At 67.6% G+C, this 230133-nt stretch carries 182 protein-coding genes, 3 tRNA genes, 2 pseudogenes and 1 riboswitch (1 of these 188 running past the window's edge); of the genes and pseudogenes, 103 read left to right on the top strand and 84 right to left on the bottom strand.

Features of this window, described 5'->3' with window-relative positions; genetic code table 11:
* Positions 1-1196, top strand: the 3' portion of a protein-coding gene (locus ACZ5MC_RS05420; RefSeq protein WP_306599297.1) for an Nramp family divalent metal transporter. Its footprint begins 73 nt before the window's first position; only the last 1196 of its 1269 coding nucleotides appear in the window; its start codon lies off the left edge, out of view; the stop codon is at positions 1194-1196.
* Between the two features lie 9 nt (positions 1197-1205).
* Here the strand turns inward: ACZ5MC_RS05420 and ACZ5MC_RS05415 are convergent, their stop codons facing one another.
* Positions 1206-2915, bottom strand: a complete 1710-nt coding sequence (locus ACZ5MC_RS05415; RefSeq protein ID WP_306599296.1) for a beta-propeller fold lactonase family protein — start codon at positions 2913-2915, stop codon at positions 1206-1208.
* 88 nt (positions 2916-3003) lie between these two features.
* On the opposite strand from ACZ5MC_RS05415, the gene ACZ5MC_RS05410 reads away from it, so the two are divergent.
* The gene (locus ACZ5MC_RS05410; protein ID WP_464517227.1) at positions 3004-4299 is read left to right on the top strand and encodes a hypothetical protein; all 1296 of its coding nucleotides are present in this window, start codon (positions 3004-3006) and stop codon (positions 4297-4299) included.
* A gap of 65 nt (positions 4300-4364) precedes the next feature.
* Here the strand turns inward: ACZ5MC_RS05410 and ACZ5MC_RS05405 are convergent, their stop codons facing one another.
* The 3 genes from ACZ5MC_RS05405 to ACZ5MC_RS05395 all read right to left on the bottom strand — a co-directional run bounded on the left by ACZ5MC_RS05405 (position 4365) and on the right by ACZ5MC_RS05395 (position 7608).
* Entirely contained in the window at positions 4365-5519 is a 1155-nt protein-coding gene (locus ACZ5MC_RS05405) for an outer membrane beta-barrel protein (RefSeq protein ID WP_464517226.1), read from the bottom strand.
* Between the two features lie 68 nt (positions 5520-5587).
* Positions 5588-5941, bottom strand: coding sequence for a P-II family nitrogen regulator (locus ACZ5MC_RS05400; protein ID WP_306599293.1), 354 nt, complete (start codon positions 5939-5941; stop codon positions 5588-5590).
* Positions 5942-5982: 41 nt separating this feature from the next.
* Complete coding sequence (locus tag ACZ5MC_RS05395; protein ID WP_464517225.1) at positions 5983-7608, bottom strand: ammonium transporter; 1626 nt, start codon at positions 7606-7608, stop codon at positions 5983-5985.
* 569 nt (positions 7609-8177) lie between these two features.
* On the opposite strand from ACZ5MC_RS05395, the gene ACZ5MC_RS05390 reads away from it, so the two are divergent.
* Positions 8178-8660, top strand: a complete 483-nt coding sequence (locus tag ACZ5MC_RS05390) for a caspase family protein (RefSeq protein ID WP_464517224.1) — start codon at positions 8178-8180, stop codon at positions 8658-8660.
* A 608-nt stretch (positions 8661-9268) separates the two neighbouring features.
* Entirely contained in the window at positions 9269-10459 is a 1191-nt protein-coding gene (locus tag ACZ5MC_RS05385) for a tyrosine-type recombinase/integrase (RefSeq protein ID WP_464517223.1), read from the top strand.
* A 161-nt stretch (positions 10460-10620) separates the two neighbouring features.
* Here ACZ5MC_RS05385 and ACZ5MC_RS05380 read toward each other — a convergent pair whose 3' ends face one another.
* The 3 genes from ACZ5MC_RS05380 to ACZ5MC_RS05370 all read right to left on the bottom strand — a co-directional run bounded on the left by ACZ5MC_RS05380 (position 10621) and on the right by ACZ5MC_RS05370 (position 13985).
* A complete protein-coding gene (locus tag ACZ5MC_RS05380; protein ID WP_464517222.1) occupies positions 10621-10959 on the bottom strand; it encodes a hypothetical protein in 339 nt (112 codons plus the stop codon).
* A 342-nt stretch (positions 10960-11301) separates the two neighbouring features.
* The gene (locus tag ACZ5MC_RS05375; RefSeq protein ID WP_464517221.1) at positions 11302-12063 is read right to left on the bottom strand and encodes a hypothetical protein; all 762 of its coding nucleotides are present in this window, start codon (positions 12061-12063) and stop codon (positions 11302-11304) included.
* The gene (locus ACZ5MC_RS05370) at positions 12060-13985 is read right to left on the bottom strand and encodes an ATP-binding protein (protein ID WP_464517220.1); all 1926 of its coding nucleotides are present in this window, start codon (positions 13983-13985) and stop codon (positions 12060-12062) included. Before ACZ5MC_RS05370 ends, ACZ5MC_RS05375 begins: the two co-directional genes overlap by 4 nt.
* Before the next feature lie 404 nt (positions 13986-14389).
* On the opposite strand from ACZ5MC_RS05370, the gene ACZ5MC_RS05365 reads away from it, so the two are divergent.
* The 4 genes from ACZ5MC_RS05365 (at position 14390) to ACZ5MC_RS05350 (ending at position 17317) form a co-directional block, all read left to right on the top strand.
* Entirely contained in the window at positions 14390-15307 is a 918-nt protein-coding gene (locus ACZ5MC_RS05365) for a hypothetical protein (RefSeq protein WP_464517219.1), read from the top strand.
* Entirely contained in the window at positions 15304-15783 is a 480-nt protein-coding gene (locus ACZ5MC_RS05360; protein ID WP_464517218.1) for a type II toxin-antitoxin system VapC family toxin, read from the top strand. Before ACZ5MC_RS05365 ends, ACZ5MC_RS05360 begins: the two co-directional genes overlap by 4 nt.
* 118 nt (positions 15784-15901) lie before the next feature.
* A complete protein-coding gene (locus tag ACZ5MC_RS05355) occupies positions 15902-16549 on the top strand; it encodes a hypothetical protein (RefSeq protein ID WP_464517217.1) in 648 nt (215 codons plus the stop codon).
* A 210-nt stretch (positions 16550-16759) separates the two neighbouring features.
* The gene (locus ACZ5MC_RS05350) at positions 16760-17317 is read left to right on the top strand and encodes a recombinase family protein (RefSeq protein WP_464517216.1); all 558 of its coding nucleotides are present in this window, start codon (positions 16760-16762) and stop codon (positions 17315-17317) included.
* Between the two features lie 466 nt (positions 17318-17783).
* Here ACZ5MC_RS05350 and ACZ5MC_RS05345 read toward each other — a convergent pair whose 3' ends face one another.
* Genes ACZ5MC_RS05345 through ACZ5MC_RS05335 form a run of 3 tightly spaced genes read right to left on the bottom strand, consistent with a single transcriptional unit; the run spans position 17784 to position 25420 of the window.
* On the bottom strand, positions 17784-18812 hold the full coding sequence (locus tag ACZ5MC_RS05345) for a hypothetical protein (RefSeq protein WP_464517215.1): 1029 nt from the start codon (positions 18810-18812) through the stop codon (positions 17784-17786).
* Positions 18813-18830: 18 nt separating this feature from the next.
* A complete protein-coding gene (locus ACZ5MC_RS05340) occupies positions 18831-22244 on the bottom strand; it encodes a type ISP restriction/modification enzyme (protein WP_464517214.1) in 3414 nt (1137 codons plus the stop codon).
* 32 nt (positions 22245-22276) lie between these two features.
* Positions 22277-25420, bottom strand: coding sequence for a helicase-related protein (locus ACZ5MC_RS05335; protein WP_464517213.1), 3144 nt, complete (start codon positions 25418-25420; stop codon positions 22277-22279).
* Between the two features lie 190 nt (positions 25421-25610).
* On the opposite strand from ACZ5MC_RS05335, the gene ACZ5MC_RS05330 reads away from it, so the two are divergent.
* Both ACZ5MC_RS05330 and ACZ5MC_RS05325 read left to right on the top strand, forming a co-directional pair.
* A complete protein-coding gene (locus ACZ5MC_RS05330; RefSeq protein WP_464517212.1) occupies positions 25611-25880 on the top strand; it encodes a transposase in 270 nt (89 codons plus the stop codon).
* Positions 25874-26863 (top strand): IS3 family transposase, encoded by a 990-nt coding sequence (locus ACZ5MC_RS05325; protein WP_464517211.1) that lies wholly within the window; start codon positions 25874-25876, stop codon positions 26861-26863. Before ACZ5MC_RS05330 ends, ACZ5MC_RS05325 begins: the two co-directional genes overlap by 7 nt.
* Before the next feature lie 138 nt (positions 26864-27001).
* Here the strand turns inward: ACZ5MC_RS05325 and ACZ5MC_RS05320 are convergent, their stop codons facing one another.
* Entirely contained in the window at positions 27002-27235 is a 234-nt protein-coding gene (locus ACZ5MC_RS05320; RefSeq protein WP_464517210.1) for a DUF3024 domain-containing protein, read from the bottom strand.
* Positions 27236-27313: 78 nt separating this feature from the next.
* On the opposite strand from ACZ5MC_RS05320, the gene ACZ5MC_RS05315 reads away from it, so the two are divergent.
* Positions 27314-28720, top strand: a complete 1407-nt coding sequence (locus ACZ5MC_RS05315; protein ID WP_464517209.1) for an HNH endonuclease — start codon at positions 27314-27316, stop codon at positions 28718-28720.
* Positions 28721-28788: 68 nt separating this feature from the next.
* Here ACZ5MC_RS05315 and ACZ5MC_RS05310 read toward each other — a convergent pair whose 3' ends face one another.
* Positions 28789-29868: a uracil-DNA glycosylase family protein gene (locus ACZ5MC_RS05310; protein WP_464517208.1), complete on the bottom strand. Its 1080-nt coding sequence runs from the start codon at positions 29866-29868 to the stop codon at positions 28789-28791.
* Between the two features lie 154 nt (positions 29869-30022).
* On the opposite strand from ACZ5MC_RS05310, the gene ACZ5MC_RS05305 reads away from it, so the two are divergent.
* The 5 genes from ACZ5MC_RS05305 to ACZ5MC_RS05285 all read left to right on the top strand — a co-directional run bounded on the left by ACZ5MC_RS05305 (position 30023) and on the right by ACZ5MC_RS05285 (position 35690).
* Positions 30023-30277, top strand: coding sequence for a helix-turn-helix domain-containing protein (locus ACZ5MC_RS05305; protein ID WP_464517207.1), 255 nt, complete (start codon positions 30023-30025; stop codon positions 30275-30277).
* A gap of 436 nt (positions 30278-30713) precedes the next feature.
* Positions 30714-32012, top strand: a complete 1299-nt coding sequence (locus tag ACZ5MC_RS05300) for a hypothetical protein (protein ID WP_464517206.1) — start codon at positions 30714-30716, stop codon at positions 32010-32012.
* A 682-nt stretch (positions 32013-32694) separates the two neighbouring features.
* Entirely contained in the window at positions 32695-33954 is a 1260-nt protein-coding gene (locus tag ACZ5MC_RS05295) for a DNA methyltransferase (protein ID WP_464517205.1), read from the top strand.
* 744 nt (positions 33955-34698) lie between these two features.
* Positions 34699-35088, top strand: a complete 390-nt coding sequence (locus tag ACZ5MC_RS05290) for a hypothetical protein (protein WP_464517204.1) — start codon at positions 34699-34701, stop codon at positions 35086-35088.
* A 410-nt stretch (positions 35089-35498) separates the two neighbouring features.
* Complete coding sequence (locus ACZ5MC_RS05285; protein ID WP_464517203.1) at positions 35499-35690, top strand: helix-turn-helix transcriptional regulator; 192 nt, start codon at positions 35499-35501, stop codon at positions 35688-35690.
* Between the two features lie 114 nt (positions 35691-35804).
* Here the strand turns inward: ACZ5MC_RS05285 and ACZ5MC_RS05280 are convergent.
* Positions 35805-35894: transfer RNA gene (locus ACZ5MC_RS05280), tRNA-Ser, on the bottom strand.
* A gap of 104 nt (positions 35895-35998) precedes the next feature.
* Between ACZ5MC_RS05280 and ACZ5MC_RS05275 the strand changes: the two genes are divergently transcribed.
* A complete protein-coding gene (locus tag ACZ5MC_RS05275; protein ID WP_306599291.1) occupies positions 35999-37069 on the top strand; it encodes a DUF2891 domain-containing protein in 1071 nt (356 codons plus the stop codon).
* A 15-nt stretch (positions 37070-37084) separates the two neighbouring features.
* Here the strand turns inward: ACZ5MC_RS05275 and ACZ5MC_RS05270 are convergent, their stop codons facing one another.
* The 6 genes from ACZ5MC_RS05270 to ACZ5MC_RS05245 form a co-directional block, all read right to left on the bottom strand.
* Positions 37085-39031, bottom strand: a complete 1947-nt coding sequence (locus tag ACZ5MC_RS05270) for a peptidase domain-containing ABC transporter (protein WP_464517202.1) — start codon at positions 39029-39031, stop codon at positions 37085-37087.
* Positions 39024-41141 (bottom strand): peptidase domain-containing ABC transporter, encoded by a 2118-nt coding sequence (locus ACZ5MC_RS05265; RefSeq protein ID WP_464517201.1) that lies wholly within the window; start codon positions 41139-41141, stop codon positions 39024-39026. Before ACZ5MC_RS05265 ends, ACZ5MC_RS05270 begins: the two co-directional genes overlap by 8 nt.
* Positions 41142-41170: 29 nt before the next feature.
* Positions 41171-42382 (bottom strand): HlyD family secretion protein, encoded by a 1212-nt coding sequence (locus ACZ5MC_RS05260; RefSeq protein ID WP_464517200.1) that lies wholly within the window; start codon positions 42380-42382, stop codon positions 41171-41173.
* Positions 42383-42481: 99 nt separating this feature from the next.
* Positions 42482-42934, bottom strand: a complete 453-nt coding sequence (tadA, locus tag ACZ5MC_RS05255) for a tRNA adenosine(34) deaminase TadA (RefSeq protein ID WP_464517199.1) — start codon at positions 42932-42934, stop codon at positions 42482-42484.
* Positions 42935-45112, bottom strand: coding sequence for a hypothetical protein (locus tag ACZ5MC_RS05250; RefSeq protein WP_464517198.1), 2178 nt, complete (start codon positions 45110-45112; stop codon positions 42935-42937).
* A gap of 6 nt (positions 45113-45118) precedes the next feature.
* Positions 45119-46189: an NAD(P)/FAD-dependent oxidoreductase gene (locus ACZ5MC_RS05245; RefSeq protein ID WP_306599285.1), complete on the bottom strand. Its 1071-nt coding sequence runs from the start codon at positions 46187-46189 to the stop codon at positions 45119-45121.
* Positions 46190-46288: 99 nt separating this feature from the next.
* Here ACZ5MC_RS05245 and ACZ5MC_RS05240 point away from each other — a divergent pair, with 99 nt between their 5' ends.
* The 4 genes from ACZ5MC_RS05240 to ACZ5MC_RS05225 are packed head-to-tail and all read left to right on the top strand — an operon-like array spanning position 46289 to position 49134.
* A complete protein-coding gene (locus ACZ5MC_RS05240; protein WP_306599284.1) occupies positions 46289-46492 on the top strand; it encodes a CopZ family metallochaperone in 204 nt (67 codons plus the stop codon).
* A gap of 7 nt (positions 46493-46499) precedes the next feature.
* Positions 46500-46796: a metal-sensitive transcriptional regulator gene (locus ACZ5MC_RS05235; RefSeq protein WP_306599283.1), complete on the top strand. Its 297-nt coding sequence runs from the start codon at positions 46500-46502 to the stop codon at positions 46794-46796.
* An 8-nt stretch (positions 46797-46804) separates the two neighbouring features.
* The gene (locus ACZ5MC_RS05230) at positions 46805-48874 is read left to right on the top strand and encodes a heavy metal translocating P-type ATPase (RefSeq protein ID WP_464517197.1); all 2070 of its coding nucleotides are present in this window, start codon (positions 46805-46807) and stop codon (positions 48872-48874) included.
* Positions 48875-48900: 26 nt separating this feature from the next.
* Positions 48901-49134: a hypothetical protein gene (locus ACZ5MC_RS05225; RefSeq protein WP_306599279.1), complete on the top strand. Its 234-nt coding sequence runs from the start codon at positions 48901-48903 to the stop codon at positions 49132-49134.
* On the opposite strand, the gene ACZ5MC_RS05220 is transcribed toward ACZ5MC_RS05225, so the two are convergent.
* Positions 49135-51201: a sensor histidine kinase gene (locus tag ACZ5MC_RS05220; RefSeq protein WP_464517196.1), complete on the bottom strand. Its 2067-nt coding sequence runs from the start codon at positions 51199-51201 to the stop codon at positions 49135-49137. It lies immediately after the preceding gene.
* 44 nt (positions 51202-51245) lie between these two features.
* On the opposite strand from ACZ5MC_RS05220, the gene ACZ5MC_RS05215 reads away from it, so the two are divergent.
* Both ACZ5MC_RS05215 and ACZ5MC_RS05210 read left to right on the top strand, forming a co-directional pair.
* Complete coding sequence (locus ACZ5MC_RS05215; protein ID WP_306599276.1) at positions 51246-52439, top strand: DNA methyltransferase; 1194 nt, start codon at positions 51246-51248, stop codon at positions 52437-52439.
* A 52-nt stretch (positions 52440-52491) separates the two neighbouring features.
* Positions 52492-52962, top strand: coding sequence for a hypothetical protein (locus ACZ5MC_RS05210; RefSeq protein ID WP_306599274.1), 471 nt, complete (start codon positions 52492-52494; stop codon positions 52960-52962).
* A gap of 132 nt (positions 52963-53094) precedes the next feature.
* Here ACZ5MC_RS05210 and ACZ5MC_RS05205 read toward each other — a convergent pair whose 3' ends face one another.
* Entirely contained in the window at positions 53095-54465 is a 1371-nt protein-coding gene (locus ACZ5MC_RS05205; protein ID WP_306599271.1) for a PQQ-binding-like beta-propeller repeat protein, read from the bottom strand.
* Positions 54466-54606: 141 nt separating this feature from the next.
* On the opposite strand from ACZ5MC_RS05205, the gene ACZ5MC_RS05200 reads away from it, so the two are divergent.
* From ACZ5MC_RS05200 to ACZ5MC_RS05190, 3 genes are read left to right on the top strand one after another with little or no spacing between them, the layout of a single operon-like run.
* The gene (locus tag ACZ5MC_RS05200; RefSeq protein WP_306599269.1) at positions 54607-55107 is read left to right on the top strand and encodes a MarR family winged helix-turn-helix transcriptional regulator; all 501 of its coding nucleotides are present in this window, start codon (positions 54607-54609) and stop codon (positions 55105-55107) included.
* Positions 55108-55133: 26 nt separating this feature from the next.
* Complete coding sequence (locus ACZ5MC_RS05195) at positions 55134-56867, top strand: chloride channel protein (protein ID WP_464517777.1); 1734 nt, start codon at positions 55134-55136, stop codon at positions 56865-56867.
* A 31-nt stretch (positions 56868-56898) separates the two neighbouring features.
* On the top strand, positions 56899-57372 hold the full coding sequence (locus tag ACZ5MC_RS05190; RefSeq protein WP_306599266.1) for a GNAT family N-acetyltransferase: 474 nt from the start codon (positions 56899-56901) through the stop codon (positions 57370-57372).
* A gap of 34 nt (positions 57373-57406) precedes the next feature.
* Here ACZ5MC_RS05190 and ACZ5MC_RS05185 read toward each other — a convergent pair whose 3' ends face one another.
* The 3 genes from ACZ5MC_RS05185 to rpmB form a co-directional block, all read right to left on the bottom strand.
* Positions 57407-57826, bottom strand: a complete 420-nt coding sequence (locus ACZ5MC_RS05185; RefSeq protein ID WP_306599264.1) for a GNAT family N-acetyltransferase — start codon at positions 57824-57826, stop codon at positions 57407-57409.
* Positions 57823-58518, bottom strand: a complete 696-nt coding sequence (gene tsaB / locus ACZ5MC_RS05180) for a tRNA (adenosine(37)-N6)-threonylcarbamoyltransferase complex dimerization subunit type 1 TsaB (RefSeq protein ID WP_306599262.1) — start codon at positions 58516-58518, stop codon at positions 57823-57825. Before tsaB ends, ACZ5MC_RS05185 begins: the two co-directional genes overlap by 4 nt.
* 66 nt (positions 58519-58584) lie before the next feature.
* Positions 58585-58776, bottom strand: coding sequence for a 50S ribosomal protein L28 (rpmB, locus tag ACZ5MC_RS05175; RefSeq protein ID WP_306599260.1), 192 nt, complete (start codon positions 58774-58776; stop codon positions 58585-58587).
* Between the two features lie 140 nt (positions 58777-58916).
* Between rpmB and ACZ5MC_RS05170 the strand changes: the two genes are divergently transcribed.
* The 11 genes from ACZ5MC_RS05170 (at position 58917) to ACZ5MC_RS05120 (ending at position 81061) form a co-directional block, all read left to right on the top strand.
* Positions 58917-59756: a DNA-processing protein DprA gene (locus ACZ5MC_RS05170; RefSeq protein ID WP_464517195.1), complete on the top strand. Its 840-nt coding sequence runs from the start codon at positions 58917-58919 to the stop codon at positions 59754-59756.
* Between the two features lie 31 nt (positions 59757-59787).
* Positions 59788-62226 carry a type I DNA topoisomerase gene (gene topA, locus ACZ5MC_RS05165; RefSeq protein WP_306599258.1) on the top strand — a complete coding sequence of 813 codons (2439 nt, stop codon included), beginning with the start codon at positions 59788-59790 and terminating at the stop codon, positions 62224-62226.
* A 38-nt stretch (positions 62227-62264) separates the two neighbouring features.
* Positions 62265-62663: a bacteriohemerythrin gene (locus ACZ5MC_RS05160; RefSeq protein ID WP_306599256.1), complete on the top strand. Its 399-nt coding sequence runs from the start codon at positions 62265-62267 to the stop codon at positions 62661-62663.
* Positions 62664-62837: 174 nt separating this feature from the next.
* The gene (locus tag ACZ5MC_RS05155) at positions 62838-63380 is read left to right on the top strand and encodes a hypothetical protein (protein WP_464517194.1); all 543 of its coding nucleotides are present in this window, start codon (positions 62838-62840) and stop codon (positions 63378-63380) included.
* 70 nt (positions 63381-63450) lie between these two features.
* The gene (locus tag ACZ5MC_RS05150; RefSeq protein ID WP_464517193.1) at positions 63451-65499 is read left to right on the top strand and encodes a hypothetical protein; all 2049 of its coding nucleotides are present in this window, start codon (positions 63451-63453) and stop codon (positions 65497-65499) included.
* A 103-nt stretch (positions 65500-65602) separates the two neighbouring features.
* Complete coding sequence (locus tag ACZ5MC_RS05145) at positions 65603-67414, top strand: hypothetical protein (protein WP_306599252.1); 1812 nt, start codon at positions 65603-65605, stop codon at positions 67412-67414.
* A 1-nt stretch (position 67415) separates the two neighbouring features.
* Entirely contained in the window at positions 67416-69740 is a 2325-nt protein-coding gene (locus tag ACZ5MC_RS05140) for a VIT domain-containing protein (RefSeq protein ID WP_306599250.1), read from the top strand.
* Entirely contained in the window at positions 69737-77323 is a 7587-nt protein-coding gene (locus ACZ5MC_RS05135; RefSeq protein WP_464517192.1) for a hypothetical protein, read from the top strand. Before ACZ5MC_RS05140 ends, ACZ5MC_RS05135 begins: the two co-directional genes overlap by 4 nt.
* The gene (locus ACZ5MC_RS05130) at positions 77320-78837 is read left to right on the top strand and encodes a hypothetical protein (protein WP_306599248.1); all 1518 of its coding nucleotides are present in this window, start codon (positions 77320-77322) and stop codon (positions 78835-78837) included. Before ACZ5MC_RS05135 ends, ACZ5MC_RS05130 begins: the two co-directional genes overlap by 4 nt.
* Positions 78834-80507, top strand: a complete 1674-nt coding sequence (locus ACZ5MC_RS05125; protein WP_464517191.1) for a hypothetical protein — start codon at positions 78834-78836, stop codon at positions 80505-80507. The genes ACZ5MC_RS05130 and ACZ5MC_RS05125 overlap by 4 nt, the downstream gene beginning before the upstream one ends.
* Positions 80508-80605: 98 nt before the next feature.
* Positions 80606-81061, top strand: coding sequence for a hypothetical protein (locus ACZ5MC_RS05120; RefSeq protein ID WP_464517190.1), 456 nt, complete (start codon positions 80606-80608; stop codon positions 81059-81061).
* Here the strand turns inward: ACZ5MC_RS05120 and ACZ5MC_RS05115 are convergent.
* Positions 80944-82263: a 4Fe-4S dicluster domain-containing protein gene (locus ACZ5MC_RS05115; protein ID WP_464517189.1), complete on the bottom strand. Its 1320-nt coding sequence runs from the start codon at positions 82261-82263 to the stop codon at positions 80944-80946. The two genes, ACZ5MC_RS05120 and ACZ5MC_RS05115, sit on opposite strands and share 118 nt — an antisense overlap.
* Positions 82260-84272, bottom strand: a complete 2013-nt coding sequence (locus ACZ5MC_RS05110; RefSeq protein WP_306599244.1) for a molybdopterin-containing oxidoreductase family protein — start codon at positions 84270-84272, stop codon at positions 82260-82262. The genes ACZ5MC_RS05115 and ACZ5MC_RS05110 overlap by 4 nt, the downstream gene beginning before the upstream one ends.
* A gap of 124 nt (positions 84273-84396) precedes the next feature.
* Here ACZ5MC_RS05110 and ACZ5MC_RS05105 point away from each other — a divergent pair, with 124 nt between their 5' ends.
* Genes ACZ5MC_RS05105 through ACZ5MC_RS05095 form a run of 3 tightly spaced genes read left to right on the top strand, consistent with a single transcriptional unit; the run spans position 84397 to position 85365 of the window.
* Complete coding sequence (locus ACZ5MC_RS05105) at positions 84397-84747, top strand: hypothetical protein (RefSeq protein WP_306599243.1); 351 nt, start codon at positions 84397-84399, stop codon at positions 84745-84747.
* Positions 84748-84785: 38 nt separating this feature from the next.
* Entirely contained in the window at positions 84786-85064 is a 279-nt protein-coding gene (locus ACZ5MC_RS05100) for a BrnT family toxin (RefSeq protein ID WP_464517188.1), read from the top strand.
* The gene (locus tag ACZ5MC_RS05095) at positions 85039-85365 is read left to right on the top strand and encodes a BrnA antitoxin family protein (RefSeq protein ID WP_373432533.1); all 327 of its coding nucleotides are present in this window, start codon (positions 85039-85041) and stop codon (positions 85363-85365) included. The genes ACZ5MC_RS05100 and ACZ5MC_RS05095 overlap by 26 nt, the downstream gene beginning before the upstream one ends.
* Before the next feature lie 53 nt (positions 85366-85418).
* Here ACZ5MC_RS05095 and ACZ5MC_RS05090 read toward each other — a convergent pair whose 3' ends face one another.
* The 3 genes from ACZ5MC_RS05090 to surE are packed head-to-tail and all read right to left on the bottom strand — an operon-like array spanning position 85419 to position 86969.
* Positions 85419-85931, bottom strand: coding sequence for an adenine phosphoribosyltransferase (locus ACZ5MC_RS05090; protein WP_464517187.1), 513 nt, complete (start codon positions 85929-85931; stop codon positions 85419-85421).
* Between the two features lie 10 nt (positions 85932-85941).
* Complete coding sequence (locus ACZ5MC_RS05085) at positions 85942-86214, bottom strand: acylphosphatase (protein ID WP_306599239.1); 273 nt, start codon at positions 86212-86214, stop codon at positions 85942-85944.
* Complete coding sequence (gene surE / locus ACZ5MC_RS05080) at positions 86211-86969, bottom strand: 5'/3'-nucleotidase SurE (protein WP_306599238.1); 759 nt, start codon at positions 86967-86969, stop codon at positions 86211-86213. The genes ACZ5MC_RS05085 and surE overlap by 4 nt, the downstream gene beginning before the upstream one ends.
* A gap of 68 nt (positions 86970-87037) precedes the next feature.
* On the opposite strand from surE, the gene ACZ5MC_RS05075 reads away from it, so the two are divergent.
* Positions 87038-87114, top strand: a tRNA-Pro gene (locus tag ACZ5MC_RS05075).
* Between the two features lie 276 nt (positions 87115-87390).
* Here ACZ5MC_RS05075 and ACZ5MC_RS05070 read toward each other — a convergent pair.
* Positions 87391-88236 carry a hypothetical protein gene (locus tag ACZ5MC_RS05070; protein ID WP_464517186.1) on the bottom strand — a complete coding sequence of 282 codons (846 nt, stop codon included), beginning with the start codon at positions 88234-88236 and terminating at the stop codon, positions 87391-87393.
* A 314-nt stretch (positions 88237-88550) separates the two neighbouring features.
* Between ACZ5MC_RS05070 and ACZ5MC_RS05065 the strand changes: the two genes are divergently transcribed.
* Positions 88551-89783, top strand: a complete 1233-nt coding sequence (locus ACZ5MC_RS05065) for an ISL3 family transposase (RefSeq protein ID WP_464517776.1) — start codon at positions 88551-88553, stop codon at positions 89781-89783.
* An 867-nt stretch (positions 89784-90650) separates the two neighbouring features.
* On the opposite strand, the gene ACZ5MC_RS05060 is transcribed toward ACZ5MC_RS05065, so the two are convergent.
* Both ACZ5MC_RS05060 and ACZ5MC_RS05055 read right to left on the bottom strand, forming a co-directional pair.
* Complete coding sequence (locus ACZ5MC_RS05060) at positions 90651-91061, bottom strand: helix-turn-helix domain-containing protein (RefSeq protein WP_306599236.1); 411 nt, start codon at positions 91059-91061, stop codon at positions 90651-90653.
* Positions 91061-92440: a sigma-54-dependent transcriptional regulator gene (locus tag ACZ5MC_RS05055; RefSeq protein ID WP_306599235.1), complete on the bottom strand. Its 1380-nt coding sequence runs from the start codon at positions 92438-92440 to the stop codon at positions 91061-91063. The genes ACZ5MC_RS05060 and ACZ5MC_RS05055 overlap by 1 nt, the downstream gene beginning before the upstream one ends.
* Before the next feature lie 63 nt (positions 92441-92503).
* Here ACZ5MC_RS05055 and ACZ5MC_RS05050 point away from each other — a divergent pair, with 63 nt between their 5' ends.
* The 3 genes from ACZ5MC_RS05050 (at position 92504) to ACZ5MC_RS05040 (ending at position 95983) form a co-directional block, all read left to right on the top strand.
* Positions 92504-93277, top strand: coding sequence for a TatD family hydrolase (locus ACZ5MC_RS05050; RefSeq protein ID WP_306599234.1), 774 nt, complete (start codon positions 92504-92506; stop codon positions 93275-93277).
* Positions 93253-93909 (top strand): hypothetical protein, encoded by a 657-nt coding sequence (locus ACZ5MC_RS05045; protein WP_464517185.1) that lies wholly within the window; start codon positions 93253-93255, stop codon positions 93907-93909. The genes ACZ5MC_RS05050 and ACZ5MC_RS05045 overlap by 25 nt, the downstream gene beginning before the upstream one ends.
* A gap of 100 nt (positions 93910-94009) precedes the next feature.
* Positions 94010-95983, top strand: coding sequence for a DUF6600 domain-containing protein (locus ACZ5MC_RS05040; RefSeq protein ID WP_464517184.1), 1974 nt, complete (start codon positions 94010-94012; stop codon positions 95981-95983).
* A gap of 203 nt (positions 95984-96186) precedes the next feature.
* Here the strand turns inward: ACZ5MC_RS05040 and ACZ5MC_RS05035 are convergent, their stop codons facing one another.
* A complete protein-coding gene (locus tag ACZ5MC_RS05035; protein ID WP_464517183.1) occupies positions 96187-96612 on the bottom strand; it encodes a hypothetical protein in 426 nt (141 codons plus the stop codon).
* Positions 96613-96644: 32 nt separating this feature from the next.
* Complete coding sequence (locus ACZ5MC_RS05030; RefSeq protein ID WP_464517182.1) at positions 96645-97727, bottom strand: OmpA family protein; 1083 nt, start codon at positions 97725-97727, stop codon at positions 96645-96647.
* Between the two features lie 105 nt (positions 97728-97832).
* Here ACZ5MC_RS05030 and ACZ5MC_RS05025 point away from each other — a divergent pair, with 105 nt between their 5' ends.
* Positions 97833-98537: a response regulator transcription factor gene (locus tag ACZ5MC_RS05025; RefSeq protein WP_464517181.1), complete on the top strand. Its 705-nt coding sequence runs from the start codon at positions 97833-97835 to the stop codon at positions 98535-98537.
* On the opposite strand, the gene ACZ5MC_RS05020 is transcribed toward ACZ5MC_RS05025, so the two are convergent.
* Together ACZ5MC_RS05020 and ACZ5MC_RS05015 are read right to left on the bottom strand one after the other, a co-directional pair.
* Entirely contained in the window at positions 98531-99202 is a 672-nt protein-coding gene (locus tag ACZ5MC_RS05020; protein WP_306599226.1) for an OmpA family protein, read from the bottom strand. The two genes, ACZ5MC_RS05025 and ACZ5MC_RS05020, sit on opposite strands and share 7 nt — an antisense overlap.
* Complete coding sequence (locus ACZ5MC_RS05015; protein WP_464517180.1) at positions 99199-100596, bottom strand: protein kinase domain-containing protein; 1398 nt, start codon at positions 100594-100596, stop codon at positions 99199-99201. The genes ACZ5MC_RS05020 and ACZ5MC_RS05015 overlap by 4 nt, the downstream gene beginning before the upstream one ends.
* Positions 100597-100637: 41 nt before the next feature.
* Between ACZ5MC_RS05015 and ACZ5MC_RS05010 the strand changes: the two genes are divergently transcribed.
* Positions 100638-102929, top strand: a complete 2292-nt coding sequence (locus ACZ5MC_RS05010; RefSeq protein WP_464517179.1) for an ATP-binding protein — start codon at positions 100638-100640, stop codon at positions 102927-102929.
* Positions 102926-103270, top strand: a complete 345-nt coding sequence (locus tag ACZ5MC_RS05005; RefSeq protein WP_464517178.1) for a DMT family protein — start codon at positions 102926-102928, stop codon at positions 103268-103270. The genes ACZ5MC_RS05010 and ACZ5MC_RS05005 overlap by 4 nt, the downstream gene beginning before the upstream one ends.
* Here ACZ5MC_RS05005 and ACZ5MC_RS05000 read toward each other — a convergent pair.
* On the bottom strand, positions 103254-103733 hold the full coding sequence (locus tag ACZ5MC_RS05000; protein WP_464517177.1) for a carbohydrate-binding protein: 480 nt from the start codon (positions 103731-103733) through the stop codon (positions 103254-103256). The two genes, ACZ5MC_RS05005 and ACZ5MC_RS05000, sit on opposite strands and share 17 nt — an antisense overlap.
* A gap of 481 nt (positions 103734-104214) precedes the next feature.
* On the opposite strand from ACZ5MC_RS05000, the pseudogene ACZ5MC_RS04995 reads away from it, so the two are divergent.
* Both ACZ5MC_RS04995 and ACZ5MC_RS04990 read left to right on the top strand, forming a co-directional pair.
* Positions 104215-104586: pseudogene (locus ACZ5MC_RS04995) on the top strand (carboxypeptidase-like regulatory domain-containing protein); the annotation flags it as partial.
* Between the two features lie 120 nt (positions 104587-104706).
* Positions 104707-106113 (top strand): erythromycin esterase family protein, encoded by a 1407-nt coding sequence (locus tag ACZ5MC_RS04990; protein ID WP_464517775.1) that lies wholly within the window; start codon positions 104707-104709, stop codon positions 106111-106113.
* On the opposite strand, the gene ACZ5MC_RS04985 is transcribed toward ACZ5MC_RS04990, so the two are convergent.
* Complete coding sequence (locus ACZ5MC_RS04985) at positions 106092-107849, bottom strand: acyl-CoA dehydrogenase family protein (protein ID WP_306599221.1); 1758 nt, start codon at positions 107847-107849, stop codon at positions 106092-106094. The genes ACZ5MC_RS04990 and ACZ5MC_RS04985 overlap by 22 nt on opposite strands.
* Before the next feature lie 112 nt (positions 107850-107961).
* Here ACZ5MC_RS04985 and ubiE point away from each other — a divergent pair, with 112 nt between their 5' ends.
* The 3 genes from ubiE to ACZ5MC_RS04970 all read left to right on the top strand — a co-directional run bounded on the left by ubiE (position 107962) and on the right by ACZ5MC_RS04970 (position 109636).
* A complete protein-coding gene (gene ubiE, locus ACZ5MC_RS04980) occupies positions 107962-108654 on the top strand; it encodes a bifunctional demethylmenaquinone methyltransferase/2-methoxy-6-polyprenyl-1,4-benzoquinol methylase UbiE (RefSeq protein ID WP_464517176.1) in 693 nt (230 codons plus the stop codon).
* Positions 108655-108729: 75 nt separating this feature from the next.
* Positions 108730-108930 carry a hypothetical protein gene (locus ACZ5MC_RS04975; RefSeq protein WP_306599219.1) on the top strand — a complete coding sequence of 67 codons (201 nt, stop codon included), beginning with the start codon at positions 108730-108732 and terminating at the stop codon, positions 108928-108930.
* A gap of 64 nt (positions 108931-108994) precedes the next feature.
* Entirely contained in the window at positions 108995-109636 is a 642-nt protein-coding gene (locus ACZ5MC_RS04970) for a MarC family protein (protein WP_464517175.1), read from the top strand.
* A gap of 4 nt (positions 109637-109640) precedes the next feature.
* On the opposite strand, the gene ACZ5MC_RS04965 is transcribed toward ACZ5MC_RS04970, so the two are convergent.
* From ACZ5MC_RS04965 to ACZ5MC_RS04940, 6 genes are all read right to left on the bottom strand, one after another.
* Positions 109641-113258: a PAS domain S-box protein gene (locus tag ACZ5MC_RS04965; RefSeq protein ID WP_464517174.1), complete on the bottom strand. Its 3618-nt coding sequence runs from the start codon at positions 113256-113258 to the stop codon at positions 109641-109643.
* A 66-nt stretch (positions 113259-113324) separates the two neighbouring features.
* The gene (gene thrC, locus ACZ5MC_RS04960; RefSeq protein WP_464517173.1) at positions 113325-114593 is read right to left on the bottom strand and encodes a threonine synthase; all 1269 of its coding nucleotides are present in this window, start codon (positions 114591-114593) and stop codon (positions 113325-113327) included.
* 1 nt (position 114594) lies between these two features.
* Positions 114595-115536: a homoserine kinase gene (locus ACZ5MC_RS04955; protein ID WP_464517172.1), complete on the bottom strand. Its 942-nt coding sequence runs from the start codon at positions 115534-115536 to the stop codon at positions 114595-114597.
* On the bottom strand, positions 115533-117929 hold the full coding sequence (gene thrA / locus ACZ5MC_RS04950; protein WP_464517171.1) for a bifunctional aspartate kinase/homoserine dehydrogenase I: 2397 nt from the start codon (positions 117927-117929) through the stop codon (positions 115533-115535). The genes ACZ5MC_RS04955 and thrA overlap by 4 nt, the downstream gene beginning before the upstream one ends.
* Positions 117930-118208: 279 nt before the next feature.
* Complete coding sequence (locus ACZ5MC_RS04945) at positions 118209-119936, bottom strand: NAD(P)-binding domain-containing protein (protein ID WP_464517170.1); 1728 nt, start codon at positions 119934-119936, stop codon at positions 118209-118211.
* A gap of 26 nt (positions 119937-119962) precedes the next feature.
* The gene (locus tag ACZ5MC_RS04940; RefSeq protein WP_306599211.1) at positions 119963-120319 is read right to left on the bottom strand and encodes a cytochrome c3 family protein; all 357 of its coding nucleotides are present in this window, start codon (positions 120317-120319) and stop codon (positions 119963-119965) included.
* A gap of 148 nt (positions 120320-120467) precedes the next feature.
* On the opposite strand from ACZ5MC_RS04940, the gene ACZ5MC_RS04935 reads away from it, so the two are divergent.
* Both ACZ5MC_RS04935 and ACZ5MC_RS04930 read left to right on the top strand, forming a co-directional pair.
* Positions 120468-121457, top strand: a complete 990-nt coding sequence (locus ACZ5MC_RS04935; protein ID WP_464517169.1) for a PstS family phosphate ABC transporter substrate-binding protein — start codon at positions 120468-120470, stop codon at positions 121455-121457.
* A gap of 64 nt (positions 121458-121521) precedes the next feature.
* Entirely contained in the window at positions 121522-123666 is a 2145-nt protein-coding gene (locus ACZ5MC_RS04930) for a hybrid sensor histidine kinase/response regulator (RefSeq protein WP_306599209.1), read from the top strand.
* Between the two features lie 268 nt (positions 123667-123934).
* Here ACZ5MC_RS04930 and ACZ5MC_RS04925 read toward each other — a convergent pair whose 3' ends face one another.
* Positions 123935-124783, bottom strand: coding sequence for a GGDEF domain-containing protein (locus ACZ5MC_RS04925; RefSeq protein ID WP_464517168.1), 849 nt, complete (start codon positions 124781-124783; stop codon positions 123935-123937).
* 266 nt (positions 124784-125049) lie between these two features.
* Between ACZ5MC_RS04925 and ACZ5MC_RS04920 the strand changes: the two genes are divergently transcribed.
* A complete protein-coding gene (locus tag ACZ5MC_RS04920; RefSeq protein WP_464517167.1) occupies positions 125050-127431 on the top strand; it encodes a caspase family protein in 2382 nt (793 codons plus the stop codon).
* Positions 127432-127458: 27 nt separating this feature from the next.
* Positions 127459-128250 carry an SHOCT domain-containing protein gene (locus ACZ5MC_RS04915; RefSeq protein WP_306599206.1) on the top strand — a complete coding sequence of 264 codons (792 nt, stop codon included), beginning with the start codon at positions 127459-127461 and terminating at the stop codon, positions 128248-128250.
* Between the two features lie 153 nt (positions 128251-128403).
* On the opposite strand, the gene ACZ5MC_RS04910 is transcribed toward ACZ5MC_RS04915, so the two are convergent.
* A complete protein-coding gene (locus ACZ5MC_RS04910) occupies positions 128404-129198 on the bottom strand; it encodes a peptidoglycan DD-metalloendopeptidase family protein (RefSeq protein WP_464517166.1) in 795 nt (264 codons plus the stop codon).
* A gap of 35 nt (positions 129199-129233) precedes the next feature.
* On the opposite strand from ACZ5MC_RS04910, the gene ACZ5MC_RS04905 reads away from it, so the two are divergent.
* From ACZ5MC_RS04905 to ACZ5MC_RS04885, 5 genes are read left to right on the top strand one after another with little or no spacing between them, the layout of a single operon-like run.
* Positions 129234-130922 (top strand): ABC transporter substrate-binding protein, encoded by a 1689-nt coding sequence (locus ACZ5MC_RS04905; RefSeq protein ID WP_464517165.1) that lies wholly within the window; start codon positions 129234-129236, stop codon positions 130920-130922.
* Positions 130919-131788, top strand: a complete 870-nt coding sequence (locus tag ACZ5MC_RS04900) for an ABC transporter permease subunit (protein WP_306599203.1) — start codon at positions 130919-130921, stop codon at positions 131786-131788. Before ACZ5MC_RS04905 ends, ACZ5MC_RS04900 begins: the two co-directional genes overlap by 4 nt.
* Positions 131785-132567, top strand: a complete 783-nt coding sequence (locus tag ACZ5MC_RS04895) for an ABC transporter permease subunit (protein ID WP_306599202.1) — start codon at positions 131785-131787, stop codon at positions 132565-132567. Before ACZ5MC_RS04900 ends, ACZ5MC_RS04895 begins: the two co-directional genes overlap by 4 nt.
* Positions 132564-133499, top strand: a complete 936-nt coding sequence (locus ACZ5MC_RS04890) for an ABC transporter ATP-binding protein (protein ID WP_306599201.1) — start codon at positions 132564-132566, stop codon at positions 133497-133499. Before ACZ5MC_RS04895 ends, ACZ5MC_RS04890 begins: the two co-directional genes overlap by 4 nt.
* The gene (locus tag ACZ5MC_RS04885) at positions 133496-134245 is read left to right on the top strand and encodes an ABC transporter ATP-binding protein (protein WP_464517164.1); all 750 of its coding nucleotides are present in this window, start codon (positions 133496-133498) and stop codon (positions 134243-134245) included. The genes ACZ5MC_RS04890 and ACZ5MC_RS04885 overlap by 4 nt, the downstream gene beginning before the upstream one ends.
* Positions 134246-134319: 74 nt before the next feature.
* On the opposite strand, the gene ACZ5MC_RS04880 is transcribed toward ACZ5MC_RS04885, so the two are convergent.
* From ACZ5MC_RS04880 to ACZ5MC_RS04865, 4 genes are all read right to left on the bottom strand, one after another.
* Positions 134320-134688, bottom strand: coding sequence for a response regulator (locus ACZ5MC_RS04880; RefSeq protein ID WP_306599199.1), 369 nt, complete (start codon positions 134686-134688; stop codon positions 134320-134322).
* A gap of 120 nt (positions 134689-134808) precedes the next feature.
* Complete coding sequence (locus ACZ5MC_RS04875) at positions 134809-135078, bottom strand: hypothetical protein (RefSeq protein ID WP_306599197.1); 270 nt, start codon at positions 135076-135078, stop codon at positions 134809-134811.
* A gap of 416 nt (positions 135079-135494) precedes the next feature.
* Positions 135495-136244: an SDR family oxidoreductase gene (locus ACZ5MC_RS04870; RefSeq protein ID WP_306599196.1), complete on the bottom strand. Its 750-nt coding sequence runs from the start codon at positions 136242-136244 to the stop codon at positions 135495-135497.
* 49 nt (positions 136245-136293) lie between these two features.
* Positions 136294-136872, bottom strand: a complete 579-nt coding sequence (locus tag ACZ5MC_RS04865) for a TetR/AcrR family transcriptional regulator (RefSeq protein WP_464517163.1) — start codon at positions 136870-136872, stop codon at positions 136294-136296.
* Between the two features lie 204 nt (positions 136873-137076).
* On the opposite strand from ACZ5MC_RS04865, the gene ACZ5MC_RS04860 reads away from it, so the two are divergent.
* From ACZ5MC_RS04860 to ACZ5MC_RS04795, 14 genes are all read left to right on the top strand, one after another.
* Entirely contained in the window at positions 137077-137352 is a 276-nt protein-coding gene (locus tag ACZ5MC_RS04860; RefSeq protein ID WP_464517162.1) for an AbrB/MazE/SpoVT family DNA-binding domain-containing protein, read from the top strand.
* Positions 137349-137627 carry a hypothetical protein gene (locus ACZ5MC_RS04855; protein ID WP_464517161.1) on the top strand — a complete coding sequence of 93 codons (279 nt, stop codon included), beginning with the start codon at positions 137349-137351 and terminating at the stop codon, positions 137625-137627. The genes ACZ5MC_RS04860 and ACZ5MC_RS04855 overlap by 4 nt, the downstream gene beginning before the upstream one ends.
* Before the next feature lie 354 nt (positions 137628-137981).
* The gene (locus tag ACZ5MC_RS04850) at positions 137982-138341 is read left to right on the top strand and encodes a hypothetical protein (protein ID WP_464517160.1); all 360 of its coding nucleotides are present in this window, start codon (positions 137982-137984) and stop codon (positions 138339-138341) included.
* An 85-nt stretch (positions 138342-138426) separates the two neighbouring features.
* Positions 138427-138900, top strand: coding sequence for a hypothetical protein (locus ACZ5MC_RS04845; RefSeq protein ID WP_464517159.1), 474 nt, complete (start codon positions 138427-138429; stop codon positions 138898-138900).
* Positions 138901-139198: 298 nt separating this feature from the next.
* Positions 139199-140620 (top strand): Mu transposase domain-containing protein, encoded by a 1422-nt coding sequence (locus ACZ5MC_RS04840; RefSeq protein ID WP_306599087.1) that lies wholly within the window; start codon positions 139199-139201, stop codon positions 140618-140620.
* On the top strand, positions 140617-141393 hold the full coding sequence (gene istB, locus ACZ5MC_RS04835) for an IS21-like element helper ATPase IstB (protein ID WP_306599086.1): 777 nt from the start codon (positions 140617-140619) through the stop codon (positions 141391-141393). Before ACZ5MC_RS04840 ends, istB begins: the two co-directional genes overlap by 4 nt.
* Positions 141394-141781: 388 nt before the next feature.
* Positions 141782-142246: a DUF3024 domain-containing protein gene (locus tag ACZ5MC_RS04830; RefSeq protein ID WP_464517158.1), complete on the top strand. Its 465-nt coding sequence runs from the start codon at positions 141782-141784 to the stop codon at positions 142244-142246.
* Between the two features lie 490 nt (positions 142247-142736).
* A complete protein-coding gene (locus tag ACZ5MC_RS04825; protein ID WP_464517157.1) occupies positions 142737-143924 on the top strand; it encodes an ImmA/IrrE family metallo-endopeptidase in 1188 nt (395 codons plus the stop codon).
* The gene (locus ACZ5MC_RS04820) at positions 143924-144367 is read left to right on the top strand and encodes a hypothetical protein (protein WP_464517156.1); all 444 of its coding nucleotides are present in this window, start codon (positions 143924-143926) and stop codon (positions 144365-144367) included. Before ACZ5MC_RS04825 ends, ACZ5MC_RS04820 begins: the two co-directional genes overlap by 1 nt.
* Entirely contained in the window at positions 144367-145143 is a 777-nt protein-coding gene (locus tag ACZ5MC_RS04815) for an FRG domain-containing protein (protein ID WP_464517155.1), read from the top strand. Before ACZ5MC_RS04820 ends, ACZ5MC_RS04815 begins: the two co-directional genes overlap by 1 nt.
* 147 nt (positions 145144-145290) lie before the next feature.
* Complete coding sequence (locus ACZ5MC_RS04810; protein ID WP_464517154.1) at positions 145291-145635, top strand: hypothetical protein; 345 nt, start codon at positions 145291-145293, stop codon at positions 145633-145635.
* The gene (locus ACZ5MC_RS04805; protein WP_464517153.1) at positions 145635-146309 is read left to right on the top strand and encodes a hypothetical protein; all 675 of its coding nucleotides are present in this window, start codon (positions 145635-145637) and stop codon (positions 146307-146309) included. Before ACZ5MC_RS04810 ends, ACZ5MC_RS04805 begins: the two co-directional genes overlap by 1 nt.
* A gap of 253 nt (positions 146310-146562) precedes the next feature.
* On the top strand, positions 146563-147405 hold the full coding sequence (locus ACZ5MC_RS04800; RefSeq protein WP_306598614.1) for a tyrosine-type recombinase/integrase: 843 nt from the start codon (positions 146563-146565) through the stop codon (positions 147403-147405).
* 3 nt (positions 147406-147408) lie between these two features.
* Positions 147409-148533: an IS91 family transposase gene (locus ACZ5MC_RS04795; RefSeq protein ID WP_464516209.1), complete on the top strand. Its 1125-nt coding sequence runs from the start codon at positions 147409-147411 to the stop codon at positions 148531-148533.
* A 563-nt stretch (positions 148534-149096) separates the two neighbouring features.
* Here ACZ5MC_RS04795 and ACZ5MC_RS04790 read toward each other — a convergent pair.
* Positions 149097-149516, bottom strand: a complete 420-nt coding sequence (locus tag ACZ5MC_RS04790) for a hypothetical protein (protein WP_464517152.1) — start codon at positions 149514-149516, stop codon at positions 149097-149099.
* Between the two features lie 158 nt (positions 149517-149674).
* Between ACZ5MC_RS04790 and ACZ5MC_RS04785 the strand changes: the two genes are divergently transcribed.
* Positions 149675-151381 (top strand): IS1634 family transposase, encoded by a 1707-nt coding sequence (locus tag ACZ5MC_RS04785; protein WP_464517151.1) that lies wholly within the window; start codon positions 149675-149677, stop codon positions 151379-151381.
* A 254-nt stretch (positions 151382-151635) separates the two neighbouring features.
* On the opposite strand, the gene ACZ5MC_RS04780 is transcribed toward ACZ5MC_RS04785, so the two are convergent.
* Positions 151636-151797, bottom strand: a complete 162-nt coding sequence (locus ACZ5MC_RS04780; protein ID WP_464517774.1) for a type I restriction enzyme endonuclease domain-containing protein — start codon at positions 151795-151797, stop codon at positions 151636-151638.
* Positions 151798-151910: 113 nt separating this feature from the next.
* On the opposite strand from ACZ5MC_RS04780, the gene ACZ5MC_RS04775 reads away from it, so the two are divergent.
* Positions 151911-153668 carry an AIPR family protein gene (locus tag ACZ5MC_RS04775; RefSeq protein ID WP_464517150.1) on the top strand — a complete coding sequence of 586 codons (1758 nt, stop codon included), beginning with the start codon at positions 151911-151913 and terminating at the stop codon, positions 153666-153668.
* 664 nt (positions 153669-154332) lie between these two features.
* Here the strand turns inward: ACZ5MC_RS04775 and ACZ5MC_RS04770 are convergent.
* Entirely contained in the window at positions 154333-156039 is a 1707-nt protein-coding gene (locus tag ACZ5MC_RS04770) for an IS1634 family transposase (RefSeq protein WP_464517149.1), read from the bottom strand.
* A 306-nt stretch (positions 156040-156345) separates the two neighbouring features.
* Between ACZ5MC_RS04770 and ACZ5MC_RS04765 the strand changes: the two genes are divergently transcribed.
* Positions 156346-157506: a hypothetical protein gene (locus ACZ5MC_RS04765; RefSeq protein ID WP_464517773.1), complete on the top strand. Its 1161-nt coding sequence runs from the start codon at positions 156346-156348 to the stop codon at positions 157504-157506.
* A 770-nt stretch (positions 157507-158276) separates the two neighbouring features.
* On the opposite strand, the gene ACZ5MC_RS04760 is transcribed toward ACZ5MC_RS04765, so the two are convergent.
* From ACZ5MC_RS04760 to ACZ5MC_RS04735, 6 genes are all read right to left on the bottom strand, one after another.
* Positions 158277-159401 (bottom strand): IS91 family transposase, encoded by a 1125-nt coding sequence (locus ACZ5MC_RS04760; RefSeq protein WP_464516570.1) that lies wholly within the window; start codon positions 159399-159401, stop codon positions 158277-158279.
* A 3-nt stretch (positions 159402-159404) separates the two neighbouring features.
* Entirely contained in the window at positions 159405-160247 is an 843-nt protein-coding gene (locus tag ACZ5MC_RS04755) for a tyrosine-type recombinase/integrase (RefSeq protein ID WP_464516571.1), read from the bottom strand.
* Positions 160248-161297: 1050 nt separating this feature from the next.
* A tRNA-Arg gene (locus tag ACZ5MC_RS04750) sits at positions 161298-161373 on the bottom strand.
* A 55-nt stretch (positions 161374-161428) separates the two neighbouring features.
* On the bottom strand, positions 161429-162223 hold the full coding sequence (gene nagB, locus ACZ5MC_RS04745) for a glucosamine-6-phosphate deaminase (RefSeq protein ID WP_306599172.1): 795 nt from the start codon (positions 162221-162223) through the stop codon (positions 161429-161431).
* A 7-nt stretch (positions 162224-162230) separates the two neighbouring features.
* Complete coding sequence (locus ACZ5MC_RS04740; RefSeq protein ID WP_464517148.1) at positions 162231-163634, bottom strand: ROK family protein; 1404 nt, start codon at positions 163632-163634, stop codon at positions 162231-162233.
* A 72-nt stretch (positions 163635-163706) separates the two neighbouring features.
* The gene (locus ACZ5MC_RS04735; RefSeq protein ID WP_464517147.1) at positions 163707-164192 is read right to left on the bottom strand and encodes a ferritin; all 486 of its coding nucleotides are present in this window, start codon (positions 164190-164192) and stop codon (positions 163707-163709) included.
* Between ACZ5MC_RS04735 and ACZ5MC_RS04730 the strand changes: the two are divergent.
* A pseudogene (locus ACZ5MC_RS04730) lies at positions 164191-164802 on the top strand (pyridoxamine 5'-phosphate oxidase family protein); the annotation flags it as partial. The gene ACZ5MC_RS04735 and the pseudogene ACZ5MC_RS04730 sit on opposite strands and share 2 nt — an antisense overlap.
* Positions 164803-164833: 31 nt before the next feature.
* Here ACZ5MC_RS04730 and ACZ5MC_RS04725 read toward each other — a convergent pair.
* Complete coding sequence (locus ACZ5MC_RS04725) at positions 164834-167032, bottom strand: PAS domain S-box protein (RefSeq protein WP_306599169.1); 2199 nt, start codon at positions 167030-167032, stop codon at positions 164834-164836.
* Positions 167033-167108: 76 nt separating this feature from the next.
* On the opposite strand from ACZ5MC_RS04725, the gene ACZ5MC_RS04720 reads away from it, so the two are divergent.
* The 6 genes from ACZ5MC_RS04720 to ACZ5MC_RS04695 all read left to right on the top strand — a co-directional run bounded on the left by ACZ5MC_RS04720 (position 167109) and on the right by ACZ5MC_RS04695 (position 174991).
* The gene (locus tag ACZ5MC_RS04720; protein ID WP_373432583.1) at positions 167109-169115 is read left to right on the top strand and encodes a molybdopterin oxidoreductase family protein; all 2007 of its coding nucleotides are present in this window, start codon (positions 167109-167111) and stop codon (positions 169113-169115) included.
* 146 nt (positions 169116-169261) lie between these two features.
* Positions 169262-171184: a PrkA family serine protein kinase gene (locus tag ACZ5MC_RS04715; RefSeq protein ID WP_306599167.1), complete on the top strand. Its 1923-nt coding sequence runs from the start codon at positions 169262-169264 to the stop codon at positions 171182-171184.
* Positions 171181-172419 (top strand): YeaH/YhbH family protein, encoded by a 1239-nt coding sequence (locus ACZ5MC_RS04710; protein ID WP_306599166.1) that lies wholly within the window; start codon positions 171181-171183, stop codon positions 172417-172419. The genes ACZ5MC_RS04715 and ACZ5MC_RS04710 overlap by 4 nt, the downstream gene beginning before the upstream one ends.
* The gene (locus ACZ5MC_RS04705) at positions 172416-173921 is read left to right on the top strand and encodes a SpoVR family protein (protein ID WP_306599165.1); all 1506 of its coding nucleotides are present in this window, start codon (positions 172416-172418) and stop codon (positions 173919-173921) included. The genes ACZ5MC_RS04710 and ACZ5MC_RS04705 overlap by 4 nt, the downstream gene beginning before the upstream one ends.
* Positions 173922-173951: 30 nt before the next feature.
* Positions 173952-174482: a hypothetical protein gene (locus ACZ5MC_RS04700; protein ID WP_306599164.1), complete on the top strand. Its 531-nt coding sequence runs from the start codon at positions 173952-173954 to the stop codon at positions 174480-174482.
* Between the two features lie 11 nt (positions 174483-174493).
* Entirely contained in the window at positions 174494-174991 is a 498-nt protein-coding gene (locus ACZ5MC_RS04695) for a hypothetical protein (RefSeq protein WP_306599163.1), read from the top strand.
* Positions 174992-175011: 20 nt separating this feature from the next.
* Here the strand turns inward: ACZ5MC_RS04695 and ACZ5MC_RS04690 are convergent, their stop codons facing one another.
* The 12 genes from ACZ5MC_RS04690 to ACZ5MC_RS04635 all read right to left on the bottom strand — a co-directional run bounded on the left by ACZ5MC_RS04690 (position 175012) and on the right by ACZ5MC_RS04635 (position 195674).
* Positions 175012-175605 carry a hypothetical protein gene (locus ACZ5MC_RS04690; RefSeq protein WP_306599162.1) on the bottom strand — a complete coding sequence of 198 codons (594 nt, stop codon included), beginning with the start codon at positions 175603-175605 and terminating at the stop codon, positions 175012-175014.
* Between the two features lie 106 nt (positions 175606-175711).
* Positions 175712-177037, bottom strand: a complete 1326-nt coding sequence (locus tag ACZ5MC_RS04685; RefSeq protein ID WP_306599161.1) for a sensor histidine kinase — start codon at positions 177035-177037, stop codon at positions 175712-175714.
* Positions 177034-178395, bottom strand: coding sequence for a sigma-54-dependent transcriptional regulator (locus ACZ5MC_RS04680; RefSeq protein ID WP_306599160.1), 1362 nt, complete (start codon positions 178393-178395; stop codon positions 177034-177036). Before ACZ5MC_RS04680 ends, ACZ5MC_RS04685 begins: the two co-directional genes overlap by 4 nt.
* A 26-nt stretch (positions 178396-178421) precedes the next feature.
* Positions 178422-180815, bottom strand: a complete 2394-nt coding sequence (locus tag ACZ5MC_RS04675; RefSeq protein ID WP_464517146.1) for an ABC transporter permease — start codon at positions 180813-180815, stop codon at positions 178422-178424.
* 2 nt (positions 180816-180817) lie between these two features.
* Positions 180818-183226: an ABC transporter permease gene (locus ACZ5MC_RS04670; protein WP_464517145.1), complete on the bottom strand. Its 2409-nt coding sequence runs from the start codon at positions 183224-183226 to the stop codon at positions 180818-180820.
* A gap of 11 nt (positions 183227-183237) precedes the next feature.
* A complete protein-coding gene (locus ACZ5MC_RS04665) occupies positions 183238-183933 on the bottom strand; it encodes an ABC transporter ATP-binding protein (RefSeq protein WP_306599157.1) in 696 nt (231 codons plus the stop codon).
* Positions 183934-183951: 18 nt separating this feature from the next.
* Positions 183952-185196, bottom strand: a complete 1245-nt coding sequence (locus ACZ5MC_RS04660) for an efflux RND transporter periplasmic adaptor subunit (protein ID WP_306599156.1) — start codon at positions 185194-185196, stop codon at positions 183952-183954.
* Positions 185197-185351: 155 nt separating this feature from the next.
* Entirely contained in the window at positions 185352-186476 is a 1125-nt protein-coding gene (locus ACZ5MC_RS04655; RefSeq protein ID WP_464517144.1) for a fatty acid desaturase, read from the bottom strand.
* 128 nt (positions 186477-186604) lie between these two features.
* Complete coding sequence (locus ACZ5MC_RS04650) at positions 186605-188185, bottom strand: sensor domain-containing diguanylate cyclase (RefSeq protein WP_464517143.1); 1581 nt, start codon at positions 188183-188185, stop codon at positions 186605-186607.
* Between the two features lie 96 nt (positions 188186-188281).
* Complete coding sequence (locus ACZ5MC_RS04645) at positions 188282-191392, bottom strand: multidrug efflux RND transporter permease subunit (protein WP_306599140.1); 3111 nt, start codon at positions 191390-191392, stop codon at positions 188282-188284.
* Positions 191389-194490 (bottom strand): multidrug efflux RND transporter permease subunit, encoded by a 3102-nt coding sequence (locus tag ACZ5MC_RS04640; protein WP_464517142.1) that lies wholly within the window; start codon positions 194488-194490, stop codon positions 191389-191391. Before ACZ5MC_RS04640 ends, ACZ5MC_RS04645 begins: the two co-directional genes overlap by 4 nt.
* Complete coding sequence (locus tag ACZ5MC_RS04635; RefSeq protein WP_464517141.1) at positions 194487-195674, bottom strand: MdtA/MuxA family multidrug efflux RND transporter periplasmic adaptor subunit; 1188 nt, start codon at positions 195672-195674, stop codon at positions 194487-194489. Before ACZ5MC_RS04635 ends, ACZ5MC_RS04640 begins: the two co-directional genes overlap by 4 nt.
* 258 nt (positions 195675-195932) lie before the next feature.
* Here ACZ5MC_RS04635 and ACZ5MC_RS04630 point away from each other — a divergent pair, with 258 nt between their 5' ends.
* The gene (locus ACZ5MC_RS04630; protein ID WP_306599137.1) at positions 195933-196400 is read left to right on the top strand and encodes a nuclear transport factor 2 family protein; all 468 of its coding nucleotides are present in this window, start codon (positions 195933-195935) and stop codon (positions 196398-196400) included.
* A gap of 101 nt (positions 196401-196501) precedes the next feature.
* Positions 196502-197941: an SDR family oxidoreductase gene (locus ACZ5MC_RS04625; protein WP_464517140.1), complete on the top strand. Its 1440-nt coding sequence runs from the start codon at positions 196502-196504 to the stop codon at positions 197939-197941.
* A gap of 39 nt (positions 197942-197980) precedes the next feature.
* Here ACZ5MC_RS04625 and ACZ5MC_RS04620 read toward each other — a convergent pair whose 3' ends face one another.
* Positions 197981-199090, bottom strand: coding sequence for a 6-phosphofructokinase (locus ACZ5MC_RS04620; RefSeq protein WP_306599135.1), 1110 nt, complete (start codon positions 199088-199090; stop codon positions 197981-197983).
* A gap of 77 nt (positions 199091-199167) precedes the next feature.
* Between ACZ5MC_RS04620 and ACZ5MC_RS04615 the strand changes: the two genes are divergently transcribed.
* Positions 199168-200358, top strand: coding sequence for an acyl-CoA dehydrogenase family protein (locus ACZ5MC_RS04615; protein ID WP_464517139.1), 1191 nt, complete (start codon positions 199168-199170; stop codon positions 200356-200358).
* Here ACZ5MC_RS04615 and ACZ5MC_RS04610 read toward each other — a convergent pair whose 3' ends face one another.
* Together ACZ5MC_RS04610 and ACZ5MC_RS04605 are read right to left on the bottom strand one after the other, a co-directional pair.
* A complete protein-coding gene (locus ACZ5MC_RS04610) occupies positions 200359-201339 on the bottom strand; it encodes a hypothetical protein (RefSeq protein ID WP_464517138.1) in 981 nt (326 codons plus the stop codon). It abuts the gene before it with no gap.
* A 34-nt stretch (positions 201340-201373) separates the two neighbouring features.
* Positions 201374-201865 (bottom strand): DUF4442 domain-containing protein, encoded by a 492-nt coding sequence (locus ACZ5MC_RS04605; protein WP_306599132.1) that lies wholly within the window; start codon positions 201863-201865, stop codon positions 201374-201376.
* Positions 201866-201922: 57 nt separating this feature from the next.
* Between ACZ5MC_RS04605 and ACZ5MC_RS04600 the strand changes: the two genes are divergently transcribed.
* The 3 genes from ACZ5MC_RS04600 (at position 201923) to ACZ5MC_RS04590 (ending at position 207464) form a co-directional block, all read left to right on the top strand.
* On the top strand, positions 201923-204043 hold the full coding sequence (locus tag ACZ5MC_RS04600) for a TIM-barrel domain-containing protein (RefSeq protein WP_464517137.1): 2121 nt from the start codon (positions 201923-201925) through the stop codon (positions 204041-204043).
* A gap of 245 nt (positions 204044-204288) precedes the next feature.
* Entirely contained in the window at positions 204289-206316 is a 2028-nt protein-coding gene (aroF, locus tag ACZ5MC_RS04595) for a 3-deoxy-7-phosphoheptulonate synthase (protein ID WP_464517136.1), read from the top strand.
* Positions 206310-207464 carry an aminotransferase class I/II-fold pyridoxal phosphate-dependent enzyme gene (locus ACZ5MC_RS04590; protein WP_464517135.1) on the top strand — a complete coding sequence of 385 codons (1155 nt, stop codon included), beginning with the start codon at positions 206310-206312 and terminating at the stop codon, positions 207462-207464. Before aroF ends, ACZ5MC_RS04590 begins: the two co-directional genes overlap by 7 nt.
* Positions 207465-207838: 374 nt before the next feature.
* Here the strand turns inward: ACZ5MC_RS04590 and metK are convergent, their stop codons facing one another.
* The 4 genes from metK to ACZ5MC_RS04570 form a co-directional block, all read right to left on the bottom strand.
* Positions 207839-209011: a methionine adenosyltransferase gene (gene metK / locus ACZ5MC_RS04585; RefSeq protein WP_306599128.1), complete on the bottom strand. Its 1173-nt coding sequence runs from the start codon at positions 209009-209011 to the stop codon at positions 207839-207841.
* 2 nt (positions 209012-209013) lie between these two features.
* Positions 209014-209124: riboswitch (SAM-I-IV-variant riboswitch) on the bottom strand.
* A gap of 56 nt (positions 209125-209180) precedes the next feature.
* A complete protein-coding gene (locus ACZ5MC_RS04580) occupies positions 209181-209741 on the bottom strand; it encodes a DinB family protein (RefSeq protein WP_306599127.1) in 561 nt (186 codons plus the stop codon).
* 18 nt (positions 209742-209759) lie between these two features.
* Positions 209760-211475 carry a sodium:solute symporter family protein gene (locus ACZ5MC_RS04575; protein WP_306599125.1) on the bottom strand — a complete coding sequence of 572 codons (1716 nt, stop codon included), beginning with the start codon at positions 211473-211475 and terminating at the stop codon, positions 209760-209762.
* 106 nt (positions 211476-211581) lie between these two features.
* Positions 211582-214050, bottom strand: coding sequence for a PIG-L family deacetylase (locus ACZ5MC_RS04570; protein ID WP_464517134.1), 2469 nt, complete (start codon positions 214048-214050; stop codon positions 211582-211584).
* 255 nt (positions 214051-214305) lie between these two features.
* On the opposite strand from ACZ5MC_RS04570, the gene ACZ5MC_RS04565 reads away from it, so the two are divergent.
* Positions 214306-215310, top strand: coding sequence for a manganese-dependent inorganic pyrophosphatase (locus ACZ5MC_RS04565; RefSeq protein ID WP_306599123.1), 1005 nt, complete (start codon positions 214306-214308; stop codon positions 215308-215310).
* A gap of 9 nt (positions 215311-215319) precedes the next feature.
* Here the strand turns inward: ACZ5MC_RS04565 and ACZ5MC_RS04560 are convergent, their stop codons facing one another.
* Entirely contained in the window at positions 215320-216276 is a 957-nt protein-coding gene (locus ACZ5MC_RS04560) for an MBL fold metallo-hydrolase (RefSeq protein WP_464517133.1), read from the bottom strand.
* Positions 216277-216303: 27 nt separating this feature from the next.
* Between ACZ5MC_RS04560 and ACZ5MC_RS04555 the strand changes: the two genes are divergently transcribed.
* Genes ACZ5MC_RS04555 through ACZ5MC_RS04545 form a run of 3 tightly spaced genes read left to right on the top strand, consistent with a single transcriptional unit; the run spans position 216304 to position 218977 of the window.
* Positions 216304-217908, top strand: coding sequence for a VRR-NUC domain-containing protein (locus tag ACZ5MC_RS04555; RefSeq protein WP_464517132.1), 1605 nt, complete (start codon positions 216304-216306; stop codon positions 217906-217908).
* Positions 217905-218552, top strand: coding sequence for an HD domain-containing protein (locus ACZ5MC_RS04550; RefSeq protein ID WP_306599120.1), 648 nt, complete (start codon positions 217905-217907; stop codon positions 218550-218552). The genes ACZ5MC_RS04555 and ACZ5MC_RS04550 overlap by 4 nt, the downstream gene beginning before the upstream one ends.
* Positions 218553-218590: 38 nt before the next feature.
* Entirely contained in the window at positions 218591-218977 is a 387-nt protein-coding gene (locus tag ACZ5MC_RS04545) for a DUF6982 domain-containing protein (protein ID WP_306599119.1), read from the top strand.
* Here ACZ5MC_RS04545 and ACZ5MC_RS04540 read toward each other — a convergent pair.
* Entirely contained in the window at positions 218964-220097 is a 1134-nt protein-coding gene (locus ACZ5MC_RS04540) for an aminotransferase class V-fold PLP-dependent enzyme (RefSeq protein ID WP_464517131.1), read from the bottom strand. The two genes, ACZ5MC_RS04545 and ACZ5MC_RS04540, sit on opposite strands and share 14 nt — an antisense overlap.
* A gap of 62 nt (positions 220098-220159) precedes the next feature.
* Between ACZ5MC_RS04540 and ACZ5MC_RS04535 the strand changes: the two genes are divergently transcribed.
* Positions 220160-220753, top strand: a complete 594-nt coding sequence (locus ACZ5MC_RS04535; RefSeq protein WP_464517130.1) for an exopolysaccharide biosynthesis protein — start codon at positions 220160-220162, stop codon at positions 220751-220753.
* Here ACZ5MC_RS04535 and ACZ5MC_RS04530 read toward each other — a convergent pair.
* Entirely contained in the window at positions 220725-221159 is a 435-nt protein-coding gene (locus ACZ5MC_RS04530) for a nucleoside 2-deoxyribosyltransferase (protein ID WP_306599116.1), read from the bottom strand. The genes ACZ5MC_RS04535 and ACZ5MC_RS04530 overlap by 29 nt on opposite strands.
* A gap of 10 nt (positions 221160-221169) precedes the next feature.
* The gene (locus ACZ5MC_RS04525) at positions 221170-221574 is read right to left on the bottom strand and encodes a winged helix-turn-helix transcriptional regulator (RefSeq protein WP_464517129.1); all 405 of its coding nucleotides are present in this window, start codon (positions 221572-221574) and stop codon (positions 221170-221172) included.
* 106 nt (positions 221575-221680) lie between these two features.
* On the opposite strand from ACZ5MC_RS04525, the gene ACZ5MC_RS04520 reads away from it, so the two are divergent.
* From ACZ5MC_RS04520 to ACZ5MC_RS04495, 6 genes are all read left to right on the top strand, one after another.
* Positions 221681-222340 (top strand): NAD(P)H-dependent oxidoreductase, encoded by a 660-nt coding sequence (locus tag ACZ5MC_RS04520; RefSeq protein ID WP_464517128.1) that lies wholly within the window; start codon positions 221681-221683, stop codon positions 222338-222340.
* 150 nt (positions 222341-222490) lie between these two features.
* Positions 222491-224413 carry a PrkA family serine protein kinase gene (locus tag ACZ5MC_RS04515; protein ID WP_306599113.1) on the top strand — a complete coding sequence of 641 codons (1923 nt, stop codon included), beginning with the start codon at positions 222491-222493 and terminating at the stop codon, positions 224411-224413.
* A complete protein-coding gene (locus ACZ5MC_RS04510) occupies positions 224410-225672 on the top strand; it encodes a YeaH/YhbH family protein (RefSeq protein ID WP_306599112.1) in 1263 nt (420 codons plus the stop codon). The genes ACZ5MC_RS04515 and ACZ5MC_RS04510 overlap by 4 nt, the downstream gene beginning before the upstream one ends.
* Positions 225673-225674: 2 nt before the next feature.
* Positions 225675-227174 (top strand): SpoVR family protein, encoded by a 1500-nt coding sequence (locus tag ACZ5MC_RS04505; RefSeq protein WP_464517127.1) that lies wholly within the window; start codon positions 225675-225677, stop codon positions 227172-227174.
* Between the two features lie 99 nt (positions 227175-227273).
* Positions 227274-227729 carry a cache domain-containing protein gene (locus ACZ5MC_RS04500; protein ID WP_306599110.1) on the top strand — a complete coding sequence of 152 codons (456 nt, stop codon included), beginning with the start codon at positions 227274-227276 and terminating at the stop codon, positions 227727-227729.
* A gap of 171 nt (positions 227730-227900) precedes the next feature.
* Positions 227901-228803: a hypothetical protein gene (locus tag ACZ5MC_RS04495; protein WP_464517126.1), complete on the top strand. Its 903-nt coding sequence runs from the start codon at positions 227901-227903 to the stop codon at positions 228801-228803.
* On the opposite strand, the gene ACZ5MC_RS04490 is transcribed toward ACZ5MC_RS04495, so the two are convergent.
* Complete coding sequence (locus ACZ5MC_RS04490; protein WP_464517125.1) at positions 228804-230060, bottom strand: Fic family protein; 1257 nt, start codon at positions 230058-230060, stop codon at positions 228804-228806.
* Positions 230061-230133 lie beyond the last annotated feature (73 nt).

Here is a 230133-nt window from a genome sequence, read left to right as displayed (position 1 = left end):
GGTACCTGGGCCCGGGCCTGCTGGTGACCGTGGGCTTCATCGACCCCGGCAACTGGGCCTCCAACGTGGCGGCGGGGGCCTCCCACGGCTACACCCTCCTGTGGATCGTCACCCTGTCCACGGTGATGCTCATCCTGCTCCAGCACAACGCGGCGCACCTGGGCATCGTCACGGGCCTGTGCCTGTCCGAGTCCGCCACCCGGCACACGCCCGCCTGGGTCTCCCGCCCGGTCCTGGGCACGGCGGTGCTGGCGGCCATCGCCACGGCCTTCGCGGAGATCCTGGGCGGGGCCATCGCCCTGGGCATGCTCTTCCACCTCCCCCTCAAGGTGGGCGCCTGCCTCACCACCGCCGTGGTGGCGGGCCTGCTGCTGTGGAACTCCTACCGCGTCCTGGAGAAGGTCGTGGTGGGCTTCGTCTCGCTCATCGGCCTGGCCTTCCTGGCCGAGCTGGCCATGGTCCACACCCACTGGTCCGCGGCCGCGGTGGGCTGGGTGCGGCCCACCGCCGGCCAGGGTTCCATGGTCCTGATCATGAGCATCCTGGGGGCGGTGGTGATGCCCCACAACCTCTTCCTCCACTCGGAGTTCATCCAGAGCCGCCAGTGGAACCTGCAGGGGGAGGAGGCCATCCGCGGGCACCTGCGGTTCGAGCTCTTCGACACCCTCTTCTCCATGGGCGCCGGCTGGGCCATCAACAGCGCCATGATCCTCCTGGCCGCCGCCACCTTCCACCGGCACAACCTCGCCGTCACCACCCTGGAGCAGGCCGCCTCCATGCTGCGCCCCATGGTGGGCCCGGCCTCGGGGACGATCTTCGCGGTGGCGCTCCTCTGCGCCGGCCTGGCCTCCACCCTCACGGCGGCCATGGCCGGGGGCTCCATCTTCGCGGGCATCTTCGGCCAGCCCTTCGACGTGCGGGGCACCTCCAGCCGCGCGGGGGTCCTCGTGACGCTGGTCCCCGCGCTCCTGGCCGTGTTCTTCGTGACGGACACCTTCCGGATGCTCATCCTTTCGCAGATGGTCCTGAGCATCCAGCTGCCGATCACCATCCTGCTGCAGGTGTACCTGACGTCCTCCCGGAAGGTCATGGGCAGCCATGCCAACGACCTTCTGGGAGGGAGCATGCTGTGGGCGGTGGCCACGGTGGTGATCGTGCTCAACCTGATGCTGTTCAGGAGCGCGCTGGCGGCGTGACCGTGCCCGTCACTTCCCGATGGTGACGACGCCCGAGGGCGCGAAACCCGTCTGGACCGTCGGGTTGGCCATGAGCGTGAGCGCGCCCGTGGCCTGGTCGATGGTGTACTGCGCCACGGAGGAGCTGCCCCACCCCGTGTCGCCGCTGGTGGCGTAGGCGAACCGGCCCGAGGACTCCACCGTGATGACGGCGGCGCCCGCCCCGCCCGCCGAGACCGTGGGGGTGGCCATGGCGGTGAGCGCCCCCGTGGCCGGGTCGATGGCGTACTGGGCGACGACCGCGGCGCTGGAGGCGGTCAGGATCGCCACGTAGGCGAACTTGCCCGTGGGGTGGATCGCCAGGGTGAAGGCGTAGGTCCCCGCCTTCACCAGGGCCGGGCTCAGGGGCGTCAGCTGCCCGGTGGACGCGTTGACGCTGAACTGGGCGACGGTGCCGTCGAAATAGTTCGTGACGTAGACGTACGTGCCCGAGGCGAGGGTGGCGGTCTTCACGTCGAAGGCCGAGCCGGACCCGTTGACGCCGCCGGAGGGCACCAGGAACGGGCTGAGCGCCGCCAGCGTCCCGTCGGCGTTGATTTTGTACTGGGATACCGTGTTGGCGCCGCCGTTGGCCGCATAGGCGTACGTGCCCGCGGCGACGATGGCGACGGCGTTGGGGCCGTTGCGCCCGTTCGCGGGGTCCCCGCAGGTGACGGTGGCCGGCGCCAGGGCCGCGAGGGCCCCGGTGGAACCCACCGCGTACTGGTTGACGGCGCTGGCCTGCTGGAGGGGGACATAGACGTCGGAGCCCGCGGGATGGACCGCGAGGGCCGAAGGATAGTAGAGCTTGCCGCCGGCAAGGGTCCCCATCAGGACCGTCGGCGTGGCCATGGGCGCAAGGGAGCCGTCCGCGCCCACCGCGAACTGGGCGACGGTGTTGCTGCTCACGTTGGACGCGTAGACGTACCTGCCCAGCGGATCGGCCGCGAGGTACCGGGGATTGTTCCCGGCCGTCGACACCGTCGCCGGGGACAGGGGCGTGAGCGCGCCGTTGGGGCCGATGGAATACTGGGAGATGCTGCCTCCCGAGCCGCCCAGGGTGTTGGCCACGTACGCGTAGCCCCCCGCCCACAGGGCGTAGAGGGTGACGCTGCCGGAGCCCTTCGTGAAGGTCTGGCCCTGCTTGTAGGCCGTGCCGGAGCCGTCCGCCTTGGTCTGCCAGCCCAGGAAGGTGTAGCCGGCATAGGCGAGGCTCCCGGCGTTCCCGAGCACCGTGACGGTCTGCCCCGTCGCGTAGGTGGTGGCATCCACCGGGACGCTTCCGGCCGTCGCGCCGTTGGCGTCATAGGTCACGTTGCCGCTCACCGGGTTGACGGTCCAGTGGGCGTGGAAGGTGAGGTTGGCCGAGCCCATGGCGCAGGTCTGCCCCTGGAGGTAGGTGCTCCCGGTGCCGTCCGCCAGCGTGTTCCAGCCTGCGAAGGCGCTGCCGCTCTTCACGAGGTTCCCGGTGTTCCCGAGGACCGTGACCGCGGCCCCCGGCAGGTAGGCGCCGGTGTCCACCGGAACCGCGCCTCCGGTGTTTCCGTTGCCGGAATACGTCACGGTGTAGGTGGTGGCCGGAGGGGTGACGGGCGTGCCCCCGCCGCCGCCCCCCGAGCACCCCGCCGCCAGCAGGACCACCGCGGCGAGCCCAAGGCCTCGTGCGCCGGTCCGGAAATGCCTCCCAGCTCTGGTTTCCATAACGCCTCCCGCGTTGAGATCCACCTCAGACAGCGGAGGGGAGGGACGGCGTGACTCAGGTTTTTCGCAGGCGGGCTACCTTGGATGAATGGATTCAACGTCGCGCCTTCGGAACATCCTGGCCTTCTGGCTGCCCCTGGCGGCCGCCTGGCTGATGATGGGCGCGGAGGGACCGTACCTGTCGGCCATCGTGGCCCGGCTGGACCGGCCGGTGGAGAACCTGGCGGCCTTCGGGCTGTCCTTTTCCCTGGCCTGGCTGGTTGAATCCCCCATCATCATGCTGCTCTCCGCCACCACGGCCCTGGCCCGGGACCGAGCCAGCTTTCTGGCCCTGCGGCGTTTCGCCTACCTGCTCAACGGCGCCCTCACCGCCCTGCTGATCCTCCTGGCCCTGCCGCCGGTGTTCCGCTTTCTGGCGGAACAGGTGCTGGGGCTGCCGGCCGAGGTTGCCCGCATGGCCAATCTGGCCACAGCCCTGCTGGCCCCCTGGCCCGCGGCGATCGGCTACCGGCGCTTCCACCAGGGCCTGCTGGTGCGGAACGGCCTGACCCGCCGGGTGGCCTACGGAACGGTGCTCCGGCTCGCCACCATGTCCCTGGCCGCGGCCGGCCTGGCCCTGGGCACCCGGTTGCCGGGGGCCTGCATCGGCGCCCTGGCGCTCAGTTCCGGGGTGGTGGCGGAGGCCGCCGCGAGTCGCTGGATGGCACGCCACGTGGTCCGGGACCTCCTGGACCCCGGGCGGGAAAGCGGCCCGGCCCCGAGTCTCGGGGAGCTGGCCCGGTACTACTACCCCCTCGCCCTGACCTCGATCATCGCCATGAGCAACGCGCCCCTGCTCACCTTCTTCCTGGGCCGGGGCCGGGACCCGCTGCAATGCCTGGCCGCATGGCCGGTCGTCCATTCCTTCGTGTTCTTCTTCCGGAGCGGCGGCAGCGCCTTCCAGGAGGTGGGGGTCGCGCTCACCGGCACGGAGGGGCGGAACGAGGCCCAGGTCCGCCGGGCGGCGGCCCTGCTGGCGGCCTGCGCCACCGGCCTCATGCTGGCGGTGGTCCTCACGCCGCTTGGGGCGCTGTGGTTCCGCCGGGTGGTGGGCCTGGGCCCCGGGCTGCTGCCCTTCGCCCTGCTCCCCGCGCGGCTCCTGATCCTGCTTCCGGCCATGGAGTACCTGCTGAGCTTCCAGCGGTCCCGCTGGATCCTGGCCGGCCGGACGTCGGTGATCTCCACCGCCACCGCCCTGGAAACCGCGGTCCTGGTCCTGGGCATGACGCTGTTCGCCCTGGTCCTGGACTGGCGCGGCACCCTGGCGGCCGCCCTGGCCCTCACGGTGGGCCGGGCCGCGGCCTGCGGTTACCTGCTCCGGAAGGCGGCGGACCGGCCGGAGTGAGCGCCGGGAACTCGCAGAGGCTCGCGGAGGAATGGAATGAATGGTGTTGCCTGGATCAACCCCCTCTAGAAGCTCGTCCCCACGCTCCAGGTCAGGCTCGCCGCGCTCTTGAACGGCTTGCCGGACCCGTCGGCGACCTCCTTGCCCAGGCTGTCCTCCCGGATTTCGAGCCGGGTGAAGGTGGCGTGCCACCGGCGTTCCGCGCCCAGGGCGAAGGACGTGGCCCGCAGGCCGGCGTCCCGGGCGGGGGGCAGGGCCGCGGCCACGGAGGGATCGGCCCCCAGGCGGACCCCGGTGTCGTCCTTGAACACCTCAGCCCGGGCGAAGCCCGACCACGCGTCCGTGAACTGGTACTTGCCGATGAGGCCGGCCCCGGACCAGGCGGCCCTGACCGGCCCGGTGGCGCCCTGGAAGGCGCTGGCGGGCAGGGTCTCCCGGGCGGACTCCCCTTCCCACAGGAGGGTGGCCTTGCCCCAGGCCCAGCCGCCCGACAGGCAGAGCCGCTCCCGCTTGCGGCCTTCGGCGCCGGCGGCGCCCCCCGTCGCGTTCTGTTCGGCGCCGCTGAAAGCCATGAGGGTGATGAACCGGTCCGAGGCGCCCCCGTGGTTGTAGGTGAGGCCGAGTCCGGCGGTCTTGCCCTTGTTGTTGTCCTGGACGCGGTCCTCGCCGTTGTAGACCCACAGGTCGGCGCTCCAGGCCGTGGAGAAGGCGTGGTGCCAGTTGAGCCCCACCTGGGCGACGGGGATGGCGTAGGTGAAGAGGAGCCCCCGGCTGGCGGTGATGTCCTGGGTGGGGTCCAGGACTTCCATGCCCATGGGCGTATACATCCGGCCGAACTTCAGGGTGTCCGCGCCGCCGGTCCAGACGAGCTGGGCTTCGGGCCAGGCGAAGGAGCCGGTATCGGCGGGACTGCCGTTGGGGGCCAGGGTGCCGGCGTTCAGGAACCTGGCGGCCTGGCCCGCCAGGAGGGTGAACTTCAGGGACCAGCCGTCCGCCAGGGTCACGTCGGCGCCCAGCTGGAGGCCGTCCACGGCCAGGTGGCCCTCCCCCGAGTCCGCGGAGCGCAGGAAGAGACTCCCGTCGGAGGTGGACTGGTTGGAGGCGGCGCCCGAGGCCCAGAGGGCGCCTCGCCACTTGACGGCCGGTCCCGGCGCGGGCGGGGGTGTCTGGGCGGCGAGTCCCAGGCCGAGAAGGGCGGGCAGGAAAAGGGGTATGCGCATGCATGCTCCGGAAGGAACAGGGTCGACGCCCAGGGTGTGGCCGCAGTGGAACGTTGCAGGGGGACCGGTCACGGCCCGATGGCCAGGGGCCCCTGTTCCGAGGTGCGGACCCGGTAGCAGTCCAGCAGCTCCAGGATGAAGATCTTGCCGTCCCCCACGTGGCCCTCCGCGGACTTGCCCGCGCTCAGGATGGCCTCCACCGCGGGCTGGACGTAGTCCTCGTTCACGGCGATCTCGATCTTCACCTTGGGGAGAAGGCGGACCAGGTCGATCTTGTTGCCCCGGAACTGGTCCGAGAAGCCCTTCTGGGTGCCGCAGCCCCGGACGTCGGAGACCGTCATCAGGTGGATGTCCCTGAGGTGCAGGGCGGCCTGGACATCCTCGAACCGGTCGGGGCGGATGATGGCGATGATCATCTTCATGGTTGACTCCTTTTGCTGGGGTTGGGTCAGGATCGCTTCGCTCACTTCCGGCCGAGGCCGCGGATCTCGATGGGCGCGCCGGCGGGGGCCGCGAGGGCCGAGATCACGTATTCGGGGTAGGCCGAGATGCCGTGCTCGTGGACATCCATGCCGTCCAGCTCGCCCTCCTTGGAGAGCCGCAGGAGGCCCGCGGCGTTGATGGCATGCATGACCGCGAGGGCGACGGCCACGGTGGCTCCCGTGACGATGAGGCTGCCGATGGCCTGGGCCTCCAGGACCTTGAAGCCGCCGCCGTAGAACAGCCCGGTCAGCCTGCTGGACAGGTCGGGCGAAACCGGGTCGCTGCCGATGGCGGAGAACTGGCCGCTGGCGAAGAGGCCGAGGGACAGCGTTCCCCAGATGCCGTTCATCATGTGCACGGGCACGGCGCCGATGGGATCGTCGATGCGCAGGTATTCGAGCAGGTCCACGCCGAGGATGACGATGACGCCGGCCAGCGCGCCGATCACGACCGAGCCGAAGGGACTCACCCAGTAGCAGGGGCAGGTGATGGCCACCAGGCCCGCCAGGAACCCGTTGGTGATCGAGCCCGCGTCCCACTTGTCCGTGCGGCGGTAGACGAAGAAAACGGCCGTCAGACCCGCGGCGCAGGCGGCGAGGGTCGTGTTGGCGGCCACCCGGCCCACCCCTTCGAAGTCCATGGCGGAGAGGGTGCTGCCGGGGTTGAAGCCGTACCAGCCGAACCAGAGCAGCAGGCCGCCGCACACGGCAATGGTCAGATCGTGGGGCGTCATGGGGCCGCCGCCGTCCCGCTTGAACTTGCGCCCGAGCCGCGGGCCCAGGACGATGGCGCCGGCCAGGGCCACGGCGCCGCCGATGGTGTGCACCACCGTGGACCCCGCGAAGTCATGGAAGTTCATGCCCAGCGAAGCGAGGAAGTGCCCGTCGCTGCCCATGGTGGCGAGGAACCCGTCCGGCCCCCAGGCCCAGTGGCCGATGATGGGGTAGATGAAGCCGGAAACCGCGAAGCTGTACAGGATGTCGCCGATGAAGTCGGTGCGCCCGATCATGGCGCCGGAGGTGATGGTCGAGCAGGTGTCCGCGAAGGCGAACTGGAAGAGCCAGTGGGCCAGGAAGGCCACGCCGGTGGCCCCGTAGGTGGCCGGGGCGCCCTTGAGGAAGAACCAGTGGTAGCCGATGAAGCCGTTGCCGGTGCTGAACATGAACGCGTAGCCGAAGGCCCAGAAGAGGATGCCGCACAGGCAGGTGTCGAACACGCACTCCACCAGCACGTTCACGGTCTCCCGGGAGCGGCAGAAGCCCGCTTCCAGCATGACGAAGCCCACCTGCATCGCGAAGACCAGGAAGGCTGCGAGCAGCACCCAGAGGGTGTTGAGGGGATTGATGATGTCCTTGGCGGCCACGGCCGGGGGCGCGGGCGCCGCCGCGGGGGCCGGCGCCGCCGCGGCCTGCACCGGGGGAGCGGCCGCAACGGCGGGAGGCGTGCCGGCCGGGGCCTGCGCCCGGGCGGCGTTGCCGTTGAGCAGCACCGGGATGAGGATCATCATGCCGAGCACCAGGGCGAGTCCCAGCAGCTTGCCCGAAGCCAGCGTCACGCCGTAGCGGCGCCACTCCGGATCCCGCAGCCGCAGGATCAGCCGTGCCATTTTCCCTTGGGTCGAGAGCTTTTCGCCCCCACGTGCAATGCGCGTCATCGCAGGCTCCTTGGAATTGGGGTAGAGAAGGGCTCCGGCTCGCCATTGCGAGCCAGGGCGGGTGGGGTTGTGGGCGAAAAGCAAGCACCCCCGATCGGCTGTCGCGAATCGGGGGTGATGGTGACCGGTGGGAATGAACTAGCCTCTTCCCTCCCGGGTCCCTTCGCGATTCGCGGGGGGCCGGGGATTCTGCTGCTGCTGTCGGGAGGAGGAACGCATGACGGTCACCTGATGCAGAGAACCTTGTCACGGCATCATGGATCGTTCAAGGATTATTTCTTAAAAATTTATTATAATTCTTGACAATTTTATATTTGTTTGCATTGTATTTAATTTAATTCAAACGTTTTTAGTGATTACGTTCTCGGATCTCCGGCCATCGGCTCCGGGTCGGAGGGTGCCCGCGATCCGGATCCGGCGGCGAAGTTCCATCCCGAGGCAACCGATCCTGGAAGAATGAGCCATCCAGGCCAGGGGCACCCCATGTCGCATTCCGTCATGATTCCCATGTTCCTCCTAGCGTGCGGGTGCTTGTCGGCGCAGTCCGGGCAGGCCATCCCCCCCGGGCCATCGCCATCAAGGCGGCCGAGGAGGCCCCGGGGGAGCGGAAGGCGGCGCTGGTGATCGGCAATGCGGCCTACCGGGTCACGCCCCTGAAGAACGCCGTCCACGACGCCCAGGATATGGCCTCGGCCCTTCGGGACTGCGGTTTCAAGGTCCGGCTCGTCCTGGACGCTGACCGGGAGGGCATGTTCAAGGCGGTACGCGAGTTCGGGCACCTGGAAGGCGGAGAAGGTGAGTTTCAAGCTGAACCAGGTGGAGTCGATCAGGTAGCCGGGTCACCGGGACGTGCGTCCCGCAGGAGATTCATCCTCAATTTGGGCTGCCCTCATTCCAAGGCGCCTTGCGGGTTTGCCACCCCCGGCGAACGAACCGGCCTCTTGGCAAGGTGGGGCAGACCGTCCCGAAGCTGGATGACGCCGCACTCATCGCAGATCCCATGAGAATAGATCTCATGGTTCTCTTTACGGCGTTCAAACACCCACCCCTTGCCCGTCCAGATTCGATTGCACCAGGCGCATCGATAGGACAGCAGAGCACCACGATTCGTATCCATGGCGTCCACCCGTCAGTGTGCGTAGGGGAAGATAAGCAAGAACCATGAGTTTGCAATGGGCAATCACGGGGTCCAGGTTCAGATCCCAGGCTGGCCACCGAACCCGATCCCAGGAGGGACATCGTGACCCTTGCGCTCAAAGACGCCACCGCCTGGGCCGGCTCCGGCCCGCAGCGCGTCTGTGGCATGGACAGAAATCAGCCCTTCCTTCCGAAGGGCTGATTTGGTGCCAGGTCTGGCGGAGAGAATAGGATTCGAACCTACGGTGCGATCACTCGCACACCTGATTTCGAGTTTTACCACGGTAGTATCGTCACATTTCTGAACTTTTCGTAAAGTGTTGGTTTAAAATAGAGTAATAGGTTGTATGGATCGTTGCCAACATCCTCAATTCTTTGCTTGGTGGTAGCCCGGTGGTAGCCCGTAAGTACGCCTGAACCCCAACTGAATCGAGCAGCACTGGCTTCGGTACTCATGATCTCATGGGGACCTCGCTTGAACACGACCAAGTTTGATCAAAAGACTCTTACAGCCCTCAAACCGCCATCTAGCAGGATAGGGATTCCGGACCCCAAGACACCCGGATTGGTCCTCCGAGTCACGCCGAATGGGGCCAAAACGTACTACTTCCTCTACCGCATGGGAGGGAGAGAAACCCGCAAACGCTGGCTCAAAATAGCATCGTTTGCTGATCTGCCACTGGTGCGAGCACAGGAATTGGCACGGGCATACCGCGCCCAGGTGGATCGAGGGGAAGATCCTGAACAGGTCCTCCGAGAGAAAACCAACGAAGGCGCCACTATCAAGGATTTGGCGGAGAGGTTTGAGCAGGACTACTTGCCTAAGCTCGCGCCGAGGTCACAGGAGGGTTATAAGGACAGTATCCGAGTACATATCCTTCCAAAACTCGGGAAAATTGAAATTAAAAAGCTGGATCGTGATCAGATCATCCCATGGCACTCCAGAATCAAGGGGTCGAGGGCGGCAAATCTAGCCCTGGCGATCCTCTCCTGCATGATGACTCAAGCCATGCTCTGGAAACTCCGCCCCGAAACCATCAACCCGTGCTCCCACGTCAAGCGGAATACCGAGGAACCTCGCGTCAGAGATATCAGTGATGAGGAGCTAAAAGCCTTGGGCAAGGCCATTCAGGACTTGGAGGGAGTCTGCTCACCCTGGTCGCTGGCGGCCATCAAAGTGACAGCCCTCTGCTGGGGTCGCCTCTCAGAGGTGCTGAGCCTCAGGAGGGACAAGGACTGCTTCTTGGACGAAGGTTACGCCTTGATTCGCGATCACAAGGGCAGGAAGCAGCAGGGGGCCAAGCGCCTCGAACTGGCTCCTCAGGTTGTGGAACTCCTGAAGACTCTCCCCGAAGTTGTTGGTAACCCTTACTACTTCGCCAATTCACGTGGGGTAGGCAAGCCCATTACTCGGCACGGGTTGAGGACGACTTGGTTGCTCGTGTGCGAGAAGGCCAACGTGACAGACCTCCACGTACATGATTTCCGAAGCCTAGCGGCCAGTGAAGGAGAGGAGCAAGGTGTGAGTCCGAAGACGATGGCAGCGGTTCTTGGCCATTCTGACCCGAAAACCACAATGAAATATTATGCAAAAACCAGGAAGCGGAAGACAACCGAAGTCGCGGCCCAGGTGGCTGCGCCGATAGCAGCGGCCATGGGAATCTAGCCGCTGATACCACCATGCGCACAAGACTCTGAACAGCAATATTGTTCAAAAACGGGAAATTCAAAATTCCCAAATTTTTTGTGCGAATTTCCTCGACCCCTACCCCCACCCCTCCTGGAAAACGATTCGAAAACCTTTGGGGTGCGACATTCCGGGGGCCTCTATCCTTCCCTTGCGTTCAGGCCATGTTGCGACAACTCGACCAGACTGATGATGTCCCACGAGGGCAACCCGTCCGCGACTCGCCTCATGTAGGTTACAGACTCCGGGTTGTCCCTATCGTAGGTCACCCGGACGCTCCAGAGCACCACGGCGGCGTCCAGGATCTCCGAGCCCGTCCCCAACTCGGTGCCCGGCGGCGGTTCCCCGAGCACACGCTTGATCTGCCGGGCGTAAGCAAGGGCTTCGACCAGATTGCGCTCGCTGAACGCTTGGTCCCCGACAGCCGCGAGGGACTCCTCGTAGGGGCCGGAACCGATGTGCTCGATCGCAATCCTCATGGTTGCTCCTTGATCCAGCAGCGGTATTCATTTCCCCACTGCTACCCCTGCCGCCTCTGGAATTCGCTTCTCATGTGGCGTTCGATCAGTCCGTACAGGTGAGCGGTCGCGTGGCCGTCCTGGACGTAACTCAACCCCGTGCAGCCCACCACGAACAGCGGAAGCGGACCCGAGGTGACGGTGCTTTGGAACGGCTCCGTGATCTGAAACTTACAGTACCGGGTGCTGGCTTCGAGGATTTCAGCCCGGAACCTGACCCCGTCCAGGATGCGCACAACCTCCCGAGGTTCCTCCGGGTCAAGGTCAGTGAGCGAGACCACCCATCCTGGCACCACCTTCGGTTTACTCACGGGGGTTCCCCTGGCACGGGGTAGAGTCCAATGGCTGAAGGCCCAGCCTCCCATGCGGGAAGTCCAGGAAGACCCGGAAGGCGCGGTAGAGGTCGGCACTGACGATCCAGCCCGTCTCCATCCAGGCGAGTTTCCCGTCCACCTCCGTGGGGAGTTCCCCGTACTGGACGGTGAATCCCATACCCCCGAGCCGAAGGTCTGCTTCCCATACCGGCGTCCTGATCGTCCCGAACAGGATGGACCACACCGTCTCAGATTCGGCTGGCCTCGCACCCGGCAGCGACCCGCCCACCCGGTAGCTCAGGGCTGCACCGGAGTCCAGGATCGCCCTGGCCCCATCGCCCAAGGTCACGATAGGAGGCCCGTCCTGGGCGTCCATGGGCAGCCAAACGGTGCCATCTACCACCGGGGAGACATGGGTGGCCCTGACGATCCCGGCAGCCCTGTTGATATCCCAGGCGAAACAGCCGAGCACATTCATGCCGACAATCCCATCCACCATGAGGCCAAGGATGTTGAACCCATTCTCCAGGTATGACTTGGGGAAGGGCATCTTCATGAAACTGACGTGTCCACCCAGCATTTCAAGTCCCTGAGGGCCGCCGGGCAGCCAGATTGTCAGGGGGCTGCCTGTATCAAGCAGAAGCCGGTAACCTTGGTGCTGGATGACCAGATAGCGGGGGTCATCCATGAGATCGAACGCGAAGGTCTTGGTCGTTGTGGTCGTGGTTTCTCCTTTGGGTTGTGGGCTCATGACGCCTCCACCTGGAGGGCCGCAAAGCCGCGAATCTGCTTGATCTTCTTGCCACGCAGCCTGGACTTGGATTCCTCCGCACAGGCCGCCAGGAGGATCTCCTGGCTGATGGCCCCGGCCTCCACCGCACGGGCAACGCCCTCCAGGAAGGCGTTCCGAACGAGGCCACCGGAAAGGGGGAACCGCTCCGCGACCTCGTTCAGGTCAAGGGCTTCCGAGCCGGGGACACGTGCCCTACCGAACAGATTGGCCCAGATCCTCGCCCTCACCTCGGCGTCAGGCTCGGGAAATTCGAGGCGATGCTGGATTCGGCGTTCAATCGCCGGGTCGAGCCCGGAGGCATGGTTGGTCGTGAACACCAGGATGCCTTCGAACCTGTCCAACTCAGTGAGCCACGCATTGCCGAGGCTAACCTGATACCTCTTGGTGCTTCCTTCGGCCTTGCTCCGGTCTCCAAGAACCGAATCGGCCTCGTCCAGGAGGAGGACGGCGTTCCTGCCGTTGGCTTTGGCCTCCTGGAAGAACTCGTGGAGGCGGGATTCCGAGGCACCCACGTAGGCGCTCTCCAAATCACTGGCCTGTATGCGCCACAGAGGTGCACCCAGTTCCTTGGCCAACACCTCAGCGGCCATGCTCTTGCCCGTACCTGAGGGGCCGTGGAACAGGCAGATGCCCTTGGCCTTGCCGGTGAGAGCAGTATCGATCCCCCAGGATTCCAGCATCTGCCCCCGGCCCCGGATGCTCCTGATGACCCGCAGGAACCTGTCCAGCACCTCCGGCGTCAGACACAGATCCTTGATTCCCACCTTGGGTTCGACCACCTCGGCATACCCGGACTTCTGCTGGGACGCCCCGTGCTGCTGAACGGCCCGGTCCACCTGGCCTTTCACTTCCTCCGAGGTGCAGGGCCGCCACCTCGCGGTCGCCTGGATACGTTTGACCGTATTGACCAACTGGCCGGGCGTGATCCCCGACCTGCCAATCTCGATCCCATCCACATCCTTGAAGAGCGGACCCGCGTCCTTCAAGATCCTCCAGCAGAACAGGATCATGGTGGCGACATCCAGCGCCCCGAGATCCAGGACCAAGTCCACGAGGTTCTCGGTCTGGAAGCGGCACCTTCCCTGCTCCTCGCGCAGGAACAGGAGCCCCATCTGGTCCTGGAGCTTCGCCCAGTCATCAGAATCGAAATTGCTGTTCAGGTCGATGATTGAGCAGCACCCCGGCCTGGGATCGGCGTAGGCGTTGATCTCCCTGAAAGGCTGGCCGAGGTGGTCGGCGATTGCCCGTGCCAGTGTCCTCCTACCGTAGCCCTCGCCACCCTTGAGGAGAATGGTGAACAACTTGTCTGCCTGGGGAGGATGCTGGACCAGTCCCTCCACGGTCTGCCTGACTTCTTTAGCCAGGACAAGATCCTGGAACTGGGTGACGGACTGGTCTTCCACAACCTTGATCTTGGTGCCGAGCAACTTCTCCAGGGCGTTCAGGTTCAGGCTGAACCGGGTCCGAAGGAACTTACCGACCGAGAATGGCTCGGATTCCTGCCTCTTGCGACCCCGCCGCCACGTTTCCTCGACATTCAGGAGGCCCTGTTGCCGGAGCGGGGCATCCACGGCCAGCCGATGAGCGAGTTCCTGGATACCGTTCGGCGGAATCATACCGAGGTGATGGAGGACGAGACTGCACTCCAGATCCTCGCCCCTTGGGAGGGGTGGGTCCAGGATTCCAGCATACAGACAGATCGATTGAGCCAAGCTCAAAGCCAAGACCTGATGGCTCACCTGATCGTCCAGGCCCATTGCGGCCTGATTCAGCCAGGGCGGTGCTCCAGACTCCCCAGCCATGGCCATGAGGCTATCCCAGCCACTTTCAGGGCACCGGTCTGCGACCCACCCCAGGAGAACCTCGGAGTAGGTGTCCAAAGAACCACGATCCAGACTGAACCGCCGACCGGGAGTCGGAGACGGAGCGGTACCCGCTTTCCGGCAGGTTCCGATACGTGGACCGGGCTTCTTGGTGGGGGTGCCGGGGTTCTGCTGGGAGCCGAGCGTTGAGGATGTCTGGCAAGTGCACTTTTGATCGGCGCTCGCTACAAATTCCTCATCAGGCATCAGGTCTCCGGCGGGAGCCGAAAGTGACTCCACCTACTATTTTACTGGCCTGAGATGGGATCTTTATACAATTATCTTAGAATCCACCCACCCACTAGCCTTAAGGACCCGGCGTGACCCCATACCGAGTAGAAGAGATCCAGGGGAGAGCGGCAGCCGCTGGCAAGCTGGTGATGGCATGATGTACTACCCAAATCAAGCCACGGAGGTGATCAATGAATCAGGTCCACCACATCCGGGTGCCAGAGTTTTCATGCAGTGAGTACCGTAGCCTTGGATTTCAGCGTCATCTTTTCAATTTTCTCCAAAAGGGCGGCCAGGAAGCACTGAGATTGAGGGTTGAAAGCCGGAGCAGGGCGAGTGGCACTATGCCCCGCTGGCTCAAGGACGCGAGCGAAATTGAATTTTTAGGGTACGGGGCCGAACCGGGAGATTTATTGTTCGAAGCTCCTGCTTTGGGACCAATCATGCAGAGTGATGACCGGTCAGCTTTGTTTGCGCCCTCATGGTTGCCAACCCAATCAGTATTGGAACTCCTTGAAGGCAGCATCCAGGATGCACTTTCTACCTCTCCCGATAGCGAGTGGCTTGACGATGGCCTATTGGACACAATAGATACGGAGTTAAGGCCCATATTCAAGCGATTCTCTTCCATCGAGTGGCGGAATGGTAGAGAAGTCAAAGTGAGTCGGGAGTCACTTCACAGTTTCAGTGCCCTCAGGCAAAAGACACCCGCGCCACAGGAGTGCAGAATTTACGGGAAACTTGAAGCAATCCGCCACTCAGACCACGCCTTTGCACTGGTGCTTGAGGACAAGCATGTCATCCGGGGCGTGGCCATGCCAGACTTGGATGAGAAGCTCAAGAAACAGTGGGGTACAATGGTGGTTGTACATGGAGAAGCTGTCTTTAGGCCATCCAAGACCTTACTTAGAATTGAGGCTCGTGATATTGAACCGGCCCAACCCAAAGACGTAGTTTTTTCATACATACCCCAACCGCTTTTTTCCGAGATCGAGATCGAGAGCTTCACTGAAACTCAGGCTAAAGGTGGGATAAGGTCCATATTTGGGAAATGGCCAGGGACTGAAACAGAAGAAGAAATTATCGCCGCCCTTAGGAAGATGCGATGACCACCCAACCGATTCTTCTTGATACATGCGCCTTGGTTTATATCTTGAGGGGAACTTCCACCGGCGAAGAGATCATCAAGACCCATCACCTAAATGAACGCAAAGACAAACCGCTCGTATCAACGGTTTCAGCAGGTGAACTGTTAGCCCTCATCGCTCAATGGAACTGGGGAGAAGCCAAGATCAAAGCAACCCATGAACTACTCCGGAAACTTGTCCTTGTCCCAGTAACTACTGGAACAATTAAGGACGTTTACGGAGAGCTAATGAATTTTTCTCTCCAGAAAGGGTACCCTCTGGGCCAAAATGACCACTGGATCGCCGCAACAGCGAAGGTCGTTGGTGCCCTGGTAGTCACCACAGATAAGGATTTTGATGGTTTGTCAGAGATGGGGATGGTAGACCGGTTCCTTCACACTCTCCCCGAAGGGAAGGTTGCATCAAAGCACAAACGGAAGCCACCAAAGGGGCACTAATTAATGCACGTACATCGAGGTATCAGTTTCAAACGCTGGCACCTTGGGCCGCCCTTGTCCTTGTCGAACCAATGCAGGGATGCGATATTCATTTCATCCTAGCAAGCAAGAGGTCCAGATGCCAATTTCGCGCCCAGGCAAATTACTCAAACGCATCATCTTGGCAGTTGCTGTGATCATCTTCGGAGCATGTGTCCTGAATTATGCAGCACGATACAGGGATTTCAGACATGGGTTGATCGGGTTCGGGGGAATCAATCTGGGTGACTCCCGCGATGAAGTGACTTATCGTGCTGGCACTCCAACACAAGTCATCGGGCCAGAGGAAACCATCCAGGGTTGGCGGCTATGCCCTGTTTACAATACTGATGACAACGCTCCCGGCTTTAAAATCCCGAAGGGAAAGCGTGTCAAGGAGTTCGCGGAATGGGAATACACCGGGCCAAATTACAAGGCGGGTCTACATGTAAAGTTTGATCCGCAGGGGCTGGTTAAGTCCATAAGGTGGTTCCCGGTTCCTGAGAAGCCAGTACATTGGGGTCCCGTTGCGGGGATCAGCTGTGCTGATGTGGAAGAGAAGGTTCTGGGTTTGGGCCCACCTACTTCCATGTCCATCGAGAAGGATACTTACACCAAGACCATCGAATATAGCGACATCGGGGTTTCATTCATCTTAGAGCGTGGCAAGGTCTACCAAGTCGAGATCACTTCGCCCAAAAGGGGGACCTGGGCTGCCTTCAGGCGGTTCCTCCGTACACTGCCCTAGACGCTACCTGATACCTGGTGTCACACCTGTTGGGATTCCCCCCATCATGGGGGGACCATCTGTTATGTGTTATCGAAAATGTCGGTTTCTGAGAACCCGCTGAGTCGGTGGCCCGAGGCACACAAAACCAGGTCTTTTCCATTCTCGAAAACCTTTCTTGAAACTAGATTCTCAGTTTGGTACAATGAGATGAGTTTCGAGAGGATCTGGATGTTCATCGGCTACGCCCGAGTCTCGACTGACGATCAATCCCTTCTCCTTCAGACGGACGCTCTGGAGAGGGCCGGGTGCGAGAGGACGTTTCAGGACCAGATGACTGGAACCCGGATGGATCGTCCAGCGTTGATAGAGGCCATGTCCCACCTTCGGGCAGGTGACACCCTGGTGGTCTGGAAGCTGGATCGCCTCGGGCGCAGCGTTAAGGGGCTGGTGGACATGGTGGCGGAACTGGCCACCCGGAATGTCCACTTCAAGAGCCTGACCGACCAGATCGACACCTCAACCCCGGCGGGGCGGTTCTTCTTCCACGTGATGGCGTCCCTGGCCCAGATGGAGAGGGAACTGATCGCTGAGCGCACCATCGCAGGGCTCCAGGCGGCAAGGAAGGTCGGGCGCATCGGTGGTCGCAAGCGGAAGATGGACGCCGGGAAGGTAGACGCAGCGAAGCACCTGCTCCGGTCCGGCGTTTTGCCCAAGGATGTGGCGAAGAACCTCGGCGTGTCGGTTCCTACGCTGTACCGGTGGGTTCCGGCTACCGCGATGGAGTAGCTTGAAGCTCGATTTGTCCTAGGATGCACCTTCGAAGATACATCCTTCGGACAGAGGCCCGACTCACGCCCAAGTGCCTCGCGGTCTCCGCCATGCCGAGGACGCTGACGAGTTCATCGAGTCGATCAGCCTGGGGCCATTCGATCTTCGTTGGGTACGCAAGCCTCTTAACGATTCTCCGTCCGTGGCACCTGCGGCACCGCGAAGCGCCGATTGTGACCGGGCGGCCACAATCGGCGCAGTGGCCCGGCTTCGGGTGTCCATGGCGGTGCTCACAGGCTGGGCAGGGCAGGATCAAGCCGCAGAGGTTGCACTTCAGCATGGAGTACTCCTGGCACCCATAAGACGGGGGCTCAACAAAGGGAGCCAAAGTTCGTTTTCGGGTTCTTGAATTTCGGCCCGGATAACGATGCCGCGTCAGGGTCCAATTTCTACCGCAATAATTGTTCAGTAACCCACTTTCAACCTAACTGGACCGTTGACCCTCATACCTTTTCATCTTTGAAGCCCAGCCCTGGAGAGCCACAAGATCCAGCAAATCTGGCATTTCATATGTTTCGACAGGGATTCCCTCGGTCATTGGCCAAAGTATGCCTTCGCAAGTCCTGCGCGGGTAACGCCCCATCCAGGAATCAGCGAACGAATTACGGATGTGCAAGTGAAGGGTTGGGACAAAGGGGGCCCAGGTCTTGCTCAACGCTTCGGCATTCTGAATATCAATAACCTCGAAGTGCTCGATCTCTCTATTAGATAGGCCCAGGTATGCCTCACGGAGTAAGCCAACCGCAGATTTATCCGATGTAGGGGCACCGTAGCCGAAAACCGTTACCGTGAACGAACGCCGGACCATCTCAAGCCCTGATTTCCAGTGCATCTTAATGAAGGGATTCCCATCATAGTTCTTTTTCTCAACCGGGAAAAGGAGTGGTGTGGCCTCCCAGGGTTTGCTGCACTGATCGCAAACTCCGAAATTCCCCCAACGATGGGGGTGTTCAGCGCAGCATCGAACCCGGACGTTCCCATGCAGGAAATATATGGACGGAGGATCAAGGTTCCGATTCCTCACCCAGGCATCGAATAGGAACGGGTCCCAATTGAAGGTCAGAACCGCGTCCTTACCTCGAAGGGATAGCAAGAGCCGGTCGTAGAGTGTCACGGTACCAGGCATCTCCAAGGTAGAAAAATACTTCTGGATGCGGTCTTCCAATTCTGACCGGAGGAGCGCCTTCCTAGGGTCCTCACAAAGGTCCGCATAGAGGGACTCGAAGTTTCGAGACTGAAAGGAGACACCATGTGCTTGGAGGAGCGGGGCCAGCCCAACCACTTCTACTAGGTCGTTCATAATGGGAAGCTGCTTCCCTTTTGCATCTCCACGGGGGAACGCTGCCCGACTGGCACCTGCACCGAGGATGACTACATGGGGACCAAGTTCCTTTGGGGCATGGACCAGAGCATCCGAGGTGACAACCCTCTGTGTTTTATCTGGGAAGGCCACTTGAGGCGTTCCTTCCCATTAAAAGGACTTAGTTGGTTTTGAGCCAGATATGGTTGTAAAAGCACCCGGCCAGCCTCCAAAATCGTCGATGACCTCATCGATTTTTGACATTAGGCGGATAGTTTCCGAGATGGCGGAAACAATCTTTTGGTAGTGCTTGATATCATCGCTAGAAAGCACACGGCCTTTCCTGTCCTTGAGCCATTTTTCGCAAACGTGATAGCCACCGACATGGTAGTTCCAGACCTTTTCAGTCACTCCCTTAAAGCCGGTAGTCAGGAGCTTATCTATCCACACGGTGTTGTGCGACCAAGAAGTCTTTTCGACTTCGGGATGGCGGCTACCGATGAACTCGGGAATAGGCCGGGCGAGCAATGGTGATTTCAGCAAGTGAAGGGCGGTGAGTTCGCCGCCGAGTTTGGCGATTGTACGGAACAAATCCCAACTCCACGTCAATGGTATACGCGGGAAATCGATCTTCAGAAACTCCGAATAGCGGCTTCGGTAGCATGGACTGTGAAATATGGCATACACATAGCAAAATACTTCTTCAGGAGTAAGCCCTTTGGGTAAGTTATGTGTGCCTTCCTGTTGGACTTGCAATTTCGAAGCCAGAGATTCTATAAAGGAAGCAGTAAAATTAGGCCGTTTTGAATGGCCTCCCTGGAAGTCAAGATGTTGATGTCCTGCGTTTGAGATGGTCATTTCATCATATAGATATAATGGGATCACTGTTCCTATGTCGAACAATGATACTGCGTCCTTGTTGATAAGATTTGAACCAACAAAGAACGTGCCTTGTTCGCTCCGCCGAGTTTGTTTGAGGCAGACAAGAGCTAGGTTTTCTCCTGCAAGTTGATGACGCATCACCTTGAATGCTGGTCGACTCGTCAGGTTTGGATCATAGTAGAGCCATCGGAAATCAAATGGTCGGTAGAGACACTGGTGGATATTGGTTTGCGAAAATTTGGTTTGGTCACGTCGTGCTTCAATATCGTAACTCGATGAAGCATGGATTCCGAATCGCTCAACAAAATCATCTCCATAATTTTTGGTGTAAAAAGTTTTTATCCGCATTTCTAATTCGTCACGATTGAAATCGAAAAACAGATCATCACGGTCAGTCTTAAGTCCATTTTGATATACCATGAAAATGTCCGTGAGGCCTGTAAATTTGGGGTACTCTGCACCATTCAGAAAATCCTTAGGGACGAAAAAGAAGTGTGGTCCTTCCGGCTTCAATGCCTTCCATTCGGTAGTTGTTGCATCACTCGAATCGAGAGATCGATATTTTGACTCCCGCGATCCCCAGAGATCGGCTTGGGCTGTACTGGTCGAAGGTAGCATTTGATTTCGAACATAGAGGCCAATTGAAACGCCTTGCTGTATGTCGAAGACATTCTCTTCCTTACCGATAGCTCGCGATGTTTCAAGTTTTTTTGCGCTTCCATGAAGATCGAGAAGCCGTACAAGCTGAAATGATTCTAGAAGCGACTTGCGCATCCGGCGATGGGTCATGCCGTCGAGAAATACGTTATTGGTGATGAATCCAAGAATACCAGATTGCGCTGCCTCGATATATGATTGCGATATGCGCATGAATTTAATGAAGTCGTCATCGAGGTTGATTTTTTTCTCATCCAAGCCACGTTTGTAGTCTTCCAGTAGGCCGAGAATGAATGGATTTTTATTGAGCTTACCGAAATTGGAATACGGTGGGTTTCCAATGATAACGGTGAAACGTTTGTAGCGTTTAATGTCGTTCACTTCGCTAGCTTCGTGTGCAAGAGCATCAAAGCCCATGAGTGGTAGTTGGTTCACCCAAGGTTCTAGCGCATTTGTGAGGTAAATTCTTGCACGTTCTTCCGTGCCAAAACGGTAGCCACTCTCGGCAAGTTTGAGGCCAATTTTCATGTGAGCGATGGCGTAAGGGGCCATCATCAGTTCGAAGGCGTGGACACGGGGCAGGAGGTGCTTCGGCACGTAGTCGTTCCACAACTCCACCTGCTGCACTTCGGTGAGTCGCTGTTGTTGCCATTTTGCCCGAAGGGTCTGATGGATCACTTCTATGGCTTCAACCAGGAAGGTGGCAGTACCGGTCGCCGGGTCAAGGATCTGGACGAAGGGCTCGTCAAGCGAAATGGTCCGTTTCTCTCCCGGTTCGTCAGTGAGTGGCGGCAGTTTCAGGCCGTTGTGCCTCTTCAGAATCTCGCCCCAGGTGGTCGTATCCGCGAGCCCATCCTCCAGGCCGAACTCTGTCCGGAGGAGTTCATGGACGCTGCGGACAATATAGGAGACTACGGGTTGCGGTGTGTAGAACACGCCTCGGCTGACTTTAAGCTGCTTGTCATAGGCAGACAAGAAGTGTTCGTAAAAGTGAATGACCGGATCATCGGAAGGATTCCGGTCCCCGAAATCCCGGACTACAGCTTCCATATTGGTTTCATCCAGCAGAGCGACCACTTCCGAGACACCCAACTCGTCAAAGTCGATGCCAGGGCCACCTGCCTTCCCCTTCCGGCCCCCGATGCGTAGGAAGGTCTCCATCAACTCCCGCAGGAAAGGATTGGTGCGCATGTGCGCAGCGAAGTCATCCAGAGTCGTCTTAGTGGGGTCCGAGATGCGAGCTGACAATAGGCCGTAGGCGATGGTTTGGGCATACATGTCCGCGAAGTCCTTACGCTCCAAATCGTGGACAAGCCCCGTACGAAAGGCGGCATAGAGTTGCCGGATAGCACCTTTCTCGGTCTCGTACGACATAACCTCAAGGACTTGATCCCGAATCCTGCTGGCCAGAAGCGCCAGCCGCTCCGCCAGACCGCTTGCGGTGGTGATCACCTCTCGATAACGATCGGAGAAGGCGGTGGACCACCGTTCCCTGACCTCCTCGGCATTGAACGTTCTGGGCCATCGGAAGTTGGTTTTTAGGGTCTGAACAACCTCGTCAATGTGGAGGGGGGTATCGCGTCCATCCCAACCCAACACCCTCAAAGTGGGAAGGTCTTTCCCTGCAAGGTCCTGGGTAAAGTGGGCGAAAGTAATCTGTCGCTCCTCGCGCTCCCCGTAGCTGGAAATGAACAAGAGATCATGGAGTTTCCACGCGGCCTGGGTTGACTTACCAGAAGACACCCGTTTCTTGATTACAAGTTGGTTAAGAATTTTTCGAAGCACAACGACTGGAAGGTGCTTGGGTTCGAATTTCACAAAGAAAATTCCCCATGGCTGCTGCATATCCATCGGGCGAAGCTGCTTAATTTCCAGGATTTTGGCCGCCGTCTTGGGATCAATGCCTAGTTCTTCTGGGTCGTATTCAAATGTGAGTTCTTCCGTGTCATCGGACTCGATAGGCCAGTCCAGTTCGTCCCTCAGATATTTCACCAAAGATGGAAAGGTCCTGATTGAACGGAGACGTTGAATGTCATCGAATGCCACGGCCAACTCCAAACGCTTGTGTTTTCCTACTCTCAGTTGAGTTCCATCCAAGCGCGAAGTACTGGCTTAACGCCAATGGGAGCCTGGACTCTTTTTAGGTAATCGTTCTTGATGAATTTGTCGACCTCAGCCCGGATTTCGGAAAGTTTAAGTTTGGGGCCAACGACCTTGCGCGGCGTTGATGGTAGGCAACGAATTGCATGTAGGATTTCAGTCGGCTCTTCCAGGATCTTGTCCTTGCCCTTTTCAAGATCGTAGAGATACCACTGAACACGACCGGCCTCGATGCTCCACTTCTCCTCTTCATCCTCCGGGCCTCCCTGGATTTGGGCCTTAGCAGGAAGGGCATAGCAGAAGAAGACTGCTCGCGTCCCTGGCTGCGGGTGTTCTTTCCCGCTGAAAACCTTGCTGGGAAGCGCGTTCAGATGTTTTTCCAGATCGGGGTTCTGTTTTAGGAGGTCCTGGTATTCCAGGTGCATGGATTCCAGAGGGGATAGAGTGCCTTCATACGCCTCGTGGAAATTCTTGAGTTCCTCAAAGTCGTCCTCAGGAGTGAGGAGTTTCTTCCCCTCAATACCGAAGGTCTTGCTGATGCGGAGAGTTTTCTTTGAGACTGTCTTGTACAGCCGCAACAAATCGTCCAATTCGTCCGGAGGAAGGAAATTCCAATAGCCCACCTCACCCCTGAGTTTCTTCTCATCGGGATGGTCGGCAATAATGCGAGCCTCAACATTGGGGTCCATACGGCGATCAATACGACCGATCCGCTGCATGAGCCGGACGGGGTTCCAATGTAGGTCGTAGTTAATGAGACGGGTCGCGTCCTGGAGATTGAGGCCCTCTGAAAGGACATCCGTAGAGATCAGCACCCGAATCTCTTCGAGGCGCTGCGCTGCCAAGTCGAGGCTTGAAGTGCCGTTGTAGTATGGGGCAAAGCGAGTAATGACTTCGTAACGATCGGAGTTCTGGCCGTCGATCTCTTCCAGGCCGCTCACCTCATCCTTGAGTTCCCTGTAGAGGTATTTCGCCGTATCCATAAACTCGGTAAAGATGATGACCTTGTGCTTGCTCAGCACGGTGTCCTTCTTCAGGAGTTGCTTGAGGGCATTCAGCTTTTTATCCTGGGACGATTTGAAGTTCTTTAGGAATTCAAGAAACTTCACGATCTGATCGAGATCCAGCAGAGTCTCGTCAAGGATGGCGTCGATATCGAATTCTTCGGGGTTCAGTTTCTCAACCGCATCGATGTCAGCCTGACCAAGGAGATCAGCGTCTTCATCCTCCTCCAATCCATTGAGGCGCTGTTCCGCACTCGCCGAGGACCCAAGCAGTGCTTCATTCTGGCGCTTCCATCGTTCGATTCGAGCGTGGGCGCGTGGATCTGATGCATGAACTTCGGCCCAGGCCAGGAGTTTCTTCAGGAGTCGCCAACAAGACATGCGGAAAGCCTCTACCGAACTTTCGAACCGCTTGAGGAAGGCGGTGCGGATTAATCGAACCACCTGTTCCTGACGGCCTCGATCGAAGGCAGCGATCTTGTCGGCGTCCTTGCCTTTGTAGTAAGCCAGTGGGAAGTAAATGGCCAACGAGAACAGTGGGTCCTTCTTTGCGAAGGCATCCTCCAGCATTTCCAGGAGTTTGCCGTAGGTTTGCTTTACGGAGTAGGGCTGGACTTTTGGTTCCTTTGGACTCGGGAAGAGCACATTGCTGCCGTCTTCGCTAGCGACACTCTTTCGTACGTAGCTCCGGCTCCGCTGGACCACGAGTTCCTGGAACAGAGCATCTGAACCCAGGACTCGACTGGCATCTAGTGCGTTGACCTCGGCAGGAACCTCCTCATCATTCTTGGTGCCCAATATAGCTTTATCGATTTGCCGCTCCATTTGTCGGAAATGGGCTTGCAGGTTGTGAATACCAAGTCGACTGAAGTAGTTTTGGCGTTGCCGCGAAAACAATTCGATCATGTGGAGCAGGTCAGTGAGTTGATTGTTCACCGGTGTAGCGGTGAGCATGAATACGGTCTTGTCCTGAATAAGGTCAAAGAGCCTCCAGTAGCGAGATTGTCGCTCTTCAAGGTCACTCCCCTTCGTACCTGTATTCCGGAAGTTATGGGCCTCGTCAATGATCACAACATCTGCCCGTTCTGCAACCGTCCGAAGGTCTTCTTGCCAGTCGCCCTTGCGCATGAGGTCGGTGTGGTTGAAAATTTCCAGGCGGCTATACTTTCCGAAAAGATGTGGAAGATACTGGCGAAGTTTTGCTTCCCATACAGCCTTCCTGCCTGATTTTGGGACGAATAGCACTACATTTTTCCGGTCCAGAATGATGAGTCGCTCGATTAGCATCAGCCCAATGAAGGTCTTTCCGAGGCCAACGCCGTCACAGAGAAAGGCACCGTTGTAAACCTGAGCGTGTTTCAAAAGGCCGTGATACCCCTGTTTCTGATAGGTCGCGAGGATGGGATAGATTTTCGACTCGTTCTGCTCCCATTCTGTGGCTGTCATCTCATGCCCCCGGAAGAACTCCTGGAGCGATTTCGCATAAATGTCGAAAGGCAGGTAATCCTTTACGTGCCTGTCGATAACCTCTAGCACCTCCGGAGTGACATCCTCTGCTTCATTCCAATGCTTCTCATACCAATCCTGAAGCACTGAAACCTGCCCACCTGTGATCTGGACGTTTAGTTCTACGTTGCTCTGAAGGCCGCAAGGCGTGAAGTTCGATGATCCAACAAGGGCGAAGGAGCCTACAACATCCATTCGGGCATGGGTGATGTAGCACTTTGCGTGGAACCGGTCCTTCCTGTACACGCGGCATTGGATCTTTCCGCTCTGGATGGCACCAACAATCGCATTAACACCTTCAAGGAAGTCATTCTTCAGCTTCTCTAATTCCAGACTGTCATCGAGGCACCCCCGCATCTGCCCCAAGGCTTGCAGAAAAGCCTTCTGGGTTCTCCTGGAGACCTGATCACCCATGAGGATTCGGAAGGAGTCGACCTTCTGCCACTCCTCTTTTAGAGCAACGAAGGCTCCGATCTCAAAAAAACCGGACGCAATATCAATTGCTTTAGATATTTGGCACCAATCATGAAGATAACGGACAACTTTCCAGTCATCTTCAGAGTTGTCCACGATGAAGAGTTCAGATCCGGTCTTTGATACTGCCTTAGGCATAGGATTTCCCGTGCTGGTTTTTTATTACCTTGAGAGGTTGAAGGCGACAAAAAGTGGGTTGCGCTAATGATACCTCCTAACCCTCACCCATTGTCATCTTTGAGGAGGCATGGCAATGCAACCCTGGTCTTCCCCCAAATGTGCAGACCGCATGAAAGGTTGGGGTCATCCTTGAACAAGGAGCCCCTGAATGCGTCCGCCCAAGCTGTCCGACGAGCAGATCGTCGCCCTCCTCCGGGAGGCAGAGAAAGGCCAGAAATCCGTTGCTGACCTGTGCCGGGAGGCAGGAGTGACTGAGACATCGTTTTACCGTTGGAGGCGGAAATTCGGCGGGAGCACGACTTCTGACGTTCGCCGGCTGAAGGACCTGGAAAAGGAGAACGCCCGGCTCCTGCGACTCCTTGGCCAGCGGGATGTCGAGATCGACGCCATGAAGGAGCTTCTCCGAAAAAAATGGTGAGCACCCCGCAGAAGCGAGAGGGCGCGAGGGTGCTGAAAGCCCACCGAATCCCCGAGCGGCGGATCGTCGTCCTGCTGGGCATTTCCAGGGCTGGGATGCGCTACCAGGTGCGTCCCAAGCCTCAGGACCACCTGGCACCAAAGATTCGAGCCCTGAGTGCGGAGCACCCGCGCTGGGGCCAGAACCGCATCTGGGCGCTGCTCCGCCGCGCCAACGTGGTCGTGAATCACAAAGCTGTGGCCCGGCTCTGGCAGAAGCTCGGCCTGCAGCTCACTCGGCGGTCCCGGCGGAAGAAAATGCGCACCGGGGAGGTGGTCCCGCAGATGGCCGAGCGTCCGAATCACGTCTGGACCTACGACTTCGTCTTCGCCTGGACCCTTGGCGGCAGCCAGCTGAAGTTCCTCACCCTGGAGGATGAGTACACCCGGCAGTCGCTGGCCATCGAGGTGGGCCGCACCTTCCGCGGCCTTCATGTCCGTGATGTCCTGGCTAGGGTGATCGCCGAGCGGGGCGCGCCCGAGTTCATTCGCAGCGATAACGGGTCGGAGTTCATTGGCAATGATGTCGCCCTGTGGCTGAAGGACCTGGCCATCGGGACGCACCTGATCGCCCCTGGGAAGCCTTGGCAGAACGCGTTCGCAGAGAGCTTCAATGCCCGATTCCGGGAGGAATGCCTGGCCGGTGAGACCTTTCACGGCGTCGCCGAGGCCAGGGTCATCGCCAAGTCCTTCAGTCGCCGCTTCAACGAGGAACATCCCCACTCCTCCCTCGGCTACCACACGCCCAATGAATTCGCGGCCATCTGCGCTTCGGGGGCTCTGCCCCCGGACCCCCGGGATTTATCGCCTTGGGCCACCCCCGGTGCACGACGAACAAGGGCTGGACGAATCCAGCCCCCACCGTTCGGTGGCCCTGGATCGGCGCTCGAGTCGGATCCCTCCGGCGCTCTATCCTCCGTCCAGGCGGGGGAGAAGGTATCATGAGCCCGGCCCTCAGACTACGAGAACACCTTAATTCTCAACCCAAACCCCCGATCCCAACTCTTCTTTTGGCCTGCAATTTGGGGGAAGACCAACCCTGAGTGCGGTTTGGATTGGCTCCACCGTAGGGATCAGAAAGTTTTAGCCCCAGAAGATTCCCGTAGGGTCCTGGTCCACCTCCGCCAGAAGGCGGGTGAAGCTCCTGGAGCCGGGGTTCTCCTCGAACAGGTGCCACCGCTGGTTCCGGTCCCAATTAAGGGTCCAGTCGCTCTCCTCCCCGTGGAACCGGAACTGGGCGACAGGGCTGTCCACCCATGTGGCCGGGCATTCCACTGGGGACGCTGCTCGATAAGGGTGACCCGGCTTCCACACCATTGGTGGACCAGCACCTTGCGCTCACAGTAAGCGGTGACCTCCTGGTCAACGGTCTGCTTGAGCGCGGCGGGAACGGAAATGGTGCAACTCCATGATTACCCACTGGGCCTCATCAGGGATAATGTAATGATCATGATCCCATTGACCATTACTACAGACAACGTCCGCCAAGCTGCGGCTGAGATCCGCGCCACGGGAACCCCCAAGGGGCGAGAACCAAACAAGTTCCTAGTCATCGTGGACGGTGAGCCGTTCCCGCCCAAACTCATCCTTTCCATCGCAGGGAAGTATGCAACGGGGAACGAACTGAGTGCCGCTGATTTCAGTGGCGGGGAGGAGGCCAACGGCTTTCTCGAAAAGCTCAAATTCAAGATCATCATGAAGAACCAGGACTGGAGCCAGGAGGAATGCCTTCTCGCTGTCTGGGCCTATGACGAGATGGATCGAAACCGCACCCTCGTTAAGAAGAGGCTGTACGAGGAGGTCTCTGGTCTCATTGGCAGGACAGCCAAGGCTGTTGAGTTCAAGCTCCAGAATGTCTCCGCCTGTGATCCCAGGCCCCGGGCAGAGAAGCCCATCAACGAGGCTGCCAATAAGCAGCAGCTGCTCAAGGAGGTCTTTGACCAGTACTGGACCGATCGGGACGGAGCACGTGGGAAGGTAATTGCCCTGAGATCCTGCCGAGTTCCTAAAGACTCACCCTGGGATTTGGCCATCAATCGGGTCCGTACGCACAAGAGCCCTCACACATACATGCCGGTCGCCTTGATCGCCGCTCTCGAACTCATCCAGGAAGGTGAAGTCACTCCCCAGGCTATACCGTTTGACAAGCTTGAGATCCGGTTCGATGCGTTGCAAGCCAGCATAGGCGAGGGGGCAACCGGGATGGCGTGGGAGCCATTCGTCCACTTGGCTTCTGGGGCCAATATCTGGCACCTCATGTCTGCATCCGGTCCTGTGGAATTCGATTGGCGGGTTCGTCCGAAGAGCAGGTCGCAACTCGTGAAGCTGGTGGACCGCGTTGCGCTCATCAGTGAACTCCAGACGGGGATTGAGGACGCGACTCTCATCCCAAGGCTGAAGGCGTTGATCGGAGCCACCAGCCACAAACCGACTGCAGACCCTGATGTCCTGGCAGCCGCTGTGGAGGCATTGAAGGGCAAACTCGGCAGCGAGCCGCCCCCGGGAAATCCAAATCCGAAGAAGAACCAGGGAAGCAAAGGTTCCTACGAGCGAGATCCCAAAGTAGTCCGATGGGTTCTGGATCGGGCGCGGGGAACCTGCGAGTTATGCGGCCAGAGGGCTCCATTCGTTGATTCAAAGGGGGAGCCGTTCCTGGAGGTTCACCACATCATCCACCTGTCGGAGAGTGGGCCTGACACGGTTGAGAACGCCCGAGGGTTGTGTCCGAACTGCCACAGGGAAATTCACCAGGGGACGAACGGACCCCAGCTAAAAGAGCGGTTGCTGCTGGGACAAGGCTGACGGGGCCGCTGCCGTTAAATGGTGGGTGCATTCCTTGCCACGACCTGCCTTCGCGGACATCCCTTCAATCACCTTCTGGATGCCAGGAGTTCAGCAATTCGCCGCCAAGATGGCTGAGCACCGGCCTGGAAGCAGCCGGGCTTGCCGAGGGCATAGGCGCGTTCGAACCCATGTACGCCGATTCGGTTCAAGCGGTCGGCGGCCTTGTTCCCAAGAGCCACGATAAGTGCCTTCGGGAAGAGTTGGATCTGCTTCTTGAGGTATCTCTCGCCACAGGCGAATTCGACAGCGCCGGGGACTGCACCGGCAGATACTTTGGCCGAGCAGAGCACAGATTCGGTGAGCCACACCTTCCGCAACTGCTCTTCGTAGCTGATGGATGGCCAGCACAGGTCGAAGAGGAACCTAGCGTTCTGGTGGAACTGGCCAGGACCTTCACGGAACGCCCAGTAGGCGTGTCGTAATGCCTCCTCCATGGTGCTGTGATCTCCAGGCTGAGGATCTCCTGGTTCGGCGAACACCATTACCAATTCGACCTCATCCGGCCTCCCCGTTGCACCAAGGAAGCCACGAGGGATCTGCCCTGCCGCCGGTGCCCAGCGCATTGAGTCGCACACGCCCTGGAAGGAAGGGCACGGGTATGCTTCGACCAAGAGTCTTTGGAGCGGTTCACAGGGAGAATGCGGTTGATCCGAATGGTGGACCCCTGGCAGGGATCTCGGAGTGAAATTCTGTACTGGCAGAGGTCGAGCAATCGCCGCCGGTCTCGGCACCGCAATGGGCGGTGTAGTGCTGGTCACCACCTCTTTCCGGGAACTCCCGGCCTCTCCGGGAGGCACGGCCTCGCAGTACCCGTTAGCGCACACGAACCCGGCCAGATCGTGGGTGCGGATCTGGTATCGGTCGCCATTGCCCTGGATGACGATGGCACCGAGGACATGTCCGTACTTGCCTCCGGCGGCGGCGCACTCCTGTGCCCTCTGGACGATGGCGAAGCGAGGGCCAGTCCCCTGACGGATATCATTGGACTTCCCCGGCTTCAGCAGCCACTGGTCAAGCGGGATGCCAATGGCTTCGGCTCTCCTCTCCAGTGCCCTGCTGAACTCACCAGCTTCCTCGCGGGTGAGAGTTTTCCTTTCCCGAGCCATGGCTGCTCCTGTTGAAAGGTGGTCGGATGATAGGTGAATTAATTGATTATCCTCCAGATCAGCAATCCCAGAGCCAGACTTTCTGCACCAACCCGTGGAAACAGACTTCGGCGATCACCAGTGAACCGCGTCGCCGGTCATCTGGAACTCATCCATGGAAACTGAAATCAAGTCGAGCTTGCTCCGCCGGGAGCGAACCGTCACCCCGCTGGCCTACAGCACCCGAGAGGCCGCAGCCGTCCTTGGGATCGGGAGAAGCACCCTGTACGGGCTGATCAAGGACGGCGAGATCGCCATCGTCAAGGTAGGTAGCAGGACGCTCATCGCCGCCACCGAGCTTGCTGCGTTCCTGGACCGGGGTGCCGGAATGGTGGACGGTCCAGATCAAACCTCGGCTCTGGACGGTTGAACCTGTAGCGGGTCTCGAAGTCTCCCAGTTCGGGGGGGCACGGGGTGTTTTGATCAAGTTGAAGCTACCGGTATCTGCCGTCTCCACATCCAGGACCATCGGAACATCCGAAGCCGGTCAAATAAGTCCAACCGCGAAATTTGAAGTTTTTTGTGAAATCGTGGTCTGAAAGGATGAACAAAACGCTGAAACCCGCATGAACACTAGGGGCTGGTTTGGCAGTTGGCCTCAATCAGGGCAAAATCCCTTACTAGATACACCAAACAGAAGGTAAACAATAATATATATATTATATTATTTTCTTTCTTGTTCTGTTCGCTCGAATTTCTTAGCCCTTGCCCTGTTCAAAATTCTTTGTGCTACCCCAGGCTGAACCTTATGTTTTTGACTTCCTGAGAGTCTTCCAAGCAAACCGACTTCGAGTATCAATGATGTGATGAAGAAGGTTCCGAAGACATCCCTGCTGATCCAGACGGATTCGGTCCCGGCCCTGCCGGAACCCGCAGGATACTTCCGTGCCGGTGAGCGTTGGTCATACCTGCACGGCTCCCGCTTCGAGATCAGGTGGAACGGAAGCCTTCAGTGCCGTGGGGACCACCGCAAGGGCATCGCCCTGGAGCACCGGCAGGAGACCGACTGGAAGGACCAGGACGGCATGATCGTCCTCCAGGCCCCGCTGGACACGTTCGACTACACCGAGCGCACCAAACGGGTCCGCACGGTCCAGAAACTGCCCCCGGAAGCCTCCAGGAGCCTCCTGCCGTTCTTCAGGGCCTACCAGGAGGGCTGGAACCGTCTGGTGGCCCTGGACCGCGCTGGCTCACCCGTAAGGGCCATCCATGGAGACCGGCTGACCCGTGACTACGTGACCCGCCGCAAACAGTCTCAACACCCGCTCCGCACCAAGTCCTGGTCGCGGGTCTGTTCCATCCCGGTCACGCCGGACATCAAGGCCGTGCTGAAGCAGCACCTCAAATTGGACTGGCGCACCGCCTCGGGCCTTCGCCTCATCCGGTATGGTCAGCGGGTGGCCTTGGCTTATGTGAGCAAGGAAGTACAGATCCGAGAGGTGGACCTGGAAACCAACAGCCTCAACTCCTGCCGTGACCCCCGGCTGTGTGACATGGGCATCTGCCTCAGCCCCCACGGCATGACCCTCATGATCCAGAACCCCACCGATGACCACCAGGGGTTCCACATCCCCATCGCCAATCTCACCAAAGCGTATATCGACAAGCTCGTGGCCGAAATGAACGGACGGATTCGCTCCGTCATGCTGGACCCGGTCTGCCCCAACAATCTGCGGACAATCAAGACTCATCTCGTCCGCAGACTCAGAACCCTACAGGCGGAAGGTGCCATAGAGTTCCGATCACCCAAGTTGGTCTCGCTGGGTGCCGTGTACAAGGATCGTCCTCACCACGACCCGCTGCACCTCAAGGTGTGGCAGCGCAAGCTGGTCGAGGAGTGGTTCGATTACACGAGAATCTTGGGACTGACGGGAGCACCCCTGATGGTCAGGGAGTCAGATGGAGTTCTGCTCGGAGCAGATAGCCGACAGATCGATCCGCTGACTCGGGCCAACCATGTGCTTCAATCTGGGTTGGCTAAGATGGACTTGTGGCACGGAGCCACCTTCCTTTGTAGCAGACCCAGCCATAGAGTGCGTTCAGCGTTCAAACGTTATCGATGTCGGATACACCAAACAGAAGAGAAAAAACAAAAGAGGCACTGACTTCGGCCTCGTGAGTAGCACCGTATCCCCTTCCGGGGGTGCTACCTGAGTGGACCCGCTCCCCGGTCCTGTCAGCAGAAGGGCAGCACACCGCAGCCCCCGCAACACCTCAGCACCAGCAGCACAGCAACACGACAGCGAAATAACGCAACGCATCAACCACAGGGCTGGGTCTGGTTCCGCACCTGTTTCATGTAACGTGATCCAGGTATCCGGGGCCATTCCCACCGCCCCAGAACCCAGCGACAGCTTGATCTGGCGACATGATCACCCTCCTGACAGCGAAGCTTACGAGCCTGAAGATAACGTCACACGGTTCGGTACGCAGGACGCGATCCTCAAAGCCTCCCAGGAGCCATTGAACCAGCTGCACAAGTCCAGCGACCTGATCCATCCTGACTGGCACAGCCCAGCAGCTCATGGACCAATCCGGACCGAGCATAGCTGATCGCTTGGGCGGCAACGACCTCCTCAAGACCGCATCCCTCAAGGTTGACCCGCACCTACCGGCAGTATCCACAATTCCGGTTGACGCTCGGCATTACTCGTGGTAGCCTAGTTATGCGCTAAAATCCCGTTCGACTCCAAGCGAGGCCAGGACTGGCGCGGTAATAGGCCATCACACAGGCATGTTGAGTAGAAGGCGGAGGTCGCGGCCTAGGACTGCGGCTATGGAGAATTTTTGGAGATTATCACCGAACAGCACGAACAGGATATCCGGGTGGAATACTGCAACGAAGGGAAGGCAATCCTCACCGCCCTGGCCGGTTACAAGGAGGGTGAGTGGAACGAAACCCAGTGCGGGACCAGGATGGTCCCCAGCCTCACCAGGGAGTTCTGGACCTCCAAGCAGAGGAAGGCGCACAAGCTCCACGAGGTGTCCTACCGGGCCTGTTACAAGCCGCAGCTGCCCCGGCTCTTCATCGAGCACCTCTCCAAGGAAGGCGATCTCGTCTACGACCCCTTCAGTGGCCGTGGCACCACCGCCCTGGAGGCGGCACTCCTGGGGCGGAAGGCAGCCTCCAACGACATCAATCCGCTGTCCAGGATCATGCTGGAGCCACGTCTCGCTCCGCCGACCATGAAGGGCATCGCCGTGCGGCTCTCCGAGATCCCCAAGGAATCCTCCGAGACTCTGGACCTCGGCCTGTTCTACCACCCGGAAACCGAACGGGAAATCCGTTCCCTCCGGGCATGGTTCATCAAGCGCCAGAAGGACGGCACCCTCGATGACCTGGACCGGTGGATTCGGTTGGCGGCGATCTGTCGCCTGACTGGGCACAGCGAAGGGTTCTTCTCGGTTCGGACCCTGCCGCCCAACCAAGCAGTAACGCGGAAAAGCCAGGAGCGGCTCAACAGGAAGCAAGGGCTGACCCCTGAGTACAAGGACACCCACGCCCTCATTCTGAAGAAGTCGCTCGCCATGCTGGGTGGCATGAAGGAGGCCGACCACCAGCGGCTCAAGGTGGCCAACGAAGACGCCATGCACCTAACCGGGGACGCCTCCGGAACTCCCGAACTGGCCTCGGACTCGGTACAGCTCACCGTCACCTCCCCGCCGTTCCTGGATGTGGTGAAGTACGCCCAGGACAACTGGCTCCGCTGCTGGTTCTGCGGCCTCGATGCCGAGGAGATCGGTAAGGGGATCACTATGTCCAAAACGGTCCCTGAGTGGGCCTCCGTGATGACGAAGGTGTTCCTGGAACTGTTCCGGGTAACGAAGCCGGGTGGCTATGTGGCGTTCGAAGTTGGAGAGGTGCGGAAGGGCAAGGTTCGCCTGGAAGAAGCCGTGCTCCCGGTGGGACATGGTGCTGGGTTCGAACCGATCGGTGTCCTGGTGAACCAGCAGAACTTCACCAAGACCGCCAACATCTACGGCGTCTCGAACAACAAGAAGGGAACGAACAGCAATCGGATCGTGCTGTTCCGGAAACCCGCTTAAGCTGTTCTACGGTTCACCACTACCCCGGCTCGTGCAGTACCTCCCTCATAGGATGAATCATGGGCAAGGCCAACAAGAGCGGGTTGCTGCGCGGCTTTGGGACCACGGAGGAAGGGTTCGTTGATCTTCCGGCAAAGTTCTCGAATGTCAAAATTTCGCGAGTCGAGAATGGGGTGGAAGTTGGGTGTGCTGTCTGTTTCCCGCATGGGCCGGAGACGGTCAATGCTTCGGTGAAGAAGAATACGCGCTCCTGGAAGCGGCACCGCAACGCACAGCACAGGCCCAGGTAAGTGGCCGAAGCCATCTACCCGTTCCCATGCCGCACTGAATGGCGAGCCCAACCACAGGTCCCGGCGTCAGCGTGATCCATCTTCGGCCTCAACATTCACCACCGCCTCGCCAAGATCACTGCCTCTGGCGAGGCGGTGGTGTGGGCCAACCCGAGAGAGAAAACGCGGCTCCGGTCAATGTTCCGAGCCCGAATCTACTCGGAATTGATACCTGAAACCTGCTGTGTTTATAGGAATGGCCGGACGGGGATTACAGGAAGTAACAAACAGGTTCCGTTCAGTACAAGGTGGACCCGGCATATCTACGAACGCCCCATGGTTTTCATCGGCGGGGGGCATTAAGGTAAGCCTCCTTCCCAATGTTTTTTTGTCCATGAATGTTCGCAGTTGTCCACTGACGGGTATTAACCATTATCCAAAGGCCATCGTGGCCATTAACCAGTAAGGAGTTTGGATGGATAACAATTTCAATACCTCAGGTTTTTTGGGCCGTGAGCGATTCCACCTCGATGAACTCGATCGGCACCTTGATGAATGGAACTGGGAGGAGGAGCGGGAATACCGGACCGCTTGTTATAAATTGGCGAGGGAGGCAGCCTACCCCAGGGAGGTATGGGAACTCACCCCATTCATCACTTACATGGCATTGTCGAGGAAGAACCTTGAGTCTAAAGTCGTACGCAAGGAAATCGAGTACCTTGTCGAGGCCACAATACAGTTCATCCAGAACGATCTTCAAAGCATTCTGGCAGAGGTGGACCGAGTGTTTGATGAGGAAGAAAGGGTTGTACGACAGGGACCCAGGGAAAAGGCCAAGGACAAACTTCGTGCTGAGGCGCGATAGAGGGTGCTGGCAGGTTAAAAAGGACCGCCGTAAGCAATTCCAATGGGAAAGATGTCCCGGAGGGCAAAGTGGCCCCTTTGAAGTCCTCAAATGCTTTGCCTACCCCACAACCGGCCTCGTACCCCTGGAGGCATGTTGGGGAATCGTAGTAGGGACATGCGGGGCTGCGGTCACGGTGCGCCGGAAGGATTCCTCCAACTTCTCGATCAGCGTGGCCAGACCGGCAAGCAGAACCGTGATTACCTCACCTTTGTCGTGGTGAGTGCCAAGAAATTTGAGGCGGCCTTGGCCTTAAGTCGGCGGCCTTCGTGCACGGCATGGTTTGTCCGATTCGCCGAAGGGGCACATGCAGTATCAAATGATAAGCCACGGCAACGTCCCGCCGCCGAGAGGACCCAACCGGATCAACCATGCGCCTCCTTACCACCCTTCAAGTAGCCGACCGCCTACAACTCTCCTCCGCCACCTTGGCTGACTGGAGGTGGAAGCGCATCGGTCCACCGTTTCTTCGCATCTCCCGTGGCTGCATTCGGTATGACGAGGCCGCCTTGGAACACTGGGTGGGAGCACAGACCGTCAGAGAGATTCCACGCGTTGCTTGACCCCAATTCTCCACTCCACCACTCCAGCCCCCGAAACCGGGGGCTTTTCCATCTCCATGGTGGTAGCCCGGTGGTAGCCCGAAAAAAATGGCCCACCGTTTGGGTGGGCCTAACTGGCGGAGAGAGAGGGATTTGAACCCCCGTACCGGTCACCCGATAACCTGATTTCGAGTCAGGCGCATTCGACCACTCTGCCATCTCTCCAGGACGGCCAGTCTACCAGAACCTCCCCCGCGTTGTCGCGGGGGACCGATTCACCCATGATGAATGGTCAGGCCCCCCTTCCGGGGCCCCATCCGGAGGTGCCCATGCGCTTGCACTGGATCGTCGCGGGGATCCTCGCCGCCGCGCCCCTGGGGGCGCAGGGGCTGACCCGGGAGGCGGCCTCGCGGTTCGCGGGGCATGTGCTCAAGTCCGTGGAACGGGAGTATCCCAACAAGCTGGACCACACCCTGGCCGGGCCGAAGGACGTGTTGGGGCCCCGGGACCTGCACCCCGCCTTCTACGGGTGCTTCGACTGGCATTCCTGCGTGCACGGGCACTGGATGCTGGTGCGGCTCCTGCGGGAGTTCCCGGACCTGCCGGAGGCGGGGGGGATCCGGCTGGCCCTGGACCAGGATCTGGCGCCGGAGCGCATCAAGGCGGAGGTGGCCTACTTCGTGGACCCGGCCCACAAGGGCTTCGAGCGCACCTACGGCTGGGCCTGGCTCCTGAAGCTGGCGGCGGAGCTGCGGGCCTGGGATTCGCCCGAGGCGCGTGGCTGGGCGGACCAGCTCCAGCCCCTCGCCGACGCGGTGGCGGCCCAGTTCGAGGCGTTCCTGCCCAAGCTCACCTACCCGAACCGCGTGGGGGTGCACCCCAACACGGCCTTCAGCCTGGACCTGGCCCTGGACTACGCCCGGGCCGCCAAGGACGCCCGCCTCGAGGCCCTCCTTGCGGAAAGGGCCCGCACCTACTTCGGCAAGGACCGCAACGGCCCCATGGCCTGGGAGCCCGGCGGCGAGGACTTCCTGTCGCCCTGCCTGGAGGAGGCGGCGCTGATGGTGAAGGTGCTCCCGGCCCGGGAGTTCAGGCCCTGGGTCGAAGGCTTCCTGCCCGGGCTTCTCAAGCACGGCGTCCTGGCGCCGGCGGTGGTGTCGGACCGCAGCGATCCCAGGATCGTCCACCTGGACGGCCTGAACCTCAGCCGCGCCCGGTGCCTCCACGCCCTGGCCGCGGGCCTGGGGCCGAAGGACCCCCGGGCCAAGGCCCTGGAGAAGGCCGCGATGGAGCATGCGGCGGCGGCCCTGCCCCACGTGGTGTCCGGGAACTACGAAGGGGACCACTGGCTGGCCACCTTCGCGGTGCACCTGCTGGGGGAGATGAAGCCGCAGCGCTAAGTGAACCGTATTGCCCTAAGGCCCGTGACTGGCCGCGACCAACGTCCACGGTCCCGCGGCCAGGATCGCCTGCAGGGAGGCCGCGTGCCGGGCGTCCAGGTTCGCCAGGGCCTCGTCCAGCAGCAGCAGCGGGCGTCCCGAAGCCAGGGCGCCCGTGAGGGCGATCAGCTGGCGCTGGCCGCCGGACAGGTTCCTCCCGCCGGGCGGGAGCAGGGTCCGGTAGCCCATGGGCAGCGTGTCCACCAGGGCGTGGAGTCCCGTCATGCCGGCGGTTTCCAGGAGTCTTTCCATGGGCGCCCCGTTGGAGAAGATCCGCAGGTTGTCCTGGATCGAGCCCCCGAAGATCCGCACGAACTGGGGCAGGTACAGCAGGTCGCGGCGGACCGTCCTGGGGTCCCGCCCGGCCACCAGGACCCTGCCCTTTTCGGGCACATGGAGGCCCGCCAGCAGGCGGAGCACCGTGGTCTTCCCGAACCCGGAAGGACCCCCCAGCGTCACCTTCTGGCCGGGCTCCACCCGCAGGGCGTACCCCTGGAGCACCCACGGGTCCGAGGGGCCGTAGCGGAACCAGACGTCTTCCAGCACCACCGGAACCGGCGCGGGGGAGGGCTTTCCATCCCGAGGCGGCGCTTCGGGTTCCTGGGAGAGGATTTCCTGGGCCCTGGCCAGCTGCGGCTTCAGGACCATCAAGGTCAAGGCGGTGTGCGCCACCGCCATGAAGGAAGCGGTGAACCCGGTGCCGAGCTGGAGGAAGGCGAACAGCTTGCCCGCGGTCAGGGCGCCGTCCAGCAGGCACCGCCCTCCGTGGAGGAACAGCCCGATGGCCAGGCCTTGGCTGACCAGGCCCATGACCAGGTCGGACGCGAGGTTGATCCGGCCCCGGGCCAGCTCCAGGCTCAGCACGGCCCGACAGCAGCCCCGCCAGCGGCCCAGGGCCTGGCCCTCCGCTCCGGCCGCCTTGAGGGTGCCGATGCCGGCCACCAGCTCGATCAGGAGGCTGTGCTCCCGGGCGGCCGCTTCCACCTGCCTGGCCTGCAAACGCGCGCTGATCCGGCCCACCGCGAACGTCATCAGGGCCAGGAGCGCGGTCGCCAGGAGGACCACCAGCGCGGGGCCCGGCAGCATGGCGAACATCACCGCCAGGTGAAGGAGGCTCAGGGCCCCGCCGAGGAATGCCCCCACCGTCTGGGCGGGCAGCAGGTCCCGGGCCGCCGCGAAGCCTCCGAAGGCCTGCATGAGTTCGCCCAGGGTCCGGGACTGGAGAAAGGGGAACGGGCACCGCAGGACATGCTCCAGGAAGCCCCGTTCCGCTGCGACGCTGACCCGGGTGGACAAATGGAGAAGCACCCGCTCCTGGATCCAGCCGATCCAGACCTGGTGGACCGTGGCCAGGAGCATCCCGGCCACGACCAGGCCCAGGAGCGAGCTCGCCCCATCCGGCAGGGCCCGGTCCATGACGAGCGCCGTGATGGCCGGGGTGATCAGGGCCATGCCCTCCAGCATCAGGACCGCCGCGCCGATCTGCGCCAGGCAGGCCGGGTTGCCCAGGAACAGCGGTTTCAGCCGGGCCCAGGGGGTCGCGCCCGGGGGAAGTCCGGGCGAGAGATCGAGGACCTGGCCTGAGGCCCGGTCCGACAGGACCTCCGGGCGCAGGGAGAGGATGCCCCCCGGCGTTTCCACCTGGAACCGCCCTTTCCGGAAACGGAGCAGGAGCAGCCAGGTGCCATCCTGGAGTTCGGCCAGGGTGGGGCTGGCCAGGTAGCGGAGCTCCCGGCCCTGGATCCGGGCCGCCCGGCCCTGGATGCCGTGCGCTTCCAGGGCCCCGGCCATCTGTTCGGGTTCGGGCCCGGTCCAGGGGCCATCCTGGAAGGCCTGGAAGCCGCCTTCGTGGCCAAGCCTGCCCAGGAGGCGCCAGAGCGCCTCGATCGCCGGGAAGCCGGACAACGGCGGGGATTCAGGCATGGTCCGCCGCCGCGAACAGCTCCCGGAACAGCCCGGGACGTCCCTGGAGGTCCCGGAACGTGCCTTCCTGGACGACCCGCCCGTCCTGGAGCACCAGGATCCGGTCGGCGTCCCGCACCGTGGCCATGCGGTGGGCGATGATGATCCGGGTGCAGCCGAGCCGCGCGAGGTTGGCATGGACCCGGGCCTCGGTGGCCAGGTCCAGGGAGCTGGTGGCCTCGTCCAGGACCAGGATGGCGGGGTCGCGGGCCAGGGCCCTGGCGAGGCTCAGGCGCTGGCGCTGGCCTCCCGAGAGCAGGCTGCCGTTCTCGCCCACGCGGCTGTCGAACCCCCGGGGCAGGTTGCCGATGACGTCGTCCACGCAGGCCATCCGCGCCGACCACTGGAGCCGATCCCGGGACAGCCCGTCGTCGTGGAGGGTGAGGTTGGCGCGGACCGTGTCGTCGAACAGGAAGGTTTCCTGCATCACCATCCCCACCTGCCTGCGCACCGCGGTCAGGTCCAGGTGCCGGAGGTCGCGGCCGTCGAAGCGGACGGTGCCCTGGTCCGGGAGGTGGAGCCCGAGGCAAAGCCGCGCCAGGGTCGATTTGCCGGCCCCGGTCGGCCCGACCAGGGCCACCTTCTCCCCGGGCGCGATGCGGACGCTGACGCCGTCCAGGGCCGGCCTGCCCCCCGGCGCGTAGCGGCAGGTCACCTCCCGGAGCTCGACGGCGCCCTTGAGCCGGCCTGGATCCCCGGTCCCGGCGGGTTCAGCGGGCGTTTCAAGCACGTCGTCCAGGCGCCTCAGGTGGGTGCCCAGGGACTGGAGCCGGAGGACGGCGCCCAGGAGGGAGCCCATGGGCCCCAGGAACAGGCCCTGGAGCGTCAGGAAGGCCACGAAGGTGCCGAGGGTCATGCGCTGGGCCAGGACCTCCTGGCCCCCCACCGCGAACACCAGCAGGCCGGCGACGCCCTGGAACAGGCCCAGGAACAGGCCCGAAATCCGGGCCAGGCGCTGGGCTTCCAGCCCCTGGTTGACGCGTTCGGTCATTCGGTGGGCCCAGCGGTTCACCATGCGCCCTTCCGCCCCGCCGGCCTTGGTGGCCTCCAGGCCGGACAGGGCCTCGAGCATGGCCGCGCCCTCGCGCCCCTCCGCCGCCAGCCCGGAAGCCAGCAGCTGGCGATTGCGGTCCCAGAGCACCCCCATCACGGCGGCGTCCAGCAGGCTGATGGCGATGACCAGCCCCGCCAGCCTGGGGTGGTAGGCGATCATCAGCGCCGCGAACCCCACCAGCAGGACCCCGTCCAGCAGGGCATTGACGGCCCGGGTGCTCAACAGGTCCTGCAGATCGGCATTGCTCCTGGCCCGCTGGACCAGATCGCCCGGATCGCGCTGCAGGAAGAAGCCCAGCGGCAGCTTCAGCAGGTGGCCGAGAAACCGGCTCATGAGCGCCAGGTTCAATTCCGTCTGGAGGTTCAGGACCACCCAGCTGCGCACCAGCCCCAGGACGACCGTGGTGACCGCCGCCGAGCCCAGGCCGAGGCCCAGGCCCCACAGCCAGGGTTCCTGCCTGGGCCCGACGACGCGGTCCAGCAGCAGCTGATTGGCCACGGGAAAGGCCAGGCCGACGACCTGCAGCGCCAGGGTGGCGAGAAGGATCTGGACCAGACCGGGCAGGTTGCGGCGGAAGACGTCCCGGTACTTGGCCAGGCTGGGCCTGACCCGGGGCCTCGGGACCAGGGCCTGCGTGGGCGCGAACGCCAGCGCGGCGCCGGTGAAGCTGCGCCCCAGCTCGCGCAGGTCCGCCCGCCGCCGCCCGGAGGCCGGATCCACCAGGGTGGCGCCGGTCCTGTCCACCCGTTCCACCACCACGAAGTGGTCGAAGTCCCAGTGGAGGATGGCGGGCAGCGCCAGGTCGGGCAGCTGCTCCAGTTCCAGGGCCACGCCCTGCGCCTGCAGCCCATAGGTCCGGGCCGCCTTGACGATCGCCAGCGCGCTGGCCCCGTCCCGGGAAATGCCGCAGGCCTGGCGGACCTCGGCCAGCGGCGCGTGGTGGCCATGGTAGGCCAGGATCATGGCCAGGGCGGCGGCTCCGCATTCGGTGGACTCCATCTGGGCGATATGGTCCACCCGCCTCCGGCGCCACCCGTTCCACGCCATCAGCGCAGCCACTTGCGAAGCGGATCCAGCACCAGGGTGATCAGGCGCTGGCGCCTCAAGGTGAACCGGACGTTCATCAGCATGCCGGAGCGCAGGGGGATCCCGGCCTTCTGCACGGCCCGGGTGTCGGTGAGGCCCAGCTCCACCCGGAAGGCCGGGACATGGGGAAACGGGTTGTCGCCCAGGGCCTCGCGGATCTCGAAGGCCGAGGCCAGATCATCGCTGATGCGCTCGACCCGGGCCGCGACGGTCCCGTATTCGGCGTAGGGCAGCTGATCCAGTTCCAGCCGGACGGCATCGCCCGGGCGCACGAAGGCGCGGTCCTTCTCTTCCAGAAAGGCGACCACCTCCAGGGAGGCGTTCCGGGGAATGAGCTTGCACAACGCCTGGCCCGCCCTGACCGCTTCGCCGGGCTTGACCAGCATCGCCTCCACCCTTCCGCCTTCGGGCGCCTGGATGAGGGTCTGGCCGGCCAGGAAGGCCAGCGCCTCCGCCCGGACCTCCGCGCCCTGGATGGTCTGGCGGCGCTGCCAGAGGCTGTCCTGGCGACCGTTCTCCAGCGCGGCCCATTCCTGCGACGCCATCTCCAGGGCCTGGCCGGACTGGCTGAGCTGGCGCTGGGACTGGGCCAGGGCCTCCCGGGCCTCGTCCACCTTGGCGGGGCTCAGGACGCCTTCCCGTTCCAGGTTCAGGCTGCGCTGGAGGTTCAGTTCCATGATGGCGAGGGACTGGCGCTGGCTCCGGCTCTGCTCCTTCAGCATAGCCATGCGCCCCTCGAGCCTCCGGAGCTGTTCGGCGTGGCTCCGGTCCTGCAGCGCCGTCGTGACCTTGTAATGGCTCCTCACCGATTCCACCTGGCGCCTCGCCTCCAGCAGCCGGGCCTGGACCGGGGGCGCCTCGATCCGCACCAGCACGGCGCCCGGCTCCACCTGCTGGCCGGAACGCGCTTCCACCTGGCCAACGGTGCCATCCAGCTGGGCGATGACAACCCGGATGCCGGAGCGGGGCCGGAGGATCCCCCGGGCCCGGCCGTTCACCTCCGCCCGGCCGAAGAGGGAAGCCAGAAGCGCGGTCCCGACGCCCGAGAGGAACACCATCAACAGGGCCCAGGTCCACGGCGGGGAAACCCTCACCAGCCCCCGCCCCTCCTCACCCTCGAGGCGGTGGTCCAGGGCCTCCTGGCGGAACAGGCTGGGCGGATTTTCGTTCATGGGCCTCCGGCCAGCCATCCTGGACGGACAGGCCCGCGCAACCTTCGAGTGACGGGGGAATGAGGTTTGTTCCCTGATCCGGGCCGGTACGGCCCTGGTTCACCTTCGTCGCCGGAAGAAATCCTGCAGCTGCCCCCTGCACTCCGCCTCCAGCAGCCCCCCCTCGAAGGCCGGCCGGTGGTTCAGGTTCACCCGGGCCAGCTCCTCCTGCAGGCGGCTGACGCCCACCTTGGGGTCCGCCGCCCCGAAGACCACCCGCTCCACCCGGGCCAGGGTGAGCGCGCCGAAGCACATGAGGCAGGGCTCCAGGGTCACGTAGAGCGTCGCTCCGGGCATGCGGTAGTTGCGCAGCCAGGCGCCGGCGCTGCGCAGGGCGGTGATCTCGGCGTGGGCGGAGGGGTCGTGGGACGAGATGGGGCAGTTGTGGCCGCGGGCCACGAGCTTGCCGTCCACCACCAGGACGGCGCCGATGGGCACTTCGTCCTTGCGGTCGGCCTTCTCGGCCTCCTCCATGGCCAGCTTCATGAAATAGATGTCATCGCCCGAAAACATTCACCGGCTCCTGGAAACGTCCCTCCCCATCATCGCTCCAAAGGCCTTCTCGAGTTCAACCTGCTGTTCGTGGAGCCCCAGGGCGCGCAGGGCGTCGCGCAGGGGCTGGAAGACCGCCGTCTCCTCCTGGACGCGGCGCTCCAGGAACCAGGAGCGCTCCCAGGGCCGCAGGTCCTTGAGGGGGCGCGGGTCCAGCACCTCCCAGCAGGCCTGGAACCAATCCCGCATCTGGAAGAAATCACCCTGGCGGCGCAGCTCCGCGGCCACGGCGCGCTGGACGTCGTAGGGGAGGGCCGTCCTCCAGTCCCCGCCCGGGAACCAGAAGGGCAGGCTCCGGGCCAGGTCCAGGATGGAGGGGTGGCCCGGATGGAAACGCGCCCAGGAGATCCAGGTCCGCCACAGCTCCGTGTCGCTGGGCCAGCTGCGCAGGAGGGCCTCCAGGTCCGGCAGCACCGCTTCGGCCGCCCCGCCCCACAGAGCCTCGCCGGGCTTCCAGCCCTCCTTCGGCTGGAAGGGCAGCACGAGCTGGGCCCGGGCGGCGTCCTCGGCCATGAGGGGCTCCAGGCGGCGGTCCGGCATGCGCGCCAGGAGGGCCTGGAACCGGGCCCTTCGGGCCGCCGTGTGGCGCGGGTCCTGGGCGATCACCCGCCCCAGCCGCTCCAGGAGGGGCGTGCCCTGCCCCGCCAGGACCGCGGCCAGGCCCCTGGGCTCGGGGCACGTCTCGCCGGTGGCGCGGAGCTCCTCCCCCTGGAAGAGGGCCCACCGCGCCCCGGAGGTCCAGCCGTACCGCGCCCGCAGCCTCCGGTGCTCCCCGGGGGAGGCGATCTCCCACCGGAGCTCCCCCGGGGACCACGCGGCGAGGTCGGGGGCGTCCCGCAGGGCGGTCCAGGCCAGGAGCCAGGAGGGGCGGCCCAGGAGCGTGACGCGCAGGGGCGGCGCCACCCGGGGCATGGGGGGCCGCCGGAGGGGGCGCACCGAGGCCTGCACCAGGAGGCGGCGCCAGGCCGCGGCGTCCGCGGTGGACTCCAGGCCGCCGCGCCGGATGATGTTCATCTGGACGGCCCGGGCGCCGCCCCACTCCCCGGCGGCGTCCAGGGCGGCCCGGGCCTGGTCCCAGGCTCCGGTGGCCGCCAGGGCCGAGGCCTTGTGGGCCAGGAGGCCGGCCTGCAGTTCGCAGTGGTCCTCCCAGCCCTTCGGGGTCAGGGGCTCGGGAGGCCCCTGGGGCGCCAGGTCGGCCAGGAGCCGCAGCTCGCCGTCGAAGTCCCGGCGGCGGCGGTAGGGCTCCAGGAGGCTGTTGAGGATGTGCGGCGAGGGCCAGACCTCGCCGGGAACCGCCAGGACGCTGCCCGAGAGCGTCTCCGGCAGGTGCCGCGCCCCGTCCAGGGTCTCCATCCAGAGCTGGGCCAGCCCCGGGTCCTCCGGGTCGGCCATGGCCCGTTCCCCGGCCTCCGAAGCCAGCCCCCGGAACATCCCGCGAAGGGCCGTGGACTGGCCGAGGTCGAACAGGGCCAGGCGCGACGCGAGCCCATGGCCGCCGCGGAGCCATCCGTCCACCCTGGAGAGGTTCTCCAGGGCCTCGCCCACGCCCTGGTAGAGCTCTCCGGCCCGGGCGTCGCCGTCCGCCCCGGCCAGGGAGACCCGGTCCCCCTCGGGCGCCGCGCCGGGCTCGGGATGCCACGCCGGCACCCGCACCTTGCCCTGGCTGTCCAGGCTGGCGAGCCGGGCCCTCAGCAGGCGCATCTCGAAGGCCAGCGCCTCGTTGCGGGCCTCTCCCTGGCCGGGGTTCTCCTTCAGGAAGGCGTCCCGCGCCTCCCAGCGGGCCAGGGCGCCCGACGCGTGGACGGCGTCCAGGAGCGCGGCCCCCCCGGGGCGCTCCCGGCCCGTCCCGGCCACGTCCCCGGAGGGCGCCAGGAGGGCCCACTGGGCCCCCAGGGACGCCTGCAGGTCCTGGGCCGGGGCGGTTCCCAGCACCTCGATCCCCCAGTCGCCCCCCGCGGCCAGTTTCTGGTAGTCCAGGTCGGCCAGCAGCTCCGCCGGGGCGACGAGGTTGGGCCGGACGCAGAGGGTCCAGCGGTTGCGGGCCGCCTCCGCCTTCCGGTGGGCCTGGACGAAGTCCTCCCACGGTCCCGCCAGGGCGATCGAACATGAAAAGATGAAGACGAGGAATTTCCGGACCACGAGGAGTTAGTGCGGGAATAGCCTTCCGGGATCCAGGGAGCCGGCGGGTTCCTGGTCCAGGATCCCCCGGGCGGCGGCGGCGCCCACGGCCAGGCCCGAGGTCATGCCGTGGCCGCCCAGGCCCGCCACCCAGTAGAGGCGCGGGTTCACGGGGTCGGGCCCCAGGACGAAGCGGCGGTCGGGGGCGAAGGTGCGGATGCCGCACCAGAGGCGCGCGACGGGCGCCTCCTCGAAGGCGGGGGCCAGGTCCCGGAGGGAGCCGGCGAGGCCCTCCAGCACGGAGTCGTCGTTGGGCGGCTGGAGCCCCCGGGGCGGAAGCGCCACGGGCTGCTCCTCGCAGGCGCACAGGAGCACGCCCCCGGACTCCGGGCGCAGGTAGAGGGGCCGGTCCGCCCACCACGTGTAGGGCCGGTCCGGGGCCACCGGGGCCGGGCTCCACACCAGGTGGCGGCGCAGGGGCGCGAAGTCGATGGCGAGGCCGCCCGCCATGCGCCCGATCGCCCCGGCCCAGCCCCCCGCGGCGTTCACCAGGGTGCGGGCGCGCAGCTCCCCCCGGTCCGTGGTCACGCGAAACCCGCCGTCCTCGGCGCGGATGCCCTGCACCTGGCACCCGAACCGCACCTCGGCGCCGCCGGCCCGGGCCCCGTCGGCGCAATGCCGGAGCAGGGCGGCGGTGTCGATGAGCCCGTCGGAGGGGATGTGGAGGTGCTCGTGGGCCCGCAGCCCCGGGAAGGGCGCTCCCGCGCCCCGCCGCGCCGGAAGCCCGAAGGCCTCCGCCTCCCGGGCCAGGGCCTCGGCGCCCCCCGGGTCGGCGCCCAGCAGGAAGCCGCCGGTGGGGGTCAGCAGCCCCGCCGCCGCCAGCCGGTCCCGGCCCTGGATGGCCAGGGCGGTGTGCTCGGCCCGCCCCGTGAGCTGGCGCGCGATGCCCGCGTTGTGCCCGCTGGCGTAGAACCCGGGAAGGTCCTCCCGCTCCACCACCACGACCCCCTTCCGCCCCGCCCGGGCCAGGTGGCAGGCCGTGGAAAGGCCGGCGACGCCGCCGCCGATGATGAGGATCTCCGCATTGTCCAGGACCATGGCCACTCCAGGGTCCAGTGTGCCATCTTGACGGGGACCGGTCCCCACCCTATGCTTGCCTTACCCCACCCCAGGGGGGGTGGGTATAAGGGAGAAGTCATGATCCAGTTGAAGATCGAAGGGATGACCTGTGGCCATTGCGTCATGGGCGTGAAGCAGGCGCTCGCCGCCGTGCCGGGCGTGCAGGGGACGGTCGAAGTCGATCTGGCGTCCGGCCAGGCCAAGGTGGACGGTTCCGCGGACGCCGCGGCCCTCATCGCCGCGGTGGAGGAGGAAGGTTTCTCCGCCACCCTGGCCCAGTGAGCCGGCCATGGCGGATCCCTGCTGCGGCCACGGGCTGCGACTGGACACGCCGGTGCGGGAGGACGCCCGCAGGCGCCTCCTGTCGGTGAAGGGGCACGTGGAGGGCATCCTCCGCATGCTGGAGGACGAGACGGTCTACTGCGTGGACATCCTCAAGCAGGTCAAGGCGGTGGACGGGGCCCTCGCCAAGGTGGGCAACCTGGTCCTCCAGAGCCACCTCAAGCATCACGTGGTCACGGCCCACGAGCGCGGCGACGAGGACCGCATCGTGGACGAGCTCATGGAACTTCTCAAATACCGCTAGGAGCCGACGTGGAAAGGCTGTTCAAGGTCGAGGGCATGACCTGCGCGAGCTGCGTGCGCAGGGTGGAGAAGGCGCTGTCCGCCGTGGGGGACGTCGCCCAGGTGCAGGTGAACCTCGCCACGGAGGAAGTGCGCATGGTGTTCCCCGGCGCCCCGGCCGGGGACCCGGAGATCGCCAAGGCCCTGGAGGCGAGGGGCTACCGCATGGCCGCGGAGGAGGCCGTCGAGGCCGACCCCTCCCGCGAGGCCCTTGCGCGGGTCGCGGTGGCCTGGGCCGGCACCCTGCCCCTCATGGCCGGCATGTTCCACCTCTTCCACCTGCCCTGGCCCGTCCAGGCGCTCCTGGCGGGCGTTTCCGCCTTCGGCGCGGGCAGCGGCTTCTTCCGCCGCGCCTTCCGCCAGGCCCTGCGGCTCGAGACGAGCATGGACACCCTCATCGCCCTGGGTGCCTCGGTGACCTGGGTCTTCGCGGTGTGGGAGAGCCTGCAGGGCGCGCCCCACCCGCCCTTCGAGAGCGCCGCGGCCCTTTCCGCCTTCCTCCTCACGGGCAAGTTCCTGGAGGTCAAGGCCCGCCACCGCGCCACCGGCAGCCTGGAGGCGCTGGTGAAGCTGGCGCCGGCCGTGGCCTTCCGCCTGCGGGAGGACGGCTCGGAGGAGGAGGTCCCCAGCCGCCTCGTGCAGCCCGGGGACCGCCTGCGGGTGCGCCCGGGCTCGGCAAGCCCCGTGGACGGCACCGTCCTCGAAGGCGTGGCCGAAGCGGAGGAGGCGCTCCTCACCGGCGAGCCCCTGCCCGTCACCAAGGGCCCCGGGGACGCCGTCATCGCCGGCGCCATGGTCCACGGCGGCGCCCTGGAGATCGAGGCCTCCTCCACGGGCCGCGATACGTGGCTGGCGCGCCTGGCCCGCCAGGTGGCCCAGGCCCAGGGCTCCCGCGCCCCGGCCCAGGAACTGGCGGACCGGGTGTCCGCGGTCTTCGTGCCGGCGGTGCTCATCCTCTCCGCCCTGACCCTGGCCGGGTGGTGGTGGCACACCGGCGCCCTGGCCCTGGCCTGGCGCCCCGCCGTGACCCTCCTGGTCATCGCCTGCCCCTGCGCCCTGGGCCTGGCCACGCCCGTGGCCTCGGCCGCGGCGCTGGGCACCGCGGCCCGCAACGGCCTCCTGGTGCGCGACGCCTCGGCCATGGAGGCCCTGGCCCGCGCCACCGACCTCGCCTTCGACAAGACCGGCACCCTCACCCAGGGCAGGCCCGTCCTCCAGCGCGCGGAGGGCGACCCGGACACCCTGCGCCTCGCCGCGTCCCTGGAGCGGAACTCCGAGCACCCCGTGGCCCGCGGCATCCTGGAAGCCGCCGCCGGCCTCGACCTGGCCGAGGTGCGCGGCTTCCGCTCCCACCCCGGCCAGGGGGTGGAGGGCGCCGTGGAAGGCCGCGCCCTGCGCCTGGGCAACCCCGCCTTCGTGGGCCACCCCTTCGACGCCGACCCCACCGGGGTCACCGTGGGCCTGGCCGAGGGAGACCGCCTCCTGGGCGTCCTGGTGCTGGCCGACGCCCTGCGGGACGACGCCCATGCCACCGTCGCCGAGCTGTCCCGCCAGGGCCTGACCCTCCACCTCCTCAGCGGCGACCGTCCCGAACCCGCCCAGGCCCTGGGCAACGCGCTGGGCATCCCCGACGCCCGCGGCGGCTGCCGCCCTGGCGACAAGGCCCAGGCCATCCAGGACCTCCAGGCCAAGGGCGCCGTCGTCGCCTTCGTGGGCGACGGCGTGAACGACGGCCCCGCCCTGGCCCAGGCCGACGCCGGCATCAGCCTCCCCGGCCTCGAGGCGGCCCAGGCCGCCGCGCCCCTGAACCTCCTGCGCGAAGGCCTCGTCCCCCTCCTCCAGGCCCGCCGCCTCAGCCTGCGCACCCGCACCGTCATCCGCCAGAACCTGGCCTGGGCCTTCGGCTACAACCTCGTCCTGGTCCCCCTGGCCGCCTTCAACCTGCTGGACCGCTTCGGCGGCCCCATGCTGGCCGGCGCCGCCATGGGCCTGAGTTCGCTCACAGTGGTCCTCAACGCCTTGCGCCTGCGCAGGCCCTGACTAGAATCGATTGGAAGGAGTACCGAATGCTGCCCATCCTTTTCGCCGTCGCCGCCGTGGTGGCCCCCGCCCCCGCCGCCAAGCCCGCCACCAACACCAAGTGCCCGGTCATGGGCGACAAGGTCGATCCCAAGAAGAGCCCGAAGGTCGTGGTGAGGGGACAGGAGTATTTCATCTGCTGCGGCGGGTGTAAGGGCAAGCTCGAGAAGGATCCCGACAAGTACCTCAACAAGGACGGCACGCCCAAGAACGCGAAATAGCTATACCGCCCTCACCGGGAGCAGGAGGCTGAAGAGGCTGCCCTGCTCGAGGGGCTCGTAGCGCGCCTCGCCGTGGTGGTCCTCGGCGATGCGGCGAACGATGGCCAGGCCCAGGCCGGTGCCCTTCTGCTTGGTGGAGAAGTAGGGCTGGAACAGGTTGGGGCGGTCGGCCTCGGGGACGCCGGGGCCGTCGTCGGCCACGTCCAGGCGGAGCACGGGGCCCTGGTGCGCGAGGGCCACGCGGATGCGGCCCCGGCCCTCCAGGGCGCCGATGGCGTTGTCCACCATGTTGATGAGGGCGCGCTTGACCATGTCGCCGTCCCACAGGACCTCCAGGGGGCCGGGGAGGTCCAGGTCGAACGTGATGCCGGGGTAGGTGGGCTCGTAGAGGCGGATGGCCTGGCGCACCAGGTCGGGGGCGTCCAGCGGCGCCGGGTGGGGCGCGGGGAGCTTGGCGAACTGGCTGAAGCTGTCCACGAGGCGCGTGAGGCTGGCCACCTCGGCCAGGATGGTCTCGGCGCCCTCGGCCACGGTCTGGGGGTCCAGGCGGCCCTCGCGGCTGCGGCGCTGCAGGCGCTGGGTGGTGAGCTTGATGGGGGTGAGGGGGTTCTTCACCTCGTGGGCCATGCGCCGGGCCACCTCCTGCCACGCGGCGCGCTTTTCGGCCTGGGCCAGGGCGGAGAGGTCCTCCAGCACGGCCAGGACGCCGCCTCCGGTGAGCGGGATGACGATGGCGCGCACGGGGTGGCCGTCCCCTTCCCCGCCGATGCGGATCTCCTCCACGTGGGGCCGGCGGGAGGCCTGGACCGTGGCCAGGAGCTCCGGCAGGCGGCCCAGGCTGGGCTGGCGGGCCAATTCGGCCCAGCCCCGCTCCAGGAGATCCCAGTTCTCCACCCCCAGCCAGCGCCGGGCCACGGAGTTGAAGGTGCGCAGCTCCAGGTCCCGCTGCCAGCTGAGGATGCCCACGGGCAGGGCCTCCATGAGCTGGCCCAGGTAGGCGCGCTGGCCCTCGATGCGCTCGGCCTGGGCCTCGATGGCGGTGCGGGACTGGCGCAGGTCGCGGGTCATGGCGTTGAAGCTCTGGCTCAGGAAGGCCAGCTCGTCCTCGCCCTGCTCGGGCAGGGACACGTCCAGGTCGCCCGTGCCGATGCGCTGGGCGGCCTTGGCCAGGGCGCGCACGGGCTCGGAGATGGTGCGGGCGATGGCCAGCCCCGTCCACACCGCCACGAAGAGCGTGAGCATGGTGAGGAAGAGCAGCGTCCGCTGGGGCAGGGTCTCCAGCACCTCCCGGCCCGCGTGCATCTGGAAGGACTCCCGGTAGCGCTTGTCCAGGCGGATCATGCCCTCCAACGCCGCGCGGGAGAGGAAGACGCCGGCCACCACCCGGTCGCCCGAGGGACTCCGGGGGCCGGTGCCCACCTGCCATTCGCCCTCGGGCACGGACACCGCCTGGATGCCCTCGCGCAGGTCGGAGAGCGCGGGCGGGACGAGGCCGTGGGCCAGGGCCACCGTCGCCACCCCCTGGGCGGGGACCCGGGCCAGGAGGTCGAAGCCGGTGCCCTCCCGCTCGCGCGCGGGGTCGCGCAGGGCCTCGGGCGCGATGCGGGCCGTGGCGGTGCGCAGCCGCAGGCGCACCTGCTCGCGGTAGGCCTCGTTCACGTGGTGGCCGTCCTGGATGACCTCCATGGTGTCGGGCATGAACCAGCGGTCCACGTTCTTGCGGATGAAGGTGCGGCCAATGGCGAAGAGCATGAGGCTGGGGGCGATGCCCACGGCGAGGAAGGCCAGCACCAGCCGCGTGCGGATGCGGGCCCCCAGGATGCCGCTGCGGCGCTCGAAGTACAGCTTGGCGATGCTGCGGATGACGATGAACAGGAGGGTCCCGATGGCCAGGACGTTGGCCATGCCCACGGCCAGCAGGGACCAGCGGCTGGGGGCGTCCAGGCCCATCTCCACCTGCTTGGACAGGAGGCGGTAGGCCATGAAGATGACCCAGATGAGCACCGAGAGCCCCGACGCGACGTAGAGGCGGGTCAGTTCGGGGTGGCGCTTGGGCTTCTTCACCATGCAAACAGGCTAACCTGGATGCTGGCATCAGGGGGCGAAGGAGCATGGCGGAGACGGGGCGGAATTTCCTGGACAGGTTCCCGGACGGGGCACGGAGCGTGGTGGACTGCCTGGGATCCACCTGCCCGGTGCTCACCCGCGAGTTCTGGACCTCCCGCCAGCGCCAGGCCCACGCCCTCCACGAGGTGTCCTACCGGGCCTGCTACAAGCCCCAGCTGCCCCGGCTCTTCATCGAAGGGCTCACGGAGCCGGGGGACCGGGTCTACGACCCCTTCAGCGGGCGCGGCACCACGGCCCTGGAGGCCGCGCTCCTGGGGCGGCGGGTGGCCGCCAACGACATCAATCCCCTCTCCCGGATCCTCCTGGAGCCGCGCCTGGCCCCGCCGGAGCCCGGGGACGTGGAGGCCCGGCTGGCGGAGATCCCGCTGGACTGCCAGGAGCCGCCGGACCTCGGGATGTTCTTCCACCCCGACACCGAGCGGGAGGTGCGCAGCCTCCGGGCCTGGTTCCTGGAGCGGGAGGCGAAGGGCACCTTCGACGCCCTGGACGGCTGGATCCGCATGGTGGCCACCAACCGCCTCACGGGGCACAGCCCGGGGTTCTTCTCGGTGTACACGCTCCCCCCCAACCAGGCCGTGGGCGCCGCCCAGCAGGTGGAGATCAACCGCAAGCGCGGGCAGGTGCCCACCTACCGGGACACCCGGGCCCTGGTGCTGCGCAAGACCCGGCAGCTGGTGGCCGGCCTCACCGTGGAGGAGCAACGGCGCCTGCGGGCCAGCGATCCCCGCCTCCTCACGGGCCCCGCGGCGGCGCCGGGGCTGGAGCCCGGCTCGGTGCGGCTCACCGTCACGTCGCCGCCCTTCCTGGACGTGGTGCAGTACCAGGCCGACAACTGGCTCCGGTGCTGGTTCTGCGGGCTGGACGCAGCGGAGGTGGGACGGGGCATCACCATGGCCCGCACGGTCGAGGCGTGGGCCCGGGCCATGGGCGAGGTCTTCCGGGAGCTGCACCGGGTCACCGCGCCCGGGGGCCACGTGGCCTTCGAAGTGGGGGAGGTGCGCAAGGGCACCGTGCGCCTGGAGGAGGTGGTGCTGCCCCTGGGCGTGGCCGCGGGGTTCCGGGTGGAGGGCGTGCTCATCAACCAGCAGGCCTTCACCAAGACCGCCAACATCTGGGGCGTCTCGAACAATACCCACGGCACCAACAGCAACCGCATCGCGCTGTTCCGGAAAAGCTGAGGCCCCGAACGGCCCTTGTGCTAGCTTGGTTGGTTAATTCAAGGGGGGGCCGATGCGCCGGTTGCTTGCTTGTTTTTTCGTGCTGTCCCTCACCGGGGCCCCTCCCAAGCCGGAAGCGTGCGTCCAGTGTCACGAACAGATCGACCTGGCGCGGTTCCATTCGCGCTCCCACGGAGGTGTGAGCTGTGTCCAGTGCCATATCGCCATCAAGGCCCTCCCCCATGACGAGAAGCTCCCTCCGGTCCGGTGCGAGCGCTGCCACGGCCACCAGGGCCAGGAGGTCGCCATGAGCGTCCACAGTGCGGCCAGGATGAAGGACAAGACCCACGCCCCCACCTGTTCCACCTGCCACGGCAAGGCCCATGACATCGTCCCCCGGAGCAACCCGGAATCCCGGGTGGCGCGCCGGAACATGGAAGCCACCTGCGGCACGTGCCATCCCGCGGGTTTCCTGGCCAAGCTGAGCACACGGCTGCCCCACAGGGCCTCGCGCATGGCCATCAATCCCGAGGATCTCAAATAGGGCCGCCCTTGCGCAGGGCCGGAGATCGATATCTGGGGCGTCTCGAACAATACCTGCGGCACCAACAGCTACCGCTTTGCGCTTTTCCGGCAGGCCGGGCGGCGAACCCGGCCTGCCCGTTCCGGAGCCATCCTACCGGGACATGACCTTGAGGCTGTACTTCGCGTCGGCGCCCTTCACCAGCACCAGGCAGTGGGTGGGGTTGAGCTGCAGGGTCTCCAGCTCGCCCTTGAAGCGCAGCTCGCCGGCGGGAGCGCCCTTGTCCAGGTCCAGGGCCTGCAGGACGGTCTCGCCCCTGGCCTTGTCCCAGGAGCCCACCACGGCCTGGCCCTCGAGGACGCCGGGGTCCATGAAGCGGCCCCAGGGGCCCTTGAAGAAGCCCATGCCGAAGTCGCCCGCGGCCTTGAAGCTGCCGGCGACCTTGCCCGTGGCGGCGTCCACCACGAAGACCTGGTTGTCCTTGTTGATGTGCACGGCCCTGCCCGCCAGGAGCACGGGGTTGGCCGAGCTCTTCTCCTTGAGCTCCCAGGCCTTCTCGCCCGTGGCAAGCTTGACGCAGGACAGCCGGCTCCCGCCCATCATGCCCCACTCCAGGGCCACCAGCAGCCCGTTCTCCTCCCGCACGACGCTGGGGCCGCCGATGTCGAACTTCCAGCGCACGGCGCCGTTCCCCGCGTCAAGGGCGTAGAGGGTGCCGCCGAAGCTGGAGCCCTTGCTGCCGTAGTGGCCGGACGACACCAGCACCGAGCCGTCCACGACCTTGAAGCTCCACTGGTTGTCGTTGCGGGTGGAGGCCTTCCAGAGCTGTTCGCCGGTGGCCAGGTCCACCTTGTAGCAGGCCGCCTTGCCCCCGAAGTAGACCTTGTCCCCGGCCACCACCGGCAGGTTTTCCACCCCGTCCTCGGCCGCGACCGTCCACAGCGTCTTGCCCGTGGCCAGGTCCAGGGCGTACAGGGATCCGGTGGTGCCCTTGAACAGGGAGCCGCCGAAGGTGCCCACCAGGACGCGGTCCCCGGCGAGGACGGGGCCCTTGAAGGCGCTCTGGAGGATCGACAGGTTGCCCTTGTGGAATTCGGCGCCGCCTTCCTTGCCCAGCTGCGCCTCCCAGCGCTGCGCGCCGGTGGCCGGGTCCAGGCACAGGATCCGGAAGTCCTGGGTGACCAGGAACAGGGCCCCGGGGACTTCGCGCAGGAAGGCGCCCTTTTGGGTCACGGACCAGGCCTTCCGGGCGGTGTCCAGGTCCATGCGGATGATGTCGTCGCCGTCCCGAAGGTACAGGGCCGAGGCGCCGAGGAGGAAGGACGGGTTCCAGTCCAGGCCCTCCAGGGACCAGCGGGAGGCCAGGGGCGCCGCCGCGGAACGGGGCGCGTCCGGGAGGCGCACGCTTCCCATGACCAGCTTCCAGGAGGTTTCCGCGCCGGGCGCTGGGGCGGGGGGACGGGTGTCCGCACCCGGAGCGAGGAGAAGGGAGGCCGCGAGAAGCGCAGGCAGGGGGAGAGCCATGGGGAATCCTTCGTAATGTGGGGGTTTGGGTGATCTTATCAAACCAGGATCAGTTAAGTCCAAACATATGTGTTCCATCCTGGGCGGTGTGCCCGGTGGGGAGGCTTGCGGGGGTGCCCGTAACGGCCTATCGTTGAATCCATGGGATCCCCAGCAATTCCTCCCCTCCAGCCGGACGCCCGCCGGGTCTTCGATTCCCTGCGTTGGATCTTCCGGGAACTGCGCATGGCCCACGACCCGAAGGGCAGGACGAGCGGGCTGAGCCCGGCCCAGGTCTTCGTGCTGCACGTTCTCAAGGACCAGGGATCCCTGGGCATCGGCGCCCTGGCCCAGGCCACGGCCACCGATCCCAGTTCGGTGTCGGTGGTGGTGCGCAAGCTGCACCAGAAGGGGCTGGTGGGCAAGGCCCCGGGCACCGGGGACCGCCGGCGCAGGGAGGTGGAGCTCACGGCTGCCGGCGCCAAGGCCGCCCTGGCCACCCCGAGCCCGGTGCAGCAGGGCCTCCTGGAGCGCATGGGGCGGCTGGAGGCCGTGGACCTGCGGGCCCTGGCGGACCTCCTGGAGAAGGTGGCGCCGCCGGCGGAGGACGGCCATCCGGCGCCCATGTTCTTCCAGGACGGGGCCTCCGGAGGGCGCCGGTGACCGACGGGATTCCCGTCGCGCCCGGCATGGAGGACGCGCGGGTTCCCCGGGTCACGGCCGTCATCGACGCGCGGGTGGCCCTGATGAGCGCGGCCGCGGCGGTCCTGGGGCTGGCCGCGGGCATCCTCGCCGAGGGGCTGGTGCGGCTCATCGGACTGGTGACGAACCTGGCCTTCTACCACCGGGTCTCCATGGACTTCGTCTCGCCGGCGGGGAACCGCCTGGGCTGGGCCCTCCTGCCGGTGCCCGTGGCCGGGGGGCTCCTCGTGGGACTCCTGGCGCGCTACGGCTCCAAGGCCATCCGGGGCCACGGCATCCCCGAGGCCATGGAGCAGGTCCTGGTGAACGGCAGCCGCATCCCGGCGCGCCTGACCTTCCTGAAGCCGCTGTCGGCGGCCATCGCCATCGGGACGGGGGGCCCCTTCGGGGCGGAGGGGCCCATCATCGCCACGGGCGGGGCGCTGGGGTCCCTGGTGGGCCAGCGCCTCCCCATGACGGCCCTGGAGCGCAAGACCCTGCTGGCCGCGGGGGCGGCGGCGGGCATGGCGGCGACCTTCGGGGCCCCGGTGGCGGCGGTGCTGCTGGCGGTGGAGCTGCTGCTGTTCGAGCTTCGGCCCCGGTCGGTGATCCCGGTGGCGCTGGCGGCGGTGGCGGCCACGGGGGTGCGCTTCGCCCTCCACGGCATCCGGCCCATCTTCCCCATGGCCCCCCTGGCCCCGCCCAGCGGGCTGCAGCTCTGCGTCTACATCGCCGTGGGCGCCCTGGCTGGGCTGGCCTCGGTGGGGGCGACCCGGGCGCTGCACTGGATCGAGGACGGCTTCGAGAGGCTGCCGGTGCACTGGATGTGGTGGCCGGCCCTGGGGGGCCTGGCGGTGGGGATCGTCGGCGTGCTGGCGCCCCGGACGCTGGGGGTGGGCTACGACAACATCGAGGCGATCCTGGGGGGGACGCTGGCCACGAAGGCGCTCCTGCTGCTGTGCCTGGCGAAGTTCGTCTCCTGGGCCGTGGCCCTGGGCAGCGGGACCTCGGGCGGCACCCTGGCGCCCCTGTTCACCATCGGCGGGGCCCTGGGGGCCCTGCTGGGGGTCCTGGCGGCGGCGGTCCTGCCCGGGGCCGGCGTGGACCCCCGCATGTGCGCGCTGGTGGGCATGGCGGCCATCTTCGCGGGAGCGGCGCGGTGCCTGCTCACGTCGGCCGTGTTCGCCTTCGAGATCACGCAGCAGCCCATGGGCCTGATGCCGCTCCTGGGCGGGTGCGCGGCGGCCTACCTGATCTCGGCCCTGGTGATGCGCCACGGCATCATGACGGGGAAGCTGGCGCGGCGGGGCGTCAGGGTCCCCGCCGACTACCACGCGGACCACCTGGACCAGCTGCTGGTGAGGGACCACGCCACCCGGGAGGTGGCGGCCTTCGGCGCCGACGAGACGGTGGGCGCGGCCCGGCGGTGGCTCGGGCAGGGCGGCCCCGGCGCCTCCCACCAGGGCTTCCCGCTCCTGGACGCCGAGGGCCGTCCCGTGGGCCTGGTCATGGGGCGCGACCTCCTGGACCCGGCCCTGGACCCCGGCCTGGCCCTGGGCGGACTGATCACGCGTCCCGTGGCCGTGGCGCTGGAGGGGAGCTCCCTCCGGGAGGCCGCGGACCACATGGTGCGGGAGGGGGTGGGGCGCCTGCCGGTGGTGGGCTCCGACGGCCGCCTCGCGGGCATCCTCACCCGCAGCGACCTCCTGGACGCCCACGCCCTGAGGCTCGGCGACGGATGACCTTCCGCCGGGGGCCGGGCATACTCGTCCCATGCGAAAAGCCGTCGCCTCCGACATCCCCGAGATCGTGCGGATCACCAACCTCGCCTACGCCGTGGAGGCCTTCTGCATCCGGGGCGAGCGCACAAGCCCGGAGGAGGTGGCGGACCTCCTGGAGGCGGGAATGTTCCTGGTGGAGCCTGGCGGTTCCGGCTTGAAGGGATCCGTCTTCCTGCGGAGGGAGGGATCCCGCTGGTATCTGGGCCTGCTGTCCGTGGCCCCGGACTGCCAGGGGCGTGGCCTGGGGCGCAGGCTGGTGGACGCCGCCGAAGAGGCCTGCCGGGCCGAGGAGGGGAAGTTCATGGATCTCACGGTGGTGAGCGAGCGGAAGGAGCTTTTCGCGTTCTACGAAGGACTGGGGTTCCATGCCAACGATGTGCTGCCGTTCCGGGAGCCGGGCAAGCTCATTCTGCCTTGCCATCTGGTCAGGTACACCAAAGCGCTGGTCCCGGCCGCGGAGCTGTGACCGGACCCTCCGGAAAATCCCGCCGGGGTGGATGTCACCCCGGACCCGGCAGCTCCCTCATGTACAGCGCCGCGTCTTCACCGTCCCGGTAGTAGGCCTTCCGCGACCCCCGCGCCACCCAGCCCTCCCGCTCGTAGAGGGCTCGGGCCGCGGCATTGGACACGCGGACTTCCAGGTGCAGGGTGATGATCCCCATCCTCGCCAACTCGGCCTCGCAGTGGCGCAGGAGGGCCCCGCCCTCGCCTCCGCGGCGCCGGGCGGGGTCCACCGCGATGCGCAGGAGTTCGGCCTCCTGGGCGGCCTCCACGACCCGCCACCGCGCGAAGGCCAGCCGCGGGGCGGACCACAGGTGCTCGGTGTCGTCCAGGGGGCCCCAGGGCTCCCCGAAGGCGAGCCGGTCCAGGTCCTCGATCCAGTCGGGCGCCTGGGAACCGGGGCCCAGGTGGGTGATCACCGGGCGTGGCCCCGGCGCAGGGCCTCGGAGAGGTGGGCGGAGGCCTGGGGGAAGTTCACCTCCGCGTCGGTCTCGCGCAGGTAGAAGGGCACCAGGGGCGACTCCGCGGGGGTCCGGGGAAGGTCGCGGCACAGGGCGGAGAGGCCCGCAAGGGTGGCGGCCTCCTCGTCCTGGAGGGCCAGGGGGGGGTGGGGAAGGTGGGCCCGGACCCGTTCCAGGAAGCCGGAAGGGGTCCACCAGGGTGCGCCCTGGACGAGCCCGGCGAGGCCGGCGAGGGGCACCTTCTGGGCGGGGGTCACGGCGTCGGTGTCCCAGAGCTGGGCGAAGGCCTCCTGGCGCTGACCGTCCAGGAGGATCCACGCGGCGCCCCGGACGCCGCCTTCCCGCAGGGCGCGGCCCCGCAGCTCGAAGGCGGAAAAGCCCCAGGTGGGCAGCCCCGTGAGGGCCAGGCCCTCGGCGGTGGCCACGCCGATGCGCAGCGACGTGAAGCCGCCCGGGCCCACGCAGGCCACGACGCCGGAGAGGTCCGCGGGGGCCGCCCCGGCCTCCCCGAGAAGCTCCTGCAGGGTGGGCAGCAGCGTGCCGCTGTGGCTGCGGCCGATGCCCACGTCCAGGCCCCGGGTCCAGGTCCGGTCCCCCCGCACGAGGGCGAGGTGGAGGCGTTCGGTGGTGGTGTCGATTCCCAGGATCAAGGCCGGACTCCCCTGGAAACGAAAAGACCCCCGTCACGGGGGGCCGATTCGCAGGATGGCGGAAAGCTAGACGTTCTTGATGACGCGGCCGGCCTGGATGCAGGAGGTGCACACGCGCAGCCGCTTGGGGGCGCCGGCCACCAGGGCGCGAACGTTCTGGATGTTGGGGTTCCAGCGCCGCTTCGTGATGTTGTGGGCATGGGAAACATTGTTCCCGAACTGGGGCTTCTTACCGCAAATTTCGCACTGACGGGACATGGGAACCTCGTGAACACAGAACGGCCAAGACCAGAGAACATCCAGTCTAGCAAAAGGGACCCCGAAGGCAAGCTCAAATATCCGGACCTTGCGCGCCCGCGGCTCCGCACCCAACGTGGGACCACCTTCGGGAGGACGCCGTGGACGCAGCCGCCTGGGCCCTCGCCTTCACCCTCCTGCCCTGGCCGGAGAGCCGCAAGGCCGCGGCCTGGGCGCGGGCGCAGGCCGGAGAGGAAAGCCCGGAGGAACGGGACGAGGCCGGGGCCCTGGCGGCGTCCATCCCCGTGCTGCGTGCGGAGGCGGCCGCCCGGGAGGCGCGCCTGGTGCTGCCGGGGGACCCGGAGGCGGACCGGCTCGAGGCCCCCCTGCCCTATCCGCTGGCCCTGTGGGTGCGGGGCACCCTGCCGCCGCCCGGGCCGGCCGTGGCCCTGGTGGGCAGCCGCCAGGGCAGCTGGGCCGGGCGGGAACGCACCCGCCGCTGGGCCCGGGAGCTGACCTCGGCGGGGGTGGCCGTGATCTCCGGCCTGGCCCGGGGCATCGACGGCGCCGCCCACCAGGGGGCCCTGGAGGCGGGGCCCACCTGGGGGATCATGGGCTCCGGGCTGGACCATCCCTATCCGCCGGAACACCAGAGGCTCATGGACCGCATCGCCGCCACCGGGGGCGGCATCGTCACGCCCTTCCCCCCCCAGGCCCGGCCGCTGAAGTGGCACTTCCCCCGGCGGAACGTTCTCTTGGCCGCCTGGACCCTGGGGGTGGTTGTGATGGAAGCCCGGTACGCCTCCGGATCCCTGGTCACCGCCAAGCTGGCCCTGGACCACGGAAAGGAGCTGTGGGCCTGCCCGGGGAGCCCCGAGGATCCCCTCCACGAGGGGCCCAACCGGCTCATCCGGGAAGGGGCCGCCCGGGCCTGCCTGGGCTCCGCGGATCTAATAGAGGATTTATCATTTTTGTCGCAGGGCTTGACAAATCACCCATGAAGGGTTCCAAATCGGCAACTTGGAGATTGCCTTGACCAAGCTCGTGATCGTGGAAAGCCCTTCCAAAGCGAAAACCATCACCAAATACCTCGGAAAGGGGTACACGGTGAAGGCCAGCGTCGGCCATATCCGGGACCTGCCCAAGAAGCTGGGGGTCGATATCGAGAACGGCTTCCAGGAGGAATACGAGATCCCCGCCAGCAAGGCCAAGGTGGTGGCCGAACTCAAGGCCGCCGCCAAGGGCGCCACCGAACTGTACCTCGCGACCGACCCTGACCGCGAGGGGGAGGCCATCTCCTGGCACCTCCTGGAATCCATCAAGCCCCCCAAGGGCATGCCGGTGCACCGGGTGCTCTTCAACGAGATCACGCCTTCGGGAATCCAGAAGGCCATGGCGGCCCCCACCGTCATCAATAAGAAGCTTGTCGACGCCCAGCGGGCCCGGCGCGTGCTGGACCGGCTCGTGGGCTACAAGGTCTCCCAGGTGCTCTGGGACAAGGTGCGCCGGGGCCTCAGCGCCGGCCGCGTGCAGAGCGTGGCGGTGCGTCTCATCGTGGACCGCGAGCGGGAGATCGAGGCCTTCAACCCGGTCGAGTACTGGGTCCTCAAGGGCCGTTTCGCCGCCAAGACTCCGCCCGCCTTCTGGATGAAGCTGACCCGCCTGTCGGGTTCACCCGTCCAGATGGGCAACAAGGAGACCAGGACCCGCATCTCCAACGAGAAGCAGGCCCACGCCCTGCGGGACATGATCGTCGCCGCCGCCTGGAAGGTGACGTCCCTGGAGACCAAGGAGAAGAAGCGCAACCCCGCGGCCCCCTTCAACACGGCCAAGCTGCAGCAGGAAGCCGCCCAGAAGCTCCGCATGAGCGTCACCCGCACCATGCAGAACGCCCAGCGCCTCTACGAGGGCGTGGACTTCGGCGAGGGCCCGGTGGGCCTGATCACCTACATGAGGACCGACTCCCCGCGCCTGGCCCCCGAGGCCGTCACGGCCATCCGGGAGCTCGTCGCGGACCGCTACGGCAAGGACTACGTGCCGGCCAAGGCCCGGATCTACAAGGGGAAGGCCGCCGCCCAGGACGCCCACGAGGCCATCCGCCCCACCGACATCACCCGCACCCCCGAAAGCATGAAGAACCGCCTGGAGCCCGACCAGTTCAGGCTCTACGCCCTCATCTGGCGCCGCACCGTGGCCAGCCAGATGGAATCGGCGGTCTTCGACGAGACGGTGGTGGAAGCCGAGACGAAGCTCCCCAGCGGGGAGGCCGCGGCCTTCGAGGCCAAGGGCGAGATCGAGCGCTTCCCTGGTTGGCTGGTGGTCTACCGGGCCGCCCAGGAGGAGCAGAAGGCCGAGGAGATCAACGAAGCGACCGTCGCCGAGGAAGGCGAGGAGGAGGCCGTGGGCCTGCCGGTCCTGAAGGTGGGCATGCCGCTCAAGCTCGAGCACCTGGACACCGACCAGCAGTTCACCAAGCCCCCGGCGCGGTTCTCGGAAGCCACCCTGGTCAAGGAGCTGGAAGAGGACGGCATCGGCCGGCCCTCCACCTACGCCAGCATCATCGCCACCATCCAGGACCGCGACTACGTCAAGAAGCACGAGGGCCGCTTCAAGCCCACGGAACTGGGCTGCGTGGTGACCGACCTCCTGGTGCAGGGCTTCCGGGAGCTCATGGAGCCCACCTACACCTCCGGGCTGGAAGGCCAGCTGGACCGGGTCGAGGAAGGGGACCTGACCTTCCTGAAGGCGATGAAGGATTTCTACGGCCCCTTCGAGAAGCTGCTGGCGCGGGCCGGCAAGGACATGCTGAACCTCAAGGCGGGCATCCCCGCCGGGGTGGAATGCAAGAAGTGCAAGGCGCCCATGCTCAAGCGCATCGGCAAGAACGGCCTCTTCCTGGGCTGCTCCCGCTACCCCGAGTGCGACCACACGGAGGAGCTGGAGAAGATGGAGGAGCCCGAGGACGCGCCGGAATGCCCGCTGTGCGGCTCGACCCCCATGAACCTGCGCAAGGGCCAGTTCGGCCCCTTCTGGGCCTGCACGAACTACCCCGCCTGCAAGGGCATCCGCAAGGCCGACCCCAAGGGGATCCCGGTCCCCCCCGACCAGCCCCTGGACGAGAAGTGCCCCACCTGCGGCAAGAACTTCGTCAAGCGCCACGGCCGCTACGGCGAGTTCGTCTGCTGCGTGGACTACCCCACCTGCAAGACCGTCAAGAAGGAGATCCTGGGCGTCCCCTGCCCCAAGTGCGGCGGGGACCTGAGCCCCCGGAAGACCCGCTTCGGCAAGATCTTCTACGGGTGCACCCGGTATCCCAAGTGCGACTTCACGGCCTGGGACAAGCCCGTGCCGCGGGCCTGCCCGTCGTGCAAGAACCCCTACATGACCGAGAAGACCCGGAAGCCCCGGGGCAAGGACCCCATCACCGTCATGCTCTGCCCGGCCTGCGCCTATGAGGAGCCCCTCGGCTAGAAATCAGGTAAGCTGGTGGACGTCTCGAGGGAAGCCGCATGGAATTCGTGGAATGGACTGAAAAATACACCGTCGGCAATCCCCTCGTCGACGCGTACCACCATATCTTCTTCCAGATGGTGACGGAGTTCCGCAAGGCCATGGCCGAGGAGCAGCCGCCCCCCATGGACGACCGCATCGAGTTCCTGGTGGACTACACGCTGATGCACTTCGACTCCGAGGAGCGCTGGATGGCCAAGGTGGGCTACCCGGACCTGGAGGCCCACAAGGAGGTCCACCAGAACTTCCGGGAGCGAATGAAGGAGCTGCAGCGCCGCTACAAGCACGAGCCCGGCTCGGTGACGGCCGAGGAGGTGCTCTACCTCGTCCAGGACTGGTTCGGCCACCACATCCTGGGAACGGACATGGAGTTCAAGGGTTACGGCAACCCGGGTTGAATTTCGCAAAGCCCCCCTTGCCGCCTGCCCCCCGAGGACGGATATTGTGACTCGTTCTCACCGCGTCCCCAAGGACGCGGTGAGCCGTTCAAGGGAGGGTAACCGGGCGCAGTCCGCGCCGGGCCGCGGGGCTGCGCCCATTCTCATGCCCGGCATCAGCAATGGGAGCTTCCGATGTTCAGACGAGCAGGGATCCTCGTGGCCTTCGGCTTGGCCACCACCGCCTCCGCGGGTGGCTTCGGGCCGCTGATGGAAACGGCCCGGGGCACCTGGCCTGAAAAGACGCGCATCTCGGTCGTGGCGAACTACCGGCGCAGCGCGGCCGAGATCGAGTCCCTGGCGGAGGCCGCCGGCGAAGGCTGCACCATCGTGGTGCTGGACGTCCGCGACGGGCGGGCCGACTACGGGCGGGTGCTCTACCAGGAGACCCGGAAGATCATGCCGGACTACCTGGTCCTCCTTCGGGACGACCCCTGCTACCCCGAGGGCGTCCTGGACTCCACGGTGCTCGTGAGGCAGATGGTCAAGGCGGGCATCCCCTGCCTGGGCACGACCCCCGCGGCCATCCGCCAGGGGGCCACCTTCGCCGTGGGCCCCGAGACGGGGAACCAGGTCCTGGTGAACCCCGAGGCCAGGGGCACCATCAACGTCACGCTGCCCGGCGGGAAGGTCTCCTCCCTGGGCAGGGCGCGGATCGTGCTGATGGCCATGAAGTAAGTGCCCTTGGGCACATCCGGCGCGAGGGATCCCCAGTAGAATTCCAGGTGCATTCCACTTGGGGTCCCCCATGAAGATCATCGGCATCGCCGCCATCCTCGCCGCGTCCTGCGGCCTGCCCTCCCTCCGCGCCGCGGCTCCCGCCGTGGCCCAGGCCTCCCTGGAGGCCGAGCTCACGGCCCGCTACGGGCCCTCGCAGGCCGGGCGCGTCAAGCGCGGCCTCGCCCAGGCCGCGCGCCTCTGGCGGGCCGAGGACGGGGACCCGGCGGCCTTCGCCGACTTCGCCCGCGCGCAGTTCGCCGGGGACGCCAAGGCCCTGGACGCGCTCTTCGGGCGCCTGGAGATGGTCGTCGAGAGCCTGGAAGGCCACATGCTGGAGATCGGGCGCGACTTCAAGTGGCACGCCGAGCTGGACCTGGGGCCCATGCTGCCGGTGGACGACATCCTGGCGGGCTACGACCCCGGGGCCCACTTCCAGGCCGACGCCTTCGCCAACAAGCTGGCCTTCGTCGTGCTCCTCAACTTCCCCATGACCACCCTGGACGAGCGGCTCAGGGAAGGCGCCTCCTGGAGCAACCGCCAGTGGGCCGAGGCCAGGCTCGTGGACCGGTTCTCCGCGCGGATCCCTTCGGAGGTGAACCTGGCCGTGGCCGAGGCCTCCGGGGCCGCCGAGCGCTACATCGCGGGCTACAACATCTGGATGCACCACGTGGTGGACGCCAAGGGCCAGCGGGCCTTCCCCGCCGGCAAGCGCCTCCTCTCCCACTGGAACCTGCGCGACGAGATCAAGAGCCAGTACGCCCAGGGTGCCGAGGGCCTCCAGCGCCAGCGGCAGATCCAGAAGGTCATGGAGCGCATCGTCACCCAGACCATCCCCGCCGTGGTGGTGGACAACCCCAACGTCGACTGGGACCCCTTCGCCAACACCGTCAGGCCCGCGGCCGTGAAGGACTCCGACCGCCCCGCCCCGGCCCTCAAGGTCACCAGCGACCCCGAGCCCGACACCCGCTACGCGGTCCTCCTCCAGACCTTCCAGGCCGCGCGCAAGGCCGACCCCTACTGCCCGGCCGCGCCCACCCACATCGCCCGCAGCTACGAGGAGGGCCGCCAGCTCCCCGAGGCCCGCGCCATCGCGATGCTCAAGGAGGTGTGCACCTCGCCCATGGTGGCCAGGGTGGCCCGCCTCATCGAGCAGCGCCTGGGCCGCAAGCTGGAGCCCTTCGACGTCTGGTACAACGGTTTCCGTCCGAGCATGGACGAGGCCAAGCTGGACTCCATCACCCGCAAGCGCTTCCCCACCGCCGAGGCCTACAAGAAGGAGATGCCCGCCCTCCTCCGGGGCCTGGGCTTCACGCCCGAAAAGGCCGACTACCTCGCCGGCAACATCGAGGTGGACCCCGCCCGGGGCTCCGGGCACGCCATGGGCGCCGCGCGCCGCGCCGACCATCCCCACCTGCGCACCCGCGTGGGCAAGGACGGCATGGACTACAAGGGCTTCAACATCGCCATCCACGAGAACGGCCACAACGTCGAGCAGACCTTCTCCCTGAACGGCGTCGAGCACCCGCTCATGGCCGGCGTCCCCGCCACCAGCTTCACCGAGGCCCTGGCCTTCGTGTTCCAGGCCCGCGACCTGGAGCTGCTGGGCCAGCCCGCCCCCACCGCCGGGGCCAAGGCCCTGGCCGTGCTCAACGACTTCTGGGGCACCTTCGAGATCGCGGGCGTGGGCATGGTGGACACCGCCGTGTGGCACTGGATGTACGACCACCCCCAGGCCACCCCCGCCCAGCTTCGCGAAGCCACGCTGGCCATCAGCCGCGACGTGTGGAACACGTACTACGCCCCCGTCTTCGGCCAGAAGGACTGCGTGCTCCTGGGCGTCTACAGCCACATGGTCAGCAGCTTCCTGTACCTGCCCGACTACCCCATCGGCCACATGATCGCCTTCCAGATCCAGCGCCAGGTGGACAAGACCGGCGACCTGGGCGCCGAGTTCGAGCGCATGGCCCGCCAGGGCCGGCTCACGCCCGACCTGTGGATGGTCCGCGCCACCGGCAGCCCGGTGGGCCCCGGAGCCCTCCTGGAGGCCACCGCGAAGGCCCTGGAAAACTTGAAATAGGCAAACCCGGGCACCAGGGCACAGGAATCCGGCATTTTCGGGTATGGTTGATCCACGTTCTCCGGATTCCCATTCCTCGATTCCTTCCAACCCGGCCGGCCCCATGTCCCTCTCCCCCAACCGACGCCGCGCGGTCCTGGCTGCCCTGGCCGCAGCCGCGGCCCTGGGGACCCTGGCCTACCTGAAGATCTCCCGCGACCTGGCCCGGGCCCTGTCCCAGCCGGGGCGGGGCGAGGCGCCCCTCCAGCTCCTGCCGGTGAAGGCGGAGGGCCTCGCCGCGGAGCGCTGGGGCGGAGGCGAGGTGGAGGGCGTGGCGGCCTCGGAGACGTCGCTCGCCACCGCCGGGGCCTCCGGCATCCGTGACGAGGACGGGGACGCCTCCGGGGCCCTCCCCACGCTGCGGGCGGCCTGCGTGGCCCTGTGGCGGGGACGGACCGTGGCGGCCCTGGAGGCGGGGGGGCTCTACCTCCGGGAGGGCGGCGCCTGGCAGGAGCTGGCCGCGGGGTTCGGGACCCTGCACGTGCGGGCCCTGGCGGAGACGCCCGGCGGCGAGCTGCTCATCGGGGCCCGGGAGGGGCTCTTCCGGGCCGCCTGGGGGGCCCGGACCCTGCAGAAGCTGGACGGCCATTCCGTGCGCGCCGTGGCCCTGGGCCCGGGCGGCCTGCTCCTGGCCGGGGGCGAGGAGGGCCTGCGCCGCATCGAGGCGGCCCGCGCCACCCTTCTGCCCACGCCGGATCCCTGGATCGAGTGGGTGGGCTGCCCGGGGCCCGACGTGGCCGTGGTGACCCCCCTGGGCCTGGCGCGGGGGCCCCTGGGCGGGAACCTCGCGGCGGTGCCCGGCGGCGAGGACGCGACCTCGGCCGCGGTGGAGGGTGCCGAGGTGCTGGCCGCGGGCGGGGGGCGCCTGCTGCGCTTCGGCCCCGGGGGCCGGGCCCGGGAGGACTTCCTGCCCGCCCCACCCCGCAAGGTCATGGCCGCGAGCGGCCTCGCGTTCGCGGACACGGACGCGGGGCTCTACCGCCGCGGCAAGGAGGGATGGGTGCTTGCCCGCCCCCGGCCCGCGGCCCTGCCGCCGGGATCCGTCCACGTGGGCGCCCTGGCGTGGCTCGGTCAGCGGCTGGTGGCGGGGATCTTCAACGGGGGGCTGGCGGTGGCCGAACCCCGCGGAGCGGCCCTGGCGTGGTCCGCCGTGCCCGGTTCGGGCACCTGGGGCGTCAACGCCCTCCTGCCGGTGGGCGGCGCCCTCCAGGTGGCGAGCCTGCGCGGCTCGGCCCGCTTCGACGGAAGGACCCTCAAGGGCGCCGGCGAAGGCGGCGCCGCCTTCTCCCTGGCGGCCACCCGCGACGGCGTGGCGGTGGGCTGCGGGCAGGGCGTGCTCATGCCCGGCTCCCGGATGCTGTCGGCCTTCCACGGGCTCCCAGGCAACCAGGCCCTGGCCCTGGCCTCGGGCGAGGCCCTCTTCGTGGGCACGCCCTCGGGCCTGGGCGCGGTGGCCGGCAACCGCGTCCTCTGGCGGGTGACCGCCGGCGAGGGCCGGCTGCCCCACCCCTGGATCACCGCCCTGGCCCTGCACCGGGGCGACCTCTTCCTCGGCACCTACGGGGGCGGGGTGGCCCGGCGCACCGCGCCCGCGGACCAGCCCCGGGCCGTGGGCGCCTTCCAGGCCTTCCCCGAGACCTCCGCACTGAAGGTGAACACCGGCTGCCTCGTGGAGGCCGGGGGCCGCCTGTACCTGGGCACCGACGGCCGGGGCCTCTGGCGCCTGTCGGCGGACGGCGCCCGCTTCGAACCCATCCGGGCCCGGCTGCCCTCCCCCCGCGTCACCGCGCTCCTCGAAGGCCCCGGAGTCCTCTACGTCGGCACCGACGAAGGGCTCGCCCGCATCCCCCTGCCCCTCCCGGACGAAGGATCCTGACATGTTCAGAAGACTCCTGGCCCTCCTCCCCGCCCTCGCCGTCCTGCCCCTGCAGGCCCAGGCCGGCCTGCTCATCCCCTCGAGCTCGGGCCGGCCCGACCCCAAGGTCCTCTCCCTTCGCGAGATGACCGTGGACCTCGCCATCGCCAGGGGCTACGCGCGGGTCAACGTGCGCCAGGTCTTCGAGAACCACACCGCCTCCGTGCAGGAGGGCACCTACCGCTTCGCCCTGCCGGCCTCGGCGGCGGTGGGCGACTTCGCCGTGTGGGACGGCCTGCAGCGCATCCCGGGCGTCATCCTCGAGAAGAAGCGGGCGCGATCCATCTACCAGGAGCTCACCCGCCAGCGCATCGATCCGGGCCTCCTGCAGCAGGGGGAGGAGGAGGACCAGGAGCCCGGGGAGGGCGCCCCGGCCGCGCGGCCCTCCGGGGGATCCCTCTTCTCGGTGACGGTGGCCCCCATCCCCCCCATGGCCACCAAGCGCCTGGAGATCCAGTTCCAGCAGGAGGTCCCCCTCATCGGCGGCAGGGGTGAATTCCGCCTCGTACTGCGCCCCCCCGACGCGGAGCCCACCGTCGCCGAGAACTTCACCGTCCGCGTCAGGCTCGAGGACGGCGCCTTCGAGGCCATGGCCTCCGGGCTGCCGCTCACGGCCACGGCGGAGGGCGCCGGGTTCACGGGCAGGCACGTGCGCCTGGACAAGGACCTCGCCCTGCGGTTCCGGCCCCGGGACGCGGGGCCCCTGCGGCTCACCGCCTTCCGAAACCCCGAGGGCGCCCTGCCCGAGGGCCTGGCCCTGGCCCCCTGGGAGCGGCCGTCGGAGATCCCGCCGGAGAAGGACGGGTTCTTCCTCCTGGAGGCCCTGCCCCAGGGCTCGGCCCGCCCGGAAAAGCCCGCCCCCGTGCCCGGGGGGCAGTCCCTGGCCATCCTCTTCGACACCTCGCTGGGCCACCGCTGGGGCGGCCTGGAGCTGGCCTACGGCCACCTGGTGCGCGTGCTCCAGTCCCTGGGCCGGGAGGACCGCTTCGTCGTCATCCCCTACGACCGCACCCCGGGCGCCGGCGCGCTCCAGCCCGTGAACGCCCAGACCATCGAGGCCCAGCTCACCCAGCTGCGCAACCGCCCCCTGGGCCCCGGGGCCGACCTGGCCCAGGCCCTCGCCGCGGCCCGCAAGGCCCTGGGCGACCGCGGCCGGATCCTGCTGCTCACCAGCGGCCAGGGCCTGCTGCGCTCCAAGGCCCTCAAGGCCGCCGCCGGGCCCGTTCCGCTCTTCACCGCCGTGACCGTGGGCGAGGCGGGCGAGGCCCTGGCCGCGGCCTCCGTCCAGATGCTCTCCCCCACCGCCACCGAGATCGAGGGGGACCTCTTCTTCCGCCACGTCCTGGGCGCGGCGCCTGCAGAGAAGGCCCGGCGCGCCGCGGGCGAGGTGCCCTTCGCGGCCTCCGGCGGAGACCCGAGGCTGCGCGACATCTACCCCGTCCTGGTCCAGCCCCTGGAACCCGGCAGCCTCTCCGGGTGGATCGGGCGCTACGCCGCCCCCGCCGAGAAGGTGCGCTTCGAGTGGGCCTCGCCCCTCTTCCCCGGCGGCAGGGCCGCCCTGGACGGGGCCCTGCCCGCCAGGGCCCTGGACGCCCGGGACCTGCCCCGGCGCTGGGCCCGGGCGCGGGTGGACGACCTCCTGCGGCGCATCGAGGCCGAAGGGGAGCGCCGCGAGTGGGTGGACGAGATCATCGCCCTGAGCAAGCGCTACAAGTTCATCACCCCCTACACGGCCTTCCTGGCCGCGCCCCGGTCCCTCCTGCGGCCCCGGCGCATCCAGCCCGGGGACCCCGTGCTGCGGGTGGAATGCGACCCCGGCACGGTCTCGGCCACGGCCCTCTTCCCCTTCGGCCTGCGCCTGGACCTGGTGCGCAGGCCCGCCAGCAACGTGTGGGAGGGCCGCTTCCTCGTGCCCGAGGGGCTCCGGGACGGCCGCCACGAGGTGCGCATCCTCATGCGCGACGCGGGCGGGGCGCGGGTGTCGGAGACCAAGCACTTCGTCCTGGACGGCAGGGCCCCGGAGATCCGCCCGGCCCTGCCGGCCTCGGCCCGGTCCGGCGAGGCCCTGCGCATCGCGGCGGCCGCCGACGAGGACGTGGTGTTCCTCAGCGCCCGGGTGGGGGACGCCCCGCCCGTCCCGCTGCGGTGGGATCCCGCCGAACGCCGCTGCGTGGGCCTGACGACCGTTCCCTACGGCGTCACGGGCCAGGTCGAAGTGGTGTTCGAGGCCGTGGACGCAGCCAAGAACCGGGGCTTTGCCCGCGCCATCCTGGAGGTGAAGCCGTGAGAAGCAAGCGCGCGTTCGCCTGGATTCTTCCCCTCGCTGCGGCCGGGTTCGCCGCCTCCGTGATCCCCTGGGAGAACATGACGGAGGGCGACTGGATCTACGCCCTGGCCACCCGGTTCGCCTCGGTGGACGGCCACAAGGTCCACTACCCGACCCCCACCGCGGAGCTGGCCAGGCTCCTGGAGGGCCGGAGCGACCCCGCGGCCCTGCGCCACCTGGCCGAGGCCCGCCTGTCCCTGGGCGACCGCAAGGGCGCCCTGGAGGCCATGGAGCGCTGGGCCCAGACCGCCGGGCCCGAGGCCTGGGCGGAGACCGCCCGGTGGGAGATGGCCCACTCCGAGCCCGCCGCGGCCTTCAAGGCCGCCGAGCGCGCCCTGGCGGGCCTGGCCCCCGACGCGAAGGCGTCGCTCTGCGACGAGCGCATCGCCTGGGCCCAGGCCCATCCCGACCTGGCCGACGGCATCGCCCTGCGCAAGGCCAAGGCCGACCTCTTCCCGGAGGACGCGGCGGCCCTGGAGGCCTGGCTGCGGGCCCTGGAGAAGGCCGGGCGCCTGGACGAGGCCGACCAGGGCCTGGCGGCCTCCCACGCCCTGCCCCCCGAGCGGCGCCTCCTGGTGCGCTCGGACCTCAAGGCCGACCACGGCGACGCCCGCGGCGCCTTCCTGATCCTGGACGGCGCGGCGACCCAGCCCTGGAGTTCCACCTTCGACCGCGCCTACGCCCGGCGCGTGGACAAGGCCTCGGCCACCTCCCCCGGCGCCTGGCGCGCAACCCTGGAGACCCGCTTCGACGCGGGCGCCCTGACCCGGCTCTTCGTGTACCTCAACGGCAAGCGCCAGGCCGGCCTCGCCACCGAGCTCCTGCGCCAGGTGGAACGGCGCTACGAGAAGGCCCTGGACCGCGACGGGGAGCTGCTCCTGTCCCGCCTGTACGCGGGCGTGGAAGCCGTGCCGGAGGCCTTCCGGGCCGCCCTGGCCGCGGCCCACCTGGGCACCCCGGCGCAGCAGACCGGGGACCTGGCCCTCCTGGCGCGGCTGGCGCTGCGCGCCGGGGGCCGGCCCCTGGCCTGGGGTGGCTACAACGACGAGGCCTACCGCTGGGTGGCCGGGGTGGACCGCACCCCGGGCCTCTGGACGGGGGGCGTGTCCTTCCTCCTCACCGGGGTGCCCTGGAAGGAGACCCTGGACAACCTCGAGTTCCAGGCCCTGCCCGAGCGCACCTTCGCCACCGCCCGCGCCCTTACCGACGCCCTGGCCCAGCGCGCCCCCGGGGACCCGGCGCTGCCGTCGCTGCGGGTCGCCATCATGGCCCGCCACGTGGAGCGGGGCGAAGGGGCCAAGGCCCTGGCCCTCCTGCCGCTCGTGGAGGGCGGCCCCGAGCCCCAGGCCGACGAGGCCCGGCGCCAGGCGCTCCTCGCCGCGCGCCAGACCGACGTGGCCCTGGCCGAGGAGCTGCGCCTCATGAAGGCCCGGCTGCGTTCCGCCGCCCCGGACCGCTCCAGGCCCCGCCTCCACGGCGGAGGGGACGACGACTACCAGCCCGAGGAGGCCGACGACACCCGCGCCTGGGCCCGGCTCCAGACCGGCAGGCCCCGCGTCCGCGGCTACGGGCGCCTCCTGGACGACTGCGTGGCCCGCCTGGACCAGCGGGACGGCTCCCACCGCGCCTCGGTGGACCTGATCCTCACCGAACTGGACCGCCTCCCGGACGCCGAGGAGCTGTGGCTCAGCCTCGCCTCGCGCCTGGAGGGGTGGAACCTGGACGACGGCCTGGGGCCCCGCTACCAGGAGGCCCTCAAGCGCTTCCAGGACCCGGGCATCTGGGACAAGGCGGCGCGGTGGTACGCGCGGCGCAACTACCACGCCGAACTGCGCGCCCTGGCCGCCGACGTCACGGCCCGGTTCCGGGGCTCGGACCTGTTCCGCAGGGCCGGGACCCCGGTGACGGTGCAGGTGCCCGAACAGCCCCCCGTGAACGCGGGCCTGCGCATGGTCCTCTGGGCCGACTGGGTCCGCCTCAAGGCCCTGGAGCGCTTCCCCCACAGCCCCCAGGTGTTCAGGGAGGCCGGGCGGCTCGTGACGCCGGGGCAGTGGCAGCGGGACTTCGATCCCGCCGCCGAGGCCCGGAAGGCCTCCACCAAGGTCATCGTCCCCGAGGCGCTCCTGGAGGAGCGCCGCTGGGCCATCCTCTTCGCGGACCCCGCCCAGCGCGAGGCCTGGTTCGCCTCGGCCATGAAGCAGGGAACGCTGGAAGCCAGGCTCGCGGCCCTGGAGGGCCGCAAGGACCGGACGCCCGTGGAGGACCTGCTGCTCTTCGAGGGCTGGGCCCGCCTCTCCCGCTTCGAGCGGGCCGTGGCGCCCGGCGAGAGCCTGTGCCGCAGCTACCCCGGCGACGGGGCCCACGCCCAGCGCCTCCTTTCCCTCCACCGGTCCCTAAACGGCCTCGAGGCCTCCCACGGCGCCCCGGCCCGGGCGCTGGTGGAGCGCGCCGCGCCCGCCCTGGAGGATCCCAATCCCCTGTGGACGGAACTGGGCGAGATGGAGGAGGACCGCGGCCGCGGCGCCGAGGCCATGGCGATCTGGCGCAACATGCTGGCCCGGTCCCCCCGGGACCCGGCCCGCATCGCCGAACTGGCCACCCTGCTCTGGGACTACAACCACGACAAGGAGGCCCTGGAGGTGGTGGAGGCCGGGCGCAAGGCCCTGGGCCGGCCCCGCTTCTACGCCTTCGAGACCGGCGTGCTCCGCGAGAACCTCAAGGACCTGGAAGGCGCGGTGCGGGAGTACCTCGACGCCACCCGGCCCGAGGAGGAGGACGGCTTCTACTCGTCGTTCGAGAACGACCAGCGCTCCCTGCGGCGCCTCGCGCAGCTCCTGGCCCGGCCCAGGGTCTACTCGCTCGTGGAGAAGCGCATCCGCTCCCTGGCCCCCGGCAGCGCGGCTGACGAGCGCACCCTGGCGGCCTTCTTCCCCCTGGGGACCATCACGCCCCCCGACCCCGGCCTCACCTGGGACGCCGACACCTGGATCGACGCCATGGACCAGCCCAACGACCCCGTGGGCCGCGCCCAGCGCCAGGCCCGGAAGGAGGCCCGGCGCCCCGGGGAGAACGACGCCATCGCCCGCATCGAGGCGCTGATGCTGGACAAGCTCGGCGAGATGGCCCCCCGGGCCACTTCCGCGGGCTTCCTGGACTTCGCCGGCCAGTCCGGCGTCTGGCGCATCGGGGAACGCTGGCCCAAGGCCCGGGCGAAGACCTTCGAGGCCGCGCTCATGGCGCGGCGGGCGGAGCTCGCCCCCGCCGAGGAGGAGCGCATCCGCCTGGAGATGGAGCGGGCCCGGTTCCTGGCCGACAACGGCCGGGTGCAGGAGGCTGACGCCGTGTGGGCGGCCCTGGAGCCGCGCATCGGCAAGCTGCCCGAGGGCAGCGTCAAGCTGCGCGCCGAAAGCCAGCGCGCCGGCTACCTGGAGCGCTCGAAGGGCGTTGCGGCCGCCGCCGGGGACTGGCGGCGCATCACCGCCCGCTACCCGTGGAGTCTGGGCCTCCTGGACGACCGCCTGGCCTTCCTGGACCGGGCGAAGCTGGGCACGGAGGCCCTGGACCTCCTGGAGCAGACCGTCCCCCGCGCCGCCTCGGGCCACCGGGAGAACCTCCTGGAGCGCCTCACCCAGGCTTCCCTGGCCGCCTCCGACCTCAAGCGCGCCCGCAGGGCCGTGGAACTCATCCTCGCCTCCTCCGACCTGGAGGACCGGCGCCGCCTGGGCGCGGTCCACCTCCTGGCCCGGCTCTCCTTCCGGGAGGATCCCGCGTGGGATCCCTTCCCCGTGGCCAAGGCCCAGGCCGCCCTGCTCAAGCCGGAGGTCCAGGCGGACCTCTACCGCGAACTGGCCCGGGCCGCGGACCTGGAGAACGCCTCCGCCCGGGGCGTGGCCCTCTGGATCGAGGCCCTGAACCGCCGCACCGAGCGGGAGTGGCTCGTGGCCGCGTCCCGCTCCACCCGGCGGGGCGGGAAGGGCGCCGAGTTCCTGGCGTTCTTCGAGAAGCAGCACGAACGCAGTCCCAGGGACATGCGCTGGGCCGTGGCCGTGCGCGACATCAAGCGGTTCTTCCACGACGTGGACGGCGCGGTGGCCGCGGCCAAGGCCGCCGTGACCGTGCGTCCCGAGCAGGAGATCCTCTGGCGGGACGCCGCCGAGATCCTCGTGCGCGCCGACCGCGCGCGCGAGGCCGCCGACTACCTGGAAGGGTGGCACCGGCCCCGGCAGGCCAGCGAGGACGTGGCCCGCTGGCGCAGCGAGCTCTACGCCAGGGCTGGGGACGGCGCGAAGGCCCTCGCCGTGGAGCAGGAGACCCTCAAGGCCCTGGCCAGGGAGGGCTCCGCCGATCCCCAGGAGCTGCGCCTGCGCAAGACCCGCGCGGCCCAGCGGCTCTTCGGGCTGGGCCTGCCCGCCATGGCGGTGAAGCTGTACTCGCCCAAGGGCGACGTGGGCCCCCTGGCCGCCGCAGGCGACCTGCCCCTGGACACCCGCGTGAAGATCGGGCTCCTCACCGGCCAGGTCATCCGGGTCCTGGGGATCGTCAAGGAGCATCCCCACCTCCTCGCCCAGGCGGGCTCCGTGTTCGCGGGCCAGGCCCGGCCCGAGCAGAAGGAGGAGGTCCAGGCCTGGCTCCTGCGGACCCTCCAGCCCAAGGACAGCCCGCAGCCGGATTCCCGGGCCCTGGACGCGTGGTGGCCCTTCATCGCCAACTCCGGCCTGGAGACGGGCCTGCGCGAGGCCCTCGCCCAGAGGTTCGTGGCCTCCAGGGGAGGCCCCTGGTACGTGGATCCGCCCTACCCCTTCGTGCACCAGGTGGGCGAGAACCTCGTGGGCGAGGTGCCCGCGGCCTTCGGCCGCCCCGCCATGAAGGTCTTCCGGGAACCCGACCTCCAGGCCCTGTGGGTGAGGGACCTGGCCCGCAGGGACCGGGCCGAGGAGCTCCTCGCCTTCGTGGAGCCCCGCTGGCAGGAACTCCTGGGCCAGGTGCGGGGCGCGGCGAACGTCGGTTCCGGCACGCCCCGGCAGCCCTGGACCTCCTGGCTCGACGACCGCGGCGTGCTGGAGGCCTGGGCCCGGGCGGCCGCGGCCCAGCCCGGGAAGGTGAAGGAACTGTCGGACGTGATGGGCGACCGGCGCCTCTGGGACCGCTTCTGGGTCCTGGGGGCCCGGGGCTGGTCCGCCGACGCCCTGGTGGCGATCCTCCCCGAGGCGCCGCGCACGGCGTGGTTCCGGTTCTGGGAGCCGGCCTGGCCCGCCGATCCCGTCCTCGTGGCCCGCAGGGCCGCGGTGGAGCGCGTCGACGCCGCCATGGCGCGCCTGGTCCAGGGCGCCGCCGGCGCCGCGGACGATCCGCTGGTGGACAGGCTGAGGGGTCCCCGCACCGTGGGCGACGTGCTCGGCAAGGATCCCCGCTGGATCTGGCCGGAGTTCATCCCGCGCCGGGACGGGCGGGGCGACATCACCGAGAAGGGCGATGACCGCGTGGCCGGCCAGGGCGTGGACCAGGGCCGGGTTCCCGGCGCCTTCTGGGGCGAACGCCCCGGGGAGGCCTGGTACGTGCTGGAGGCCCTGGCCCGCTACCGCAAGGGCGACGCCACCGCCCCCTACCTGCCCCTGGAATCGCCCCAGCGCGGCTCCGAGACGCAGCGGGTGCTTCTGGCCATGCGCCTGGCCCGGGCCCTGGGGGACCTCCCCCTGGCCCTGCGCGTCGCCGAGGCCCGCCCCGGCCCCGCCAAGGACCGCGCGTGGCTGGAGGGCAGGCTCTCCCTCCTGGCCGCCGCCGACCGGAAACAGGAGGCCGCGGACGCCTTCCGGGCCTACGTGAAGGCCATCCAGGCCGGCCTCACCGAAGCCGACTTCAAGGACCTGTCGGTGCTCTCCGCCCGCCATGGCCTGCCCTCGCCCCTGGACTGCCTCGACGCCTCCCGCCCCGTGGGGCCGGTCCTCCTGGCCTACCTCCAGGACCAGCGCACCGAGGCCGCCCGCGCCTTCCACACCGCCAACCCGGTGGATTTCCGCACCGCCCTGCTGCGGCGCTGGGAGGGCCGCGAGGCCCGGCTCACCCGCGCCCAGGCCCAGTACTGGCTCCGCGAGCTGTGGGCCACGGGTTCGGCGCGCCTGCCGATTCCGGTGCTGGCCAAGGTGGGCCCCGTGTGGCCCGCGGCCCGCCCCCACCTGGACCGCATCCCGGTCCCCGAACGCATGGGCGCCATCGCCGCCCTCGAGAAGGCCCTGGACCCCGCCAACCCCGCGCCGCCGCTCCTGACGGAGCTGACGCGGCCCGGCGCGGACGATCCCGGCCGCCTCCTGGCGGTGCGCATCCGGCTGGCCCGGAACGAACTTGAACCCGCCCTCGCCCTGGTGGACGCCATGCTGGCCGAAGTGGGGAAGGGCCAGTCCCTGGCCTTCGACTACGCCCCGAACCCGGAGAGCGCCTCCACGGAGGCCGAGGACGGGTCCGAAGAGGCGCCCGCCCCGGCTCCCGACCCCCTGGGCCGGCTCGAGGCCTGGCTCGCGCCCTTCAAGGCCGCGGGCCGCCAGAAACCGGTGGAGGAGCGCTACCTGAAGCTCCTGGCCGCGCAGCGGCGCGACGGGGAGGTCCCGGGCTCCTCCTGGAAGCTGGCCTTCCGGCTGACTCCGGCCGCCGAGGCGCCCGCCCTGGCCGCGGAGTTCGAGGAGGCCTGGTTCCGGGGCGAGGTCGTGCCCTGGTCCCTGGGCGACATCCTGGAGACGGCCGCCACGGCCATGCCCCTGGAGGCCCGGCGCTGGCTTCCGCGCTGGCCGGAGACGCAGACCTACGCCCAGGCCCGCCAGCGGGCCGGGATCCTGGAGAAGCTCAAGCTCAAGGCCGAGGCCGCCGGCGCCCTGCTGGCCTCCCGGGGGCGCCATCCCTGGACCGCCCGGGAGGAGGCCATGGCCTTCGACGTGTGGCGCAGGCTCGCCCCGCAGGGGGTGAAGGCGCCGGAGTACTGGACGGGCGCCGCCGCCGTGTGGGCGGGCCCGGTGTCCCTGGGCGACCGCCTCAAGGCCCACGGCCACGACGTCCTCGCGGCCCGGGCGGCGCTCCGCAACCTGGCCCCCGGCGACGAGGGCGCCCTGGCCCGGGCGGAGCGGGTGCTGGAAACGGACCGCCCCTGGGCCCGGGACCTGGAAGGGGACCGCGCCGTGCTGCGCCTGCGCGCGGCCAGGGGCCTCCTGCCCCGGTCCGCCGCCGCCGCGCGGAACGCCCTGGGCCAGCCGGATCCCGAGGCCCTGGCCCGGATCCTGGCGGCCCGCCGCTTCAAGGCCGCCGACATCAACGCGGCCCTGGGCGACCTGGCGCGGATTTCCGCGCGGACGGGCCGCGAGGTCCAGACCCGGAAGACCCTGGCCGTCCTCGCGGACCGCAACGCCGCCGGCCTCAAGGCCCTCCAGGCCGAACTGGCCCCCGCGGCCGGCAAGGCCGAGGCCTTCCGCATGGAAGGGGGCAGGCCCGCCCCCATCCGCCCCCGGGACCTCACCTGGGCGATGCTCACGAACGTGCTGAACAAGGAGGGCCGCCCATGATCCCGCGCCCGCTGGTGATGCTCATGGCCGCTAGCCTGCTCGCGGCCGAGGCCCCCCTGCCCCTCCCGGACGCGCCGCTGCGCATGGTCATCCCCGATGCCCAGGCCTTCGACGCCGCGCTCAAGGGCGACTTCCGCCGCTTCCTGTCGGGGGACCCCCGCGACGGCGACCCGGTGACCGCCGCCTGGCGCCGGAGCCGCGTGGGCTCCAAGCTCGAGGACCAGTGGACCCGGCTCTCCCCGGACCTGCCCTGGACCTGGAAGCAGATCCTCCAGCTCAAGCCGAAGTCCCTGGGCCTGGCCCTGCTGGAGGTGGGCCACCTGGAGGCGGTGCTGGTGGTGGACACCCCGCTGGCCCAACTGCCCCTGGCCCTGCCCAAGGGCACCCCGAAGACCCACGCCGGCGCCGCCTACGCCCTGGTGACCCGGGGCGCCGCGGACGGCTCCGGGGACAAGGACCGGCGCATGGGCCTGGCCTGGGCCCGCCTGGGCACGCGCCTGGTGCTCGCCACCAGCGAGCGCGCCCTGAAGCTCGCCCTCACCGAGGCCCAGGCCGGCCGCGGCCTCCAGCCGCCCCTGCCGGGGCTGGTCTCCATGGAGCTGGACCTGGACGCCCTGCGCAAGGACCGCTACTTCCGCCGGGAGTTCCTCTGGCCCGACGGCCCGGAGCGGGGCCGCGTGAAGGTCGCTCTGCGCAGCGAGAACGGACGCCTGGTCGAGGTGCGCCGCGGCGGCGGGGATGCGCGGCCCGGCGTCTACACCTTCCAGGCTACGGGGGGCGCCCAGGGCTGGGAGCCCGACGGCGCGGGCTTCTGGACCGCCTTCCGCCGGGGCCTCCTGGAGCCCGTGCCCCAGCCCCCGGACCGGCCCGTGCCGGTCCTGGGCCCGCTGCCCGAGGCCGTGGGCGCGGAGGACGCCTACGCCGTGGATCTCACGAAGCCGGCCCCGGTCCCGGGCGGCGCCAAGGGGGAGGAGGGCGACCTGCTCCCCTGGAAGGCGCTCCTGGCCAAGACCCCCGTGGCCGGCTGGGGCTTCTGGGTCACCCCCGACGGCGCGCGGCGCCTGGCCTTCCCGTGGCCGGAGGCCCGGGACGCCGAGTTCGTGGAGCTGTGCCGCGCCACCCTTGAACGCCGCGCCGGCCGCGCCACGGTGGCCCGGGTGGGCGGTACCTTCGAGATCCGCGTGGGGCCGGGGCTGCCGGCCCTGGCGCTGCGCCGCGCAGGCGCCGTGCTGTGGGCCGCCCCCAGCGCCCGGGACCTGCAGGACGTCCCCGCCCCCCGCATCGACCCCGCCGTGCTGCGGTGGGCCCGGGTGGACCTGGACGTGGTGCGGGCCGAGAAGACCCGCTGGGCCAAGGCCGAGGGCCCCGCACGGCCCGAACAGGTGCGCCCCCTCTCGGACCAGGTGCTGGGCCTGCTGGGGTGGATCCCGGGCACCCGGTCCCTGGCGGTGGAACGCCGCCGCACCTCCGAAGGCTGGGAGGAGCGGGTCGTCTTCGGCGGCGGGGCCCCTTGAGGGGGCTGTTCCTGGGGCTGGCGCTCACCCTGGGCGCCGCGCCTCCGGAACTGGCCACCTGGCGCCTGGAGGGCGGGCAGGTGGAGGCCGCGCCCCCTTCCGGGGACGCGCCCCTTCCCGTGGGTTCCCTGCAGAAGCCCTTCGTGGCGCGGGCCTGGGCCCGGACCCACGAGGGACCCTCCCCCAGGTTCACGTGCAGGGGGTGCTGGCTCAAGGCCGGCCACGGGGAACTCGGCCTGGTCCGGGCCGTGGCCGTCTCCTGCAACGCCTACTTCCTGGCCCTGGCGGCCCAGACGCCCCTGGCGGACCTGAAGGCCTCCCTGGCGGCCGAGGGGTTCGCCCCCGCGCCCCTGTCCCCCGAGGACGCCGTCGGCCTCGCGGGCAGCCTCGCCATCCGGCCCTCGGCGCTGCTGCAGGCCTACCGGCGCCTGGCGCTCACCCCCTGGCCGGAGGGCGAGGCCATCCGCCGGGAGGTCCTGGAGGGCCTGCGGGAGGCCGCCCTCACCGGCACCGCCGCGGGCCTCGGCCACCGGGGCTTCTGGGCCAAGACGGGCACGGTGCCCTCGCCCGACGGCAATCCGCTGGCCACCTGCGGCCTGGCGGTGGCCGTGGACGACACGGGCTGGGCGGTCCTGGGCCGCCTGCGCCCCGGCACCGGCAGGGAGGCCGCCGCGGCCCTGGCTTCGCCCCTGGACCGGTGGCGGCCCTGGGCCCCGCGGCGCGGGACGCGCCGGGCCGAAGCCCTTCCCGCGGGCCTGGCGGCGTCGGTGCGCGTCCGGCTCTTCGAGCTGCTGGGCCGCAGGCGCTGTCGCGTCCGCAACCTGGGCCCGGATCCCGTCCCCCTGGGCACGGGCTTCCTGGGCCCCGGCGCCGAGGCGGAGCTGGCCCCGGGGATCCCCGCGGGCCCGGGGCTTCTCGAACTCTCCGCCCCCGGCATCCGCCGGCGCATCCAGGGCGAAGTGGCCCTGGCCTCCGGGGTGCCAGTGGCCACGATGGCGCCCCGGGACTACGTCGCGGGCGTCGTGGACGCCGAGCTTCCGCACGGGAGCCCGGCCCTTCGCATCGAGCTGGGCGCGGCGGTGCTGCGTTTCCTCGCGCGCGGCCCCCGCCACGCCGGCGCGGACGTGTGCGACTCCACCCACTGCGCGTTCTTCGTGGGGCGCGGCCCGCGCCTGGACTGGACGGACCCCCGGCACGGGAACCCGCTCCCCGGGGACCTGCCGGGCCTGACGGAGGCCGCCTGGGCCGCCATCCGGGAGGCGGCGCGCAACCCCGGCCCCGACCAGTGGACGGCCCACTGCGGCGGCCTCCCCCTCTCGCCCCGGGCCGTGTGGGGCTCGGGCGCCACGGAGGCGCCCCCCTGCCCCCGGCACCCCGTGCCCGCCGCGCCCTGGACCCGAACCTGGACGGCCGCGAAGGCGCGGGCGGCCTTCGGAGGCCCCGTGGAGCGCCTGGAAGTGGGCGAGGACGACGGCGTCTGGGTGCTGCGGGTCTGGCGGGACGGGGCGGCGCGGAGCCTGAAGTACGACCAGGCCCACCGCCTCGTGGCGGACGTCCTGGGCTGGGACGCCCTGCCCAGCCCCGCCGAGGCCGTGGAGGCGTCGGCCGGGGGCTTCAGGGTCCGGGGCCGCGGACAGGGGCACCGGGTGGGTCTGTGCCTGGGGGACTGATCGACGATCATTCTATTTAATGCACATATTGAACTTTATAAATCTCACCGGACCCAGGTGGGCAGAATTTCCTGGCCCGGAAAATGCAAAACCGGGCCATGTTTACCCAGCCCCTCCAAGCCTTCGCCAACCCCGCCTTTCCCGCCCCGGCGGCCCCCCAGCCAAGCCCCGGATTCGCGGAAGTCCTGGCCGCGGCCACGACCGCGCCCGACCCCGCCGACGAGGAGAAGGCCCTCCAGGAACTCTTCCACATCCTCGCGTGCCTTTCCTGCGGTGTCGTGGACTATCCCGCGGAGACCGCGCCCAGCACCGGCACGCCGGGCCCCCACCGCCGGGAGGTGGAGGCCCTCAAGGAGGTCCTGCGCAGGATCATGACCGGCGACACCGGCAGGCACGGGAAAAAGGGCGAGGAGGACGATCCGTCCAGCCTGACCCTTCAGGAGCTATTCGCCTCGCTGCCCCCGGAGATCCGCAACCTGCTCCTGCGGGCGTTCCCGAAGCTCCAGGACCTGCTGAGGGCGGCCCCGGGCGAGGGGATCTCCAGTTCGTCGTAGTACTCGCAACGGTCCACCAAGTCGCCCAGGACGACGGCCAGGGCCGCCCAGGGCGCCGGGACGAGCCCAGGCAGCACGAAGCCCGCCGCCACCCGCGCCAGGCTCACGAGGGGCCTCAGGCCCCGTCCCCGCCGGGCGAAGTGGGCCTTGCGCCATCCGTAGAGAAGGGCCTTGAGGGCGCCGGCGGCCACGGCCAGGGGCGCGTTCCCCGCGAGCACCGCCGCCAGGTAGACGCCGTTGAGCAGCGCGTGGCCGCTGTGGAGGTTGAAGGGCGGCACCTTCAAGGCCACGCGGTAGACCCGGTCCACCGCGAAAAGCGCCGCGAAGCCCGCCGCGGCCGCGGCCCACGCCGGGGCGAGGCCCAGGAAGACGGCGGCGCACAGGGCCAGGAACAGCGAGGCCAGCGCGATTTCCCGGCTCAGCCAGGAGCTCCGCAGGTTGAGGGCTGCCCGCCAGGCGCGCTCCGGCCGGCCCAGGTGGAGCGCGCTGAGGGCCATGGATGCGCCGCCCGCGGCCAGGTAGGGCCAGGGATGGGGGAAGGGCCCGCCCGCGGCCATGCGGGCCGTGAGCACGGCCAGGATCGTCGTGAAGGCCACGAGGGTCCATTCCCCGCGCAGGGTGATCTTCGGTTCCGGCACGCGCAGGAGGCCCTCCAGGACTCCGGCCGCGGGGGGCGGGGCCGCGAAGCGCGGCGCGGCGGGTTCCCCCGTGATGCGGATGCCGGGCCCCAGGTCCCAGCCCGGGAGGCCGAAGGGCGCGGGCCCGGCCTGCGCCCGGGGCTCCATCTCCAGGGCCTCCACGGGGCACCTCGCCACGCAGGCGGGTTCCTCGCGGTCCGGGCAGAAGGTGCACTTCTCCACGGTGCCGGCGGCCGGGCTGAACTTCGGCGCGTCATGCGGGCAGGCCCAGGTGCAGTAGCGGCAGCCCATGCAGGCCTCCTGGCGCAGGGTCACGGCGCCCGTGGCGGGGTCCTTGGCGTAGGCGTCCGCGGGGCAGTTCTCCAGGCAGGCGGGGTCGTCGCAGTGGTGGCAGGCCAGGGACAGGTGGAAGACGGGCAGGTCCGGGCGCCGGTGGGGATTGGAGGTGTGCACGGTGCGCCAGGGCAGCGTCTGGGCGGCGCGGTTCTCCATCCAGCAGCCCAGGACGCAGGCTTCGCATCCCGTGCAGCGTTCGGCGTGGAAGAGGAAGCGCCGGGCGCTCATGGCGCCTTCTCCACGTCCACGAGGTTGTCGTGGAAGGCCGCGCCGTGGGCCATGTCGGTCTCCCGCCCCAGGGACAGGAGGTTCACCGATCCCCCGTGCTCGGCTCCGTAGCCGTTGAAGGCCACGACGCAGCCCGGCAGGAGGCTCAGGTCGAGGTTCGCGGGCAGGAACAGCTCGCCCCTGGCGTTGAAGACCCGCACGCGGTCGCCCTGGCGGATGCCCCGGGCCGCGGCGTCCCCGGGCCCCAGGTGGAGGCGCGGACCCGGATCCCGCAGGCAGGAGAGGGTCACGAACTGGCTGTGGATGCTGTTCTTGTGATTGGGGGTGAGGAGCGTGAGGGGGTAGGCGCCGGGGCTGGATTCCAGAGGCGCGGAGTGGCCCGGCAGGGGGTCCACGCTCCAGCGGCGCGCGGCCTCCTCCGACAGCAGCTCGATGCGCCCGGAGGGCGTGGGGAAGGCCAGGTCGGCGAAGGCCACCTCCTCGCAGCCCGGGGCCAGGACGGGGCCCTCCCTGAGGGCCTCGAGGGTCAGGCCGGGAAAGCGGCCCAGTTTCGCCTCCAGCCAGGCCTCCTCGCCCCCGGGGGCGACGAGGCCGTCGGTGGCCAGTCCCATGCGGAGGGCCAGGTGCCAGAGGATCTCGGACTCGGGCTTCACCTCCCCGGGGGGCTCCAGCAGCTTCGGGCGGATCTGGAGGTAGGGATGCCAGTAGGCGCCGATGACGTCGGTCTGCTCGAAGAGGCTCTTGGCGGGCAGCACCAGGTCCGCCTCCCGGGCGGTGTCCGTGAGGCGCTCGTCCACCACCACCCGGAACTCCAGGGCGCGGAAGGCCTCGCGCACCCGCGCGGTGTCGGGGTTCTGGCTCACGGGATTGCCCCGCTCCACCCACGCGGCCTTGAGGGGCGGGCCGGCCTGCGCGGCCATGTCCCGGCCCAGGCGGGCCGTGGAGAGCGACACCCGGGCCACGCCGTCGGGCCTTTCGGGCGGGAAGAAGTCCAGGGGGTCCTTCACGGCGCTGAACACGTCCGATTGCAGGTTCGCGTAGACCCAGCCGGCGCCGGGCCTGCCCAGGTTGCCGGTGATGGCCAGCAGGGCGAGGATGGCCCGCATGGTCTGGCCCGAGTTGGTGTAGCGCTGCATGCCGAAGCCCGCGCAGATGGTCAGCGGCCTCGTGGTGCCCAGCTCCCGGGCCAGGGCCTCCACCTCCCCCGCGGGCACGCCGGTGACGCCTTCGCAGCGCTGAGGGGTCCAGGCTTCGACGGCGCGCGCGTAGGCCTCGAAGCCCAGCACGTGGGCGTCGATGAAGGCGCGGTCCGCCAGGCCGTCCCGGATGAGCACGTGGGCCAGGGCCAGGGCCAGGGCCGCGTCGGTGCCGGGGCGGGGCTGCACCAGGAGCGCGGCGCGCTCCGCCGTCGGCGTGCGCCGGGGATCGATGACCACGAGCCTGCCGCCCGCGGCCAGGGCCTGGTCCACGAACCGCATCTGGTGGACGTTGGTCTCCGCGGCGTTCTTGCCCCACATGACGATGAGGGCCGCGTTGGCCAGGTCCCAGGGGGCGTTGTGGCGGTTGTCCCCCAGCGTGAGGCGGGTGGCCTCGAGGCCCGCGGGCCAGCACAGGTCGCCGTAGGTGGTGGTGCACCCCCCGAAGCGCCGCCAGAAGGCCATGGAGTTGCCGTTGAGCAGTCCCTTGGTGCCGCTGCCGGCGTAGTACATCACCGCCTGGGGGCCGAAGCGCTCCCGGATGTCCAGGAACCGCTCCGCCATGAGGTCCAGGGCCGCGTCCCAGGAGACGGGAGCGAAGCCGCCGTCCGTTCCGCGAAGCATGGGAGCGAGCAAGCGAGAGGCGGGTTCGACCCGCTCCAGGTAGCTCAGGCCCTTGAGGCAGGGCCCCTCCGGAGTGGCCCGGTTGCCCGGGTGGGCATCGATGGCCGTGACCTTCCCTTTTTCCACCGTGACCCTAAGACTGCACGTGCTGTAACAGTTTCTGGGGCATGCTGACGTGAAGACGGGCATCCGAGCTCGCTTGAGGTTTCCCTTGGCCGGACAATTCCGGCAAACTGGGGGGATGATGAAATCGTACTACGCCGGCCAGGAAGTTGATGCCCCTTGTGGGAGATGCAAAGGGGAAACCCGGCACATGATCATGTCCATAACGGATGGCGTGCCGGAGAAGCTCATCTGCTCGACCTGCAAGTCCGTGCACAAGTTCCGCGCCGAACGCCCCGCTCCCGCGGCGCGCCCCCCCCGGGCCACGGTCGCCACCCGCACCGCCTCCCCCCGCAGCGCCACCTCCCCCTCGCGCTTCCACGAGCTGATGCTCGAGGAGCACGCCGGCACGACCTCCATCCCCTACGCCGTCTCCCACCGCTGGGAGGAGGGCATGTGGATGGACCACCCCAGCTTCGGCCTGGGCCGCGTGCAGAAGCGCACCGGACGCAAGGTGGACGTGCTGTTCAGGGACGGGCTGAAGACGCTGGTGAGCGCCTAGGAGTCTTGACTCGTTCCAATTTGTAGCTACATTATATTTTGTGGTACGAATGGGACGATGCCACGAACCAGGCGAACATTGAAAAGCACCGGGTGGATTTCGAAGAGGTCTTCGGGTTCCGCTGGGAAACAGCCCTGCAGGCGGAGGATTGCCGCAACGACTACGGTGAGCCGCGCTGGATCGCCATCGGATTCATCGGCGACCGGCTTCACACGCTGATCTACACGCGGCGAGATGAATCCTGCAGGGTCATCAGCCTCCGGAAATCCAATCCCCGGGAAAGGAGGGCGCATGAGGAAACCAAGGGCACGACCTGACCACATCTCTCAGGAAGACTGGGATTCCGTGGACAGCCCGCCGCTTTCGGAAGAAATGCTCGCCAGGCTGAGGCCCGTTTCCGAAACGCATCCGGAGATCCTCAAGGCCCGCCGGGAAGGCGGTTTGAAAGGGAGGGGTCCCCAGAAGGCGCCCACGAAGACGCTCCTGTCCATGCGCTACAGCCCCGAAGTTCTGGACTATTTCCGCGCCAGCGGCCCTGGCTGGCAGACCCGCATGGACGAGGCCCTGAAACAGTGGATCCAGGACCACCCGGCACGTACCTCATCCGCGAAGTCCTGAGATTCAAATCGACACGGGCTTTTCTCCGCGAGATCGCCACGCGTCCAGGCGGGTCAGTACCTCAGCACGCTGAACACCGGCATTCCCTTCAGCTTCTCCCGTCCCGCCATCGCCACCATCTCGATGAAGAGCGTGAGCGCCACGGGGTGCGCCCCGGTGCGCTCCACGATGTGCCGGGCCGCCAGGGCCGTGGCGCCCGTCGCCAGGACGTCGTCCACGATCAGCACGCGGTCGCCGGGGTGGAAGGCGTCCTGGTGGATCTCCAGGCCGTCGTGACCGCAGGAGGACGCGTAGGCCTCGGAATAGGTGGGGCGGGGCAGCTTCCCGGGCCGGCGGGCGGGCACGAAGCCCAGGCCGAGCTTGTGGGCCAGGGCGGACCCGAAGATGAATCCGCGGGATTCCAGGCCCAGGACGTGGGTGGGCTGGAGGGACATGACCGGCTCGGCCATGGCGTCGATGGCGCGGGCGAAAGCTGCGGCGTCGTTGAACAGGGGGGTGATGTCCTTGTACAGGACCCCGGCCATGGGGAAATCGGGAACATCCAGAACTGACAATTTGAAATTCATGGTACCTCGCTTAGCGCCGGACCTCGAATGGGTGGGGAAGTGATTGTCCACCCTCCACCACCCACCAGTCCAGCCGGGAAACGCGTGCCGAGGGGGGACCCGCCTCCAGGCGATCCTTCAGGGCCTCCAGGCGGGACAGGTCCCCCCCCGCCTCCCCGGAGACCGTGCCGTCGGGTTCGTTGCGCACCCAGCCGGCCAGGCCCAGCTCCTGCGCGGCCTGGATCACGAACCACCGGTAGCCCACCCCCTGGACGCGTCCATGGGCGTGGAAGCCGGCCTTCACGGAAGGCCGCCGTTGAAGGTGAGGTCGAAGTCGGTCCTCCGCCCCATGACCTCGGGGCAGGCCAGGTCCAGCCGCAGGGGGGTCACGCTGACGTAGCCCGCCAGGGCCGCCTCGGCGTCGCTGCCGGGCCCCTGGGAGTAGGTGGGGCCCAGCTCCCCGCCGATCCAGAAATAGGGCGTCCTGCGGGGGTCCAGGCGCTCCTCCACAAGGTCGTGGTACTTGCGCGTGTCCTGGCCGCAGAGGCGGAACCCCAGGGGCTCCCCCTTGGGCAGGTTCACGTTCCAGATCCGGTTCGCGGGAAGCTCCATGGCCTCCCAGCGCTCCAGGAAGCGCCCCGCCCAGGTCTCGGCCTGGGCCAGGTCGCCCTGGGGGTCGATGGAGAAGGCCACGGACCGGGCCCCCTGCTGGCAGCCCTCGAAGGCCGCGCCCACGGTGCCGGAGTAGAAGACGTCCTCGCCCAGGTTGAAGCCGTGGTTGATGCCCGAGAGCACCCAGTCCGGCTCGCGCTTGAGCACGGCGCGGATGCCCACCAGCACGCAGTCCACGGGCGTCCCGGTGCAGGCGTACCGATCCCCGCCCAGGTCGTGCAGGCGCAGGATGTCGTTCAGGCTCATGGCGCTGGAGACGGCGGAACGGTTCCGGTCGGGGGCCACCGCCACGACCCGCCCGAAGCGCGAGGCCACCCGCCCCAGGGCCGCGAGGCCCGGCGCCCAGCATCCGTCGTCGTTTGTTATGAGAATCAGGCGCTCTTTCATGCCACCAGTGTATCCGGGGAGAACGATGCTTGACCTCGGCGGACAAACGTACTAGACTCGTTAGTTCACGGCGCGTGGCGCAGCCTGGTAGCGCACTACCTTGGGGTGGTAGGGGTCGGAAGTTCGAATCTTCTCGCGCCGACCAAAAACAGTAAAAGAGGGCGGACTACCCCAGTCCGCCCTCGCTTTTTGTCCCGGGTGGATGCCGGCGCCGGCCGTTGCGTAGTCCAGGGACGGGCTGAGCGTGCGGCTGTAGATCACGGACACCCGGTCCACGGGAGTGCCGGGCCTCTCTGAGGACCCGTTGAGCTGAACGGCGAAATCGCGGTTGCCGTTGATGTCGATGAGGACGGACCGCAGGGCCGATTTCCAGGGGTCCGTGGTTTTACCTAGCGCCAGGGAAGCCCATGATATACAAGAATTATAACTCAGCCCGTCCCCGGAACCGGGCCGAGCCGTCCCTGGCGAACGTGAACCAGGGCGCGGACGATTCAGGAAGTTCACGGATCGTGGTCGGAGCGCCGAACGGCGGGGCGATACCGCGGATCCTTCCCTTGCCTGGATCCAATTCGAACCATTCCAGATTTGGGTTCAGGTCGTTGCCTCGGCCCTCGTTCAACGCTCGCACCTCTGGCGGCACAGGGTCTCCTTCCACGCTGGTGGGCATGGAGGGGAAAAAGTGCTGATTGAACCAAACGGCCTCCTTGGTTCGGGCCGCGACGAGAATGGTCTGGTCGGGGGTCAATTGGCAATTCACAATCGCGCGCTCGAAGGTGAAAATCCTCGCAAAGTCGTCGTCGACCATGAGGCCGAACAGCTGCAGTCGGCTCTTCAAGCGTCCCGTGCGGTCAAAGCACCAGGCAACGCCCATTTGCTTCGACAGGAAAAGGAATCCATCATCGAACTGAAAAAGCGTGGAAGGCAGCTCGAACAGCATGTTCTTGCAAATTTGGTATCTTGGGTTGCATATCAAGTTGTCGAAATCGGTTCCATCCTTCGTGGTCCATGCTTTTTTCGAATACATGGGCCCGATATCCAGATCGACATTCGCGGAAGCATGCAGACTACCGTCATCAGATGATTTTACGATGTAAAACGGAGAATATCCCTCCTGCAAAAAATGCATTCCGAATCGCTTGGCCAGGAAAATGGAATTATCGCTTAATGGGACCAGTATGCTTGCCCCGGAATCGTTGGCTCCGAGCAGGCTTCCGTACGCCTCCCATCGGGAAAGGTCGTTTGATACCCATATTTTTTGGTTCTTCACGGATTTGAGGGGTGGCGCCGACCCACACTCACTTTAGCTTGGTGCTGACGAGGAGGCCGGGTCCGGTCGATAGGGGCCGTTCTGAGCCCGTCATCCAGGTAAGTTGAAACGAAAAGCTTATCGCCGAGGCGCCGAGGGGCCGAGGTTCGCCGAGAAAAGATCTTCTTTTTATTCCTCGGCGATCCTCGGCTCCTCGGCGCCTCGGCGATAGGCCCTTCGATCGAGATTGCCGGATTCATCGGGTAACAGGTCGGCAGCAGTGGACTTCAGGCATCTTGGAGTTGTCGAGAAACCAGGATGAGAGGAGGCCGCTGCTGCCTACCAAGGAGCTTATTGCCCGTTTGGGCGGATGGAAAGGGCATCGCGTCGGAACCGTGGAAAGGTTCGAACCGGGGGAGAAGGGTACCCGCACCCAGGTCTGGATCGAGTTGCTCGGCTTCGGTGTCCACCCTCGGACCTGCAGCGGCTGCCAGCGCAAGGTTTCAGCGGTGCACGACTGGTCCCAGCGAGAGATCCGGGACCTGCCCGTGTTCGACGCGGATACCGTGTTGGTGGTCTGGCGTGCCCGGGTGGCCTGCCCTGCCTGCGGACCCAAGCTGGAGGCTCTGGACTGGCTGGAACCCTATGCACGGGTCACCAACCGCATGGCCGAGAGTGTGGCCCGCATGTGCAAGGTCATGCCCATCAAGCGGGTTGCCGAGCATTATGGCCTCCACTGGGGCACAGTGAAGGACATCGACAAGGCCTATCTGGAGCGCACGCTGGAGCCAGCCAGACCAGGCAAGGTCCGGCTGCTCATGATGGACGAGTTCGCCCTCCATAAGGGGCAGAGCTACGCCACGGTGTTCGTCGATACCGAAACCCGCCAAGTGCTTTGGGTGGGCAAAGGCCGGGGCAAGGCGGATATCAGGCCCTTCTTCGAATGGCTCGGCAAGCGGCGGTGCCGCAAGATCGCGGCGGTGGCCATGGACATGTCCCCCACTTTCGAAGCGGAGGTCCGCCAACACTGCCCCAATGCCGAGATCGTCCTGGACCAGTTCCATGTCCTGGCCAATTTCGGAAAGCAGGTGCTCGACCGAATCCGGGTCAACGAGGCCAATCGGTGCCGGGACGACAAGGCCGCCCGGGAACTCATCAAGGGGGCCAAGTGGCTCCTGCTGGGCAACTGGGAGAACCTGCCCAACCGGGAGAGCAAGACCAGGCTCAACGCGCTCCTGGAGGCGAACCAAGCCCTCATGACGGCCTACGTCATGAAGGACGCCCTTAAGGCCCTGTGGGGCTTTAAGCGAGAGGGCTGGGCCCGGAAGGCCTGGGAGAACTGGCTGGCCATGGCCACCTCAAGCGGCCTGCCGCCTTTGGTACGTTTTGCGAAAAACCTGGCCAAGCGGATCGAGGACATCCTCTCGCACTGCCGGTGGCACCTGAACACCAGCATCCTGGAGGAGATCAACAACAAGATCAAGGTCCTGAAGCGGATCGCCTATGGGTACCGGGATGAGGCCTACTTCTTCCTCAAGATCCGTGCGGCCTTCCCCGGAAATCCGTGAAGAACCTATTTTTTGGGAAGGCATTTCCTTCGACCGCAATCCTCCATCGCCAGGCAAATTATTGGACTCTGAATACTTAAGGGTGGACTCGAGAGCCCACCACCTGCCTTCACCATAGGTTGTCCAAATCGTACCTGGAGGTGTTTTCAGAACCGTTTCCCTGCCAGAGACCCGATCAATCCGGATGATCCTGTCGACGTTGGCCTGGATCTGAAAATCCTGGGTCCAACGGGTCGTTTGGTCGATGCGGGGTTCCTGCGAATGAGCAAAATGCAGTTGTGTCCCCAAAAAGAGAAATGCAACAATGCTTAATCTCTTCAAAATTAACCCAATTCCTTCTATAATCAACCGGGTGGATTACAGCCCATTTTGCAGTTGCCTTTTCCAAGCGCTTGCATCGTATAGCCTGTGGCCTTATCGCATTCATAAAAGAAGCAATTCCCGCTCCTGTCCGCGGGGCCACAGCCAATAGCAGTCCTACGCCCCGTGGGATCCGAATAGGTGCAGACCGAGACCCCTCCAGGGCATTTGCAGTTCGACGAACCAGCCCCTCCGGAAGAGCTGCTTCCTTCCATGATCCGCTGGCAACAACGCTCGTAGGCATCACCCGTCAATCCCGCGCACGGGTCGGAATCAATCGGATGGGCAATCCCGCCAGGAGTCGGAATGACCATACGCGCGACACCGGCCTGACACGTCAAAGCCAGGGCCAGACCTAGCGCCATATTGAAGGATCTCAGCATCCCACCGCCTCCATGAACGTGAGAAGCACCTTAATGCCGAAAAATAATGATTACCATGAAACATCTCATTGAAAATCATGAACGTCGTTTTCAGGACGCAATGGCTGTAAACAATTAAATAACTTTATTTATCCGAGATGAAATCCCCGCCCGACAGCTGGGTCAGGAGGCGTTTGAGCGCCGCACGCACTTTGGCGAGCTCGGGCGCCCGCGGGGCGGTTTGGACATGGGGCTTCCGGGCGGGTTTCGCCGCTGCGGCAGGCGCCGGCGCCTCGCCCTCCAGCCCCAGGTCCAGCCCGCGGGCCAGGTGCCCCGTGAGCAGCAGCTCCCGGCAGTCGCTGACGGTGAGGCCTTCCTGCAGCCACCCGTGGATGCGCTGGAGGCGGTCCAGCTCGTCCACGTGGTAGTAGCGCAGGTTGCCGCGGCTGCGCCGGGGCTGGATCTCGGGAATGATCATCTCCCAGTACCGGAGGTCCTTGGGACTCACTCCGATGCGCCTGGCGGCCTCGCCGATCTTCATCCAGACCCGTTCCATCAGGAGTCTCTCGCCTCGATGCCCAGGGCCTTCAGGCGCTTGTACAGGTTGGAGCGGTCCAGGCCGAGCCGTTCGGCCACGCGCGTCATGTTGCCGTTCTGGAGCTTGAGTTCCCGCTGGATGTAGGCGCCCTCGAACCAGTCGCGGGCGTCCTTGAGGCTCTGGAACTCGGGGAAGGAGAAGGGGTCGGGCTCGGTGAGGTGGCGCACCGCCAGGGCGCCCAGGTCGCGGGTGGTGATCTCGGCGCCCCGGCAGAGGATCACGGCGCGCTCCATGAGGTTCTTCAGCTCGCGCACGTTGCCGGGCCAGTCGTGGCGCAGCAGGGTGTCCCTGGCGTCCGCGGAGAGGCGCCTGGGGGGGCGCCCGTACTTGCGGGCGATGTGCTGGATGAAGGCCTCGGCCAGCTGGATGAGCTCCTCGGCGCGCTCCCGCAGGGGCGGAACCCGCAGCGGCACCACGGCGAGGCGGAAGTACAGGTCCTCGCGGAAGCGCCCGGCCTTGATCTCCTCGGGCAGGTCCTTGTTGGTGGCGGCGATGATGCGCACGTCCACGCTCACGGCCCCGCCGCCGCCCACGGGCTCGATGCGGCCCTCCTGCAGGGCGCGGAGCACCTTGGCCTGGGTCTTGAGGGACATGTCGCCCACCTCGTCCAGGAAGAGCGTGCCCAGGTGGGCCTCCTTGAACTTGCCCTTCTGGTCCCGCACGGCGCCCGTGAAGGCGCCCTTCACGTGGCCGAAGAGCTCGGACTCGATCAGCTCCTCGGGGATGGCCGCGCAGTTGACCTCCACGAAGGGGGCGTTGGCCCTGGGGCTGCGGTCGTGCAGGAGCCGGGCCACCTCCTCCTTGCCGCTGCCGTTCTCGCCCATGAGCAGCACGCGCCCCTCGGTGGGGGCCACCAGCTCCACGTCGGAGAGGAGCCTGCGCATGGCCGGGCTCTCCGCCATGAAGAACCGGTCCTGGTCCACCTCCTGGTGGAGCCGCAGGTTCTCGGCCTCCAGGCTGCGCTGCTTGAGGGCGTTGGCCACCACCAGCAGGAGCCGGTCCAGGTCGATGGGCTTCTCCAGGAAGTCGAAGGCGCCCAGCTTCGTGGCCTGCATGGCGGTGTCGATGTTGCCGTGGCCGGAGATCATGATCACGGGCAGGTCGGACCGGGCGGCCTTGGCCTGCTTGAGGGTCTCCAGGCCGTCCATGCCCGGGAGCCACACGTCGAGCAGCATCAGATGGATGCCTTCCCCGTCGGCCTGGGCGAGCAGATCCAGGGCCTGTTCCCCGCGCTCGGCCTTGAGGACCCCGTAGCCCTCCTCGGCCAGGGACTCTCCCAGCGAACGGCGGATCCCGGGCTCGTCGTCCACGATGAGGATGGTGGTGAGGGGGCGCATGAATAGAGCGTATCCGGTCTTTCGCCCCCCGGGCATGGCAACATGGAGTCCGGAGAGGTCATTATGCTCGTGGATTCCCACTGCCACCTCACCGGCAGCTACCTGGGAGAGGATCAACTGGAGGCCGTGCTGGACCGGGCGCGGGCCGCCGGCGTGGACGGCCTGGTCGCCGTGGGCTGCAACCTGGACGACTCCCGGCTGGTGCTGGCCCTGACGCGCAGGGCCCCCCAGGTGCGGGCCTCCCTGGGCGTCCACCCCCACGACGCCCGCACCTGGGACGCCCTCACCGGGGACGCCCTGGAAGGCCTGCTGGCCGGCCCCGAGGCCCTCTTCGTGGGGGAGACGGGCCTGGACTGGCACTACGACCTGAGCCCCCGCGACACCCAGGAGGCGGTCTTCCGGGCCCAGATCCGGATCGCGAAGCGCCTGGGCAAGCCCCTCATGATCCACACCCGCGAGGCGCCGGAGGCCACGATCCGCATCCTGCGCGAGGAGGGCGCCGCGCGCGGCATCATCCACTGCTTCAGCGAGGACCTGGCCTTCGCCCGGGACGCCCTGGACCTGGGCTTCCACCTGAGCTTCTCGGGCATCGTCACCTTCAAGAACGCCCAGGCCATCCGCGAGGTGGCGGGCTGGGCGCCCCTGGACCGCATCCTGGTGGAGACCGACGCCCCCTACCTGGCGCCGGCGCCCTTCCGGGGCAAGGCCAACGAACCGGCCTACGTCACCTATGTCGCCGCCCAGGTGGCGGCCCTGCGGGGCCTGGCGCCGGAACGCCTGGCCGAGATCACCACCGGCAACCTGGAGGCCCTGTGCGGCTGGTCCCCTTCTTCCTGAGCGCCACCCTCCTGGGCGCCCAGGCCCCCGGCAAGCTCCCCTGGGACGCCGCGGCGGCCCTGCCCTGGAAGGCCGGGGACCGCGGGCCCCTGCCCGTCCCGCCCCGCCTGGAGCCCATCCCCGTCGGCGCGCCCATCCAGGCCCGCATCACGCCCGACGGCACCATCCGGGTCATCGACGGCCGGGGCATGATCCTCCTGCGGACCGGCCTGCCGGGGCGTCCCCTCCAGGTCTGGCGCGACGGAGGGGTGCGCGTCGAGTCCTTCGGCCTGATCCGATTTTCCGGCCGCTCCCTGCTCACCCAGGGCATCGGGGCCCTGCCCGTGAAGGACCTGGACTTCCGCCCGGCCCTGGAGGGGCTGCTCTGGATCCTGTCCGACGACCAGCGGGTGATCACCCTCATTCACCCCGCCACGGCGAACATCAGCTACCTGCCCCTGCCCGGCGGCCGGAACTTCCAGCTGGTCTTCCATCCCGACCGCCTGGAGGCGCGGGAGGACCTCGAGCCCGGATCCTCGGAATGCTGGTCGGTGCCCTGGATGGCCCTCCTCCCCCAGCTCCTCCAGCTGGGCCGGGAGAACCCCGCCAACCGCCCCTCCGGCACCGCCCTCCAGCCCTTCCCGAAGAGCTGATTTTCCCCAGCCTCGCCGCCCCCTTAAACCTTTTCCGGACCCCTGGGTCAACCTTGGCAGGGAATTCGCATCCAATCCGGCATCCTCCTGGAGGCGCATCATGAACCGCAACCGTTTCGCCGCCGCACTCGTCCCGGCGCTGCTCCTGTCCGGCGTGGCGCTCCTCCCCAGGACGGCCCCCCAGGATCCCGGCGACCTGGTCGACGAGCTGGACCAGCAGGACTACGAAGTGGGCGAGAGCCCCGAGCGCTATGCCCAGGTCAAGTTCGTGGAAGGCGCGGTCACCGTCCGCAAGGGCGAGGAGGACGAGCCCCTCACCCGGGGCGTGCCCGTGGCCGAGGGGGATGTGGTGGAAAGCCGCGGGCGTGGCGTCCTGCAACTGGGCGACGGCAGCGCGGTGGCCTTCGGTCCCGGGACCCGGTTCCGGGTGGCGGCCCTGTTCTCCGAGCAGGACCAGGAGCGCCGGGTCCTGCTGGTGCTGGAGCGGGGCGAGCTGCGCGTGTGCCGCGGCGCCCAGAGCGAGGCCGTCATCCGCGTGGACACCCCCTCGGGCAGCGGGTCCCTGGGGAGCCGGGGCGCCTCCCGCCCCGAGGCGACCTTCCAGGTCTCCAAGGACCCCCGGGGCGACAAGGTGGCCTTCCTGGTCCACGGGGGCCAGGCCACCTGGGTCAACGCCGAGGGCCAGGCCCGCATCTATGCCGGCCAGCGCCTGACGGTCTACGGCAACGACGACGTGCTGGACCGGGTGTCGGACTTCAACGCCTACGCCCTGGGCGAGTTCGACCAGTGGGCCGAGGCGCTCGTGAGGCCCCGCCCCAGCGAGAGCGCCGCGCGCGTGCCCCCCGAGATCCGCTACTACGCCGACGACCTGGACGGCAACGGGAAGTGGGTCTACGTGGAGGACACGGAATCCTGGTGCTGGACCCCCACCGCCGTGGACGCGGACTGGAGCCCCTACAGCAACGGCTACTGGGGCGCCTTCGGCGGCGGCATGACCTGGGTGAGCAGCGAGCCCTGGGGCTACGTGACCTGCCACCACGGCCGCTGGGGCTGGCGCCTGGGCCTGGGCTGGTACTGGATCCCCGGCGTCTACTACAGCCCGGCCTGGGTGGCCTGGCACAGCACCGGCACCTGGTTCGGGTGGGCCCCCCTGGGCTTCCACAACCGCCCCGTCCAGTGGCGGGACCGCCAGCGCTGCTGGAACGTGGTGGACGTCCACCACGTCGGCGACCGCAACCTGCGTCCCTGGTTCCACCGCGACCCCGCCGTCGTGGGCGTGTTCAACCGGCCCCCCGCCCAGGGCGCCCGCCCCTGGTTCCAGGGCCGGATCATCGTGAACCGCCAGGAGCTCCGGGACCCCGCCCGGTTCCAGCGCGTGGCGGGCCAGCCCAACGTGGCCCGGGAACGCGTCACCGTCTACACCCGCGAGACCGGCCGCACCATCCTCAGGCCCCCCGCGCCCGCGGACCGGGGCGGCTTCAACCGCATGGAACGGCCCCGGCCCGAGGCCCCCAGGCCCGTGGTGCGCCCCGGAACCGGCGACCGGGTCCGGGTGGAGCGCGAGGATCAGCCCAGGACCGAGATCAACAGGCGGGAGCCCATCCGCCAGGAGACTCCCCGCACGGAGATCAACCGGCGCGAGCCCGTCAGGGAACAGCCCCGCGTCGAGACCCCCCGCCCGGAGATCAACAGGCGGGAACCCGTCAGGGAGCAGCCCCGCCCGGAAGTTCCCCGCGCGGAGATCAACAAGCGCGAGCCCATCAGGGAACAGCCCAGGCCGGAGGCCCCCAGCCCGGAGCGGCGCGAAGCCCCCAGGCCGGAGGCTCCCCGCATGGAGCGGCGCGAAACCCCCAGGCCGGAGGCTCCCAGCCCGGAGCGGCGCGAAGCCCCCAGGCAGGAGGCTCCCCGCCTGGAGCGGCGCGAAGCCCCCAGGCCGGAGGCTCCCCGGATGGAGCGGCGTGAAGCCCCCAGGCAGGAGTCGCACCCCGCTCCGGCCCCCCGGCAGGAGTCCCGCCCCGCCCCGGCCCCCGCCCCCCGGGCCGAGCCCAAGCCCGCGCCCCAGGAGAAGAAATAGGAGCGCCGGACCCGACGCCAAAGGCCATCATCCCTTCCATCCCGCTCATCCAGTTCATCCCGGTTCCAGCAGGGCCAGCCTCGGAAGGACCGGCGCGCACCTTTCCGGATGCGCCGGTCCAACCCCGGCTGGCCCTGCTGGAACTGGGATGGACTGAATGAAGGGGATGAAAACCCCGGCCCCAAGGACTGGGGAATCAAACCTTATTTCGTGACCTTCTCGGCGGCCTCCTTGGCCTTGGCCTCGCCCTTGACCGCGCCCTTCTTCGTGCCGGCGTGGCTCTTGGCGGCGGTGTCCTTGGCCTTGGCTTCGCCCTTGGCGGTGGCGCCCTTGGCCTTGGCCTCGCCCTTGGCGGCGGCGGCCTTGGCATAGTCGCCGCCCACCGGGGCGCCTTCGGCCTTCTTGTCCACCTTGGCCTTGGTCGCGTCGACCTTGGCCTCGGCCTTGGCCTTGCCGGCGTCGACCTTGGCTTCGGCCTTGGCCTTGCCCTCATCGGCCTTCTTGTCGGCCTTGGCCTTGGTCTCCTCCACCTTCTGGTCGGCCTTGGCCTTGGCGGCGGCCTTCAGGTCGTCCAGGGACTGGGCGGAAAGGGTGAGTGCGGCGGCGGCGAAAAAGATCAACAAGCGCATGGTTCCTCCTTGGGTTCGGGGAATGGTAGGGCCTATTCGCCCGAAACGGAAGTCTCGGTCTTGCGGGTCTCCACGTTCGGGCCGTCGGCCTTCACGTCGATCTCCACCCGGCGGTTCCGGGCCTGGCCGGCCTTGGTCTTGTTGTCGGCGATGGGCCGGTCGGGGCCCGCGCCCTCGGTGCGGATGGAGGCCGCGGGAACGCCCCCCTCCGTGAGGACCTTGGCCACCGCGTCGGCCCGGCGCAGGCTCAGGGCCTTGTTGAAGGCCGGCTTGCCCACGGAGCTGGTGTGGCCGCTGACCACGAGGGTGTACGTGCCCTTGAAGGACTTGAGGCTCTCGGCGACCTTGCGCACCGCCTGGACGCCCTCGGGGGGCAGGTCGTTCCTGCCGTTGGCGAAGTGCAGGACGGCCTCGTCCAGGACGATCTTGGCCGGCGGGGGCGGCGGCGGGGGAGGCGCCACGGGCTCGGGGGCCGGGGCGACGACGGGCGCAGGCGGCGGCGGGGGGGGCGGCTCCACCTTGGGCGCCGGCGGGGGCTCGGGTGCGGGAGCCGGGGCGGGAGCGGGGGCGGCGGCGGGCGCGGGCTTGGCGGCCTGGCCCCAGCGGAAGCCCAGGGTCACCAGGCCGAGCACTTCGGTGTAGGACTTCTGCGTCTCGATGCGGACGCCCCGGGCTTCCAGCCCCAGCAGGAGGTTCTCGCCCAGGTGGCCCTGGACGCCCACGCCGGCGTGGTAGCTGAGCCGGGTGGTGTAGCCGTCGCTGAAGGAGAAGGGCTTGTCCACCGTGGTCGAGCCGGCGCCGGCCCGCAGGTAGGGGACCCAGGCGGCGCCCGGGTTGAGGTTGAACAGGCCGGAGAGGTGGGCGTGGTACTCGTCGGCGCTCAGGCCCCCGGTCTTGGTCTTCAGGGTCGTCCCCAGCACGGAGAGCTCCCCGCCCCAGCGGGAGGAGAACCACTGGCCGAAGGAGAGGCCGAAGGCCGGGTTGTCCTTGGCGCCGCGTTCGCTGTTGGCCTGCCAGTCGTAGCCGGCCTGCATGCCCAGCCACTTCTGGCCCTCCTGGGCGGACAAGGGGCCGGCGACCAGGGCAAGGGCGGTTGCAAGAGAAAGGAATTTCATGTTTCGCCTCCAGGCAGTGTGTTGCTTCCCACATTCTCCCCGGCGGATGACGGAATTTTCCTCACACTTTCATACATTTGCCCTTCTGGTAGTCTGGAATCTCCCATGCCCGCACTCCCTCCCGAGCCCCCCGCACCCGCCGCCGGCGTCCGGGTCCTGGTCTGCGAGGACGCCCGGCCCATGCGGGACTTCCTCGCCGGGGGCCTGGAGCCCTTCGGGATCCTGGCCTCGGGGGTGGAGCACGGCGGCGCCCTGGACGCGGCCCTGGAGGAGCAGGATCCGCAGATCGTCATCCTGGACGTGGGCCTGCCCGGGGAGGACGGCTTCTCCATCGCCCAGCGCCTGCGCCGCGACCGGCCCCGCCTCGGCATCATCATGCTCACCGCCCGGCATGGCCTGGAGGACCGCATCCGGGGCCTGGACGGAGGCGCGGACCTCTATTTCGCCAAGCCCGTGGACCTGCGGGAGCTGGCCGCGGCCATCTTCAGCCTCCAGCGGCGCCTGGGCGGGGCCCGGGCCTGGCGCCTGGAGCCCCACGCGTCGCGCCTCCATACCCCCGGCGGCGCGGCGGTGGACCTCACGGACCTGGAGCTGCGCTTCCTGGCGCCGCTCCTGGACCGCCCCGGCGAGGTGGTGGAACGGGAGGACCTCTTCCTGGCCCTGGACCAGCACCCCGACATCTACGCCGCGAGGCGCCTGGAGACCATGGTCAGCCGCCTTCGGACCAAGGTGGCGCGCCTCTGCCCCGGGGAGCCCCTCCCCGTGAAGGCGCGCCACGGCCGGGGCTACGCCTTCCTGGTGGACTACTGAGGAAGGACCAGCTCGGTGCGGCGGTTGCGGGCGCGGCCCGGGTCGGTCTCGTTGGAGGCCACGGGGTAGGCGCTGCCGAAGCCCTGGGATTTCATGTGCTCCCGGGCCACGCCCCGGGCCTCCAGGTCCTGGGCCACGGAGCGGGCCCGGGCCAGGGAGAGGGCCAGGTTGAAGTCCGGGGTGCCCAGGGTGTCGGTGTGGCCGCAGATGAGCACGTCCACCCCGGCGAAGTGCGCCTTCAGGAGCGAGGCCTGCCGCTCGAGAAGGGGAAGGAACTCCGGCCGGAGGTCGGACTTGTTCAGGTCGAACGTGACCCCCGCCCCGTAGTCGAAGACGAGGATGCGCGCCAGGCCCAGGGCCTTGGCCATGGCCGAGTTGCCCGTGCCGAAGACGAACATCACCTCGGCCCGGTCCAGGGCCAGGAACCGGATGCGCTTCTCCACCACCGGCTCCGTGCCGGAGGTGGCGGTGAGCTCCAGCAGGGCGTCCAGGGAGTCCACGGTCAGGGTGCGGGGGGTGGTGCCCATGGGCCTGCCCGCGAGGAACAGGGCGGTTCCGCCGGGGTAGGACTCCACCTGCACCTGGATGGCGGATGCGGGCACCGTGCGGGGCTTGCCGCAGGCCGTGGCCAGAAGGATCAGGGCAGCTGCATAGAGGATTCTCATCGTGCCTCCTGGAAATCGACGGCGACGGCGACGGCCGCCTCGACGGGCCTGCCCTGGTCGTCCAGGGCCGGGCTGAACCGGTACTTCATGGCCACCGCCCGCGCCGCCTCGGCGCACCCGGGCTTCACGGCCGACAGGATCCTGCAGCTCTTGACCCGGCCGTCCTCGCCCACCACCAGGGAGGCGCCGACGCTGAGCCCCGCGCATTCCCCCACGGGCGCCGGCGCGAGGCCGTCGTCCAGGAGCCGCGGATAGGTCACCGGCCGCCTCGGCAGGACCTCGGCCTGGGCGGGCCTGGGCCTGGGCTTCGGGGCGGGCGCGGCCGCGGCGGGCGCGGCGGCCGGGGCCGGCGGGGGCGGCTCCACCCGCGCGGCCAGCCTGGGACCGCGGAGCACGAACAGGAGCGCGCCGGCACCCAGGGCCGCCAGGCCCAGGATCCACCAGGGGCGGCCCTTGGGCCCGGGCATGTCGGCGGTGGGCGCCACCTCCTCGAGGGTGCGGCGCCGCAGGGAAAACTCCCCCGCCACCGCCAGGGGCCGGTCCCAGGCCATGCCCGCCTCGGCGCAGGCGGCCAGGAACGCCTCCCGCATCTCCGCGGCGCCCTCCCACCGCCGGTCCCGGTCCCGGGCCAGGCTGCGCATGATCACCGCGGCCAGGGCGGGATGGAGGCCCGGGCAGAGCGCCTCCAGGGGCGGCGCCTCCTCCTGCAGACGCAGCAGGAGGGTCTGCAGCACCTGGTCGGAGCGGAAGGGGAGCTGGCCCGCCAGGGCCCGGTACAGGGTGACGCCCAGGGAGTACAGGTCCGCCCTGGCGTCGACCGCCTCGCCCAGGGCCTGTTCGGGGGCGACGAAGGCCGGGGTGCCCAGCATGTGGCCCGTGCGGGTGTCCATGGGGTTCTCCACCGCCTTGGCGATGCCGAAGTCCGCGAGGAAGGGCGTGCCGGCGGCGTCGAAGAGGATGTTGGCCGGCTTGATGTCCCGGTGGATCACGCCGTGGGCGTGGCTGAAGGCCAGGGCCTCCAGCACGGGCACCGCGAGCTGGGCCGCCATGGGCCCGTCCAGCGTGCGGCCCCCGTCCAGGATGCCGGCGAGGGAGGGCCCGTCGATCAGCTGCATGGAGTACCACGGGACGCCGCCGTCCTGCCCGAAGGCGTGGATCCCGACGATGTGGGGATGCTCCAGGGAGGCCGCGATGCGGGCCTCCACCGCGAAGCGCTCCTGGACGTCGGAGCCGGTGAAGGGGTTCGTGAGGATCTTCAGGGCCTCGAGCCGCCCCAGGGAAAGGTTCTCCACCTCGTAGACCGTGCCGGCGCCGCCTTCCCCCAGCAGCGTCCGGAACGCGTAGCGGTCCGCGAGGCGCTCCATGAGAAGGGCGGTCCTGCCGTCGGTAGCCACGCGATCGTCTCCCTCCTGCCGGGTGCACGTATCATATTCGCATGAACCGCTTCACCCTCCACGCTCCCGGCCACCCGCCCTTCCTGCTGGGCAGGGAACGCGCGGAGCTGGTGCTGGGGCGGGCCCCGGGCGTGGACATCCTGCTCCAGGACGCCGCCATCAGCCGGCGCCACGCGCGGTTCGCGTGGAAGGAGGACGGGGTGTGGCTGGAGGACCTCGGGTCCCGCCACGGCAGCTTCCGCAACGGCGCGCGCGTCAACGCCCCCGTGCGCGTCGCGCCCGGGGACCGGATCACCCTGGGACCCCTCGAGCTCCGCCTCGAGCCCGCGGCCCCGGCGGCCCTCGAGGAGACCTCCCTGGCCCTGGAGGACGTCCGGCTCTGGGCCGGCGCCCAGGAAGGCCTGCTCAACTGGCGGGAGGCCCTGGAGCTCCTCCACGAGCTGAGCCTCATGATGCTCAAGGATCTGGAGCCCGGGAGGCTCCTGGGGGACCTGCTGGATCGCCTCTTCACCTTCCTCGGCGCCTCCCGGGGGGCGGTGCTCCTCAAGGACGCGCACGGCGCCCTGGTGCCGGTGGCGGTGCGCGCCCAGGACCCGGACAGCCCGCTGGGGCTGCCCACCTCCACCCTGGAGGCCACGATCTCCCGGCGCGCCGCCAGGCTCTTCCGCGAGCCCGCGGTCCCGGACGGGCTCCTGGCCGAGTCCCGCACCGCCTCGGCCATGGCCGTGCCCCTGGAATTCGACGGCCGGACCCTGGGCCTCTTCTACTTCGACTCCAACCGGGGCCGCGGCCCCTTCACGGAGCTGGACCTGCGGTTCGTGGCCTCCCTGTGCAACCTGGCCGCGGCCAAGCTCCTGCAGCAGACCCTGGCGGCCGAACTGCGCGACCGGGAGGAGCGGGAACGGGAACTGCGGGCGCGGGAGGCCCAGGCCCAGGCCCGGAGCGAATTCCTGGCCCGCATGAGCCACGAGATCCGCACGCCCATGAACGCGGTGCTGGGCTTCACCCGCCTGGCCCGGGCCGAGGCCCTGCCGCCCCGCGCCGAGGACTGCCTGCGGAAGATCGACCTCTCGGGCCGCTCCCTCATGGCCGTGGTGGACGAGATCCTCGACTTCTCGAAGATGGAGGCCGGGAAGGTCTCCCTGGAGGCCCTGCCCTTCCGCGTCCAGGACGTGCTGACGGACATCCGCGACCTCTTCTCCCAGGCCGCCCTGGAAAAGGGCCTCGCCCTGGAGGTGGCGTCCGTGGAGCTCCCCCCGGTCGTGGGCGACGCGCACCGCCTCACCCAGGTCCTGGCCAACCTGGTGGGCAACGCCGTCAAGTTCACGACCGCGGGAAGCGTCGCGGTGCGGGTGGAGGCCGGCCAGGGGCCGCTGCTCTTTTCCGTGGCCGACACGGGGATCGGCATCGCCCCGGACCAGGCGGAACGGCTCTTCTCCCCCTACGCCCAGGCCGACGAGAGCATCGCCCGGCGCTACGGGGGCACCGGCCTCGGCCTTTCCATCGCCAGCCGCCTCGTGGAGCTCATGGGCGGGACCCTCGCCGTGGCCTCGGAACCCGGCGCCGGCAGCACCTTCTCCTTCTCCCTGGATCTGGCGCCCGCGGAGTCCGCGGACCTGCGCGGCCGCCGGGTGCTGCTGGTGGAGGACAACGCCCTGAACCGCGAGCTGGCCGAGGCCCTCCTGCGGGAGGCCGGCGCGGAGGTGGACACCGCCGGCACCGGGGAGGCGGCCCTGGACCGGGCCCGGGAGGCTCCGTACGACGCCGTGCTCATGGATCTCCACCTGCCGGGCATGGACGGCTTCGAGGCCGCGCGGCGCCTGGGGGCCCTGGGCCTGGGCCTGCCCATCCTGGCCATGACCGCGGAGGCCGGCGCCCGGCAACGGTGCCTGGAGGCGGGCATGGCCGCGTGCCTCCCCAAGCCCCTCGAGGCCCGGAACCTGCTCGAGGCCCTGGCGCTGCGGGCGCGCCCCGACCCCCTGGAGGCCCTGTCCGGCGTCCTGGACCTGCCCCGGGCCCTGGCCCGCGCGGGCGGGAGACGAGATCTCCTGGCGAACTTCATGAAGGGCTTCCTGGACGAACCCATCCTGCCCGCCCACCTCCGGGAGGCCGCGTCCCGGGGGGACCTCGCCGGCGCCCGACGCCTCGCCCACGACCTCCGGGGGCTCGCCGGCAACCTCGGCCTGGACGCGGCCGGCGCCGCCGCCGCGTACCTGGAGGACCTTCCGGATTCCGCCGGGCCGGAATGGCAGGAGGCCTGCGCCCGTCTCGAGGAGGCCCTGGCCCCGTTCCTGGCCCGGGGTCCCCAGGCCTTCCGCAGAGGAGCTCCATGACCGTCCGCACCTGGCTCCCCATCACGCTGCTGGTGGTCTCCAACGTCTTCATGACCTTCGCCTGGTACGGGCACCTGAAGTCCCAGCGGGACGCCCCGCTCCTGGTGGCCATCCTCACCAGCTGGGGCATCGCCTTCTTCGAGTACTCGCTCATGGTCCCGGCCAACCGCATCGGCTACGGGCGCTACTCCCTGCCCCAGCTGAAGGTGATCCAGGAGGTGGTCACCCTCTGCGTCTTCGCGGTGTTCGCGGTGTTCTACATGCGCGAGCGCCTCACCCTCAACCACGCCTGGGCCGCGCTGTGCCTGGTGGGGGCGGTGTTCTTCACTTTCCGGAGGTAGCCCGCTCCGTCGAGCAGGTGACGGCCTCGCTCCAGGCGCTGCTGACGCCTTCGTTCACCGCCCGCACCCGGTAGGCGTGGGCCGAGCCGGGGGTCAGCCCCTTGTGCTGGTAGGGGCTCGCCGCCCCGCCCACCACGGTTCCATCCACCAGGAGGTCGTAGCCGGTGGCGCCCGGGACCAGGCTCCAGGTGACGACGATCCGGGCGGGTCCCACCGCCACGGCCGCCAGCCCCAGGGGCACCGCGGGGACGGCCGTCTCCCGCCCGGAGAACACCCGCCACAGGGAGGGCGCCGCCGGGGGCTCCAGCCCCGCGCGGGAAGTGTGCGCCTGCCAGCATACGTACTCCACCCCCAGGTAGCTCACCAGATCCCGGACGTTGTAGGCCACGCCCGGGCTCCAGGGGGGATGGACGCTCTGGGCGGGGGCGACGAGGACGGCCAGCAGCAGGGTGTGGGACAGCATGGGAACCTCCACGGCCGGAACCACTATGCGCCTCCGGCCGGGTGGAACGCAACGCCCAGGAGGGAGGACCCGCGGCAGCAACGTTCGCACGGCCCCCTCCGGTCCGGCCCTGGCACCTTGACCGGAAATGGGACACATCAAAGGTGGGCCTGGAGGGTCCGGGCCTGGAATTTCAGACCGTCCGGTAGCACCGGCTCCTAGCAGGAGGAGACCTACATGAAAAACCTACCTGATTCAATTCAGAGGGTGGATGAGCATGCCCTATCGACCATCCATGGAGGGATGTTCAGAACCGTCAGATTGGTCATCAAGGGGACCCCGCTCAATCCGGGACCTGATCCCCATGACCTATACCTGGCGGCTCGACAGGCTGAGGCCAGGGAGCGGTTCGAGACGCTGACCAGAGCCAACCCAGCGATCCTTGCCCCCCCTGACCCGAATTGGAACGTTGAATTACTGAAGCATCGCCTTGCCACGGGTTATGGTCAGCCACAGCTGCGACGCCCCTGACCGGTCACAGGACCTCAGGGAACCTGCCCCGGCAGGATTCCGGCTGATCCTCCTTTGCACCTTGGCCCTGGTCCTCCACTGCGGCACCGTAAAGGGAACGCTGGAGGGCCGGGTGCAGGGGCCGGATGGCGCATTCTTGAAGGGCGTGGACGTGGCGGTTTTCCCCGCCGACATGCGCAGCCCGGTCGAAGCTGCGTCCATCGCCTGGGTCCGCACGGACAGCAGGGGCGCCTTCCGGATTCATCGCCCCGCCGGGGCCTACGGCATTTCCGCTAGTCACCCAACCCTGGCGGGGGCCAACGTCGGCCGGGTCACGCTGACCCCGGGGGAAACCTTAGTCCTGCACTTTCCACTGCGCCTGAGGTCGGGAGGAACCGTCCTGCGGGGACGCCTGGGCGGAGGGAAGGGAAGGCCTGGGGTGGAGGGCGTGATCGCTCTGGTTCCATCGGATGGGACGGCGGTATTGCGGTTCGATCAGGTGCGGTGGGTACGGACCCGGTCCGGGGCCTTCCAGGTGGCCCTTGACGAGGGGCGGTACGGCCTTTCGGCCGTCGGGAAAAGAGGCCGGGCGCCAGCGGCGTGGCTCGAGGTCGGGAAATCCCCCCTTGAATGGAATCCGGAGCTGCTTCCGGAGCCCAGCCCGGCCCCGTCGGACGTGGGAACCTGGATCAGAAGGGAGGCGGTCTCCCTGGCGGATCCGGAACGGGACGAGGCCCTCGATCCTGCCCTGCTGGCCCTGGCCCGATCCGGCCAGGTCTTCGGCATGGGCGAAGCCACCCACGGAACCCGCGAATTCGCCCAGCTGGTCCACCTCACCTTGATGTCGCTGGCCCAAGCGGGATCGGTGCGCGCCCTCGCATTGGAGATGGGCCTGGTCGAGGCGTTCGGGGTGGACGCCTATGTCCAGGGCGACGGTCCGGACCCCCTTCCCGCGCTCCCGCCCCCCTTCCGGGTGCTGGAATTCCGGAACCTGCTTGTCGCCCTGAGGACCCACAACCTGGAGCGGGACCGCGGCTCGAGGATCAGGGTCCATGGCATCGACATGATGGATCCGGGCCCTCCCTTCCACCATGCCCTGGCTTTCTTCCGGAGGACGGATCCAGAATCCGCAAGGGTGCTGGAACGCCGCGTGAAGGGACTCTTGCTGGCGCGGCCCATCGCCAAGGTGACCGCACCCCCGGACCGGATCGCCTGGAGGGCGGCGCTGGACGGGCTGCTGGCGCGGATGGACGCCCGGAAGAAGGCCTTCATCCGGGCCGCGGGGGAGACCGGTTTCGCCCGCCAGCGCCAGGCCCTGGTGGTCCTGGGGCAGTTCATCCCCGTGGCCGGGGATGTCCCGAGAGGGCTTGAGGCGAGGGAAAATGCCATGGCTGAAAACGTGTACTGGGTCCTCCGCCAGGAGGGGGTCGGCGCCCGTGTCCTCCTGTGGGCCCACAACGGGCACATCACCAAGGCCGCCCAGGGCCCCTGCGGATTCCCGACCCTGGGCTGGCGGCTCAGCCAGGGCCTCGGCCCGGGCTACGTGGCGCTGGGAACCGCCTTCGGCCGGGGGGGGTTCCTGGCCTTCAGGACGTTGGGAGGAATTCTCGAACCGGTGCCCCGCACCGTGGAACCGATGGCACGGGGGACGCTGGATGCCGCCCTGGCCTCGACCGGGGAGCCCAGGTTCTTCCTGGACCTCCGGAAGGTCCCTTCGGCGGGACCGGTCCGGCGCTGGCTGAGCGAACCGCAGGGAACCTGGTTCGTCAACCTGGAATACGATCCGGCCCACCCAGCGGAATCCATGGTGATGGATCCCGTGGTGGACCGGTACGATGCCCTGGCGTTCTTCGCGGAAACGGCGCCCTGTCAGTACTGGACGATGGGGTAGGACCCCTTCTCGATGAGCTGGGCGGCGATGGCGGCGCGCAGCTTCGAGCTGGAGGCGGGAACGAAGCCGGCGAAGGCCTCCAGGTCGCCCAGGCCCTTGTCCAGGTCCCCGCCTTCGAGCACCTCGGCCAGCAGCATGCGGGCGTTGACCTGCACCTTGTGCCAGGCCTCGTTCACGTAGACGTCGGCGAACTGCCGGGCCAGCCCGGCCCAGCGGTGGCCGCCCTCGGTCATCTTCGCGGCGCGCACCACGGCGCTCTCCATGGCGTAGATCTCGGTGAGCATGTCGGCGACGCGGGCTGCGGCCTCCTGGTTCTCGATGAGCTTCTGGCCGCACACGTCCAGGGCCGCGGCCGAGGCGTAGATGCACAGGCGCTTGGCCAGCTCCACGGCGTGCATGGAACGGCCCATGGGACCCTCGGGGGCCTCGGGGACGTTGGCGGTGGAGCGGTCCAGGGGCAGGGAGCCGTTGCTGGCGCGCTTGAACAGGGCGCCGGCGATGATGAGCCGGTTGATCTCGTTGGTGCCCTCGAAGATGCGGTTGATGCGGTTGTCGCGGTAGATCTTCTCGGGGGGGTACTCGCTGGAGAAGCCGTAGCCGCCGAAGGCCTGCACCGCGTCGTCCGCGGACAGGAAGAGGGCTTCCGAGCCCCACACCTTGGCGATGGAGGCCTCCATGGCGTACTCGTCCATGATGTCGAGCTTGGCCTTGGCGGCGCCCTCCTGGTCCCAGCTGATGGCGTGCATGCGCTCGTCGACGTAGCCGATGGTGCGGAAATTCATGGCCTCGCCCACGAAGATGCGGGTGCCGATGTCGGCCAGCTTGGACTGGATGAGGCCGAAGGCGTGCAGGGGCTTGCCGAACTGCTGGCGCTCGCCGGTGTACTTGATCGTGTATTCGAGGACCACCTTGGCGGTGCCGGTGCAGCCGGCGCCCAGCTTGAAGCGGCCGATGTTCAGGATGCCGAAGGCGATGCGGTGCCCGCGTCCCACCTCGCCCAGGAGGCGGTCCTTGGGGATGCGGCAGTTCTCCATGATGAGGGCGCGGGTGGAGGAGCCCTTGATGCCCAGCTTGTGCTCCTCGAGGCCGGTGGAGAACCCGGGGTCCTCCTTCTCGACGATGAACGCGCTGAACTTGCGGCCGTCGACCTTGGCGAAGACCACGAAGACGTCGGCGAAACCGGCGTTGGTGATCCACATCTTGCCGCCGTTGAGCACCCAGTGGTCGCCGTCCAGGACGGCTGTGGTCTTGGCGTTCATGGCGTCCGAGCCCGAGCCGGCCTCGGTGAGGGCGTAGGCGGCCAGCTTCTCGCCGGAGGCCAGGAGCGGGAGGTACTTGGCCTTCTGCTCAGGGGACCCGAAGTAGACGATGGGCAGGGTGCCGATGCCGGTGTGGGCGCCGTAGCTCACGGAGAAGGAAGCCTGCTTGCCGACCTCCTCCAGGAGCACCAGGCCGGTCTTCTTGTCCAGGTCCATGCCGTCGTAGGCTTCGGGGATCTCCAGGCTCAGCAGGCCCAGCTCGCCGGCCTTGCGGAGCAGGTCCCGGCTCAGTTCCAGGTCCACCTGGTCCAGGGCCGCGTCCTGGGGCAGGACCTCCCCTTCCATGAAGTCCCGGGCGGCTTCCCCGATGGCCTTGGTCTCGTCGCTCAGCTCCTCGGGGGTGAACTGGGGCTGGGAACCGATGGCCGAAAGGAGGAAACTGCCTCCGAAGAGCTTCTCGCTGGCACTGACTTCCATGAATCCTCCAAGGGGGGGATGGGCATAACCCGGACTTGTGAAGTTCACAGTTTAACCGGATGGGCTGACACAAGGGTCCCGGACCGTGGATCATGTGATGGAGGTGACACGCATGCCAGAGGGAAGTAAAGTCCAGGCCATGTTCTCCGGCATAGCCGGCAAATATGACCTGCTCAATCATGTTCTCTCCCTCGGCACGGATTTCTACTGGTGGCGCCGCATGGCCAGGGCCTCCGGGGCCGCCCCGGGCCGGCGCTACCTGGACGTGGCCGCGGGCACGGGGGACTCCTCCCTGGCCCTGGCCCGGCGCGGAGCGGAGGTGATCTCCACGGATTTCACCCAGGAGATGCTGCGCCTGGGCCCGGGCAAGTTCCGCAGGAAGGGGCGGGAACGCCTCATCTGGGCCTCCGTGGGCGCCGACGCCCAGCACCTGCCCTTCCGGGCGGAGACCTTCGACGGCATCACCATCTGCTACGGCATCCGCAACGTCGAGGACCGCGCCCTGGCCTACGGGGAGTTCCGGCGGGTCCTGCGGCCCGGGGGCCGGCTCACCATCCTGGAGTTCAGCCGGCCCCGCTTCGCGTGGCTTCGGGCCTTCTACGACCTCTACAGCCACAGGATCCTCCCGAAGGTGGGAGGCTGGATCAGCGGAGACCCCGGAGCCTACACCTACCTGCCCGAGAGCATCCGCTCCTTCCCCGACCAGCCCAGCCTGGCCCGGGAGCTCGCGGAGGCCGGGTTCCGGGAGGTGGGGTGGACCGACCTCACGGGCGGCATCGTGGCCCTGCACCTGGGCGTGAAATAGGGGCGGGACAGGGGTGTTACACTGGAATCCGGGCTCCAGCCCCCCAACCCGATCCTTCAAAAGCGAGGTTCCGCCGTGTCCAAACCCGATCCTTCCATCACCGCCGACCTCCTGAGCAAGCTCCCCGCCAAAAAGGCCGAGACCCACACCGAATCCCATGTGCCGGCCCTGAAGAAGGCCACCGGCATGGGCCCCAAGGGCACCAAGCCCAACGCCCGTTCCGCCGAGAAGGGCACCGTCCAGGGCCACACCCGCTCCTCCAACCGCGGCAAGTAGCGCCCGCCTGAACTTCCGGACCCCCCCGGCCGCGCCGGTGGGGGTTCCGCGCACCGGACGACCCATGCCTGGAACGCTGTACCTCACGTTCTTCACCTTCCTCGCCCTGTTCCCCATCCTGAACCCGCCGGCCATGGCGCCGGTGTTCCTGCAGCTCACGGGTCACGTGCAGGAACCGGAGCGGAACCGGCTGGCCCGCCTCATCGGCATCTACACCTTCGCCTTCCTCACCTCCCTGCTCTTCATCGGGGGCTGGATGCTCAAGCTCCTGGGCATCTCCATCCCCGTCATCAGCGTGGCCGGGGGCCTGCTGCTCTTCCACTCCGCCTGGCACATGCTCAACCGGGATCCCCGGATGACGGAGTCGGAGAAGGCCGAGATCCAGGTCAGCATGAAGGACAAGGCCTTCTTCCCCCTGACCCTGCCGGTCACCGCCGGGCCGGGCACCATGGCCGTCACCCTCAGCCTCGTGCCCGCCGGCAACCTCCTGGACCCGCCGGTGCTGCTCCGCTACGCCGCCGTGGCCGGCGGCATCGCCCTGGCCGCGCTGGCCGTCTACATCTTCTACCGCTTCTCCGGCGCGGTGATCCGGAAGATGGGACCCACCGGGGCGGCCACGGTGAGCCAGATCTCGGCCTTCGTGCTGCTGGCCATCGGGGTTCAGATCGTGTGGAACGGACTCAGGGAACTGATCCGTACCCTCTGAAATCCTAGGCGTCCAGGGCCGTCCGCACGCGCTCGGCCAGGACCTCCAGGGTGAAGGGCTTGCCCATGACCTTCAGGTCGCCTTCCACCACGCCGTGGTGCTCCATGACGTCGGCGGTGTAGCCGGACATGAGCAGGCACTTCAGTTCCGGACGCAGCCTCCGCGCGCGCTCCGCCAGCTCCCGGCCGTTCATCTCCGGCATGATCACGTCGGTGAGCAGGAGGCCGATGTCGAGGCTGGGATTTCGAAGGAAGGCCAGGGCCTCGCTGGGCGAGGCCGCGGCCAGGGTCCGGTACCCCAGGCTGCCCAGGAGCATGACGGTGACATCCAGGTGCATGGGCTCGTCCTCCACCACCAGGACGCACTCGCGGCCGCCAGCGGACAGGCGGTCCGCCCCCGGGGCGGCGGCCTTCTCCGCGGCGCCCGCGTGGCGCGGCAGGTGCACCCGGAAGGTGGTCCCCTGACCGGGGGCGCTGCGCACCTCGATGAAGCCGTCGTTCTGCTTCACGATCCCGTACACCGTCGCCAGTCCCAGGCCCGTGCCCTTCCCGATGGCCTTGGTGGTGAAGAAGGGCTCGAAGATGTGGCCCAGGACCTCCGCGTCCATGCCGCAGCCGGTGTCGCTCACCTCCAGGACCACGTACTCGCCGGGGCGGGCGTTGTGGCCGGGCATTGGATCGCCCTCCCGCAGCACGCGGTTTTCCGTGCGGATGGCCATGCAGCCCACCCCCGCGATGGCGTCCCGGGCGTTCACGGCCAGGTTCGCAAGGATCTGGTCCACCTGGGTGGGGTCCATGCGGATCGCCCAGAGGCCGTCGCGCTGGGTGTAGTCCAGGGTGATGTTCTCCCCGATCAGGCGCGAGAGCATCTGGAGCATGCCGGGGATGGCCTCGTTGAGGTCGATGACCGACGGCGACACGGCCTGCTTGCGGGCGAAGGCCAGGAGCTGGCGGGTGAGGTCCGCGGACCTCATGGCGGCCTTCTTGATCTCCTCGAAGCGGTCCTGGCTCTTGCCGGGCGGCGTGTGCAGGAGGCCCACCTCCGCGTTCGCCACGATCACGCCGAGCATGTTGTTGAAGTCGTGGGCCACACCCCCGGCGAGGCGCCCGATGGATTCCATCTTTTGGGAATGCTGCATCTCGGCCTGAAGCGCCTGGCGGTCCCGCTCCGCCTTCACCCGCTCCGTGATGTCGGACAGCGTGAGGAGGAACTCCCCGCCGATGGCGGTGGCCGAAAGGAGCACCGTCCGCTCCTGCCCGTCCAGGCAGGCCAGGGTGGTCTCCACGGGCGGCGCCCCGCCGCCCGGGGCGGACCGGATCTCCCACCAGGCCCGGGCCTCCTCCCGGCGCACCGGGTCGGGGTAGGCGCGCTCCAGCCACCGGGACAGGGATCCGATCTCGTCCAGGCTGTACCCGAAGGTCCGGTTGAACTGCCCGTTGAGGGCCACCATGAGGCCGCCCTCCCCCAGGATGCACATGGGCACGGGCGCGGCCTCGAAGAGCTGGCGGAAGCGGAGCCAGCTCTCCTGGAGGGCCCGCTCCTCGAGGTGGCCCTCCAGCGCGATGGCGGCCACGTGGGTGGCCATGGCCATGATGCTCTGATCGAAGGGCCCGGGCGCGCCGGGCTCGCGGTGGTAGAGCCCCAGGGAACCCAGCACGTTGCCGGAGGAGTCCAGGATGGGCGTGGACCACACGGAGCGCAGGCCCGCCTCCTCCATCCAGGAGCGGAAGTGTCCCTGGAAGCGGTCATCGGTCCGGATGTCCTCCACGATGACGGGTTCCCTGCGGAAGGCCGCCGTGGGACACGGCCCGAGCCCCTCGGCCACGGGAACGCCCTCCAGGACCTTGCAGAAGGCCTCCGGCAGGCCGGCGTGGGACCCGAACCGGAGCCGGCCGTCGGCGCCGCCCGTGAGGAGGATCGAGGCCATGGCGCCCGGGGCCAGCTGCTCCAGGGTGCCGGTGATGGCGTCCAGCAGCTCCTGGATGGGCTCGCCCGAGGCGACCCGCTCCAGGAGGCGGTTCTGGGCGGCCAGGCTCTGCTCGGCCAGCTTGCGCTCGGTGATGTCCTTGGCGATGCCGTAGTGGCCCATGATGCCGCCCTGCGTGTCCCGCAGCGGCCCCTTGGTGACCAGGAAGGTCCGGGGCCCCTGGGGCGTGTCCAGCACCTCCTCCAGGGTGCGGGCGCTGCCCCGCTGCAGGATCGCGGAATCCTCGTCCGAAGCCCCGGGCCGGTAGGGTTCCTTCCCCAGGACGTCGGCGGCCTTCATCCCGAAGGCCCGCTCGGCCTCGGGGTTGAAGAGCAGGTAGCGCCCCCCCCGGTCCTTGGCGTAGATGGCGTCGCTGGACGCGGTGGCGATGCCGTCCAGGAGCCGCAGGGCCCGGAGGCGCTCCGCCTGGAGGCTCCGGTCCCGCTCGGCCTGCGCCAGGATCCGGTGCTGGCGGAACATGCGGTCCACCAGCACCGCCAGGAACATCGCCAGGAGCCCCGCGAGGCCGATGACCGCCACCTGATTGCGGGCCGCGGCATAGAGCTCGGACTGGTCGATCTTGGCGACGAGGAACCAGTCCGTTCCCTTCACCGCGTGGATCACGCCCGCCACCGGCTCCCCGTTGTAGTCCTTGCCCTTGACGAAGGCCCCCTGGGGCGCGGCGCCCCGGAGGACCTGGGCGGTGACCAGCTCGCTGGCGGCCATCGGCCGGGTCATCTGGATCTGGCGGTCGGGGTTCTGCGGGGAGCCGCTGAGATACTCCACCTGGTCGCCCTTGCGCCGGAACAGCACCGCCTCGCCCGTGGTGGTCGGCACCGGCCACGCATGGAGCCTCGGGAAGAGCTGGACGACGGGGTCCACCGTGAGGACCAGCAGCGGCCCCGGCCGGTCCCCGGCGGGCGCCATGGGCGCCAGGAAGTCCAGGTGCAGGGCGCCGGCGGCGTCCCGGTACGGGCCGACCACCCGGCTGGCCCGGTCGGCCAATGTGGCCTTCACGGCCTCCATCAGGTCCGGTGAAGGGGCCCGCACCGCCGGGAAGGAATGCACGGTGAGCTGGTCGTCGATGACCATGAGGCCCTGGAAGCCCTTGAGGTCCCGGTAGGCCTCCAGGTTCCCGAAGAGGCGCTCCCGTTCATCGGGATCGCCGCTTTTCCGCCAGGCGTAGTAGGCCCTGGACCAGAACCGGGAGGAGGAGGCGAAGGTGACGTCCCCGCGCCGTTCCTGGACCCATTCCGACACCTGCAGGGCCTTGTTGTCGGCGATGGCCTGGAGCCGGGCGGCCTCGGTCGCCTCCAGTTGGCGGTACGCCTGGTGGATGCCGCCCCACACCAGGGCCAGGATCACCACGCCCAGGATCGCGACCGGCGGCACGATGAGCCGGGCCCGGGCCCGCCGTTCGCCGGTCAGCGCGGGGAGCAGGTGCCGCTTCATCGCCCGGTAGAGCAGCAGGGAGGTCACCCCCACGTAGAACCAGCCCTTCAGGGTGCTCAGCATGGCGATCTGGTCGGCCCCCCGGGCCACCAGCATCACCAGCCGGTCCGAAAGGAGGATCCACAGGGCCGAGAAGCCGGCATAGTAGAGCACCACCCGGAGGATGGCTGTGGAACCTCTGGAAGGGCTGGATTCGGGATTCATCTCGTCAGGGGCTTTCTGGCCTAAAGCATAACCAATTGAATCATGAAGCTTGAAATTTTCATGTACTCAACCGAGCTCCTCCCGCAGCGCCGCGATTTCCGCCGGCAGGCTCCGGGACAGCACGGGCCGGTCCTGCACCTCGGCCAGGGCCGGCGGCAGGGGCACCCGCAGCCCCAGGCCGGTCTCCAGGGTCTCCCGGAACTTGGCCGGGTGGGCCGTGGCCAGGAACACGCCCGTCTCGCCCGGCCCCAGGTTGCGGGCCAGGACGCCGTGGGCCACGGCCGCGTGGGGTTCCGGGAGGTAGCCGCCGGCGTGGAGCCCGCGCATGGAGGCCAGGGTCTCCCCGTCCGTGAGGCTCCCCCGGCGCAGGGCGCCCCGCATGGCCTCCACGTCGCCCTGGAACAGCGCGTGGATGCGCTCCCAGTTGCTGGGCGCGCCCACGTCCATGGCGTTGGAGAGGGTGGCCACCGAGGGCCGGGGGCGGTACACGCCGGTCTCCAGGAAGTCGGGGACGGTGGTGTTAGCGTTGGTGGCCACCACGAAGGCCTTCACGGGCAGGCCCGTGCGCCTCGCCAGGAGGCCCGCGTAGAGGTTCCCGAAGTTGCCCGAAGGCACGGCGATGACGGGGGCCTCCCCCACCCGGGCCACGGCCTCGAAGTAGTACGTCAGCTGGGCCAGGAGCCGCGCGATGTTGATGCTGTTGGCGGAGGTGAGGCCCAGGCGCGCCACCAGTCCGGCGTCCTCGAAGCTGGCCTTGACCAGGGCCTGGCAGTCGTCGAAGGAGCCCTCCACCGCGAAGGTGCGGACGTTGTCCCCCAGGGTGGCGAACTGCCGCTCCTGGAGGGGCGAGACCCGCCCGGCGGGGTAGAGGACCACCGCCTGGAAGCCCGGCAGGCCCAGGAAGGCGCTGGCCACCGCGGCGCCCGTGTCCCCGGAGGTGGCAGTCAGCACGGTGTGCCGGCGCCCGTCCCTTCGGGCCACGAGGGCCAGCATGCGCGCCAGGAACCGCGCGCCGAAGTCCTTGAAGGCCAGCGTCGGCCCGTGGAACAGCTCCAGGGCGAACATCCGCTCCCGCACCCGCACCACCGGCACGGGGAAGTCCAGGGCGGAGAAGACCGCCTCCTCCACTTCGGCCCGGCTGAACTCGTCCCCCAGGAAGCGGTGGAGGAGCTCCGCGGAGCGGGCCCGGAAATCCATCCCCAGGAGCGCCTCCATGTCCCGGAAGCAGGGCACGGGCTCGGGAACCCAGAGGCCGCCGCCCGGAGCCATGCCGGACTGGATGGCCCCGGCGAAGGTGGTGCGGTTCTTCGGGTCGCGGGTGTTGACGAGCCGCATGCTAGACCTCCCTCGCGCCGCGCAGGTCCAGCCCGCAAAGCCAGGACGTGCTGGGCAACGTCGCTTCGTCGAACGCGTTGCGGATGGCCGCGGCCACGGCCGGGGCGCACCCTTCGGGGGCCACTCCGAAGACGGAGGGGCCCGAGCCCGACAGGCTGAAGCCCAGGGCCCCGGCGGCCAGCGCCGCGGCCTTGGCCGCGGGGAACCCCGGCACCAGGGGCGCCCGGAAGGGCTCGGCCAGGGGGTCCCGGAGGCAGCGGGCCAGGAGGTCCCGGTCCCCGGTGTGCAGGGCGTGCACGAAGCCCGCGAGGTTGCCGGCGAAGCCCACCGCACCGGCCAGGGGCACCTCCCCGGGGAGCGCGGCGCGGCTGGCGGCGGTGGGCAGCTGCCATTCCGGGTGCACCACCACGAAGACCAGGTCCCGGGGCCAGGGCAGCTCGCGGGCCGTGGGGCGCCCGTCCCGGCCGGGCACGACCATGCGCAGCCCGCCCAGGAGGGAGGGCGCCACGTTGTCCAGGTGGCCGGCGCCGCTGTAGGCGCCCTCGGCCCGGCCCGCCAGGGCCAGGAGCTCGGGCCCTTCCAGGGGCGAGCCCGCGGCTTCCTGGAAGGCGGCCAGGGCCGCCACCACGGAGCTGGCGCTGGAGCCCAGCCCGCTGTTGACGGGCAGGCGCTTGTCCAGGGTCACGGCCCAGGGGGTGGAGATCCCGGTGCGCTCCCGGAACAGGCCCAGGGCGCGGGTCACCAGGTTGGGCCGGGAATCCCCGCTGAGCATGCCCGCGAAGGCCCCCTCCAGGACGAACCGGTCGGTCCCGGCCGGCTCCACCGTGACGAAGTCCCCCAGCAGCGTCCCGTCCAGGGGGGCCAGGGCGGCCCCCAGAAGGTCGAAGCCCGCGGCGACGTTGCCGATGCTGGCCGGCGCGAAGAACCTGACCGCCGGGCTCAATGGACCAGCCTCAGCACGTCCGAGAGCACCCCAGCGGCCGTGACCTGGGCGCCGGCCCCGTAGCCGCGCACGACCATGGGATAGGGGCTGTAGCGCTCCGTGAAGAAGGCGAAGGCGTTCTCCCCGCCCTTGACCTGGGCCAGCGGGTGGTAGGCGTCCACCACCCGCAGGCCGACGCTGCAGCCCTCCCGGGTGAAGCCCCCGATGTAGCGCAGGAAGCCGCCCTGGGCCGCGCGCCGGGCGAAGGCCTCGTCCAGGAGGGGCAGGCGCGCCATGAAGGAATCCACGTCGCCCGAGGCGTCGAAGTCCGGGGGCAGCAGGCCCTCGACGGCCACGTCCTCCAGTTCCAGTTCCATGCCGATCTCCCGGGCCAGGATGATGAGCTTGCGGGCCACGTCCATGCCGCTCAGGTCGTCCCTGGGGTCGGGCTCCGTGAAGCCCTGGGCCTTGGCCTGGGCCACCGCCCGGGACAGGGGCACCCCTTCGCCCACCGCGCCCAGGATGTAGGACAGGGAGCCCGAGAGAATGCCCTCGAACCGCTGCACCACGTCCCCGGTCTTCACCAGGTTCTGCAGGGTGTCGACCACGGGGAGCCCGGCGCCCACGTTGGTTTCGTAGAGGAACTGCCGGTGCAGGCGCCGGCAGCGCTCCCGCAGGCCCTTGTGGAAGGCGGTGGAGGAGCTGTTGGCCTTCTTGTTGGCGGCCACCAGGTGGAAGCCCGCCTCCAGGATCTCGGGGTAGCGCGCGGCGAGCTCGGCGGAGCTGGTGCAGTCCACGAAGACGGGCATCGCCGGCCGGTCCAGGCGCACCGAGGCCAGCACCTGGTCCAGGTCGGTGGGGACGGCGCCGGCCTTGAACTCCTCCCTCCACCTGGCGAGATCCTTGATGCCGTTGACCATGGACCGGCTGGTGGCCAGGGTGCGGATCCTGATGTCGAGGCCCTGCTCGCGGAACCTGGGCTCCTGGCCCAGGATCTGTTCCAGCAGGCACCCTCCGACGTTGCCCGCGCCGAACAGCACCAGGTCCAGGGTCCCCGCGGTGCGGAAGAAGCGCCGGTGCACGTGGGGCATGGCCCGGCGCCCGTCCTCCTCGCGCACCACCGCGGAGATGATCCGCTCGGAGGAGCCCTGGGCGATGGCGACGACGTTGCAGTCCACGTCCGCCAGCGCGTCGAAGAAGGTGCCCGCGATGCCCGGCCGCAGGTGCATGCCGTCGCCCACGATGCTGAGGATGGACACGCCCTCCTGGGCCTCCACCGCGTCCACGAGCCCCGCGGCCCGTTCCATCCGGAAGGCCTCGTCCAGGACCGCCACGCCCCGCTCGCCGTCCTCCCGGCGCAGGCAGAGGCAGATGGCCAGCTCGGAGGAGCACTGGCTGATGAACACCACGGACAGGTCGCGCCTGGCCAGGGCGCTGAAGGCCCGGGCCGCCATGCCGGGCACGCCGGCCATGCCCGGGCCCGAGATGTTCAGCATCACCAGGGCCGGCAGGAAGGAGATGCCCCGCACGCCCAGGGGCGGCGCCGCCACCCCGTCCCGGACCAGGGTGCCGGGGTGCTCGGGCTTGAAGGTGCTGGCCACCCGGATGGGGATGGCTCGCGAGCGCACCGGGGCGATGGTCTTGGGGTGCAGGACCTTCGAGCCGAAAAAGGCCAGCTCCATGGCCTCCTCGAAGCTCACCTCGGGCAGGGAGAAGGCCTCCGGCACGATGCGGGGGTCCGCGCTGAACACGCCCTCCACGTCGGTCCAGATCTCGACCAGGTCCGCGTCCAGCGCCGCCGCGGCCAGGGCCGCGGTGTAGTCGGAGCCGCCCCGGCCAAGGGAGAGGATCTTGCCCTGGACGTCGCCCCCGAAGAACCCCGGCAGCACCCAGAGCGCTGCGTCTCCGTCCCGCTCGGGCCGGAAGCGGGCGCGGATCTCGTCGGGAAGGGGCCGGCCCTCCATGGGCTCGCCCTCGAGGACGAGGTACTGGCGGGGGTCCAGATACCGGGGCTCGAGGCCCTTGCCCTTCAGGAGGGCGGTGAGGATGGCGCAGGAGGCGCGCTCGCCCAGGCTGGAGAGGGCCGCCAGCACGGAAGGGGAGCACTCGCCCACCAGGCCCACGCCCTGGAGGATGCGCGCGCACTCGGCGGCCAGGAGTTCCAGTTCCGCCCCGAGGGCGTCCGCGCCGTGGCCCAGGTCCGGTCGGAGGTCGGCCACCACCTGCCGGTGGCGGGCCAGGAAGGCCTCGGGCACGCCGGTCGCGGCGCCGGGGGCCGACACCAGGAGGTCCGTCACGCCGGCCAGGGCCGAGGCCACCAGGCAGACCCGGTCCGTCTCCAGGGCCGCGGTCACCAGGGCGGCCACGTCGCGCATGCGGGCGGCGTCCTTGACGCTGGTGCCGCCGAATTTCATGACTCTGAGGGGAACGGATGGGGGCCGGCTGTGCATGGGGACCTCGGCAAATGCAGAAAGCCCCGCGTCCTGGTGGCGCGGGGCGGAAAGTGGAAGTGATGATCCGACTAAGCCGTCCCCGCGCCGGGATGGGTACCGGTCGTGGTGGTGGTCATAATGGAGGAGCCCGCGTTCAGGGCGCCGCTGCCGGCGTTGCGGCCGGGAGAGGGGCGTGAGCCTTTGAGCGGGGACATCATCTGCCTACGATCCATGAAAAACCCTTCCCGGTCAAGGAGAGGATCACTCCCCCAGCAGGAACCGGAGTCGTTTCGCGGCCTCGCGGGTCGCCGGCAGTTCGATCCCGCCCGCCACCCGGACCTTGGCCCGGCCTCCGAAGAGGGACCGGATATCGAGCACGGCCTGGGGGTTCAGGAGGATCGTGCGCTGGATCCTCACGAAGAGCACCTGGTTGAAGGCCAGCTCCACCTCCTCGAAGGATCGCCAGGGCGTGGCGTGGCGCCTGCCTTCCACCCAGGCGTGCACGGCGCCGTCGATCGCCTCGAAGTGGGTGGTGGAATCCAGGTCCACCAGCAGGGCCCCTTCGGGACCGATCGCAGCGAAGCTGGGCTCGTCCACCAGGGCCTTCACGGCGCCCGGTTCCGGGACCGGTCCGGGGACGGGTTCCGGAACGGTCCCTGGGGAAGGGGCCGGAACGGGTTTCGGCGCGGGGATCGGTTTCGGTTCCGGCGCGGGGATCGGTTTCGGTTCCGGCGCGGGGATCGGTTTCGGTTCCGGCGCCGGAACGGGTTCAGGCGCGGCCAGGGCGGCGGGTTCCGGCTCCAGGTGGGGCCTTTCCTCCACATGCGGCCTGGGCGGCGGTGGCTTGGGCGGCACGGTCAGGTGGGCCTTGTGCTCAGCCGGCGCGTGGGGCCTCGGCGGCGCGGCCAGGTGGGGCCTGGGCTCAGCCGGCGCGTGGGGCCTGGGCACCGCGGCCGCGTGGACTTCAGGCGGCGCTTCCTTGGCGGGCCTGCGGGATTCGGTCCCCACGCGCCGTTCGGGCTCCCCGGCCTTGCGGGCGGCCGCGTTCTTCCGGCGCTCGGACTTGGTCAGGGGCCTGGCGGGCTCGGCCGGGGGCACCGGGGCGGGTTCGTCCAGCTTGGCGTCCTGGCGGTGGACGAGGGCCAGGGCCGTGAGGTCCCTGCCTCCCAGGCCGCGTCCCGCGGCGTTCTCCACCTGCAGGAGGAGCGGGGCGGCCATGGGCATGGCCACCCCCAGGTCCCGGGAGGAGCGTATGACCAGCTCCAGGTCCTTGGCGGCCAGGTCCAGGGTCTGGTCCGAAGGTTCGTAGTCCTGGCGCACCATCAGGCCCCCGAAGGCATCCATGGGGGGCGACTTGAGCAGGCCGAGGTTGAGCAGGCGCAGGTAGTCGGCGGGCGCGAAGCCCGCCTTCTCCCCGAAGGCCAGCACCTCGCCCAGCGTCTCGACCATGGCCACGGTGAGGAGATTGGCTCCCAGCTTGAGGGCGTGGGCCACCTCGGCCCGGGTCCCCACCCGGGTGATGCCCCGGCCGAGGGCCTCCAGGGCCACAAGGCAGCGGTTGACCTGGGTCTCCGGTCCCGCGGCCAGCACCCACAGGCGGCGGGAGGCGGCGTCGCTGGGCTTGCCCAGGACGGGCGCGGCCACGTAGCCCTGGCCCGCCTTCGCGTGGGCCTCGGCCAGGCGCCGGGACGTGTCCACGCCGATGGTGCTCATGCAGAGGTGGATGGCGCCGTGGCCCAGCTCTTCGAGAAGCCCGCCGGGACCGTAGGTCAGGGCCTCCTCCGCGGCGTCGTCGGAGACCATCGTCAAGGCCACCTGGGCCTTGGCCACGGCATCGGACACCGTGGGGCTGATGTGCACCCCGGGGGCGGCCATGACGTCGGCCCGTTCGGGAGTGCGATTCCAGAGGGTGACCTCGTGGCCGAGCTCGATGAGGTTCCGGGCCATGGGGGCGCCCATCCGGCCGAGTCCGAGGATGGTGATTCGCATGCAGACCCCCTTTGTGGAACCTTCCCCTACTTCGGGGTCAGCTTGAACTTGGGATGGCATTCCAGGCACTTCACCACCGGCGGCTTGTGCTGGCAGTGGCACTGGGTGCACAGGAAGGGCCCGGGATGGTCCCCCTTGGGGGTGGCATGGGGGTTCACGGGCAGGGCCTTGGTGTACGCGGCCATGGCGGGAAGGTCCCCGTGGCAGGCCATGCAGGAATCATCGGCCACCGCCGCCTTGGAGGGCTTTTCCTCCTTGTGGCAGTCGAAGCAGGTCACACCCGCCTTGGCATGCCTGGGGGTGGTCTTCTCGTCCGCGGCCCGCGCGGGGAGGCCAAGGAAAAAACAGGCCAGCACGGGAGCCAGGAAACGGCGCAGGGTCATCGAGAGTCCTCCGGGCATCGCACGATCTCTTCCAACAGTGAGCGGCAAGGCGTTAGTCTACTAAACAACGACCCACAGGTCGCCTGGTACTTCCGGGCGGCCCGGCCGGGAAGGCCATTCCTCGTCCATTCACGTTCGGGAGAACTTCATGGGCATGTCCTGTTTCCACGCCGCCCTCGCCCTATGCCTGGCAGCGGGAGCCCCCGCCCTCAGGGCCCAGACCACCCAGGTCCGGGCCAAGGTTTCGACCTCCCTGCCCACCTATGCCCCCACGCGGCAGGTGGCCACCCGCCTGGAGATCCCCGGCACCGACGCCCTGTCGGACCTGGGGGACGAATGGAACCGCCTTTTCAGGCAGTACCACCAGCAGGGCGGCATCACCTACCTGCCCAAGGTCACGAAGGACGCGGTCAAGGACCTGGCCGAAGGCGCCAGGCCGCTCATCATCACCGCCCGGGAACTCACCACCGAGGAGAACAAGACCTTCCAGACCAAGTTCGGCTACATGCCCATGCGCATCCCGGTATGCATGGACGCCCTCATCGTCTTCGTGCACAAGAACAACTCCCTCTCCAGCATCACCATGGAGCAGCTGGACGCCATCTTCTCCAAGGACCGCCTGGGCGGCGCCAAGGAGGCCCTCAAGGAATGGGGCGATCTCCGCGTGCGGGGCGACCTCGGAAAGCGCGAGATCCGCGCCTACGCCCGCGGCGAAGGCACGGCGATCCGCGACGCCTTCCAGGCCGCCGTGCTCCTCAAGGGCGCCTTCCGCACAGGCCTGATCCAGAAGGACGATTCCGCCTCCCTGGCCGAGGCCGTGGTCACCGACGAGGCCGGCATCGCCTTCGGCTCCCTCTCCTCCTGGTACGCGGGCGTGAAGGTCCTGTCCATCGTCCCCTACAAGGCCACCGACGCGCGGTTCCCGAACCAGGAGAACGTCACCACGAGCCGCTATCCCATGCCGCGCATGTACTACGCCTACGTGAACCGGGCCCCGGGCAAGCCCCTGGATCCGGCCGTGGACGAGTTCCTGCGCTTCATGCTGAGCCAGGAGGGCCAGGGCGCCGTGGCCGACGTGGGGATCCTGCCCGCGCCGCCCGAATTCCTGACCATCGCGCTCAAGCGCCTGGACCGCTGATCCGGCTTCCGCCCGGAGAAATCGGGGGCATACTGCAGGGATCATCCCAGCCAGGAGCCGGTCCATGTTCCCCTTCAGCGGGTCCAGCCGATTCAACGCCAGGGTCCTCCCCGAGGACCCGCGCGACCTGGAGCACCGCCTCCTGACGATCCTCTGCCTCGTGGCGGCCCTGGTGTCGTTCCTGGTGGTCATTCCCATGAACCTGGTGCACCACTTCCCGCTCCGGGTGCACCTGGTCATGGGCGGGTTCGGCGCGGCCTCCTTCGCCCTCTACCTGGCCTGCCGCGGCGGGCGCTATCCCGGCGTGCTCTCCCTGGCCGTCATGCTGGCCACCCTGGACTTCGTCTGGTTCTTCAAGGGGGCCAGCAGCGGGGCCATCCCCCTCTTCTTCGTGCTGCCCACCACGTTCGCCGTGATCTTCTTCCGGGGCCGCAAGCTGGGAATCCTGCTTGGACTCCTGCTCCTGAACGGCGTGCTGATCTTCGCGGCGGACCTGCTCTGGCCGGGCCTCGCGGCGCCCTACCGGTCCCAGGCGCAGCGGATCCAGAACGTCTTCTCCAGCTTCGTCATCTCCAACTGCCTGGCGGCCCTCATGATCTGGGTGGTCATGTCCGGCTACCGCCGGGAGCGGGGCCGCCTCCAGGCCGCCGCGGACGCGCTGGCCAAGTCCGAGGAGCTGCGCCGGGCCCTCCTGGCCAACTCCTGGGACATCCTCTCCATCCTGGACGCCCAGGGGAACCTCACCTACAACTCCCCGGCGGCCCAGCGCATCCATGGCTTCAGCCCCGAGGAGATGGTGGGCCGCAACACCCTGGAATTCATCCACCCCGATGACCGCGAGGCCGTGCAGAAGACGTTCCAGGCGATCCTGGCCGCCCCCGGGGCCCGGGGCGTGGTGCGTTACCGCTACGCCTGCAAGGACGGGCACTGGGTGGACATGGAGGCCGTGGGGGTCAACTACCTGGACGACCCCACCGTGCGGGGCATCGTCACCAATTCCCGGGAGATCACCGAGCGCGTCCAGGCCGAGGCCGAGCTGCGCCGTTCCGAGGAGGAGCGCCGGAAGGTGGAGGCCCAGCTCTGGCAGTCCCAGAAGATGGAAAGCCTGGGCAGCCTCGCGGGCGGCGTGGCCCACGACTTCAACAACATGCTCGGCGGGATCATCGGCTTCGCGGACCTGCTCCTGGCCCGGGAGGAGGACCCGGAGCGCAGGAAGCACCTCCAGGCGATCCTCAAGGCCGCGGAGCATTCCAGCGGCATGACCGCCAAGCTCCTGGCCTTCGGCCGCCGGGGCAAGAACATCCTGGAGTCGGTGGACCTGGACGCCCTGGCGCAGGAGGCCTGCGGGTTCGCGGCGGCCTCCCTGCCGCAGGGGGTGACCGTGGACCTGCGCCCGGGCGCCCCGCCCCGGGTGGACGCGGATCCGTCCCTGGTGAACCAGGTGCTCCTGAACCTCCTGGTGAACGCCGCCGAAGCCATGCGGGGCCCCGGCGCCATCGTCGTGCGCACCTGGGACGAGCGGCTGGAGGGGAGCGCCGCGGCCGCGCTGGGCCTCGCCCCGGGCCGCTATGCCGCCCTGAGCGTCAAGGACGCCGGCGTGGGCATGGACGAACCCACCCGGGCCCGGCTCTTCGAGCCCTTCTTCACCACCAAGGCCGACGGGAACGTCCTGGGCAGCGGCCTGGGGCTCTCCACCGTGTACGGGATCCTCCAGTCCCACCAGGGCGGCGTCCAGGTGGAATCCGCCCCGGGCCGGGGCTCCACCTTCACGGTGCGCTTCCCCGAGGGCGCCCTGCCCGCCCCGGAGGGCTCCGCCCCGCAGGCCCCCCTTCCCCGCGGCAAGGGCACCATCCTTATCGTGGACGACGAGCCGGTGATCATGACCCTCATGGTCGAGGCCCTGCAGCGCCTGGGCTACACGACCCTGTCGGCCTGGGACGGGGAGGAGGGCGCCGACCTCTTCGCGCGGACCCACGCCGACCTCAGCGCCGTGATCCTGGACCTCAAGATGCCCAGGCTGGGCGGCACCGGCTGCTTCCGCCGGATGCAGGCCGTGGATCCCGGCGTGCCCGTGCTCATCTGCACCGGCTACGGCGACAACGAGGAAGTCCAGGACCTCCTGCGCCTGGGGGCGAAGGGCCTGCTGAAAAAACCTTTCCGGGTGGCGGAGCTGGCCGGGTGGATCCGGACGCTGGTACCCGAGGCCTAGGAGCCTGTCTACGTAATAGGAGGCCCCGCGACGGCGCCCAGAAGCGTGATTATCGAGCGCAAGGCCCGCAGGAGGATTAGGTCAATCCTTCAAGGGACTTGCACACGATAAGCGCGCTTCTGGGCGCCGCCCTTCGGGTGATGGCAGCGGGGCCAGCAACTCTGCGTCAGGCTCGTCAACCGCAGTCCCGCTGCGGCTTTCCTCGCCTTCCTTGATTTGCTAGCCCCGGTGCCATCATCGCGGGGCCTCCTATTACGTAGACAGGCTCCTAGGGCCAGACGAATCCGGGCTCCGAACAGACCACGTCCACGAGCCCATGGGCCCGGGCCCAGGCCAGATCCCAGGTCTCCATGTCCCGCACCGGCTCCGGGGTGGCGTCGGCCTTGAAGATGGCCCCCACGTAGCGGTCCCGGCCGCTTCGCTTGGCCGCCGCAAGGCACTGTTCCGCGATCGCCACCCCCTGCTCCCAGGTGCCCAGCTCCGGCCCCAGGGGCAGCAGGGGAAGCGCCGTGAACCCGATGGAGATGCGCTTGCGGATCTGGTCCCCGCCGGGCAGCTGGAAGGTCAGGTCCCGCACGGCCGCCAGGAGGTTCCGGGCCACGGTGGGGGCGCCGGAGCGCCGCGCCCGGCGGGCCACCACCAGGAAGGTCCCCCCGCCCCACCGCACCCGGAAATCGGTCTTGCGGGTGATCCCCTTGAGGGCCTGGCCCAGCTGGCAGAGCACCGCGTCCCCCGCAGCCTGCCCCCAGGTGTCGTTGACCTGTTTGAAGTAATCCAGATCCATCAGGTACAGGAGGATGTCCTCCTTGCCCTCGGCGGGGTCCCGGCCTGCGGCCCGCATTTCCTGGTAGGCGCGCCGGGCCTGCTGGGCGTCCGTGGCAAGGGAATGGTCCAGGAACCGCCGGTTGTGGAGACCCGTGAGGGGATCCACGAGGCTGGCCTCCTGGAGGGCCCGGTTGGTCGCCTCCAGGGCCTTGGCGTTGTCATCGATCTGGCGCTCCAGGTCGTTGTTCCGGTCGAACAGGCGTCGGATCCGCCACTGCAGCCAGAAAACCGAGAGCCCCAGGACGGCCAGGGCCGCCAGGAGGAGGAACCAGGTGAGCCACCACGCAGACAAACCATGGCCCTCGCCCGCGGCGGCCGCCGCGATGGGGGCGAGAGCGTAGGGGAGGAAAGGCAGGTTCAGGAGGGCACCCCCGAAGGAAGGGGACGGTTGGGGTCGAGGCGTTGGGTACCGCCTGACCCCATTAGATGGCATTTGACGGCGAAGGATCCAGCCTTTCTCGCCCCCGCTTGACAGGAGTCCTCCGCCGGGGGGATAGTTGGCCCATCAAATCAAACAATTCAAGCGAAAGCGTACCTGCGCCCAGCGAGGGGGTCCCCATGCTCCTTTCCCGTTCCCTTCTCAACCCCCTGGCCCTGGCCCTGCTCCTGGGCGCGGCGCTGGGTTGCCACATCCAGCCCAAGCTCCAGGTGGAGGCCCGGGACACGGCCATGGAGGTCAAGAAGAAGGTGCCGCTGGTCGGGGCGGTGAGCTATTCGCCGGACGGCCGCCTGGTGGCATCCGGCGGCTCGGACCAGGTGGTGCACGTGTGGGACATGACGGCGATGAAGGAGATCCGCCGGTTCAAGGGCCACACGGGGTTCATCAAGGGCGTGGGCTTCCTGGCCGACGGCCGCACCGTCACCTCCACCAGCAACGACGGCACCCTGAAGTTCTGGGACCTGGCCACCGGCTCCGAGACCCGCAGCGTCCCGAAATTCCTGGACGGCCTCCTCGGCATGTCCGTGGGCGTGCCGGTGACCCCCGACGGGCGGTTCGCCCTGGGCATCACCTCCTCCATGTTCTCCGAGTCCTGGACGCGCAACCTGCACGACCTCCGGTCCGGGACCATCACGCAGCGGTTCCCCGGGAAGTTCGGCGCGCTTTCGCCGGACGCGAAGACCGTCCTGATCCTGGACCGGCAGGTGTCCCTCGTGGACCGGGGCTCGGGCAGGGTCCTCTGGCAGACGGCCCTGGGCGGCCGCAAGTCCCTCTCCTGGGCCCTGGCCGCCTTCTCCCCGGACGGCACCCGCATCGTGGCCATGGACCAGTCCACCGGAGGTCCGATGTCGGCCGTGGACACCACCTTCTTCCTCCTGGACGCCAGGACCGGCCAGCAGCTTAAGGCCTTCGGCCACCACCAGATGCCCGGCGGCCTCATCTCCATGAACAAGATCCTCGCCCAGATCAGCGCGCTGGCCGTTTCGCCCGACGGCAGGTTCCTGCTCAGCGGAGACCTGAAGGCCAGCTACAAGCTCTGGGACATCGAGGCCGACCGCATGGTGTGCCAGATGAAGGCCGCCGACGAGCTCACCGGCAACATGCTCAACAACGTCCCCTCCATGGCCTTCGCGCCTGACGGCCGGACCCTCGTGGCCTCCACCCTGGGCGCGGCCCGGTACTTCGACGCGGCCACCGGGGCGGAGCTGGCCTCCATGATCGCCTTCGAGGACGGGGAGTGGCTCTTCATGACGCCCAGCGGCTACTACAACGCTTCCGAGAAGGGCGACCAGAACCTCGGCGTGACGGTGAAGGGGCAGCCCTATACCATCGCCCAGCTGCGGGAGTCCTTCTTCCGCCCCGACCTGGTCAAGCTCGCCCTCTCGGGAGGCTCGCTCGCGGGGTACCGCAAGGTGGCCGACGTGCGCCCCCCGCCCGTGGTGTCCATCGTCGACACCCCTTCCGCGGTGGCGGCGGGGGAGGCCACGGTGACCCTGCGCATCGCCGACTCCGGCGGCGGCATCGGGGACGTGCGGCTCTACCTGAACGGGTCCGCCGTCGTGCTCGACCGCGGCCGGGGGCTGGCCGTGGTGGGGACCGGGGACACGGTGCGGAAGTATCCCCTGAGGCTCACCCCCGGGCTCAACACCATCCGCGCCATCGCCTTCAACGACGACAACTCCATGCAGAGCGCCGACGCCGTGCAGACCGTCACCGCGTCCTTCCTGCCCGCCGCCAGGCCCTCCCTGCACGCCCTGGTGATCGGCATCAACGAATACAGGAACCCCAAGCTCAAGCTCGATTTCGCGGTGGCCGACGCGGACCTGTTCGCCGAGACCCTCGCCGCCACCGCGGGCCCCCTGTTCGGGGAGGTCCATGTCAAGCGGCTCACCACGCCAGGCGATACCACCCGCGAGAGCATCATCCGCGAGCTCCGGGCCATGCAGACCCTGAACCCGGACGACCTTTTCGTCTTCTACGTGGCCAGCCACGGCACCGTGGACGACGGCGAGTACTTCCTCATCACCTCGGAGGTGGGCTCCACGTCCACCGCGAAGCTGAAGACCGACGCCCTCAGCCAGAACCTGGTCAAGGAGCTCATCGCCAACATCCCCGCCACGAAGAAGCTGGTCGTCATCGACACCTGCGGCGCCGGCAAGCTGGGCGACGCCATCCAGGTGGCCATGATGACCCGGGGCATGAGCGAGGACACCGCGATCAAGGTGCTGAGCCGCGCCGTGGGCTCGACGGTCCTGGCCGCCTCCACCTCGGTCCAGGAGGCCCTGGAAGGCTACCAGGGCCACGGCCTGTTCACCCACGTCCTCACCGAGGGCATGAAGGGAAGGGCCGACAGCGACGGGGACGGCTTCGTCAAGACCACCGAGCTGGCCAACTACGTGGACGACGAGGTGCCCCGGCTCGCCGAGAAGATCTTCAAGCGCGCCCAGTTCCCCACGGTTTCCCCCAGCGGCATGGGGTTCCCCATCGGCAAAGTGCGGTAGGATCGAAAAATCCCGAGGTAGCTCGCCATGAGACTTCTCCCCGCCGCCCTGGCCCTGATGATGATTCCCGCCGCCCACGCCGCGCCCCGCCGCACCTGGGACTTCGGAAACCTCAGCTACGTGAGGCGGACCCCCGCCGAGAAGGGGGCCCAGGCCAACACCCATCCCCTGGCGGTCGAACCCGCGGTGCTCGCCCAGGCCCTGGCCTCCGTGCGCTTCGCCAACGGCCCCAAGGACGCCCCCCTGTTCACCCCCGCCGAGGCCGACGCCATGTCCAAGGCCATGGCGGAAGCCTTCGCCGCCGCCGGCCCCGGGGAGGACCTGGTGGTCCTGAGCACCTTCAAGCGCGAGAGCGGCTTCTTCGCCGAGTCCCTCGGGGTGACGGCGCGGGTCTTCGCCACCGGCGGCCGACTCAACCTCATCGTCCACGACACGCGCCTGGACTTCGTCTACGCCTACAACCTGGACAACAAGCTGCCCCCCTTCGACTACGGTTACCGGGACAAGGCGGGCGCCGCCGTCCTGAAGGCCCCCGGGGCCGAGGCGCGCAGGGCGGACTGGCTCGTGCTTCCCCTGGCCGCCCCGGCGGAAAAGCCGGTTCCCGTGGCCGCGACCCCCGCGGCCGCCCCCGCTCCGGCCCCCAGGGCCGCCGAGCCCGTGGCCAAGGCGCCCGCCGCGGTCCCCGCCAGCATCGAGGAGCGCCTGCGCGGCCTGAAGCGCTTCCGGGAGCAGGACCTGATCACGGAAGCCGAATACGCGAAGCAGAAGCAGGAGCTCCTGAAGGAATACGCCAAGGGGACCGAGGGCAAGGCGGACTAGAGGATCCTCGGCCTCGTGAGGACCTGGTTCAACGCGATGTTGATGTCGTATTCAGACTGGAGAGGGGGCGAATGAAGGGCATTTCACGGGGCCTCGGCAATGACGTGTATAGATCTTGCGAGCGATACCCATAAGTCATTAAGTTTATTAGGCTTACTTTGAACCCTCCGCCCCCCGGGTCCCCTGCAGGAAGATCCTCGGATCCACCCGCGCGTTGTTCAGGCTCAGCGACCAGTGCAGGTGCGGCCCCGTGGCCCGCCCCGTCATGCCCACCCGCCCCAGCGGCTCCCCGGCCTTGAGCACCTGCCCGTCCTTCACCAGCACCTTCGACAGGTGCGCGAACAGGCTCACCACGCCCTCCCCGTGGGCGAGGAACACGGCGTTGCCGCTGAAGAAGAAGTCCCCCGTGAGCACCACCACGCCCGCCGCCGGGGCCCGCACCACCTGGCCCGCGCCGGCCTTGATGTCCAGGCCCGAGTGGGGCGACCTCGGCTCGCCGTTGAAGACCCGGCGCATGCCGAAGGAGGCCGTGAGGGCGCCGGAGGTGGGGTGGAGGAACTTCAGGGTGGGCTCGAAGCCCTCGGGCCAGGCCACCCACGCCGGCTTCGTCAGGGCGCCCTCCTGGGCGATGCGGGCCTCGTCCTCGGGCGAGGGGTTCACCTGGCGCTTGTTCTTGAGGGTGACGTGCTGCTCGGGGTAGTGCTTGGCCCGGATGGTGAAGGGCACGGCGGCGCCTCCGGCGTCCAGGCTGTCGGGGCCGGGCTTTGCGGAGAGCGGGATGCCCACCACCGCCTCCCACCCCCGGGCGCCCTTGCGCACCAGCACGCGCTCCCCGTGGTAGGCGGCGCGGGGCCCCGGCACCGGAACCACCGCCACGCCCCCGGGCACGGGCGACGCCTTGAAGGGCAGCGCGGCGAGAAGGGCGGGGAGGAGCAGGGCCGGGAACATCCCAGAACCGTAGCATAGGTTAGTCTGTACCCAGAATGATCCGTCCTCCGCGCACACCCTGGCTCACGCTGGGCCTCTGCGGCCTCCTCGCCCTGGGCGTGGCCGCGGCCCGGCACATCGCGCGGCCCCGCTACGCGCCGCCCACCCGGGTGGAGGACGCCGTCCTGCGCATCGCCATCAACCTCACCCCCAACACCCTCGACTGGAACCTCAGCAGCGACTTCAGCCCGCCCAACTACACCGTCGCCCGGGCCACCATGCGCGGGCTCTACACCTGGACCGCCACCCAGGACCTGGTGCTGGACGTGGCCGGCGCCTGCGCCGTGGACGACCCGTCGCACCCTGTGGAGTACACCTTCCGCCTGCGGGACGACGTCTTCTGGTCCGACGGCGCCCCCCTTTGCGCCGCGGACTTCGTCCTGGGCTGGCGCCGGGCCCTGGACGGCAAGGAGAGCAAGTACTTCAGCGACATCGTGGGCGTGCGGGACTACCTGGCCCTCCCGCCGGGGCCGGGGCGCGCCGCGGCCCTGGCCCGCGTGGGCTTCCGGGCCCTGGACGCCCGCACCTTCCAGGTGCGCCTCGCGGCGCCCAGGAGCTATTTCCCCGGGTACCTGGCCGGCGTCTACGCCTTCTACCCCGCCCCCTCCCACCGGCTGCGGGGCCTGTCCGAGGACCAGATCCGCGCCTACTACCGGCGCACCGGAGGCGGCGACCCGCTGGCCCTGGGGCCCTACCGCATCCGGGAATGGAACCGCCTGGACGAGAGCATCGACCTGGTGGCCAACCCCCACTACCCCGCCCTGCCCGGGCGGGTGCCCCGGGTGGTCCTGTTCCCCTCGGACCTGGCCACCATGCTCTACGACCAGGGCCGCGTGGACTTCAACTTCCTGGACGACGGCCCCTCCACCTTCCGCCACCCCGCGGACCGCCGCCAGGCCGCGCTCTGGAGCACCTTCTGGATGGGCCTGAGCACCCGGCTCCTGCCGCTGGACGTGCGCCGGGCCATCGCCATGGCCCTGGACCGGCGGGCCCTGGGCGAGCACGTGCTGCCCCGCTTCCGCGCGGCCTCCCAGCTCCTGCCGGAGGGCTTTCCCGGGCGCCTGGGGGACGGGGACCCCCGTCTCAGGGCCCTGCCCCCCTTCGACCGCGCCGAGGCCCGGCGCCTCGTGGAGCGCGCCGGCTGGACGGGCCGCGAGCTCACCCTGGTCTACCACGAGAACGGCACCTTCCTGCCCGAGGCGGCCCTGGCCGAGGGCGTGCGCGTCCAGCTCGCGGAGGTGGGCCTGCGGGTGCGGCTCCTGGGAACCCGGACCATGACCGAGGAGATGCTCACCCAGGACCGCCGCGCCCGGCACGAGCTGCACTTCCGGCGCACCGGCGCCGACTTCCCCCACCCCCAGGAGTTCCTCCTGCCCTTCACCTACAGCGGCGACCCCGCCCAGGACAACGGCAGCTACACCGGCTTCGAGGCCGGAGGCGCGGGCCCGGCCTACCGGCGCTTCGAGCGCGAGGCCCAGGCCACCGCGGAAGTGGCACCCGCGGCCATGGCGGACCGCGCCTGGGAGGCCCAGCGGATCCTCCTGGCCGAGGAGGTGGTCGTGGTGCCCCTCTTCTACCCGGACCGCTACTTCCGCACCCGGCCCTGGCTGCGGGAGCTGACCATCGACCCCTTCAACTTCATCGACTTCACCCGGCTCACCTGCAGCCTGCCGGTGAAGCCGTGAGGCTCCGGTTCCTGCGGGACCTGGCGATCATCCCCATCGTCGCGTTCCTGGTGCAGGCCCTGGTGGTGCGCCTTCCCGTGCCCGTCAACGAGGACGCCAAGCGCCCCCAGGTGGTCTCCCTCCAGGCGCAGATGGAGCGCGACCTGGGCAAGGGGCAGGCCCTGGGGTTCCTGCGGCCCTGGGTCAAGCTCGCGAAGGGGGAGCCCCTGGGCAACGACCAGCAGGGCTTCGACATCGGCGACCTGGCCGCGGCGCTGGGCAGCAGCCTGCGCATCGGGCTCATGGGGCTGGTCCTCTCCCTGGGCTGGGCCTACCTGTACGCGTGGTTCCGGGTGCGCACCCGCAACCGCCTCGACCGGCGCACCCTGGAGGTCCTGCCCGACCTCATCTACGCCACCCCGCCCTTCTTCTTCGCGCTGGCGCTGGCCATCCCCCTGGGCACGCACCTGGCCGGCTCGCGCCTGCCCTTCGAGGCCGCCGCCGCCCTCGCCACGGCGCTGCCGGCGGCGGCCTTCTTCGGGCAGGTGCTCTATGGCGCCCTGGCCCGGGAGATGGGGCGGCCCTACGTCCTCACCGCACGCGCCAAGGGCCTCTCCGACGACCGCGTCATCTGGCGCCACGCCATGCCCAACGCCACCCTGGTCCTCCTGGACGGCGCCGTGCCCAAGGTGACCCTGCTCCTCACCGGCAGCTTCATCGCCGAGCGGGTCTTCAACATCCACGGCTTCGGCTACCTCTACGTCTACGCCGCCGAGCAGCGCCAGGCGGCCCTGGTGGTGGTGGGCACCACGGTGTTCGCGGCCCTCCTGGTGCTGGTGTCCATGGCCGCCCAATGCGTGCGCTCCTGGCTGGAGCCCGCGCCATGACACCGCGTGCCAAGGGCCTCGCGGGCCTCTCCCTCCTCCTGCTCCTGCTGGCGCTGTCGGTCCTGCCGCGCTGGATCCACGCCTGCCCCTTCGGCATGGACCTGGAGTTCCCCACGCAGACCGTCTGCGAGCGCGCCCTGGGCGGCCTGGGACGGTCCATGGCCCTGGCCGCGGGCGTCGCGGGCCTCACCACCGCCCTTGGCATCCTGCTGGCGCTGGCCGCCGCCCAGGCCAAGGGCGCCGTGGACTTCTCCATCACCAAGGTCTCGGAATTCTTCTTCGCCCTGCCCGACATCCTGGTGCTCATCACCATGGCCTTCCTCCTGAAGACCGCCCGGGACCTGGGCTTCCTGGACCTGGACCCCACCCTGGCCGTGGGCGCCTCCCTGTCGGTGATCGGCTGGGCCGTGCCCGCCCTGATGTTCCGGGCCCGGCTCAAGGCCCTGGGCGAGGCTGAGTTCGTGTCCGCCAGCCGCGCCCTGGGCGCCGGCGAGGCCTGGATCCTGGCGCGCCACCTGCTGCCCCAGATGAAGGGCTTCATGCTGGCGGTCTTCCTGCTGCGGGTGCCGGCGGTGATCTTCATGGAATCCACCATCAGCTTCCTGGGCTTCGGCCTGCCCCCCACCACGCCCAGCCTGGGCACCTACGTGGGCGGCAACTACCGGAACCTCATCCTGGGCGAGTGGCGCATCGTCCTGCCCGTGTGGGCCCTGCTCCTGCTCATCTCCATCGGGTTCTCCCTGGTGGGCAAGGCCCTGCTGGCCGGGGAGGACGCGTGAGCGCGCACCTGGAGGCCCGGAACCTGGGCATCGCGCTGCGGGGCGGGAACCTGCTGGTGGAGCGCCTCTCCTTCGACCTGGCCGCGGGGCGCACCCTGGGCCTGGTGGGCGAGAGCGGCTCGGGCAAGAGCCTCACGGCCCAGGCACTGCTGGGCCTGCTGCCCGAGGAGCGCTTCGAGGTGACCGGGAGCCTGCGGATCCTGGGGGAGGAACCCGGGGACTGGAAGCGCCTGCGCGGCAAGGTCATCGCCATGGTCTTCCAGGAGCCGCGCCTGGCCCTGAACCCGCGCATGGAGGTGGGCCGCCAGATCGCCGAGGTCCTCGAGCTCCACCAGGGCCTCTCCCGGGCCGGGGCCGGCCGCGAGGCGGCGCGCTGGCTGGACCGGGTCGGCATCGCCCCCGCCCGCGCCCGGGATGTCCCCGCGACCTTCTCCGGCGGCATGCTCCAGCGCATCTGCATCGCCATGGCCCTGGCCGCGGGCCCCCGGATCCTCGTGGCCGACGAGCCCACCACGGCCCTGGACACCACCGTCCAGGCCCAGGTGCTGGACCTGGTGGGCGACCTGCAGCGGGAATTGGGCCTGGCGGTGCTCCTCATCACCCACGACCTGCCCCTGGCCGCCCAGCGCTGCGACGACCTTCTGGTGCTTTACGCCGGCCGCCCCATGGAGAGCGGCCCCACCGAGCGCGTCCTGCGCCGCCCCCTGCACCGCTACACCGAGGCACTCCTCGCCTGCGCCCGGTTCCCGGCCGAAGCCGGCACGCCCCTGGCCGCCATCCCCGGGCAGGTCCCCCTGGTCACGCCGCAGTCGATCCCCCCCTGCGTCTTCGCCGACCGCTGCCGCGCCGCGCGGGAGGACTGCCTGAACCGCTCCTACACCTGGTACCCCGAAGGCCACGCCTGCTTCCACCCCTGCGGGGAGGACCCATGATCCTCCTGGAAGCCCGGGCCGTCCGCAAGGCCTACCAGGGCCGCCCGGTCCTGGCCGGCGTCGCCCTGGCCCTGGAGGAGGGCCGCACCCTGGGCCTGGTGGGTGAGAGCGGCTCGGGCAAGACCACCTTCGGCCGCATCCTCATGGGCTTGGAGCGCCCCGACGCGGGCGAGGTCCTCTACCGCGGCGAGCCCATGCCCCCGCAGCGATCCCCGGCCTGGCGCGCCCTGCGCCGGAAGATCCAGGCCGTCCACCAGGACCCCTCCGCCGTGCTCAACCCCTGGTGGACCATCCAGGAGGTCCTGGAGGAGCCCTTCCGCGTCCACGGCATGCCCCGCGCCGAGCGCCGCGCCAGGATCCCCGCCCTCCTGGACCAGGTGGGCCTCCCCGCCGCCGTGGCCCCGCGCCTTCCCGCGGAGCTGAGCGGCGGCCAGAAGCAGCGGGTGGTCATCGCCCGGGCCCTTTCCCTGGAACCCGACCTCCTCTTCGCCGACGAGCCGGTGTCGGCCCTGGACACCTCGGTGCAGGCCCAGATCCTCAACCTGCTTCTGGAGATCCGGCGGGAGCGCCGCATGGCCATGGTGATCGTCTCCCACAACATCGACGTGGTCCGCCACATGGCCGAGCGCACCCTGGTGCTGCGGGACGGCCTGATCGTCGAGGAGGGCCCGTCCCAGGTCCTGTTCGAACACCCCGAACATCCCTTCACGAGGGCTCTTGTGGCGGCGCTGCCGAGGCTGGAGTAGGGGTCCCCGGGCTCCAGCCCCCTCCCTGGCGACCGAACCACCGGCAGCCGGGAACCGGCCTGAACCGGGTCGCCTCACGGAGGCAGCAGCCTGGCCACGAGGCTCAGCACCTGGTCCGGATGGAAAGGCTTGACGACCCATGCCTGCGCGCCCAGGGCCCTTCCCAGGCGCTTCATGTCCGCACCGGATTCGGAGGTGAGCATGACGACCGGCGTGCGCGCGTGGCGGGCGTTCCCGCGGAGCGCCTTGAGCAAGGAGAAGCCGTCCATGTTCGGCATGTTGATGTCGCACAGCAGGAGATCGACTTGGCGATCGTGGAGGCAATCCAGGGCCTCCCTGCCGTCCCGGGCCTCCACCACGTCGAACCCGGCCCGGGTCAGGACCAGGCGCAGGAGAGCCCTCAAGGTCGAGGCGTCATCGACGATCATGATGGTCTTGGGCATGGATCGGCTCCCGCCTTTCTCCGGCAAGCCCAGGGGTGCCGAGGCGCCCCGGGCCGCTGAAGGCCACTTGGTCAATCCGTCTCTCCGCCACGCTAGCTCGCAGGACCGATTGAGTGGATTCTAGGAAGCCTTTTCAAAATGACAAACCAATATTTGTGACTTTCCTGCGAATTCTGGGAATTCCGCGGCCCTGGGGACCAAGGCGCAGCAGGACCGCATCCAGCCCGCCGAGGATGCCGCTGAACGAAGCGGTACTGTCTTTTCCAGATCGGAGCTGCGAAATTTCCAGATCCCGGCTGAAACATTCAATAAGCAAGCCATTGTTTTCCAACAGTTATCGAGCGTATATTCCAGATCGGAATTTTTACCCTTGGGGATCGCCTCACCCATGGCTCGATTCGTTCACCACGAACTTCGCCTGCTGAACCCGGCCTTTTCTTCGCCGCTTCCGGATGTGCTCACGGATCTGGAATACCTGCGCCGCCTGGAACTGCGAAGTACGACCCCATGGCCCGTTTTTCTTCAGCTCAAGCAGGTCTCCAGGCGCGGGTGCTCCTGCCCGCCCTGGTCCATGCCCGCCAGCGCCAGTTGGTGACCTCCGCGGAGGAAGCCGTACTGTCGGCAACCATCAGGGCAGGAACGGTGAAGGCGGGCGAGGTGATCGAGCAATGCGATGTGAAGACCCGCCGAGGCCGACCCAGCTTCACGACCCGGCTCACCAGGCCAAGGCGGCATCCGGCGGCGGCGCCAGGTGGCCCTGGAGCCGCCCGCCGGAATCTGCCGTTGGCCTTGGAACCAGGGATCCCTCAGGCCACCGCTGCCCCCCCGTCCACGACGAGTTCCTCGCCAGTCATGAAGGAACTGTCCCCGGATGCCAGGAACAGGGCGGCCCCGGCCACCTCCCCGTCGGTTCCCATGCGCTTCATGGGGACCATTTGGGAAACACTGTCCTGGAATCCGCGCAGCGCCTCCTCGTTCAGGCCCAGCTTGGCGTGGATGGGCGTTTCGATGGGACCTGGCGCCAGGCTGTTGACCCGGATGCCCCGGGGCGCCAGTTCCACGGCCAGGGACCGCGCCAGGCCGGCCAGTCCCGCCTTGGACGCGGAATAGGCGCCGGCACCGGGAAAACCCTTGCGGTCCACCACGCTGGTGGTGAACACCACGGACGCCCCCTTGCCCATCAGGGGAAGCGCCTTCTGCACGAGGAAGAAGGGGCCCTTGAGGTTCACGTCCAGGATCCGGTCCCAGTGGGCCTCGCTGGCCTCCTCCAGCGACCGGAACTCGCCGATGCCCGCGTTGACGAAAAGGACGTCCAGCCGTCCGGCTTCGGCCTGGAGCCGCCCGGCAATGCGGTCCAGGTCCCCGAGGCTGGCGCTGTCCGCCTCGAGGACGACGACCTCCGGGGGCAGCAGCTTCCGGGCCTGGGCCAGGGTTTCGGGATTGCGTCCAGTCACGTAGACCCGGGCGCCTTCCTGGTGGAACAGCCGGGCGGAGGCCAGGCCGATGCCCGTGGTGCCCCCGGTGATGAGTGCGATCTTGCCGTCGAGCTTGCCCATGATGGGATTTCCTTTCTGGAACGAACGTTCCATGAATTGTCAAAAAAAATCATCCGAGGACCGAGAGGGTCACGCGGACGATGCCCTCCAGGTCATCCCGGCTGGCGCCGGAACGGGCGGTGACCTGGAGACCGTGGATGCTGCTCTGGAGGTAGTGGGCCAGGGCGGCCGGGTCGTGCGCCGGACCCAGTTCGCCTTCGGCCTGGGCCCTGCGCAGGCGCGCTTCGAAGAGACCGAACACGTGCCTGAGGTTGTCGCGCACGCAGGCGCGGGTTTCGGGATCCTCGGCGGCCCGCTCCAGCGCGGCATGGGCCATGAGGCAGACCTGCCCTTCCGGCGAGAGCAGCCGGTCCACCGTCATGCCGAAGAGGGCGGCCAGGGCCTTGCGGAGGGGCAAGGGCCCTTCCAGGAGCTCGGCGAAGGGCCGGCTCACGCCCCGACGGTAGCGTTCCAGGCTGGCCATGTAGAGGGCCTGCTTGTCGCCGAAGGTGTCGTAGAGGCTCTGGCGGCTGATGCCCAGGTGGTCCACCAGATCCTGGATGGAAGTGGCTTCGAACCCCTTGGCCTGGAAGAGGTCCATGGCCCTTTGCAGGGTCGCGTCCTCGTCGAATGCCTTGCAGCGTGCCATGGGGAGAGTTTAGGGTTTTGGACCGATCAGTCAAGATGGGATTTTGAGGGAGGGGTCGCCCTGTCCCTGGAAGGCTTCCGGTCCTGGGCTTCATTTAACCGCCAGCCCATCGAGCATGAAGCGACCGTTCCCACCAGAACTTGACGGACCCTTGAACCGATGTACCTTTGTTACATGGGTCCAACGATCCAATGGGAGGGTGCCATGCTGCAGATGGCCGACAGCCGAAGGCGGTTCGTGATGCCCAAGGAAGCACTCATCGGCCCCAATGACCCTGCCGAGGTGGAACTTCTGCCTGATGGGAGAGTCATCATCTCTCCAGTCAGGGTGATTCCTGTTCACGAATTGTGGGCCCTGACCCCTGAAAGCACCGCCCAGACGGACGCTGCCATGAAGGACTACAAGGCTGGGCGCACCCTTTCAGTCAAGGCCCTTGATGCCAAGATCGCAGCGGGGAGCTCAAGCCGAGGGCGCAAGTGAAGCCGTCCTTCCCGGATGCCTTTGTGCTGAAACTGTTCAGCCAGGAAAGCAGCTTGATCAATGCGTTCCGCCGCCTGATAGAAAAGGTCGAAATCAGGACGGAACAACAATTACGTGAAACCAAGGGCATCCACCTCGAACCCATCAAGGCAAACCCGCCCTACCATTCCATCCGGCTGGACCAGGGCCCCAGGGCAAAGGTCCTGCTGGACGGGGAGACCATGGTCTTTCTTGACCTTGACCAGGATCACGACAAGACCTATGGCAGGAAATAAGGTTCAAGAATGACCCTCCGGCATCAACAAGTTCTTCGAAGAGGCAGTCGCATCCTTCGATGGAGACCTGAAGGCACTGGTGGAAGCCTCATTGGAGTTGATGAAGGCACGCAGAGAGCGCAATCCCACCGAGGCAATCTGTAATGCCAACGGCAGGGTTCTCAAGAGCACCCTACAAAAGATCGAATCTATCAAAGATTTCCTCGCCGGAATCCGAGGCATCTCGCGTGCCAAGGTGCTAGGCGGGATCGTGAGATTGAAGCTGAACGCCATGAAGTAGCCCTCTTCGCCCTGGACCGACTTGTGCGGTCTGGGGCTGATTATCAAAAAGCATGAATTGCATGAGGACCAGAGATGAAGGCTCTACTTGCTTGCTTTGTGGCTCTAGGAATCTACGCCTCGCCGCCTAGCACCTATGAAAAGGACCGCGCAAAACAACGCATCGAATATGCTGAGGAGGCAACCCGAATTGCCAAGGCTGAAGATAAGTGGATTGCCTTCACGACCCATGGCAAGTATGCAACCAGTCTCATTGTTCTCGCATTTGGTGGTCCCTGGACTCCCGAGGATGTTGATTCCTATCTGAAAAATCAAGGTCGGTTGAGAGAGATGCGGGATCTCGGAATCAAAGGGATCGCATTCGTCCAGGTGACTGGTAAAGGCAAGAAAGCGAAGTCGAACCTTTACGCTGCGTTCGAACTCAATCAACTCTAAAAATCAAGCAGCTCACCATATCAATCCGTATCTATATGCCGAAAGCTCATTCTGCAACAATGATGGAATTCATGAAAGAGCCACCATGACGGAACTATCACACGGGCTTTCTGGCGCATCTGGTGAATATTTTGTATGTGCAGAACTGTCCATGCGTGGATACCTTGCATCCTTGACAATCAAAAACGCTGACGGGATCGATGTCCTTGCTACGAAGCCGAATTCCGGTAGGGCGATTTCGATCCAAGTTAAAACAATCCAAGGCGTTAACCGTCACTGGGTCATGAACGAGAAACATGAGCACATCGAAAAGCCGGACCTGTTCTATGTTTTCGTGCGCCTGCTCAAGATCGGTCTTCGTCCAGAATTCCATGTCGTGCCCAGCGATGTTGTCGCTGCCCATGTCGTCGCTAGACATCAGGAGTGGATGGCGGGGGCCAAAAGGGATGGTAGCCCCAGGAAGGATACTTCCATGCGTGGATTCACGGATAAGGGCAACCAATACCTTGAAAGATGGGACCTCTTAGCCACTTCAAAGTCCACCCCTGCCACCCGGTAGGACGAACCATGCCGATCCCTGCCCGACGACACTGAGTAGTCCCCACTGCGGACAATTACACTTCCCCATCGGCTTGCCCATTCCGGGATAGCCAAGGGGACTCAGATGTCGGCACGGTACCCCATGGCCACCTGGCCTTGGGGAAGGCGGTGCCATGGGTCGGGTCACGGATCAGCAGGTGAGGCGTTTGAACGAGGAAATGGCGAAGCATGGCCAGGTCGGCAGGGCGGCGATGATGGCCAATATGGACCGTAAGACGGCGCGGAGTTACATACGGGCCAAGCAGTTTCCTTCGGAGATGCCGACGGAACGGGCCTGGCAGACCCGGGCGGATCCGTTCGCGGCGGACTGGCCGGAGGTTGCTGGCCGCCTAGCCGAGGCCCCGGAATTGGAGGCCAAGGGCCTGTTCGAGCACCTGATGCGCCAGCGGCCAGGGGTCTACCAGGAGGGCCAACTCCGGACCTTCCAGCGGCGGATCCAGGTCTGGCAGGCCCAGTTCGGCCCCGACAAGGAGGTGTTCTTTCCCCAGGACCACGTGCCGGGCGAAGCCATGCAGACGGATTTCACCTGGGCAACGGAGCTGAACGTGACGATCCATGGCGAGCCGTTCCCCCACATGCTCTGCCATGTAGTGCTGCCCTACTCCAACTGGGGCTGGATCACCGTGTGCCAGTCGGAGTCCATGCTGGCCCTGCGGCGGGGGATCCCGGCGGCCCTGGCCCAGCTGGGCCGGATCCCACTGTTCAGCCAGACCGACAACTCCACTTCCGCGACCCATAAGATCGCCGCCAGCGCTGCGGTCGAGGTGGAGATCACGGGGTCGGGAGAGGAGAAGTCCACGATTCACAGGACCCGCAGCCGGAAACCCCGGGCCTATAACGACGACTACTGGGACATGATGACCGGGCACTACGATGTCCAGGTGCGGACCATCAGCGTGGGCAAGTCTGAGCAGAACGGCGACGTGGAAGCCTCGAACAATGCCCTCAAGCGGCGCCTGCACCAGCACCTGCTGCTGCGCGGCCACCGGGATTTCCCTTCGGTGGAGGCGTGGGAAGCCTGGGCCCAGGGGGCCTGCGTAATGGCGAACGCCCGCCGCAAGCGGGTTCCCGAAGAACTGGCCGCCATGCGGCCCCTGCGGGTGGAGGCGTTCGCCGAGTTCGACGAATGGCGGATCAAGGTAAGCGAGGAAAGCACCCTGCTGGTGAAGCGGAACACCTACTCGGTGCCTCCGAAGTTGCTGGGCAAGTGGGTGCGGGTGCGGCTCTACGAGATGACGCTGGAGGTCTGGTTCGCAGACCGGCGGTTGCTGGTGATCCCCAGGCTGCTGGGGGAGTACCGGACCCGCATCGACTACCGCCACGTGGTCAAGGCGATGCTCAAGAAACCGGGCGCCTTTGCCCAATACCGGCACCGGGCGGACCTGTTCCCGGGGCCGGTCTGGCACCAAGCCCTGGAAGCTCTACAGAAGGGACTGGGCGAGCGCCGGGGCGAAGTGGCCTACCTGCGCAACCTCAACCTGGCCGCCGAGGAAATGGAGTGCGATGTCGAGGCGGCCCTGGTGCTGCTGATGGCGGAGGGCATCATCCCGGAGCCGGCGCGCGTGCAGGACCTGATGGGGCTGGGTAGACCCACCGAGATTCCGGACATGCCGGCCCTGGTGGTGGACCTGGGCGGGTTTGACGCGTTGCTGACGGAGCGGCTGGAGGAGGCGGTATGAGCAAGGAAGCGCGTCGGCAACTGGGGGACATGCTGCGGGAGCTCAACCTGACCGGGGTGGCGGCGACTTACGGGGAAGCCGGGAAACGGGCTGAGAAGGAGGGCTGGGCTTTCGATCGGTTCCTGCACCACCTGATGGAACTGGAACTGGAGCAGCGGCGCCAGAAGCGCCTGGAACGGGTACTCAAGGCCGCCAAGCTCCCGGTCGGCAAGACCCTGGCCACCCTCAAGCAGGACCTCCTGCCCGTGAAGGTCCGCCGGCAGATGGCGACCCTGATCGAAGGCGGGTTCGTCGACCGGGGCGAGAACCTGCTGGCCTTTGGCCTCCCGGGCCGGGGCAAGACGCACCTCGTCTGCGCTCTGGGGGCGGAATTGATCCAGCGGGGCTACAAGGTGTATTTCACGCCAGCCTACGCCCTGGTCCAGCGCCTGCTGATCGCCAAGCAGGGCCTGGGCCTGGAGCGCGAGATGCGCCGACTGGACGCATTCGACGCGATCATCATCGACGACATCGGCTATATCCAGCAGACCCGAGACGAGACCGAGGTTCTGTTCACCCTCCTGGCTGAGCGCTATGAGCGGCGTACCGTGATCATCACCTCGAACCTGGTGTTTTCCCAGTGGGACCGGATATTCAAGGACCCCATGACGACGGCGGCGGCCATCGACCGAATCATCCACCACTGCGTGATCCTGGAACTGAACGGCACCAGCTACCGGGCCGATGCGGCCAAGGCACGGATGCCCCAGCCTGAGGAATCCGCATCAGCCTGACCCCCCCCCAGACCCCCCCGGCGCCGGTCCCTGCTCGGGCGCGGATTTCCCATGGAAGGCGGGGCCCCTCCCATGGAAAACCGCAAAGGGCGCGGTTTCCCACGGGCCCCGCCCCCCGTTCCACGGGAAACCCGCCTCCCTCGGCCTGCGGCTGGAAACCGCATGCGCGGTTCCCACAGGGTCCGGCGCCAAGGGCGCAGCAGCAGCAGGTGTCCATTTGTAATTGTCGTCGGGTCTGCTTTTACCACCCGTGCCCATGGCGATGCCAGGGAAGAACAGGTAAGCCAGCGGCTCCGCCGCGGCCCTGGCGATGGGGAATTGTAATTGTCGTTGGGCCGGAATTTACCTCATCTGAAATTCGACCGAGGGCACACGATTGCCTCACGTAATGACCCGACCGAAATTCCAAGTCCAAGCGCCCAAGAACTTGGTAAGCCGGCTGCTACGCAGCGGCCCCTCGATGGGGAATTGTAATTGTCGTCGATGGGGAATTGGCGTTGACGTCGGGCAGATCCCTACTTCCCTCAAGCAAACCGTAGATCAGGAACTCACTGCCTACTGCGAACAGAAGGTGCCTATGTGGGTGCGCGACAAGGTGCGCCTGGTGCATCGGTGGCACGGAGCCAAGGTAATGCTTGTTGAACAGCGCCCCTATTGGAAGGATGAATCCGCCCCGTGGATCGACAGCCCTGTGGTTCAGTTTCGATATCATGACGACACCGACGACTGGACCATCTTCTGGCGGGATCGTAATCAGCGGTGGCACCCCTATGAACCACATCCTGGTTCACGCAGCATCACACGCCTTCTTGCTGAAATTGACCAGGATCCAACGGGGATATTCTGGGGTTGATATGCCCCGGTTGCATGTGAGGGTCCTGGACTTTTGTAACCCGTCCTCTGCACCTTTAGCACCTGCTCAACCCCTTCGATAGACATCACCCCATTCGACCCGCCAGGAAGCGTTCTAGGGGCGTCCCAGGTGGATGTAAGGTTGTTCCGGATTCCCCCCATGAGCCTGACGGGGAAGTCCTGAAAACTTGCCAATTCTGCCCATGAGACCGAGTCGCTACCGTTCGGAGGCAGATTTCGACCGTTTGGGCATTAGCATCGATGGGAACGGTGTGTTCCTGGGAAACTTCTTTTACACGAAATTTCTGGACGTCTCAGGAAAGGATCCAATGCCCCGCGAGAGTGCCCGAATCCACCTCATTCACAATCTCAAGCCGGGAAAAAGGTATTTTGATGATCTTGATTTGTCGCCAATAGGACTTTTCCCCTTCCCATCCTCACCAGTAAGCTGCTGAAGTGAACGCAAGTGAAAAGCCCTATCGGAGCATCGCATGTCGGTTTCACCTATTGCGCTTGCAACCCCAGCCCTCCTGGAATGGGCTAGGAAATCTGCCGGATTTAGCCTTGAAGGACTTGCAGCCTCGCTCAATGAAGATCCTGAAACCATCCGGGGTTGGGAATCAGGTATTGCTTCTCTTACGATCAGTCAGCTTAAGGACTTCGCCAAGAGGACCAAACGGAGTCTCGCTGTTTTCTACATGCCCGAGCCGCCTGTCGTCGAGCTTGAAATTCGGGATTTTAGGATCATAGGAGACGATGAGGAGGACCTGTTCGCCCCATCTGGACCTCTGGTTCAGGAGTTCAAGAGAGTCTGCGAGAGGCAAACAAATCTTCGGGAGATGTTTGAAAAAGGAATCATCAGCAAGGCTTCCGAAATGCCCTCTGTGGACCGCGCCGAAATGACTTCTTCTGCTACTAGGGTTCGAGAGTGGTTGGGCATTGGAGAGAAGGACTTCCACACACACCACCAACCTCATGATGCATACAGATTCCTTCGAAGCTTGCTTGAAGCCAAAGGCATCTGGGTCTTCCAGAGCATCGGTGTCCAGGTAGAGGATGTGCGAGGGTTTGCCATCTATGATCCCGATATTCCCATCGTGGTCGTGAATGGCACAGACTACCCCTATGCTCGGAACTTCACCCTCATTCACGAATTGGGGCACCTACTTCTGAAAGAAAGGACGGTCTGCGACCTAAAGGGGTTCTATAACCGAAAGGTAAAGCAGAACAGGGAAGAGCAATTCTGCAATAAGCTCGCAGTCGAAGTTCTAATGCCCAAGCATATCATTCGCAAAGAAGAATTCGTTAGGACCTTTGGATCTAACCATGATTTCGAGCTTCCTATTGTTAAGAAGCTAGCTGACCGATTTGGAGTGAGCCAAGAGGCAATGCTGATCCGACTGGGCGAGTTATCCCTTATAGAGAAGCCTCTACAAGAGGAACGGCTAGCCGAATTGCGAGAAAAGAATCGAAGAAGCCCTGGTCCATCCGGTGGGGACTATTACGCCACTGTCGCCTCTAGAATGGGGAGGAGGTATATCAAGACTGTTGTCGAAGCGTTGGATGCCCGTATGATCACTCCAACCCAGTGCTTTCACTTCCTTGGTCGGGTTAAACAGACGAACATTAGGAAGCTATATGCTCAGGCAACCATGGGCTCCTCCAGGGAGGCGAGCTGATGAGCGAAGTCATAATCGATGCGGATACTGCTACCGGCTTGTGGGAAGCGCAGGCGGAGAACCCAAGGCTGTGGGAAGGGTTTCTTCGGCGGCTGGGGGAAAGGAAACTCGTCATCTTTGAGGAGGCACTGCGCGAGGTCCACGATGTCAATGAGGAAGTTTACGATTTATTAAAGACAAGCCGCATAAAGGTTCTTCCCATGAATCAGGAAATCCAAGGGGTCACGCGGCAAATACTTGAAGCTTATCCAACTCTTGTCAATCCATTCCTACAGAGTGGGCAGTCATTGGTTTTCTCTCTTGCTGCATCTATTACTTCGGGTCTTCCGATCCTTGCATTGGGGAAAAATGATGCTCGGATGGCAAGTCATCCCGACTTCAGCAGCGTCATAGATAACTTCAATATTCGCCGGACGCGACCATCATGGCTTCGGGGTGATTGATGGCAAATTCCCCGGTTGAGGAAACGATCTCTACCCTAGCAGGATTTGTAGAATTCCTGGCAGACAAGTGCGATGGTCGGAATCGCCTATATCGAGGACAGCGTGTTGATAAGGAGCTCACGCCCAAAATCGCCAGGATCACCCCTCAAAAGGACTCGCTGACGGCTGAGTCTAGGATGTTTTCTGATTTTCGTCGGCAGGTGGTCCCTTACCTGGAGTTTGGAGAACGGGGTGATTTGGAGTTGCTTGCTTTGGCACAGCACCATGGAATGGCAACACGGCTGCTCGACTGGAGTGAAAACCCCTTTGTCGCTCTCTGGTTTGCTGTAGAACGGGAAGCAGAGAAGGATAAGAACGGTGTGGTTTGGATTTTGAAGACGGCTACGAGGATGTTTACCGATGACAAGCCCCGGTTTGATCCATTCAAAATCTCGAAAACTTTTTTGTATCGTCCCAAACATATTGCACGCCGCATCACAGCTCAGTTCGGTTGCTTCTCGGTGCATCACCACACGGAAGAGAAGGGGTATGTCCCTCTCGACAAGGACGCAGAATATCAAAAAGCTTTAATCAAGGTGACCATTCCCGGTGGCAAATTCGGATTGCTTCGGAAAGAACTAGACCGGGTTGGCTTCAATGCAGCGTCCATTTTCCCTGATATCAACGGACTTTGCCGTCATATCCAATGGCAGCACTCCCTTGAGAGAGATGAAAACTGGGGCGCCCTCGCCGACCTGGGTATTGTTTTGCCACCGCGCTTAAATCTGACACGCTGAACTTCTCAAACATAGATTGCAAAATCCAGGAGGAAACTTCTAGTTAGGCACAACGCTTTCCGCTTATCCATCAAAGGAACAGCCATGAGTCTACAATTACTCAACTCGACATTGGAAGAACTCCCTTGGTCTCTTAAAGATCAAATAATGACATATGCAGAAACGGTCAAAGGGGCACTACCTAGCATTTTCAAAGAAGCCGATGTGGAGTTTGACAACGACAAATCTGATCGGATTATCTTTATTGTAGGAATAAAAAAACTATATTCCATCATAAGCAGTAACGATTGGATCCTTAAAAGCTCAGCCGCCCTTTTAGAAAAGAATGATGTGGGAAGAATTAGGTTCGGAGGGACCGATTTCTCCAGGGATGGGGAATTCTACTCGGAACTCCGGAGCCTAAACCGAGCACTAGATAAAATTCTTCAAGAAAATCAGATCAAAGACCTAATAGCACTTAATTATATAACTCTTATTAAGACCGAATTATGATGGATATTATTGCGCTACAAAAAGCCATCAAAGCAGTTATCAGGCGGCATTCGACTGCGTTTATGCAACTAGGTTCCAACCAATCCAAATTGCTAGAACTAGGCTCCATAGTTGGGACTGCTGAGCATTTTCGCTCTCTTGGGTATTCGATTAGTGTTATTAACCCGGGTGGCAAAAGCGACTTTATCGCCAAGGTTAGCACAAGAGGTTTCCCATGGAACTTCTCCCGCATCATGGTTGTGAATGGTCCAACCAGTTACGAGCTTCACATGAATTTAATGGTTCAAAGCGCGCATGACCAAGGCGTATATTGTGTTGATGTTGGTGTTGTGATCCCTGGCAGCATACCTTCGGTGCCTCAGAAGGCGCCATGGGTATGCGTTGCCAATAAACAGCTTTTAACATTTGCAGAAGCCAAGAAATTAGTAATATATCCAATGCTGTTGGCGCAGTTCATTGGAATTGTCCACGAGATTAAACCTGAATATCTCGATCCTTCCAATACGAAAGCAAGCCCGATGCCTCCAACGCTAATTGCTTTGGGTCATTTTTCAGGGAATTCTACGGTAATAGTGAACGCTTATCCTACGCGAGGGTTTAACGTTCGAGTCGTAGAAAACTTTGACCACCGGTTGAGCTTGGTTAACTTAGGCGTTGTCGCAAGCCCCTTTTGAGGCAAATGCCTTCGATTTGAAATCACCACCTTGAACAGATGTCGACGGACGGCATTGTCAACCTGGGGGGTTGGGGGGGATAGCAGAAAGTGAAGTGAAACGAGTTTCCTCTTGAACGAAGCCGCTTCGCGGCAGGGTGAAAAACGCCCGTCCAGTCCGGTCGCTCACCGGGGGACTTGCGGAAGTATATAAAAGCAGGCTCCTTGGTTATGGCGGTGTGTCAGCACCGTCCCCATAACCAAGGAGGAACTGCATGCGTGCAGATAGTGTATCTCTGTCCAGATTTTCCGGCGATCTCCGAATGGCGGGCCGGGCGGAAAGAACCATCGAGTTGTATGTCGCTTCGGCCCGGCGTTTCGAGGAGTTCCTCGGCCAGGACCTGCCGGATGCGAGCCAGGAGGCGATTCGGCGCTGGGTTGACCATCTCCGCGGCCAGGCGGTCGGGGCGTCCCGGCTTGGGCAGCATTACTCGGCCCTGAAATTTCTCTATTCAAGGACACTGGGCCAGCCGGAGAAGGTGGCCTGGATCACCATCCCCAAGGCCAAGGCGCACCTGCCCTCGATCCTCGGCCGGCCTGAGATCCAGCGGCTCCTGGACGGGTTCACGACCGCCAAGTACCGCATGTTCTTCACCCTGATCTATGCCACCGGCTTGCGTATCAATGAGGCCAGCCTGCTGGAAACCCGTGATATTGATGCCATGCAGAAGGTCATCCATGTCCGCCATGGCAAGGGTGGCAAGGAGCGGATGGTGCCCATGGACGGCAAGCTCTACGGGTTGCTGCGGACCTACTACAAGCACGAGCAGCCGCCGAAACCCTGGTTGTTCGCCTCCAAGTTGGGCAACCCCATCTGCCCTGAGACGGCGCGCCGGGCCCTGTTGTGCGCGGCAGCCGCCTCCGGCATCGGCAAGATCGTGGGTCCGCACATGCTCCGCCACGCCTTCGCCACCCATCTGCTGGAGAACGGGGAGGACCTGCGCCGGATCCAGGTTGTCCTGGGCCACGGCAGCATCCGGTCCACTCAGATCTACACCCAGGTCGCACCAAGCCAGGTTGCTGCCATCCGCAGCCCGTTGGAAGACCTGCCGGATTGAGGCGTGGGGCCCCGGCCCCGGTTCGACATCGGCGAGATCGTCCGCAGGCACCGCCCCGCCCTGGAGGCCAGGCATCACCTTGCCCCGGGACAGAAGAAGGTGCTGACCGCGATCAGTCGTTGCCGCACCGCCGCCCTCGGCGGCCACAAGCTGGTCTGCGAGCACGGCGACTATGAGCGGATCGCCTACAACTCCTGCCGGGACCGGCACTGCCCGAAGTGCCAGGCCCTGGCCCAGGAGAAGTGGATCGCCGCGCGCAGTCGACGGATCCTGGCCATTGGCCACTTCCACGTGGTGTTCACCCTGCCGGCTGAACTGCGGGCTCTGGCCCGGCTCCACCCGGCCGAGGTCTACCAAGCCATGCTGCGCGCCGTGGCCGATACGCTTCTGGAGCTGGGCAGGACCCGCAAGGGCCTGACCTTTGGCCTGACTCTGATCCTGCATACCTGGACCCGGGAACTGGCCTTCCACCCCCATGTCCACGCGCTGGTCAGCACCGGCGGCCTGAGCCTGGATGGCGGCCGTTTCATCCGGCTCAAGCACCGCTACCTGTTTCCCCTGAAGATGCTGGGCGACGTGTTCCGCGGCAAGGTCCTGGCCGCCCTGGGGGCCGCCCGGGATGGGGGCAAGTTCCCGGAACGTACCGTGGCCGCCTACGCCCAGTTGATCGCACAGGTGAAAGAGAAGCGCTGGATCGCCTACGTCAAGAAGCCGTTCCGCAAGTCCGGCCACGTGCTCCATTACCTCGGGCGCTATACCCACCGGGTGGGCATCGCCAATTCCCGGTTGGTGGATGTCACGGACGACCAGGTGACCTTTCGCACCAAGCACGGCCTCACCGCGACCCTGGAGCCGCCGGAATTCCTCCACCGCCTGGTCCAGCACGTCCTCCCCCCGGGCTTCCGAAAAATCCGCCACGCCGGCCTCTACGCCGCCGCCCAGCCCGGAGGTCTGTTGGACCAGGCCCGGCAGGCCCTGGGCGAGACCAAGGTCAAGGCAACTCCATCCCCGGTGACATGGCTGGAGCAAGAGATGCGCGCCTGCCCTGTCTGCGGCGGCATGCTCCACCGGGTCCGCCTGGATCCCACCGCCCCCCGGGCACCTCCCGAAGTTGACGCCCCATGCTGACCGTCCCCACAACGACCAGGCTTTCTCGCGCCGCAACCTGCCACCACGGTGGGCTGGAGAGGGTCTGCTCATGGACAGGAGCGGAACCATCGCGGCCAGAACAGAGCGTGAAATCGAAGGTCAGGGAGACGATGGCCAAGGCGTTTCCACCATCCTCAGGCGGCCTGCCAAGCTCGATTTGCCCATAGCAGCCCAGTCGCGCCGGCCCCTGCCGCTCCGGGCTTGTTCAAGACCGTAAATCGGGTTGCGCGTCATCGCACCGACCCAGCCGAAGGCCTGGGTTCCGCGAACCCGATTTACTGACTATTAAGCCAACGAGAACATCCTTGTATTGAAAGTGTCAAGACTCTTGGGACAATCCATACAAAATGGTCCACGTGGCTTCTGAATCCCCTCGGGGTATTGGTAGGCTCGTCTAGCGTTCTTGTATTGCTTATCCCTAACCTGGGTTTATTTTTGGGGATTTCATGATGCCATGTCCAAGTTTATGGCACAGGACCGCAGCGGGCTTAGCGTGATTCGGGAAGGCGCCGCCATGGGCGGAAGCGAGAATCCCATCCCGGTTAGGCAGATTTGGTTCGATTCCTTGCGACCAGGAACTCTGAGACCTTGTCCTGGATTTCCGCATCGGTGAGCCCAACCTGCTTGCACGTTTCGATGGTGTTGGTGATTGCTTCAAGGGTTGCGATTCTCACGGGTTGGAGGGCTTCCTGGACATCGACGATCCTGCTCCAGATCTTGCGCCAGTGGGCAAATCTACCCTTGCTTTGCTTCACGCTTTGCAACGCGCCCTGTCCTTTCAACCCTGGAGTATTCTGCCAGGTTTCGTGATCGGCATGAATTTGAGCGGCGACAGTCCTGCTTGAGACGATTGTAAATTCTGGTGGCGGGGCTAGCAGTAAATCACCTTGCAACACCGGGAGGTAGATGAAGATGAAGACATCCGAGCGGATCTTGCCCTGGTCCTCATCCTTCTGGTTCATGATCCATCGCCCCCGTGGTTGTTTCCCTCCCTTGGCCCGAAGTTCTTAGCGGAATTGCGGCTCGATGCCTGTGGCAATGCGGATCTTCAGCGATTACTTCAAAAACGTAGTCATGTAAATATCCTTGACGGACCTATTGGCGGGCCTATGCTTGTGGTATGTACATCACAACGATTCCGAATAGAACATCGCCTCCTGCGATCCTTCTGCGGGAAAGCTTTCGTGAGGATGGCAAGGTTAAAAACCGGACTCTGGCCAATCTGAGTGACTGGGCTCCAGAACGGATCGAGGCCCTCAAGGTCGTCCTGCGCGACGGCAACCTCGCCACGGGCGCAGAACCGGAACTGGGGCCTTCCTTGCCCCACGGGCACGTGGCCGCGGTGCTTGGCATGGTTCGATCCTTGGGCCTGGACCGCCTGCTCCATGGCCGCCGGCACCGGATGCGAGAGCTCAGCCTCGCCCTGGTCGCCGGACGGATTCTGGAACCCTCCAGCAAGCTCTCCCTGGCCCAGGGACTCCAGCCGGGGGCGGAGCACTCCACCCTGGGCCAGGAACTGGTGCTGGGCGACGTGGACGAGAACGAGTTCTACGAGGTCATGGACTGGCTCCTGGAACGCCAGCCCCGCATTGAGGCGGAGCTGGCCAAGCGGCATCTGGGCGAGGGCTGTACGGTCCTCTACGACCTAAGCAGTTCCTATTTCGAAGGCAGGTGCTGTCCTCTGGCTCAGCACGGTTACTCTCGCGACAAGCGCGAGGATCGGCCCCAGATCAACTACGGCCTGCTCTGTAATTTCGAGGGTGTCCCGATCGCCATTGAGGTGGTGGAAGGCAAGGTCGGCGATCCCAAGACCGTCCCGGCCCAGGTGGCCAAGCTCAAGGAGCGGTTCGGGTTGAAGCGGGTTGTGGTGGTGGGCGATCGGGGCATGATCACCGAGGCCCGGATCCGGGAGGATGTCCAGGAGGCCGGCTACGATTGGATCACGGCGTTGCGCCACGGCAGCATCCAACCACTCCTGGCAGCCAGGTTGATCCAGCCCAGCCTGTTCGATGAGCGTGGGCTGGCGGAGATCACCCACCCTGACTATCCGGGAGAACGCCTTATCGCCTGCTTCAATCCCTTCATGAAAGAGGAGCGGGAACGGAAGCGGGAAATCCTGCTCCAGCTCACCGAAGCGGCCCTGCAGAAGGTGGAGGACGCCTGCAAGCGAGAGAGGAACCCCCTGCGGGGCAAGGCGGAGATCGGCCTGAAGGCCGGGGCGGCCCTGGCCCGGTTCAAGATGGGGAAGTATTTCAAGGTGCGGGTCGAGGACGACCGCATGGGTTTCCTGCGCAAGAGCGTGATCCTGGACCAGGAAGCCGCCATGGACGGGATCTACGTGATCCGTACGTCCGTGCCCAAAGAGGTGCTCGGCGACCAGGAGGCGGTCCTGGCCTATAAGCAGTTGGCCAAGGTGGAGCGGGCGTTCCGGACGCTCAAGTCGGTGGACCTGCAGGTTCGACCGATCTATCACCACCTGGAGCGACGGGTGAAGGCCCATCTCTTTCTCTGCATGCTGGCCTACTACGTGGAATACCACCTGCGCCAGGCTTGGAAGGGGCTCCTCTACCATGACGAGGATGGCAGCCAGCGGAAGACGCCGGTCGCACCCGTGGAACCCAGCGCCGCAGCCAAGGCCAAGAAGGCCTCAGGCCGCTCAAAGGACGGGTTCCCGCTGCAGACCTTCCGCGGCCTCATGCAGACCCTGGCCACCCTCTCCAAGGCCACCGTGCAACTCGGCCAGGATGGACCCACCTACCCGCGGACTTCGAAAATGACTAAGCTCCAAGCCAAGGCTTTCGACCTGCTCGGCCTCAAAGAAGTGTAGACAGTAGCGGTACCACCAAAATCCCCAAGAAGCCCATGTGCCTCAAGGGGATTTTTAATTATTCAGTATGGAACTTCGGCTTGGCGGTCTTCACCTGAATGCGAATCGTTTTTCCGCTCCCGGGGTGGTGTGCTAGGAGGTCAATGCCAGGCGCATTCCCACGCGTCAGTGCGACTAAAAATCCGCGTCGGGATAGTTCTGCTGCCGCGAAATGCTCACCTGCAATGCCGGTTAGGTTTGCCATGTTTCACCCCCTATGCGACCCATGCTTCTGACAACGCCTCCGCCTGTTTCAGCACCAGCTCCACCGCTCCCAATTCCATATCGGGCGAATGTTTATGCCGCCTGAGGATGAGTTTCACGCGCACCCGAATTGTATATCGGAAGGGTCCCTGAACTGACCGATCTGTCCGGATGTGGTTCCATCAGTAGCGAGGTGACTCCCTGGCAATTTCAATCCTGATCCAGACGGAAGGTTGCGCTATGATGGGCACACGTTTTTAACGAGAACAAATTCGTGGAGGGCAAGATGTCACTGAATGATCCTGTGTATCCCAGTGATCTAGAGTCGGTGGAAAATTTCAGTCAAGCAATCGAAGAACAATTCTGCCTACTCCCAAATACTGAAAAGGGTGAGAAATTTTACAAACTTGGAACAGGATTAGCCTTTTCAATTGATACGTTTGTTTCGAAGTTCAGCGATCCTCTCAAGAATCAGAAAAGTCACGATGGTGGAATTGATTTTGTCTCGGAAATGCCTGGGACCAATGTGAAACTTTATGGACAATCCAAGTTATCGATACAAACCAAGGACCATTTGGCAGAAATATTTGATGATTTCTACAGAATAGAAGGAATTAGCGGCGGTCCGCGTGACTCTGTGAAGGGCATGCCACTACCCTATGACAAACCAGAGAATCACTATGTAATAATTACCGCATCACACATTGATAATTTATTAAAAAAATATGAAGGGGCTGGCTTCCCATCCTTTGACCATTTCTATAAACAGGTAAAAGCCGATGGAAGGATTCATATTATCCAAAGGCATAACTTATTTGAGATGAGTAAAAATCTATACCGGCGTCAGTTCCTACCGCCTCGCGAGATCTTCTTGTCGAGCCCAAGCGGCTTTATTCGACACCAAAATGTATTTCATGGAGTGATCCCCGCGAGTAATCTTCGAAAGTTATATGAGGAATATGGAGAAAGCCTCTTCTTTGAGAATATCCGAGACTTTCTCGGTATTCCAAAATTTTCAAAAGATGAAAGGACCTCCGTTAATGTAGACATATGGGAGACCCTCGAAGACCAGCCTGAAAAAATGTTAGAACGAAATAATGGGGTTACCTTTCGCGGCGAAAAGGTCATTCCGCAGGGCACCCAAAATGATGGAAGGCATTTGCTTAAGATTGTCAATGGCGGGATCGTCAACGGGTGCCAAACTACAACCTGTGCTGCCGTCATTCCTCTGCTTTCAGATAAGGCATTTGTCTCTGTTAAAATTGTTGAAACAACTGACCCTTCGGAAAGTTGGGATGTTGCAAGGTCGACAAACACCCAGAATTCAATATCCAAAATCGATCTGGACCTTGCTGAATATTTACGCCCACAATTCATTAAAAAACTGGCAGCAAAGCACGGCATTTGCATTGAGGATGAGGGCAACAGATTTACGAGTATTGTTGGATCAATTTACCAAACGAAAGCGAGCGTCAGCCTAATTAAGCACTTGGCAATTGGTTTATTCTCAAACAATTCCCCTCAGGGCATGTTTCAACCAGCCTATGACCTCATTGATGTTAAAACTTTAAGGCAATTTTCATCCGAACAGGAAAGGTGCGAATTGCTTTACGGTGCTCTCTTTAAGTTGGGGAGCCGAATTTCTGAGGCAAGGGAATCTGCTGAAGCCAGAATGCAAGAAAAAGACAGGAAGCTTTTCCATAGATTCTTCAATCAAGATAAAGCCTACTGTTGCTATATCGGGTTGATCGCCTGCATGGCATCTTATCCAGAAGGGATCATGGACAATTACAATAACCGAATGGAATGGCTTGACGGATTTTTAAGTCATATCAACTCATTTCTTAACATTCAAGATGGCACACTAAAATCCTTCTCTGACATTTACTACAGAACGATGGTCAATCTTGCAAAGATGATTTTCATTAAAGAGGAAGATGGCTCTGAAGACGAGATTGCTCAGAAAATGTCTAGTAATATTCGTAGTTCTAAAGTCATGCCCGCAGATCGTTTGATCAGAATGGTAAAAATGGATTTAGCTTAGCAGGCTTGCTCTAAGCGACTTCTCAACGGGCGCCTATTCCTCAGGGTGATGCCGTTCCTAAACACTGAGCGCAATCTCGTTTTGACGCGCTTAAACTACCAAAACCGATATCGGCAACAGCCGTTCTCTCCCATTCGTGACTAACCAAGCGTGTCAGCACGACAGCGGCACTTGTTAGCTTTGACCCCTTTCTCAACATTAATTGTGCCTGAGGGGATGCACTGGTTGGCACGCCTTCCTTTGAGACAACAAATTGGAACCCCCTACATCCAAGCTAATGCCGAAAGATATCCGTTTCTCTTCTGCCACGACCCAATGCTGACCGCCCCCTGCCTTCCAGAATCGCCCGATTGAAAGCGGCAAACCCCTGCCCCCACCTTGTTCATTCCAAGCAGAATGGAGAAAATGCCATAATTCGCTTAATATTCGCCAATTGACTCCTCCTATCGTCATCTCCAGACCCCATTACAAACATTTTCAGCATTTAGCCCCGCTCCCACTGGGTTCCGACCTGTGTTGAAACAGCGCCAAGCGAACAACATGCGCCGAGACGCTTCAGGGAGGGGATAGACAGCGAGGACCAGACCGAAGTTCCATACTGAATAATTAAAAATCCCCTTGAGGCACATGGGCTTCTTGGGGATTTTGGTGGTACCGCTACTGTCTACACTTCTTTGAGGCCGAGCAGGTCGAAAGCCTTGGCTTGGAGCTTAGTCATTTTCGAAGTCCGCGGGTAGGTGGGTCCATCCTGGCCGAGTTGCACGGTGGCCTTGGAGAGGGTGGCCAGGGTCTGCATGAGGCCGCGGAAGGTCTGCAGCGGGAACCCGTCCTTTGAGCGGCCTGAGGCCTTCTTGGCCTTGGCTGCGGCGCTGGGTTCCACGGGTGCGACCGGCGTCTTCCGCTGGCTGCCATCCTCGTCATGGTAGAGGAGCCCCTTCCAAGCCTGGCGCAGGTGGTATTCCACGTAGTAGGCCAGCATGCAGAGAAAGAGATGGGCCTTCACCCGTCGCTCCAGGTGGTGATAGATCGGTCGAACCTGCAGGTCCACCGACTTGAGCGTCCGGAACGCCCGCTCCACCTTGGCCAACTGCTTATAGGCCAGGACCGCCTCCTGGTCGCCGAGCACCTCTTTGGGCACGGACGTACGGATCACGTAGATCCCGTCCATGGCGGCTTCCTGGTCCAGGATCACGCTCTTGCGCAGGAAACCCATGCGGTCGTCCTCGACCCGCACCTTGAAATACTTCCCCATCTTGAACCGGGCCAGGGCCGCCCCGGCCTTCAGGCCGATCTCCGCCTTGCCCCGCAGGGGGTTCCTCTCTCGCTTGCAGGCGTCCTCCACCTTCTGCAGGGCCGCTTCGGTGAGCTGGAGCAGGATTTCCCGCTTCCGTTCCCGCTCCTCTTTCATGAAGGGATTGAAGCAGGCGATAAGGCGTTCTCCCGGATAGTCAGGGTGGGTGATCTCCGCCAGCCCACGCTCATCGAACAGGCTGAGCTGGATCAACCTGGCTGCCAGGAGTGGTTGGATGCTGCCGTGGCGCAACGCCGTGATCCAATCGTAGCCGGCCTCCTGGACATCCTCCCGGATCCGGGCCTCGGTGATCATGCCCCGATCGCCCACCACCACAACCCGCTTCAACCCGAACCGCTCCTTGAGCTTGGCCACCTGGGCCGGGACGGTCTTGGGATCGCCGACCTTGCCTTCCACCACCTCAATGGCGATCGGGACACCCTCGAAATTACAGAGCAGGCCGTAGTTGATCTGGGGCCGATCCTCGCGCTTGTCGCGAGAGTAACCGTGCTGAGCCAGAGGACAGCACCTGCCTTCGAAATAGGAACTGCTTAGGTCGTAGAGGACCGTACAGCCCTCGCCCAGATGCCGCTTGGCCAGCTCCGCCTCAATGCGGGGCTGGCGTTCCAGGAGCCAGTCCATGACCTCGTAGAACTCGTTCTCGTCCACGTCGCCCAGCACCAGTTCCTGGCCCAGGGTGGAGTGCTCCGCCCCCGGCTGGAGTCCCTGGGCCAGGGAGAGCTTGCTGGAGGGTTCCAGAATCCGTCCGGCGACCAGGGCGAGGCTGAGCTCTCGCATCCGGTGCCGGCGGCCATGGAGCAGGCGGTCCAGGCCCAAGGATCGAACCATGCCAAGCACCGCGGCCACGTGCCCGTGGGGCAAGGAAGGCCCCAGTTCCGGTTCTGCGCCCGTGGCGAGGTTGCCGTCGCGCAGGACGACCTTGAGGGCCTCGATCCGTTCTGGAGCCCAGTCACTCAGATTGGCCAGAGTCCGGTTTTTAACCTTGCCATCCTCACGAAAGCTTTCCCGCAGAAGGATCGCAGGAGGCGATGTTCTATTCGGAATCGTTGTGATGTACATACCACAAGCATAGGCCCGCCAATAGGTCCGTCAAGGATATTTACATGACTACGTTTTTGAAGTAATCGCTGAAGATCCGCATTGCCACAGGCATCGAGCCGCAATTCCGCTAAGAACTTCGGACCAGAGCGATTTCAAGGGAGGCGATTCGAGCGCTTGGAGAGGCTTTGCCTTTGGCGATGGTCTTGGACGTGTGACCGTCACAAGGTCGGGAGGATGATTGGGTTAAGGGGCACTTTGGGATTACCGTGGGCTCGTGGCGCTATGAGAACGAGCACAATCAAGATCAATATGAGCTTAGACTTGGTGTTCACTGACTTCATTCTTCCTGCACACTATGCGGAGAATAAAATGCCAATAACAAAATCCTCAGCACTCTACTACCCCTACATCGAAGTAAGGGACGAGCATTGGCTTCGAAGTGCAGTATTGTTTTGGGACTCAATCCGCACAATTGTTCCAGGTTCTTATCCTGATCCATACTCAAACAACTTTGCGCGGGAACTGAGGAAGGCAGGGGTTCTTATCCCAATCCCGGTTTCACAGGACATGGAAGAGATTGAATCTCTTACTGACCTGGCACTGGATTTTCTCACGGACCCAGTGTCAGCGGGCGTCCTTGGCGACATCGAAAATCACTCCAAACGTCGAATCCACCCCGACAAGTTGTCCTATGAAGTTATGGAACTAGCAAACATCAATCCTGAAAAGGTGCCATACATTATTCAGGAGCACCTCGGTCGAGCGCTAAACAAGGACGGCATGCTTCCGGTTTCTTCGGGGTTTGCCAACTTTTACATGACTTTACTTGCCACCAAAATGGCAGAACGACTTGGATTAGGGCTCGTAACTGAATCTAGCAATGCTGATCAACTTGCGATTGCAGTTAAAAAAGGTAAACCGCTTGGTTCTTTCGGGGACGGCAGGTTACATCGCAGACATATGAATCGAATGCCGGAAGCACTTGGTCCTCGTCGTTCCTTACCTCCGGCGGTTGCCCCTGGTTTACTTTTCGACCTAATTGTTCAAGGCATTACTTTGCCGGAACATTTGTCTGTCAATGAGGTTTTACGATTCAAGGAGGATCACAGGGAGGAATTGGCTCTGTTTCGCCGAGAAGTCACGCGCCTAACCGGAGATCTGCCGGAAGAAATTTCCGTAGAAGCATTGCGCCAATGGATTTCGGATCAATATGAGTCCAATGTAATACCAGCGATGAATAGCCTCAAACGATCACTTAAAGCTCAACATTGGGATAACACGTTAAGCACATTCCTGAAGGTATCATCATTTTCTATTCCATCAACTTCCGTTGCTATTCTTGCGGGCCTTCCAAGTCCAATGGCTATTTTCGCAGGCGCAGGTATTTCCTTGACCATGTCTGCCGTGATGATGATAAATCAGCGAAATCAAACAATAAGAGAGAGCCCATACTCTTATCTCCTCTCATTAAATCGTAAACAGTGAAGGGGCGAGGAGATAACATGATACTCTCATCAATATTTCTCTTCTATCCTTATTCAAAATATCGCTGGGATCTTCCGGAGAATTCGCTATCCAACAAGTAGTTGGGCTTAAGGGTTAGCGCTGTGATCGGTGACCGGATGTGAAAAACCATTCGGTCAGCTTCCAAGCATCTCCAGGCAAGAACTACCAGATCCTGCTCTTTGGAATGCGAAGGCTATCCATATGCCAATTTGCGGATTTGGAGGAGGAGTCGATTGGCTATTCCCTGTTCACTGTCTGATATGACGGCTCTTGCTTTAGAGTTCCGACCGAGTCGAATCTACTTGATCGATTTGCCGTCCTGAAGCCGACGGGAGAATTCGTGGATTGGGATGTCGCGGACCCGGCATCCTTCAAGCCTTACTCTTCCTTCCTCCGTAAGGTGGCGAAAGGTGTCGACCAGAATTGCTGCAAGGGGTCGCAAATAGTTAGTAAATCGGGTTCGCGGAACCAGAGCGCCGGCGTGGGTCGGCGCGATCGTGCGCAACCCGATTTACGGACTTGAACTTGCCCGGAGCGGCAGGGGCCGGCGCGACCGGGCTGCTATGGGCAAATCGGGTGGAATCGGACGCTGGAGGTCGTTCTGGATGGCTGGGGTTGCAACCCCAGGGCACCTGATCTTCTGCTCACCATGGGCGGGAGCCGTTTCTTCCCGGCTCGGGCACAGACCTCTCCCGACCCGGCTTGGTGGCGGGAGCGGGCGAGGAACTGCATGGGCGTTGTGGGGAAGGTCAGCATGGGGGCTCGGCGTCAGGTGGCGCCCGGGAGGTGGTCGGTTTCAGGAGGGTCCGGTGGAGCATGCCCCCGCAGACTGGGCAGACCTTCATCTCCTGCTCCAGCCACGAAACCGGTGAGGCCGTTGGCGTGACCTTGGCATCGCCCAGGGCCTGCCGTGCCTGCTCCAGTAGGCCTCCCGGCTGGGCGGAGGCATAGAGGCCTGCGTGGCGGATCTTGCGGAAGCCTGGCGGAAGCACGTGCTGGACGAGGCGGGCGAGGAAATCCACCGGCTCCAGGGTCAGCGTGCGCCCGAACTTGGTGCGGAAGGTCACCTGGTCATCGGTGACCTCAACCAGGCGGGAGTTGGCGATGCCCACCCGGTGGGTGTAGCGCCCGAGATACTGGAGCACGTGGCTGGACTTGCGGAACGGCTTCTTGACGTGGGCGACCCAGTCCTTGTCCCCCACCGACGCCACCAGCCGGGCATAAGCGGCCCCCTCCCATTCCGGGAAGCCGCCGCCATCCCGGTGGGACCCCAACGCGGCCAACAACTTGCCGCGGAACACGTCACCCAGCATGGCCCCCGGAAACAGGTAGCGATGCTTGAGCTGGATGAACCCGCCGCCGTCCAGGGCGAGACCGCCGGCGCTGACCAGGACGTGGACGTGGGGGTGGAAGGTCAACTCCCGGGTCCAGGTGTGCAGGATCAGGGTCAGGCCGAAGGTGAGGCCCTTGCGGGTCCGGCCCAGATCCAGGAGGGTGTCGGCCACGGCGCGCAGCATGGCCTGGTAGACCACGGCCGGGTGGATCCGGGCCAGGGCCCGCAATTCCGCCGGCAGGGTGAACACCACGTGGAAGTGGCCGATGGCGAGGATCCGCTTGCTGCGCGCGGCGATCCACTTCTCCTGGGCCAGGGCCTGACACTTGGGGCAGTGCCGATCCCGGCAGGAGTTGTAGGCGATCCGCTCGTAGTCGCCGTGTTCGCAGACCAGCTTGTGGCCGCCGAGGGCGGCGGTGCGGCAGCGGCCGATTGCGGTCAGCACCTTCTTCTGCCCCGAAGTGAGGCGATGCCTCGCTTCCAGGGCGGGGCGGTGCTTGCGGACGATCTCGCCGATATCGAAGCGGGGCCGGGGGCCCACCGATCAATCCGGCAGGTCCTCCAGGGGGCTGCGGATGGCGGCGATCTGGCTGGGGGAGACCTGGGTATAGATCTGGGTGGACCGGATGCTGCCGTGGCCGAGGACCACCTGGATCGTTCTCAGGTCGGTGCCGCCCTCCAGCAGGTGGGTGGCGAAGGCATGGCGGAGCATGTGCGGGCCCACGATCTTGCCGATGCCGGAGGCGGCCGCCGCGCACAGCAGGGCCCGGCGCGCCGTCTCCGGACAGATGGGGTTTCCCGACTTGGAGGCGAACAGCCAAGGCCTCGGCGGCTGCTCATGCTTGTAGTAGGCCCGCAGCAGCCCGTAGAGCTTGCCGTCCATGGGCACCATCCGCTCCTTGCCACCCTTGCCATGGCGGACGTGGATCACCCTCTGCATGGCATCGATGTCCCGGGTCTCCAGGAGCCTGGCCTCATTGATCCGCAGGCCGGTGGCATAGATCAGGGTGAAGAACATACGGTATTTGGCGGTCGTGAACCCGTCCAGGAGCCGCTGGATCTCCGGTCGGCCCAGGATCGACGGCAGGTGCGCCTTGGGCTTCGGGCTGGAGATCCAGGCCACCTTGTCGGCCTGGCCCAGCGTCCGGGCATAGAGGAACTTCAGGGCCGCGTAGTGCTGCCCAAGCCGGGAAGCTCCGACCGCCTGGCTCCGGAGGTGATCCACCCAGCGGCGGACAGTCTCCTGGCTGGCATCAGCCAATTCGTGGCCGAGGAAGTCCTCGAAGCGCCGGACGGACCCGACGTAGTTCTCGACGGTTCTTTCCGCCCGACCCGCCATTCGGAGATCGCCGGAAAATCGGGACAGAGATAGACTATCTGCACGCATGCAGTTCCTCCTTGGTTATGGGGACGGTGCTGTCACACCGCCATAACCAAGGAGCCTGCTTTCAGCAGGTTCCGCAAGTGCTTCTGGCCGACCGGGCTGGACGGGCGCTGGTCACCCCTGCCGCGGAGCGGCTAGGTTCAAGATTGAATTTATTCCACGGGTGGTAAGTAGAAGAAGACCTCGGCAATCAGGCTGGGGCAGGAGGAACCCATGGTTTCAAAGATTGCGAGTAACGATCCTCAGCGAGCTATCGAGAGAACGAGAAGGTGCCGGAAGCGGGTTTGCCGAAGCATAGAGCCTGACACTCCCGGTAACAATGCGCTCTCGTTGATCGCCTACCTGAATGGCGAACGAGGCTTCCTGGTGAAGGGTTACGACGACAGCGCTCTTGCCTTCTTCAACCAGGAGGGAGAATCGATCTCGCATGATCCAGGGTGGTTCAGTGTCCTTCGAAGGCTTGGCGAATACGTCCCTGGCGACATGGATGCGTTCTGGGCTCTCGTAATGCAGGTTTGAGTCCTGGGGCTGCCTGGCATCGATTTCTACCTTCGTCTACGGTGACTTCTACCTTCTCCTACGGTGGCTCATACTTGGTTCTACGGTGGTTCCTACCAGGTTCTACGGGGGTCCATGTTGATATCGCAGGACTTAATGGAAAGCCTACGATCTTGTCGGGGATGAGGGGACCAGGAGTCTGTCCAGGGAGGGCTAAGAATGGTCGGAAACCCTTATCACCATTGGTTTCTACCTTCATTTACGGTCAAGTTCGCTTGGTCCAAGCACGATGCAGCCAAGGGGAGATGCATTACCGGGCTGCGGCCCGCGTCGGCGGGCGCAGTGTTCAATCTCCGAAAGGGGGTTTCAACGGGCTCAAAACGTGAAAACCCTCGTCAACGTTGGCTTTCAGAGCAAAATTCTTGTGGCGTTTTGGTGACACCTTGCCCCGAAACGCAGTAAAACAGAGGCTCACTTGCGGGTGTTCCTTTGGTATTTGGAATCAGGCGTCACCTCACGGAACCCAATGTCCATGAGGCTTTGCACGTTTCAGGCTGGTGGTCCCGGGCAGAATTGAACTGCCGACCTACCGCTTAGGAGGCGGTCGCTCTATCCCCTGAGCTACGGGACCTTTTCACAGCCGATGGCCATTGTAGCCTGATTCCCGCCCCCGGGCGACCCTGGGGCTACACGTCCCGGAACTCCGCCCACTCGGGCTCGTTCTCGAAGATCCAGCGGTAGTATTCGATGCCCTTGAGCTCGGCGGCGGCCTCCTCGTCCACCACCACCTGGCAGCGGGGGTGGAGCTGCAGGGCGGATGCGGTGACCATGGACGTGATGGGACCCTCCACGGCCTGGGCGAGGATGGCGGCCTTGGATTCGCCCGTCACCAGCATCAGGCAGCGGCGGGAGTCCAGGATGGTGCCCACGCCCATGGTGATGGCGCGGCGGGGGACGGCGGCGGGGTCGCCGCCGAACATGGGGGCGTTCTGCTCCAGGGTGGAGGGGGTGAGGGCCTTCTCGCGGGTGCGGCTGAGGAGGGCGGAGAGGGGCTCGTTGAAGCCGATGTGGCCGTCGCTGCCGATGCCCAGGAGCTGGAGGGCGATGCCGCCGGCGGCCTTGATCCGCGCCTCGTAGTTCCGGCACTCGGCGCCCAGGTCGGGGGCCATGCCGTCGGGGAGGTGGGTGCGGTCCGGGGCGATGTTCACCTGGTTGAAGAGGTGCTCGTCCATGTAGCGGCGGTAGGAGCAGGGGTGGTCGGCGGGGATGCCGATGTACTCGTCGAGGTTGAAGGTGGAGCAGGCGGAGAAGTCCAGGCCTTCCTTGCGGTGGAGGTCCACGAGGCAGGCGTAGGCCCGCTCCATGGTGCGGCCCGTGGCCAGGCCCAGGACGAGGCGGGGGTCGGCCCGGAGTTCCTTGGCGACGATGCGGGCCACGAGGAGCGCGGCCTTCTGGCGGTCGGGGGCGATGATGACTTCCATGGGTACCTCAGGAAAGGGCGGGAAGGCTTGCGGCGGCCACGGCCTGGCCCACGCGCCGGCTCTTCTCGTCGGGAAGGAAAACCTGGACCCGGGCGGCGAAGTCCGGGAACTCGGCCTCCAGCACCTCCCGCGCCCGGGCCAGGATCAGCTCCCCGCCCTCGCCGGAGGTGACGCGGCCCAGGATCATGGCGTGCTCCAGGTCGTAGAACTCCGCGTACCAGGGCAGCGTGTAGCCCAGGTAGGCGCCGATGGTCAGGAAGAACTCCCGGGCCGCGGAATCGCCCCGGGCCAGGCGCTCCTGCACGTCCCGGAGCCGCTCGGGCAGGGCCATCCCCGGCGGGAACGCGAAGCCCGCGGGGCCCGCGAGGCGGTCCAGGGCCTGCTGGGAGAAGTAGGCCGCGCCCACCCCGGGTTCGCCGGACCAGTCGTCGGTGCCGGCCCTGGGATTGGCGTCGACGCAGCCGAAGGCCAGCTCGTTGAGCCAGCCGGTGATCCTGCCGGCCCTGTCCAGGAAGCCCACGGCCTCGCTGGAGCCCAGGGCGATGCCCAGGATGCCGTTGCGCTCCAGGGACAGCCCCCCGGCCAGGGCCGTGACGTCGCCGTCGTTGATGACCTCCAGGGGCACGCCCCATTCCTCGCGCAGGCGCAGGAAGAGGGGCCGCACCTGGGCCTCGAAGGGGCCCGGGGGCACGGCGCGGAAGAGGGAGGCCACCTTCACCTGGTTGTCCACCAGGATCCCCGCGCTGGAGCCCCCGATGGCGTCCAGGCGCGGCAGGTGGCTCGCGGCGAGGCGGAAGCCCTCGTTGATGCGGGCGTAGTGGTAGGCGGGGTCGGCCTCGGCCTTGGGGTTCCAGGGGAGCTCGGCGCTGAAGACCACCTCGCCGTCCCGCACCGCGGCCACCTTGTAGTCGCTGGCGCCCAGGTCGAAGCCGATGCGGCAGCCCTCCAGGTTTCCGCCCAGCGCCAGGGGCCGGGGGGTGGGGGCGGGCACCTCGTCCATCACCTCCACGGTGAAGGGCCGGCTGTAGGCCAGCCCCATGATCTCGCGCTCGAAGGCCCAGGGGCCCCGGGGCCCGTATTCCTCCGCGATGGCCTCGCACAGCGCCCGGGGCCCGGACACGGCCGCCCGGGAGCCCCCGCAGGCCCACAGGAGGCCATTGAGCATCCAGGACACGTAACGCAGGCTGTCCTCGTCCGCGCCCCCGGGGAAGACGTCCAGTTCCAGCCGCGCCGCCCAGCCCGCGTTCTGCTCCAGGCCCAGCACCACCCTTTCCCGGGAGCCGTGGGCCGCCAGGGCCCTCCGGTAGGCGCGAACCCCCAGGGCCAGGGGCCGGAAGCCGGGATCCAGGGCCAGGGGCCGGGCCGGGGCGGCGTTGAAAAGGCTCCTGTCAAAGGATTCGTGGCGGAACATCGGAACCTCGCGGGGACGTGGTTCCTTTGTACCAGATCCGGGGCCCGGGCACGCGCCCGGGCCCCAGGATTCCTACCGCTTGGCGAGGTTGTGGTCCAGGTACCAGATGGCCCCGCCCTGCTCCCCGATGGCGCGGAGCTGGTCCACCAGCTCGCTGACGGCCAGCTCCTCCTTGACCTGCTCGGTGACGAACCACTGCAGGGCGATCTCGGTGGCGTGGTCGCCCTCGGCCTTGGCCAGCTCGTAGCACTTGCTGATGCTTGCGGTGTTGTCCTTCTCGTGGGCGAGCACCATATCGAAGATGGAGGTGGGACCGTTGAAGCCGGTGGGTGGCGGGTTGATGGTGCGCAGCTCCAGGCGGCCGTACCGGTCCAGGATGAAATCCACCAGCTTCAGCGCGTGCGTGGCCTCTTCGGCCGACTGGACCCGGAGCCAGTGCGCGAAGCCCTTGAAGCTCTTCTCGGAGAGATGGGCGCTCATGGCGAGGTAGAGTTGCGAGGTATACTGCTCGGCGTTGATCTGGGCGTTCAACGCGGTCTGGGTGGCGGTGCTGATCATGGGGATCTCCGGTGTTGGAGGGGCGGCGCCGGTGCGGCGTCGCGCTCCAAACGGTTATATGAACCATTCAGAGAAAAGGTGCCGTGATCTGGGTCCGTGGAAATTCAATTATTCTCGCAGGAAGGGAGGTGCCCGCTTGCGCCGTCAGGAGAAGGAACTCAAGGATCCGGAAGCCGTCGCCCAGGTGCTGGACGCGGCGGAGTGGGGCGTGCTGGGCCTGGTTTCGGCCGAGGGCGCGCCTCTCCTGGTGCCCCTGAACTTCGTGCGCCTGGGGGACAACGTCTATTTCCACGGCGCCCGCGCCGGCGAGAAGATGGAGGCCCTGCGCCACCAGGGCAGGGCCACCTTCCTGGTGGTGGACGCGTATTCCCAGATCCCCTCCTACGCCTTCGATCCCGAGCGGGCCTGCCCCGCCAGCCAGTACTTCACGTCCGTCCTCCTCCACGGAACCCTCAAGGAGGTGGAGGCTCCCGCCCGCAAGGCCGCGGTGTTGGACGCCCTCATGCGGAAACTCCAGCCCGAGGGCGGCTACCGCCCCATCACCGCGGAGGACCCGATGTACGCGGGCAGCGTGGGCGCCGTGGCCGTCCTGGAGCTGGCCGTGGAGCGGAGCTCGGCCAAGTGCGAGGTGGGCCAGCGGCTCAGCCCCGCGAAGCGGGAGTCGGTGCGGGCGCTGCTGGAGAAGCGGGGAGGTCCCGCGGATCTGCGCACGCTGGAGGCGATGGGGGCCGGTCCAGGATCTCCCGGATCCTCCGCAGCAGGGCCAGGGGCTGCACCGGCTTCATGATCAGCTCCATGCCCGGCTCGAGCTCGCCGCGGCCCTGGATGAAGTCGGCGGTGTAGCCGCTGATGAAGAGGACCTTCACGCCGGGGCGCTCCCGGCGGATCTCCTCGAAGGCCTGGCGGCCGCTCTTGCGGGGCATGATGATGTCCATGAGGATGAAATCCACGGCGTCGGGGTTCGCACGGAAGACGTCCACCGCCTCCTGGCCATCGCAGGCCAGCAGGACCTCGTAGCCGTACTTCCTCAGCACGAGCTCGGCCATGGCGCGCACCGGGGGCTCGTCCTCGACGACGAGGATCGTCTCCGTGCCGCGGACGCCGGTTTCGCCGGCCTCCGGATCCTCCCGTTCCGCCGGGGCCGCGGGGGCCAGGGGCACCAGGACCCGGAAGGCCGAGCCCTTCCCCGCGCCGCTTTCCACGAGGATGTACCCCTTGTGCTGCTTGACGATGCCGAACACCGTGGCCAGCCCCAGGCCGGTGCCGCGGCCCAGCTCCCGGGTCGTGAAGAAGGGGTCGAAGATCCGCTTCAGGGTGTCCTCGTCCATGCCCTCCCCGGAGTCCCTCACTTCCAGCTCCGCGTAGTCGCCCACGCGGCCGAAGCCGCGGCCGGCGCGGAAGGCCTCGTCCAGGTGGAAGGGCCGGGTGGCCAGGGTCAGGGTGCCGCCGGCGGGCATGGCGTCCCGGGCGTTGGTGGCCAGGTTCAGGAGCACCTGCTCGAGCTGGCCCAGGTCCACGTGGACCGGGAGGGCCTCCGGGTGCCTGGCGACCTCCAGGCGCACGTCGGCGCCGATGATCCGGCGCAGGAGCTTCTCCACGTTGGCCACGATGGTGTTGAGGTCCAGGGTCTTCGGGTTCATCACCTGCTTGCGGCTGAAGGCCAGCAGGCTGTGGGTGAGCTGCGCGGCCCGCTCAGCGGCCTTGAGGATCTCGGAGAGGGCGGCCCGGTTGGGATCGTCGGGGGCCTGCCCGAGCTGCATGAGGGTGCCGTACCCGTTGATCACCTGCAGCACGTTGTTGAAGTCGTGGGCCACGCCCCCCGCCAGGAGCCCCACGGCCTCCAGCTTCTGGGAATGGCGCAGCTGCTGCTCGAGGGTCTTCTGCCGGGAGATGTCCTGCTTCATGCCCAGGAAGTGGGTGATCACCCCGTCGGCGTCCCGCATGGGGGAGATGGTGGCCCGCTCCCAGAAGAGCTCGCCGTCCTTCTTGCGGTTCTGGAACTCGCCCGCCCACACCTCGCCCCGGGTGATGGCGCTCCACAGCTCCTGGTAGGTCTGGGCGCCAGTCAGGCCGGACTTGAGGATCCGCGGCGTCTTCCCCAGGACCTCGTCCAGGGCGAAGCCGGTGAGCGCGGTGAACTCCGTGTTCACGAACTCGATGCTCCCGGCGGTGTCGGTGATGATGATGGAGACCGGGCTCTGCTCCACGGCCTGGGAGAGCCGGTGGACGAACCGGTCGGCGTTGGCGCGGGACGTGATGTCCCGGTACTGCCAGACCCGGAGCTCCTCGCCGCCGGGGGTGCGGTAGGGCCGCGAGCGGCGCTCCAGCACGCGCCCGTCCCAGAGGTCCAGGACGTCCAGGCTGACCCGTTCCGCCTCGCGGGCCAGGTAGCCGTCGGGGTCCCGGAGCTGGGCCAGGATGATGTCCTCCTCGTTGCCATCCGCCCCGTCGAGGCCCCAGATCCGGGCGTAGGAGGGATTGCGCTCCCGCTCGGAGCCGGCTCCGTCCACGATGCGGATGCCGTCCTCCCCGCCGTCCAGCGCGAAGCGCAGGAGGGCGGCCTGGTCCCGGCTGGCGTCACGCTCCTTGGCCAGCTCGGCACACCGGGCGGCCAGGAGGCCCATGGCCTTCCACAGGAACGCCGCCACCGCCCCGTTGAGGAGGAGCCCGAGCACCAGGAAGGGCGTCCACCGCCACAGGTGGAAGGCCGCGGCCAGCCCGCCGCCGAGGGTCAACAGGGCCGAAGCCGCCAGGGCGGCCACCAGGGCCAGGGATTTCGTCCCGAAGGGCATGCAGATGACTCCGTCCATGGCCCCGCGGACCGTTCGTTCGGAAGACACGGGAGGGGATGCGCTCCCTTCCCCCTTAACCCCATACTATCCATCCCCCCGGGGCCCGGGGGCACATCCTGCGGGGATCCCCATGCTCGTGCGAAGGTCGGTTTGTCCCTACGATTGCCCTGACGCCTGCGGGCTCCTTGTGGAGGTTGAGGGAGGCTTGGCGGTTTCCGTGAAGGGCGACCCGGAGCACCCCCACAGCCGGGGCAGCCTCTGCCCGAAAATGACCCGCTACCAGGACACGGTCCACAGCCCAAGACGCCTGACCGTTCCCTTGCTACGCACCGGTCCCAAGGGAAGCGGCCAGTTCGCGCCCGTCTCCTGGCCCGAGGCCATCGACCGCATCGCGGCCTCGTGGAAGGGGATCATCGCCGCCCACGGCGCCCAGGCCATCCTGCCCTACTCCTACGCGGGCACCATGGGCCTGGTCCAGCGCAACGCCGGGCACCCCTTCTTCCACCGGCTGGGGGCGAGCCGCCTGGACCGGACCATCTGCACGCCGGCCAAGGCCGCGGGCCTGGAGGCCGTGCTGGGCCAGACCCCCTGCCCCCATCCCTTTGCGCTGCGGGGCTGCGATCTGGTGGTCCTCTGGGGCATCAACGCGGTGGCCACCAGCGTCCACGGGCTCAAGGACGTGCGCGAGGCGCGGCGGCGCGGAGGCAAGGTGTGGCTGGTGGAGACCTACCGCACGCCCACGGCGGCGGAGGCGGACATGACCTGTCTGGTCCGCCCGGGCAGCGACGGGGCCCTGGCCCTGGGACTCATGCACGTGCTTGTGCGGGAGGGGCTCCTGGACCGGGCCTTTCTCGGAGAGCACACCCAGGGCTTCCCGGAACTGGCCCGGGACATCCTGCCGGACTACCCCCCGGAGCGGGTGGAGGCCCTGACAGGGGTGCCCGCGGCCGAGGTGGAGGCCCTGGCCCGCGCCTACGGCGCGGCCCAGGACCCCTGCATCGTCATCGGCGGCGGCCTCTCCCGGTACGGCAACGGGGCCATGACCGTGCGCACCATCGCGTGCCTTCCGGCCCTGGTCGGCGCCTACGGCCGCCCCGGGGGCGGCTGCTTCGGCTCCACCTCCACCGGCGGGGCCTTCGCCATGGCCGAGGTGACCCGGGAGGACCTGCTGCAGGGTCCCGTCCGCACCGTGAACATGAACCGCCTGGGCCACGCCCTGCTCGAGCTGGACGGGCCCCGGGTGATGTCCCTCTACGTCTACCACTCCAACCCGGCCGTGGTGGCGCCGGACCAGAACGCGGTGCTGGCGGGGCTGGCCCGGGAGGACCTCTTCACCGTGGTGCACGAGCGGTTCCTCACGGACACCGCGCGCTACGCCGACATCGTCCTGCCCGCCACCTCCTCCCTGGAGCACAGCGACCTGTACAAGGCCTACGGCAGCTACTGCATCCAGCGGGCCCGGCCCGCGCTGCCGCCCGTGGGGGAGAGCCGCAGCAACTGGGAGGTCTTCGGGCTCCTGGCCGGGGCCATGGGCTTTCCCGAGCCCTTCTTCCGGCAGGGCGCCGACGACCTCATCGACCACCTGCTGGCGCTGCCCAGCCCCTGGCGGGAGGGCGTCGACGAAGCCGCGCTGGCCGCGGGGAGGGCGGTGGAGGTGACGCCGCCCCCGGGGCCGCGCTTCCGCACGCCCTCGGGCAAGGTGGAACTGCTCAACCCCCGCGAACCCCACCCCCTGCCCCGCTTCCTGCCTCCCCACGGGGAGGGCGACGCGCCGCCCTTCTCCCTCATGACGGCGCCTTCGCTGTTCGGCCTGAACTCCTCCTTCTGCGAACGGGACGAGCTCCGGGCCCGGCGCAAGGGGATGCGCATCCTGATGAATCCCGGGGACGCCGCCGCCCGCGGCCTGCGGGACGGCGAGGCCGTGGCCGCCTTCAACACCCTGGGCGAGGTGGCCTTCGCCCTGGAGCTCTCGGCCGCGGTGCCTTCCGGGGTGCTGGTGGCCGAGGGGGTCTGGTGGCTGGAGTTCGCGCCGGGGACCCGCTCCGTGAACGCCCTCACGTCCCAGCGGCTCACGGACCGCGGAGGCGGCAGCACCTTCTATGACAACAAGGTGGATATCCGCAGATTGTAATTATCTATTCATAAATTTCCCCACACCCGCTTGACGGCTGGGGGCCGCGGGTTATCCTGAAAACTGGAATATTATTAATTCATCCGGACCCGCAGGGATGGCCCCCTTTCGCCAGGGTACCGGAGGTGCGCCCCGAAGGAGGCCCCATGTCCATTTTCGACCGCTTCCAGGACCGCTACGAATCCGCCAGGGAAGAGGAGATGTCCTTGCAGGAGTACCTGGAGCTCTGCCGGCGCGACCCCTCCGCCTACGCCAACGTGGCCGAGCGCATGCTCAAGGCCATCGGCGAGCCGGAGATCGTCGACACGCGGCTCCAGGAACGCCATTCCCGGATCTTCGCCAACAAGGTCATCCGGGTCTACCCGGCCTTCCGGGACTTCTATGGAATGGAGGAGGTCATCGAATCCATCGTGGCCTACTTCCGACACGCGGCCCAGGGCCTGGAGGAGCGCAAGCAGATCCTCTACCTCCTGGGTCCCGTGGGGGGCGGCAAGTCCTCCCTGGCCGAGGAGCTCAAGGCCCTCATCGAGAAGGTGCCCTTCTACGCGGTGAAGGGCTCGCCCGTGAACGAGTCGCCCCTGGGCCTGTTCAACCCCGCGGAGGACGGCCGGATCCTGGAGGAGGACTTCGGCATCCCGCGGCGCTGCCTCACGTCCATCATGAGTCCCTGGGCCGTCAAGCGACTCCACGAGCATGGCGGCGACATCACCCGCTTCCGCGTGGTCAAGCGCTTCCCCTCCCAGCTCGGCCAGGTGGCCGTGGCCAAGACCGAGCCCGGGGACGAGAACAACCAGGACATCTCCGCCCTGGTGGGCAAGATCGACATCCGCAAGCTGGAGACCTGCAGCCAGAACGACCCGGACGCCTATTCCTACTCCGGCGGCCTGTGCCTGGCCAACCGGGGGATGCTGGAGTTCGTGGAGATGTTCAAGGCGCCCATCAAGGTCCTGCATCCGCTGCTCACCGCCACCCAGGAGGGCAACTACAAGGGCACCGAGGGCTTCGGGGCCATCCCCTTCGACGGGCTGATACTGGCCCACTCCAACGAGGCCGAGTGGCAGACCTTCAGGAACAACCGCAACAACGAGGCCTTCCTGGACCGCATCTACATCGTGAAGGTGCCCTACTGCCTGCGGGTCACCGACGAGGTCCACATCTACCGCAAGCTCCTGGACAATTCCTCGCTGTCCGCGGCGCCCTGCGCCCCGGACACCCTGCGCATGCTGGGCCAGTTCTCGGTGCTCAGCCGCATCAAGGACCCCGAGCACTCCAACGTCTATTCCAAGATGCGGGTCTACGACGGGGAGAACCTCAAGGACACCGACCCCAAGGCCAAGAGCCACCAGGAATACCGGGACATGGCCGGCGTGGACGAGGGCATGACGGGCCTCTCGACGCGCTTCGCCTTCAAGATCCTCTCCAAGGTCTTCAACTTCGACCACCGGGAGGTGGCGGCCAACCCGGTCCACCTCATGTACGTGCTGGAGCAGCAGATCGAGCAGGAGCAGTTCCCGGCGGTGGTGGAGGAGCAGTACCTGCGCTACATCAAGGAGTTCCTGTCCCCCCGCTACGCGGACTTCATCGGCAAGGAGATCCAGACCGCCTACCTGGAGAGCTACTCGGAATACGGCCAGAACATCTTCGACCGCTACATCACCTACGCCGACTTCTGGATCCAGGACCAGGAGTTCCGGGACCCCAACACCGGCGAGATGCTGGACCGCTCCGCCCTCAACGAGGAGCTGGAGAAGATCGAGAAGCCCGCGGGCATCGCCAACCCCAAGGACTTCCGCAACGAGGTGGTGAACTTCGTGCTGCGCGCGCGTGCCCGCAACGAGGGCAGGAACCCCTCCTGGACCTCGTACGAGAAGCTGCGGGCCGTCATCGAGAAGAAGATGTTCTCCAGCTCCGAGGAGCTGCTGCCGGTGATCTCCTTCAACGCCAAGGGCAGCGCCGACGAGCAGAAGAAGCACCAGGACTTCGTGGATCGCATGACCAGCAAGGGCTATACGGAAAAGCAGGTTCGCCTGCTGTGCGACTGGTACCTGCGAGTCCGGAAGGCCTCATGAACCGCATCGTCGACCGGCGCTCCGACAGCCGGAACAAGAGCTCGGTGAACCGCAGCCGCTTCCTCCGGCGGTTCCGCCAGGAGATCCGCAAGGCCGTATCGGACGTCATCGACAAGGGCGGCATCCGCGACCTGGACGGGGGCCGGAGGATCGGCATCCCCGCCAGGGACCTCACGGAGCCGCAGTTCGGCCTGGGCGGGGGCGGCCTCAAGGAGCGCGTCCACCCGGGCAACGACGCCTTCACCACCGGGGACCGGGTGGACCGCCCTTCCTCCGGGGCCGGCGGCAGGGGTTCCCAGTCCAGCCCCGACGGGGAGGGCCAGGACGCCTTCACCTTCACCCTCACCCGGGAGGAGTTCCTGGAGCTCTTCTTCGAGGAGCTGGCCCTTCCCAACCTCGTCAAGCGCCACCTGGCGGCGGTGGAGACCCGGAAGTGGGTCCGGGCCGGCTACACCCAGACCGGGGTTCCCGCCAACATCAACTTCATCCGCACCATGCGCGGCGCCGCCGGCAGGCGCATCGCCGCGGCGGGCCCGGCCCGCTCCCGCATCCGCGAGCTGGAGGAGCTGCTGGAGACAAGCGACGACGAGGACATGCGCCTGGAGCTGGCCGGGCTCCGCCAGCGCATGGCCGGCGTCCCCTTCATCGACACCTTCGACCTGCGCTACAACAACCGCACCCTCGTCACCCAGCCCTCGACCCAGGCGGTGATGTTCTGCCTGATGGACGTCTCCGGCTCCATGGACGAGCCCAAGAAGAACATGGCCAAGCGGTTCTTCACGCTGCTGTACCTCTTCCTCAAGCGCAACTACGAGCGCATCGAGGTGGTCTTCATCCGCCACCACACCGTGGCCGAGGAGGTGGACGAGGACGTGTTCTTCCACTCCCGGGAATCCGGCGGCACCGTGGTGTCCACGGCCCTGCGCATGATGCACAAGGTCATCGAGGAGCGCTACGCCAGCGGCCTGTGGAACATCTACGGGGCCCAGGCCTCGGACGGCGACAACTGGCAGGAGGACTCCCTCATCTGCCTGGATCTCATGGGCAGCCGGATCATCCCAAAGGTGCAGCACTTCGCCTACCTCGAGATCTCCGAGGGGCGGCCCCAGAACCTCTGGGAGGAATACGCCCAGGTGCAGAAGGCCCACCCCGGAACCTTCGCCATGCGCCGGGTGGCCTCGGCCGGCGAGATCTACCCGGTCTTCCACGAACTCTTCAAGAAGAGGGTGTCATGAGCCTGCTCCCCACCGGATCGGACTGGACCTTCGAGGCCATCGAGGCCTACGACGCCGCCATCGGCCGGGCCGCGGCCGGCTTCGGCCTGGAGTGCTACCCCCACCAGCTGGAGATCATCACCACCGAGCAGATGATGGACGCCTACGCCTCCATCGGCATGCCCGTCTACTACCACCACTGGTCCTTCGGCAAGCACTTCCTCGCCACGGAGAGCCGCTACAAGCGCGGCCAGATGGGCCTGGCCTACGAGATCGTCATCAACTCCGACCCCTGCATCGCCTACCTCATGGAGGAGAACAGCCTGCCCATGCAGGCCCTGGTCATCGCCCACGCGGCCTACGGCCACAACTCCTTCTTCAAGGGCAATCACCTGTTCCGGCAGTGGACCTGCGCCCATTCCATCATCGACTACCTGGTATTCGCCCGGCGCTTCATCGCCGAGTGCGAGGAGAAGCACGGCCAGGACGCGGTGGAGCAGCTCCTGGACGCGTGCCACGCGCTGATGAACGTGGGCGTTGACCGCTTCAAGCGCGCCCCGAAGCTCTCACTCGTCAAGGAGCAGCAGCGGCAGAAGGAGCGCCAGGACTACCAGCAGGCCCAGCTCAACGAGCTCTGGCGCACCCTGGTGGCCCCGAAGGAGAAGGAGGAACCCGCCCGGGCGCGCTTTCCCGCCGAACCGGAGGAGAACATCCTCTACTTCATCGAGAAGAACGCCCCCCTCTTGGAGCCCTGGGAGCGCGAGGTCGTGCGCATCGTGCGCAAGATCGCCCAGTACTTCCATCCCCAGCGCCAGACCCAGGTGATGAACGAGGGGTGGGCCTCCTACTGGCACTACACCCTCCTCAACAGCCTCTACGACCGGGGCCAGGTGGGCGAGGGCTTCATGCTGGAGTGCCTCCAGTCCCATGCCAACGTCCTCCACCAGCCCCCCTACAACAGCGACTGGTACTCGGGCATCAACCCCTACGCCCTGGGCTTCGCCCTGTGGAAGGACATCCGCCGCATGTGCGAGAGCCCCACGGAGGAGGACCGGGCCTGGTTCCCCGGGGTGGCCGGCCGGAACTGGCTCGAGACCTTCCATTTCGCCATGCAGAACTTCAAGGACGAGAGTTTCATCGCCCAGTACCTCTCCCCGAAGGTCATGCGGGACTTCCGCTTCTTCACCGTGAGGGACGACGACGCCGATGCCAGACTCGCCATCGGACCCATCCACGACGACCCCGGCTTCCGCCACCTGCGGCAGGCCCTGGCCGAACAGTACAACCTCGGCAGCCGCGAGCCCGACATCCAGGTGTGGAACGTGGACCTGCGGGGGGACCGCAGCCTCACCCTGCGCTACTTCAGCCGCAACCGCCGGGACCTGGCGCCGGACTGGGCCAAGGTGCTGGGCCACGTGGCCGCGCTGTGGGGCTTCATTGTGCGGCTGGAGGAGGAACTGCCCGCGGGCGGGACGCGGGCGCTGGGCGAGTGCGAACCTCCCAGGCGCGGCCGGGCCGCATGAGCTACAATCGGGTTCCCCGCCGAGGAACCCATGCGCGCATTCCTGCTTCCCTTCGCCTTCGCCCTGTGCGCCCAGGCCCAGACGCTCACCCCGGATCCCTGGGCGCCGGTGCGGTTCCTGTCGGGGGAGTGGACCGGGGTCTCCTCGGGCGAACCCGGCACGGGCACCGCCCAGAGGACCTACCGTTTCGTCATGGGGGCGAAGTTCCTCCACGAGCGCAACGTCTCCACCTACCTGCCCACCGCCGCAGGCAAGCCGGGCGAGGTGCATGAGCACTGGAGCATGTTCAGCTACGACAAGAAGAGGAAGCGCCTCGTGGTGCGCCAGTTCCACCAGGAGAGCTTCGTCAACCAGTACGCCTTCGACGAGGACCTGAGCTCCCCGAAGCGCCTGGTCTTCGTGTCGGAAGCCTTCGAGAACCTGGACAGCCGCTGGCGGGCCCGGGAAGCCTACGACCTGGTCTCGCCGGACGAATTCCGGGAGACCTTCGAGATCGCCCCGCCGGGCAAGGATTACGCCGTCTACGCCACGACCGTGTTCAAGCGTGTGCCCGCCAGGTGAAAGGACGTCCCATGCTCCGCACTGCCCTTTTCTCGCTCGCCTGCGCGGCCCTGGTTGCCCAGGCGCCGGACCCCTTCGCGCCCGTGCGGTTTCTCGCCGGCGACTGGGAGGGAGAGGGTTCAGGCGAACCCGGCAAGGCGTCCGGCGCGTTCTCCTTCCGGTTCGAATTGGACGGCAAGGCGCTGGTGCGCCGGAGCTTCGCGGACTATCCCGCCCGGAACGGACGCCCGGCCGCACGCCATGAGGACCTGATGACCGTCTACGCCGAGGGCGGGAAGCTCAAGGCCTTCTACCTGGACAACGAGGGCCACGTGATCCGCTACGACGCCGCGGTGCTGGCCAAGGGCGAAGGGGTGGCGTTCCAGAGCGAGGCGGGACCGGGGCCGGGTTTCAGGCTGACCTACCGGAGCAGGGGGGACGGGGTGGTCTCCGTGGCCTTCGCCATCGCGCCTCCGGGGAAGCCGGACGCGTTCACCACCTACGTCGAAGGTACCAGCCGGCGGAAATAGCCTTCCGGCGCTCCGGGGGGTCAGTGGAACCTGGGGAAACGGTACTCGAGGCTGACCGCGAAGTAGCTCATCGGGCGCTCCTCGTTCCCCACCTGGTAGCTCAGGTTGTAGTCGTGCCGGCCCGTATTGATCGCGGCGGCGTAGCGGGCCTCCAGGGCGAGCTGCCGGGTGAGCCTGACCTGGACCCCCGCGGCCGGCACGATGGAGGCTCCGGACCGCTTCCCCCCGTAGGTCCGGAACGAGGCGCCTCCATTGGGCCCGATGGCCTGCTGGCCCAGGGTCTGGGACCACGCCATGGCGCCGATCCCCAGGATCGCACGCACCTTCCCGTTGCCGGGCATCCAGTCGCAGCCGAGCGTGACGGCGCTGCCCTTGCTCTCCATGGTCGTCCAGGTGTCCCAGGTCCGGTTCGGACCGAAGGTGACGCCTTCCAGCCGCAGGCGCCCCTGGGACCGGAAATACACGTTGAGCCCCGCGACGAGGGCATTGGCCGCGTGGAGCTCCGTCGGGATGGCGTACCCGGCGGCGATGCCCACGCGCGAGGCGGCGCCCTGGCCGTGCAGGAGGGGGGCGCACATCGCCGCGAGGAGGAAGGCTTTCATTCTGTCGTTCATCGATCGCTCCGATCCTGGGAAGGCCCTGGGATCGCGCGGCATGACCCGGCCGGGGCCGGCCGATGGATCCGGGCGAAGACAGGAAGGCTGGGATCCTTCAACCCTATCAGGTTCCCGGGGCGGGAGAAGCGTCGGCATCCGGGTCCAGCGGCAGCCGCAGGACGGCCCGGGCCCCGGGTCCGTCCTCGCGGTTGGCCAGCACCAGGCTCCCGCCGTGGGCCTCGGCGATCTGGCGGCTCAGCACCAGGCCGATGCCGCTGCCGCCGGACTTGGTGGTGAAGAAGGGCACGAAGAGGTTCCCTCCGGTGGGCAGGCCCTGGCCGCGGTCCTCCACGAGGATCTCCACGGCGCCGGGGTGCAGGGACCAGCGCAGGTCCACGGGCCCTTCCCCGGCGTCCACGGCGTTGCGCACGAGGTTGATGAGGGCCTGGGCGATCTGGTCGCCGTCGGCCTGCAGGGTCACGGGGGGGCCCGGGAGGACCCGCACCTGCCGGCGCTGCTCCAGCCCGGCCACGCGCCGGGCCAGGGACTCCAGGTCGGCGGGGGCCCTGCGGGGCTCCGGCAGGCGCGCCAGCTGGGTGTAGCCCTCCATGAACCGCCCCAGGCCCTGGGCCCTCGAGGCGATGATGCCCAGGCCCTGGCGCGCGTCGTCCATCCAGTCCTCGCCCTGGCGCTCCAGGATGCGGATGAGGCTTTCGCCCAGGGACTGGATGGGGGCCAGGGAGTTGTTGATCTCGTGGCCCAGGACGCGGATGACCCGGTGCCACACCTTGCGCTCCTCCTCCCGCAGGGGCCGGGTGAGGTCGGAGAGCACCAGGAGCCGGTGGGCGCGCCCCCCCTGCCTGAAGGTGCCCCGGCGCAGCTCGAAGCGCCCGGCGCGCCCCGGGAAGGCCATGTCGGCCAGCACCGAGGCCTCGCCCTCCAGGGCTCCGGCCAGCCCCAGCTCGGAGGCGGGCCGGCCCAGGAGCCGCTCCTGGGGGCTGCCCAGCAGCAGCGCCCCGGCCCGGTTCACCAGCCGCAGCAGGCCGTCCCCGTCGAAGGCGAAAACGGCCACGTCGATCTCGGCCATCACCGCCCGCAGGAGCGCCGTGGCCTCCATGGCCTTCATGCGCTGCTGCTGCAGGAGCTCGCTGAGGGTGTTGAGCTCGTGGTACACCGAGCCCAGGGCGTCGGCCAGGGCCGGCTCCCGTGCGCGGAAGGAGTAGTCGCCCTCGCGGATGGCGGCCAGGAGGTTGGAGAGGGTCTGCAGGGGACGCTGCACCCGTGCGCGGATGGAGCGGGCGGCGATCCACGCCGCCCCGGCCGCCGCCAGCAGGAGCAGGGCCCGGGCCGGCCAGGGCCACGGGCTGCGCGCCAGGAGGAGCCCCGAGAGCGCCACGGCGGGCAGCGCGCCCAGGAGGGCCTGGAGCTGCATCCGCCGGTCGTGGGTCATGCGGAGATGCCGAGCTTGGCCATGCGGCGGTACATCGCGCTGCGGGAAAGGCCCAGGGCCTCCGCGGCCGCGGTGGCCCCGCCGTGGCGGGCCAGGGCCTTGCGGATGAGCAGGGCCTCCATGTCCTCCAGGCTCAGGTCGTCAAGGGCGGGCGCCGCGGCGCCCTTCGCGCCCAGCAGCAGGTCGGGGGCCGTGATCCACGGGCCGGGGGCCATGAGCAGGCTGCGCTCCACGGCGTGGGCCAGCTCGCGCACGTTGCCGCGCCAGGGGTGGGCCAGCAGGGCCTTCTGGGCGCCGGCGTCGAAGCCCGCGACGGCCTTGCGGTAGCGCCCGGCCTTCTCCTCCAGGAAGCGCGTGGCCAGGGGCAGGATGTCCTCGGGGCGCTCGCGCAGGGGGGGCACGCGCAGCTCGATGGTGTCCAGCCGGAAGCGCAGGTCCTGGCGGAAGCGCCCCGCGGCCACCTCGGCGTCCAGGTCGGCGTTGGTGGCGCTGAGGATCCTCACGTCGGCGCGCAGGGTGCGGCTCGACCCCACCCGCTCGAACTCCCCGGTCTCCAGCACCCGCAGGAGCTTGGCCTGCAGGGCCAGCGGGGCGTTGGCGATCTCGTCCAGGAAGAGGGTGCCGCCGTCGGCCAGCTCGAAGCGCCCGGCGCGCTCCGTCCTGGCGTCGGTGAAGGCGCCCTTGACGTGGCCGAACAGCTCGGACTCCAGCACGCCTTCGGAGAGCCCGCCCGCGTTGAGGGTGAGCAGGGGCTTGTCCGACCGGGAGCTGGCGGCGTGGAGGGCCTGGGCCAGGAGGCTCTTGCCCGTTCCGTTCTCGCCCGTGATGAGCACCGAGGCGTCCGAGGGCCCGATGCGGCGCACCATCTCCATCACGTGGACCATGGCCTCCGAGGCGGCCACGATGGCCGGCGCGCCCTCGCGCAGGATGCGGTTCTCGGCCTCCAGGCGCCGGCTCTTCCGCAGGGCCGCGGCCAGTTCCAGGTGGGTGCGCAGGGTCGCCAGGAGCCGGGCGTTCTCCCAGGGCTTCTGCACGAAGTCCTTGGCGCCCCGCCGCATGGCCTCCACGGCCAGGTCGATGCTGCCCCAGGCCGTCATGACGATCACCGGAAGCCCGGGCTCCCGGGCCTGGATGCCCTCCAGCAGGGCCAGGCCCTCCACGCCGGAAGTCGTGTCCTGGCTGTAGTTCATGTCCATGAGCACCAGGTCGGGCCGGCCCGCGTCCAGGGCCGCGAGCGCGGCCTCCGGGGAGGCCGCGGTGTCGGTCCTGAAGCCCTCGGACTTCAGGAGGAGCCTCAGGCTCTCGCGAACATCGGGCTGGTCGTCGGTGATCAGGATGCGGGGGGCGTTCGAGGGCATGGTGGGGTTCCGGGGTCCGTACTATCCTACTCCGCGCGCAGGGCCACGGCGGGGTCCACGCGCGCGGCGCGCAGGGCCGGGGCCAGGCAGGCCAGGACGCCCCCCAGGCCCACGAGTCCCGCGGCCAGCCCGTATGCCACCGGGTCCAGGGGACCCACCCCGTGGAGCTGGGACTGGAGGCCCCGGGCCAGGGCGAAGGCCAGGACGAGGCCCGCGGCGCCTCCCGCTGCCACCATGCGCAGGCCCTGGCCCACCACCAGGCCCAGGAGGTCGAAGCGGTCCGCGCCGAGCGCCGCGCGGATGCCCATCTCCCGCCGGCGCATGCCGGTGAGGTAGCTCACCACCCCGAAGATCCCCGCGCCGGCCAGCACCAGGGCCAGCAGGGCGAACCCGCCGAAGAGGATGCCCCGGGCGCGGGCATCCTTGCGGTTCAGGTCCATGAGGTCGGCCATGGTGCGGACCGGGCCCAGGGGCAGGTCGGGATCCACCTCCCGCAGGGCCTGCCGGAAGGAGGGCAGGAGCGCGGCGGGGGGCGCCGCGGCACGGACGACCAGCACCAGGCCGGGCGCCGTGATGTAGGCGGGGCCCGGGTCCAGCAGGGGCATGTAGAAGCCCGGCCGCGCGGGAACGGCCAGCGACTCGTGCCGCACGTCGCCCGCGACGCCCAGGACGGTCATGCCGTGGCGGTCCTCGGCGTCGATGAAGACCCTCCGCCCCAGCGGATCCTGGGCGCCCCAGTGCCTCCGGGCGAAGGACTCGGTGACGATGGTGGCGTCCTTGTCGGTGGGCTCGAAGTCGCGGCCCCGCACCAGCGGAACGCCCAGGGCCTTGAAGAGGCCCGGGGCGGCCCGGTAGCAGAACGCCAGCTGGTCGGCCTGGGAGGGCACCCCCGGCTCCAGGTCGTAGCCGGCCTGGCGCATGGAGCCCGAAAGGGGGAGGTTGTCCATGACCGAGGCGCCCAGCACCCCGGGGACGGCCTCCAGCCGGGCCTGGATGCGCCGGGCGAAGTCCCCCTGGGCGGCGTTGCCGGGGTACCTGGAGGCCGGGAGGGACACCTGGATGATGATGGCCGAGGGTTCGAAGCCGGGGGCCACGGTCTGCAGGTGGACCAGGGTGCGCAGGAGGAGGCCGGCGCCGATGAGCAGCGCCGTGGCCAGGGCGGTCTCGGATGCCACCAGCAGGCCCGCGAGACGGTGCTGGCCGGGCGTGCCCGAGGCGCGCACGCCGCCCCTCAGGGCCGGACCGGGATCCACGGCGGAAAAGCGCGAGGCCGGCAGGAGCCCCGAAAGCAGGGCCGAGGCCAGGGACAGCACAAGGGCGAAGAGGGCCTCCGGGAGGCCGCCTGCGGCCGGGGGCAGCCCCAGGAGGGCCGCGAGGCTCGACAGGACCATCCGCGCCGCGAACCACCCCAGCGCGGCCCCCAGGAGGCCCAGGAGGAAGCTCTCCGCCAGGAGGAGGCGGAACATCCGCGCGCGGCCTGCCCCCATGGCGGAGCGCACCGCCAGCTCGAGGCTGCGGCGGGAGCCCCGGGCCAGGAGCAGGTTGGCCACGTTGGAGCAGGCGATGAGCAGCACGAAGCCCACGGCCCCCAGGAGGGCCCACAGGGTGCCCCGGGCGTCCTTGACCACCTCGTCCCGCAGCGGCGCCACGCGCACCGTCTGGCCGTGGGCCAGGCCCGGCGATGCGGCCAGGATGCGGGCGGCGACGGGCCTGAGTTCCTCCTCGGCCTCCCGCGCCGTGACGCCGTCCCGCAGCCGGGCCACGGCGGTGAGCCAGTGGCGGCCGCGGTTGGCGCGCTCGGCCCCGGTCAGGGCCAGGGGCATGAAGATCTCCGAGCGTCCCACGCGGTGGGCCAGGTCGAAGCCCGGGGGCAGCACGCCCACGACCAGGACGTCGTTGCCGTCCAGGCGCAGGCTCCGGCCCACGAGGCCCGGATCGCCGCCGTGGCGCCGCCAGAACTCGTGGGTGAGGAGCGCCACCCTGGCCGCGCCCGGGGCGTCCTCCTCCGGCAGGAAGCCCCGGCCCAGGGCGGGCTTCACTTCGAGCACGTCCAGGAAGTTCCAGGAGACCCGGCCCAGGCGCACGCGCTCGGGCTCATGGTCCCCGGAGAGGTTCATCGCCCCGGTGCTCAGCGCGCACATGCCCCGGATCCGGGTGGATTCCCGCTGCCAGTCCAGGAAGTCGGCGGCGGAGAAGTAGTCGCGCAGGACGGCCCGGGAGGGGACCTGCTCCCAGAGGGCCACCAGCCCCGAAGGCCTGCCGTAGGGGAGGGGCTTGAGGAGGGTGCCGTCCACCAGGGTGAAGATGGCGAGGTTCACCCCGATGCCCAGCGCCAGCAGGACCGCGGCCAGGACCGTGAACCCGGGGGTCCGCGCCAGGGACCGGAGGGCCCATTTCAGGTCGTCGGCGAGTCCGGTCATCGTCACTCGTTCCGCAGGGCCACCATGGGGTCCACCTTCGTGGCCTTCAGGGCGGGCAGGAGGCAGGCGACGGCGCCCACCAGGGCGAGCAGGCCCGCCACCGTGGCGAAGGTCGCGGGGTCCCAGGACCTCACGCCGGCGATCTGCGCGTCCAGGGCCCGGCCCATGGCCAGGGAGATGGCGACCCCCGCGGCCACGCCGGCAAAGGCCATGCGAAGGCCCTGCCCCACCACCAGCTTCAGCACGTCCCGCACCTGGGCGCCCATGGCCATGCGGACCCCGATCTCCCGGGTGCGCTGGGCGGTGAGGAAGGTCACCACCGCGTAGATGCCGACCGCCGCCAGGAGCAGCGCCAGCCCCGCGAAGGAGCCCAGGAGGATGCTCCGGGCCTGCGCGTCCTGGCGGTCCCGGGTCAGGACCGTCTGCATGGTCCGCGGAAGGCCCAGGGGCAGGTCGGGGTCCACTTCACGCACCACGCGCTTGAGCACCGGGATCATGCCCACCGGATCCGGAACCGTGCGCAGGACCACCAGGAAGCTGGGGATGGGGAACCCCTCCGTGGAGAGGCCGGCCATGGGGAAGTACATCTCCGGAACCGCGCCCTTGGCCAGGCTGGCGTGGCGCACGTCGCCCACGACGCCCACGATGGACAGGAAGGGCTCCTCCTTGCGGTCCATGGAGACCCTGCCCTCCAGGGGGTTCGAGCGGGGGAAGTGCTTGCGGGCGAAGGCCTCGTTCACGAGCATGGCCCCGGCTTCCTGGGGGGCGAGGTCCCTGCCCCGGAGGACCGGGATGCCCATGGCCTTGAAATAGCCCGGAGTTATGTGGTGGTTGAGGGCCTCCTGGCCATCCACCGACTCCTGGTCCCCCACGTCGTAGGAACTCGAACTGGTCGAGCCCACCAGGGGCGGCGTGTCGTTGAAGCCCACGGCGGTGATGCCCTGGGTGGCCTCCAGCCGGCGCTGGAGTTCGACCATGAAGGCGTTGCGCGAGGCGGCGTCCTTGTACTTGTAGCGGGGGAGGGTGATCCGCGCCACGAGCACATGGTCGGAGCGGAAGCCCGGGTCCACGTTCTGGAGGTGCACGAGGCTCCGGAGCATTAGCCCCGCCCCGATGAGCAGCGCGGTGGCCAGCGCCGTCTCGGAGGCCACCAGGAGGCCCCGCAGGCGCGGGTGGGACGCCGTGCCGGAGCCCTTGCCCTCCTTGAGGGAATCCGCGAGGTGCAGCCGTTCGGCGTTGAGCGCGGGCACCAGCCCGAAGAGGACCGCGGCGCCCAGGGAAAGCAGGAGGGTGAACAGGACCACCCGCGCGTCCAGGGGCACGGGTTCGATTCCCGCGCGATTGCTGCCCAGGACGGCCACCAGGCCGTTCAGGGTCCAGTGGCCCAGGAACAGGCCGGCGGCGCCTCCCATGAGGCCGAGCACGAGGCTCTCGGCCAGGGCGCTCCACACCAGGGCGCGAGGGCCGGCCCCCAGGGCTGCGCGGATGGCCATCTCCCGCTGCCGGCGCGAGCTCCGGACCAGCATGAGGTTCATGAGATTGGCGCAGGCGATGAGGAGCACGAAGGCCACGGCGCCCCACAGCACCAGGAGGGTCCCCCGGGCGTTGACCACCACCTGGTCCTGGAGCCGCACGACCTTTGCGGTGAAGTGGCGGTTGGAGTCCGGGTAGGCCGTGGCGAGGGCGGCGGCGATGCGCTTGAAGTCGGCCTCGCAGGAGGCGACCGTCGCCCCGGGCTTCAGCCGGGCCACGGCCCCCAGGAAGTGGCTGCCCCGCTGGTCCAGCTGGTCCTTCGTGAAGGCCATGGGCACCAGGATGCTGGTGCCGCCGATGCGGTGGTTGAAGCGGAAGCCCTTGGGCATGACTCCCACCACCGTCGTGTCCATTCCGCTCAGGCGGATGGAGCGGCCCACGATGCCGGGGTCGGCGCCGAAGCGCCGGGCCCAGAAGTCATGCATGAGGACGACGGCCCGGGGCCCCTCGGTGTGGTCCTCCTCGGGCAGGAAGTCCCGGCCCAGGACCGGGTGCACCCCCACGACCCGGAAGAAGTTCCAGGAGACCCGGGCGGTGGGGACATCCTGGGGTTCCTGCTCGCCGGTGAGGTTCAGGGAATCGTTGGTGAGGGCGGCCATGCCCTCCACCTGGCCCGCGTCCCGCTGCCAGTCCAGGAAGTCGGGGGCCGAAAGGGGGTTGTCGGAGCGGTCCCGCACGGGCACGGCGCCCCACACGGCGACGAGCCGGTCCGAGTCCGGGTAGGGCAGCGGCTGCAGGAGCACCCGGTCCACGAGGCTGAAGATGGCGGCGTTGGCCCCGATGCCGAGCGCCAGGATCAGCACCGCCAGGGCGGTGAAGCCGGGGCTCTTGAGGAGGGAGCGCAGGGCGCGGCGGAGGTCGTCGAGGATGGGGTGCATGGGATTCTCCGTCAGGCCCTTGCCAGGGATTCCTCCACCACCCGCCCGTCGAACAGGTGGATGGTGCGGTCGGCGTGCTGGGCGAAGCGCTGGTCGTGGGTGACCATGCAGATGGTGGAGCCGCGGCGGTGGAGCTCCTTCAGGAGGTCCATGACGGCGTCGCCGTTGGTGGAGTCGAGGTTCCCGGTGGGCTCGTCGGCCAGGAGGATGGAGGGCCGGCCCCCCACCGCGCGGGCCACGGCCACGCGCTGCTGCTGGCCGCCGGAGAGCTGGCTGGGGAGGTGCTTGGAGCGGTGGGACATGCCCACCTCCTCCAGGGCCTCCATGACGCGGGTGCGGCGCTCGCCCAGGGGCAGGCCGCGGTACACGAGGGGCAGCTCGACGTTCTCGTAGACCGTGAGGTCGCCGATGAGATTGAAGCTCTGGAAGATGAAGCCGATCTCGTGGTTGCGGATGCGGGCCCGCTCAGAGAGGTTCAGGCCCGCCACGGGCTTGCCGTTGAGCGTGTACCGGCCGTGGGTGGGCGTGTCCAGCAGGCCGAGGATGGAAAGGAGGGTGGACTTCCCGCAGCCGCTGGGGCCGGCGATGGAGATGAACTCCCCTTCCTGGACCTCCAGGTGGATGTCGGAGAGGGCGTGGGTCTCCACCTCGTCGGTGGTGAAGACCTTCCGGATGGCGTCGAGCTGGATGATGGAACGGGGGGACATGGGGACTCCTGGAGGGGGTTATTTGATCCGGATGCGGTCGGAGGCGTCCCAGGCGCTGGTGTCCGAGAGGATCACCTGGTCCCCGGGCTTGAGGCCGTCGAGCACTTCGATGGTCGAGACCGAGCCGCGCCCGAGCCTCACTTGCACGCGCTGGGCCTCGGAGCCGTCGGGGCTGAGGCGGTAGAGGCCGAGGGTGCCGTGGGCCTGGGCCTGCACGGGCCTGCCGACGAAGACGCCGTCGGCGGCGCGGTCCAGCTCGACGATCCCTTCGACGCTCAGGTCGGGCCGGGCGCCCTTGGGCAGCGCGCCCTCGAGGCTGGCGTCCACCAGGACGGTGCCGTTGACCACGGCGGGGTCGATGCGCGCCACCCGCCCCTGCACCAGCCCGTTGCGCGTGTCCACGGAGACGGCCTGGCCGATGACGAGGTCCTTGGCCTGCGTCTCGCTGATGCGCAGCTCGGCCTTGAGGCGCGAGGGTTCGGCCACCTTGGCCAGGGTGCTGCCCGGGGCGAGGCGCTGGCCCACCTGCACGGGCAGAAGCTGCAGGACGCCCTTGAGGCCCGCGCGAACCTTGAGCGCCTCCACCTGGCTGGCCTTCAGGAGCCACAGGGCCCTGGCCTGCTCCACCTTGGCGCTGTTGGCGGCGAGCTGGGCTCCCAGGGAGGCCTCGCCGATCTTCAGGCGGTCCTGCTCGATCTGGTAGCGGGTGGTGAGCTCCTCGGCCCTGCCCCGGGCCTGCAGGAGCACCTGGCGCGCCACGAGCCCCTCCTTCTCCAGGCGCTCGTTGGCGTCCAGGTCCATGCGCGCGGAGGCGTAGCTGGCCTTGACCGTGGCCAGGGAGGAGCGCTTGTCCAGCAGAGCCTCCTGGACCCGGGCCTTGGCGCTGATCAGCTCCCCCTCGGCGGCCTTGAACTGCCACTGGGCGTCCAGGGCGGCCTGCTGCAGTTCGGGGTTGGAGAGCTCGAGGATGACGGTGTCGGCCTTCACCGGGGTCCCCGGGAACACGAGGATCTTCTCCACCCGGCTGTCGAACCCGGTGGTGATCCAGCGCACGTCCACCGGCTGGAGGGTCCCGGTGCCCCGCACCTGGAAGACCATGGGCCCGCGCTTGACGGTGTCCACGAGGATGCCCTGGCGCTCCACGGAGGGCACCGCGGGCTTCAGCCGCCCCAGCCCAATGGTGAGCGCCAGGATGCCAAGGCCCGCGCCGCCCCAGGCGTAGTACTTCTTGCGGCTGGGCGGGGTGGTGATGGCGATATCCATGAACGGCTCCGGAAGGTCTGGCCCCCCCAGGAAGCCAGACCCGTGCCTGAATGCCAAGTCCCCTTAAATCAAGATATCGCCTTCCAGGGTTCCGCAAGGGCGCCCCGGAACCGTCCCACTTCCGGGACGCGGCGTCCCACAATCACCGGGCCTTTCTAGGCGTAGGCGAGCCGCCGCACTTCCAGGCGCGCGGTCTTCCATTCCCAGTACGCCACCCGCACCTCCGCCCGGCACTGGATCATGGCGGCCTTCCATTCGGCCTTCCTCAGCACCCAGGCTTCGCGCTTCTGCGCCTTGCGCTCGGCCTTGCGGACCTCCCAGCCTTCCACCTGCTCCTGCATCCGGGCCAGGGCGTGATCCAGGCGGGCCCGGGCGGCCACGAGGCGGTCGGCGGCGGGGGAGCGCGCGGCAAGGCTCGCCAGGAGGGTCTTCTCCTCCATGGCCAGGCGGGCCCGGCGGATGGCGGCGTCCGGCACCCGGCGCAGGCCCCGGGCCAGGCCCACCAGGGCCAGGCTCCAGATGAGCCACTTGGTGGGGTCGAACTGGTACCACTTCACGCCGTTGCGGTAGTCCCACTGGAACATGTGGTGGTAGTTGTGGTACCCCTCGCCGTAGGTGAAGGGCGCCAGGAAGGCGTTGTCCCGGGCGGTGTTCGTGTCGGTGTAGGGCCGCGTGCCGAAGAAGTGGGCGGCGCTGTTGATGAAGAACGTGGTGTGGTGGGTCACCACGATGCGCAGGAGCACGCCAATGATGAGGTAGCCGGCGAGGTTGCCCCGCAGGAGGCCCACCCCCGCGGGGATCAGGGCGACGATTCCGCCGATGAGGAAGTGGTACTTGTGCTGCCAGCGCACCAGGGGATCCTTCTCCATGTCCGCCACGCCCTCGATGGGCGTGCCCTCGGCCAGCATGACCCACAGCCAGTGGGCGTACCAGAAGCCCTTGGTGCTGTTGTAGGGGTCCCGCTCCTGGTCCACGTGGCGGTGGTGGATGCGGTGGCTGCTGCACCACTGCAGGGCGGAGTTCTGGAAGCTGGCCGCGGCCAGGCACAGGAGCACGAACCGCACGGGCCAGGAGGCCTGGTAGGTGCGGTGGCTGTAGAGGCGGTGGTAGCCGGCCGTCACGCCCAGGCCAATGGCGAAGAACATGATCCCGAAGGCCACCCATTCGCCCCAGTGGGTCAGGGAGTGCCGGAACTCCAGGGGCACCAGGACCGCGGCGAGGCCGAGGGTTCCCAGGAGGAACGAGGTATTAAGAAGATCCCAACGTCGTTTATTAGGCACTTGAACTCCCGACCCCCGCCTTCGGAGGTCCCCCATCATCGTTCATATGGCCGAGATCTACAACCTGCAGGTCATTAGAACTCATAAATATCGAGTTGGGCGAACGGACGAGTCGAACGGGCGCTGGGCTAGTCCGCCAGGCTGACCCGGTTCCGGCCGTTGGCCTTGCTGATGTAGAGCCCCTCGTCCGCCCTGGAGATGAACCAGGCGGGGCTCGACTCGGCGCTCACCTGGGCCACGGCGTAGCCCACGCTGATCGTCACCACCTCGGCCACGGAGGAGTCGGCGTGGGGGATGCGCAGGGACTCCACCGCCTTGCGGAACATCTGGGCGGAGAACGCGGCCTGTTCGGGGGTCGAGCCCGAGATGATCACGGCGAACTCCTCCCCGCCATACCGGGCCGGGAGGTCGTCGGCGCGCCGGAACACCTCGCGCATGACCTTCGCCACGGCCTTGAGGCATTCGTCCCCGGCCATGTGCCCATAGTGGTCGTTGTATTTCTTGAAGAAGTCCACGTCCCCCAGGAGGAGCGCGACCCAGCCCCCGGTGCGCCGGGCGCGGCGGACCTCGCTCTCCAGGACCGCGTCGAAGCGCCTGCGGTTGGCGAGCCCCGTGAGGCCGTCCTGCATGGCCATCTCCTGGAGCCGCGCGTTGGCGTCCTCCAGCTCCGCGGTGCGCTCCTCCACGCGCCGCTCCAGTTCCTGGTTGGCCCTGCGCAGCGCCTCGGCCTGCTCCAGGTTCCTGGCGTAGAGGCGGGCGTTGGTGATGGTGAGGGCGGCCCGGTCCGCCAGGCTCTGGAGGGTGGCCTCGTCCTCCATGGAGTAGGCCCGCGAGGAGCCCCCCTTGGCCAGGGTGATGGTGCCGATGGTGCTGCCCTCGGTGCGCATGGGCGCCACCAGGAGGCTGTGGACGCGGAAGTGGTCGAGGTACGGGTGGTAGGCGGGGGGCAGGTGCTCGCGGATGCCCTCGGGCGTGGCGCGCTCCAGGCGCAGGCTCTGGCCCGTTCCGGCCACCTGGCCCGCCCCCAGCAGCGCGCCGGGGCCCAGCACCCCCGTGGCCGTGGGGGCCAGGTTGCGCAGAAGGGGGAGGTAGGCGTCCCCGCCGATGTAGGGCTGGCTGACCACTTCCGTGTGCAGGAGGCCGTCCTCCCCCACCAGGTCGAGGATGCACAGGTCTCCCACGGAGGAGGACATGTGCTGGGCGATGAGCTTGAGGGCGGTCCCGTAGTCCGGGCCCACGCCGGCCAGGGCGAGGGACACCGCGTTCTGGGCCTCGGCCCGCTTGAGCCGGGCGGTGGCCTCCATCTCCAGGCGCTTGCGGGCGGTGATGTTGCCGGCGGTCACCAGGAGGCGGTCCACGCCGCCGATGGACGTGCGGCGCATGTTCAGCTCGAGCCACACCAGCTGCCCGGAGGGATGCGGGCAGAGCCAGTCGAAGGTCTGGGGCTCGCCTTCGATGGCCTTCATGGCCCAGTCGATGGCCACCTCCCGGGTGTAGGGCCAGATGCCCAGGCCGGTGTCGGCCAGCTCCATGCCCAGCAGCCGCTGCTGGCTGAGCCCCAGGAACTCGCCGAAGCGGCGGTTCACGTCCAGGGTGGCGCCGCTTTCCAGGTCCTGGATGAGGATCCCGTCGTTCACGGAATCGTAGATGGCCTGGAAGCGCTGCTCGCTCAGGTAGAGCTCGTTGGGCTCGGGGGACGGCCCGGTCATCCCGCATCCTGGGGAACGTCGTTCGCCACCGTCCGCTTTCGGCCCATCAGGAGATCCCGGGAATGAACCCCATCATGCCCCGATCCCCTGATGTTTTCAACTTTCCAGGACGGGAGCCCCCCGGAGGCGCCCCAGGAACCGGTCCTTGGCCGCCACGAACCACCGGCTGAACCGCGCCATGTAGATGTAGATCACGGGCGTCGTGTAGATGGTCAGCACCTGGCTGACGATGAGGCCCCCCACGATGGCGATGCCCAGGGGGCGGCGCAGCTCCGCGCCCGCGCCGCGGCCCAGGGCCAGGGGCAGGCCTCCCAGAAGGGCGGCCATGGTGGTCATGGTGATGGGCCGGAACCGCAGGAGGCAGGCCTGGAAGATGGCCTCCTCGGTGGTCAGGCCTTCCCGGCGCTCAGCCTCGATGGCGAAGTCGATCATCAGGATGGCGTTCTTCTTCACGATGCCGATGAGCAGGATGATGCCGATGAAGGCGATGAAGCTCAGTTCCGTGCCGCAGATGAGCAGGGCCACCAGGGCGCCCAGGCCCGCCGACGGCAGTGTGGAGAGGATGGTCAGGGGGTGGATCAGGCTCTCGTAGAGGATGCCCAGCACGAGGTACACCGCCAGGAAGGCCGCCAGCACCAGGATGGGCTCGTTGGCCAGGGAGGCCTTGAAGGCCTGGGCCGTGCCCATGAAATTGCCCCGGATGGTGGCCGGGAGCCGGATCTGCTCCTGGGCCTTCTCGATGGCCGTCACCGCGTCGCCGATGGCGACCCCGGGGGCCAGGTTGAAGGTGATGGTCACCGAGGGCAGCTGGCCCTGGTGGGCCACCGCCAGCAGGGTGGTCTCCCGGCTGAACTTCGCGAAGGCCGAAAGGGGCACCATGGCACCGGTGGTGGAGTGCACGTAGATCTTGTCCAGGGATTCGGGGTTCTGCCAGTAGGCGGGGGCCACCTCCAGCACCACGTGGTACTGGATGAGGTCGGTGTACATGGTCGAGACCGGCCGCTGCCCGAAGGCGTCGTAGAGCGTGTTGTCGATCATCTGGGGCGTCACGCCCAGGCGCGCCGCGGTGGGGCGGTCCACCACCACGCTGGCCTGGAGGCCCTGGTTCTGCTGGTCGGTGTTCACGTCGGCCAGTTCCTTGATGCCCCGCATCTTCTCGAAGACGCGGGGGGCCCACTGGAACAGCTCCCGGGACTCGTCCCCCTGCAGGGTGTACTGGAACTGGGCGTTGCCGCCCCGGCCCCCGATGCGGATGTCTTGCACCGGCTGGAGGTAGAGGGTGGCTCCGGCGACCTTGGAGAGCTTGCCACGCAGGCGGTTGATGATCTGGTCGGCGTTGACGTCCCGCTCGTTCATGGGCTTGAGGGCCACGAAGACCCGGCCGGTGTTGGTGGTGCCGCCGCCGCCCACGGAGCCCGAGACCGCGCTCACCGCCGGGTCGGCCTTGACGATGGTGACGAACTCCCGCAGCCGGCCCTTCATGGCCTGGAAGGAGATGGACTGGTCGGCCTGGATGGCACCCATGATCCGGCCCGTGTCCTGCTGGGGGAAGAAGCCCTTGGGCACGAAGATGTAGAGCAGGACCGTGGCGGCCGCGGTGCCCAGGGCCGTCATGAAGGTCAGCCGCTTGTGCCGCAGGACCCAGGAGAGGCTGCGCTCGTAGCCGCCCAGGACCGCCTTGAACCACCGCTCGGAGGCCAGGAAGAGCCTGCCGTGGTGGGCCTCGGAGGCCGGCCGCAGGAGCCGGGCGCACATCATGGGCGTGGTGGTGAGCGAAACGACCATGGACATGAGGATGGCCACCGACAGGGTGACGGCGAACTCCCGGAAGAGCCGGCCCACGATGCCGCCCATGAGGAGGATGGGGATGAACACGGCGCAAAGCGAGATGCTGATGGAGAGCACGGTGAACCCGATCTCCCGCGCCCCCTCCATGGCCGCCTCGTAGGGGGCCAGGCCCCCCTCCAGGTGCCGGGTGATGTTCTCCACGACCACGATGGCGTCGTCCACCACGAAGCCGGTGGCGACCGTCAGCGCCATGAGGGAGAGGTTGTCCACGCTGTAGCCCAGCAGGTACATCACCCCGAAGGTGCCCACCAGGGACACCGGCACGGCGACGCTGGGAATCAGCGTCGAGCGCCAGTCCCGCAGGAAGATGAAGACCACCAGGATCACCAGCCCGATGGAGATCAGCAGGGTCCGTTCAACGTCCTTGACCGAGGCCCGGATGGTCTGGGTGGCGTCGAGCACCTCCTCGAAGGTCACGGAGGGCGGGAGGGAGGCCTTGAGCTGGGGCTCCAGGGCCCGCACCGCGTCCACGGTGTCGATGATGTTGGCCCCGGGCTGCCGGAAGACGGCCATGCTCACCGAGGGCTTGCCGTTGGTGAGGCCGTCGTTGCGCAGGTCCTCCACGGAGTCGGTGACCTTGGCCACGTCCGCCACCCTCAGGGCGGTGCCGCCCTTGAAGGCGATGACCAGGTCCCCGTAGTCCTTGGCCTTGAGCAGCTGGTCGGTGGTGTTGATGATGCTGGTGGTGCCTTCGGTGGTCAGCGAGCCCTTGGGCTGGTTGACGTTGGCCGCCACCAGGACCCGGCGCACGTCCTCGAGGCCGAGGCCCCGGGCGTGGAGGGCGTCGGGATCCACCTCCACCCGCACCGCGGGCAGGGCGCCGCCCCACACGAAGACCTGGCCTACCCCGGGCACCTGGGAAAGGCGCTGCTGCAGGACCTTGGAGGCGATGTCGTACATGTTCTGCCGCGGAACGATGTCCGAGGTGAGCGCGAAGAGCATCACCGGGGCGTCCGCGGGGTTGACCTTGCGGTAGCGGGGGTTGTTGGGGAGGTTGGCGGGCAGCTGGCCCCGGGCGGCGTTGATGGCGGCCTGCACGTCGCGCGCGGCCGCGTCGATGTTGCGGTTCAGGTCGAACTGCAGGGTGATGCTGGTGGATCCCAGGGAGCTGTTGGAGGTCATCTCCGTGATGCCCGCGATGCGCCCGAACTGCCGCTCCAGGGGCGTGGCCACCGAGGAGGCCATGGTCTCGGGGCTGGCGCCGGGCAGGCCCGCCGACACCTGGATGGTGGGGAACTCCACCTGGGGCAGCGGGGACACCGGCAGGAACTTGAACGCCAGGCTCCCGGCCAGGGCGATGGCGATGGTCAGGAGGGAGGTGGCGATGGGCCGCCGGATGAACGGGGCGGAAATGCTCATCGGGCCTCGGCCGGGACGCCGGCCTTGCGCAGGCCCCTGAGCCGGCGCGCGATGCGGTCGAAGGCGAGGTAGATGACCGGGGTGGTGTAGAGGGTCAGCACCTGGCTGAAGATGAGGCCGCCGATGATGGAGATGCCCAGGGGCCGGCGGAGCTCGGCGCCCACGCCCGTGCCCATGGCCAGGGGGACCGCGCCCAGGAGCGCGGCCATGGTGGTCATCATGATGGGCCGGAAGCGAAGCAGGCAGGCCTGGTAGATGGCCTCCTCCGGGGGCAGGCCCTCCTTGCGCTCGGCGTCGATGGCGAAGTCGATCATCAGGATGGCGTTCTTCTTCACGATGCCGATGAGGAGGATGATGCCGATGAGCGCGATGACGCTGAAGTCGGTGCGGCAGATCATGAGGGACAGCAGGGCCCCCACGCCCGCCGACGGCAGGGTGGAGAGGATGGTCACGGGATGGATGTAGCTCTCGTACAGGACGCCCAGCAGGATGTACATGGTCACCAGGGCGGCCAGGATGAGGAACGGCGTGTTGACCAGCGATGCCCGGAAGGCCTGGGCCGTGCCCTTGAACTCGGACTGGAGGCTGCCGGGCATGTCCATGCGGGCCCGGACCTTCTCGATCTCCTTCACCGCGTCGCCGATGGAGGCGCCCCGGGCCAGGTTGAAGGAGATGGTGGCCGCGGGGAACTGCCCCTGGTGGTTGATGGCCAGCGGCGCGAAATTGTTCTCCACCCGGGTGATGGCCGTGATGGGCACGGCCCCGCCCGTGGAGGACTTGAGGAAGACGTTGTCCAGGGCGCGGGGCCCCTCCCGGAACCCCTCCATGGTCTCCAGGACCACGCGGGTCTGGTTCAGCTCCGTGAAGATGGTGGAGATCTGGCGCTGGCCGAAGGCGTCGTACAGGGCGTCGTCCAGGATCTTGGGCGTGATGCCCAGGCGCGCGGCGCTGGAGCGGTCGATGACCAGGCGCGTCTGGAGGCCGTTGTCCTGGAGGTCGCTGGCCACGTCGCGCAGGATGGGGATCTTCGAGATCTCGGCCACGAACCGGGGCACCCAGGTGCCCAGGACCTTGGAGTCGGGGTCCTCCATGGAATACTGGTACTGGGTGCGGCTGACCCGGTCCTCGACCGTGAGATCCTGCACGGGCTGCATGTAGAGCTTGATGCCGTCGATGCGCTCCAGCTCGGGCTTGATGCGCCGGATGATGTCGCTTGCGCTGAGCTTGCGTTCGTCCAGGGGCTTGAGGTTGATCTGGATGCGGCCGGAGTTGAGCGTGGAGTTGGTGCCGTCGACGCCGATGAAGGAGGACAGGCTCTCCACCGCCGGATCCAGGAGGATCACCTCGGCCAGTTCCTGCTGCTTGCGGGCCATGGCCTTGAACGATACCGTCTGGGGGGCCTCGGAGATGCCCAGGATCACCCCGGTGTCCTGCACGGGGAAGAATCCCTTGGGGATCCAGACGTACAGCAGCACCGTGACGCCCAGGGTGCCCACGGCCACCCACAGGGTGGCGGTCTGGCGCTTGAGGACCCAGGTGAGGGTGCGGCCGTAGAAGGCGATGACGGCCTTGAAGACCCGCTCGGAAGACTGGTAGAACCGGCCCTTCTCGTGCTCGGCCTGGTTGCGCAGGAGCCGCGCGCACATCATGGGGGTGAGCGTCAGGGACACCACGGCCGACACGATGATCGTCACGGCCAGGGTCACGGCGAACTCCCGGAAGAGCCTGCCCACGATGTCGCCCATGAACAGCAGGGGGATGAGCACCGCGATGAGCGAGACCGTCAGGCTCACGATGGTGAAGCCGATCTGCTCCGAGCCGCGCAGCGCCGCCTCCATGGGCGGCACGCCCTCCTCGATGTACCGCATGATGTTCTCGATCATGACGATGGCGTCGTCCACCACGAAGCCGGTGGAGATGGTCAGGGCCATGAGGGTGAGGTTGTTCAGGCTGTAGCCCAGGACGTACATCACCGCGAAGGTGCCCACCAGGGACAGCGGGACGGCGAAGCTGGGGATGATCGTGGCCGCGAAGGTCCGCAGGAACAGGAAGATCACCAGGATCACCAGGGCGATGGTGAGCATCAGCTCGAACTCCACGTCCTCCACCGAGGCGCGGATGGTGGTGGTGCGGTCCGTGAGGATCTGCATCTTCACCGCGGCGGGGATGGACGCCTGGAGCTGCGGGAGCAGGGTCTTGATGCGGTCCACCACCGCGATGATGTTGGCCCCGGGCTGGCGCTGGATGTTGAGGATCACGGCCGGGGTCCTGTTCATCCAGGCCGCGAGCTTGGCGTTCTCGGTGCCGTCCACGACCGTGGCGACGTCCTGGAGGGTGATGGGGTTGCCGTTCTTGTAGGCGATGACCAGGGGCTTGTACTGGGCGGAGGAGAGGAGCTGGTCGTTGGCGCCGATGGCGTACGACTGCATCTTCCCGTCGAAGGCGCCCTTGGCCTGGTTGACGTTGGCCGCGCCCACGGCGGTGCGGATGTCGGCCAGCGAGAGGCCGTAGGAGGCCAGGGCCGCGGGGTTGGCCTGCACGCGCACGGCGGGCTTCTGGCCACCGCTGATGCTCACCAGGCCCACGCCGGGCAGCTGGCTGATCTTCTGGGCGAGCCGCGTGTCGGCGAACTCCTCCACCTTGGGCAGGGCCAGGGTGTCCGAGGAGAGGGCCAGGGTGAGGATGGGGGCGTCGGCCGGGTTCGTCTTGGAGTAGATGGGCGGGTTGGGAAGGTCGGCGGGCAGGTAGGTGCCCGCGGCGTTCACCGCGGCCTGCACCTGCTGCTCGGCCACGTCGATGTTGAGGTCCAGGACGAACTGGAGGGTGACCAGGGAGCTCCCCTCCGACGAGCTGGAGGTCATCTGGTTCAGGCCGGGAAGCTGGCCGAACTGCCTCTCCAGGGGGGCCGTGATGGCCGTGGCCACCACGTCGGGGCTGGCGCCGGGGTAGAAGGTCTGCACCTGGATGGTGGGGTAGTCCACCTGGGGCAGGGCCGACACCGGCAGCTGCTTGAAGCCCAGGATGCCCACCAGCATGATCCCGGCCATGAGCAGGGACGTGGCGATGGGCCGGAGGATGAACGGCCTGGATGGATTCATTTGGCGGCCTTGGGGGCGCCCTGCCCTTCCTCGAGGACCTTGCTGCCGGGCCGCAGCTTGTCGAGGCCGCTGACCACGACCTTCTCGCCGGGCTTGAGGCCCTTGCGCAGGGCGGTGACGTCGCCCTCCGTGGCCTGGGGCTCCACGGGCCGCAGCTCGACGGTGGCGTCGGGCTTGATGACGTAGACGAAGGTGCCGGTGGGGCTGCGCTGAACGGCGGCCGCGGGGATCATGAGGACCCCGCGCAGGGTGTCCACCAGGAGCCGGGCGTTGACGAACTGGTTGGGGAAGAGGGCGCCGTCCCTGTTGGCGAACTGGGCCTTGATGCGCACGGTGCCGGTGGTGGCGTCCACCTGGTTGTCCACGGCGAGCAGGGTCCCGGAGGCCAGCCGGCTCGTCATGTCGCGGTCATAGACTTCCACCACGGGCGCCTTGCCGCCCTTGCTGCTGTCCAGCACGCTCTGGATGTTGTCGGCCGGAACGGAGAAGAGCACGTTGATGGGGGAGATGGGCGTGAGGGTGACCAGGCCCGTGGCGTCCGAGGCCTTGACGGTGTTGCCCGTGTCCACCAGGCGCAGGCCCACCTTGCCCGAGACCGGCGCGGTGATGCGGCTGTAGGTGAGGTTGAGCTTGGCGCTCTCCACCGACCCGGTGTCGGCCTTGACGGCGGCCTCGCACTGGTCGACCAGGGCGCTCTGGGTGTCCAGCTGCTGCCGGGAGACGATCTTCTGGTCGAACAGGGACTGGATGCGCGCCAGGTCCATGCGGGCGTTGCGCAGGACGGACTGGTCCTTGGCCATCTGCCCCTCGGCCTGGAGCAGCTGCACCTGGTAGGGCCGTGGGTCGATGGTGATCAGCAGGTCGCCCGCGGCCACCAGCTGCCCTTCCCGGAAGTGGATCTTCATGATCTGGCCATCCACCCGGGTCTTCACCGTCACCGCGTCCGTGGGCACCACGGTGCCCAGCCCGGAGAGGTTCACGGGCATGTCCCCGGTGCGGGCCACCCCCGAGGCCACCGGGACAGCCCGCTGGGGGGGCGCCGCCTTGGCGCCGCCTGAGAGGCTCTTCACCGTCACGATCCCCGCCACGGCGACCACCACGGCGAGGCCCAGCCATAGCTTCCACCCCTTGCGGGAGGTGCCGGCTTCGAGAGGATTATTGAGAACCGATTCGTTTGCGTCCATGGGGAGCCTAGACCTGTAGGAAATGCCGAGGGGTCAACCCACCGGACGGGTGTTCGGGATACACATCGTTACCAGAGGTATTCTAGCAAAGTCGTGACGGATGGGACGTTTATTCCGGATCCGCCGGGCGCCCTCTAACCTTGGACCGCGGGTGAAGCCAAGCGTTTACGGTGAAATGACCCCCCTGAAAGAAGGTCCCTGCGTCATTCTAACCCCCGCCCGGCCCCTTACCCCCGCCAACTGCGCTTCGAGGTCACCATGGTCCCCCACGCCCTCCTCCTGGTCCCCGCCCTCGTGGCCGCCCCCACCCCGGAGGCGGCGGTGGCCGCCGTGCTGGACGACTGGCACCTGGCCGCCGCCCAGGCCGATGAGGCCCGCTACTTCGGCCACCTGGCGGAGGAGGCCGTGTTCCTGGGCACGGACCCCGCCGAGCGCTGGCCCAAGCCCGCCTTCCGGGCCTTCGCCCACCCCTTCTTCGCCCGGGGCAGGGCCTGGTCCTTCCGGGCGGCGCGCCGCACCGTCGCCTTCGCCGGACGGGGCGCCGTGGCCTATTTCGAGGAGGACCTGGAGACCCCCAACCTGGGCCCCTGCCGCGGGAGCGGCGTTCTGGAGCTGCGGGACGGCGCCTGGAAGCTGCTCCAGTACAATCTGTCCGTGCCCATCCCCAACCCCCTGATGGACGAGGTCAGGGACCGCATCCGGAACCACCGGGCCACGGGCAAATAGATCAAACAATTCAACGAACCTGGACCTGAGGGCCTGCTCCATCTCCGGCGGAACGGCCCGATGCCCTTTCTCCCCAGGTTCCACCCGGGAGCGGTGCACCCATGAACAACCTCATTCTCCTGACCGGCGCCACAGGCTACGTTGGCGGGCGGCTCCTGCGGGCCCTGGAGCGCGAAGGCCATGCCCTGCGCTGCCTTGTGCGCCAACCCGGGCGGCTCCAGGGGCGGGTGGGCCCCGCCACCCAGGTCGTGGCCGGGGATGTCCTGGAAAACACCGGGTTGGGGGAGGCCCTGGAGGGGGTCGAGGTGGCCTATTACCTGGTGCATTCCATGGGTTCGGCAGGGGAATTCGAGACGGACGACCGCCTGGCTGCCCAAAACTTCGGAGCCGCGGCGCGGGATGCGGGCGTCCGGCGGATCATCTACCTGGGAGGGCTGGGCCACACGGATGCGGGGACGTTGTCCCCCCATCTCCGGAGCCGCCAGGAAGTGGGGGCCATCCTCCGCGAGAGCGGGGTTCCGGTGCTGGAGTTCCGGGCATCCATCGTCCTGGGTTCCGGGAGCCTGTCCTTCGAACTGATCCGGGCTCTGGTGGAAAGGCTGCCCCTGATGATCACCCCGCGGTGGGTCTCGGTCCTGGCCCAACCCATCGCCATCGAGGACCTGGTGGCCTACCTCCTGGCCGCGATCCCGGTTCCCATGGAGGGGAGTCGGGTTTTCGAGATCGGCGGGGCGGACCGGGTGACCTACGGCGACATCATGCGTGCCTATGCCCGCCAGCGGGGCATCCGCCTGCTCATGATCCCGGTGCCGTTCCTGACCCCCTACCTCTCCAGTCTCTGGCTGGGCCTGGTCACCCCGGTGTACGCCCGCATCGGCCGGAAGCTCATCAACAGCATCCGCCATCCTTCCCTCGTGGTGGACGACCGGGCCCTGAGGCATTTCGCGGTGCGTCCCATGAGCGCGGAGGAGGCCATCCGCCGGGCCCTGGTGCACGAGGATGCCGCCTACGCCGGCACGCGCTGGTCGGATGCCCTGTCCTCCTCGGGACGGACCCGGACCTGGGGCGGCGTCCGTTTCGGCACCCGCCTGGTGGATACCCGCACCCTGAGGGTGGCTGCACCGCCCGCCCAGGCCTTCGCCACCGTCCAGCGCATCGGCGGCGCGACGGGCTGGTACGCCTGCAATGCCCTCTGGCGGTTGCGGGGGGCCCTGGATCTGCTGGCCGGGGGGGTGGGCATGAGGCGCGGCCGGGCCCACCCCGAGGACCTGCGGGTGGGGGATGCGGTGGATTTCTGGCGGGTGGAGGCCCTGGAGCCGGGCCGGCTGGTGCGTCTGAGCGCCGAGATGAAACTGCCCGGAAGGGCCTGGCTGGAATTCGAGGTGACCCCGGATGGCGAGGGCTGCACGCTGCGCCAGACGGCCATCTTCGACCCCGTGGGGTTCTGGGGGCAGGCCTACTGGTATGCCCTGTTCCCGGTGCACCAGGTGGTGTTCGCCAGGATGCTGCGCGGCATCGGGCGGCATTCCGTCGGGGCCTGACCGCCGGGGGAGCGTTTCCCTCGCGGCCCTTTCCCGGTTTCAGTCCCCCATGCAGATTCCCAGGTCCCGCGCCGTCTGGAGCGTATCCCCGTCCAGGGGCACGCCCTTCATGCGGCCGGCCACCTCGGCGAGCGGCACATAGTTCACGCCGTTCACGGCCAGGGCCACCATGACCCCGCTGTACCCCTCGTCCAGGGCGCGCACGGCGGCGGCGCCGAAGCGCAGGGCCGCCAGGCGGTCGAAGGAGGTGGGGCTGCCGCCGCGCAGGAGGTGGCCCAGCACCACGCACCGGGAATCCTTGCCGGTGCGCTCCTGCAGGGCCTTGCACACCTGGTCGCCCATGCCGCCCAGGCGCTCGGCGTGGCCGGTCTCGGCGGCGGCGGCGACGAGCCGGGCGCCATCCTTGGGCGCGGCGCCTTCGGCGACCATGACCAGGGAATACATGCGGTTGTGGAAGTCGCGGGTGCGGATGGCCTCCACCACCTTGTCCAGGTCGAAGGGGATCTCGGGGATGAGGATGGCGTGGGCGCTGCCCGAGATCCCGGCGTGCAGGGCGATCCACCCGGCGTAGCGGCCCATGACCTCCACGACCATCACCCGCTGGTGGCTCTCGGCGGTGCTGTGCAGGCGGTCCAGGCACTCGGTGGCGAAGGCCACGGCGGAATCGAACCCGAAGGTGGTGAAGGTCTTGTCCAGGTCGTTGTCGATGGTCTTGGGGACGCCCACCACGCGCAGGCCCTTCTCCGCCAGGGCGTTGGCGATGGTCAGGGAGCCGTCGCCGCCCACGGAGATCAGGGCGTCGAGTTCGCGCTTGGCGAAGAACTCCAGGATCTCGTCGGTGCGGTCCACCTCGCGGATGGTGCCGTCGGGCATCTTCAGGGGGAAGTGGCAGGGGTTGCCCTTGTTGGTGGTGCCCAGGAGGGTGCCGCCCAGGTGGGTGATGCCCCGCACCCGGTCCCGGGTGAGGCGGAAGACGCCCCCGTCGGCGTAGCGCTCGGGGAAGAAGATCCCGTTGAAGCCCTCGCGGATGCCGTAGACCTCCCAGCCGCGGCGCTGGGCGGCGATGGTGGCGGCGCGGATGACGGCGTTGAGGCCCGGGGCGTCGCCGCCTCCGGTGCAGATGGCCACGCGTCGGATGGAGCTGTTCATGGGATTCTCACGGCTGGGAAAGGGTTGGGAGGAGATCCCCCCATTGTGGCACTATCAGGCGTTGACGGAGGGGATCCATGTCCGGCGCCCACGCGAAATTCACCCACATGACCGACTACATGGCCCTGGAGGGCCTGCTGACGGACGAGGAGCGCATGGTGCGGGAGACCGCCCGGGAATTCGTGAACCGGGAGGTGCTGCCCATCATCGAACACCACGCCCAGGAGCGGACCTTCCCGGCCCATCTGGTGCCGATGATGGGGGAGCTGGGCTTCTTCGGGGCCACGCTGCCCGAGAAGTACGGGTGCGCGGGCCTGTCCCAGACCGCCTACGGGCTCCTCATGTACGAGCTCGAGCGGGGCGACTCGGGCCTGCGCTCGTTCGCCTCGGTGCAGGGCTCCCTGGTGATGTGGCCCATCCACGCCTACGGCAGCGAGGCCCAGAAGGACCACTGGCTCCCCCTCCTGGCCTCGGGGGCGAAGATCGGCTGCTTCGGCCTCACGGAGCCGGATTTCGGCTCCAACCCCGGCGGCATGCTCACCCGGGCCGAGCGCCTTCCCGGCGGCCGGTGGCGGCTCAACGGCACCAAGATGTGGATCACCAACGGAACCGTGGCGGACGTGGCCCTGGTGTGGGCCCGCACCGACGAGGGCATCCGCGGCTTCCTGGTGGAAAAGGGCACCAAGGGCTTCTCGGCCCCCGAGACCCACGGCAAGTGGAGCCTGCGCGCCTCGGTCACGTCCGAGCTGGTGCTGGAGGACGTGGAGGTGGACGGCGAGGCCGGCCTCCTGCCCCTGGCCCGGGGCCTCAAGGCGCCGCTGTCCTGCCTCACCCAGGCCCGCTACGGCATCGCCTGGGGGGCGCTGGGCGCCGCCGACGCCTGCTACCAGTGCGCCCTGGACTATGCCAAGAGCCGCGTGCAGTTCGACAAGCCCATCGCCGGCACCCAGCTCCAGCAGGAGAAGCTGGCCTGGATGGTCACCGAGCTCACCAAGGGCCAGCTCCTGGTGCTGCAGCTGGCCCGGCTGAAGGAGCAGGGCAACTACACCCCCGCCCAGGTGTCGATGGCCAAGATGAACAACGTGAACGCCGCGCTGGAGATCTGCCGCAAGGCCCGCACGATCCTGGGCGCCAACGGCATCCTGGACGAGTTCCCCGTGATGCGCCACATGGCCAACCTGGAAAGCGTCTACACCTACGAAGGCACCCACGACATGCACACCCTCATCATCGGCGAGGAGGTGACGGGGATCGCCGCCTACCGGTGATCACGGCACGCATACCGAACCGCTCTTGAGCCCGGCCACGGCGATGTCCGTGCCGTCGTCCAGGATCAGCAGGGCCCGGCCGCCCTCCATGCGCACGTCCACGATCATGTGGTTGAGGTACCGGGCGAAGGGGTCCCGGTGCCACACGACGCCCGTGGGCCAGGCGCGGCGGTAGGCCTCCACCACCGGGTCCACCACGCCCAGCACCGACTTCAGCGCCTCCTGGAAGGCGGGCCCGAAGCCCGGCGGCACCTCGCGTCCCAGGCCCGCGGCCCACAGGAAGGCCTCGGGGCGCAGGGTGCCGCGGTAGTCCCGGCCGTCCTCCGTCCACTCGCCGCCCATCGCCCAGGGGCTCATCTTCAGGCCGCCGGTGGCCACCACGGTGGCCTTGGACAGGGTCACCCGGCGGCTGCGCGAGGCGCCCAGGTGCAGGTAGACGCCCAGGAGGGGCTCGTCCACCCCGGTGCCCACGAAATCCTCCCGGCGGGAGGGGTCGTCATGGAAGACCACCGCCCGCAGGGGCAGGCCCTCGAAGCAGGCGGCCACCTGCCGGGCCGGGGCGTCCCTCTTCCCGAACAGGCCGGTAACTGCCGTCTCCCAGGCCGCCTGCACCGAGGCCAGGCAGACCACCCCCTCGGGCAGGCCCAGGTCCGTGAACGGCAGCGGGTTCTCGCGCCAGTCCCGGGCGAGGGCGGGAACCACCTGCCGGAACAGGATCAGGGCCGGATCCAGGTCCCAGTGGACTTCGGGCTCATACCCCAGCTCCCGGCACAGCTTGAACCAGGCTCCGGCCGGCGAGGCCTGCCCCAGCTCGAAGACGGCGTTGCCGTCCAGGAAGACCCGCAGGTCCGGGGTGGCGGGGGCGTACTGCAGGAGGATCTCATGGTCGCCCAGGGTGGCCAGGGCCGTCTCCAGGTACGGCTCGTCCACGGAATCCAGGACCGAGAGGGGTTCGCGAAGGACCCAGGCGCCTTTGTGCATGGCGGAACCTCCAGGAAGCCACCCCAATATAGGTCTACAGCACCGCCCTTCCCGTTTTTTTCAGGCTGAGCTCCAGGGTGAATTCCGCCACGGTTTCCAGGCCCGAAGGCGTCCGCACGGCGCCGCGCACCCGCACCGGCGCGGTCTGCCGCTCCTCCGAAGCCAGGGCCCGCTCCACCAGCTCGCCGATCAGGGCGCCGTCCTCGCAGATGAAGCGCACGTCCGCCTCCGGGCGCTTCAGGAACCGGGCCTCGAAGGACTTGAAGACGAGGGTGAGCCCCGCCTTCCGGGCCCGGATCCGCTCCACCGCCAGCAGCCCCCCGGCGCAGTCGGCGCCGATGGCGAGGGCACCGAAATACATGGAGCCCAGGTGGTTGCGCGTCCATCGCCGGAGGGGGACCCGGACGACGCAGTGGTCCGCGTCCAGCTCCTCGAGGGTGGGACGCACCGAGGCCAGGAGCGGGATGCGGGCCCAGCCCAGCAGGCGCAGGGCGAAGGTGCGGCGGAGGAGCTCGAAGGTGTCCATGGCCCAGCATAGGGTTTGCGGAACCTCCGTCCAGTTCCGGCCATCCCTGGCAGCACGATGAAAGCCAGCCGCCGCTTCCCCATCCTCATCGACCTGCTCCTCGCGCACTTCCGGACCCACGGCAACCTCACGGTGGGCGCCTGCGGGGAGATGGCCCCGGGGGTGGCCCTCTTCCTGCCCGAGGGCCTGGAGCCGGAGTCCCTTCCGCCCTCCCCCAGCCTCGCGCGCCCCCTGGCCATCACCGGCCCCCTGCCCCCGGACTGGGGGCCCTGGCCCCATTTCGGCATCTCCAGGGGCCGGTTCCGCGCGGCCATCCCCCTGGATCCGGGCACGGACCTCTACGGCACCGGGGAGGTGGCGGGGCCCCTGCGGCGCAACGGCAGGACCGTCATCCTGTGGAACAGCGGCTACCCCGGCTACGCCAAGGACGAGGGCCGCCGCCTGTACCAGAGCCATCCCTGGGTGCTGGCGGTGAGGCCCGACGGCTCGGCCTTCGGCGTCATCTTCGACACCAGCTGGAAGGCGGAACTGGAGTGCGGCGCCGAGATCGTCTGCACCAGCCAGGGCCCGGGCCTGCCGGTGATCATCCTCCGGGGCCCGACGCCCGCGGACGTGCTCCGTTCCCTGGGCGACCTCACCGGGCGCATGGAGCTGCCGCCCCGGTGGGCCCTGGGCTACCACCAGTGCCGCTACTCCTACGTGCCCGAGACGCGGGTGCGGGACGTCGCCCGGGAGTTCCGGGAGCGGGGCATCCCCTGCGACGCCCTGTGGCTCGACATCGACTACATGGACGGGTTCCGCGTCTTCACCTTCAACCCCCAGGGCTTCCCGGATCCCGCGGGACTCGCGGCCGACCTGGGCGCCATGGGGTTCCGGCTGGTGGTGACCATCAACCCGGGGGTGCGCGCCGAGCCCGGCTACCCCGTCTTCGACTCCGGCACCCGGGCCCGGGCCTGGATCACCACCCAGGCCGGGCGCGTCTTCAAGGGCAAGGTGTGGGCCAGTTCCTGCGTGTTCCCGGACTTCACCTCCCCGCGGGTGCGGGCGTGGTGGGCGGGCCTGCATCCCCCGCTGCTGGAAGCCGGGGTGGCCGGGCTCTGGAACGACATGAACGAGCCCTCGATCTTCGACGGGCCCGACCTGACCCTGCCGGAGACCGCGCGCCACGCCGGCGGGGGCGGGCTCCGGCCGGGCTCCCATCTGCAGTACCACAACCTCTACGGCATGCTCATGGTGCGCGCCACCCGGGACGGCCTGCTGGGGGCGCGCCCCGACCGGCGCCCCTTCATCCTCACCCGCTCCAACTTCCTGGGCGGCCAGCGCTACGCCGCCACGTGGACCGGGGACAACTACTCGACCGAAGGCGACTTCAAGCTGGCCACGCCCATGAGCCTGACCCTGGGCCTCTCGGGCCAGCCCTTCAACGGCCCGGACCTGGGGGGCTTCGTGGGGGACCCCTCCCCGTCCCTCTGGGCGAGATGGGTGGGCACCGGAGCCTTCTTCCCCTTCTGCCGGGGCCACTCGGACAAGGGCACCCGCAAGAAGGAGCCCTGGGCGTTCGGACCCGGGGTGGAGCGGACCGCGCGCATCGCCCTGCTGCGCCGCTACCGCCTCCTGCCCTACCTCTACACCTGCTTCCAGGAAGCCGCCGCCACGGGCCTGCCCGTGATGCGGCCCCTGTTCCTGGCCGACCCCGCCAACCCCGCCCTGCGCAGCGAGGAGCGCTGCTTCCTGGTGGGGGGCGACCTCCTGGTGGTTCCGCCCGGCACGAGGAGCGCCCCCCGGCCCAGGGGTCCCTGGCATCCCCTGTCCCTGGTGGAGGGCGACCTGGAGGACCGCCACCAGGCGCGCCTCTTCGCAAGGGGCGGGAGCATCCTCCCGCTGGGACCGGGGGCCATGTGCACCGCCGAGGCGCCCGAAGGGGCCACCGCCCTCCTGGTGGTGCCCGGCGAGGACGGCCGCGCCCAGGGCCGGCTCTACCACGACGCGGGCGACGGCTTCGCCTACCGCAACGGCGACTTCCGCCTGGTCACCTACCAGGCCGAACTGCGCGGGGACATTGTCGACCTCAAGATCCTGAGCACCCAGGGCCGCCGGCCCAGGCCCGCCGCAAACATAACGATCGAAAGGCTGTTACCAACAGGCGACCGGGCGTTCTGCTGGGAGGGCCCGTTCTGAAGGCTTGGCAGCGCGCCCGATCCATGATCCAATCCATCCCTTAGAGCAGGAACATGACCGCCCATTCCGCGACCTTCACCTTTACCCCCGCCGCCCGCCGTAATTATTACGGCGGCGGCGGAGGACCGGTCGAGGCATGGAGCCCTAGAAGCTAGCAGCTCCCGCACCCCTTCGAACCCGTCCCCCATGACCTGGCGGACGGGTTTTTTCGTTGCCGGGAAGGGCGGACACCCCAGGAGAACCCCATGGACCCCAAGCTTGAAACCCTCGGCGCCGCCCGCAGGGAGATCGACGAGACCGACCGCGAACTCATCCGCCTCCTGGCGCGCCGCTTCGACGCGGTGCGCCTGGTGGCCGGCGCCAAGGCGGCCGACGGCGAGAAGCCCGTCATGGACAACGACCGCGAACGGGACGTGCTCTCCGCCTGGATCAAGGACGCCGAGGACCTGGGCCTCTCGGCCCCCTTCGCCCGCAGGATCCTCAAGGAGATCCTCAGCCACTCCCGCCGGCTCCAGGAGCCCGTGGTCGAGGGCAGCGTCTCCCGCGCCCGCAAGGTGAAGGTGGGCTACCAGGGCGTGCTGGGCTCGTACAGCTCGGCGGCCGCGGCCCACCTCATGGCCACCCGCAGCACCCAGGGCAGCGAGCTCGTGGGCCACCCCATGTTCCTGGACGTGGTGGAGGCCCTGCAGTGCGGGGCCATCGACTACGGCTTCCTGCCCATCGAGAACAGCATCGGCGGGGCCATCGCGGACGTGAACCGGCTCCTCATCGACAACCTCCTCCACATCGTGGACGAGGAGGTGTGGGACGTGGACCACGTGCTGGCCGCCAAGCCCGGCGTCACCCTGGAGGAGATCCGCGTGGTGCGCAGCCATCCCGCCGCCCTCACCCAGTGCGAGGGCTTCCTGCGGGCCATGGACGACGTCACCCGCCAGCCCTGGTTCGACACCGCCGGAGCCGCCGAGTCGCTCCTGGAGGAGAGCGCCCGGGACGTGGGGGCCATCTGCTCGGAGGAGGCGGCGCGCGCCCGGGGCCTGGACGTCCTGGCCACCGGCATCGCCGACCAGGAGCACAACGAGACCCGGTTCCTGCTCCTTTCCCGGGCCCCCGAGCCGCCCGACCCGCGCGTTCCCAGCAAGACGTCCCTCGTCTTCCGCCTGAACCACCACGAGGGCACCCTCTCCAAGGCGCTGGGCATCTTCGCCGAGGCCGGGGCCAACCTCACCCGCATCGAGAGCCGTCCCCTGCCGGACACCCCCTGGGAATACCTCTTCTTCGTGGACGTGGAAGGGCATCAGGACGCCCCGGCGCTGGGCAGGGCCCTGAAGGAGCTGCGGGGCTCCTGCAACCACCTGCGGGTCCTGGGCACCTACCCCCGGCGCACCCGCGGCCAGGAGGCCCACCTGGCCCCCGAGGCCGCCACGGCCGCGCCCGAGCCGGTGCTCTCCTGCGAGGCGCGCCCCGTCCCCGGGCCCGCCCCCGCCGCCGGCCCCGTGCGCACCACCTTCAAGATCGGCAACGTCACCATCGGCGAGGGCCACTTCGTGCTCATGTCCGGCCCCTGCGCCGTGGAGAGCCGCCAGCAGATCATGGACGGCGCCCGCATGGTGCGCGCCGCGGGCGCGACCATCCTCCGGGGCGGCGCCTTCAAGCCCCGCACGTCGCCCTACGCGTTCCAGGGCCTGGGCCTCGAGGGCCTGCGCTACCTGGAGGAGGCCGGCCGCGAGTGCGAGATGCCCATCGTCACCGAGATCCTCACCATCGAGGACATCTTCGCGGTCTCGAGCAAGGCCGACATGCTCCAGGTGGGCGCCCGCAACATGCACAACTTCGCCCTGCTCAAGGAGCTGGGCAAGCTGGACAAGCCCATCCTCCTCAAGCGCGGCATGAGCGCCACGGTGAAGGAGCTGCTGCTGGCCGCCGAGTACATCCTCCACGGCGGCAACCAGCGGGTGGTGCTCTGCGAGCGGGGCATCCGCACCTTCGAGACCGCCACCCGGGCCACCCTGGACATCGCCGCGGTGCCCGTCCTGAAGCGCCTCACCCACCTGCCCGTCATCGTGGACCCGTCCCACGCCGCGGGCGTGCGCGAGCTGGTGGTGCCCCTGGCCCTGGCGGCCGCGGCCGCCGGCGCCGACGGCCTCATCGTCGAGGCCCACCCCAACCCCTCCGAGGCCCTGTGCGACAAGGACCAGGCCCTCACCCGCGAGGACATGGCGGCGCTGTATGCTGGTCTGCGACCCATCGTGGATTCCCAGGGGAAGAAATGGTGACCCTCAACACCCGCGCCGGCAGCGCCGGCCTCTCGCCCACCATGGCCGGGGCCTCGGCGCCCTGCCTCCACCCGGACCCCGTGGACCTCACGGTGGGCGAGCCCGAGGGCCTGCCCCCCGTGGCCGTGCGCGAAGCCGCGGCCCGGGCCGCCCTGGAGGGCCGAACCCGCTACGGCCCCGCCCAGGGCCTGCCCGCCCTGCGCGAGCTCCTGGCCGCCGACCTGACCCGGCGGGACGGGGTCCCCCGCACCGCCGACAACCTCCTCGTCACCGCCGGCGGCAAGCCCGCCATCCTCGACGCCCTCCGGTGCGTCCTGGAGCCCGGGGACGAGGTGCTGATCTTCGCCCCCTACTGGCCCACCTTCAAGGACCAGGTGGCCTGGGCCGGAGGCACTCCGGTCATCGTGCCGCCGGGCCCGGACCTCCTGCCCGCGGAGGGCGCCCTGGACCGGGCGCTGGGCCCGCGCACCCGCGCCGTCATCCTCAACCAGCCCTCCAACCCCACCGGGAGGGTGTGGGACCTCCCGCGCCTCCACGACCTGGCCGACGTCATCCTGGAGCGCGACCTCTGGCTGGTGCTGGACCAGGTGTACGGCACCCTCACCCTGGACGGCCCCGAGCTCCCCTTCCTGCGCACCTGCCCCGACCTGGCCGACCGCACCCTCCTGGTGGAGAGCTTCTCCAAGCGCTTCGCCATGACCGGCTACCGCCTGGGCGCCGCCGCCGGCCCCCTGGGCCTCATCCGCGCCATGACCAGCCTGGGCTCCACCAGCGTCACCCACCCCAGCATGATCAGCCAGCACGCCGGCATCGCCGCGCTGGGCCTGGACGGCGCCTTCGAGCGGGAGATGGCCGAGGGCCTCCGGGTCCGCCGGGACCGGCTCCAGGAGGGCCTGAACGCCATCCGGGGCATCCGCTGCGGCCGCCCCGAGGGGGCGATCTACCTCTTCCCCCACGTGGCCGAATGGATGGAGGCCCACGGCGTCGCCTCGGACCCGGAACTCACGGCGCGCCTCCGGGACGAGGCCGGGGTTAAGGTGCTGCCCGGCACCGCCTTCGGCGCGCCCGGGTACCTTCGCATCTCCATCGCCGCGTCCCTGGAGGCGCTGGACAAGGCGCTGGAGCGCATGCGGACCTTCTTCGGGTAGCGGACGTTTGGGAATCGACCCGGCTGAAAACCCTTCTCTGCGAGTGTGATCGCTTTCCCGGCCCATCCGCGGCATCCGATAAGCGGGCGGCTTGCACCTCGAAAAGACTGAACCCACAGGCGCAGAGGATTAAATCCCTTTCATCCCATCAATCCAATTTATCCCCGTTCCAGCAGGGCAAGTGCCGGGATGGGTCCGTGATGGCGGGTGGCCTGCGCGCCGTTTCCCTGCAGGCTTGCCCTGCCAGGACAGGGATGAATTGAGGGGAAAAGGCAGGATGAAGCCCATTTACGCCTTTGCCGGGGTTTGCCGACAGGCCCTGGCCCACGAAAAAGCCGGGCCCCGACGGGGCCCGGCTTGACTGGGGAATGCCGTCAGACCCGGACTTCCAGCCCCTTGACCGCCGCGGCGAGGGCCTCGGCCTTGTCCGTGCGCTCCCAAGGGAACCCGTCCCGGCCGAAGTGCCCGTAGCTGGCGGTGTCCCGGTAGATGGGCCGCAGGAGGTCGAGGGTGGTGATGATGCCCTTGGGGCTCAGGTCGAAGTGCTCGGCCACGAGCTTCTCCAGCTGGGCGTCGGAAATGACGCCCGTGCCGAAGGTGGTGACCATCACGCTCACGGGCTTGGCCACGCCGATGGCGTAGGCCACCTGCAGCTGGCAGCGGGAGGCCAGGCCCGCGGCGACGATGTTCTTGGCCACGTACCGCGCGGCGTAGGCCGCGGAGCGGTCCACCTTCGAGGGGTCCTTGCCGGAGAAGGCGCCGCCGCCGTGGGGGGCGGAGCCGCCGTAGGTGTCCACGATGATCTTGCGGCCCGTGAGTCCGCAGTCGCCCTGGGGGCCGCCCACGACGAACTTGCCGGTGGGGTTGACGAGGTACTCGGTGCCCTTGAGCCAGGCCGCGGGCATGACGGGCTTGATGATCTCCTCGATCACCGCGTCCCGGAGCACCTCGTAGGGGACGTCCTCGGCATGCTGGGTGGAGACCACGATGCTCTCGGCCCCCACGGGGCGGCCGTCGACGTAGCGCAGGGTGACCTGCGACTTGGCGTCGGGGCGGAGCCACGCGAAGCGGCCCTCCTTGCGGAGCTTCGCCTGGCGCTCCATGATGCGGTGCGCGTAGTGGATGGGAGCGGGCATGAGCGCGTCGGTCTCGTCGCAGGCGTAGCCGAACATGAGACCCTGGTCGCCGGCGCCCTGCTCCTTGTGGAGCCCTTCGCCCTCGGTGACGCCCTGGCTGATGTTCTGGGACTGCTTGTCGTAGCAGACCATGACGGCGCAGCCGCGGTAGTCGATGCCGTAGTCGGTGCTGTCGTAGCCGATGTCCTTCAGGACGCCGCGGGCGATCTGGATGTAGTCCACCACCGCGTTGGTGGTGATCTCGCCGGCCATGACGACCAGGCCCGTGTTGCACAGGGTCTCCGCCGCGACCCGGGACTTGGGGTCCTGGGCGAGGCAGGCGTCCAGGACCGCGTCCGAGATCTGGTCGGAGACCTTGTCGGGATGGCCTTCGGAGACGGACTCCGAGGTGAAAAGGTAGTTGCTCGACATCATGCGCTCCAGGGGTTTCAGGTTGGTCTCCTGCGCATGGAACCCGTAGGTCCAGGGCACCGCAGCTTCCTGCTCGGTTGCCGACCCCTTTCAGGGCACTCTACATGCACTGCCATTCTTGGGCTGGCCCCCGGTTTTGTCAACCCGCCGGTGGCAAGCGGGCGGCCCCTCAACGGCTGGCCGGCGGCACGATTCCGTTCATGCGGAGGTACACCACGATCTGCCCGTAGTGGTCCATCGTGTGGGCCAGCAGGATGTTCGCGAGGGCCACGCGGGACGTGTCGCCCTCGCCGAAGGGGGACTTGATGGCCACCAGCGCGTTCCGGTCGTTGATGGACTTGAGCGCCTTGTGGACGTACTCATACGAGCCTTTCAAGTAGGCCAGGACTTCCGCCTTCTCCTTCAGGGCGGCGGGACCGTCCCCCTTGCCCACGTCCACCGGGGGCTTCTCCCCGAGGATGACCGAGCCCACCCAGTAGTTGACCGCGCCCACGTGCTTGGCCTGGGCGGCGACGTCGCGGACGCCCTTGAACTCGCCCGCGGTGGGCACGAAGGCGAACTTCGACTCGGGCATGGCTTCCAGGGCGGGGACGAACTCCTTCTCCGCGTAGCCGAGGGATCCGTCCAGGGTCACGCCCAGAGGCTTGTCGAGCTTGGGGGGTTCGGCGTACTGGGCGGTGAGGTTGGAGGCGGCGAGAAGAGCCGCGAGGACCGTGGCGTTCCTGATCATGACTTCCTCCTCTGGGTGCTAGTCCGGGGACAGGGTGGCGCCGGGCAGGTCCGTCCCCACGGGAACGCCGCCCAGCTTCTGGAACAGCATCGACAGGCCGACCACCAGCACGCAGCCGACGACGTTGTACCAAAGGAATGAGATGCCGCTGAAGAGGAAACATGCCAGGACGGCGGCCTCCGCCGCCAGGGCCGCCCAGAACGCGCTGCCCCCCCGCACCCCCTTGAGGTAGAAGGCCACCAGGAAGATCCCGAGGATGGTCCCGTAGAAGAGGGACCCCAGGATGTTGACCGCCTCCACCAGGGAGCCCAGGCGGCTCGCGTACTCCGCGAAGGCGATGGCGAAGCACCCCCACCCGAAGGTGGCCAGCCTCGACACCCACATCTCGCCCCGGGTGTCGGCCCCCCCCGCGTAGCGGCGCCACAGGTCCACCACCGTGGTGGCTCCCAGGGCGTTGATCTCCGCGGACATGGAGGACATGGAGGCCGAGAACACCGCGGCCAGCACCAGGCCCACGAGGCCGGCCGGAAGGCTGTGGAGGACGTACCAGAGGAAGACGTAGTTGGTGTCGCTGGGGTTCACGGAGGGGTCCGCCCGGCGCATGATGCCCACGGCCTCGCTGCGCTTCTGCGCGGCCCTGGCGTCGGCCCGGAGCAGCTCCTCCCGGGCCTCGGGAAGGGACCCCTCCCCGTGGCGGGCCCGGATGAAGCCCTCCGCCCGGGCCGCGCGGTCCGCCAGCGCCGCGCCGTAGGCCTCCTGGGCCCTCCGGAATTCGGGCGCCGCCTCGCTGGCGAGCACCCGCTTCACCGGACCGGGGTTGAAGAAGACCGGGGGCGCGGTGAACTGGTAGGCCACGAACACCATGGCCCCCACCAGCAGGATCAGGAACTGCATGGGCACCTTGAACAGGCCGTTGGCCAGGAGCCCCATGCGGCTCTGGGCCACGGAGCTGCCCGAGAGGTAGCGCTGCACCTGGGACTGGTCGGTGCCGAAGTAGGAGAGGGCCAGGAAGAACCCGCCCACGAGGCCCGACCACAGGTTGTAGCGGTTCTTCAGGTCGAAGGAGAAGTCGATGGCGTTGAGCCGCCCCAGGCTCCCGGCCACGTGCAGGGCGTCGCCGAACGACACCCCCTGCGGCAGCCGGTGCACCACCATCACGCCCGCGCCCACCATGCCGCAGGTGATGATGAGCATCTGCCAGCTCTGGGCCCAGGACACCGCGCGGGTTCCGCCGGTGACGGTGTAGATCATCACCAGGGTCCCCACCAGCACGAGGTTCACGTGGATGTTCCAGCCCAGCAGCACCGACAGCACCAGGGCCGGGGCGTAGATGGTCAGGCCCACCGCCAGCCCGCGCTGCACCAGGAAGAGCATGGCCGCCAGGGTGCGGGTCTTTCCGTCGAAGCGCTCCTCCAGGAACTGGTACGCCGTGAAGACCTTCAGGCGGTGGAAGAGGGGCACCGCGGTTATGGAGAGCACCACCATGGCCAGGGGCAGCCCCAGGTAGAACTGCACGAAGCGCATGCCGTCGACGTACGCCTGGCCGGGCGTGGAGAGGAAGGTGATGGCGCTGGCCTGGGTGGCCATGATGGACAGGCAGATGGTGAACCACCGCGCGTCCCGGTCGGCCAGCAGGTAGCCGGTGGAGTCCTTGTGGCCCCGGCCCTTCCACAGGCCGAAGAGCACCACGAAGGCGAGGCACCCGCCCAGGACCGCCCAGTCCAGCCCGCTCACGAGAAGGCCTTCCCGAACCAGCGGAACAGCAGGATGCACAGGGCCAGGTTCAACAGCACCAGGCCGTAGAGCCGGGACCAGCGTCCCAGGACGGGGGGCGGGCCGTTCACGGCGCCGTCTTCAGGGCCAGGAGGTTGGCGAAGAGCCGGTAGGCCCCGGGCACGCCGTCCGGGAGCTGCCGGAAGAAGGCCAGGCCCGTGTAGACGAAGTGGCCCTTGCCGTGGTTCGCCACGATCAGCCCCCCCGCCAGCGGCTTCTCGCCCGCGTCGCCCGACGCCAGGACGGCCTGGTAGCGCGGGTCCCAGTCCCGGGCGTAGTAGAGCCCCCGCTCCTGCACCCAGCCCTCGAAGTCCGCGGCGGTGATCCGGTTGGGCCAGTTCAGCACGGGACTGGCCGGCGCCAGGAACGTCACGGGCGCCGTCTCCTCCGTGACCCGGTCCCGGGAGACCTTGAAGGGATAGGGGCCGAAGTCCGGGGTCACCAGGCCCTGGTCCACGGCGTAGAGCACCACCTCCGTGCCGCCCCGGGCCACGTAGTCCAGGAGCCGGCCCTTGAGCTGGGCCAGGCGGGGACGGGTGTTGAACGCGCGGATGCCCACGACGATGGCGTCGTAGGCGTCCAGGGCGCCCCCCGCGAGGTCCTCGTCGGAGAGGAGGTCCACCTGGTAGCCCAGGGGCCTGAGGGTCCGGGGTATCTCGTCGCCCGAACCCATGACGTACCCGATGCGGGAACCGCCCCGCTTGAGATCAAGGCGCACCAGCCGCGCGCGGGCGGCGGGGAAGTAGGTCTGGATGGGGATGTGGGGGTAGTCGATGCGCACCCGGGAGAGGGCGGGCTGGGCGGGGCCCTCCACGGCCACCGCCACCTCCAGGCTCCCCGAGCCCGGGCTGGAGGGCGGGGTGAGGGTCGTGACCACCTTGCGCTCGTCCCCGGCCCGGTCCAGGGCGAAGGGGATCTCGGCTGGGTCGGCCTTCCAGCCCGTGGGCGGCAGGAGCCGGACGACGCCGGACACCGGACCCCTGCCCGCGGCCACGTCGAGGGTGACGGAGCGGGGGGCGGCGTCGGGCAGGATCTGGACCGGGTCGGCGAGGTTCACCAGGACCGGCGGCGCGACGGTGAAGGCCTGGTAGCGCTCGCCCAGGACGGGGTCCCGGAACCGGTACTGCACCGGCACCCGGAGGTCGAAGGGGACGCCGCCGGCCTCCAGGCGGAAGGTGGCATGGAAGGCGGCGGGACCTTCGGGAAGGCCCGCCAGGGGGGAGGGCGGCGCGGCCCCGGCCCCCAGCCACGCGGGCCGGGACGGGGGCATTCCCGCCGGGATCCGGAGGGACCGGGTCTCGGCCAGGGGCTCGTTGGGAGCCAGCTTCCGGTCCAGGGCCACCGAGGTCCCGTCCAGCTGCAGGCCCTTGACGGTGACGTCGCCGCTGCCCCGGGCGACGAGGGTGGCCGTCACGGGCACCTCCTCGCCGGGGGAGGCCCCGGGGCGCCCGGCGATGGCCTCGGCCCAGAGCCCGGCGGCGCAGCGGATCGCCTCCACGAGCTCGCCCCGCTTCACCTCCACCCAGGGGTCGGCGGGCACCTTCTCGAGAGCGGCCTTGGCCTTGAGGAGCAGGCCCAGGGTCTCCGAGGGCCGCTCGGGCCGGTAGGCCGCGCGGGCCCGGGCCAGGAGCCCGCGCACCTCCTCCCCGCCCACCACGCGTCCCCACGTGAGGTCCACGCCCTCGAAGAAGCCGGCCTTCGCGGGCTCGCCGGCCAGGGGCTCGAAGTATTCCAGGCGCGAGCCCCGGCTGGGCACGGCGCCGAAGCCCTGGCTGCGGTGCATGCTCCGGCTCTCCGCGGCCAGCTCGGTGAAGGACTTGCCGAGGACGGGATCGTACGCGCCGACGTCCAGCGTCAGGAAGGAGCCCGGCTTCATGGCGTCCCGCTCCGCCTGGGGGCGGAAGCTGTTCCAGAGGATGCGCCGGGCCTGCCAGGGGCGGACCCGGTCCAGCTGCTCCGGGAAGGCCTTCGGGTCGGCGGCGGCCCGGAAGGCCTCCAAGGCCAGCATGGCCGAGGCCGTGTGGTGGCCGTGCGTGGTGCCGATGGTGGGGGAGAACCGGGTGAGGATGACGTCGGGGCGGAGCTTGCGGACGATCCACACCACGTCGGCCAGGGCCGCGTCGTGGCCCCAGACGGAGAGGGTCTCCTCGGGGGTCTTCGAGAAGCCGAAGTCGTTGCAGCGGGTGAAGTACTGCTCGGCCCCGTCCAGGTGGCGCGCGGCCAGGAGCTCCTGGGTGCGGATGAGGGCGAGGCCGTCGCCCAGTTCGGGCCCGATGAGGTTCTGGCCGCCCCCGCCCCGCGTCATGGAGAGGTAGGCCGCGCGGACCTTGGCGCCCTGGGAGAAGGCCGCCAGGGCCGCCGTGTTCTCGTCGTCGGGGTGGGCCGCGACGTACAGCACCGTGCCCAGCACCTGGAGCTTGTCCAGGAGCACCTGGAGCGCGGCCGCGTCCCGCACGGGCTCGGGCTGGGCGCAGGCCGGGGAGGCCGTCAGCGTGGCCATGAGGAAGGCATTCAGGGGAAGGGATGTCCGGATCATTCGGCCGTCCTGGCGTAGGTGGTGCGGTGCCCGACAAGAATAGTCAGAATTCGGGCCACTTCAAATGGGGCATCCTGCGGGCTCCCGCGCAGGGTGTGCGGAATTCCGCAACGCGGGGCGTCCCGGAACCCCCACCCCGCGCCGGGAGGCCCCGGCCCCGCTGGATCCGGCCTTTCCGCAGCCCTGGCACAGGCCTTGCACAACCGACCCACTGCCCTTTCCGAAGGCCCCCCCAACCCCTCCCGAGGAGTCCCAATGAAGTTCTTCGCATCCCTCCTGCTCTCCGGCGCCCTCGCGCTGGGCGGCGGCCTCCCTTCCTGGGGCCTCGAACCCAAGGCCCCCCAGGACGTCCTCGTCGTGGGCCACAGGAACCCCGACACCGACAGCATCATCGGCGCCATCGCCGTGGCCCGCCTCAAGAGCCGGCAGGGCATCCCCGCCGCCCCCATCGCCCAGGGCCCCGTCAACCCCGAGACCCAGTACGTCCTGGACACCTTCCATCTCGCCGCCCCGCCCGTGGAGACCAGCGTCGCCGGGCGCAAGGTGATCCTCGTCGACCACTCGGACTATCCGCAGGCCCCCGCCGACCTGGCCAAGGCCGACGTGGTCGGCCTGGTCGACCACCACAAGCTGGGCGGCCTCGCCACTGAAAAGCCCCTGGAGGCCTGGGTGTTCCCCGTGGGCTCCACCTCCACCATCATCGCCCGCATGTACGCCGCGGCCCAGGTCCCCATCCCCAGGGATCTCGCGGGCGGCATGCTCTGCGCGATCCTGTCGGACACGGTGATCTTCAAGTCGCCCACCACCACCCCCGAGGACAGGGCCACGGCCAGCCGGCTGGCGAAGCTCGCCGGCGTGAAGGACATGGCGGCCCTGGGCCTGAAGCTCTTCGAGGTGAAGTCCCAGGTCAAGGGCGTGCCGGCCATGGATCTCCTCAAGCGCGACTTCAAGAGCTTCGTCATGAACGGCCGCAAGGTCGGCGTGGCCCAGCTCGAGGTGGTCGACCTGGCCATCCTCCTGCCCCTGAAGCAGGACCTGCTCAAGGCCATGGCCGCGCTCAAGGCCGAGGGCTACCACAGCCTCATGCTGATGCTCACGGACGTCATGAAGGAAGGCACCGACCTCCTCCTGGTCTCCGACGACCCGGCCCTGGTGGACGCGGCCCTGGGCGCCAAGGCCCAGGCCGGCGTCCGGTGGCTCCCCGGCGTCATGAGCCGCAAGAAGCAGGTGATTCCCAACCTGGAAAAGGCCTTCAAGTAGGAAGGCCGGTCACAGCGCCAGGACCTCCCCCACGTCCAGCGCCCTCACGTTCCCCGTGGAGGGACCCGCCGCGGCCAGAAGGCGCCGCAGGGGTTCCCCGCGGGGTTCGTCCGAAAGGTCGAAGGTGCCGAAATGCATGGGGACGAGGGTGTTCGCTTCCAGGTCGCCGAAGGCGCGCCAGGCCTCCTCGGGATTCATGTGGCTGGGCCGCATCAGGAAGGGCGGGTCGTAGGCCCCGATGGGAAGCAGGGCGTAGTCCACGGGACCCACCTGCTCCCGGATCTCCTTGAAGTGCCCGTTGTAGCCGGTGTCCCCGGCGAAGTAGAGGGACCGGTCCCCCCACTCCACCAGGAAGCTCCCCCACAGCGCCGCGTTGAGGTCGTTGAGGCCCCGGCGGTGCCAGTGCTGGGCGGGGAGGAGGGTCACCCGCAGGTCCGGCCCGGTTTCGAAGCGCTGGTACCAGCCCGCCTCCTGCACCGCCATGGCCGGGTTGCCCTCCCGGGCCAGGGCCCCCAGGCGCAGGGGGACCAGGGCCGTGAGGCGGGGGCCGGAGAGGCTCCGGAGGGTGGGCAGGTCCAGGTGGTCGTAGTGCCCGTGGGAGACCAGGACGTAGTCCACGTCCACCCCGGCCATGTCCAGGGGCACCTCGGCCAGGCGCTTCAGGAAGCGCGGACCCTTGAGGACGGGGTCCAGCAGCAGGGTCCGGCCCGCGGCCCGCAGCAGGAAGGAGGCGTGGCCCAGCCACACCAGGCAGTCCCCGCCGGGAACGGCGTCCAGGGGCCTGACCGCGAGGCGGAAATCGTCCTCGCGCTTCGCCCGCGCCTTGGGGTTCCGGGAGAGCTTCCACCTGAGCACGGGCCAGAAGGAGCGGCCCACGGTGGACATGTAGCGCTCCTGGAACCGGCCCTGGCGGAAGGTGTTGCCGGAGTACCCGTGGCGGATGGTGTGGAGATCGGGGTTCATCATGACGGCGCTTTCCGGGAGAATCGCTCCATGGAGGACCCCTACTATCTCGTGAATTTCCAGACCGTGCTGGAGGATGTGCGCGCCCGGTGCGGCGACCTGCTCCTGCCGGAGGAGGCGGCGCGCCTGGAAGCCTTCCTGCGCCTGCCCGGGGACGCCCGGCGCCTCTACGTGCGCATGCTCACGCGCAAGGGCCCCTGGTTCCGCCCCGGCGCCCTGGCCTACCCCGAGATCGGCCCGGGCGCCCTGGGGGCCCTGGACGCCGGCGGCTTCCTGGCGGGCCCGGAGGAGGCCTCCCCGGCCGACCTGGCCGCCCTGCTCCGCAAGGCCGACCTCGAGGCCCTCCTGGCGGGCGCGGGCATCCCCTTCCGCCGCGCCGAGGCCCGGGCGGCCCTGGCGGAGCGGGTGCCCGAGGCCGTCCTGCGCGCGTCGGCCGACGCCGTGGCGCCCCGCGGCCGGGAATGGGCGCGGCTGCTGTTCATGCTCTTCTTCGGCAACCTGGAGCAGGACCTCACCGACTTCGTCCTGGCCGAGCTGGGCCACGTGCGCTACGAGGCCTACGAGGTGGATCCCGCCTGCAGGCCCTTCCGGGACCGGGAGGAGGTCGACCTCCTGCTCTCCCTGGACGGCCTGCGGACCTCCCTGGAGGCCGGGGAGGACCTGGAGGGGGTCACCGCGGCGCTCCTGGCCATGGAGCGCCGCGAAGGCATCCGTCCCCAGCGGCGCTACCACCGCCTCCTGGCCGACGTGGGGCGGGAGTGGGAGCGCCGGGGGTCCCCGGAGGCCGCCCTGGCCTGCTTCGGACGCTGCGCCCTGCCCCCGGCCCGGGAGCGCACCGCCCGCATCCACCTGGCCCGGGGCCGCCCGGAGCTGGCGGCGGAGACGGCCCTGGCCATGGCGGAGGCCCCGCTGGACGTGGGGGAGGAGCGCTTCGCGCGCCGGTTCCTGGGGCGCCTGGCCCGGCACGACCTGCGCGCCGCGCTCTGGGCCGAGGCCCACCCCCCGGACCCGCCCCTGCCCGAGGTGCGCCTCCGTGTGGCCCGGCACCCGTCGGGCTCCGTGGAGCAGGCCGCCCTGGAGGCCTCGGGCTGGGAGGGTTTCTGGACCGAGAACACCCTGTGGACGGCCCTCTACGGCCTGGCCTTCTGGGACGTGCTCTTCGCGCCGGTGCCGGGCGCATTCCAGCACCGGTTCCAGCTGGGCCCCGCGGACCTGCGCACGCCGCAGTTCGCCCTGCGCCGCCGGGAGGCCATCGAGGCCCGGCTGCGCGAACTGGAGGAGCCCGGCGCCCCCCGGCGCCTGATCCGGGCCCGGGCGGAGGAAAAGCGCGGGGTCGCCAACGCCTTCGTGAACTGGAGGGCCCTGGCCCCGGACCACCTGGAGGCGGCCCTGGACACCCTGCCCCAGGCCGCCCTCCTGGCGGTGCTGCGCGCCATGGCGCCCAACCCCGCCGCCTTCCGCAGCGGGTTCCCGGACCTCTTCCTGCACCGGGAGGGCCGGTGCATGCTCTGGGAGGTGAAGGGCCCCGGCGACGCCCTGCGGCCCGAGCAGGAGCGCTGGCTCACCCTCTTCAACCGCGCGGGGCTGGACGCCCGGGTCGCGTGGGTGCGTTACTTGGAGGGGGAGGAACCATGACCCTTGAACTCGATTCCTGGCAGGAGCGCTTCGAGGCCTTCTGGGCCGCCGCCCCCGGCGGGGACGGGGCCCACGACGTGCACCACCTGCGCCGGGTGTGGCGCTCGGCCCGGAAGATCGCCGCGGCGGAGCCCGGGGCCGACCTCCTGGTGCTCCTTGCCGCGGCCTACCTCCACGACCTGGTTAACCCGCCCAAGGACTCGCCCCTGCGCTCCCGGGCCTCCCGCCTGTCGGCGGAGAAGGCCGTGCCGCTCCTGGAGGGCATGGGCCTCGACCCCGGCCGGGCCCGGGCGGCGGCCCACGCCATCGAGGCCCACAGCTATTCCGCAGGCATCCCCCCCGCCACCCTGGAGGCGCGCATCCTGCAGGACGCCGACCGCCTCGAGGCCCTGGGGGCCATCGGCCTGGCCCGGTGCTTCTACACCGGCGGGAAGATGGGCACCGCGCTCTGGGAGGCCGGGGACCCCCTGGGCCGCTCCGGGCGCGCCCTGGACGACCGGCTCTACTCCGTGGACCACTTCCCCCTCAAGCTCCTGCGCCTGCCGGACCTCATGACCACCGCCGAGGGGCGGCGCCTGGCCCGGCGCCGGACCCGGGTCCTGGCCCTGTTCCTGTCGCAGCTGGAACGAGAACTCCTTGACTGATATGGGAAACGTTGTCCAATGCTAGGCACGGAGGTCCCATGAACAAGGTGGTCGCCCACTTCCAGGACGGCACGGTGGCCAAGGGACTCACCGTGGACTTCGTCGCGACCAAGGACCGCTTCCATCTGGTGACGGAGGGGGCCCCGCCCCGGGAGATCCTCCTCTCGGATCTCAAGGGCCTCTTCTTCGTGAAGGACCTGGACGGGGACCTGGGCCACGCCAAGTCCAACATCTTCCATCCCGGCGACGTGAGCCCCGGGCGCAGGATCCGCGTGGACTTCAGGGACGGGGAGACCCTGCTCGGCACCACCCAGGCCTACACCCCGGGCCGCTTCGGCTTCTTCGTGGTGCCTGCGGACAAGAAGTCCAACACGGAGCGGGCGTACGTCATCTCGTCGGCGACCAGCAGCGTCACCTTCCTGTGAGGGCCGCCACCAGGGCGTCGGCGTCCCGGGGCGTGTTGTAGGCCTGCGCGGACATCCGCACGAAGAGCGAGCCCTTGTGGCAGGTCACCGGCACCTCGATGCGGTGGTCGCGCAGGAGCCCCGCCTGGAGGGCGGCGGCGTCGCCCGCGGGCACCGGGATGATGGCCATCTGCCCGAAGTCGGCGTCCTCGGCGGGCAGGGGCAGGCCCGTGGCCGCGCAGACCCGGTGGAGCGTCTCCACCGCCAGCGCGTGGCAGCGGACACGCTCCGCCGCCCAGCCGTTGCGCTCCTGGAAGGCGATGGCCGCGGGGACCGAGAGGAAGGCCGACAGGTCCCGCGTGCCCTGCCACTGCAGCTTGCGCTCCAGGGGGGTGGTGCCCGTGTAGGCGTCGTTGGCCGGCAGGGCCAGGTAGCCCCAGCTCACCGCGGGGGCGTCCAGGACCGCCTGGTGTTCCGGGCGCACGTGCAGGAACGCCGATCCCTTGGGCGCGCACAGCCACTTGTGGCAGTTGCCCGTGTAGAAGTCGGCGCCCAGGGCCGCGAGGTCGAGCTCCAGCTGCCCCGGAGCGTGGGCGCCGTCGATGACCGTGAGGATTCCCGCGGCCCGGGCGCGCCGGCACAGCTCCCCGACCGGGAAGATCAGGGCGGTGGTGGAGGCGACGTGGCTGAGGAAAAGCACCCGGGTGCGGTCGGTGACCTTCTCCCACACCCGGTCCGCGAACTCCCCCCTCCTGAAGGGCAGCGGGATCTCCGCCCTGACGTACCGCGCCCCCCGCCGGGCCGTGGCGAACTCCCACGCTCCGTCGCAGGCGCCGTACTCGTGGTCCGTGGCCAGGACCTCGTCCCCGGCCTCCAGGGGCAGGGACCGCGCCACGATGTTCACGCCGTGGGTGGCGTTGGCCACGAAGGCCAGGTCCTCGGCCCGGGCGCCCAGGTACCGGCCCAGCTCCGCCCGGGCGGCGGCCAGGAGCGCCGCGGAACGCCTGCCCAGGAACTCCACCGGGTTGGCCTCCATCTCCGCCTGCCAGGCGTGGCACACCTGGAGCACCTCCCGGGGGCAGGCCCCGAAGGAGCCGTGGTTCAGGAAGATGAGGGAGGGGTCGAGCAGGAATCGGTGCATGGGGGGTCCTGGGCTTCCCTGCCATTGTAGTGCGCCCCCCGGGCACAGTAGCCTGGAGGGCGATGTCCCCCCGCCCCTTCTTCTCGGTCCTGCATGATCTCCTGGATCACGAGCGGGACGTGCGCCTCGGGGAGCTCCTGGACGCCGCCGGGGAGCAGTCCTACGGCCTCCTGATCCTGCTGCTGGCCCTGCCCAGCCTCGTGCCTGCGCTCAACACGGGCCTGGCCCCCGTGGGCGGCGCGGCGGTGATGGCCATCGGCTACCAGCTGGGCCGGGGCGTCCCCCACCCCTGGGTGCCCCAGAGGGTCCTCGCGCTGCCCATCCACAAGGGCGCCATCAAGAACGCCCTGGCGCGCCTGGAGCGGCTGCTGCTGCGCTGGTCCAGCCGGACCGCGGAGAAGCATCCGCTGAGCCGCAAGTGGATGGGCGCCGCCCTGATCTGGACGGGCTTCCTGCTGGCCGTGCCGGTGCCCCTGCCCTTCGCCAACATCATCCCGGCCGCCATCCTCTGCCTCCTGGGCGCGGCCCTCCTGGAGCAGCGCCAGGACTGGGCCTGGGCCGCCACCCTCGCCAGCCTCGGGACCACCGTCTACTTCGCCCTGTCGGCGAACCTCGCCTTCAGGATCTTCAGGACGCTCCGGTCCCTGGCCGACTGAGGGCGCCCAGGAACCCCTGGGCGCCCGCCAGCAGCTCCGGGAGCCCCTCGTAGGGGGCCAGGGCGATCTCCCGGTTCCCGGTGAGCATGCGGCTCACGGTGGCGTCCCTCCGGAAGCAGCAGAGCACGGGCTTGGCGCGCTCCAGGGCGTAGGCGATCTCGTAGCCCACGCCATGGCTGGGCGTGCTCACCTCGGCGATGACCGCGTCGCATGCCCGCACCCAGGCGGTGTCCCGCAGGTACACCGCCTCCGGCTCCATGCCCCCCTCCTGCCCCTGCAGGTCGGCGCTGGCCAGGTGCGCGGTGAGCACGTCGTGGCCCGCGTCCAGGAGGTGGCGGACCAGGGCGGCGTAGGCGGGCTGGTCCCCGCGGCCCCCGGTGATGGAGCAGGAGAAGTAGATGCGCATGGGCTTCCTTCTAGGCAGAACGGGTTGCGAGCACCTTGGCGCGGTTGCGCTGGGAGGCCTTGCGGGCCTTCTCCACGTCGGGAAGGTGCACCATGGCCCACTGGCACAGGGCCCCCAGGGGCTCCTTGAGCGTCGCGCCCAGCTCGGTGAGGGAATACTCCGTGCGCGGGGGCACCTCGGGGTAGACGACGCGGCGCACCAGGCCGTCCTCCTCGAGCTTGCGCAGCGTCTGGGTGAGCATCTTCTGGCTGATGCCGCCCACCTCGCGCTGGAGCTCGCCGTACCGCCGGGTGCCCTGGGACAGCAGGTAGATCACGAGCGTCGTCCATTTGTCCGCGATGAGATCCAGCACGAGGCGGGTGGGACACATGGGGCTGAGGACGTTGGGGGCCGAGGAACATGCATTACGTACCATTTGGTTCCTACCTTCCGAATTAGTGCCTACTTTCCAATGGAGAGTGACATGCTTAAGTTTGTATTACGGCCGATCTGACCGCAACCCCCGAATCCCCGGAGCCGCCATGACCCCCGCCACCGTCCTCTCCCCCGAAGAACTCCTCAAGGTGCAGGAGTGGCGCTACGCCACCAAGCAGTTCGACCCCGACCGCAAGGTCCCCGCCGACCTCTGGTCCGCCCTCGAGAAGTCCCTCGTCCTCAGCCCCAGCTCCTTCGGCCTCCAGCCCTGGAAGTTCCTGGTCATCCAGGACCCCGCCCTGCGCGCGAAGCTCAAGGCCGCGTCCTGGGGCCAGGGCCAGATCGAGGACGCCTCCCACCTGGTGGTCTTCCTGGCCAAGGAGACCCTCACCGAGGCCGACGTGGACCACTACGTGGCCCGGGTCGCCGAAGTGCGCCACCAGGCCCCCGAATCCCTGGCCGCCTACCGGGGCATGATGGTGGGCACCCTGGTGACCGGCCCCCGGGCCGCCACCGTCGACGCCTGGGCCGCTCGTCAGGCCTACATCGCCCTGGGCAACTTCATGACCAGCGCCGCCCTCCTGGGCGTGGACACCTGCCCCATGGAAGGCCTCGACGCCGCCCAGTACGACCAGATCCTGGGCCTGGCGGGCACCGGCTACCACACCATCGTCGCCTGTCCGGCCGGCTACCGGTCCACCGGGGACAAGTATGCGGAACTGGCCAAGGTCCGGTTCCCGGAAGCCGAGCTGGTCGACCACAGGTAACGGGATTCCCGGCGGCCAAGGATTATTATTTTTTAATTCGGATGGCCCGATAAGCGGATTTCGACATCCATTATACCTTCATACGCATTTTCCAAAGAAGCCCTAATGGTGTAGCGTGACTGGTCCGAAACCTTCATTGGAGGTGGACACATGTCGATCTTCCACCAGTATCAGAGCCGCTACGAATCCGCAGGCGCCGAGGAGATGAGCCTCCAGGACTACCTGGAACTCTGCAGGAAGGACCCCTCCGCCTATGCCAGCGTCGCGGAGCGCCTGCTGAGCGCCATCGGGGAGCCGGAGCTGGTCGACACCCGCTCCGTGGAGCGGCTCAGCCGCATCTTCGCCAACAAGGTGGTGCGCATCTACCCGGCCTTCAAGGAGTTCTACGGAATGGAGGAGGTGATCGAGGGGATCGTCTCCTACTTCCGCCACGCCGCCCAGGGGCTGGAGGAGAAGAAGCAGATCCTCTACCTGCTGGGCCCCGTGGGGGGCGGCAAGTCCTCCCTCGCCGAGGAGCTCAAGGCCCTCATGGAGAAGGTCCCCTTCTACGCCATCAAGGGGTCCCCGGTCCACGAGTCCCCCCTGGGCCTGTTCAACCCCATCGAGGACGGACCCATCCTGGAGGGCGACTACGGGATCCCCCGGCGCTACCTCACGTCCATCATGAGCCCCTGGGCCGTCAAGCGCCTGCAGGAATTCGGCGGCGACATCACGCGGTTCCGGGTGGTCAAGCTGCGGCCCTCGGTGCTCAGCCAGATCGCGGTCTCCAAGACCGAGCCCGGCGACGAGAACAACCAGGACATCTCGTCCCTGGTGGGCAAGATCGATATCCGCAAGCTGGAGACCTACTCCCAGAACGATCCCGACGCCTACTCCTACTCCGGCGGCCTGTGCCTGGCCAACCGGGGGATGCTGGAGTTCGTGGAGATGTTCAAGGCGCCCATCAAGGTCCTGCACCCGCTGCTCACCGCCACCCAGGAGGGCAACTACAAGGGCACCGAGGGCTTCGGCGCCATCCCCTTCGACGGGCTGATCCTGGCCCACTCCAACGAGGCCGAGTGGCTGACCTTCAAGAACAACCGCAACAACGAGGCCTTCCTGGACCGCATCTACATCGTGAAGGTGCCCTACACCCTCCGGGTCACGGACGAGATGCGCATCTACCAGAAGCTCCTGGACAACTCCTCCCTGGCCCAGGCCCCCTGCGCCCCCGACACGCTGCGCATGCTGGCCCAGTTCTCCGTGCTCAGCCGGCTCAAGGAGCCGGAGAACTCCAGCATCTACTCCAAGATGCGGGTCTACGACGGGGAGAACCTCAAGGACACCGATCCCAAGGCCAAGAGCTACCAGGAATACCGGGACTTCGCGGGCGTGGACGAGGGCATGACGGGCCTCTCGACCCGCTTCGCCTTCAAGATCCTCTCCAAGGTCTTCAACTTCGACCACCGGGAGGTGGCGGCCAATCCCGTCCACCTCATGTACGTGCTGGAGCAGCAGATCGAGCAGGAGCAGTACCCCGGGGCGATCGAGGAACAGTATCTGCGCACCATCAAGGAATTCATCTCGCCGCGGTATGCAGAATTCATTGGGAAGGAGATCCAGACCGCCTACCTCGAGAGCTATTCGGAGTACGGCCAGAACATCTTCGACCGGTACGTCAACTATGCGGACTTCTGGATCCAGGACCAGGAATTCCGGGATCCGAACACCGGGGAAATGCTTGACCGGGCGGCGCTCAACAACGAGCTGGAGAAGATCGAGAAGCCCGCGGGCATCTCCAACCCCAAGGACTTCCGCAACGAGGTGGTGAACTTCGTCCTGCGCGCCCGGGCCAAGCATGACGGGAAGAACCCCTCCTGGACCTCGTACGAGAAGCTGCGGGCCGTCATCGAGAAGAAGATGTTCTCCAACACCGAGGAGCTGCTCCCGGTGATCTCCTTCAACACCAAGGCCAACACCGACGACCAGAAGAAGCACCGGGACTTCGTGGACCGCATGGTGGCCAAGGGCTACACGGAGAAGCAGGTGCGGCTCCTGTGCGACTGGTACCTGCGGGTCCGGAAGTCGTCATGATCCAGATCATCGACCGGCGCTTCGACAGCAAGAACCGCAGTTCCGTGAACCGGACGCGGTTCCTGCGGCGCTTCCGGGGGCAGATCAAGCAGGCCGTCTCGGACGTCATCGACCGGGGCGGGATCAAGGACATGGATTCCGGCAAGAAGGTCCGCATCCCCGGCAAGGACATCGCCGAGCCCCAGTTCGGCCACGGTCCGGGAGGCAGGCGCGAGCGGGTGCACGCGGGCAACGACCGGTACGGCACAGGCGACCAGGTGGACCGCCCCCCCTCCGGGGGCCAGGGCGGCCAGGGGGGGCGCGCCAGCCCCGACGGCGAGGGCGAGGACGCCTTCGAGTTCGCCATCTCCCGGGACGAGTTCCTGGACTTCTTCTTCGACGAGCTGGCCCTGCCCAACCTCGTCAAGCGCCACCTGGCCAGCCTCACCGAGTTCAGGAACGTGCGCGCCGGCCACACCCACACGGGGGTGCCCACCAACCTCAACCTCGTGCGCACCATGCGGGGCGCCACGGGCCGGCGCATCGCCACCCGGGGCCCCTTCACGGACCGGCGCAGGGAACTGGAGGCGGCCCTGGCCGAGGCCCGGCGCCTCCACGGGGAGGACAGCGCCGAGGCCCGGGACCTCCTGCTGGAACTGGAGCGCCTGGGCCGCCGGCTCTCCGCGGTGCCCTTCATCGACACCTACGACCTGCGCTACAACAACCGGGTGCGCGTGGCCCAGCCCACCACCCAGGCCGTGATGTTCTGCCTCATGGACGTCTCGGGCTCCATGGACGAGCCCAAGAAGAACATCTCCAAGCGGTTCTTCACCCTGCTCTACCTGTTCCTGAAGCGGAACTACGAGCGCATCGAGGTGGTCTTCATCCGGCACCACACCTCCGCCGAGGAGGTGGACGAGGAGCGGTTCTTCCACTCCCGGGAGACCGGAGGGACCATCGTCTCCAGCGCCCTCAGGCTCATGCGCGACATCGCCGCCGAGCGCTATCCGCCGGGCCTCTGGAACATCTACGGGGCCCAGGCCTCGGACGGCGACAACTGGTCCGACGACTCGGAGCCCAGCCGCGACCTGCTGGCCGATTCGATCCTGCCCCAGGTCCAGCACTTCGCCTACATCGAGATCGCCGACACCCCCCAGGTGCTCTGGCGGGAATACGAGACCCTGCTGCCCGGGCACCCCGACTCCTTCGCCATGCGGCGCATCCGTGAGGTGACCGACATCTACCCGGTCTTCCACGACCTGTTCCGGAAGCGGGTGTAGCCATGCTGCCGGGGGGATCGGAGTGGACCTTCGAGTCCATCACGGCCTACGACGAGGCCATCGGCAGGATCGCCCGGGACTTCGGCCTGGACACCTACCCCCACCAGCTGGAGATCATCAGCTCCCAGCAGATGATGGACGCGTACGCCTCGGCGGGCATGCCGGTCAACTACCACCACTGGTCCTTCGGCAAGCACTTCCTGGCCACGGAGAACCGCTACCGCCGCGGTCAGATGGGCCTGGCCTACGAGATCGTCATCAACTCCGACCCCTGCATCGCCTACCTCATGGAGGAGAACACCCTGACCATGCAGGCCCTGGTGATCGCCCACGCGGCCTACGGCCACAATTCCTTCTTCAAGGGCAACCACCTGTTCCGCCAGTGGACCAGCGCCGGCACCATCATCGACTACCTGGTGTTCGCCCGGGACTACATCGCCCAGTGCGAGGAGCGCCACGGCCAGGAGGCCGTGGAGCGCCTCCTGGACGCGTGCCACGCCCTCATGAACCTGGGCGTGGACCGGTACCGCCGCTCCCCGCGGCTCTCCCTCACCAAGGAGCGCCTGCGCCAGAAGGAGCGCGAGGCCTACCTCCAGGCCCAGGTGAACGAGCTCTGGCGCACCCTCCCGGCGCGCCCCGAGAAGGAGAAGCCCGCCGAGGAGCCCCGCTTTCCGAAAGAGCCCGAGGAGAACCTCCTCTACTTCATCGAGAAGAACGCCCCCCTCCTGGAGCCCTGGCAGCGGGAGGTGGTGCGCATCGTGCGCAAGGTGGCCCAGTACTTCCACCCCCAGCGCCAGACCCAGCTCATGAACGAGGGCTGGGCCTCCTTCTGGCACTTCACCCTGCTCAACGCGCTGTACGACGAGGGCAGCGTGGGCGACGGGTTCATGTTCGAGTTCCTCCATTCCCACACCAGCGTCATCCACCAGCCCCCCTACAACAGCTCCTGGTATTCCGGCGTCAACCCCTACGCCCTGGGCTTCGCCATGTGGCGGGACCTCCGGCGCATCTGCGAGGCCCCCACGGAGGAGGACCGCCACTGGTTCCCCGACGCGGCGGGCTCGGACTGGCGGCAGACCCTGCCCTTCGCCATGCAGAACTTCAAGGACGAGAGCTTCATCGCGCAGTTCCTCTCCCCCCGCCTCATGCGGGAGTTCAGGTTCTTCACGGTGGTGGACGACGACAAGGCCCCGCGCCTGCGCATAGGCTCCATCCACGACGAACCCGGGTACGAGGACTTGCGGAGGTCCCTGGCGGACCAGTACAACCTCGGCAGCCGCGAGCCCAACATCCAGGTGTGGAGCGTGGACCTGCGCGGCGACCGCACCCTCACCCTGTGCTACACCAACCCCCGGGGCCTGCCCCTGGCCACGGATTTCGAGGCCGTGCTGGAGCACATGGCCTACCTGTGGGGGTTCACGGTGCGCCTTGAGGAGCGGGACGCGACGGGCGAGATGCGGGTGCTGGGGGTCAAGCTCGGGGAGCGGAGGCGGCGGGACTGAGACCCGGTCCGGGGCCCTCGAGGATGGAATTTGCTTTCCCCCGGAAGGCGTGTAGAGTCTTCCTTGTCCCCAGCCCATCGCACTTTTTTGGAGGTTCCCATGAGGAAGTTCCCGCTCATCGCCGCCGTCCTCCCCTGCATCATGGCTTCCGCCCAGTCGCCCACCCCGGCCCAGGCGGAATCCCTGGTGAAGCGCGCGGTGACCTACGCGAAGGCCAACGGCATCGAGAAGCTCATCCAGCAGACCAACCAGTCCAACGGGGTCTTCCACGTGGGCTCGGGCGGGGAGATGTACCTCTTCGTCTACGACCAGGCCGGCCTGTGCAAGGCCATCGGCTTCAACTCGGTGGAACTGGTCGGCAAGGACCGGAGCGGCCTGAAGGACCCGGACGGCAAGATGATCGTCAAGGAGATGCTCGCCCTGGGCAAGGCCAAGGGCAAGGGCTGGGTGGACTACAAGTATCCCGACCCGGTCAGCGGCAAGGTGCTGGCGAAGACTTCCTACATCGAGATGCACGACGGGCTCCTCTTCGGCTGCGGCATCTACAAGCGGTAGGGCACCTACGCCGCGCCAGGCCATGCCGAGCGGCTCCCCATCCCATGGGATTCCAGCGGGGAACCTATTTAATAACAGGTTCATTTAATACCGGGGCTGCACCCCGGTCGACCACCCGGCGCCGGGGCGCAGTGCCTCTGTCCTCTACCCCCCGCGCCAGGAGTCGCCACCATGCCCTTCCACTGCCCCAAAGCCCTCGTCGCCCCCGCCCTGGCCATCCTCGCCAGCCCCCTTTTCGCGGGCACCGTGGAGATCCTCAACCCGACGGCAGGCACCTACACCGTTCAGCGGAACGCGTCCCTGCTGCCGGACAGCCCCGCCGCGTTCCGCACCGCCTGGGACAACCTGCAGCTCCCGACCCACGCCAAGGGCCAGGCCGCGAGCCTCGAAGTGACCACGCCCGGCATTCTCAAATTCGTGCTGAAGGACGGCAGAGGGGATTTCTGCCTGATCAAGGTCCGCACGAAACTCGCCTCGGGAACCCTGGTCAGCACCCTGGAGACCCTGGACCACCGGGCGGCGACGGATGGCGCGCTCAGGCTCGAGCAGGGGAACCGGATCGTCATCACCAAGGCGTTCTTCGAGGAGAAGGGCGAAACCAAGGACGCCCCCGTCGACGGAACGGAAAGGGGCCTTGGCGACTGCAAGGTCTCCGACCCCGAACCCAAGGAAGCCCCCGGCACCTCCTCGACCCCCGATGCCCAGGCGGCCACCGGGCGGTTCCAGCGGGGCCTGCAGGAGGCCCTCACGCGCTGCCGCACGGTCCTCGGCCAGATCAGCCGGCTCGAAACCTCAGTGGAGAAAAGGCTGGCCCTCAAGGGCGCGCCCTCGAACCGGGATGAGCGGGCCGTGGCGAGGGAGACCCGGGTGGATCTCGCGAACGCCCTCCGGGATCTCGACACCGCGGGCGCCCAGTGCCAGTTCGCCCTGGAGCTGGCGGCCGGGATCCCCGGCGACCGGACCCCCGAGGTGGCGGCCCAGTGCGTCACCCTGGAGCAGCTGGAACTGATGCTCCACGCCCAGGAAACCTCGCTCCTCACCCTCGCCGGCGCCCTCGAGGTGGCCGGCCGGTAGTCAGCGGCGCTCCTTCCAAGCCGCGAATTCGGCGGACGTGAGGAACCGCGCGAAGTTCCCGTCGTGAAGGGCGGACAGCTCCGCGTCCACCTCCGCCCGGAACCTGGGGCCGTCGGCCGCCGGGAGCCGGGCGGCGATGGCGCGGATGCGCGCCCCGGCTCCGGTCTCCCCCGCCAGGACCGCCTCGCGCACCGCGGCGCGGATCCCGGCCCGGTACCGCAGGCGGAAGGGATCGGGCCCGGTCGACCCGCAGGAATGCTCCACCGCGAAGGCGAAGACATCCCGCAGCAGGGCCGGGTCGTTCTCCTCCCACACCGCCCGCATGGCCTGGGCGAATGCCTGGGCCGGCACGGCGGCGAAGGTGACGGGGACGAGCTGCCGTCGCAGGAGGGGCAGGTTCGCCGCCAGGCGCGCGACGCTTCCGCTGGCCTGGGCGAAGGGCTGCAGGTAGGGAAGGTGCACCAGCAGGAAGAAGGACTGCTCGTACGGATCCAGGATCCGGGACGCCGTCCGCAGGATCTGGCGGAAGCACCACTCCACCAGCCTGGGGGCCTCGGGGGGCGCGTAGCGGGTCCCCGGCAGAGCCAGGGGGCCCGTCCTAAGCCGGCCCCCGGCCCCGGGATCCTCCAGCAGGCCGTCCGTGAGCAGGGCATGGAGGTTCTGCACGGTCACCGGGTCGGCCCCCTCCGCCCCGGCCATCCAGTCGGTGGCGGCCTTGTGGTTGAGGAGCGGAAGGTCCTCCGGGGCCGCCTCCGCCCCGGAGAAGAGGGACTCGGCCTCAGTCCGGGGGGTGGCGGCCCCATCCAGGCGGGCGGAGTTCCAGGCCAGGTCCGCCAGGAGCGCCGGCCGGCGGGACCGGTCCCCGGCCCGGCCCAGGCCCGCCAGGTGATGGCGGAGTTCCATGGGCAGGTACCAGACCTCGTTGGGCTGGTAGGTGTCCAGGAAGGGCCGGTGGTAGACGGCGGGAGTGCGGTCCGGCCGGAGGACGCGCGCCAGGGCCGCCCGGCCCTCCGGGCTCAGCGGCAGGGACTCCGTCCCCCCGTCCCCCGGGAAATACCGCCGGGCCTGGGTGGCTCCTTCCACCCGGATCCGCCCGTCCTTCACCAGCGGCGCCAGCAGGCGCCGCAGGCGCTGGGGGTCGAGGCCCGCGGCCTCCGGAAGGCCCTCCAGCTCGTGGCGGGCCACTCCCCCCGGCCGCAGGCGCAGGAAGGCCAGGATCCCCTCCTGGCGGGCGGAAGCGGTGGTGGGCGGCTGCATGGGACCCCCGGATTTGATTCAATCTTGATTGAATCGAACGATTCCCTCAAGCCCAAAAAACCACCCTTGATTG

This window comes from Mesoterricola sp. JemC181 (genome assembly GCF_055384585.1).
Note: the sequence above shows the minus strand (reverse complement) of the source record. Positions and strands in the feature narration are given on the sequence as shown.

Coding starts and splice junctions, on each gene's coding strand:
- ACZ5MC_RS05415 (WP_306599296.1), bottom strand. CDS start 2,915: ATGGAAACCAGAGCTGGGAGGCATTTCCGGACCGGCGCACGAGGCCTT.
- ACZ5MC_RS05410 (WP_464517227.1), top strand. CDS start 3,004: ATGGATTCAACGTCGCGCCTTCGGAACATCCTGGCCTTCTGGCTGCCC.
- ACZ5MC_RS05405 (WP_464517226.1), bottom strand. CDS start 5,519: ATGCGCATACCCCTTTTCCTGCCCGCCCTTCTCGGCCTGGGACTCGCC.
- ACZ5MC_RS05400 (WP_306599293.1), bottom strand. CDS start 5,941: ATGAAGATGATCATCGCCATCATCCGCCCCGACCGGTTCGAGGATGTC.
- ACZ5MC_RS05395 (WP_464517225.1), bottom strand. CDS start 7,608: ATGGCACGGCTGATCCTGCGGCTGCGGGATCCGGAGTGGCGCCGCTAC.
- ACZ5MC_RS05380 (WP_464517222.1), bottom strand. CDS start 10,959: ATGAGGATTGCGATCGAGCACATCGGTTCCGGCCCCTACGAGGAGTCC.
- ACZ5MC_RS05375 (WP_464517221.1), bottom strand. CDS start 12,063: ATGAGCCCACAACCCAAAGGAGAAACCACGACCACAACGACCAAGACC.
- ACZ5MC_RS05365 (WP_464517219.1), top strand. CDS start 14,390: ATGAATCAGGTCCACCACATCCGGGTGCCAGAGTTTTCATGCAGTGAG.
- ACZ5MC_RS05360 (WP_464517218.1), top strand. CDS start 15,304: ATGACCACCCAACCGATTCTTCTTGATACATGCGCCTTGGTTTATATC.
- ACZ5MC_RS05355 (WP_464517217.1), top strand. CDS start 15,902: ATGCCAATTTCGCGCCCAGGCAAATTACTCAAACGCATCATCTTGGCA.
- ACZ5MC_RS05350 (WP_464517216.1), top strand. CDS start 16,760: ATGTTCATCGGCTACGCCCGAGTCTCGACTGACGATCAATCCCTTCTC.
- ACZ5MC_RS05335 (WP_464517213.1), bottom strand. CDS start 25,420: ATGCCTAAGGCAGTATCAAAGACCGGATCTGAACTCTTCATCGTGGAC.
- ACZ5MC_RS05330 (WP_464517212.1), top strand. CDS start 25,611: ATGCGTCCGCCCAAGCTGTCCGACGAGCAGATCGTCGCCCTCCTCCGG.
- ACZ5MC_RS05325 (WP_464517211.1), top strand. CDS start 25,874: ATGGTGAGCACCCCGCAGAAGCGAGAGGGCGCGAGGGTGCTGAAAGCC.
- ACZ5MC_RS05320 (WP_464517210.1), bottom strand. CDS start 27,235: ATGGTGTGGAAGCCGGGTCACCCTTATCGAGCAGCGTCCCCAGTGGAA.
- ACZ5MC_RS05315 (WP_464517209.1), top strand. CDS start 27,314: ATGGTGCAACTCCATGATTACCCACTGGGCCTCATCAGGGATAATGTA.
- ACZ5MC_RS05310 (WP_464517208.1), bottom strand. CDS start 29,868: ATGGCTCGGGAAAGGAAAACTCTCACCCGCGAGGAAGCTGGTGAGTTC.
- ACZ5MC_RS05305 (WP_464517207.1), top strand. CDS start 30,023: ATGGAAACTGAAATCAAGTCGAGCTTGCTCCGCCGGGAGCGAACCGTC.
- ACZ5MC_RS05300 (WP_464517206.1), top strand. CDS start 30,714: ATGAAGAAGGTTCCGAAGACATCCCTGCTGATCCAGACGGATTCGGTC.
- ACZ5MC_RS05290 (WP_464517204.1), top strand. CDS start 34,699: ATGGATAACAATTTCAATACCTCAGGTTTTTTGGGCCGTGAGCGATTC.
- ACZ5MC_RS05285 (WP_464517203.1), top strand. CDS start 35,499: ATGCGCCTCCTTACCACCCTTCAAGTAGCCGACCGCCTACAACTCTCC.
- ACZ5MC_RS05275 (WP_306599291.1), top strand. CDS start 35,999: ATGCGCTTGCACTGGATCGTCGCGGGGATCCTCGCCGCCGCGCCCCTG.
- ACZ5MC_RS05270 (WP_464517202.1), bottom strand. CDS start 39,031: ATGCCTGAATCCCCGCCGTTGTCCGGCTTCCCGGCGATCGAGGCGCTC.
- ACZ5MC_RS05260 (WP_464517200.1), bottom strand. CDS start 42,382: ATGAACGAAAATCCGCCCAGCCTGTTCCGCCAGGAGGCCCTGGACCAC.
- tadA (WP_464517199.1), bottom strand. CDS start 42,934: ATGTTTTCGGGCGATGACATCTATTTCATGAAGCTGGCCATGGAGGAG.
- ACZ5MC_RS05245 (WP_306599285.1), bottom strand. CDS start 46,189: ATGGTCCTGGACAATGCGGAGATCCTCATCATCGGCGGCGGCGTCGCC.
- ACZ5MC_RS05240 (WP_306599284.1), top strand. CDS start 46,289: ATGATCCAGTTGAAGATCGAAGGGATGACCTGTGGCCATTGCGTCATG.
- ACZ5MC_RS05235 (WP_306599283.1), top strand. CDS start 46,500: ATGGCGGATCCCTGCTGCGGCCACGGGCTGCGACTGGACACGCCGGTG.
- ACZ5MC_RS05225 (WP_306599279.1), top strand. CDS start 48,901: ATGCTGCCCATCCTTTTCGCCGTCGCCGCCGTGGTGGCCCCCGCCCCC.
- ACZ5MC_RS05220 (WP_464517196.1), bottom strand. CDS start 51,201: ATGGTGAAGAAGCCCAAGCGCCACCCCGAACTGACCCGCCTCTACGTC.
- ACZ5MC_RS05215 (WP_306599276.1), top strand. CDS start 51,246: ATGGCGGAGACGGGGCGGAATTTCCTGGACAGGTTCCCGGACGGGGCA.
- ACZ5MC_RS05210 (WP_306599274.1), top strand. CDS start 52,492: ATGCGCCGGTTGCTTGCTTGTTTTTTCGTGCTGTCCCTCACCGGGGCC.
- ACZ5MC_RS05205 (WP_306599271.1), bottom strand. CDS start 54,465: ATGGCTCTCCCCCTGCCTGCGCTTCTCGCGGCCTCCCTTCTCCTCGCT.
- ACZ5MC_RS05200 (WP_306599269.1), top strand. CDS start 54,607: ATGGGATCCCCAGCAATTCCTCCCCTCCAGCCGGACGCCCGCCGGGTC.
- ACZ5MC_RS05195 (WP_464517777.1), top strand. CDS start 55,134: ATGGAGGACGCGCGGGTTCCCCGGGTCACGGCCGTCATCGACGCGCGG.
- ACZ5MC_RS05190 (WP_306599266.1), top strand. CDS start 56,899: ATGCGAAAAGCCGTCGCCTCCGACATCCCCGAGATCGTGCGGATCACC.
- rpmB (WP_306599260.1), bottom strand. CDS start 58,776: ATGTCCCGTCAGTGCGAAATTTGCGGTAAGAAGCCCCAGTTCGGGAAC.
- ACZ5MC_RS05160 (WP_306599256.1), top strand. CDS start 62,265: ATGGAATTCGTGGAATGGACTGAAAAATACACCGTCGGCAATCCCCTC.
- ACZ5MC_RS05155 (WP_464517194.1), top strand. CDS start 62,838: ATGTTCAGACGAGCAGGGATCCTCGTGGCCTTCGGCTTGGCCACCACC.
- ACZ5MC_RS05150 (WP_464517193.1), top strand. CDS start 63,451: ATGAAGATCATCGGCATCGCCGCCATCCTCGCCGCGTCCTGCGGCCTG.
- ACZ5MC_RS05145 (WP_306599252.1), top strand. CDS start 65,603: ATGTCCCTCTCCCCCAACCGACGCCGCGCGGTCCTGGCTGCCCTGGCC.
- ACZ5MC_RS05140 (WP_306599250.1), top strand. CDS start 67,416: ATGTTCAGAAGACTCCTGGCCCTCCTCCCCGCCCTCGCCGTCCTGCCC.
- ACZ5MC_RS05130 (WP_306599248.1), top strand. CDS start 77,320: ATGATCCCGCGCCCGCTGGTGATGCTCATGGCCGCTAGCCTGCTCGCG.
- ACZ5MC_RS05120 (WP_464517190.1), top strand. CDS start 80,606: ATGTTTACCCAGCCCCTCCAAGCCTTCGCCAACCCCGCCTTTCCCGCC.
- ACZ5MC_RS05115 (WP_464517189.1), bottom strand. CDS start 82,263: ATGAGCGCCCGGCGCTTCCTCTTCCACGCCGAACGCTGCACGGGATGC.
- ACZ5MC_RS05110 (WP_306599244.1), bottom strand. CDS start 84,272: ATGCCCGTCTTCACGTCAGCATGCCCCAGAAACTGTTACAGCACGTGC.
- ACZ5MC_RS05105 (WP_306599243.1), top strand. CDS start 84,397: ATGATCATGTCCATAACGGATGGCGTGCCGGAGAAGCTCATCTGCTCG.
- ACZ5MC_RS05095 (WP_373432533.1), top strand. CDS start 85,039: ATGAGGAAACCAAGGGCACGACCTGACCACATCTCTCAGGAAGACTGG.
- ACZ5MC_RS05090 (WP_464517187.1), bottom strand. CDS start 85,931: ATGAATTTCAAATTGTCAGTTCTGGATGTTCCCGATTTCCCCATGGCC.
- surE (WP_306599238.1), bottom strand. CDS start 86,969: ATGAAAGAGCGCCTGATTCTCATAACAAACGACGACGGATGCTGGGCG.
- ACZ5MC_RS05060 (WP_306599236.1), bottom strand. CDS start 91,061: ATGGAACGGGTCTGGATGAAGATCGGCGAGGCCGCCAGGCGCATCGGA.
- ACZ5MC_RS05055 (WP_306599235.1), bottom strand. CDS start 92,440: ATGCGCCCCCTCACCACCATCCTCATCGTGGACGACGAGCCCGGGATC.
- ACZ5MC_RS05050 (WP_306599234.1), top strand. CDS start 92,504: ATGCTCGTGGATTCCCACTGCCACCTCACCGGCAGCTACCTGGGAGAG.
- ACZ5MC_RS05040 (WP_464517184.1), top strand. CDS start 94,010: ATGAACCGCAACCGTTTCGCCGCCGCACTCGTCCCGGCGCTGCTCCTG.
- ACZ5MC_RS05035 (WP_464517183.1), bottom strand. CDS start 96,612: ATGCGCTTGTTGATCTTTTTCGCCGCCGCCGCACTCACCCTTTCCGCC.
- ACZ5MC_RS05030 (WP_464517182.1), bottom strand. CDS start 97,727: ATGAAATTCCTTTCTCTTGCAACCGCCCTTGCCCTGGTCGCCGGCCCC.
- ACZ5MC_RS05025 (WP_464517181.1), top strand. CDS start 97,833: ATGCCCGCACTCCCTCCCGAGCCCCCCGCACCCGCCGCCGGCGTCCGG.
- ACZ5MC_RS05020 (WP_306599226.1), bottom strand. CDS start 99,202: ATGAGAATCCTCTATGCAGCTGCCCTGATCCTTCTGGCCACGGCCTGC.
- ACZ5MC_RS05010 (WP_464517179.1), top strand. CDS start 100,638: ATGAACCGCTTCACCCTCCACGCTCCCGGCCACCCGCCCTTCCTGCTG.
- ACZ5MC_RS05005 (WP_464517178.1), top strand. CDS start 102,926: ATGACCGTCCGCACCTGGCTCCCCATCACGCTGCTGGTGGTCTCCAAC.
- ACZ5MC_RS05000 (WP_464517177.1), bottom strand. CDS start 103,733: ATGCTGTCCCACACCCTGCTGCTGGCCGTCCTCGTCGCCCCCGCCCAG.
- ACZ5MC_RS04985 (WP_306599221.1), bottom strand. CDS start 107,849: ATGGAAGTCAGTGCCAGCGAGAAGCTCTTCGGAGGCAGTTTCCTCCTT.
- ubiE (WP_464517176.1), top strand. CDS start 107,962: ATGCCAGAGGGAAGTAAAGTCCAGGCCATGTTCTCCGGCATAGCCGGC.
- ACZ5MC_RS04970 (WP_464517175.1), top strand. CDS start 108,995: ATGCCTGGAACGCTGTACCTCACGTTCTTCACCTTCCTCGCCCTGTTC.
- ACZ5MC_RS04965 (WP_464517174.1), bottom strand. CDS start 113,258: ATGAATCCCGAATCCAGCCCTTCCAGAGGTTCCACAGCCATCCTCCGG.
- thrC (WP_464517173.1), bottom strand. CDS start 114,593: ATGCGGCTCGTCAACACCCGCGACCCGAAGAACCGCACCACCTTCGCC.
- thrA (WP_464517171.1), bottom strand. CDS start 117,929: ATGAAATTCGGCGGCACCAGCGTCAAGGACGCCGCCCGCATGCGCGAC.
- ACZ5MC_RS04945 (WP_464517170.1), bottom strand. CDS start 119,936: ATGCGAATCACCATCCTCGGACTCGGCCGGATGGGCGCCCCCATGGCC.
- ACZ5MC_RS04940 (WP_306599211.1), bottom strand. CDS start 120,319: ATGACCCTGCGCCGTTTCCTGGCTCCCGTGCTGGCCTGTTTTTTCCTT.
- ACZ5MC_RS04935 (WP_464517169.1), top strand. CDS start 120,468: ATGGGCATGTCCTGTTTCCACGCCGCCCTCGCCCTATGCCTGGCAGCG.
- ACZ5MC_RS04930 (WP_306599209.1), top strand. CDS start 121,522: ATGTTCCCCTTCAGCGGGTCCAGCCGATTCAACGCCAGGGTCCTCCCC.
- ACZ5MC_RS04920 (WP_464517167.1), top strand. CDS start 125,050: ATGCTCCTTTCCCGTTCCCTTCTCAACCCCCTGGCCCTGGCCCTGCTC.
- ACZ5MC_RS04915 (WP_306599206.1), top strand. CDS start 127,459: ATGAGACTTCTCCCCGCCGCCCTGGCCCTGATGATGATTCCCGCCGCC.
- ACZ5MC_RS04910 (WP_464517166.1), bottom strand. CDS start 129,198: ATGTTCCCGGCCCTGCTCCTCCCCGCCCTTCTCGCCGCGCTGCCCTTC.
- ACZ5MC_RS04905 (WP_464517165.1), top strand. CDS start 129,234: ATGATCCGTCCTCCGCGCACACCCTGGCTCACGCTGGGCCTCTGCGGC.
- ACZ5MC_RS04895 (WP_306599202.1), top strand. CDS start 131,785: ATGACACCGCGTGCCAAGGGCCTCGCGGGCCTCTCCCTCCTCCTGCTC.
- ACZ5MC_RS04885 (WP_464517164.1), top strand. CDS start 133,496: ATGATCCTCCTGGAAGCCCGGGCCGTCCGCAAGGCCTACCAGGGCCGC.
- ACZ5MC_RS04880 (WP_306599199.1), bottom strand. CDS start 134,688: ATGCCCAAGACCATCATGATCGTCGATGACGCCTCGACCTTGAGGGCT.
- ACZ5MC_RS04875 (WP_306599197.1), bottom strand. CDS start 135,078: ATGGGTGAGGCGATCCCCAAGGGTAAAAATTCCGATCTGGAATATACG.
- ACZ5MC_RS04870 (WP_306599196.1), bottom strand. CDS start 136,244: ATGGGCAAGCTCGACGGCAAGATCGCACTCATCACCGGGGGCACCACG.
- ACZ5MC_RS04865 (WP_464517163.1), bottom strand. CDS start 136,872: ATGGCACGCTGCAAGGCATTCGACGAGGACGCGACCCTGCAAAGGGCC.
- ACZ5MC_RS04860 (WP_464517162.1), top strand. CDS start 137,077: ATGCTGCAGATGGCCGACAGCCGAAGGCGGTTCGTGATGCCCAAGGAA.
- ACZ5MC_RS04850 (WP_464517160.1), top strand. CDS start 137,982: ATGAAGGCTCTACTTGCTTGCTTTGTGGCTCTAGGAATCTACGCCTCG.
- ACZ5MC_RS04845 (WP_464517159.1), top strand. CDS start 138,427: ATGACGGAACTATCACACGGGCTTTCTGGCGCATCTGGTGAATATTTT.
- ACZ5MC_RS04840 (WP_306599087.1), top strand. CDS start 139,199: ATGCCGACGGAACGGGCCTGGCAGACCCGGGCGGATCCGTTCGCGGCG.
- istB (WP_306599086.1), top strand. CDS start 140,617: ATGAGCAAGGAAGCGCGTCGGCAACTGGGGGACATGCTGCGGGAGCTC.
- ACZ5MC_RS04830 (WP_464517158.1), top strand. CDS start 141,782: ATGACCCGACCGAAATTCCAAGTCCAAGCGCCCAAGAACTTGGTAAGC.
- ACZ5MC_RS04825 (WP_464517157.1), top strand. CDS start 142,737: ATGTCGGTTTCACCTATTGCGCTTGCAACCCCAGCCCTCCTGGAATGG.
- ACZ5MC_RS04820 (WP_464517156.1), top strand. CDS start 143,924: ATGAGCGAAGTCATAATCGATGCGGATACTGCTACCGGCTTGTGGGAA.
- ACZ5MC_RS04815 (WP_464517155.1), top strand. CDS start 144,367: ATGGCAAATTCCCCGGTTGAGGAAACGATCTCTACCCTAGCAGGATTT.
- ACZ5MC_RS04810 (WP_464517154.1), top strand. CDS start 145,291: ATGACATATGCAGAAACGGTCAAAGGGGCACTACCTAGCATTTTCAAA.
- ACZ5MC_RS04805 (WP_464517153.1), top strand. CDS start 145,635: ATGGATATTATTGCGCTACAAAAAGCCATCAAAGCAGTTATCAGGCGG.
- ACZ5MC_RS04800 (WP_306598614.1), top strand. CDS start 146,563: ATGCGTGCAGATAGTGTATCTCTGTCCAGATTTTCCGGCGATCTCCGA.
- ACZ5MC_RS04790 (WP_464517152.1), bottom strand. CDS start 149,516: ATGAACCAGAAGGATGAGGACCAGGGCAAGATCCGCTCGGATGTCTTC.
- ACZ5MC_RS04785 (WP_464517151.1), top strand. CDS start 149,675: ATGTACATCACAACGATTCCGAATAGAACATCGCCTCCTGCGATCCTT.
- ACZ5MC_RS04775 (WP_464517150.1), top strand. CDS start 151,911: ATGTCACTGAATGATCCTGTGTATCCCAGTGATCTAGAGTCGGTGGAA.
- ACZ5MC_RS04770 (WP_464517149.1), bottom strand. CDS start 156,039: ATGTACATCACAACGATTCCGAATAGAACATCGCCTCCTGCGATCCTT.
- ACZ5MC_RS04755 (WP_464516571.1), bottom strand. CDS start 160,247: ATGCGTGCAGATAGTCTATCTCTGTCCCGATTTTCCGGCGATCTCCGA.
- nagB (WP_306599172.1), bottom strand. CDS start 162,223: ATGGAAGTCATCATCGCCCCCGACCGCCAGAAGGCCGCGCTCCTCGTG.
- ACZ5MC_RS04740 (WP_464517148.1), bottom strand. CDS start 163,634: ATGTTCCGCCACGAATCCTTTGACAGGAGCCTTTTCAACGCCGCCCCG.
- ACZ5MC_RS04735 (WP_464517147.1), bottom strand. CDS start 164,192: ATGATCAGCACCGCCACCCAGACCGCGTTGAACGCCCAGATCAACGCC.
- ACZ5MC_RS04715 (WP_306599167.1), top strand. CDS start 169,262: ATGTCCATTTTCGACCGCTTCCAGGACCGCTACGAATCCGCCAGGGAA.
- ACZ5MC_RS04710 (WP_306599166.1), top strand. CDS start 171,181: ATGAACCGCATCGTCGACCGGCGCTCCGACAGCCGGAACAAGAGCTCG.
- ACZ5MC_RS04705 (WP_306599165.1), top strand. CDS start 172,416: ATGAGCCTGCTCCCCACCGGATCGGACTGGACCTTCGAGGCCATCGAG.
- ACZ5MC_RS04700 (WP_306599164.1), top strand. CDS start 173,952: ATGCGCGCATTCCTGCTTCCCTTCGCCTTCGCCCTGTGCGCCCAGGCC.
- ACZ5MC_RS04695 (WP_306599163.1), top strand. CDS start 174,494: ATGCTCCGCACTGCCCTTTTCTCGCTCGCCTGCGCGGCCCTGGTTGCC.
- ACZ5MC_RS04690 (WP_306599162.1), bottom strand. CDS start 175,605: ATGAACGACAGAATGAAAGCCTTCCTCCTCGCGGCGATGTGCGCCCCC.
- ACZ5MC_RS04685 (WP_306599161.1), bottom strand. CDS start 177,037: ATGACCCACGACCGGCGGATGCAGCTCCAGGCCCTCCTGGGCGCGCTG.
- ACZ5MC_RS04680 (WP_306599160.1), bottom strand. CDS start 178,395: ATGCCCTCGAACGCCCCCCGCATCCTGATCACCGACGACCAGCCCGAT.
- ACZ5MC_RS04675 (WP_464517146.1), bottom strand. CDS start 180,815: ATGACCGGACTCGCCGACGACCTGAAATGGGCCCTCCGGTCCCTGGCG.
- ACZ5MC_RS04670 (WP_464517145.1), bottom strand. CDS start 183,226: ATGCACCCCATCCTCGACGACCTCCGCCGCGCCCTGCGCTCCCTCCTC.
- ACZ5MC_RS04665 (WP_306599157.1), bottom strand. CDS start 183,933: ATGTCCCCCCGTTCCATCATCCAGCTCGACGCCATCCGGAAGGTCTTC.
- ACZ5MC_RS04660 (WP_306599156.1), bottom strand. CDS start 185,196: ATGGATATCGCCATCACCACCCCGCCCAGCCGCAAGAAGTACTACGCC.
- ACZ5MC_RS04650 (WP_464517143.1), bottom strand. CDS start 188,185: ATGACCGGGCCGTCCCCCGAGCCCAACGAGCTCTACCTGAGCGAGCAG.
- ACZ5MC_RS04645 (WP_306599140.1), bottom strand. CDS start 191,392: ATGAGCATTTCCGCCCCGTTCATCCGGCGGCCCATCGCCACCTCCCTC.
- ACZ5MC_RS04640 (WP_464517142.1), bottom strand. CDS start 194,490: ATGAATCCATCCAGGCCGTTCATCCTCCGGCCCATCGCCACGTCCCTG.
- ACZ5MC_RS04635 (WP_464517141.1), bottom strand. CDS start 195,674: ATGGACGCAAACGAATCGGTTCTCAATAATCCTCTCGAAGCCGGCACC.
- ACZ5MC_RS04630 (WP_306599137.1), top strand. CDS start 195,933: ATGGTCCCCCACGCCCTCCTCCTGGTCCCCGCCCTCGTGGCCGCCCCC.
- ACZ5MC_RS04625 (WP_464517140.1), top strand. CDS start 196,502: ATGAACAACCTCATTCTCCTGACCGGCGCCACAGGCTACGTTGGCGGG.
- ACZ5MC_RS04620 (WP_306599135.1), bottom strand. CDS start 199,090: ATGAACAGCTCCATCCGACGCGTGGCCATCTGCACCGGAGGCGGCGAC.
- ACZ5MC_RS04615 (WP_464517139.1), top strand. CDS start 199,168: ATGTCCGGCGCCCACGCGAAATTCACCCACATGACCGACTACATGGCC.
- ACZ5MC_RS04610 (WP_464517138.1), bottom strand. CDS start 201,339: ATGCACAAAGGCGCCTGGGTCCTTCGCGAACCCCTCTCGGTCCTGGAT.
- ACZ5MC_RS04605 (WP_306599132.1), bottom strand. CDS start 201,865: ATGGACACCTTCGAGCTCCTCCGCCGCACCTTCGCCCTGCGCCTGCTG.
- ACZ5MC_RS04600 (WP_464517137.1), top strand. CDS start 201,923: ATGAAAGCCAGCCGCCGCTTCCCCATCCTCATCGACCTGCTCCTCGCG.
- aroF (WP_464517136.1), top strand. CDS start 204,289: ATGGACCCCAAGCTTGAAACCCTCGGCGCCGCCCGCAGGGAGATCGAC.
- ACZ5MC_RS04590 (WP_464517135.1), top strand. CDS start 206,310: ATGGTGACCCTCAACACCCGCGCCGGCAGCGCCGGCCTCTCGCCCACC.
- metK (WP_306599128.1), bottom strand. CDS start 209,011: ATGTCGAGCAACTACCTTTTCACCTCGGAGTCCGTCTCCGAAGGCCAT.
- ACZ5MC_RS04580 (WP_306599127.1), bottom strand. CDS start 209,741: ATGATCAGGAACGCCACGGTCCTCGCGGCTCTTCTCGCCGCCTCCAAC.
- ACZ5MC_RS04570 (WP_464517134.1), bottom strand. CDS start 214,050: ATGATCCGGACATCCCTTCCCCTGAATGCCTTCCTCATGGCCACGCTG.
- ACZ5MC_RS04565 (WP_306599123.1), top strand. CDS start 214,306: ATGAAGTTCTTCGCATCCCTCCTGCTCTCCGGCGCCCTCGCGCTGGGC.
- ACZ5MC_RS04560 (WP_464517133.1), bottom strand. CDS start 216,276: ATGATGAACCCCGATCTCCACACCATCCGCCACGGGTACTCCGGCAAC.
- ACZ5MC_RS04555 (WP_464517132.1), top strand. CDS start 216,304: ATGGAGGACCCCTACTATCTCGTGAATTTCCAGACCGTGCTGGAGGAT.
- ACZ5MC_RS04550 (WP_306599120.1), top strand. CDS start 217,905: ATGACCCTTGAACTCGATTCCTGGCAGGAGCGCTTCGAGGCCTTCTGG.
- ACZ5MC_RS04545 (WP_306599119.1), top strand. CDS start 218,591: ATGAACAAGGTGGTCGCCCACTTCCAGGACGGCACGGTGGCCAAGGGA.
- ACZ5MC_RS04540 (WP_464517131.1), bottom strand. CDS start 220,097: ATGCACCGATTCCTGCTCGACCCCTCCCTCATCTTCCTGAACCACGGC.
- ACZ5MC_RS04535 (WP_464517130.1), top strand. CDS start 220,160: ATGTCCCCCCGCCCCTTCTTCTCGGTCCTGCATGATCTCCTGGATCAC.
- ACZ5MC_RS04530 (WP_306599116.1), bottom strand. CDS start 221,159: ATGCGCATCTACTTCTCCTGCTCCATCACCGGGGGCCGCGGGGACCAG.
- ACZ5MC_RS04525 (WP_464517129.1), bottom strand. CDS start 221,574: ATGGTACGTAATGCATGTTCCTCGGCCCCCAACGTCCTCAGCCCCATG.
- ACZ5MC_RS04520 (WP_464517128.1), top strand. CDS start 221,681: ATGACCCCCGCCACCGTCCTCTCCCCCGAAGAACTCCTCAAGGTGCAG.
- ACZ5MC_RS04515 (WP_306599113.1), top strand. CDS start 222,491: ATGTCGATCTTCCACCAGTATCAGAGCCGCTACGAATCCGCAGGCGCC.
- ACZ5MC_RS04510 (WP_306599112.1), top strand. CDS start 224,410: ATGATCCAGATCATCGACCGGCGCTTCGACAGCAAGAACCGCAGTTCC.
- ACZ5MC_RS04505 (WP_464517127.1), top strand. CDS start 225,675: ATGCTGCCGGGGGGATCGGAGTGGACCTTCGAGTCCATCACGGCCTAC.
- ACZ5MC_RS04500 (WP_306599110.1), top strand. CDS start 227,274: ATGAGGAAGTTCCCGCTCATCGCCGCCGTCCTCCCCTGCATCATGGCT.
- ACZ5MC_RS04495 (WP_464517126.1), top strand. CDS start 227,901: ATGCCCTTCCACTGCCCCAAAGCCCTCGTCGCCCCCGCCCTGGCCATC.
- ACZ5MC_RS04490 (WP_464517125.1), bottom strand. CDS start 230,060: ATGCAGCCGCCCACCACCGCTTCCGCCCGCCAGGAGGGGATCCTGGCC.